Origin of the sequence: Klebsiella spallanzanii (assembly GCF_902158555.1) — a bacterium.
Classification (GTDB): domain Bacteria; phylum Pseudomonadota; class Gammaproteobacteria; order Enterobacterales; family Enterobacteriaceae; genus Klebsiella; species Klebsiella spallanzanii.
Genome location: NZ_CABGGS010000012.1, coordinates 339,578 through 570,263 on the forward strand (window position 1 = coordinate 339,578; position 230,686 = coordinate 570,263).

Annotated in this window: 196 protein-coding genes, 1 tRNA gene, 1 other RNA gene and 6 pseudogenes (2 of these 204 cut by a window edge); 117 read left to right on the plus strand and 87 right to left on the minus strand. The window is 55.5% G+C overall.

What is annotated here, in order from left to right:
* The 4 genes from FN082_RS12805 to rfaD all read right to left on the minus strand — a co-directional run.
* Window positions 1-667 carry the 5' portion of a glycosyltransferase family 9 protein gene (locus tag FN082_RS12805; RefSeq protein ID WP_142981693.1) on the minus strand. The gene continues 410 nt to the left of window position 1, outside the view, so 667 of the gene's 1,077 nt are visible here — the first part of the coding sequence; the start codon lies at window positions 665-667; the stop codon falls past the left edge of the window.
* Window positions 664-1,671, minus strand: a complete 1,008-nt coding sequence (gene rfaC / locus FN082_RS12810; protein WP_142981695.1) for a lipopolysaccharide heptosyltransferase RfaC — start codon at window positions 1,669-1,671, stop codon at window positions 664-666. Before rfaC ends, FN082_RS12805 begins: the two co-directional genes overlap by 4 nt.
* A gap of 3 nt (window positions 1,672-1,674) precedes the next feature.
* Window positions 1,675-2,733, minus strand: a complete 1,059-nt coding sequence (gene rfaF, locus FN082_RS12815; RefSeq protein WP_139538358.1) for an ADP-heptose--LPS heptosyltransferase RfaF — start codon at window positions 2,731-2,733, stop codon at window positions 1,675-1,677.
* Between the two features lie 116 nt (window positions 2,734-2,849).
* On the minus strand, window positions 2,850-3,794 hold the full coding sequence (rfaD, locus tag FN082_RS12820; RefSeq protein WP_139538357.1) for an ADP-glyceromanno-heptose 6-epimerase: 945 nt from the start codon (window positions 3,792-3,794) through the stop codon (window positions 2,850-2,852).
* Window positions 3,795-4,134: 340 nt separating this feature from the next.
* Between rfaD and kbl the strand changes: the two genes are divergently transcribed.
* The 3 genes from kbl (at window position 4,135) to FN082_RS12835 (ending at window position 7,322) form a co-directional block, all read left to right on the plus strand.
* Window positions 4,135-5,328 (plus strand): glycine C-acetyltransferase, encoded by a 1,194-nt coding sequence (gene kbl, locus FN082_RS12825; RefSeq protein WP_139538356.1) that lies wholly within the window; start codon window positions 4,135-4,137, stop codon window positions 5,326-5,328.
* A gap of 9 nt (window positions 5,329-5,337) precedes the next feature.
* A complete protein-coding gene (gene tdh, locus FN082_RS12830) occupies window positions 5,338-6,363 on the plus strand; it encodes an L-threonine 3-dehydrogenase (RefSeq protein WP_139538355.1) in 1,026 nt (341 codons plus the stop codon).
* Window positions 6,364-6,524: 161 nt separating this feature from the next.
* The gene (locus tag FN082_RS12835) at window positions 6,525-7,322 is read left to right on the plus strand and encodes a glycosyltransferase family 2 protein (RefSeq protein WP_142981696.1); all 798 of its coding nucleotides are present in this window, start codon (window positions 6,525-6,527) and stop codon (window positions 7,320-7,322) included.
* On the opposite strand, the gene FN082_RS12840 is transcribed toward FN082_RS12835, so the two are convergent.
* From FN082_RS12840 to gpmM, 3 genes are read right to left on the minus strand one after another with little or no spacing between them, the layout of a single operon-like run.
* The gene (locus tag FN082_RS12840) at window positions 7,319-8,254 is read right to left on the minus strand and encodes a divergent polysaccharide deacetylase family protein (protein ID WP_185932117.1); all 936 of its coding nucleotides are present in this window, start codon (window positions 8,252-8,254) and stop codon (window positions 7,319-7,321) included. The genes FN082_RS12835 and FN082_RS12840 overlap by 4 nt on opposite strands.
* Before the next feature lie 3 nt (window positions 8,255-8,257).
* Window positions 8,258-9,529, minus strand: coding sequence for a murein hydrolase activator EnvC (envC, locus tag FN082_RS12845; protein WP_139538353.1), 1,272 nt, complete (start codon window positions 9,527-9,529; stop codon window positions 8,258-8,260).
* A 9-nt stretch (window positions 9,530-9,538) separates the two neighbouring features.
* Window positions 9,539-11,083, minus strand: a complete 1,545-nt coding sequence (gene gpmM / locus FN082_RS12850) for a 2,3-bisphosphoglycerate-independent phosphoglycerate mutase (protein ID WP_139538352.1) — start codon at window positions 11,081-11,083, stop codon at window positions 9,539-9,541.
* 246 nt (window positions 11,084-11,329) lie between these two features.
* On the opposite strand from gpmM, the gene FN082_RS12855 reads away from it, so the two are divergent.
* The 5 genes from FN082_RS12855 to cysE all read left to right on the plus strand — a co-directional run bounded on the left by FN082_RS12855 (window position 11,330) and on the right by cysE (window position 14,570).
* Entirely contained in the window at window positions 11,330-11,761 is a 432-nt protein-coding gene (locus tag FN082_RS12855; RefSeq protein ID WP_138360958.1) for a rhodanese-like domain-containing protein, read from the plus strand.
* Between the two features lie 112 nt (window positions 11,762-11,873).
* Window positions 11,874-12,125: a glutaredoxin 3 gene (grxC, locus tag FN082_RS12860; protein ID WP_142981698.1), complete on the plus strand. Its 252-nt coding sequence runs from the start codon at window positions 11,874-11,876 to the stop codon at window positions 12,123-12,125.
* A gap of 59 nt (window positions 12,126-12,184) precedes the next feature.
* Entirely contained in the window at window positions 12,185-12,652 is a 468-nt protein-coding gene (gene secB, locus FN082_RS12865) for a protein-export chaperone SecB (RefSeq protein WP_139538350.1), read from the plus strand.
* Window positions 12,652-13,668, plus strand: coding sequence for an NAD(P)H-dependent glycerol-3-phosphate dehydrogenase (gene gpsA, locus FN082_RS12870; RefSeq protein ID WP_139538349.1), 1,017 nt, complete (start codon window positions 12,652-12,654; stop codon window positions 13,666-13,668). Before secB ends, gpsA begins: the two co-directional genes overlap by 1 nt.
* A gap of 80 nt (window positions 13,669-13,748) precedes the next feature.
* Complete coding sequence (cysE, locus tag FN082_RS12875) at window positions 13,749-14,570, plus strand: serine O-acetyltransferase (protein ID WP_110276987.1); 822 nt, start codon at window positions 13,749-13,751, stop codon at window positions 14,568-14,570.
* 95 nt (window positions 14,571-14,665) lie between these two features.
* On the opposite strand, the gene trmL is transcribed toward cysE, so the two are convergent.
* From trmL to FN082_RS12900, 5 genes are all read right to left on the minus strand, one after another.
* A complete protein-coding gene (gene trmL, locus FN082_RS12880) occupies window positions 14,666-15,139 on the minus strand; it encodes a tRNA (uridine(34)/cytosine(34)/5-carboxymethylaminomethyluridine(34)-2'-O)-methyltransferase TrmL (RefSeq protein WP_112215939.1) in 474 nt (157 codons plus the stop codon).
* A 163-nt stretch (window positions 15,140-15,302) separates the two neighbouring features.
* Window positions 15,303-16,487, minus strand: coding sequence for a quinone-dependent L-lactate dehydrogenase (gene lldD, locus FN082_RS12885; RefSeq protein WP_142463793.1), 1,185 nt, complete (start codon window positions 16,485-16,487; stop codon window positions 15,303-15,305).
* A complete protein-coding gene (gene lldR, locus FN082_RS12890) occupies window positions 16,487-17,260 on the minus strand; it encodes a transcriptional regulator LldR (RefSeq protein WP_139538348.1) in 774 nt (257 codons plus the stop codon). The genes lldD and lldR overlap by 1 nt, the downstream gene beginning before the upstream one ends.
* Window positions 17,257-18,912: an L-lactate permease gene (lldP, locus tag FN082_RS12895; protein WP_112215942.1), complete on the minus strand. Its 1,656-nt coding sequence runs from the start codon at window positions 18,910-18,912 to the stop codon at window positions 17,257-17,259. Before lldP ends, lldR begins: the two co-directional genes overlap by 4 nt.
* Window positions 18,913-19,239: 327 nt before the next feature.
* Window positions 19,240-19,602, minus strand: a complete 363-nt coding sequence (locus tag FN082_RS12900; RefSeq protein ID WP_139538346.1) for a YibL family ribosome-associated protein — start codon at window positions 19,600-19,602, stop codon at window positions 19,240-19,242.
* A 275-nt stretch (window positions 19,603-19,877) separates the two neighbouring features.
* On the opposite strand from FN082_RS12900, the gene FN082_RS12905 reads away from it, so the two are divergent.
* Window positions 19,878-20,102: a hypothetical protein gene (locus tag FN082_RS12905; protein ID WP_139538345.1), complete on the plus strand. Its 225-nt coding sequence runs from the start codon at window positions 19,878-19,880 to the stop codon at window positions 20,100-20,102.
* Here the strand turns inward: FN082_RS12905 and mtlR are convergent.
* From mtlR to FN082_RS12920, 3 genes are all read right to left on the minus strand, one after another.
* Window positions 20,091-20,690: a mannitol operon repressor MtlR gene (gene mtlR, locus FN082_RS12910; RefSeq protein ID WP_139538344.1), complete on the minus strand. Its 600-nt coding sequence runs from the start codon at window positions 20,688-20,690 to the stop codon at window positions 20,091-20,093. The two genes, FN082_RS12905 and mtlR, sit on opposite strands and share 12 nt — an antisense overlap.
* Window positions 20,687-21,835, minus strand: a complete 1,149-nt coding sequence (gene mtlD / locus FN082_RS12915) for a mannitol-1-phosphate 5-dehydrogenase (RefSeq protein WP_142981700.1) — start codon at window positions 21,833-21,835, stop codon at window positions 20,687-20,689. Before mtlD ends, mtlR begins: the two co-directional genes overlap by 4 nt.
* Before the next feature lie 140 nt (window positions 21,836-21,975).
* Window positions 21,976-23,886, minus strand: coding sequence for a PTS mannitol transporter subunit IICBA (locus FN082_RS12920; RefSeq protein ID WP_139538342.1), 1,911 nt, complete (start codon window positions 23,884-23,886; stop codon window positions 21,976-21,978).
* A 540-nt stretch (window positions 23,887-24,426) separates the two neighbouring features.
* Between FN082_RS12920 and FN082_RS12925 the strand changes: the two genes are divergently transcribed.
* The 10 genes from FN082_RS12925 to selB all read left to right on the plus strand — a co-directional run bounded on the left by FN082_RS12925 (window position 24,427) and on the right by selB (window position 37,704).
* Window positions 24,427-24,798, plus strand: a complete 372-nt coding sequence (locus FN082_RS12925) for a DUF3302 domain-containing protein (protein WP_139538341.1) — start codon at window positions 24,427-24,429, stop codon at window positions 24,796-24,798.
* 3 nt (window positions 24,799-24,801) lie between these two features.
* Window positions 24,802-25,938 carry an HlyD family secretion protein gene (locus FN082_RS12930; RefSeq protein WP_139538340.1) on the plus strand — a complete coding sequence of 379 codons (1,137 nt, stop codon included), beginning with the start codon at window positions 24,802-24,804 and terminating at the stop codon, window positions 25,936-25,938.
* Window positions 25,939-26,164: 226 nt separating this feature from the next.
* Complete coding sequence (locus FN082_RS12935; protein ID WP_139538339.1) at window positions 26,165-27,703, plus strand: PTS transporter subunit EIIC; 1,539 nt, start codon at window positions 26,165-26,167, stop codon at window positions 27,701-27,703.
* Window positions 27,704-27,716: 13 nt separating this feature from the next.
* Complete coding sequence (locus FN082_RS12940; RefSeq protein ID WP_139538338.1) at window positions 27,717-29,444, plus strand: sulfatase; 1,728 nt, start codon at window positions 27,717-27,719, stop codon at window positions 29,442-29,444.
* An 11-nt stretch (window positions 29,445-29,455) separates the two neighbouring features.
* Window positions 29,456-30,328 (plus strand): aldose epimerase family protein, encoded by an 873-nt coding sequence (locus tag FN082_RS12945; RefSeq protein WP_139538337.1) that lies wholly within the window; start codon window positions 29,456-29,458, stop codon window positions 30,326-30,328.
* 36 nt (window positions 30,329-30,364) lie between these two features.
* On the plus strand, window positions 30,365-31,246 hold the full coding sequence (locus tag FN082_RS12950; protein ID WP_139538336.1) for a MurR/RpiR family transcriptional regulator: 882 nt from the start codon (window positions 30,365-30,367) through the stop codon (window positions 31,244-31,246).
* 262 nt (window positions 31,247-31,508) lie between these two features.
* Window positions 31,509-33,596: a TonB-dependent receptor domain-containing protein gene (locus FN082_RS12955; RefSeq protein ID WP_139538335.1), complete on the plus strand. Its 2,088-nt coding sequence runs from the start codon at window positions 31,509-31,511 to the stop codon at window positions 33,594-33,596.
* Window positions 33,597-33,773: 177 nt separating this feature from the next.
* Window positions 33,774-34,382, plus strand: a complete 609-nt coding sequence (locus FN082_RS12960) for a glutathione S-transferase (protein WP_139538334.1) — start codon at window positions 33,774-33,776, stop codon at window positions 34,380-34,382.
* Between the two features lie 95 nt (window positions 34,383-34,477).
* Complete coding sequence (gene selA / locus FN082_RS12965) at window positions 34,478-35,866, plus strand: L-seryl-tRNA(Sec) selenium transferase (protein ID WP_139538333.1); 1,389 nt, start codon at window positions 34,478-34,480, stop codon at window positions 35,864-35,866.
* Entirely contained in the window at window positions 35,863-37,704 is a 1,842-nt protein-coding gene (selB, locus tag FN082_RS12970) for a selenocysteine-specific translation elongation factor (RefSeq protein ID WP_142981702.1), read from the plus strand. The genes selA and selB overlap by 4 nt, the downstream gene beginning before the upstream one ends.
* Before the next feature lie 109 nt (window positions 37,705-37,813).
* Here selB and FN082_RS12975 read toward each other — a convergent pair whose 3' ends face one another.
* Window positions 37,814-39,775 carry a glycoside hydrolase family 127 protein gene (locus FN082_RS12975; RefSeq protein ID WP_142981704.1) on the minus strand — a complete coding sequence of 654 codons (1,962 nt, stop codon included), beginning with the start codon at window positions 39,773-39,775 and terminating at the stop codon, window positions 37,814-37,816.
* 10 nt (window positions 39,776-39,785) lie between these two features.
* Window positions 39,786-41,186: an MFS transporter gene (locus FN082_RS12980; protein WP_139538330.1), complete on the minus strand. Its 1,401-nt coding sequence runs from the start codon at window positions 41,184-41,186 to the stop codon at window positions 39,786-39,788.
* Between the two features lie 254 nt (window positions 41,187-41,440).
* On the opposite strand from FN082_RS12980, the gene FN082_RS12985 reads away from it, so the two are divergent.
* Window positions 41,441-42,244: an AraC family transcriptional regulator gene (locus FN082_RS12985; protein WP_139538329.1), complete on the plus strand. Its 804-nt coding sequence runs from the start codon at window positions 41,441-41,443 to the stop codon at window positions 42,242-42,244.
* A 194-nt stretch (window positions 42,245-42,438) separates the two neighbouring features.
* Here FN082_RS12985 and araD read toward each other — a convergent pair whose 3' ends face one another.
* The 8 genes from araD to yiaK form a co-directional block, all read right to left on the minus strand.
* Window positions 42,439-43,137 carry an L-ribulose-5-phosphate 4-epimerase gene (gene araD / locus FN082_RS12990; protein WP_142463752.1) on the minus strand — a complete coding sequence of 233 codons (699 nt, stop codon included), beginning with the start codon at window positions 43,135-43,137 and terminating at the stop codon, window positions 42,439-42,441.
* Window positions 43,131-43,991, minus strand: coding sequence for an L-ribulose-5-phosphate 3-epimerase (locus tag FN082_RS12995; protein ID WP_076935849.1), 861 nt, complete (start codon window positions 43,989-43,991; stop codon window positions 43,131-43,133). The genes araD and FN082_RS12995 overlap by 7 nt, the downstream gene beginning before the upstream one ends.
* Window positions 43,984-44,646, minus strand: a complete 663-nt coding sequence (gene ulaD, locus FN082_RS13000) for a 3-keto-L-gulonate-6-phosphate decarboxylase UlaD (protein ID WP_142981706.1) — start codon at window positions 44,644-44,646, stop codon at window positions 43,984-43,986. Before ulaD ends, FN082_RS12995 begins: the two co-directional genes overlap by 8 nt.
* Window positions 44,643-46,148: an FGGY-family carbohydrate kinase gene (locus FN082_RS13005; RefSeq protein ID WP_142981708.1), complete on the minus strand. Its 1,506-nt coding sequence runs from the start codon at window positions 46,146-46,148 to the stop codon at window positions 44,643-44,645. The genes ulaD and FN082_RS13005 overlap by 4 nt, the downstream gene beginning before the upstream one ends.
* 85 nt (window positions 46,149-46,233) lie before the next feature.
* A complete protein-coding gene (locus FN082_RS13010; RefSeq protein ID WP_142981710.1) occupies window positions 46,234-47,553 on the minus strand; it encodes an MFS transporter in 1,320 nt (439 codons plus the stop codon).
* Window positions 47,554-47,591: 38 nt separating this feature from the next.
* Complete coding sequence (locus FN082_RS13015; protein WP_142981711.1) at window positions 47,592-48,521, minus strand: DUF4862 family protein; 930 nt, start codon at window positions 48,519-48,521, stop codon at window positions 47,592-47,594.
* A gap of 11 nt (window positions 48,522-48,532) precedes the next feature.
* A complete protein-coding gene (locus tag FN082_RS13020; protein WP_142981713.1) occupies window positions 48,533-48,997 on the minus strand; it encodes a YhcH/YjgK/YiaL family protein in 465 nt (154 codons plus the stop codon).
* A gap of 11 nt (window positions 48,998-49,008) precedes the next feature.
* Complete coding sequence (gene yiaK / locus FN082_RS13025; RefSeq protein WP_142981715.1) at window positions 49,009-50,007, minus strand: 3-dehydro-L-gulonate 2-dehydrogenase; 999 nt, start codon at window positions 50,005-50,007, stop codon at window positions 49,009-49,011.
* Window positions 50,008-50,225: 218 nt separating this feature from the next.
* Here yiaK and yiaJ point away from each other — a divergent pair, with 218 nt between their 5' ends.
* Together yiaJ and FN082_RS13040 are read left to right on the plus strand one after the other, a co-directional pair.
* Complete coding sequence (yiaJ, locus tag FN082_RS13035) at window positions 50,226-51,044, plus strand: IclR family transcriptional regulator YiaJ (protein WP_139538318.1); 819 nt, start codon at window positions 50,226-50,228, stop codon at window positions 51,042-51,044.
* 117 nt (window positions 51,045-51,161) lie between these two features.
* Window positions 51,162-51,650: a 4Fe-4S binding protein gene (locus FN082_RS13040; protein WP_139538317.1), complete on the plus strand. Its 489-nt coding sequence runs from the start codon at window positions 51,162-51,164 to the stop codon at window positions 51,648-51,650.
* A gap of 91 nt (window positions 51,651-51,741) precedes the next feature.
* Here the strand turns inward: FN082_RS13040 and avtA are convergent, their stop codons facing one another.
* Window positions 51,742-52,998, minus strand: a complete 1,257-nt coding sequence (avtA, locus tag FN082_RS13045; RefSeq protein WP_139538316.1) for a valine--pyruvate transaminase — start codon at window positions 52,996-52,998, stop codon at window positions 51,742-51,744.
* 173 nt (window positions 52,999-53,171) lie between these two features.
* Window positions 53,172-55,205: an alpha-amylase gene (locus FN082_RS13050; RefSeq protein ID WP_142981718.1), complete on the minus strand. Its 2,034-nt coding sequence runs from the start codon at window positions 55,203-55,205 to the stop codon at window positions 53,172-53,174.
* Between the two features lie 315 nt (window positions 55,206-55,520).
* Between FN082_RS13050 and FN082_RS13055 the strand changes: the two genes are divergently transcribed.
* Window positions 55,521-56,348, plus strand: coding sequence for a protein bax (locus FN082_RS13055; RefSeq protein ID WP_139538314.1), 828 nt, complete (start codon window positions 55,521-55,523; stop codon window positions 56,346-56,348).
* A 58-nt stretch (window positions 56,349-56,406) separates the two neighbouring features.
* On the opposite strand, the gene xylR is transcribed toward FN082_RS13055, so the two are convergent.
* Window positions 56,407-57,585 (minus strand): D-xylose utilization transcriptional activator XylR, encoded by a 1,179-nt coding sequence (gene xylR / locus FN082_RS13060; RefSeq protein WP_142463742.1) that lies wholly within the window; start codon window positions 57,583-57,585, stop codon window positions 56,407-56,409.
* 220 nt (window positions 57,586-57,805) lie between these two features.
* A pseudogene (xylF, locus tag FN082_RS30380) lies at window positions 57,806-58,099 on the minus strand (D-xylose transporter subunit XylF); the annotation flags it as partial.
* 375 nt (window positions 58,100-58,474) lie between these two features.
* Between xylF and xylA the strand changes: the two are divergent.
* From xylA to yiaB, 3 genes are all read left to right on the plus strand, one after another.
* The gene (gene xylA, locus FN082_RS13065; protein ID WP_139538312.1) at window positions 58,475-59,797 is read left to right on the plus strand and encodes a xylose isomerase; all 1,323 of its coding nucleotides are present in this window, start codon (window positions 58,475-58,477) and stop codon (window positions 59,795-59,797) included.
* A gap of 96 nt (window positions 59,798-59,893) precedes the next feature.
* On the plus strand, window positions 59,894-61,348 hold the full coding sequence (gene xylB / locus FN082_RS13070) for a xylulokinase (protein WP_142981720.1): 1,455 nt from the start codon (window positions 59,894-59,896) through the stop codon (window positions 61,346-61,348).
* A 169-nt stretch (window positions 61,349-61,517) separates the two neighbouring features.
* Window positions 61,518-61,895, plus strand: coding sequence for an inner membrane protein YiaB (gene yiaB / locus FN082_RS13075; RefSeq protein ID WP_142981722.1), 378 nt, complete (start codon window positions 61,518-61,520; stop codon window positions 61,893-61,895).
* 2 nt (window positions 61,896-61,897) lie between these two features.
* Here the strand turns inward: yiaB and FN082_RS13080 are convergent, their stop codons facing one another.
* Complete coding sequence (locus FN082_RS13080) at window positions 61,898-62,893, minus strand: acyltransferase (RefSeq protein ID WP_142981724.1); 996 nt, start codon at window positions 62,891-62,893, stop codon at window positions 61,898-61,900.
* Window positions 62,894-63,073: 180 nt separating this feature from the next.
* Between FN082_RS13080 and FN082_RS13085 the strand changes: the two genes are divergently transcribed.
* The 9 genes and pseudogenes from FN082_RS13085 (at window position 63,074) to yidD (ending at window position 71,236) form a co-directional block, all read left to right on the plus strand.
* A complete protein-coding gene (locus FN082_RS13085) occupies window positions 63,074-63,379 on the plus strand; it encodes a YsaB family lipoprotein (protein WP_139538308.1) in 306 nt (101 codons plus the stop codon).
* 137 nt (window positions 63,380-63,516) lie between these two features.
* Entirely contained in the window at window positions 63,517-64,428 is a 912-nt protein-coding gene (glyQ, locus tag FN082_RS13090; protein WP_004126458.1) for a glycine--tRNA ligase subunit alpha, read from the plus strand.
* Between the two features lie 9 nt (window positions 64,429-64,437).
* The gene (glyS, locus tag FN082_RS13095) at window positions 64,438-66,507 is read left to right on the plus strand and encodes a glycine--tRNA ligase subunit beta (protein WP_142981726.1); all 2,070 of its coding nucleotides are present in this window, start codon (window positions 64,438-64,440) and stop codon (window positions 66,505-66,507) included.
* A 117-nt stretch (window positions 66,508-66,624) separates the two neighbouring features.
* Window positions 66,625-67,624 (plus strand): annotated as a pseudogene (locus FN082_RS13100) (IS4 family transposase).
* Window positions 67,625-67,832: 208 nt separating this feature from the next.
* Window positions 67,833-68,099 carry a type II toxin-antitoxin system TacA family antitoxin gene (locus FN082_RS13105; RefSeq protein ID WP_142981727.1) on the plus strand — a complete coding sequence of 89 codons (267 nt, stop codon included), beginning with the start codon at window positions 67,833-67,835 and terminating at the stop codon, window positions 68,097-68,099.
* A complete protein-coding gene (locus tag FN082_RS13110) occupies window positions 68,087-68,572 on the plus strand; it encodes a GNAT family N-acetyltransferase (protein ID WP_142981729.1) in 486 nt (161 codons plus the stop codon). Before FN082_RS13105 ends, FN082_RS13110 begins: the two co-directional genes overlap by 13 nt.
* A gap of 146 nt (window positions 68,573-68,718) precedes the next feature.
* Window positions 68,719-68,823 (plus strand): annotated as a pseudogene (locus FN082_RS13115) (Hok/Gef family protein); the annotation flags it as partial.
* 302 nt (window positions 68,824-69,125) lie between these two features.
* Window positions 69,126-70,745 (plus strand): ATP-binding cassette domain-containing protein, encoded by a 1,620-nt coding sequence (locus FN082_RS13120; RefSeq protein WP_139538305.1) that lies wholly within the window; start codon window positions 69,126-69,128, stop codon window positions 70,743-70,745.
* A 101-nt stretch (window positions 70,746-70,846) separates the two neighbouring features.
* Window positions 70,847-71,236 carry a membrane protein insertion efficiency factor YidD gene (yidD, locus tag FN082_RS13125; RefSeq protein WP_139538304.1) on the plus strand — a complete coding sequence of 130 codons (390 nt, stop codon included), beginning with the start codon at window positions 70,847-70,849 and terminating at the stop codon, window positions 71,234-71,236.
* 49 nt (window positions 71,237-71,285) lie between these two features.
* Here the strand turns inward: yidD and cspE are convergent, their stop codons facing one another.
* From cspE to FN082_RS13140, 3 genes are all read right to left on the minus strand, one after another.
* A complete protein-coding gene (gene cspE / locus FN082_RS13130; RefSeq protein WP_000014594.1) occupies window positions 71,286-71,498 on the minus strand; it encodes a transcription antiterminator/RNA stability regulator CspE in 213 nt (70 codons plus the stop codon).
* 253 nt (window positions 71,499-71,751) lie between these two features.
* Window positions 71,752-72,042: an HTH-type transcriptional regulator gene (locus tag FN082_RS13135; protein WP_139538303.1), complete on the minus strand. Its 291-nt coding sequence runs from the start codon at window positions 72,040-72,042 to the stop codon at window positions 71,752-71,754.
* 235 nt (window positions 72,043-72,277) lie between these two features.
* Window positions 72,278-73,636, minus strand: a complete 1,359-nt coding sequence (locus FN082_RS13140) for an MFS transporter (protein WP_142981733.1) — start codon at window positions 73,634-73,636, stop codon at window positions 72,278-72,280.
* 441 nt (window positions 73,637-74,077) lie between these two features.
* On the opposite strand from FN082_RS13140, the gene FN082_RS13145 reads away from it, so the two are divergent.
* Window positions 74,078-74,788, plus strand: coding sequence for a DUF3053 domain-containing protein (locus tag FN082_RS13145; RefSeq protein ID WP_139538301.1), 711 nt, complete (start codon window positions 74,078-74,080; stop codon window positions 74,786-74,788).
* 49 nt (window positions 74,789-74,837) lie between these two features.
* On the opposite strand, the gene ghrB is transcribed toward FN082_RS13145, so the two are convergent.
* From ghrB to FN082_RS13175, 6 genes are all read right to left on the minus strand, one after another.
* A complete protein-coding gene (gene ghrB, locus FN082_RS13150; RefSeq protein ID WP_139538300.1) occupies window positions 74,838-75,809 on the minus strand; it encodes a glyoxylate/hydroxypyruvate reductase GhrB in 972 nt (323 codons plus the stop codon).
* Between the two features lie 24 nt (window positions 75,810-75,833).
* The gene (locus FN082_RS13155) at window positions 75,834-77,114 is read right to left on the minus strand and encodes an MFS transporter (RefSeq protein WP_139538299.1); all 1,281 of its coding nucleotides are present in this window, start codon (window positions 77,112-77,114) and stop codon (window positions 75,834-75,836) included.
* Between the two features lie 102 nt (window positions 77,115-77,216).
* Window positions 77,217-78,155 carry a sugar kinase gene (locus tag FN082_RS13160; protein WP_139538298.1) on the minus strand — a complete coding sequence of 313 codons (939 nt, stop codon included), beginning with the start codon at window positions 78,153-78,155 and terminating at the stop codon, window positions 77,217-77,219.
* A 3-nt stretch (window positions 78,156-78,158) separates the two neighbouring features.
* Window positions 78,159-78,908 (minus strand): sugar phosphate isomerase/epimerase family protein, encoded by a 750-nt coding sequence (locus tag FN082_RS13165; protein WP_142981735.1) that lies wholly within the window; start codon window positions 78,906-78,908, stop codon window positions 78,159-78,161.
* Between the two features lie 233 nt (window positions 78,909-79,141).
* A complete protein-coding gene (locus FN082_RS13170) occupies window positions 79,142-80,158 on the minus strand; it encodes a LacI family DNA-binding transcriptional regulator (RefSeq protein ID WP_139538296.1) in 1,017 nt (338 codons plus the stop codon).
* A 91-nt stretch (window positions 80,159-80,249) separates the two neighbouring features.
* Complete coding sequence (locus tag FN082_RS13175; protein ID WP_142981737.1) at window positions 80,250-80,912, minus strand: OmpA family lipoprotein; 663 nt, start codon at window positions 80,910-80,912, stop codon at window positions 80,250-80,252.
* A gap of 167 nt (window positions 80,913-81,079) precedes the next feature.
* Between FN082_RS13175 and FN082_RS13180 the strand changes: the two genes are divergently transcribed.
* A complete protein-coding gene (locus FN082_RS13180; protein ID WP_142981738.1) occupies window positions 81,080-83,410 on the plus strand; it encodes a molybdopterin guanine dinucleotide-containing S/N-oxide reductase in 2,331 nt (776 codons plus the stop codon).
* Here FN082_RS13180 and FN082_RS13185 read toward each other — a convergent pair.
* Entirely contained in the window at window positions 83,373-83,819 is a 447-nt protein-coding gene (locus FN082_RS13185) for an N-acetyltransferase (RefSeq protein WP_139538293.1), read from the minus strand. The two genes, FN082_RS13180 and FN082_RS13185, sit on opposite strands and share 38 nt — an antisense overlap.
* Window positions 83,797-84,378, minus strand: a complete 582-nt coding sequence (gene tag, locus FN082_RS13190; protein ID WP_139538292.1) for a DNA-3-methyladenine glycosylase I — start codon at window positions 84,376-84,378, stop codon at window positions 83,797-83,799. The genes FN082_RS13185 and tag overlap by 23 nt, the downstream gene beginning before the upstream one ends.
* 283 nt (window positions 84,379-84,661) lie before the next feature.
* On the opposite strand from tag, the gene FN082_RS13195 reads away from it, so the two are divergent.
* The 20 genes and pseudogenes from FN082_RS13195 to FN082_RS13295 all read left to right on the plus strand — a co-directional run bounded on the left by FN082_RS13195 (window position 84,662) and on the right by FN082_RS13295 (window position 109,191).
* On the plus strand, window positions 84,662-85,306 hold the full coding sequence (locus tag FN082_RS13195) for an autotransporter outer membrane beta-barrel domain-containing protein (RefSeq protein WP_142981740.1): 645 nt from the start codon (window positions 84,662-84,664) through the stop codon (window positions 85,304-85,306).
* 239 nt (window positions 85,307-85,545) lie between these two features.
* On the plus strand, window positions 85,546-86,748 hold the full coding sequence (locus tag FN082_RS13200) for an L-lactate MFS transporter (RefSeq protein WP_142463732.1): 1,203 nt from the start codon (window positions 85,546-85,548) through the stop codon (window positions 86,746-86,748).
* A gap of 242 nt (window positions 86,749-86,990) precedes the next feature.
* Window positions 86,991-88,682, plus strand: a complete 1,692-nt coding sequence (eptB, locus tag FN082_RS13205; RefSeq protein WP_139538289.1) for a kdo(2)-lipid A phosphoethanolamine 7''-transferase — start codon at window positions 86,991-86,993, stop codon at window positions 88,680-88,682.
* A 90-nt stretch (window positions 88,683-88,772) separates the two neighbouring features.
* Window positions 88,773-88,849, plus strand: a tRNA-Pro gene (locus tag FN082_RS13210).
* A gap of 32 nt (window positions 88,850-88,881) precedes the next feature.
* Window positions 88,882-89,014, plus strand: a non-coding RNA gene (locus FN082_RS13215) — RtT sRNA.
* Between the two features lie 759 nt (window positions 89,015-89,773).
* Window positions 89,774-91,381, plus strand: a complete 1,608-nt coding sequence (dppA, locus tag FN082_RS13225; protein ID WP_139538288.1) for a dipeptide ABC transporter periplasmic-binding protein DppA — start codon at window positions 89,774-89,776, stop codon at window positions 91,379-91,381.
* A gap of 164 nt (window positions 91,382-91,545) precedes the next feature.
* Window positions 91,546-92,565: a dipeptide ABC transporter permease DppB gene (gene dppB, locus FN082_RS13230; protein ID WP_139538287.1), complete on the plus strand. Its 1,020-nt coding sequence runs from the start codon at window positions 91,546-91,548 to the stop codon at window positions 92,563-92,565.
* Between the two features lie 9 nt (window positions 92,566-92,574).
* Window positions 92,575-93,477 carry a dipeptide ABC transporter permease DppC gene (gene dppC, locus FN082_RS13235; RefSeq protein ID WP_139538286.1) on the plus strand — a complete coding sequence of 301 codons (903 nt, stop codon included), beginning with the start codon at window positions 92,575-92,577 and terminating at the stop codon, window positions 93,475-93,477.
* 10 nt (window positions 93,478-93,487) lie between these two features.
* Complete coding sequence (gene dppD / locus FN082_RS13240; protein WP_142981744.1) at window positions 93,488-94,471, plus strand: dipeptide ABC transporter ATP-binding protein; 984 nt, start codon at window positions 93,488-93,490, stop codon at window positions 94,469-94,471.
* Window positions 94,468-95,481, plus strand: a complete 1,014-nt coding sequence (gene dppF / locus FN082_RS13245) for a dipeptide ABC transporter ATP-binding subunit DppF (protein ID WP_139538285.1) — start codon at window positions 94,468-94,470, stop codon at window positions 95,479-95,481. The genes dppD and dppF overlap by 4 nt, the downstream gene beginning before the upstream one ends.
* A gap of 920 nt (window positions 95,482-96,401) precedes the next feature.
* Window positions 96,402-96,974: a cellulose biosynthesis protein BcsO gene (gene bcsO / locus FN082_RS13250; RefSeq protein ID WP_142981745.1), complete on the plus strand. Its 573-nt coding sequence runs from the start codon at window positions 96,402-96,404 to the stop codon at window positions 96,972-96,974.
* A 1-nt stretch (window position 96,975) separates the two neighbouring features.
* Window positions 96,976-97,768, plus strand: a pseudogene (gene bcsQ / locus FN082_RS13255) (cellulose biosynthesis protein BcsQ).
* 20 nt (window positions 97,769-97,788) lie between these two features.
* Window positions 97,789-99,900 (plus strand): UDP-forming cellulose synthase catalytic subunit, encoded by a 2,112-nt coding sequence (bcsA, locus tag FN082_RS13260; protein ID WP_139538282.1) that lies wholly within the window; start codon window positions 97,789-97,791, stop codon window positions 99,898-99,900.
* Window positions 99,897-102,323: a cellulose biosynthesis cyclic di-GMP-binding regulatory protein BcsB gene (gene bcsB, locus FN082_RS13265; RefSeq protein ID WP_142981747.1), complete on the plus strand. Its 2,427-nt coding sequence runs from the start codon at window positions 99,897-99,899 to the stop codon at window positions 102,321-102,323. Before bcsA (FN082_RS13260) ends, bcsB (FN082_RS13265) begins: the two co-directional genes overlap by 4 nt.
* A complete protein-coding gene (locus FN082_RS13270) occupies window positions 102,320-106,372 on the plus strand; it encodes a cellulose biosynthesis protein BcsC (protein WP_142981749.1) in 4,053 nt (1,350 codons plus the stop codon). Before bcsB (FN082_RS13265) ends, FN082_RS13270 begins: the two co-directional genes overlap by 4 nt.
* A complete protein-coding gene (bcsD, locus tag FN082_RS13275) occupies window positions 106,372-106,848 on the plus strand; it encodes a cellulose biosynthesis protein BcsD (protein ID WP_180349550.1) in 477 nt (158 codons plus the stop codon). The genes FN082_RS13270 and bcsD overlap by 1 nt, the downstream gene beginning before the upstream one ends.
* An 11-nt stretch (window positions 106,849-106,859) precedes the next feature.
* On the plus strand, window positions 106,860-107,858 hold the full coding sequence (locus tag FN082_RS13280; protein ID WP_139538278.1) for a glycosyl hydrolase family 8: 999 nt from the start codon (window positions 106,860-106,862) through the stop codon (window positions 107,856-107,858).
* Between the two features lie 266 nt (window positions 107,859-108,124).
* Window positions 108,125-108,232: a type I toxin-antitoxin system toxin Ldr family protein gene (locus FN082_RS13285; protein ID WP_110276214.1), complete on the plus strand. Its 108-nt coding sequence runs from the start codon at window positions 108,125-108,127 to the stop codon at window positions 108,230-108,232.
* 372 nt (window positions 108,233-108,604) lie between these two features.
* On the plus strand, window positions 108,605-108,712 hold the full coding sequence (locus tag FN082_RS13290) for a type I toxin-antitoxin system toxin Ldr family protein (RefSeq protein WP_142981751.1): 108 nt from the start codon (window positions 108,605-108,607) through the stop codon (window positions 108,710-108,712).
* Between the two features lie 371 nt (window positions 108,713-109,083).
* Window positions 109,084-109,191, plus strand: a complete 108-nt coding sequence (locus tag FN082_RS13295) for a type I toxin-antitoxin system toxin Ldr family protein (protein ID WP_142981753.1) — start codon at window positions 109,084-109,086, stop codon at window positions 109,189-109,191.
* 84 nt (window positions 109,192-109,275) lie between these two features.
* Here FN082_RS13295 and bcsG read toward each other — a convergent pair whose 3' ends face one another.
* Genes bcsG through bcsE form a run of 3 tightly spaced genes read right to left on the minus strand, consistent with a single transcriptional unit; the run spans window position 109,276 to window position 112,696 of the window.
* Complete coding sequence (gene bcsG, locus FN082_RS13300) at window positions 109,276-110,949, minus strand: cellulose biosynthesis protein BcsG (RefSeq protein WP_142981755.1); 1,674 nt, start codon at window positions 110,947-110,949, stop codon at window positions 109,276-109,278.
* Window positions 110,946-111,143 carry a cellulose biosynthesis protein BcsF gene (bcsF, locus tag FN082_RS13305; protein WP_004106715.1) on the minus strand — a complete coding sequence of 66 codons (198 nt, stop codon included), beginning with the start codon at window positions 111,141-111,143 and terminating at the stop codon, window positions 110,946-110,948. The genes bcsG and bcsF overlap by 4 nt, the downstream gene beginning before the upstream one ends.
* Window positions 111,140-112,696, minus strand: a complete 1,557-nt coding sequence (gene bcsE / locus FN082_RS13310) for a cellulose biosynthesis protein BcsE (RefSeq protein ID WP_142463725.1) — start codon at window positions 112,694-112,696, stop codon at window positions 111,140-111,142. Before bcsE ends, bcsF begins: the two co-directional genes overlap by 4 nt.
* Before the next feature lie 167 nt (window positions 112,697-112,863).
* Between bcsE and bcsR the strand changes: the two genes are divergently transcribed.
* From bcsR to bcsA (FN082_RS13325), 3 genes are read left to right on the plus strand one after another with little or no spacing between them, the layout of a single operon-like run.
* Entirely contained in the window at window positions 112,864-113,052 is a 189-nt protein-coding gene (bcsR, locus tag FN082_RS13315; protein WP_004106713.1) for a cellulose biosynthesis protein BcsR, read from the plus strand.
* A gap of 11 nt (window positions 113,053-113,063) precedes the next feature.
* Window positions 113,064-113,801 carry a cellulose biosynthesis protein BcsQ gene (gene bcsQ, locus FN082_RS13320; RefSeq protein WP_142981757.1) on the plus strand — a complete coding sequence of 246 codons (738 nt, stop codon included), beginning with the start codon at window positions 113,064-113,066 and terminating at the stop codon, window positions 113,799-113,801.
* Entirely contained in the window at window positions 113,798-116,419 is a 2,622-nt protein-coding gene (gene bcsA, locus FN082_RS13325; protein WP_139539695.1) for a UDP-forming cellulose synthase catalytic subunit, read from the plus strand. The genes bcsQ (FN082_RS13320) and bcsA (FN082_RS13325) overlap by 4 nt, the downstream gene beginning before the upstream one ends.
* Window positions 116,420-116,499: 80 nt before the next feature.
* Here bcsA (FN082_RS13325) and FN082_RS13330 read toward each other — a convergent pair.
* Window positions 116,500-117,599: pseudogene (locus tag FN082_RS13330) on the minus strand (RNA-guided endonuclease InsQ/TnpB family protein).
* A gap of 127 nt (window positions 117,600-117,726) precedes the next feature.
* Between FN082_RS13330 and bcsB (FN082_RS13335) the strand changes: the two are divergent.
* The 6 genes from bcsB (FN082_RS13335) to FN082_RS13360 all read left to right on the plus strand — a co-directional run bounded on the left by bcsB (FN082_RS13335) (window position 117,727) and on the right by FN082_RS13360 (window position 130,136).
* Window positions 117,727-120,066: a cellulose biosynthesis cyclic di-GMP-binding regulatory protein BcsB gene (bcsB, locus tag FN082_RS13335; RefSeq protein ID WP_142981758.1), complete on the plus strand. Its 2,340-nt coding sequence runs from the start codon at window positions 117,727-117,729 to the stop codon at window positions 120,064-120,066.
* Between the two features lie 3 nt (window positions 120,067-120,069).
* Window positions 120,070-121,179, plus strand: coding sequence for a cellulose synthase complex periplasmic endoglucanase BcsZ (gene bcsZ / locus FN082_RS13340; protein WP_185932118.1), 1,110 nt, complete (start codon window positions 120,070-120,072; stop codon window positions 121,177-121,179).
* Window positions 121,161-124,646, plus strand: a complete 3,486-nt coding sequence (gene bcsC / locus FN082_RS13345; RefSeq protein WP_142981760.1) for a cellulose synthase complex outer membrane protein BcsC — start codon at window positions 121,161-121,163, stop codon at window positions 124,644-124,646. Before bcsZ ends, bcsC begins: the two co-directional genes overlap by 19 nt.
* 314 nt (window positions 124,647-124,960) lie before the next feature.
* The gene (gene hmsP / locus FN082_RS13350; protein ID WP_142981762.1) at window positions 124,961-126,967 is read left to right on the plus strand and encodes a biofilm formation regulator HmsP; all 2,007 of its coding nucleotides are present in this window, start codon (window positions 124,961-124,963) and stop codon (window positions 126,965-126,967) included.
* 154 nt (window positions 126,968-127,121) lie between these two features.
* Window positions 127,122-128,408, plus strand: a complete 1,287-nt coding sequence (locus FN082_RS13355) for a dicarboxylate/amino acid:cation symporter (RefSeq protein ID WP_139539691.1) — start codon at window positions 127,122-127,124, stop codon at window positions 128,406-128,408.
* Window positions 128,409-128,630: 222 nt separating this feature from the next.
* A complete protein-coding gene (locus tag FN082_RS13360; RefSeq protein ID WP_139539690.1) occupies window positions 128,631-130,136 on the plus strand; it encodes a M16 family metallopeptidase in 1,506 nt (501 codons plus the stop codon).
* Between the two features lie 288 nt (window positions 130,137-130,424).
* Here the strand turns inward: FN082_RS13360 and kdgK are convergent, their stop codons facing one another.
* Window positions 130,425-131,354 (minus strand): 2-dehydro-3-deoxygluconokinase, encoded by a 930-nt coding sequence (gene kdgK / locus FN082_RS13365; RefSeq protein ID WP_142981764.1) that lies wholly within the window; start codon window positions 131,352-131,354, stop codon window positions 130,425-130,427.
* Between the two features lie 195 nt (window positions 131,355-131,549).
* Here kdgK and FN082_RS13375 point away from each other — a divergent pair, with 195 nt between their 5' ends.
* Window positions 131,550-133,601: an AsmA family protein gene (locus FN082_RS13375; protein ID WP_142981766.1), complete on the plus strand. Its 2,052-nt coding sequence runs from the start codon at window positions 131,550-131,552 to the stop codon at window positions 133,599-133,601.
* 51 nt (window positions 133,602-133,652) lie between these two features.
* Here the strand turns inward: FN082_RS13375 and FN082_RS13380 are convergent, their stop codons facing one another.
* The 3 genes from FN082_RS13380 to FN082_RS13390 form a co-directional block, all read right to left on the minus strand.
* On the minus strand, window positions 133,653-134,975 hold the full coding sequence (locus FN082_RS13380) for an MFS transporter (protein WP_139539687.1): 1,323 nt from the start codon (window positions 134,973-134,975) through the stop codon (window positions 133,653-133,655).
* Window positions 134,976-135,245: 270 nt separating this feature from the next.
* Entirely contained in the window at window positions 135,246-136,277 is a 1,032-nt protein-coding gene (yhjD, locus tag FN082_RS13385; RefSeq protein ID WP_139539686.1) for an inner membrane protein YhjD, read from the minus strand.
* A gap of 77 nt (window positions 136,278-136,354) precedes the next feature.
* Window positions 136,355-137,254, minus strand: a complete 900-nt coding sequence (locus FN082_RS13390; RefSeq protein WP_139539685.1) for a LysR family transcriptional regulator — start codon at window positions 137,252-137,254, stop codon at window positions 136,355-136,357.
* Between the two features lie 119 nt (window positions 137,255-137,373).
* On the opposite strand from FN082_RS13390, the gene FN082_RS13395 reads away from it, so the two are divergent.
* Both FN082_RS13395 and FN082_RS13400 read left to right on the plus strand, forming a co-directional pair.
* Window positions 137,374-138,132 (plus strand): SDR family NAD(P)-dependent oxidoreductase, encoded by a 759-nt coding sequence (locus tag FN082_RS13395; protein ID WP_142981768.1) that lies wholly within the window; start codon window positions 137,374-137,376, stop codon window positions 138,130-138,132.
* A 560-nt stretch (window positions 138,133-138,692) separates the two neighbouring features.
* Window positions 138,693-139,301, plus strand: a complete 609-nt coding sequence (locus FN082_RS13400; protein ID WP_139539683.1) for a response regulator transcription factor — start codon at window positions 138,693-138,695, stop codon at window positions 139,299-139,301.
* On the opposite strand, the gene FN082_RS13405 is transcribed toward FN082_RS13400, so the two are convergent.
* The 4 genes from FN082_RS13405 to FN082_RS13420 form a co-directional block, all read right to left on the minus strand.
* Entirely contained in the window at window positions 139,298-139,726 is a 429-nt protein-coding gene (locus FN082_RS13405) for a lysozyme (protein WP_139539682.1), read from the minus strand. The genes FN082_RS13400 and FN082_RS13405 overlap by 4 nt on opposite strands.
* 52 nt (window positions 139,727-139,778) lie before the next feature.
* Window positions 139,779-140,327 carry a GNAT family N-acetyltransferase gene (locus FN082_RS13410; protein WP_139539681.1) on the minus strand — a complete coding sequence of 183 codons (549 nt, stop codon included), beginning with the start codon at window positions 140,325-140,327 and terminating at the stop codon, window positions 139,779-139,781.
* 68 nt (window positions 140,328-140,395) lie between these two features.
* Window positions 140,396-142,048, minus strand: a complete 1,653-nt coding sequence (locus tag FN082_RS13415; protein ID WP_142981770.1) for an alpha,alpha-trehalase — start codon at window positions 142,046-142,048, stop codon at window positions 140,396-140,398.
* Between the two features lie 266 nt (window positions 142,049-142,314).
* Window positions 142,315-143,463: an iron-containing alcohol dehydrogenase gene (locus FN082_RS13420; protein WP_142981772.1), complete on the minus strand. Its 1,149-nt coding sequence runs from the start codon at window positions 143,461-143,463 to the stop codon at window positions 142,315-142,317.
* Window positions 143,464-143,583: 120 nt separating this feature from the next.
* Here FN082_RS13420 and FN082_RS13425 point away from each other — a divergent pair, with 120 nt between their 5' ends.
* A complete protein-coding gene (locus FN082_RS13425) occupies window positions 143,584-144,207 on the plus strand; it encodes a glutathione S-transferase family protein (RefSeq protein ID WP_139539678.1) in 624 nt (207 codons plus the stop codon).
* A 50-nt stretch (window positions 144,208-144,257) separates the two neighbouring features.
* On the opposite strand, the gene gorA is transcribed toward FN082_RS13425, so the two are convergent.
* Window positions 144,258-145,610 (minus strand): glutathione-disulfide reductase, encoded by a 1,353-nt coding sequence (gene gorA / locus FN082_RS13430; RefSeq protein WP_139539087.1) that lies wholly within the window; start codon window positions 145,608-145,610, stop codon window positions 144,258-144,260.
* 71 nt (window positions 145,611-145,681) lie between these two features.
* Window positions 145,682-146,524 carry a 23S rRNA (adenine(2030)-N(6))-methyltransferase RlmJ gene (locus tag FN082_RS13435; RefSeq protein WP_142463711.1) on the minus strand — a complete coding sequence of 281 codons (843 nt, stop codon included), beginning with the start codon at window positions 146,522-146,524 and terminating at the stop codon, window positions 145,682-145,684.
* 193 nt (window positions 146,525-146,717) lie between these two features.
* Here FN082_RS13435 and FN082_RS13440 point away from each other — a divergent pair, with 193 nt between their 5' ends.
* Window positions 146,718-147,989 carry an acid phosphatase gene (locus FN082_RS13440; RefSeq protein ID WP_142981773.1) on the plus strand — a complete coding sequence of 424 codons (1,272 nt, stop codon included), beginning with the start codon at window positions 146,718-146,720 and terminating at the stop codon, window positions 147,987-147,989.
* 160 nt (window positions 147,990-148,149) lie between these two features.
* Here the strand turns inward: FN082_RS13440 and envZ are convergent, their stop codons facing one another.
* The gene (gene envZ, locus FN082_RS13445; protein WP_142463709.1) at window positions 148,150-149,511 is read right to left on the minus strand and encodes a two-component system sensor histidine kinase EnvZ; all 1,362 of its coding nucleotides are present in this window, start codon (window positions 149,509-149,511) and stop codon (window positions 148,150-148,152) included.
* Window positions 149,508-150,227 carry an osmolarity response regulator transcription factor OmpR gene (gene ompR / locus FN082_RS13450; protein ID WP_001157751.1) on the minus strand — a complete coding sequence of 240 codons (720 nt, stop codon included), beginning with the start codon at window positions 150,225-150,227 and terminating at the stop codon, window positions 149,508-149,510. The genes envZ and ompR overlap by 4 nt, the downstream gene beginning before the upstream one ends.
* Window positions 150,228-150,464: 237 nt before the next feature.
* Here ompR and greB point away from each other — a divergent pair, with 237 nt between their 5' ends.
* The 5 genes from greB to feoC all read left to right on the plus strand — a co-directional run bounded on the left by greB (window position 150,465) and on the right by feoC (window position 156,605).
* Window positions 150,465-150,938: a transcription elongation factor GreB gene (gene greB, locus FN082_RS13455; RefSeq protein ID WP_139539083.1), complete on the plus strand. Its 474-nt coding sequence runs from the start codon at window positions 150,465-150,467 to the stop codon at window positions 150,936-150,938.
* Between the two features lie 101 nt (window positions 150,939-151,039).
* Window positions 151,040-153,373, plus strand: a complete 2,334-nt coding sequence (locus FN082_RS13460) for a Tex family protein (RefSeq protein WP_142981775.1) — start codon at window positions 151,040-151,042, stop codon at window positions 153,371-153,373.
* 412 nt (window positions 153,374-153,785) lie between these two features.
* A complete protein-coding gene (gene feoA, locus FN082_RS13465; RefSeq protein ID WP_142981776.1) occupies window positions 153,786-154,013 on the plus strand; it encodes a ferrous iron transporter A in 228 nt (75 codons plus the stop codon).
* Between the two features lie 27 nt (window positions 154,014-154,040).
* A complete protein-coding gene (gene feoB, locus FN082_RS13470; protein WP_139539080.1) occupies window positions 154,041-156,359 on the plus strand; it encodes a Fe(2+) transporter permease subunit FeoB in 2,319 nt (772 codons plus the stop codon).
* A 9-nt stretch (window positions 156,360-156,368) separates the two neighbouring features.
* Window positions 156,369-156,605 (plus strand): [Fe-S]-dependent transcriptional repressor FeoC, encoded by a 237-nt coding sequence (feoC, locus tag FN082_RS13475; protein WP_139539079.1) that lies wholly within the window; start codon window positions 156,369-156,371, stop codon window positions 156,603-156,605.
* A 149-nt stretch (window positions 156,606-156,754) separates the two neighbouring features.
* Here feoC and FN082_RS13480 read toward each other — a convergent pair whose 3' ends face one another.
* A complete protein-coding gene (locus tag FN082_RS13480) occupies window positions 156,755-157,024 on the minus strand; it encodes a YdgH/BhsA/McbA-like domain containing protein (RefSeq protein WP_004106665.1) in 270 nt (89 codons plus the stop codon).
* 109 nt (window positions 157,025-157,133) lie between these two features.
* Complete coding sequence (gene bioH / locus FN082_RS13485; protein ID WP_139539078.1) at window positions 157,134-157,916, minus strand: pimeloyl-ACP methyl ester esterase BioH; 783 nt, start codon at window positions 157,914-157,916, stop codon at window positions 157,134-157,136.
* 37 nt (window positions 157,917-157,953) lie between these two features.
* On the opposite strand from bioH, the gene gntX reads away from it, so the two are divergent.
* The 5 genes from gntX (at window position 157,954) to rsmJ (ending at window position 163,923) form a co-directional block, all read left to right on the plus strand.
* On the plus strand, window positions 157,954-158,628 hold the full coding sequence (gntX, locus tag FN082_RS13490) for a DNA utilization protein GntX (protein ID WP_139539077.1): 675 nt from the start codon (window positions 157,954-157,956) through the stop codon (window positions 158,626-158,628).
* Window positions 158,629-158,686: 58 nt separating this feature from the next.
* Entirely contained in the window at window positions 158,687-159,262 is a 576-nt protein-coding gene (gene nfuA / locus FN082_RS13495; protein WP_138359458.1) for a Fe-S biogenesis protein NfuA, read from the plus strand.
* Between the two features lie 334 nt (window positions 159,263-159,596).
* Entirely contained in the window at window positions 159,597-160,913 is a 1,317-nt protein-coding gene (gntT, locus tag FN082_RS13500; protein ID WP_142463706.1) for a gluconate transporter, read from the plus strand.
* A 210-nt stretch (window positions 160,914-161,123) separates the two neighbouring features.
* On the plus strand, window positions 161,124-163,166 hold the full coding sequence (gene prlC, locus FN082_RS13505) for an oligopeptidase A (RefSeq protein ID WP_142463705.1): 2,043 nt from the start codon (window positions 161,124-161,126) through the stop codon (window positions 163,164-163,166).
* Window positions 163,167-163,170: 4 nt separating this feature from the next.
* Window positions 163,171-163,923 (plus strand): 16S rRNA (guanine(1516)-N(2))-methyltransferase RsmJ, encoded by a 753-nt coding sequence (rsmJ, locus tag FN082_RS13510; protein ID WP_142981777.1) that lies wholly within the window; start codon window positions 163,171-163,173, stop codon window positions 163,921-163,923.
* A gap of 63 nt (window positions 163,924-163,986) precedes the next feature.
* Here rsmJ and FN082_RS13515 read toward each other — a convergent pair whose 3' ends face one another.
* Window positions 163,987-165,186 carry an NAD(P)/FAD-dependent oxidoreductase gene (locus FN082_RS13515; protein WP_139539073.1) on the minus strand — a complete coding sequence of 400 codons (1,200 nt, stop codon included), beginning with the start codon at window positions 165,184-165,186 and terminating at the stop codon, window positions 163,987-163,989.
* A 232-nt stretch (window positions 165,187-165,418) separates the two neighbouring features.
* Between FN082_RS13515 and FN082_RS13520 the strand changes: the two genes are divergently transcribed.
* Window positions 165,419-165,925 carry an RrF2 family transcriptional regulator gene (locus FN082_RS13520; protein ID WP_139539072.1) on the plus strand — a complete coding sequence of 169 codons (507 nt, stop codon included), beginning with the start codon at window positions 165,419-165,421 and terminating at the stop codon, window positions 165,923-165,925.
* Between the two features lie 80 nt (window positions 165,926-166,005).
* Here the strand turns inward: FN082_RS13520 and dtpB are convergent, their stop codons facing one another.
* Together dtpB and uspA are read right to left on the minus strand one after the other, a co-directional pair.
* Window positions 166,006-167,478, minus strand: a complete 1,473-nt coding sequence (dtpB, locus tag FN082_RS13525; RefSeq protein ID WP_139539071.1) for a dipeptide/tripeptide permease DtpB — start codon at window positions 167,476-167,478, stop codon at window positions 166,006-166,008.
* 262 nt (window positions 167,479-167,740) lie between these two features.
* Window positions 167,741-168,178, minus strand: coding sequence for a universal stress protein UspA (gene uspA / locus FN082_RS13530; RefSeq protein WP_004106650.1), 438 nt, complete (start codon window positions 168,176-168,178; stop codon window positions 167,741-167,743).
* Between the two features lie 577 nt (window positions 168,179-168,755).
* On the opposite strand from uspA, the gene uspB reads away from it, so the two are divergent.
* Window positions 168,756-169,091 carry a universal stress protein UspB gene (gene uspB / locus FN082_RS13540; RefSeq protein WP_139539070.1) on the plus strand — a complete coding sequence of 112 codons (336 nt, stop codon included), beginning with the start codon at window positions 168,756-168,758 and terminating at the stop codon, window positions 169,089-169,091.
* Between the two features lie 64 nt (window positions 169,092-169,155).
* Here uspB and pitA read toward each other — a convergent pair whose 3' ends face one another.
* Entirely contained in the window at window positions 169,156-170,652 is a 1,497-nt protein-coding gene (pitA, locus tag FN082_RS13545; protein WP_142981778.1) for an inorganic phosphate transporter PitA, read from the minus strand.
* 230 nt (window positions 170,653-170,882) lie between these two features.
* Here pitA and FN082_RS13550 point away from each other — a divergent pair, with 230 nt between their 5' ends.
* Window positions 170,883-172,079 (plus strand): BaiN/RdsA family NAD(P)/FAD-dependent oxidoreductase, encoded by a 1,197-nt coding sequence (locus FN082_RS13550; protein WP_142981779.1) that lies wholly within the window; start codon window positions 170,883-170,885, stop codon window positions 172,077-172,079.
* A 99-nt stretch (window positions 172,080-172,178) separates the two neighbouring features.
* Here FN082_RS13550 and FN082_RS13555 read toward each other — a convergent pair whose 3' ends face one another.
* Window positions 172,179-173,093: a LysR family transcriptional regulator gene (locus FN082_RS13555; protein WP_139539067.1), complete on the minus strand. Its 915-nt coding sequence runs from the start codon at window positions 173,091-173,093 to the stop codon at window positions 172,179-172,181.
* 102 nt (window positions 173,094-173,195) lie between these two features.
* Between FN082_RS13555 and FN082_RS13560 the strand changes: the two genes are divergently transcribed.
* Window positions 173,196-174,104 carry a DMT family transporter gene (locus FN082_RS13560; RefSeq protein WP_142981780.1) on the plus strand — a complete coding sequence of 303 codons (909 nt, stop codon included), beginning with the start codon at window positions 173,196-173,198 and terminating at the stop codon, window positions 174,102-174,104.
* Here FN082_RS13560 and nikR read toward each other — a convergent pair.
* The 7 genes from nikR to FN082_RS13595 all read right to left on the minus strand — a co-directional run bounded on the left by nikR (window position 174,099) and on the right by FN082_RS13595 (window position 180,999).
* Window positions 174,099-174,515 carry a nickel-responsive transcriptional regulator NikR gene (gene nikR, locus FN082_RS13565; RefSeq protein ID WP_139539065.1) on the minus strand — a complete coding sequence of 139 codons (417 nt, stop codon included), beginning with the start codon at window positions 174,513-174,515 and terminating at the stop codon, window positions 174,099-174,101. The two genes, FN082_RS13560 and nikR, sit on opposite strands and share 6 nt — an antisense overlap.
* Window positions 174,516-174,518: 3 nt before the next feature.
* Entirely contained in the window at window positions 174,519-175,289 is a 771-nt protein-coding gene (gene nikE, locus FN082_RS13570; protein ID WP_142981781.1) for a nickel import ATP-binding protein NikE, read from the minus strand.
* Window positions 175,286-176,050, minus strand: a complete 765-nt coding sequence (nikD, locus tag FN082_RS13575; protein ID WP_142981782.1) for a nickel import ATP-binding protein NikD — start codon at window positions 176,048-176,050, stop codon at window positions 175,286-175,288. Before nikD ends, nikE begins: the two co-directional genes overlap by 4 nt.
* Window positions 176,050-176,883 carry a nickel ABC transporter permease subunit NikC gene (nikC, locus tag FN082_RS13580; RefSeq protein ID WP_142981783.1) on the minus strand — a complete coding sequence of 278 codons (834 nt, stop codon included), beginning with the start codon at window positions 176,881-176,883 and terminating at the stop codon, window positions 176,050-176,052. Before nikC ends, nikD begins: the two co-directional genes overlap by 1 nt.
* A complete protein-coding gene (gene nikB, locus FN082_RS13585) occupies window positions 176,880-177,824 on the minus strand; it encodes a nickel ABC transporter permease subunit NikB (protein ID WP_142981784.1) in 945 nt (314 codons plus the stop codon). The genes nikC and nikB overlap by 4 nt, the downstream gene beginning before the upstream one ends.
* The gene (nikA, locus tag FN082_RS13590; protein WP_142981785.1) at window positions 177,824-179,392 is read right to left on the minus strand and encodes a nickel ABC transporter substrate-binding protein; all 1,569 of its coding nucleotides are present in this window, start codon (window positions 179,390-179,392) and stop codon (window positions 177,824-177,826) included. The genes nikB and nikA overlap by 1 nt, the downstream gene beginning before the upstream one ends.
* 749 nt (window positions 179,393-180,141) lie before the next feature.
* Window positions 180,142-180,999 carry a LysR family transcriptional regulator gene (locus FN082_RS13595; protein WP_139539059.1) on the minus strand — a complete coding sequence of 286 codons (858 nt, stop codon included), beginning with the start codon at window positions 180,997-180,999 and terminating at the stop codon, window positions 180,142-180,144.
* A 97-nt stretch (window positions 181,000-181,096) separates the two neighbouring features.
* Here FN082_RS13595 and FN082_RS13600 point away from each other — a divergent pair, with 97 nt between their 5' ends.
* From FN082_RS13600 to arnF, 8 genes are all read left to right on the plus strand, one after another.
* Window positions 181,097-181,603: a phenolic acid decarboxylase gene (locus FN082_RS13600; RefSeq protein WP_180349584.1), complete on the plus strand. Its 507-nt coding sequence runs from the start codon at window positions 181,097-181,099 to the stop codon at window positions 181,601-181,603.
* Window positions 181,604-182,002: 399 nt separating this feature from the next.
* Window positions 182,003-183,142 carry a UDP-4-amino-4-deoxy-L-arabinose aminotransferase gene (arnB, locus tag FN082_RS13605; RefSeq protein ID WP_139539090.1) on the plus strand — a complete coding sequence of 380 codons (1,140 nt, stop codon included), beginning with the start codon at window positions 182,003-182,005 and terminating at the stop codon, window positions 183,140-183,142.
* A 1-nt stretch (window position 183,143) separates the two neighbouring features.
* Window positions 183,144-184,127, plus strand: coding sequence for an undecaprenyl-phosphate 4-deoxy-4-formamido-L-arabinose transferase (gene arnC / locus FN082_RS13610; RefSeq protein WP_139539057.1), 984 nt, complete (start codon window positions 183,144-183,146; stop codon window positions 184,125-184,127).
* Window positions 184,124-186,109: a bifunctional UDP-4-amino-4-deoxy-L-arabinose formyltransferase/UDP-glucuronic acid oxidase ArnA gene (arnA, locus tag FN082_RS13615; RefSeq protein ID WP_142981786.1), complete on the plus strand. Its 1,986-nt coding sequence runs from the start codon at window positions 184,124-184,126 to the stop codon at window positions 186,107-186,109. Before arnC ends, arnA begins: the two co-directional genes overlap by 4 nt.
* Window positions 186,106-187,008: a 4-deoxy-4-formamido-L-arabinose-phosphoundecaprenol deformylase gene (arnD, locus tag FN082_RS13620; RefSeq protein ID WP_139539055.1), complete on the plus strand. Its 903-nt coding sequence runs from the start codon at window positions 186,106-186,108 to the stop codon at window positions 187,006-187,008. Before arnA ends, arnD begins: the two co-directional genes overlap by 4 nt.
* Window positions 187,008-188,663 (plus strand): lipid IV(A) 4-amino-4-deoxy-L-arabinosyltransferase, encoded by a 1,656-nt coding sequence (gene arnT, locus FN082_RS13625; RefSeq protein ID WP_142981787.1) that lies wholly within the window; start codon window positions 187,008-187,010, stop codon window positions 188,661-188,663. The genes arnD and arnT overlap by 1 nt, the downstream gene beginning before the upstream one ends.
* Window positions 188,660-188,998, plus strand: a complete 339-nt coding sequence (gene arnE, locus FN082_RS13630; RefSeq protein ID WP_142981788.1) for a 4-amino-4-deoxy-L-arabinose-phosphoundecaprenol flippase subunit ArnE — start codon at window positions 188,660-188,662, stop codon at window positions 188,996-188,998. The genes arnT and arnE overlap by 4 nt, the downstream gene beginning before the upstream one ends.
* Window positions 188,998-189,381 carry a 4-amino-4-deoxy-L-arabinose-phosphoundecaprenol flippase subunit ArnF gene (gene arnF, locus FN082_RS13635; protein ID WP_139539053.1) on the plus strand — a complete coding sequence of 128 codons (384 nt, stop codon included), beginning with the start codon at window positions 188,998-189,000 and terminating at the stop codon, window positions 189,379-189,381. Before arnE ends, arnF begins: the two co-directional genes overlap by 1 nt.
* Here arnF and FN082_RS13640 read toward each other — a convergent pair.
* Window positions 189,378-190,427, minus strand: a complete 1,050-nt coding sequence (locus tag FN082_RS13640) for an AI-2E family transporter (RefSeq protein WP_139539052.1) — start codon at window positions 190,425-190,427, stop codon at window positions 189,378-189,380. The two genes, arnF and FN082_RS13640, sit on opposite strands and share 4 nt — an antisense overlap.
* 132 nt (window positions 190,428-190,559) lie before the next feature.
* Between FN082_RS13640 and FN082_RS13645 the strand changes: the two genes are divergently transcribed.
* The gene (locus tag FN082_RS13645; RefSeq protein WP_142463690.1) at window positions 190,560-191,780 is read left to right on the plus strand and encodes an MFS transporter; all 1,221 of its coding nucleotides are present in this window, start codon (window positions 190,560-190,562) and stop codon (window positions 191,778-191,780) included.
* On the opposite strand, the gene FN082_RS13650 is transcribed toward FN082_RS13645, so the two are convergent.
* Together FN082_RS13650 and FN082_RS13655 are read right to left on the minus strand one after the other, a co-directional pair.
* The gene (locus FN082_RS13650) at window positions 191,781-192,338 is read right to left on the minus strand and encodes a DcrB family lipoprotein (protein ID WP_139539050.1); all 558 of its coding nucleotides are present in this window, start codon (window positions 192,336-192,338) and stop codon (window positions 191,781-191,783) included.
* Between the two features lie 73 nt (window positions 192,339-192,411).
* Window positions 192,412-193,077, minus strand: a complete 666-nt coding sequence (locus FN082_RS13655) for a 7-cyano-7-deazaguanine/7-aminomethyl-7-deazaguanine transporter (protein WP_142463689.1) — start codon at window positions 193,075-193,077, stop codon at window positions 192,412-192,414.
* A 166-nt stretch (window positions 193,078-193,243) separates the two neighbouring features.
* Between FN082_RS13655 and tusA the strand changes: the two genes are divergently transcribed.
* Window positions 193,244-193,489, plus strand: coding sequence for a sulfurtransferase TusA (tusA, locus tag FN082_RS13660; RefSeq protein WP_004106582.1), 246 nt, complete (start codon window positions 193,244-193,246; stop codon window positions 193,487-193,489).
* 92 nt (window positions 193,490-193,581) lie between these two features.
* Here the strand turns inward: tusA and zntA are convergent, their stop codons facing one another.
* Window positions 193,582-195,786, minus strand: a complete 2,205-nt coding sequence (gene zntA, locus FN082_RS13665) for a Zn(II)/Cd(II)/Pb(II) translocating P-type ATPase ZntA (protein WP_139539049.1) — start codon at window positions 195,784-195,786, stop codon at window positions 193,582-193,584.
* 78 nt (window positions 195,787-195,864) lie between these two features.
* The gene (locus FN082_RS13670; protein WP_139539048.1) at window positions 195,865-196,491 is read right to left on the minus strand and encodes a lysoplasmalogenase; all 627 of its coding nucleotides are present in this window, start codon (window positions 196,489-196,491) and stop codon (window positions 195,865-195,867) included.
* A gap of 130 nt (window positions 196,492-196,621) precedes the next feature.
* On the opposite strand from FN082_RS13670, the gene FN082_RS13675 reads away from it, so the two are divergent.
* The gene (locus tag FN082_RS13675; RefSeq protein ID WP_142463687.1) at window positions 196,622-196,981 is read left to right on the plus strand and encodes a DUF2500 domain-containing protein; all 360 of its coding nucleotides are present in this window, start codon (window positions 196,622-196,624) and stop codon (window positions 196,979-196,981) included.
* 16 nt (window positions 196,982-196,997) lie between these two features.
* Here the strand turns inward: FN082_RS13675 and FN082_RS13680 are convergent, their stop codons facing one another.
* Window positions 196,998-197,276 carry a DUF1145 family protein gene (locus FN082_RS13680; protein WP_110274894.1) on the minus strand — a complete coding sequence of 93 codons (279 nt, stop codon included), beginning with the start codon at window positions 197,274-197,276 and terminating at the stop codon, window positions 196,998-197,000.
* Window positions 197,266-197,862 (minus strand): 16S rRNA (guanine(966)-N(2))-methyltransferase, encoded by a 597-nt coding sequence (gene rsmD, locus FN082_RS13685; protein ID WP_142981789.1) that lies wholly within the window; start codon window positions 197,860-197,862, stop codon window positions 197,266-197,268. The genes FN082_RS13680 and rsmD overlap by 11 nt, the downstream gene beginning before the upstream one ends.
* A gap of 192 nt (window positions 197,863-198,054) precedes the next feature.
* Between rsmD and ftsY the strand changes: the two genes are divergently transcribed.
* From ftsY to rpoH, 4 genes are all read left to right on the plus strand, one after another.
* Complete coding sequence (gene ftsY / locus FN082_RS13690; RefSeq protein WP_142981790.1) at window positions 198,055-199,629, plus strand: signal recognition particle-docking protein FtsY; 1,575 nt, start codon at window positions 198,055-198,057, stop codon at window positions 199,627-199,629.
* Between the two features lie 2 nt (window positions 199,630-199,631).
* Entirely contained in the window at window positions 199,632-200,300 is a 669-nt protein-coding gene (ftsE, locus tag FN082_RS13695) for a cell division ATP-binding protein FtsE (RefSeq protein ID WP_139539044.1), read from the plus strand.
* On the plus strand, window positions 200,293-201,351 hold the full coding sequence (gene ftsX, locus FN082_RS13700; protein ID WP_139539043.1) for a permease-like cell division protein FtsX: 1,059 nt from the start codon (window positions 200,293-200,295) through the stop codon (window positions 201,349-201,351). Before ftsE ends, ftsX begins: the two co-directional genes overlap by 8 nt.
* 256 nt (window positions 201,352-201,607) lie before the next feature.
* Window positions 201,608-202,462 (plus strand): RNA polymerase sigma factor RpoH, encoded by an 855-nt coding sequence (rpoH, locus tag FN082_RS13705; protein WP_004106554.1) that lies wholly within the window; start codon window positions 201,608-201,610, stop codon window positions 202,460-202,462.
* A 34-nt stretch (window positions 202,463-202,496) separates the two neighbouring features.
* Here rpoH and pdxR read toward each other — a convergent pair.
* A pseudogene (pdxR, locus tag FN082_RS13710) lies at window positions 202,497-204,013 on the minus strand (MocR-like pyridoxine biosynthesis transcription factor PdxR).
* A gap of 118 nt (window positions 204,014-204,131) precedes the next feature.
* On the opposite strand from pdxR, the gene FN082_RS13715 reads away from it, so the two are divergent.
* Together FN082_RS13715 and FN082_RS13720 are read left to right on the plus strand one after the other, a co-directional pair.
* Window positions 204,132-205,397, plus strand: a complete 1,266-nt coding sequence (locus tag FN082_RS13715; RefSeq protein ID WP_142981792.1) for a 4-aminobutyrate--2-oxoglutarate transaminase — start codon at window positions 204,132-204,134, stop codon at window positions 205,395-205,397.
* 317 nt (window positions 205,398-205,714) lie between these two features.
* Window positions 205,715-206,818 carry a branched-chain amino acid ABC transporter substrate-binding protein gene (locus FN082_RS13720; RefSeq protein ID WP_139539040.1) on the plus strand — a complete coding sequence of 368 codons (1,104 nt, stop codon included), beginning with the start codon at window positions 205,715-205,717 and terminating at the stop codon, window positions 206,816-206,818.
* A gap of 270 nt (window positions 206,819-207,088) precedes the next feature.
* Here the strand turns inward: FN082_RS13720 and panM are convergent, their stop codons facing one another.
* Entirely contained in the window at window positions 207,089-207,472 is a 384-nt protein-coding gene (panM, locus tag FN082_RS13725) for an aspartate 1-decarboxylase autocleavage activator PanM (protein WP_139539039.1), read from the minus strand.
* A 420-nt stretch (window positions 207,473-207,892) separates the two neighbouring features.
* Between panM and livK the strand changes: the two genes are divergently transcribed.
* The 5 genes from livK to livF are packed head-to-tail and all read left to right on the plus strand — an operon-like array spanning window position 207,893 to window position 212,745.
* Window positions 207,893-209,002: a high-affinity branched-chain amino acid ABC transporter substrate-binding protein LivK gene (gene livK / locus FN082_RS13735; protein WP_142981793.1), complete on the plus strand. Its 1,110-nt coding sequence runs from the start codon at window positions 207,893-207,895 to the stop codon at window positions 209,000-209,002.
* A gap of 60 nt (window positions 209,003-209,062) precedes the next feature.
* Complete coding sequence (livH, locus tag FN082_RS13740) at window positions 209,063-209,989, plus strand: high-affinity branched-chain amino acid ABC transporter permease LivH (RefSeq protein WP_139539037.1); 927 nt, start codon at window positions 209,063-209,065, stop codon at window positions 209,987-209,989.
* Window positions 209,986-211,266: a branched chain amino acid ABC transporter permease LivM gene (gene livM, locus FN082_RS13745; RefSeq protein ID WP_139539036.1), complete on the plus strand. Its 1,281-nt coding sequence runs from the start codon at window positions 209,986-209,988 to the stop codon at window positions 211,264-211,266. Before livH ends, livM begins: the two co-directional genes overlap by 4 nt.
* Complete coding sequence (gene livG, locus FN082_RS13750) at window positions 211,263-212,030, plus strand: high-affinity branched-chain amino acid ABC transporter ATP-binding protein LivG (RefSeq protein WP_139539035.1); 768 nt, start codon at window positions 211,263-211,265, stop codon at window positions 212,028-212,030. The genes livM and livG overlap by 4 nt, the downstream gene beginning before the upstream one ends.
* A gap of 1 nt (window position 212,031) precedes the next feature.
* Complete coding sequence (livF, locus tag FN082_RS13755) at window positions 212,032-212,745, plus strand: high-affinity branched-chain amino acid ABC transporter ATP-binding protein LivF (protein WP_110275061.1); 714 nt, start codon at window positions 212,032-212,034, stop codon at window positions 212,743-212,745.
* A gap of 44 nt (window positions 212,746-212,789) precedes the next feature.
* On the opposite strand, the gene FN082_RS13760 is transcribed toward livF, so the two are convergent.
* From FN082_RS13760 to FN082_RS13775, 4 genes are all read right to left on the minus strand, one after another.
* On the minus strand, window positions 212,790-214,385 hold the full coding sequence (locus tag FN082_RS13760; protein ID WP_142981794.1) for a UxaA family hydrolase: 1,596 nt from the start codon (window positions 214,383-214,385) through the stop codon (window positions 212,790-212,792).
* A gap of 34 nt (window positions 214,386-214,419) precedes the next feature.
* A complete protein-coding gene (locus FN082_RS13765; protein ID WP_142981795.1) occupies window positions 214,420-215,730 on the minus strand; it encodes an MFS transporter in 1,311 nt (436 codons plus the stop codon).
* A gap of 18 nt (window positions 215,731-215,748) precedes the next feature.
* Complete coding sequence (locus tag FN082_RS13770) at window positions 215,749-216,648, minus strand: dihydrodipicolinate synthase family protein (RefSeq protein WP_142981796.1); 900 nt, start codon at window positions 216,646-216,648, stop codon at window positions 215,749-215,751.
* Between the two features lie 229 nt (window positions 216,649-216,877).
* Window positions 216,878-217,645, minus strand: coding sequence for an IclR family transcriptional regulator (locus FN082_RS13775; RefSeq protein WP_112214812.1), 768 nt, complete (start codon window positions 217,643-217,645; stop codon window positions 216,878-216,880).
* A gap of 271 nt (window positions 217,646-217,916) precedes the next feature.
* Between FN082_RS13775 and ugpB the strand changes: the two genes are divergently transcribed.
* The 5 genes from ugpB (at window position 217,917) to ugpQ (ending at window position 222,868) form a co-directional block, all read left to right on the plus strand.
* Entirely contained in the window at window positions 217,917-219,233 is a 1,317-nt protein-coding gene (ugpB, locus tag FN082_RS13780) for a sn-glycerol-3-phosphate ABC transporter substrate-binding protein UgpB (protein ID WP_139539031.1), read from the plus strand.
* 96 nt (window positions 219,234-219,329) lie between these two features.
* Complete coding sequence (gene ugpA / locus FN082_RS13785; protein ID WP_139539030.1) at window positions 219,330-220,217, plus strand: sn-glycerol-3-phosphate ABC transporter permease UgpA; 888 nt, start codon at window positions 219,330-219,332, stop codon at window positions 220,215-220,217.
* The gene (gene ugpE / locus FN082_RS13790; RefSeq protein ID WP_112214810.1) at window positions 220,214-221,059 is read left to right on the plus strand and encodes a sn-glycerol-3-phosphate ABC transporter permease UgpE; all 846 of its coding nucleotides are present in this window, start codon (window positions 220,214-220,216) and stop codon (window positions 221,057-221,059) included. The genes ugpA and ugpE overlap by 4 nt, the downstream gene beginning before the upstream one ends.
* 1 nt (window position 221,060) lies before the next feature.
* The gene (locus FN082_RS13795; protein WP_139539029.1) at window positions 221,061-222,131 is read left to right on the plus strand and encodes a sn-glycerol-3-phosphate import ATP-binding protein UgpC; all 1,071 of its coding nucleotides are present in this window, start codon (window positions 221,061-221,063) and stop codon (window positions 222,129-222,131) included.
* Window positions 222,128-222,868 (plus strand): glycerophosphodiester phosphodiesterase, encoded by a 741-nt coding sequence (ugpQ, locus tag FN082_RS13800; protein ID WP_139539028.1) that lies wholly within the window; start codon window positions 222,128-222,130, stop codon window positions 222,866-222,868. The genes FN082_RS13795 and ugpQ overlap by 4 nt, the downstream gene beginning before the upstream one ends.
* A gap of 17 nt (window positions 222,869-222,885) precedes the next feature.
* Here the strand turns inward: ugpQ and FN082_RS13805 are convergent, their stop codons facing one another.
* On the minus strand, window positions 222,886-223,206 hold the full coding sequence (locus FN082_RS13805) for a DUF2756 family protein (RefSeq protein ID WP_139539027.1): 321 nt from the start codon (window positions 223,204-223,206) through the stop codon (window positions 222,886-222,888).
* A 121-nt stretch (window positions 223,207-223,327) separates the two neighbouring features.
* On the opposite strand from FN082_RS13805, the gene ggt reads away from it, so the two are divergent.
* Complete coding sequence (gene ggt / locus FN082_RS13810; RefSeq protein WP_142981797.1) at window positions 223,328-225,070, plus strand: gamma-glutamyltransferase; 1,743 nt, start codon at window positions 223,328-223,330, stop codon at window positions 225,068-225,070.
* 173 nt (window positions 225,071-225,243) lie between these two features.
* Here ggt and yhhY read toward each other — a convergent pair whose 3' ends face one another.
* On the minus strand, window positions 225,244-225,735 hold the full coding sequence (gene yhhY / locus FN082_RS13815) for an N-acetyltransferase (RefSeq protein ID WP_139539025.1): 492 nt from the start codon (window positions 225,733-225,735) through the stop codon (window positions 225,244-225,246).
* Between the two features lie 248 nt (window positions 225,736-225,983).
* On the minus strand, window positions 225,984-226,643 hold the full coding sequence (locus tag FN082_RS13820) for a bactofilin family protein (protein ID WP_139539024.1): 660 nt from the start codon (window positions 226,641-226,643) through the stop codon (window positions 225,984-225,986).
* Window positions 226,644-226,898: 255 nt separating this feature from the next.
* Between FN082_RS13820 and FN082_RS13825 the strand changes: the two genes are divergently transcribed.
* The 4 genes from FN082_RS13825 to gntK form a co-directional block, all read left to right on the plus strand.
* Window positions 226,899-227,936 carry an oxidoreductase gene (locus FN082_RS13825; RefSeq protein WP_142463673.1) on the plus strand — a complete coding sequence of 346 codons (1,038 nt, stop codon included), beginning with the start codon at window positions 226,899-226,901 and terminating at the stop codon, window positions 227,934-227,936.
* 121 nt (window positions 227,937-228,057) lie between these two features.
* Window positions 228,058-228,753: a pirin family protein gene (locus FN082_RS13830; protein WP_139539022.1), complete on the plus strand. Its 696-nt coding sequence runs from the start codon at window positions 228,058-228,060 to the stop codon at window positions 228,751-228,753.
* Window positions 228,754-229,046: 293 nt separating this feature from the next.
* Window positions 229,047-230,042 (plus strand): gluconate operon transcriptional repressor GntR, encoded by a 996-nt coding sequence (gene gntR, locus FN082_RS13835; RefSeq protein ID WP_139539021.1) that lies wholly within the window; start codon window positions 229,047-229,049, stop codon window positions 230,040-230,042.
* Between the two features lie 181 nt (window positions 230,043-230,223).
* Window positions 230,224-230,686, plus strand: partial view of a gluconokinase gene (gene gntK / locus FN082_RS13840; protein WP_139539020.1) — the 5' portion only. 68 nt of this gene lie beyond the right edge of the window; the window shows 463 of its 531 coding nt (coding positions 1-463); it begins with the start codon at window positions 230,224-230,226; its stop codon lies off the right edge, out of view.

Here is a 230,686-nt window from a genome sequence, read left to right on the forward strand (position 1 = left end):
TACTATCGGCTGCGAAGGGATTGATGATGATATTTTTAGAGTGCGGTAATTTTTTTAAAAAATATGAAACATCGATATCGGTCTCTTCAGGATAGAAAAGATCGTATGAGGTATTTACGTGAGAAAGTCCCAACTCAGACATTAAAAGTGCATAGCGAGTAGTGATATGCTCCTGAAAACCTGAAAATTTTATTGATTTGTTATAGACATTATACTTTCCTTTGTTAAAACCAATAACGTTCCTGGTATTAATTTTCAGTAAAAAACGAAGACTTGTAGGCGATATTTTATCTCCCATATCGATAACAAGATCGTAACTCTCGTTGGCTAACCCTGGTGCATTACCTTGCTGATCATAAATATGTATTTTACGGATGTAAGGATTGTGCTCGATCGCGATTATATTGTTCACCGTCGCTAATATATCAACCGTATAGCCATTTTTATACAGTTCACGTATAAGCGAGGTGGAGACGATCATATCCCCAATTTTTCCATCATCGCGCAAAAGAAGAACTTTTGCGCCTTTTGCTAAAATAAATTCTTTTTTGATTCGACGGTCCCATATCCAGCGAGCAAGCTCCATACGGATTGCTTTAAAAAAGTAATTCCGTTTTCTGTTCCAGGCCCGTAATGTTGCAAATTTCTTCTGACGATGAGATTTCATTGTGTTTCTGGGCTCTCGTGCAAAGAATTCAGTTCGATAATGCGGGATGCTTTCAGCAATTCGAATACATGCATAGCTGCAATATCCCCCGTGCTGCTGCCGTTTTCCGGGCGCACGACGTACTGATTTTTACCGTAGCCGCCAATCAGCCCCGGATCGGTCGGACCGTATAGCGTGAAATTTGGTTTATCAAGTGCGGCGGTTAAATGGCTTAGCCCGGTGTCGACGGAAACCACCCCGCGCGCGCCTGCCAGCACCTGGGCTACCTGCTCAAGGCTCATACGCGGTAGTACGTCGACAAAATCATGCCCTTCCGCCAGACGTTTGGCCCGCGCCTCTTCATGCGGCGCGCCCCACGGCAGCTTAACGCGCAGGCCGCTGTCGGCCAGCAGGGCGATAAGCGCCCGCCAGTTCTCTTCCGGCCAGTGCTTGTCATCACGGGTGGTGGCATGCAGGAACACCAGATACGGCGCGACAGAGACGTCATCCTGGCGTAAAAAATGGCGGGCGATGGCGTAGTCACCCTGAGTTTCCGGCTTCGCATAGCCAAGGCTTTTGGCGAACAGCTCGCGGGTACGCTCAACGGCATGCTGCTGTTTAGCGATATGATGACGACGGTTATAGAACAGGCTCGCCAGCGGCTCGCGGGCACTCTGCCAGTCCATGCCGTGCTTAACACCACGGGCCAGCCGGGTCACCAGCGCGGCGCTTTTCACCAGCCCCTGGGCGTCTATGATAGCGTCGTACTTTTTCGCCTGTACCGCTTCACGAAATGCCTTACGCTCGGCTTTTATTGGCGCGGAAAACCACGCTTTGCGCCAGCGGCGAATCGCCACCGGAATCACTCGATCAACGGTTTCATGCCAGGAAGGGATCTGCGCGAAGCCTTCCTCAACGACCCAGTCGAAACGAATGCCGGGAATAGCCTGCGCGGCGTCGGTTAGCGCGGGCAGCGTGTGCAGTACGTCGCCCATGGACGAGGTTTTTACGATCAATACCCGCATCCGCTACGCTTCCTCTGTTTCCAGTTTTTCCGTCAGCAGCGCATTCAATTCTTCCAGTACGCGCTGTGGGGTAATGTCGATCAGGCTCTGATGATAGCCTTCGGCGGCGTCGCCTTTGCGCACTTTATGGTAGCCGCTGATCAGGCGAATAACGCGCGCTTTATGCGACAGCGGTGGGGTGAAGTCCGGGCTGCTCGGGCCATAGAGCGCGACCAGCGGGCGGTCCAGCGCCGCGGCGACGTGCATCAGGCCGGAGTCGTTGCTGACCACCGCTTTACAGGTGGCGATCAAAATGACGGCCTGCTCAAGCTGGGTCTCCCCGGCCAGATTACGGCACCATGCCTGCTGCTCCGTGCTCAGCGTAGCGATGATCTCTTTGCCCGCTTCGTTATCTTTAGCAGAACCGAACAGGACGATTTGATAACCGTCGTCGATCAGCTGCTTCGCCAGCTCAGCGTAGTGGTAGTGTGGCCAGCGTTTGGCCGGGCCAAATTCCGCGCCGGGGCAAAAGCCGATAATCGGGCGGTCGGCGGAGATATTGAACGCGCTACAGGCCTGCGATTTCTCACCTTCATTTACCTGAAGCTGCGGCCAGAGCAGCGGCTGCGGCAGATCTTTCGCGCAGCGCATCACGCCTTTGTCGTAGGCCAGACCAACGTAACGTTCTACCATCAGCGGCCAGGCTTCTTTATCCAGCTTGCGGGCATCGTTCAGCAGGCCGTAGCGCATCTCGCCGAGCCAGCCGGTACGAAGTGGGATACCTGCAAAGAACGGCACCAGCGCCGATTTAAACGAGTTCGGTAGCACGTAAGCGCGATCGTAGCGACGCTCGCGCAGGCTGTGCCCAAGCTTACGTCGTTCACCGATTTCCAGCTTGCCGTGGCCGAGCGGCATCGGGATCGCTTCATTAACTTCCGGCATACGCGACAGCAGCGGACGGCACCACGCGGGCGCCATCACGTCGATGATTGCCTGGGGATAGCGCGCCCTGAGCGTACGATAGAGACTTTGCGACATCATCATGTCGCCCACCCATGACGGGCCTATCACCAATATCTTCATTCATTTCATCCTTCAAGCTGTCTCTGCGTTGTCTGTCTTCGTTCACTTCAGTCACATAGTTATCCTATGTTCCTGAAGATTCACTCAGTTGCCGCCTTGATACTGCTCGAATGATTTTATGAATTCGCATGATTGTCGCGATTAAGCCAGGCCATATATTCCGTTACGCCTTCGGCCACGGTCTTAAACGGTTTGTCGTAGCCCGCTGCGCGCAGGTTAGTCAGATCCGCCTGGGTAAACGCCTGATAGCGGCCTTTCAGTTTGTCCGGGAACGGAATGTATTCGATGCTGCCTTTCTGGTGGTAAGCCAGGGTGGCGTCCGCTACCGCCTGGAAGGATTCCGCGCGGCCGGTGCCGAGGTTGAAGATGCCGGAAACACCGTTTTCCCAGAACCACAGGTTGACCGCAGCGACATCGCCGACGTAGACGAAGTCGCGCTTAAAGCCGTCGCTGCCTTCGAACAATTTCGGACTTTCGCCATTATTCAACTGAGTATTGAGATGGAACGCGACGCTGGCCATGCTGCCTTTGTGGCCTTCGCGCGGCCCGTAGACGTTGAAATAACGGAAGCCAACGATCTGTGAGTTTGCTTCCGGCAGGATCTGGCGAACGTACTCATCAAACAGAAACTTGGAGTAGCCGTAAACGTTGAGCGGCTGCTCGTATTCGCGGGACTCAATAAAGTCGCTGGTGCGCCCGCCGTAGGTCGCCGCGGAAGAGGCGTACAGGAACGGGATTTCACGCTCCAGGCAGTAGTGCAGCACTTCTTTGGAGTACTGATAGTTGTTATCCATCATGTACTTACCGTCCCACTCTGTAGTGGAAGAGCAGGCGCCTTCATGGAAAATGGCGTCGATATCGCCGAATTCTTCGCCTGCCATAATCTGGATCAGGAAGTCTTCTTTATCCATGTAGTCAGCGATATTCAGGTCTACCAGGTTCGCGAACTTGGTGCCGTCTTTCAGATTATCTACGACCAGGATGTCGGTAATGCCCTGGTCATTCAACGCTTTAACGATGTTGCTGCCGATAAAGCCTGCGCCGCCGGTAACGATGATCATAACTGTAACCTTTGAAGTAGGGTGCCCAGAGACAATCCGGACATGAATACTCATATCATATCACCACATCGGAAAGGCTTCAGCCATTCGCCGATAAGGTGTAGGGGGTCTCGTGATTTATGCTGCAAATAATTCATGTAGTAATGCATCATCTCGTATCAGCGTATATCTTTAGGTAATATACCCGTCATACTTCAAGTTACAGGTACGTTGGTTTTCCTCGCTCACCCCAGTCACTTACCAGAGTAAGCTCCTGGGGATTCGCTGCGTCACCGCCTTCCTGAAACTCGAATTATTTAGGGTAATATGTGCCAAATTTTGCCGAATCTGGAGAGTTGCAATGCGTGGTGATTTCTACAAACAGTTAACCAATGACCTGGATACCGCGCGCGCGGAAGGGTTGTTTAAAGAAGAACGGATTATCACTTCGGCGCAGCAGGCGGATATCACCGTCGGCGGTAGCCAGGTGATTAACTTCTGCGCCAATAACTATCTGGGCCTTGCGAACCACCCGGAGCTGATTGCCGCCGCGAAAGGCGGAATGGATAGCCACGGCTTTGGTATGGCCTCCGTGCGCTTTATCTGCGGTACCCAGGACACCCATAAAGCGCTTGAGAAGAAGCTGGCAGATTTCCTTGGCATGGAAGATGCGATTCTGTACTCCTCCTGCTTTGACGCCAACGGCGGCCTGTTTGAAACCCTGCTTGGCGCAGAAGACGCGATCATCTCCGATGCTCTGAACCACGCGTCAATCATCGATGGCGTGCGCCTGTGTAAGGCAAAGCGCTTCCGCTACGCTAACAACGACATGCAGGAGCTGGAAGCCCGCCTGAAAGAGGCCCGTGAAGCCGGTGCTCGTCATGTGCTGATCGCGACCGACGGCGTATTCTCAATGGATGGCGTCATTGCCAACCTGAAAGGCGTCTGCGATCTCGCGGATAAATACGATGCGCTGGTGATGGTCGACGACTCTCACGCCGTCGGTTTTGTTGGTGAAAACGGTCGCGGATCCCATGAGTACTGCGACGTGATGGGCCGTGTCGATATCATCACCGGTACTTTGGGTAAAGCGCTGGGCGGCGCCTCCGGCGGCTACACCGCAGCGCGCAAAGAGGTTGTCGAGTGGCTGCGCCAGCGCTCGCGTCCGTATCTCTTCTCCAACTCGCTGGCTCCGGCGATCGTTGCCGCCTCCATTAAAGTGCTGGAGATGGTAGAGGCGGGCAGCGAACTGCGCGACCGTCTGTGGTCCAACGCGCGTCTGTTCCGCGAAAAAATGTCTGCGGCGGGCTTTACCCTGGCGGGCGCCGATCACGCCATTATCCCGGTGATGCTCGGTGAGGCCACCGTCGCGCAGACGTTCGCGAGCGAGCTGCAAAAAGAAGGTATTTACGTCACCGGATTTTTCTATCCGGTGGTACCAAAAGGCCAGGCGCGTATCCGTACCCAGATGTCTGCGGCGCATACCCCTGAACAAATTGAACGTGCGGTGGAAGCCTTTACCCGCATCGGTAAACAACTGGGCGTCATTGCCTAAGGGTGTGAGATGAAAGCGTTATCCAAACTGAAGGCGGAAGAAGGCATCTGGATGACCGACGTACCGGAACCGGAAGTCGGCCATAACGATTTGCTGATTAAAATCCGCAAGACCGCGATTTGCGGTACCGACGTGCATATCTACAACTGGGACGACTGGTCGCAAAAGACTATTCCGGTCCCGATGGTTGTGGGCCATGAATACGTGGGTGAAGTCGTGGGTATCGGTCAGGAAGTTCGCGGCTTTAAGCTTGGCGACCGCGTTTCGGGCGAAGGGCATATTACCTGCGGTCATTGCCGTAACTGCCGTGCCGGGCGTACGCACCTGTGCCGCAATACCACGGGCGTCGGCGTAAACCGTCCGGGCTGCTTTGCTGAGTATCTGGTGATCCCGGCATTTAACGCCTTCAAAATCCCGGACAATATCTCTGACGATCTGGCGTCGATTTTTGACCCGTTTGGTAACGCCGTTCACACCGCGCTCTCTTTCGACCTGGTCGGTGAAGATGTGCTGGTTTCCGGTGCTGGCCCGATTGGCGTGATGGCGGCGGCAGTGGCGAAACACGTCGGTGCGCGTAACGTGGTGATCACCGACGTGAACGAATATCGTCTGGAGCTGGCGCGCAAAATGGGCGTGACCCGTGCGGTGAACGTCGCGAAAGAGAACCTTAACGATGTGATGGCCGAACTGGGCATGACCGAAGGTTTTGACGTGGGTCTGGAGATGTCGGGCGCTCCGCCGGCGTTTCGTACAATGCTGGATACCATGAACCACGGCGGGCGTATTGCCATGCTTGGCATCCCGCCGTCAGATATGTCGATCGACTGGACCAAGGTGATTTTCAAAGGGCTGTTTATCAAAGGGATTTACGGCCGGGAAATGTTTGAAACCTGGTACAAGATGGCCGCGCTTATTCAGTCTGGATTGGATCTCTCGCCGATCATCACACATCGCTTTGGCATTGATGACTTCCAGCAGGGCTTCGACGCCATGCGCTCCGGCCAGTCCGGTAAAGTTATCCTCAGTTGGGATTAATTCCACTCGCGTTGTACATAAAAAAAGCGCCTGCGGGCGCTTTTTCCGAGAGCTGTCTTCCACTTTTCTGATTTTTAACCCACTCCGCACTTTTTCTAAATCGCTTTCTTGCCTATTCGTTTATACAGTCAGTTTAATCGCCGTTTAACCACACAAACACTATGCTTAAACTTTCTGTATGCTTATTGACCTGTAATTCATCCCGCTTGTTACGGGAGGTTTTACCACCTTTGCTTAAGGTGGCCGATGAATTTATCGTCATCGACTCAGGCAGCACGGACGCCACGCTGCAGATTTGCCAACAATTCGGTCTTATCGTTCACCACCATCCTTATGCCGCTCACGGTGCGCAGATGAATTACGCGACATCCCTGGCCAGCCATGATTGGGTGCTGTGTATGGATAGCGATGAAATTCTCGATGATGATGTCGTAACGGCTATTCTGGCGCTGAAAGCTGGCGATGAACCTGCACCTGACTGCGCGTGGCGTCTGCCGCGTTATTGGTTCGTTCTGGGGGAAGAAGTGCGAACCATTTATCCTGTCTCATCGCCGGATTTCCCGGTTCGCTTGTTTAACCGCTCTGTCGCCAGGTTCAACGATCGCCCGGTGGACGATCAGGTTGTTGGTTTTAAACATTCCAGTAAGCTACCTGGGTTTGTGCGCCACGATACCTTCTATTCCCTGCATGAAGTGTTTAATAAGCTCAACAGCTACACCACGCGGCTGGTTAAACACCAGAAGATCAGGCCGTCCATTGGGCGCGGGGTGATCAGCGCGATTGGCGCTTTCTTTAAGTGGTATCTGTTTAGCGGGGCGTGGCGAAAGGGCAAGGTTGGTGTCGTCACCGGACTATATGCGACCTTTTACAGCTTTCTAAAATACTTTAAAGCCTGGTATGCCCATCAGGAGAAGCAGGAATCCGCAGTCGAAAAGCACACGGATTCCCGGACGGTTTAGTTGTTGGGGTTATCCCAGCCCTGCCACTTTAACTGATAGTACTGCACCAGCGCGCTTTGGCTGATGCTTTCGCTCAGAATAGTGAAGAAGCGGCGGGCGTTCACTGGCTCCGGCGGATGCTTCGGTTTACACAGCTTCACGCCGCGGAACGGGTTGCGCGGCGGCTGTGCAGGTGGCGGCGCGATATTCGGCGTTGAGGTATCGATCTGCGGTTCGTTGAGCAGGCTGCTCGGGCGAACCAGGGTAATATCCGGCGGCAGGTTATACACCATCTGCTGCAGCACGCGCACCGTGGTGGGATGCGGGTGACCGATGGCAATAGCCGAACCGTTGCGTCGCGCCAGGGCAATGGCGCGGTTGAACTGATAGCGGATATCCGCTTCGTTCTGGGTATCGTCGAGGAAGACCTTGCGCTTAATAACCTTTACGCCGGTGCCCTGTGCCGCGCGCATGGCCTGGGTGTTACCGATGGTGACGCTATCAAGGAAATAGAGGTTGTAGCGCTCCAGAGCCTGCATCACCTTCTGCATACCAAACAGATTTGACGTCATGGCGCTGCCCATATGGTTGTTCAGCCCCACGGCGTACGGGACTTTGCCATAAGCTTCGCGGATTATGCGCTCGATCTCGCTGCTGTTCATATCCGGGCGGAGCGTATCTTTTTCCAGCGGCTGCTTGCTCAGCGGCGCCATCGGCAGGTGAATCAGCACCTCATGGCCGAGGTTATGCGCTTTTGTCGCCATTTCTCGAGCATGAGGTGCATTAGGGAGTACGGCAACGGAGATCGTCGCTGGCAGCGCCAGCACCTGGTTTTCGGTTTGTGGACGATAGCCAAAGTCGTCAATAACAATGGAGAGTTTGCCGGCAAAAACCGGCGACGCCATAACCAGCGTAGTGGTTACCGCGAGTGCAATTCTGCGAAATTGAAGCAAAACTTATCTTCCCAACCACGGCTGTGGATTGACCGCCTGACCCTGGCGGCGAATTTCGAAATAGAGCGACGGACGGCCCTGACCGCCGCTGCTGCCTACGAGAGCGATCGGCTGGCCCGCCCGGACCTGAGTGCCGACGCTGACCAGCGCGCTTTGGTTATAGCCGTAAAGACTCATGTCGCCTTTGCCGTGTTCAACGACCACCACCAGACCATAGCCCTGTAGCCAGTCGGCGAGAATAACTCGCCCATCGGCAACGGCTTTGACCTCGGTGCCTTCAGACGCAGCGATAACCATCCCCTTCCAACGTAGTTCACCTTGCAGCTGTTCGCCATAGCGATGGAGAATTGAGCCGCGAACCGGCCAGAATGCCTGGCCGCGAGGAGAGCCAAGTCCGCCGGTGCGGGACATCAGCGAGCGTTCGCTCTCGGTGGGTTTGTAGGTGGTACCTTTGCGCGAGGCTTCCTGCTGGCGATCGCGTACGTCCTGCGCCTCGCGGGCTTCGCGATCGGCGCGCGCTTTGGCTGCCGCCGCCGCCTGGGCGATACGACCGCGCAGGCGCGATTCGTTAGCCCGCAGTTCGCTGAGCTGCTGCTGACCTTGTTGAATGGAGGACTCGAGGCCAGAGAGGGTCTTTTTACGCTCGTTGCGCGCCTGTTCCAGCTTGCTCTGCTGGGCACGCAGTTCGTACACCAGGGTTTGCTGCTGGCTCTGTTTCTCTTCCAGCATGGTTTTTTGCACCGCCACGTCTTCGCGAGTTTGCTTAAGCTGAGCGATGGTCTCCTGGCGCGCCTGGTTCAGGTAGCTGAAGTAGACCTGCATGCGCTGGTTACGCTGCCCCTCTTCGCCGCTGAGAACCATCTGGATGCCGGTATGCGGCCCCTGACGAAACGCTGCGTCAAGCTGTGCGGAAAGGTTACGCTCCTGAGAAGCGCGCTGACGCTCCAGCTTCGCGAGCGCGGCGTTCATTTCGTCGATCTGCTTATTCAACTGATCGAGTGTGTTTTGCGTTTCGCGCAGCTTGCGCGCGGCGGCGGCGATGGCCTCTTCCTGCGCTTTAAGCTGGGCGACCAGAGATGCACGCTGCTGCTGCTGCTGCTTAATCGCCCGCTGTTTGGCGGCGATATCGGCCTGAATAGATTTTAGCTGGTCGCGATCGTCGGCGTGAGCAGATGCGGCGCACAGCAATACGCCAGCGCTAAGCGCGCTGGCGTAAAGGACGGACCGAACTGCCGTTGCGATCCATGTAGTTGAATAAGTCGCCTTTCCCCTCATGGGGAAGGATTATTCCACGATGAACAGCGGCTTGCCAGTCATCTCTTGCGGGATTTCCATTCCCATCAGCGTCAGCATGGTCGGCGCGATGTCGGAAAGTTTGCCGCCGTTAACTGCTTTGACGTTTTTATCGCCAACATAAATCAGCGGAACCGGCAGGTTGGTGTGAGCGGTGTGCGCCTGGCCGGTTGCCGGGTCGCGCATCTGCTCGGCGTTGCCGTGGTCTGCTGTGATCAGCAGCTGGCCGCCAACGGATTCAACGGCTTTAGTCACCTGATCGATACAGTTATCCAGGGTTTCAACCGCTTTAACCGCTGCTTCCATTACCCCGGTGTGGCCAACCATATCGCCGTTCGGGTAGTTGCAGATGATCGTGTCGAACTGACCGCCTTTAATAGCGGCGACCAGTTTTTCAGTCAGCTCAGCAGAGCTCATTTCCGGCTGCAGATCGTAGGTCGCGACTTTCGGCGAGTTGATCAGAATACGCTCTTCGCCTTTGAACGGCTCTTCAACGCCGCCGTTAAAGAAGAAGGTCACGTGGGCGTATTTTTCAGTTTCGGAGATACGCAACTGGGTTTTGTCGTTTTTCGCCATCCACTCGCCGAAGGTATTTGCCAGAGAAGCCGGCGGGTAAGCACAGGCAACTTTAATGTCGGCGGCGTATTCGGTCAGCATGACGAAATTGAGGTTCACTACTTTCTTACGGGCGAAACCGTCGAAATCGGCGTTAACGAAGGCGCGGGTGATTTCACGGGCGCGATCGGCGCGGAAGTTCATGAAAATCAGCGCGTCGCCGTCTTCCATGGCGGCATCGGCCTGGCCTTCGGCGCGGATAACGGTCGCTTTTACGAACTCATCGTTTTCATCGCGTGCGTAAGCGGCCTGCAGGCCAGCAACGGCGGTATCCGCCTGGAACTCGCCTTTTGCCTGGGTCATCAGGTCGTAAGCGTGTTCAACGCGATCCCAACGGTTGTCGCGGTCCATAGCGTAGTAACGACCAATAATTGAGGCGACGCGGCCTTTGCCCAGTGCGGCAAATTTGTCTTCGAATTTCGCCAGCGTCTTTTCAGCGCTGCGCGGCGGGGTATCGCGGCCGTCGAGGAAAGCGTGCAGATAGATTTTTTCCGCACCGCGTTCAGCTGCCAGTTCGACCATCGCCATGATGTGGTCTTCGTGGCTGTGGACGCCGCCAGGAGACATCAGGCCCATGATATGCACGGCTTTGCCCGCGGCAACGGCTTTATCGACCGCGCCAGTCAGTACCGGGTTGGCGAAGAAGGTGCGTTCTTTGATTTCAACGTCCAGACGGGTCAGATCCTGATACACGATGCGGCCCGCGCCGAGGTTGACGTGACCTACTTCGGAGTTGCCCATCTGGCGATCCGGCAGACCGACTTCCAGGCCGGAAGCGTCAATCAGGGTATGCGGGCGTTTTGCCCACAATGCGTCCATAACGGGGGTTTTGGCGCTGTAAATTGCGTTATCCTGCTGGTCTTCGCGATAGCCATAGCCATCCAGAATCACCAGTACCATAGGTTTTTTAGAAACCGACATTGCGACAACCTCATGCTCAAAGACAGAAAAATTTGCGTAATTTTACTACAGCTGAATCGATCAAATCACCGTGAAAGATCAAAGAAAGGGAGCGGCCAGGCGGCATCATTCCGCTGAGAGCGCTTTTTTTTCGTAACGGGCCGCAGAAAATGCATTACATCGCGCTCACTGGCTGTATTTGCCGCAATGCACAGGTATACTCCTTCCCTGGTTTTTTTATCACTTAGTCGGGAGTTGTAACCCCCCATGCAAGAAATTATGCAATTCATCGGCCGTCACCCCGTCCTGAGCATCGCGTGGGTCGCGCTGCTGGTGGCGGTGCTGTTCACCACGTTTAAAGGACTGATGTCGAAAGTTAAAGTCATCACCCGCGGTGAAGCGACGCGCCTAATCAACAAAGAAGATGCCGTGGTTGTCGACCTGCGTCAGCGTGACGATTTCCGTAAAGGCCATATTGCGGGTTCTGTTAACCTGCTGCCGAGCGATATCAAAGCAAATAACGTCGGCGAGTTGGAAAAGCACAAAGCACAACCCATTATAGTGGTAGACGGCTCCGGTATGCAGGCACAAGAACCCGCCAGCGCGCTGAACAAAGCCGGTTTCGAAAAGGTCTTCGTACTGAAAGAAGGCATCGCAGGCTGGAGCGGCGAGAACCTTCCGCTGGTACGCGGTAAATAATTTACCCGCGTCTTTATGGCGTAGCGTTGGTTCCCCCATGTCGGTTATTCGTCAGGGGGGAAAATAAAGCCTGCGGCGTAAAACCCTCGGGGGTAAAAACAGGAGTAAAGTCATGGCCAATATTGATATTTATATCAAAGCGACCTGTCCGTTCTGCGTACGTGCGAAAGCGCTGCTGAACAGCAAGGGCGTGACGTTCAACGAGTTGCCTATCGATGGCAATGCTGCGAAGCGTGAAGAGATGATTCAGCGCAGCGGTCGAACGACGGTTCCGCAGATTTTTATTGATGCGCAGCACATTGGCGGCTGTGACGACTTGTACGCGCTTGATTCACGTGGTGGACTCGATCCCCTCTTGCGCTAATTTTTGCGCCCATCCCCATTGGACAGGCGTACTTAAGGACAACACGAAAGGGTTTTACTATGTCAGAACAAAACAGCACCGAAATGACTTTCCAGATCCAGCGTATCTACACCAAAGATATTTCTTTCGAAGCGCCAAACGCTCCGCAAGTTTTCCAGAAAGATTGGCAGCCGGAAGTTAAACTTGATCTGGATACTGCTTCCAGCCAGCTGGCTGAAGGCGTGTATGAAGTGGTGCTGCGTGTGACCGTGACCGCCTCCCTGGGTGAAGAGACTGCGTTCCTGTGTGAAGTACAGCAGGGCGGTATTTTCTCCATCGACGGTATTGACGGCACCCAGATGGCGCATTGCCTCGGCGCATACTGCCCGAACATTCTGTTCCCGTACGCGCGTGAGTGCATCACCAGCCTGGTTTCCCGCGGTACCTTCCCGCAACTGAACCTTGCGCCAGTGAACTTCGATGCGCTGTTTATGAACTATCTGCAGCAGCAGGCTGGCGAAGGTGCTGAACAACATCAGGATGCCTGATGAACGCGCTTAACGCTGCAATGACTGTGATCGGTGCCGGCTCTTACGGCACCGCTCTTGCCATCACCCTGGCAAGAAATGGCCACCACGTTGTGCTCTGGGGCCATGACCCGAAACATATTGCGACGCTGCAACACGATCGCTGCAACGCCGCATTCCTTCCTGACGTCCCTTTCCCTGATACGCTGCATCTGGAAAGCGATCTGGCGACCGCGCTGGCTGCCAGCCGCGATATCCTGGTCGTTGTGCCGAGCCATGTTTTTGGCGAAGTGCTGCGGCAGATTAAACCGCTGATGCGCCCTGATGCGCGCCTGGTTTGGGCGACAAAAGGTCTTGAGGCGGAAACCGGACGTCTGCTGCAGGACGTGGCGCGCGAAGCGCTGGGCGACGATATCCCGCTGGCGGTGATTTCCGGCCCAACTTTCGCGAAGGAGCTGGCGGCAGGCCTGCCGACAGCTATCTCGCTGGCGTCTACGGACCCGCAGTTCGCTGACGATTTGCAAAGCCTGCTGCACTGCGGCAAGAGCTTCCGCGTCTATATCAACCCAGACTTCATCGGCGTTCAGCTCGGCGGAGCGGTGAAAAACGTTATCGCTATCGGCGCCGGGATGTCCGACGGCATCGGCTTTGGCGCTAATGCGCGAACAGCGCTGATTACCCGCGGGCTGGTCGAGATGTCCCGCCTTGGTGAGGCCCTTGGCGCCGATCCGGAAACCTTTATGGGGATGGCGGGTTTAGGCGATCTGGTGCTGACCTGTACCGATAACCAGTCGCGTAACCGCCGCTTCGGCATGATGCTCGGTCAGGGCATGGATGTGCAAAGCGCGCAGGAGAAAATTGGCCAGGTGGTTGAAGGCTACCGCAATACCAAAGAAGTTCGCGTTCTGGCGCAACGTTTAGGCGTCGAAATGCCAATAACCGAGGAAATTTATCAGGTATTGTATTGCGGAAAAATTGCGCGCGAGGCAGCATTGACCTTATTAGGTCGTGCACGCAAGGACGAGCGTAGCAACTAACTGCGATGGAACCTGGATCACCTGAATGACCCGGCCAGCAAAGAACTGGCCGGTCATTATTATATCGCCTGGAGTCAGCAATGCCGTGTGAAGAACTGGATATCGTCTGGAATAATATTAAAGCCGAAGCCCGGGCTTTAGCTGACTGTGAGCCAATGCTCGCCAGTTTTTATCACGCCACGCTACTCAAGCACGAAAACCTCGGCAGCGCCCTGAGCTATATGCTGGCCAACAAACTGGCCTCCCCGATTATGCCCGCTATCGCGATTCGTGAAGTGGTGGAAGAAGCCTACGCCGCTGACCCGGAAATGATCGCCTCCGCCGCCTGCGATATTCAGGCGGTGCGTACCCGCGACCCGGCGGTGGATAAATACTCGACGCCGCTGCTATACCTTAAAGGATTCCACGCGCTACAGGCTTATCGCATCGGCCACTGGCTGTGGAACCAGGGGCGTCGGGCGCTGGCAATCTTCCTGCAAAATCAAGTTTCCGTCTCGTTCCAGGTGGATATCCACCCGGCAGCGAAGATTGGCCGCGGGATCATGCTTGACCACGCCACCGGCATTGTCGTCGGTGAAACGGCGATCATTGAAGATGATGTGTCGATTCTGCAATCGGTGACCCTTGGCGGTACTGGTAAAACCAGCGGCGATCGTCACCCGAAAATTCGCGAAGGCGTAATGATTGGCGCCGGGGCGAAGATCCTTGGCAATATTGAAGTCGGGCGCGGGGCAAAAATCGGCGCCGGTTCGGTAGTGCTACAACCGGTGCCGCCGCATACCACCGCCGCAGGCGTTCCTGCCCGCATTGTGGGCAAGCCAGAGAGCGATAAGCCCGCAATGGATATGGATCAGCACTTTAATGGCATACACCATACCTTCGAGTACGGTGACGGTATTTGATTGATTTCCCGGAGGCGATGCTGCGCATCTGTCCGGGCTACAACATTGAGCGCTGTCTGGTAGCCCGAACAGGCGCTTAGCGCCGCCTCCGGGACTCAGTTGCGCAGCACGGCGCCCGGATACCCCAGCTGGCGCCAGGCTTCATACACTACCACCGACACCGCGTTTGACAGGTTCATGCTGCGGCTGTCCGGCATCATCGGAATACGGATTTTTTGCGCTGCGGGCAGGGCATCGAGAATGCTGGCAGGCAGTCCGCGGGTTTCCGGGCCAAACATCAAAAAATCACCGTCCTGATAGCTCACCGCGCTATGGGCTGGGGTACCTTTGGTGGTCAGGGCGAACAGACGCTGCGGCTTTGCGCTTTCAACAAATGCGGCGTAATCGGCATGGCGCTGGACGGCGGCGAACTCGTGGTAGTCCAGCCCGGCGCGGCGCAAACGTTTATCGTCCCAGGCAAAGCCCATCGGTTCGATGATATGCAGGTTGAAGCCGGTGTTAGCGCACAGGCGGATAATATTCCCGGTGTTCGGCGGGATTTCTGGTTCGAATAAGACAATGTTAAGCATGCTGCCCCCTTAATTGCGGGGGGCAGAATAGCAGATATTTGGCGAACCCTCACTCCGCTCTCTTTCTGAATGGGAGAGGGAGAAAACCTGCCTGCTCAGCGCAGAGGATTGCTTCCCTCGCCCCTTTGGGGAGAGGGCCAGGATGAAGGGGAACAGCCGCAGATTACGCCGCATTCCCTGCCTTGATCACATCAAAAGTCCGCAGCGCATCGGCGTTTTGCACCAGAGAGTCGCGGCTGATCTCACTGATGGTTTTCGCGCCGGTCAGGGTCATCGCCACCTTCATCTCTTTCTCAATCAGGTTCAGCAGATTGGCGACCCCCTGCTTGCCGTGAGTGGCCAGCGCATACAGATAAGCGCGGCCCAGCAGCACGCTATCCGCACCTAGCGCAATCATGCGCACGACATCGAGGCCGTTGCGAATACCGCTGTCGGCGAGAATGGTGATGTCGCCTTTCACCGCGTCAGCGATCGCGGGCAGGGCGCGGGCGGAGGAGAGCACACCATCAAGCTGGCGACCGCCGTGGTTGGAGACCACAATCCCGTCAGCGCCAAAACGTACCGCGTCGCGTGCATCTTCCGGGTCGAGGATCCCCTTGATCACCATCGGGCCATCCCAGAACTCACGGATCCACTCAAGGTCTTTCCAGGAAATCGACGGATCGAAGTTATTCGCCAGCCAGCCAATGTAATCTTCAAGGCCAGTTGGTTTGCCGAGGTAGGCGGAGATATTGCCCAAATCGTGCGGGCGACCGTTTAAACCAACGTCCCATGCCCACTGCGGATGGGTCATCGCCTGCCAGTAGCGGCGCATCGCCGCGTTCGGGCCGCTCATTCCGGAGTGCGCATCGCGATAGCGCGCGCCGGGGGTCGGCATATCGACGGTAAAGACCAGCGTTGAACAGCCCGCAGCCTTAGCGCGCTCCAGCGCGTTGCGCATAAAGCCACGATCGCGCAGGACGTAGAGCTGGAACCACATCGGGCGCTTGATGGTCGGGGCGACTTCCTCAATCGGGCAAACGGAAACGGTGGAGAGCGTAAAGGGAATACCTTTCTCATCCGCTGCACCTGCTGCCTGCACTTCACCGCGGCGTGCATACATTCCGCACAGGCCGACAGGGGCCAGCGCCGTTGGCATTGAAAGCTTTTCGTTAAATAGTGTGGTTTCCAGACTCAGATCCGACATGTTCTTCAGTATCCGCTGGCGCAGGGCCACATCGGACAGGTCTTCCACGTTGCGGCGCAGGGTGTGCTCGGCGTAAGCGCCGCCGTCGATATAATGGAACAGGAACGGTGGCAGGATACGCTGTGCGGCGGCGCGGTAGTCGCTGGCGGCGGAAATAATCATCACAAGTTCTCCCTGGAATTGTCGTTATGGTCACCGGGCAGGCGGGTAATTCGCGCCTGGCGGGCCTGGTCTTCATCAAAACGTTTGATCGTGGCGTGGACAAAGCCCAAGTGGGCCATCATCGCCTGTCTGGCACCTTCGGGATCGCCGGCGATAATCGCCTCCATCACCGCCTGGTGCTGCTCGGTCAGGCGAGCGAAGACCGGCGGGACGAGATACATCCGCTGGCGGCTCTCCTTGACCGAGGATTGTAAGAGGTCGAAAAAGCCGCGCATGGTTTGCAGCAACACCACGTTGTGCGAGGCTTCGGCAATCGCCAGATGGAAACGGACGTCGGCCTGCGAGGCCAGGTCAGGGTCTTCGCTCTGGGTGGCTTCAAAGCAGAGGCGGATTTTCTCTTTTTCGCTATCGGTTGCGCGCATCGCCGCATGCCAGGCGGTGCTGGCTTCGATGGCGTGCCGGGCTTCGAGGATATCGAAACTGTAATCGGGGTCGTCGGAAAGCAGCGTTTTCAACGGCTGAACAATATTTTGCTCTGACCACGCCTCGTGCTGCCAGCGCACGAATGTGCCGCCGCCGCGACGGCTAAGCAGCACCCCTTCGTTGACGAGCATCGCCAGCGCTTCGCGCAGCGAGTTGCGTGATACGCCAAGCTGGGTTGCCAGCTGGCGCTCGGCGGGCAATCGCATGCCCGCCTCCAGGTTTTGTTCTTCAATCAGCGCCCGCACGCGACGGGCGACGTCGTCGGCAAGGCGTTTTGGCATCACTATCACGGAATCATCCAGGTTAAGACATACGCCTGCAGCGTGGTGATGACGCCGACCATGCAGGTGAAAATCAGGCTATGTTTCACGGTAAAGCGGAACAGGTCGGACTCCTTACCCACCAGACCCACTGCCGCACAGGCGATGGCGATGGACTGCGGCGAAATCATTTTTCCGGTCACGCCGCCGGTGGTGTTTGCGGCAACCAGCAGAATATCGGAGACACCAATCTGTTGCGCCGCCGTCGCCTGTAGCGCGGCAAACAGCGCGTTAGACGATGTATCCGAACCGGTCAGGAATACCCCCAACCAGCCGAGGAACGGCGAGAAGAAAGTAAACGCGTGGCCGGTGTGCGCCAGCGCGAGGGCCAGAGTTGAGGATAGCCCGGAATAGTTGGAAATAAAGGCGAACGCCAGCACCATGCCGATGGAGTAAATCGGCAGCGCCAGTTCCTTCAGCGTGCTGCCGAAGGTCGAGATCGCGTCTTTCGGCTTCATACGCAGCCAGACGATGGAAAGCAGCGCGGCGAACAGAATGGCGGTACCGGTGGCGGAGAGCCAGTCGAACTTATAGACCGCGGCATACGGCGTGGCTTCGCTGACCACTGGCGGCATACGGGCTACCATCTTGTCGAGGAACGGCACGGAAATATTAATGACAAAGTCGTACATTGCGCCGCCCGGAGCGAACAGCGCTTTGAACGGCGGCACGCTCCACAGGGTCACGGTGGCGGTCAGGAACAGGAACGGTGACCAGGCGCGGACAACCTGTCCCGGCGTGTAGTGAGTGCGCGCCAGAGTCATATCGACCTGCGATGCGCCCATATCGCCGAAGCGGAAGATGCGCACCGGCTGCCAGCGTTTGAGGAACAACGTCAGGCAGACCAGCGATACCAGAGAAGAGATGATATCCGGCAGTTCCGGGCCGAGGAAGTTAGAGCTGAGGTACTGAGCGATAGCAAAGGAGCCACCTGCGACCATAACCGCAGGCCAGGTCTCTTTAATCCCGCGCCAGCCGTCCATAATCGCCATGATCCAGAACAGCACGATGATGGTCAGGAACGGCAGCTGGCGACCAACCATCTGGCCAATTTCAAAGCTGTCGAGTCCCGTAACCTGCCCGGCGACCAGAATCGGAATGCCCATCGCGCCAAACGCTACCGGTGCGGTGTTGACGATCAGGCACAGGCCAGCGGCATACAGCGGGTTAAAGCCAAGCCCTACCAGCAATGCAGCGGTAATGGCGACCGGCGCGCCAAAACCAGCGGCTCCCTCAAGAAACGCGCCGAAGGAGAAGCCGACGATGAGCATTTGCAGACGTTGGTCCGGGGTAATCGACAAAATCGATGAACGGATAATGTCGAACTGTCCGGTTTTCACCGAGATTTTATAGACGAATACTGCGGCAATAATAATCCACGCGATGGGCCACAGGCCGTAGAAGAAGCCGTAGATGACGGAGGCCAGCGCGTGGTCAACCGGCATCTTGTAGAACAGCAGGGCGACGGAGAGCGCAATGACCACGGTCCAGGTCGCGGCGACGTACCCTTTCAGCTTGAGCTTAATCAGGGCAAAAAAGAAAAACAGAATCGGTAGCGATGCGATAAGACTCGATAGCCAGATGTTACCGGCCGGATCGTAATTTTGTTGCCAGAGGTTCATGCAGGTCTCCATCGGGCCGCCATGATGTCGTGCTGAGTCTTATGCTCTTTGCAGGTCACATCATTTGTAAAATTGGCCCAGCCAAATTGCGATTGTAGGATTAACGACAACGAATGGTTAATCAAATGTTACTCATGGGCAATATGTCTGTGACATAAAATGATGGATATGTGAACCGTTGGGCGATTTAAGAAATAATTGGTAGGGCCAATTGAGAGGGGGGGGATAAATAGCGTTGGGATCAGAATAGCTCCCGTCCGCAGACGGCTATGGATCCGTATCCCGGCTAAGCGTAGCGCGAGCCGGGAGATTCATGGGATGAAAAGATCAGAACGCGGTTTTTGAGAAGCCGGTCATCTCTTTGAGGCCCATTTCGCGTCCCAGCGCGGTCATCGGGTGGACAACGACCAAACCGCGTACGCTTTTTTTAAGCTTGCCCATATCGGCCTGCTCTTTTTTGGTGATGGCGCGACGGTGCGGCATGCTCATCAGCTTTTGCGCTTCTTTGCTCAGCTTTTGGCCCTGAACGTCGCGCAGGCGCACGAGCTCTGCTTCAATAGTGGCTTTCTCTTTTTCCAGCTCGGCGTACTTATCTGCGGCCTCAACGAGAGACAGGTCGGTCTGCTGGTGGCGGATGGCGTCAAGACGGTCGCTCAGACGCTTAATTTCACTTTTTTCGACTTCTTTCATGGTGGTTTAATCTATTAAGAAATGGGCGTGATCAGACTATAGTATGTGCTGTCGCTTCTGTTGTGGGTAGTTATTTATCTAAACGTCACCGCTTTTCCTGTTAAAGCATTCGTAATGAGTTATTCTAACTAACTGAATATTATTGATGTTTAAGTTAATAGTTTGCTGTTTTTCATTTCTGTGAAGCCCGTCAGTCATTAAGCACGTTTTCCTCATCTAAATCCCTTCTTTTGGCTAATTCTTAACAAGATGATCCCCGAGCAGAGGAGAGCGTGATGGCGAAAATCGGCGACGGTGTACCGCGTATTATTGATAAGGCCGTAGATTTTATGGCTTCAAGCCAGGCTTTTATGGAATATCTAAAAAAGTCCCCGCGTTTGCAGCATATACCGCGGGATATTCCGGCTGACAAAGAAGAGCTATTTCTGCGTCGTCTTGAGTATTATCGTCAGCTTTATCGGCCGACGTGCGACCAGCAAGAGACCGAATCAGAGCGTTGATTTTTGAAAGGCTTTTTTTAAGCTGATTTTAGAAATCAGCTCGGTCAGAGATAGCATCATTGTTGAACGTACGACCTGCTGGTAGCGCAGTTTTTGCATTGCCAGCAGCTCCGCATCGCTGTCATCGAATAGCGGCATTGGCGGCAGGGCGGCGACGCAGTGCAGTTCGCCAAACGGTCCGAGAATCTCATCGTCGGTAAAGCTGTACTCATTACCGTCGTGGTTCAACTCTTCGCGCAGGGCCATCAGCAGCTCGGCGTCTTCATATTCGGCGCGACTGATCACCCCGAGGCCGTAAATCAGCTTCAGGCGTACAGAAAGGTCACCCAGCGGCCCCTCGCCGTCTAGCAAGGGCTCCACTGCGTATTTCACCGCATAGTCGTCTTTACGGAACACCTGAAGCACCAGGATATTGACCGCTTCCGTCAGCAGTTCAACGGTAGCGATCAGGAAGCTTCTTACGGTTTTGCCAGCATTCAGACGCTCAAGCACACGGTTTTCAAATGCCTGTGTTTCTTCCATTATTGCCTGCAAATCTGACAGGAGTAGTAATGGGCGCGGTTCGGACCGCGCCAGATCTTGCCTCATTTGGTGGCGTTATAGTCGTTAACAGCTTCCGCCACCACATCGCTTGCCGCGTCCAGACCTGAAATCTGCGCCAGCGCGGCCTGAGGGCCTTTGTCTGCAATCAGCGTCGCCAGCTCTTGCGCCTGCGGATCTTCTTCGCTGCGGAAGTGCATCGCCGCAGCGATCCCTTTCACCAGGTTCAGATGTGGCAGGCCGTATTCCAGCGTGCCGAGCAGCGGCTTAATTAAACGATCGCCCGCACTCAGTTTGCGCAGCGGCTGACGGCCAACGCGCTCAACGTCATCTTTCAAATACGGGTTCTCGAAACGACCAATAATCTTCTGGATATAGGCTGAGTGTTTCTGTGCATCAAAGGCATAACGCTTGATCAGCACCGCGCCGCTCTCTTCCATGGCCCCTTTAACTACCGCGCGGATTTTCTCATCGAGAATCGCGTCGCGAATCGTCTGGTGACCCGCCAGTTTTCCGAGGTAGGCGGTTATAGCATGTCCGGTGTTTAAGGTGAATAGCTTACGCTCGACAAATGCCATCAGGTTATCGGTTAATTCCATTCCTGGGATATTCGGCAGCTCGCCTTTAAACTGGGTCTTGTCGACAATCCACTCGCTAAAGGTTTCCACGGTCACTTCCAGCGGGTCGTGAGTGGCGGAAGCGGATGGCGGAACGATGCGGTCAACGGCGGAATCAACGAAGCCGACGTTGGCTTCAACCCAGGCTTTATCTTCTTCAACCAGAGCGTTAAAAACGTGGCCTTTCAGCTGAGTCGTGCCGCGGACCATGTTTTCGCAGGCGATAATATTCAGCGGGGCTGTAATGCCCTGCGCTTTGCGTTTCGCCAGGCCTTTAGCAATGGCCGGAGCAATGCGTTCCAGCACAACCGGGCCGACGGCGGTAGTGATCAGGTCAACGCTGGCAATCAGCTCAACGACTTCATCACCGATGCTGCTGACGGCATCGACGCCGGAAACGGTATCGACCTGCTCATTTTCGCCGACCACGTGAACCTGATAGCTATGACGGGCATTCAGGGCATCAAGCACAACCTGATTTACATCCGCAAACGTCAGCTTTATCCCCGCGTCTGCCAGCAGTTTGCCGATAAAGCCACGTCCGATATTACCTGCGCCAAAATGTAATGCTTTCATAGTATTAACCTTCAATTAATGTTTTTACCTGAGAGGGCTGGGGTGAGGCTTTTCCCTCACCCTAACCCTCTCCCCATGCATGAGGAGAGAGTGGGCGTTTCCCGGAGGCGGCGCTTGACGCGCCTTGTCCGGGCTACAGGTTACGCTTTCAGCAGCGTCAGAACTTCTTCGACGCTGGTGGTTTTGGTCAGACGCTCAATCACTGACTCATCGTCCAGCGCGTTGGTCAGGCTGGTAATCACCTGAATGTGCTCGTTATTGCGAGCAGCGATACCGATGACCAGACGAGCGACCTCATCCTCTTCTTCACCAAAGCGCACGCCTTCCGGATACTGACAGAACACGATGCCGGTTTTCAGCACGCGATCTTTAGCTTCGATGGTGCCGTGCGGTACCGCGATGGACTCACCCAGGTAGGTCGAAGTCAGTTTTTCACGATCCAGCATGGCCTGGACATATTCCGGCTCAACGTAGCCGCCTTTCACCAGTTGCTCACCGGCAAACAGAATCGCTTCTTCTTTGGTGGCCGCTTTACGACCGAGGAAGATATTCTCTGCACTGAGTTTGAACAGGTTAGTGTCAGCCGCATCGAAGCTGTCTTTCAGGCTGTCGCGAACTTTCTCTTCGTTATCAGTATGGCGCTGCGCCGCAACCAGACGTTCGGTCAGGCTGGAGTACAGACCGCTGTCGAGGAAGTTGGTCAGAGAAATATGCTGCGCCTGCGGTACCTGACGCATCGCACGCTCGGTCAGGTCGCGGTGGGTGATGACCAGGTCAACATCCGGCGGCAGGTTGTTAATCGCACAGTTAGTGACGGAGATATTGCTCAGACCGGCATCCTGTACTTTCTTACGCAGCACGCCTGCACCCATGGCGCTGGAACCCATACCGGCGTCGCAAGCCACGATGATTTTACGCACGTGGCTCAGGTCATTAGCGACATCGCCAGCGGCCAGCGGAGTGGCTGCGCCTTTGGACTGTGCTTTCATATCCTGCATACGGCGGGTCGCTGCATCGATATCGTCTTCTTCTTTCACCTTGCTGGTTTTCAGCAGAACGGCTGAAACTACGAAGGAAACGGCCATCGCAGCCACAATCGCGGCGATGTTAGCGAAGTAGGCACCTTTTGGCGTCATCGCCAGCACGGCCAGGATAGAACCCGGAGAGGCCGGAGAAACCAGACCGCCGTTAAGGATAGTCAGGGTGAATACGCCGGTCATACCGCCGAGGATAACCGCCAGAATCAGGCGTGGGTTCATCAGCACGTACGGGAAGTAGATTTCGTGAATACCGCCGAGGAAGTGGATGATTGCCGCGCCGCCCGCAGACTGTTTAGCGCTACCGCGACCAAAGAACATGTATGCCAGCAGAACGCCCATACCCGGACCCGGGTTAGCTTCAATCAGGAAGAAGATCGATTTGCCAAGGTCATGTGACTGCTGGATACCCAGCGGCGAGAAGATACCGTGGTTGATGGCGTTGTTGAGGAACAGGATTTTCGCTGGTTCAACAAAGATGGACGCCAGCGGCAGCATGTCGTGCGCCACCATGAAGTTAACGCCCGCCGCCAGAATTTTGGACAGGACTTCAACCGCCGGACCAATGCCGAGAAACGCCAGGATGGCGAGGATCATACCGATGATGCCTGCGGAGAAGTTATTCACCAGCATCTCAAAACCGGATTTGATCTTACCGTCTACCCAGACGTCGAATTTCTTGATTGCCCAGCCGCCCAGAGGACCGGCGATCATGGAGCCGAGGAACATCGGCATATCCGCACCGACGATAACGCCCATGGTGGTAATCGCGCCGACCACGCCGCCGCGCTCGCCGCCAACCAGTTTACCGCCGGTATAGCCGATCAGCAGAGGCAGCAGATAGGTGATCATCGGACCAACCAGCTTCGCCAGCGTTTCGTTCGGTAACCATCCTGTCGGAATGAATAATGCGGTGATAATACCCCACGCGATAAACGCGCCGATATTTGGCATCACCATGTTGCTGAGGAAACGACCAAAGCTTTGCACTTTGATCTTGATATCGGATGACATAAAACACCCCTTCTTCTGTTTTTGCTATCGGCAGGCTGAAAGCCCGAGGCTCGTTGTTAATGTGGCGGCAGAGGTAGCCGGACCCTGTTTGATAGTGCGAAATCTGGCACTGAATCGTTAAGCTGTCCAGTCGATGGACTTTTGTGTGATTTAGATCACATGAATATAGGTGACTGGTAGGTGTATGTAGTGATCACTGTCACAAAATGTATGTGTAAAAAAACAACAGCTGGGCATTTTCGAGGCAATTAGGGGTTTTTGTGTGATGCAAATCACATATTGTCTTTGGGTGTTTGTTATTTATTTGTGATGTTAATCACAAAATATTTTGATCTGGACTTCTCCTGGTGTGATCTCCGGCAGGTTATGCCGCATTCAGCGCGAGAGCATGTAACTGAGTAACTCGAGCCGCTAAAGAACATTTTAGTCGTCAATGGCGAAAATGAAATCGGTGAATTATGCTCAATCTGTCGGCCGTTTTTTTATCTGCCACAACACATATCCTATATCCTAAATAATTAGCGTAAATCCGAGGAAATTATGTTTCTCAATTATTTTGCGCTCGGCGTTCTGATCTTCGTTTTTCTGGTGATTTTTTATGGAATTATCATTCTCCATGACATCCCTTATTTGATTGCGAAGAAACGTAATCACCCGCACGCGGATGCGATTCACGTTGCGGGCTGGGTGAGTCTGTTTACTTTGCACGTCATTTGGCCGTTCTTATGGATCTGGGCCACGCTTTATCAACCGGAGCGCGGTTGGGGGATGCAGCACCGGCGGGATGGAGTGCCGCCAGAAGCGACAGAAGATGAGGATGAAATTAGCGAACTTCGCCAGCGGGTCAGCGCGCTCGAACAGCAAATAACCGGTCTTCAGCCGTCAGCCCAACCCCCTTCGGTGGAGAAATAGCTTATGGATCTGTTGATTATTTTAACCTACGTGGCGATTGCCTGGTCGATATTTAAAATATTCAAGATCCCGGTAAATAAATGGACGGTTCCCACCGCAGCGCTGGGCGGCGTGTTTATTGTTAGCGCGCTTATTCTATTAATGAACTACAACCATCCCTATACGTTTACCGCGCAAAAAGCCGTTATTTCTATTCCTATTACCCCGCAGGTGACCGGGGTGGTTAGCAGCGTTACGGATAAAGCAAATCAAAGAGTTAAAAAAGGTGAAGTACTATTTACCATCGACCCGGCACGTTATCAGGCGCGGGTGAATAGATTGCAGGCCGACCTTGTTACCGCGCTCCATAGCATCAACACGCTGAAAGCCCAGCTTTCTGAGGCCCAGGCAAATACCACCCGAGTTTCAGCGGAGCGCGACCGGCTTTATAAAGACTATCAGCGTTATCTGAAGGGCAGCCAGGCGCGGGTAAACCCGTTTTCGGAAAGCGATATCGATAATGCCCGGCAAAACTATCTGGCTCAGGATGCGATGGTGAAAGCGTCGGTTGCGGAGCAGGCGCAAATCCAGAGTCAGCTCGACAGTATGGTTAACGGCGAGCAGTCGCAGGTGGTGAGCCTGCGCGCGCAGCTGGCGGAGGCGAAATATAACCTCGACCAGACCACCGTGCGTGCGCCCAGCGACGGCTATATCACCCAGGTTTTAATTCGCCCCGGCACCTATGCGGCCTCGCTGCCGCTGCGCCCGGTGATGGTGTTTATCCCGCAGCAAAAACGGCTGATTGTGGCGCAGTTCCGGCAAAATTCGTTGCTCAGGCTTGAGGCAGGCGACGATGCCGAAGCGGTTTTCAACGCGCTGCCGGGACAGGTCTTCCACGGCAAGCTGGTGAGTATTCTGCCGGTGGTGCCGGGAGGAACGTATCAGGCGCAGGGAACGCTGCAAGCGTTGACGGTCACGCCGGGCACCGACGGCGTTCTGGCAACCATTGAGCTGGATCCCAATGCCGCCGTGGACGCGCTGCCTGACGGCATTTACGCTCAGGTGGCGGTTTATTCCGACCACTTCACCCACGTTTCGGTGATGCGCAAAGTACTACTGCGTATGACCAGCTGGATGCACTATCTCTATCTTGATCATTAAATCCACGCCTTTTTGACATCGCATGCCAGGTCGTCCTTATGTCGTATGGATGGCCTGGCTTTGTGCTGCCTATGATTCCCTCAGGTCGCAGACGAAATTTTTGGTGATGCCTGTCACTATTTCAGCGTCCTGCGTTGACAAATTGCGCAAATGATCGGAACAATAGTTTCATTAAATCACTATAAACATGAAACTAAAACTTCATTTGCCAATATCAGGGATTCGTATGAGCAGATTATTTGCTGGAGCACAGAATCTGGGTAAGTCGTTTATGCTGCCAATAGCCATTCTCCCCGCAGCGGGGTTGTTACTGGGCTTTGGCGGTGTTTTCACGAACCCAGTGACCTTATCAACTTATCCGTTTCTTAATGGTGAGATCGTTCAGGCGATTTTTACCGTCATGCGGCTATGCGGCAGCGTGGTATTTGACAACCTGGCGCTGCTTTTTTCCGTCGGCATAGCCGTCGGGCTGGCGCGCAGCGACAAAGGCACAGCCGGTCTGGCGGCGGTGCTCAGTTTTCTGGTGATGAACAAGGCGATTAACGCGCTGCTGCTGCTAAACGGTACGCTGGCCAGCGAGAACCTGGCCGCCGCCGGACAGGCAAGCGTACTGGGGATTACCACGCTGCAAACCGGCGTGCTGGGCGGGGTGATGTGCGGCCTGCTGACCTCATGGGTACATGGCCGCTACGGTAAAACGCAGCTACCCGATATGCTGGCGTTTTTCAGCGGCTCGCGCTTTGTGCCCATCATGACTTCTTTCTTCGCCATCTTTCTTGGCGTTGCGCTGTTCTGGGTGTGGCCGCACGTGCAGGCCGGGATTTCGCATCTGGGGATCCTCGTTGAGAAGACCGGGTACGTCGGCACGTTAATTTACGGCATGATCCTCAAGTGCCTCATTCCTCTCGGTTTGCACCATATTTTCTATATGCCGTTCTGGCTAACCAGCGTTGGCGGTGAAGCGATGGTCAACGGGCACATGGTTGAAGGAACGCAGAAAATCTTCTTTGCCCAACTGGCTGACCCCTCCGTCACCCAGTACTACATCGGCGTATCGCGCTTTATGGCGGGACGCTTCGCCGACTTTATGTTTGGCCTGCCGGGCGCGGCGCTGGCAATCTATCACTGCGCGAAGCCGGAGAACAAAAAGAAAGTCGCCAGCCTGATGCTTTCCGCCGCGCTGACCGCGTTCGTCACCGGGATCACCGAGCCGCTGGAGTTTGCCTTTATGTTCTGCGCGCCGCTGCTCTACGCGGTGCATATCGTCCTGACCGGCTTTGCGTTTATGTTCTCGCATATGCTGGAAATTACCGTTGGTCAGACGTTCTCCGGCGGACTGGTGGATTTCCTGCTCTTTGGCGTGCTGCAGGGGAATGCTAAAACTAACTGGATCTATATCTTCCCGCTGGGCGCGGTGATGTTCTGCACCTATTACTTCTCGTTCCGTTTCCTCATTCAATGGCGTCAGTTGAAAACGCCGGGGCGGGAAGATGAAAGCGAAGAGACATCGACGGTCAGTGTTGAAAGCGACAATCGCGCCGCCGGTATCGTTGAGGCGCTGGGCGGCCGGAGCAATATCGTTGATGTGGACTGTTGCGCGACCCGTTTGCGGGTGACGGTCAATAACGCAGAGCAGGTCAAGCTGGATGATTTCAAACGGTTCGGCAGTAAAGGCGCATTTATTCGCGGCCAGGGCGTACAGGTGGTTTATGGCCCGCATGTGACGCTGATTAAAAACGAAGTCGAAGAATTTATCGGTTCATAAAGAGAGCAGTCTTATGAAAGCAGTTATGTTGATGTTTGACACCCTGACCCGCAATCACCTTGCACCCTACGGCGGGGATGCGATAACGCCGAACTTCACGCGCCTGGCGCAGGAATCCGCGCAGTTTGACAACTTCTACGTCGGCAGCATGCCCTGTATGCCTGCGCGTCGCGAGCTGCATACCGGGCGCTACAACTTCCTGCACCGTAGCTGGGGGCCGCTGGAGCCGTTCGACTTCTCCGCGATGCAGGCGCTACGCCAGCACGGCGTCCACACGCACATGGTGACTGACCATAAACACTATTGGCGCGACGGCGGCGCCACCTACCATACCCGCTACTCAACGTTTGAGTTTATTCGCGGTCAGGAGGGGGACTGCTGGAAAGGTCAGGTGGAGAAGCCGCTGATCCAGTGGCAGGGCAATGAAGACGAAGAAACCCGCCGCCGCCGCGCCGGGCGCATGACCCAGGACTTAATCAACCGTACGGCGATGCCGACGCAGGAAGAGCACTTTACCCATCGCACCATCAGCGCCGGGATGGAATTCCTTGAGACCAATCGGGACCAGGAAAACTGGTTCCTGCAAATTGAGTGTTTCGACCCGCACGAGCCGTTCTTCGTTCCGGAAAAATACCTTGCGCAGTACGGCTGCAAACCGGGTGACTTTGACGGCTGGGTGCCTTACTACTGCGGCGCGCCGGGCGGCGAAGATGATGACAAAGTGCGTAAGTTCTACCAGGCGCTGATCACCATGTGCGACGACTATCTCGGCCAGGTGATGGATAAGCTCAAGGCGCTGGACCTGTGGGACGATACGCTGTTTATCGTCTGCACCGATCACGGCTTCCTGCTGGGCGAACACCAGTGGTGGGGCAAAAATATCATGCCGGTGTATAACGAAATCGCCAATACGCCGTTCTTTATTCGCGACCCGCGCAGCCAGGTTCAGGGCGTGCGGCGTAAAGCGCTGGCCCAGACTATTGATATCCCGGCGACGTTGCTGGAGTTCTTTAACGTCCCGCGCCCGGCCACCATGACCGGGCAGCCTCTGCGCCCGGCGGTTGAGCGCGATGAAGCCATTCGCGACTACGCGTTGTTCGGCTATTTTGGCGGGCATATCAATATCACCGACGGCGATTACGTCTATATGCGCTGCCCGCGCGAGCAGAACAAAGCGCATTTGTACGAATACACGCTGATGCCAACGCGCATCGACAGCCCGTTTAAAATCGACGAGCTGAAAGATATTCGTATTCACCCCGGCTTTGATTTCACCCAGGGTGTGCAGGTAATGCAGATCCCCGCCACCTTCGGCTACCTCAACCCGTGGCGCTTTGGCGACAAGCTGTTTGATATCAAAAACGATCCGCGGCAATTGCACCCCGTCACCGATAGCGCGCTATCTCAGCATTACGCCAGCGCGATAATCCCAGTGATGCGCCAGCACGATGCGCCGCCGGAGCTGTATACGCGTTTCGACCTGGGATCCCTGTCGCCAGAACGCGATCAGCAGTTCGTTGCGCGCCAGCAGGAATCAACGGCGGGCTATACCTGCGCGCATCCGGGCGTGGCGGAAGCGCTGGCGTTCCTCGTGCGCAACAGCAATTCACAGACGCTGGAGTTGGCTGAGGATAAAGTGATTGATGAGGCGGATATCTTCACGCTGATTGACCGCCTGTTTACCGGCGATAAACATCGGGCGATGGTCTATCAGACGCGGCTGCTGCTGCGTACGGTTTAGGAGAAGTGAGCATGGAGTGGTGTCTGGAAAATGCGCGTTTTCGCATGGTGGTGCAGGCAACCGGCGCGGAGCTGAGCGAGCTGTGGGATAACCATCACCAGCGCAGCTGGATATGGCAACCGCAGGCTGGCGTGTGGAATAACTCGGCGACGCTGCTGTTTCCTGTAGTGGGGCAGCTCATCCACAATGGGTTATGGCAGGGCGAGCGTTTTTTTCCGCTCACCGCGCACGGTTTTCTGCGGCATCAGACCTTTTCCTGCGTATCGCAGGACGCCACTCATCTGATCCTTGAGGCCTCCGACACCGCTGAAACGCGCGAGGTCTGGCCGTTTGCGTGGCGAATACGCTTGACGTGGCGGCTAAATGACGATGGCATCAGCGTAGACTGGGCGGTTATCAATCCTGATTGCCAGCCCTGGGGCTATTCGCTGGGCTGGCATCCAGGCTTCGCGCTGCCGGTATCCCGTGAGGTGGGCTGGCAGGTGCGTTTCGATCGCGCCTGCGCGGGGCCCTTTGCGACCGATAAGCGGACGCTGACGATCCCCGACGACGCGCCGGACGTCTCAGCGTTTATCTTGTCGCCAGATAGCTTTGCTGGAGGCGCAGTCTATTTTGCGCTGGGAGAGGGTAATCGCTGGGCGGTCTGCTCCCCGGATGGCCGGGAACAGATAGTTTTTTCCGGTAGCCAGAAGTGGCTGGCGCTATGGGGCGTTCCTGGCGCAGACCTGCTGTGCGTGGAACCGCTCAACGGCACCACCGACGACCCGAATTTTGACGGGCAGATTGCCAACAAGCGCGGCATTGAGTGGCTGGCGGCGGGGGAAACGCACCACCATCAGCTCTCACTAAGCTTCCCGGCAGACAGCGAACGGCAAGCGGGCTAAACTACCTGACTTAACGCGCGGTCAGGAGAGCCCACAGTGAGTGTGAATAAGAAAAACGTACGCGTCTACCTCGCCAACATTCTCAGTAACCTTGGGGAAACGGACGGCAAAATCGCTGGTTATATTCTGCAACAACCTGCGCAGGTCGTGCAGCTACCGGTGAAAAAGCTGGCGCTGGAGATTGGCGTAAGCGAAGCCACCATCATCCGTTTTTGCAAGAAAATCGGTTATGCCGGGCTATTGAACCTGAAGGCGGATCTTAAGCGCGAGCTGTTGGACGACAGCGATTTATCGCTGCCTTCGTCGCCGGATATTTTCCTCGATGATTCGCGTAACGACGTGGCGCAAAAAATCGCCCTCACTATTGAAACCTCAACCCGGGAAACCATCGGCCTGCTGGAGATGAAAATCGTCAAGCCGGTGGTCGAACGATTTCTGAGCGCGCGCCGGGTGATGTTTGTTGGTTTCGGCGCGTCGGGGCTGGCAGCGCTGGAAGCGCGGGATAAGATGAACCGCTTAGGGATTGATTCCGAAGCCTTTACCGACCGTTTCACCATGACCTTAAAGCTGGCGAATCTGAAAGAGGATGATCTGGTGGTGGCCTTTTCGCACTCTGGGGAAACGCCGGAGGTGGTTAACGCCTTCCGCCTTGCGCAAAAGAAGGGGGCCTGGACGTTGGCAATTACCCATAGCCCCCATTCTCCGCTCACTGAGCTGGCGAAAACCTTCTGGCTGACCAGCGGCGAAGCGGGACCGATGCAGGGCGATTCCATCTCAACGCGTATTTCACAACTGTTTATTATCGAATTCCTGTGTACCGAAATTACCCGCTACAACTTACGCGATAGCGGCGTCACCGGGTTATCGATTAAAGAGCTATTGATCAAAGAGCGTATTAAACGCGAATCTTCAGAATAAGTATTTAGTATATAACCCGCAGGTAGCAACAAGCCTGCGGGTAAAAAATTCGCCCGATAATTTATTATTCTCTACCTGATTACTGATTTCCTGATATAAAACATCACTCTCAAAAATACATCTCTCGCAATAAATTAAAGTGAATTATATATTCATGAAATATATAGTGAATTTTCCAGTAAAGTTTTGTAAGTAAGATTAACTTTTTGCAATTAATAATGAAAATGATTCTCACTTTTATTCACATTGTGAGGGATCGGGTATGTCCACATATGGACGTGATAAATTATTAATTGGCGCAACCGTGCTGTTATGCGCGCCGGTGTTTGCCGAAACGGATAATAAAATTGAGGATGCCGAGACCATTAAAGTTGTGGCATCGGTGAAAAGCACGCCGAAAGAAACCAGCGTTTACGCAAATAAAATTTCCGCCCGTCAGCCGGAACTGATCAAAGATGTTCTGCGCGATATTCCAGGCGTTGACGTTGGGGGAACTAACGGATTCAATCAGCAAATCTATATGCGCGGTGTGAGTGATAAAGGCATTAACGTCACCATTGATGGCGCGCGCCAGATGGGCGACCTTTTTCACCATGGCGGTAATTTATTAATTGACCCGGCGTTATTAAAGCAGGTTGACGTTTCTGTTGGCGCGAACTCGGTGGTCAATGGTTCTGGAGCACTGGGCGGTGCGGTGAAATTCACCACTGTTGATGCATCTGATTTATTGCGGCCGGGCGAAAGCTTTGGCGCTCGGGTAAAAACCGGCTATGACACCAATAACGACGAATGGTCTAATTCGCTGACCCTATTTGGGCGGGTCGCGGATCGCGTTGACCTGCTGGGCTATATCAGCCGCAGCGATTACGATTATGGTGAGAGCGGCGACGGCACGCGTATTGGCGCTGATGGCAAAGACAAAAGCTATTTAGTGAAGGCCGGCGTTGACCTTTTTGAAGGGCAGAAAATAAAGGCGTCGGCTGAGCGCGTAAAATCGGACGGTGAATATCCGTTCCGCGCAGAGTTCTCTTATCGCCCGACGACCACCGCGAATTTCCAGGACTACACGCCGCAAAGCTTCACTCGCGAAACCCAAACCCTCGCTTATGAAGCGGTTGACAGTAGCGGTTGGGTGGATCTGAAAGTCGCAGGTTATCACACCAAAAATGAACTCGATCGCAGCCAGCCGCATAAAAATATGGCCGCAGCCATTCGTTCCGGCGAAGCGAGCGCCAGCGTTAAAAAACGCTGGAATAGTCTGGATAGCGGTTGGGTGAACAATGTGGAAACCTGGGGCGTTAACGTTGATAACCGCTCAGAATTCCAGACCGGCGCTTTTGGCCACACGCTACGCGTAGGCTACGAATGGTTCCAGACCAAAAACCATCGTGATGATTACCAGTATTCCAGCGGCCGAAAAACCGCCTCCTGGGACGGCGAAAAGGGGACCAGCAACTCCGGGTATCTGGAAAATGCCGTGCAGTTTGGCGGACTGACGCTCACGCCGGGGATCCGCTACGATCATTATCAGGCGGATATGCTGGGCGATCAGGATCAAACGTTCACTGAGTTCTCCAAAGCCTTTGGCGCAGAGTATCGGTTTGAATCCGGTTTTGGTTTATTTGCTAACTATACGGAGCTGTTCCGCGCGCCGGATACCACCGAGTCAATCCGCGTGAACTCCAGCGAGTTTAATCAGAAAAACCAGCTCGATCCGGAAACGGGTGATAACAAAGAGGTCGGGATTTTCTTCGATCGTCGCGGCCTCATTGCGCAAGACGACTCAATCAGTATTGTCGGCAAATATTTCCGCACGCATTACGACAACCTGATTGTCCAGACGGCCGTTCCCGGCGTTTCTGAACTTACGGAACGTTTCAATGCCGGTAATGCTGTGGTCGACGGCTATGAAGCCTCAGTGAATTATGCAGTAAACGATATTATTACCCGTTTCAGCTATTCCCATATCAGCACCGATTATAAGTCGCCGCTGATGGTCAAAGGGGTGGCAAAATATGGTGATATTCTGGGGCGCGATACCGGCGATAAATATACCGTTGGCTTGACGTATCTGCTGCCTAAATATGATGTTGCCATGCACTGGAACTCGCTGTTTTACACGCGTTATAAAGATGCAGAAACGAAAAAGCCCGGCTATGGCGTGAACGATCTGGCGGTTGAATGGGCGCCGACGTCCGGCACGCTGGATGGCCTGACCTTAAGCCTTGGGCTATACAACATCTTTGATAAAAACTATGTGTCCCATACGTCGCGCAACAGCTATGGCGTACTGGGCGCGGACTACGAACCGGGGCGGAGCTTCCGCGCCAGCGTGGCTTATCAGTTCTAACCGTAAACAAGTCGGGGCTACGGGTTTTCAGCCGTCTGCGGACTCGTAGCCCGGACCAGGCGCGTCGAGCGCCGCCTCCGGGAAATGCATTGGGGTTCGCTGAATTTCCTTTTGCTTCGCGGTTTTTTACTGCGGCCTGCGCCATACTTACTTTTTTGTTGGCGAAAGGAGCAGGCAATGAAACTGATCGGCAGCTACACCAGTCCCTTTGTGCGCAAAATTTCCGTCATGCTGCTGGAAAAAGCGATCCCCTTCGAGTTCGTCAACGAATTCCCTTACAACGATACCAATGGCGTGGCGCAGTATAATCCGCTAGGCAAAGTGCCCGCCCTGGTCACTGATGATGGTGAATGTTGGTACGACTCGCCCATTATTGCTCAATATCTGGAACTGCTTGATATCGCGCCGAATATGCTGCCCGCGGAAGCGAAAGCTGCGCTTAAAATGCGTCAAATCGAGGCGCTGGCGGATGGGGTAATGGAGGCCGCGCAGGCCCTGGTGCGCGAGAAGACGCGCCCGGCGGCCCAACAGTCGGAAAGCGAACTGCTGCGCCAGCGGGAGAAGGTCGCGCGCGGCCTGGATGCGCTGGAAGGCTATGCGAGTGACGGAACGTTGCGCCCGGATGAGATCAACCTGGCGACCATTTCAGTTGCCTGCGCCATTGCTTACCTCAATTTCCGCCGCGTCGCGCCGGGCTGGTGCGCCACCCGCCCGAAGCTGGTTCGGCTGGTGGACTCACTCTTTCAGCGCCCCAGCTTTGCGCGCACCGAACCGCCGGTGAGTTGACCCAGGCAGGTAACAGTTTTCGCGCGGAGGTATTACAATTGCCGCTCATTTGTTGACTCCCTCTCCCGTCGGGAGGGGGGAAAATAGGCCCATTCATGACTACCGAAATTCGTGCGCTTTATACCCGGCTTCCGGCCATCGACCGTTTACTTCGCGACCCTGAATTTGCACCGCTATTGGCGCAATATGGTCACTCTCAGACGGTGACGCTGTTGCGTCAGATGCTGGGTGAGGCGCGGGAATATATCCGTCAGAACCAGGCGCTGCCGGGCTGGTGCGAAGAGTGGCTTCAGGAAACCTCGCGACGTCTGATGCAGACGCAGCAGAGCGCGCTGCGCCCGGTTTTTAATCTGACCGGCACCGTTCTGCACACCAATTTAGGGCGCGCGATTCAGTCGGAAGCGGCGGTTGAGGCGGTGGCTCGGGCGATGCGCTCGCCGGTCACGCTGGAATACGATCTTGACGATGCCGGACGCGGCCACCGCGACCGCGCGCTGGCCGATCTGCTGTGCCGGATAACCGGCGCGGAAGATGCCTGCATCGTCAACAACAACGCGGCGGCTGTGCTGCTGATGCTGGCGGCCACCGCCAGCGGCAATGAGGTGGTGGTGTCGCGCGGCGAGCTGGTCGAGATCGGCGGCGCGTTTCGCATTCCCGACGTCATGCGTCAGGCGGGTTGCGTCCTGCATGAAGTCGGCACCACTAACCGCACCCACGCCAAAGATTATCGCCAGGCGGTAAACGAGAACACCGGCCTGCTGATGAAGGTGCACACCAGCAACTACAGCATCGAGGGCTTTACTAAAGCGGTTGATGAGGCGGAGCTGGCGGAGATAGGCCGCGAGCTGAATATTCCGGTGGTCGCCGATCTTGGCAGCGGTTCGCTGGTTGATTTAAGCCAGTACGGCCTGCCGAAAGAGCCGATGCCGCAGGAGATGATTGCCGCAGGCGTCAGCCTGGTGAGCTTCTCCGGCGATAAACTGCTGGGTGGCCCGCAGGCGGGGATTATCGTCGGTAAAAAGGCGCTGATTGCGCAATTGCAAAGCCATCCGCTGAAGCGCGCTCTGCGGGCGGATAAAATGACCCTCGCGGCGCTGGAAGCTACGCTGCGCCTCTATTTGCACCCGGAAGAACTGGCTACCGAGCTGCCGACGCTACGTCTGCTGACCCGCCAGGCGGATGAGATCCACCAGCAGGGTGAGCGTTTGCAGACCGGGCTGGCGGCACATTATGCTGATTTTGACCTGCGGGTTGAGCCTTGCCTGTCGCAGATCGGCAGCGGCTCGCTGCCGGTGGACCGCTTACCCAGCGCGGCGTTGACCTTTACCCCGCGCGATGGTCGCGGCAGCCAACTGGAGGCCCTGGCGGCCCGCTGGCGTCTGTTGCCCGTGCCGGTTATTGGCAGGGTTTATGATGGCCGACTGTGGCTGGATCTGCGTTGTCTTGAGGATGAAACCCGGTTTATGGAGATGTTATTGAGATGATTATTGCCACCGCCGGACACGTTGACCACGGCAAAACCACGCTGCTGCAGGCGATTACCGGTATCAATGCCGACCGCCTGCCGGAAGAGAAAGCGCGCGGGATGACTATCGATCTGGGCTACGCCTACTGGCCGCAGCCCGACGGACGAGTGCTGGGCTTTATCGACGTGCCCGGGCACGAAAAGTTTTTGTCCAACATGCTGGCCGGCGTTGGCGGCATCGATCATGCGCTGCTGGTGGTGGCCTGCGACGATGGCGTGATGGCGCAGACGCGCGAGCATCTGGCGATCCTTCAGCTTACCGGGAGTCCGACGTTAACCGTGGCGCTGACTAAAGCAGACCGCGTAGAAGACGTGCGGGTCGCGGAGGTAAAGGCAGAAATCGATGCGGTGCTGGCGGAGTTCGGTTTTAGCGGGGCGACCCTGTTTGCCACTGCGGCGACGGAAGGGCGGGGTATTGCCGAACTGCGCGAGCATTTACTGCAGCTTTGTGCGCGAGCGCACCCGCAGCATCAACGCTTCCGTTTGGCTCTCGACCGCGCGTTTACCGTCAAAGGCGCGGGGCTGGTGGTCACCGGGACAGCGCTTTCCGGCGAGGTTAACGTTGGCGATGCGCTGTGGCTGACCGGTGTAGATAAGCCGATGCGCGTGCGCGGCCTGCATGCTCAGAATCAGCCGGTCGGACAGGCATGGGCCGGTCAACGTATTGCCCTGAACATTGTCGGCGATGCGCAAAAAGAGGCGCTGAATCGCGGCGACTGGCTGCTCTCGGTACCCCCGCCGGAAGCGTCCGAACGCGTTATTGTTGAGCTTCAGTGCCACACGCCGCTTAGCCAGTGGCAGCCGCTGCATATCCACCATGCCGCCAGCCATATTACCGGGCGGGTGTCGCTGCTGGAGGGTGATTTGGCGGAACTGGTGCTGGATACGCCGCTGCGTCTGGCGGACAACGATCGCCTGGTACTGCGCGATATTTCCGCACGTCTGACGCTGGCCGGCGCGCGGGTAGTGACGCTCAATCCACCGCGCCGGGGCAAGCGTAAGCCGGAGTACTTACAGTGGCTGCACGCGCTGGCCGCCACGCAAGGCGATGACGCTCAGGCGCTGGATATCCATCTTCAGCGCGATGCGGTTCGCCTTGATGATTTTGCCTGGGCGCGTCAGCTCAGCGACGAGGGATTGAACGCGCTGATTAGCCGTCCTGACTATCTCCGGGCGGGAAACAGTCTGCTTAGCGCCCCGCTGGCCGCGCGCTGGCAGCGCAAGCTGCTCGACGCCCTGGCGCGTTATCACGATCAGCATCGCGATGAGCCGGGGCCGGGCCGCGAGCGCCTGCGGCGTATTGCGCTGCCGATGGAAGATGAAGCGCTGGTGCTGCTGCTGATTGAGCAGATGCGCGAAAGCGGTATCGTCCACAGCCATCACGGCTGGCTGCATCTGCCGGAGCATAAAGCGGGCTTTACCGACGAACAGCAGGCCATCTGGCAGCGGGTCGCCGGGCTGTTTGGCGATGAGCCATGGTGGGTGCGCGATCTGGCGCGGGAAGCCAACGTGGAAGAGTCGTTAATGCGCGCGGTATTACGCCAGGCGGCGCAGCAGGGGATGATTACCGCGATCGTTAAAGATCGCTACTACCGTAACGATCGGATTGTGGCGTTCGCCAAAATGATCCGCGAGCTGGATCTGCAAAGAGGCTCAACCTGCGCGGCCGATTTCCGCGATACGCTGAACGTCGGGCGCAAGCTGGCGATTCAGATCCTCGAATATTTCGACCGCATCGGCTTTACCCGCCGTCGCGGCAACGACCATATCCTGCGCGATAAGGCGTTGTTTCTTTAAGCGATTCCCGGAGGCGGCGCTTGATGCGCCTTGTCCGGGCTACCGGCCCATGCAAAATGCGCGATCCGGTAGCCCCGGTCAGCGCAGCGCCACCGGGGAATCTTCACACTTAAGCTTCTGCTTCCTTCACCCAGATACGCATCTCGCCTTCGCCGCGGTTGGCCCAGCTAAACCACGGGATAAAGGTCAGCGTTTGCGACTGACGGGTGGACGGGGCGCGGTCGTAATTCCACAGCGCCTGGCTTTCGGCATCCTCCGCCGCTTGCTTATAGCCTGGCGCCTGGAGAAGCGTCTTGTGCGCAAAAATCCCTTTGCCTTCAAACGCGCTGAACTGCGCATCGCGCGGCAGCTGTAGGTTATGCAACTGCTCGCCGTTATCTGCCTGTTCCAGGCAATAAACCAGCGGGCCGCGCTGGACGGCGACCTGACCCGCCTGATGACGCACCAGCGGGTTGCCGTAAATACGGCGTACCGGCATCGGCAGGGTTAACAGCAGCGTGTCGCCCTCCTGCCAGCGATGGCTAATATGCAGATATCCTCTGCGCACGTTCTGGGTTACCGGCACGCCGTTGAGCGTTGCCTGTGGATTATCGCACCAGTCCGGCAGGCGCAGCGCCAGGGTATGGTTGATCGGAGTGGATGAATCGATGGCGATTTTCACCTGCTCCTGCCATGGATAGTTTCCGCTGATGCGCAGGCGCAGCGTTTCATCGCCTACCGGGATCTCGGCGCTGTTGCCGACATACAGGTTGATGTACAGCGCGTCGTCATGCGGCGTGTAGATGTAGTGACCCAACGAGGTCAGCACGCGGGCGATGTTTGGCGGACAGCAGGCGCAGCCGAACCAGCGCTGACGCACGGGCTTCACGTGGTCGTAAATATGGTTGAATTTTAATGATTTCGGATGCACTTCCAGCGGATTGACGTAGAAGAAGTGCTTGCCATCCAGCGCCATTCCGCCCAGCACGGTGTTATACAGCGCACGCTCCATCACGTCGGCGTACTGGCTGTCGGCCTCCATCTCCAGCATCCGGCGGGCAAACATCATCAGACCGATGGAAGCGCAGCTTTCGGCATACACCGTGTCGTTTGGCAGATCGTAGTCGCTGCTGAAGGCCTCGCCGCTGCTTTGTGAACCGATGCCGCCGGTAATATACAGCTGGCGCTGGGCCATATTTTTCCACAGGCGCAGGCAGTCCTGGCGCTTGCCTTCATCCTGGCTCAAGCGAGCAAGATGGGCGACGCCGGTCATCAGGTAGACAAAGCGCACCGCGTGGCCGATGGCGACCGGCTGCTCGGAAATCGGCTGATGCGCCTGGCTGTAGGGTTTGTCTTTAACCATCCACGCCGGGCCGTAGGTGTTCCAGTAGGAGGTTTGGCCGCGTTTTTCATATTCAATATCGTAAAAATGCGGCTGGGTTCCGCGCTCCTCGACGAAGTAATTCACCAGCGACATGTAGCGCGGCTCCTGCGTCACGTCGTACAGGCGCATTAACGCCAGCTCGATTTCCGGGTGGCCAGGGTAGCCGTGCAGCTGCTTCTCTCCGGGGCCAAATACGCTATCGATATGGTCAGCCAGGCGGCAGACCACCTCCAGCAGGCGGCGCTTGCCGGTGGCCTGGAAGAAGGCGACCCCCGCTTCAATCATGTGCCCGGCGCAGTAGAGTTCGTGGCATTCTGCGAGGTTGGTCCAGCGTTCCTCTGGTGCTTTAACCGTGAAGTAAGTATTCAGGTAGCCGTCTTCGCACTGGGCGGCAGCCACCAGTTCAATGACCTCATCGGCGGTCTTTTCCAGCTCGGCGTCCGGCTTCTGGCACAGCGACCAGGCTACGGCTTCCAGCCATTTCGCCACGTCGCTGTCCTGAAAGACCATGCCGTAGAATTCCCCCTCCTGGAGTCCGGCGGCGATGCGGAAGTTCTCTATCGCATGGCTTGGATCCGCCTCGTCGATGCGGTCGTTAAGCGCATCCCACTGATAGGGGATCACCACATCGCGCACCAGCTGCTGGTATTGACCGAGGAATGGATCGTTAATTTTCAGTTTGTGCAGATTGACTTCCATAACAGACATGACGGACTCCTTAGGACTGAACGTGACGCGTGCGCAGGTCGCTGGCAATGCGCGCCATCATCGGATTATTGAGCTTGCAGGCGCGAATCGAGAAGGCCAGCAGCAGATGGAACAGGGCGGGCAGCAGGGTTTCCATGGAGGCGATCCCGGCCAGCGATGACGCCGTCTGGTTTTCCGCGCCCGGCTGGTAGGCCACGTAGATAAAGACGAGGCTAATAATGCCGGCGCTGGAGGCCCATGCCAGCTTGATAAAGAACAGGTTAAAGGCGAAGTTCATGCCGGAAGAGCGTACGCCGGTTTTCCATTCGCCGTAATCGTCGGAGAAAGCCATCAGCGAGAAGTGCAGCGGCAGGGTGAAGCCGAGAATAATGCCGTTGCTGAGGATTACCACCAGCCACAGGGTCTGGTATGCCGGACCGGTGGGTAAAAACCACATGGCGAAGGCGATCACCGCTAATACCAGGTTGGTGTAGTAATAGAGTTTGACGGTATCGAAACGGCGCGACAGCAGGTTGATGATGACGGAGCCGCCAATCGATGCGAAGGTCACCATGGTGAAGAACAGTGAGGTATAGCCGGTAGAGCCGCCCAGCACGTAGGTGATGAAGTACATGTAGCCGCCACCGCGGATGTTAAAGACGTTGATCAGCAGGAACGACATCACCAGCATTAGCAACAGCTGGTCGTTTTTGCGCAGCCCGGCGATATGCTCGCGCAGGGTGAATTTCCCCATGACATCCAGCGAGACGCGTTCGCGAACCCAGAAGAAGCAGCACAGAAACATCACCACCGCGATGGCGCAGAGTACGCCGACGCCATACTGATAGCCCTGGGCGGTGTTGCCCTGGCCGAGCGCTTTTACCAGCCACGGTAGCCCAACCGAGACCAGAAATCCCGCTACGCCGCACAGGACGAAACGCCATGCCTGGCAGGAGATAACCTCGGTATGCCGCGTGGTCATGGTGTTGATCAGCGCGCAGTAGGGGACGTTAATCGCGGTGTAGCTCACCGACAGCAACAGATAGGTGCCGAACGCCCAGGCGATTTTTACCCCCATGCTGGCGTCGGGTACGGTAAAAGTCAGCACGCCAATCACGCCGATTGGCACGGCAATCCACAGCTGCCAGGGACGAAAGCGCCCCCAGCGGCTTTGGGTACGGTCGGCCAGTACGCCCATGATCGGGTCGGAAATGGCGTCGAAAACGCGCAGAGCCAGGAACATGGTCCCAACCAGCGCGGGCGTCAGACCGAAGACGTCGGTATAGAAAAAAGTCAAAAAGTTCATGATCAGGCAGGTAATGACCGTCCCGCCCGCATCGCCCAGTCCGTAGCCTATTTTTTCCCGGAGGGATAATTTGTCGTCCTGGGCACGCTGTGCCAAATCGCTTGTGGTAATCGGAGCCGAAGTCATAAATAACTCCCGGAGATGATGTGCGGAAAAATATCCCACTGAGTCATGGGCTTTTATTGTGTAATTTGCAAAGTACGTTATTTATTCTGCACTAAATATTGCGGGCAACAAGGGAAGGGAAAAGTATAAAAAGGTGACGATTCCGACTTGATGGTAAAAGTGTGATTTCGATCCGGCAGAACGCTATTTTATCGTGAATAATCAATAACAATGAGAGGTCATTTATGATGCTAAAAGCGGAAAATTGAATATCTATGCTTGAATTATCCATGTCTCTTCCGATTAAGGTGCAGAATGGCGGGTTGTTTATTTCCCGCGGTATTGGTAGCCATCCGGCGCGCCAGCTTCACTCATGGGAAATAATATTTGTGGAAAAAGGGACATTAACGATTCGTGAAAACAACGAGGTTTTTAGCGTCAATGCCGGGGAAAGTTTGCTGCTCTGGCCGCAGCGTTTACACGTTGGCATTGGACAATTTCCGCCAGATTTAAAATTCTATTGGCTGCATTTTGAAGTGACCTCTGGTGAAGGCGAACCGCTGCTCTCTATTCCTCAGCACACGCGAGTCAGCGAGCCACAGTATATTATTTCGCTGTTCCGGCAATTCTTACGCGAGCAGGAAAATATTCATCGCAGCGTGGCGCTGGAATTGATCCTGTTGCTGATTTTGCAGCAAATCTCGGCGGCGGCAAGCGAGCAGCCCGCCGATAGTCCCGGCAACGCGCTGGCGTGGAAAGCGCAGCAAATCATTCATACTCAGTTTCATTTGCCGATTTCCGCCTCAACGCTGGCGCAGGAACTGCACTGCAACGCCGATTATCTGGGGCGCGTTTATCGCCATGCGTTTCGACTGACGTTGACCGAAGCGCTGCATCGCCAGCGGGTAAGGGCGGCGGAAAAGCTGCTTATCAGCGATTCGTTATCGCTCACCGAGGTGGCGATGAAATGCGGATTTAACGATGTCGGCTATTTTCGCAAAATTTTCCGCAAGCACACCAGCCTGACGCCAGCGGCGTGGAAGCGCCGTTATTGCAAGGAGCATATTAATTCGGCGTAGGGTTTAGCGGTTGTGCATGTATTTTTGCCGGGCGGCGGCTGGCGCCTTGCCCGGCCTACAAAACCCGCACATTTTCGTAGCCCGGACAGATGCGCAGCATCGCCTCCGGGAAATTCAGCAACGCTGCGCTCTGCACCCGGGCCTGCCCGGGCTACAGGTGTATCACCGTCTGCGGGCCGGGAGCCCTGTGGACATTAGCGTTGTCCGTAATAGGCATTCGCGCCATGTTTACGCAGATAGTGTTTATCGAGCAGTTCAGGCTGCATATCCGGCAACTGCGGGGCCAGCTGGCGCGAGAACAGCCCCATATAGGCGCACTCCTCAAGCACCACGGCGTTGTGGACGGCATCGGCGGCATTTTTACCCCAGGCAAACGGGCCGTGCGAATGAACCAATACCGCCGGGATTTGCGCCGGATCCAGACCGCGCTCTTCAAAGGTTTTAATAATCACCTCGCCGGTCTGATACTCATATTCACCGTTAATTTCCTCAACGGTCATCAGCCGGGTACAGGGGATCGCGCCATAGAAATAGTCGGCGTGGGTGGTGCCCCAGGCAGGAAGATCGAGCCCGGCCTGCGACCAGATCGTCGCATGGCGGGAATGGGTATGCACGATCCCGCCGATCTGTGGATAGCGGCGATAGAGCGCCAGATGGGTCGCGGTATCGGAAGATGGTTTCTTGTTGCCTTCAACGACCTTACCGCTGGCGATCTCTACCACTACGATATCGTCGGCGGTCATCACCTCATATTCAACGCCGGAAGGCTTGATGACCATCAGTTTGCGCGTCTCATCGACCGCGCTGACGTTGCCCCAGGTAAAGGTGACCAGCCCGTGCGCCGGAAGCGCCAGGTTTGCCGCCAGCACCTCGGCTTTCAGTTGCTCTAACATGTGAAACCTCCTTCCTGCATCCGTGATTCAATCCAGCGGCGGGCCTGGATAATTTCCAGCACCGGCTCGCTGGCTTTCTCTGTCCACATCTCAATCAGAAATGAACCGCGATAATTCAGCTCATGCAGCGTTTTGAAGATGCCGACAAAATCAACGCATCCTTCGCCAAACGGCACGTCGCGGAACTGGCCGGGGCTGTCACCGGTCACCGGCAGCGTGTCTTTCAGGTGGATCGCGGCGATACGGTCGATACCCAGCTTCAGTTCGGCGGTCACGTCGTTCCCCCAGGCGCTGAGGTTGCCGACGTCTGGATAAACGGTGAACCACGGTGACGAAAGCATCTCGTCCCACTTTTTCCACTTGCTGATGGAGTTCATAAACGCGGTATCCATGATCTCCACCGCCAGCATCACCTGCGCCGCTGCGGCCTGTTCCACCGCCCACGCCAGCCCTTCGGCGAAACGTTGCTGGGTGCCTTCGTCGTGTTCTTCGTAATAGACGTCGTAACCTGCTAGCTGAATGGTGCGGATACCGAGATCGCGCGCCAGGCGAATGGCTTTGGTCATGATTTCACGCGCCCGCTCGCGAACCGCTTCATCGCGGCTGCCGAAAGGGAAGCGACGATGGGCGGAGAGGCACATCGACGGGATGGCGACGCCGCTTTCCAGCATCGCGCTCACCAGCGATGCGCGCTGAGCCGAGGTCCATTCGAGGCGCGAAAGGCGTTCATCCGTTTCATCCACCGACATCTCAACAAAATCAAAACCGCAGCTTTTTGCCAGCACCAACCGCTCTGGCCAACTGAGATCTCTCGCCAGTGCTTTCTCGTAAATACCTAATGGATGATTACGCATGATTTTCTCCCCAGATGGCGTCAATTTGGGCGTGGAATTCGGCGGCGACCTGCGCCGGATGGGTGGCACCTGACAGCGCACGTCCGGCGATAAATGCCTTAACGTTAATGTCGCGGAACAGCGGCAGGTCCGCTGGGGTAATGCCGCCGGTAATCGATAGTTCAAGGCCGATGTCGGACAACGCTTTCATACGCGTCAGGTCCGCTTCGCCCCACTGCTGCCCGCTGGCCTGCGCATCGCGTCCGCGGTGGTAAATCGCCTGGCGAACCCCGACGCGATACCAGTCTCGGGCGTCGTCCAGCGTCCAGTTGCCGAACAGTTCCATTTGAATTTCACCGCCGCAGGACTGGGCAACGGCGTGGCCTTTCTCGACAGTGGCGAGCGGCGCGGCGCAGATGATAGTCATCCAGTTAGCGCCAGCGCTAAAAGCCTGCTGCGCTAGGGTTTCACCGGCATCGGCCACTTTCCAGTCGGCGACGATGATTTTTTCCGGGCACTGCGCTCGCAGGGCTTTCACCGCGCTAAGGCCTTCGGTTAAACAAAGGATGGTTCCGGCCTCAACGATATCGATATGATCCTGTAGCAGGGCGACATCGCGCTGGGCTGCTTCCAGACTGGTGTGGTCGAGCGCCAGTTGCAGTAATGGTCGGCTCATAATGCGTGCTCCTTAATACGGGCGTGATAGCCCTGTAGTGCGGTAATCAAATCCTGGTATTGGCGGTATTTACGCTGATAGAGGGCGTGCGCGGCCATGTCCGGCAGCAGCGTGCGCACCGGGTGCTGCAGGTCGCGTTGGGCCTCGCGGAAATTGCGATATACGCCGGTGCCGACGCGGGCAGCCAGCGCCGCGCCGAAGCAGCCGGTCTCCTCAACCTGCGGCAGCTCGATGCGCAGGCCGCTGACGTCCGCCAGCATCTGCATCCAGACGTCGGAGTGGGCAGGTCCGCCGGTAACGCGCAGGGCGCAAACCTCGGTAAAGCGTTCACGCATGCGGTTGAGGTGGGTCATATGGCTGAAGACCACGCCTTCATAAACCGCCTGCAGCAGGTGCGCGCGAGTGTGCAGCGCCTGCATGCCGTAAAAACCGCAGGTCATCTCCAGCCCGGCGTTGCTGCCGTACAAAAACGGCAGAAAAAAGAGCTCACTGCTCGCTTTTGGCAGGCTGGCAACGGCCTGATTAATTTCATCGAAAGAGATCTCCCCCCACTGGGCGGTGAACCATTCAAGGTTGCCGGAAGAGGTCGGGCTGGCTTCGTGAACGATATACTGCCCGTCATTGACGTAGCGGCCATAGACGTAAGGATGGGCCTCATGGTCGCGCAGACCGTGAGCGATGCCGCTGGTGACGGCCCAGGTCCCCATCACCGCATTGAGGGTCGATTCATCCTCAATACCGGCGCAAAGGGCGGTGGAAACCACATCAAACAGGCCGCCGACGACGGGGGTACCCGCCGCCAGACCGGTTATGGCGGCCGCCTGAGCGGTGATTTCCCCGCATATTTCTGCTGAGCCGACGATGGGTGGCAGCGCGTCGTTGATTTCGCTGATGCCCAGCCACTCGGTCAGACGCGGGTCGTACTGGCCCGTCGCCATGTTGTAGAGATTGGACTCGGAGATATTGCTCTCTTCGCAGCCCTTCACGCCGGTTAAGCACCAGCGCAGATAGTCATGCCCCATCATCACGCAGCCAATCTGTGCATAGCGCTGAGGGTCATTATCTTTCACCCAGCGCAGCAAAGAAGCAGGATGCCCGGTCCATAAGGTTTGACGGGTAATGGGATAGAGTTGTTCGGGAATGCTGTTACGCTGCCAGCGCTCGACGATTTTCAGCGCCCGACGGTCGGAGGAGAGTATCGCGTTGCCCAGCGGCCGATCTTGCTTATCAAGCAAAAATAGACCTTTACCCTGCGCAGAAATGCCGACGCCTTTGATTTGTTTGCCTGATACGCCGGTGCGTTGCAATAGTCCGGCAATGGTCGCGGCGCAGTGCTGCCAAAGCTTAAGCATGTCTCGTTCGGCATAACCCGGCAGTGGCGATTTCGTCTGCAATGATTGCCGATGAATTCCGTGCTCATGACCTTTGGCGTCATATAAACCGGCTTTCAAATAAGTACCGCCGCAGTCGATACCCAGCCAGAAGGTTTCATGTTTATTCATCTTCATTTCTCTGTTTACCGGATGGCGCCAGGCTTGCCTGATCGGCTTTGTCGGTCAGTTTGGCGAAGCGCCACCGGGTATCGTTTTAGGCTGTACGTTTACGTGGATTCATGGTCTTTACCGGCGCGGCACCCGCATCGCATTTCGCTGGCAGCAGCAGTGCCATCAGCGCAGCCAGAGTGAGCGAGATAGCCAGGCAATAAACACCAGCATCTTTGCTGTACAGCGTGATTAACACGCCGACCGCATAAGGCCCGCAGAAGCCACCGAGGTTACCAAGCGCGTTGATCACCCCACGTGCGCCGCCTGCCATTTCGGCGCTGAACAGACGTGCCGGAATGGTCCAGAACACACCCGCCGCCGATTGCAGGAAGAATCCGCAGCCGACCAGCGCGGCATAAGAGAGCCAGATTTGGTTTTTCAGCGCTACGGAGAGGAACATGCACAGGGCGAAGCCAGCCAGCGGCAGGCAAACAAACAGCTTGCGTTTACCGGTACGGTCAGAGAGAGAAGAGAACAGGAACATGCCAGCAATGGCACCGACGTATGGCAAAATGGCGAGCATTCCAACTTGACCCATACTGCTGTGGGTTAACTCTTTGAGAATGGTTGGCAGCCATAGCGTGTAGCCGTAAATCCCGGTCTGATAGAAGAAGTTAAGAGCGATAAGTTGCCACATGGTTTTGTCGGAAAGGACCGCGCTGAGAGAGGCATTTTTGACTTCGGTTCCGGCAATAGCTTTTTGTTCCGCAGCCAGCGTTTCAACCAGATAACTCTTCTCAGCTTCAGAGATCCAGCGCGCTTCCTGCGGACGGTCATAGATGGTGTATGCCCATAGCACCAGAACAACCAGTGAGAGCAACCCTTCAATAATAAATAGCCAGCGCCAGTCGAGAACGGTGATGATCCAGCCCGACAGCGGGGCGGTGATAATCCCGGCAATCGGCACAAACATAATCACTATTGCGTTGGCACGACCGCGCTCCGCGTCCGGGAACCAGTTACTGATCATCGTCAGCACTACTGGTAGCATGCCGCCTTCTGCCACGCCCAGTAAAAAGCGCAGGGCCAGCAGTTGATACTGGTTAGTGATTAACCCGGTCAGAACGGAGATAACCGCCCAGGCGACCAGCGACCAGCCGATAAATTTTTTGCCGCTACCGTGAACGGCGATTTTCCCTCCGGGAACCTGTAAAAACAGATAACCGATAAAGAAAATACCGCCCGCTAGTCCCGCCATCGTGGCGGAAATACCTAAATCGGCATCCATTCCTCCTGGCATTGCAAAAGCAATGTTTACACGGTCCATATAAGAAATAATACATGTGATCAGTATCGGTGGAATAATTCTTAGCCAACGTTGGCGCGGTATATCTTGTTGTGTAGAGCTAGAAAGTGTATTCATCTTTATATTCTCGAAGAGTTAAGATTCTACTTTTATTATTATTTTGCTTTGTTTAGTGTAGCGATGCCGTCGCGTAATATTGCGATGCGGTGATCAACATCGGCATCTGCATTTATTTCCAGTAATTTAATGCCTGTAAATTGCAGGGTATCCGTTTCTGCACAGATCATTAATTCATGGGCATGCTCTGCTGTCATAAGACTCTGTGGGCAGAAAGGGGCGAATGGCGCATGTAGGTCCTGCCATTCACCATATTCGCCGTTTAGCGTGGTACCGGAGAACATCAGCGCACCCAATTTCCCCGCCTGCTTTGCTTGCTGCACATGAGTCAGAGGCAGTGTGGTGTTGCGTGCTTCAATCGCCGATCGCGCCCAATTGATACATACACTAATGTTATAGTCGGCAATAGTTTCCAGCACGTTTTCTAACGGTAAGAATCCTTTGCGTGGCGTGGGACCGGTCATCGCATCGCAATGTTCCAGCACCAGGTCGCAGGACCAGTCCCAGTTGGTAATCTCTTTCAATGAACGCGCAAACGCATCAGTCGCCTGAGCTACGTTCAAATTACCCGCCAGGGGGGCGGCATGTAACTCAAGCGCTATCACCTTTCCGGCGCTATTTGTATTGATTTTATTAATCTTCTGATGCAAGTGGCGATAGTATTCCACGCAGTGTTTACGCTGGGCTTCGTCGCTGGATGCCAGCCCAAAGCCGCCGTTTTCACCGCGACGACGCATAGTCTCCATAATTGCTGTGACCACGATTTGCCAGTTTCCCGGCGTATGGCGCAATAACCACTCATCACCAAGTGGATGAAGATGTTCAAGGCAAGGTTGCTCCAGTCCGCGAATGTCTGGGGTATCGGAGAGTTGTCGCCAGAATTCCTTCTCTTCCTCTTCACTCTTTTGATGAAATGAGGGTGCACAGGGGTACGCACCGATAATATAACCGGTATTATTTAAATTCATTTTGTGCTCCTTTATAAAACTGAAATAGCGACCTTAACGACTATTTTGCGAATTGGTGTGGCGACAGTTTTATGACATCCTGGGCGGTGAACATCCTGTGGGAAAAATATAGCGTAGCTTCCCGGAATCATTTCAAAGAAAGATTCATGTTCACTGTCGTGATAAAAAATAATATCGCGCTGTTCTAATAATGACTCGCTGATTTCGTTATTGCCGGTATCAATGGCGAGACCAATCTTCTCTTCACCCCACGCCAGAAACTGAATATCCAGGTAGCGGCGATGTACCTCCGGACGGTTCTCTGCGACGTCGCGGGTGGTCATATCGATAATCTGCGCGAAGATATTTTTGCCGTCAATCTCCACCACGCCAGGTTCCAGTGCGAGAAAGTCGGTGGTACGTAAAAAGTTGAGCGCCCTCTCAATGGCGTCTGGCAGACGACACGGGTTAGGTTGAGCAATATGTCCAAAAATCATGGGTTAGCTCCTTACAGCGCCTGAATTTTGGCCCATACGCTGTCATCAACGGTAATGCCGTTGCGGCGGTTTTCATCCAGTAGCCGGGTAAACTCATGTCCGGGTAGACGGACAGCCACGTTTTCATCGGCACGTTCGGCGGTGGTGATGAAGTCCATAATTCGTTGCAGCTTGGCATCGCGGGTTGCGCCGTCGATCAGCTTATCAACTTCAATGGCGATAAAAATCTGCGAAACGCCATATTCGTCGCTGTTTTCCTGAGTCACTTCGGCAACGGAAGAACCGTTTGAAAGCAGAGTGGCAATCATGTCCAGCACAATCGACAGACCGGAACCTTTCCAGTAGCCCATTGGCAGGATGCGGCGATTTTTCTCGATCACACCAGGTTCTTTGGTCAGGTTGCCTTCGTCATCAAAACCGCCGTCCACCGGCAGCTCGCGTCCCGCCAGACGATTAACTTCCAACATGCCGTAGGAGAACATCGACATCGACATATCAACCATGGTGATCGGCGTCGACGGAATGGCGACGATAAGCGGGTTGGTCCCGATGCGACACTCTTTCGCTCCCCACGGCGGCATAACGGCGATGGAGTTGGTCCAGCAAATACCGATATAGCCTTTTTCCGCCGCCTGCCAGCCGTAGCTGCCGCCGCGCATCCAGTGGTTGGCGTTACGCAAAGCTACCAGGCCAATACCGTGATCGGAAGCCAGTTCGATGGCCCGGTCCATCATCTTTTTCGCCGTCAGATTACCGATTGAACGCTGGGCATCCCACTGTTCAATCGCGCCAAGGCTGGTGATGCGCTGTGGCTTCGCCTCAGGAATGATATCGCCATTATCCAGTTGCTGGATGAAGCGTGGAAAACGGTTCACTCCGTGCGAATAGACGCCAGATTCGGTAGTGCGAGCGAACATTTCAGCACAGGCGTCGGCGGTTTCTGCGGCGACACCGCGCGCCAGTAATACTCGATTGAATGCCTCTTTTAACTGTTCAAAAGTCACTTTCATTCATGTTTACCTGGTTAGTTTTGATCGATTTTTTATCTTTAAATTTCACTATGCGAAATCTGATTTCAAATATAGCGATCAAATTTTGACAGATCAACTGGATGATCTGTTTTTTAAAATAATAAAAATCAATTGGTTATGTTTTTTTGGTTCAGATCGTGAACTGAAACACACTTTGCGCTACCATCAGAGCGCGACAAAAATGGGGAGCAGAAGCGATGGTCACAAAAGAGTGCGAAATGGTGCAAGATAAAGAGAAGCCCGCGGGGAGTCAGAGCCTGTTCCGAGGGTTAATGCTGATTGAGATTCTGAGTAATTATCCAAACGGCTGTCCGCTGGCGCATCTGTCGGAACTGGCGGGCCTGAACAAAAGTACCGTCCATCGCTTATTGCAGGGGCTTCAATCCTGCGGATACGTGACGCCAGCCCCGGCGGCCGGGAGCTATCGCCTGACGACAAAGTTTATTGCTGTCGGCCAAAAAGCCCTGTCATCGCTAAATATCATCCACGTTGCGGCACCGCACCTTGAGGCGCTTAATCTGGCCACCGGCGAGACGGTGAATTTTTCCAGCCGTGAAGATGACCACGCTATCCTGATTTATAAGCTGGAACCGACCACCGGCATGCTGCGCACGCGGGCCTATATTGGCCAGCATATGCCGCTGTACTGCTCGGCAATGGGTAAAATTTATATGGCGTTTGGCCACCCTGATTATGTTGAAAGCTACTGGAATTCGCATCAGGATATTATTCAGACGTTGACCCGCAATACCATTACCGCCCTGCCTGAGATGCATGATGAGCTGGCGCAGATCCGCGAGCGCAATATGGCGATGGACAGGGAAGAGAACGAGTTGGGCGTTTCCTGCCTGGCGGTGCCCGTTTTCGATATTCATGGACGAGTGCCCTACGCGATTTCCATCTCCTTATCAACATCGCGCCTTAAGCAGATTGGAGAAAAGAATTTGCTGAAGCCGCTGCGCGATACGGCAGAGGCGATTTCTCGCGAACTGGGCTTTACCGTGCGAGAAAGCTAAGGCAAATGACCAAATTGTCCCGGATATCTGAGAAAAAAGCCGCTGATTCCATTCAGGATCAAGGCGCGGGAGCGGTTTTTTCTGGCACTCTGCGTTTTTATCCCCAATGGAGCAAGGATGAACCGGTTTATTATCGCGGATGCGCAAAAGTGTATCGGCTGCCGTACCTGTGAAGTCGCCTGCGTGGTGTCCCATCAGCAGGACCAGGACTGTTCTGGCGTATCCGCCACGCGCTTTGCGCCGCGGATCCGCGTGGTGAAAAACGACGATCTCTCGACGGCGACGCTGTGCCGCCAGTGTGAGGACGCTCCTTGCGCCAATGCTTGCCCTGAAGGTGCTATCCGCCGGGAAAACTCGGTCTGGCGCGTGGATCAGCGTCGCTGCATTGGCTGTAAAAGCTGCATGGTGGCGTGCCCCTATGGCGCGATGACCGTGATGCGGGTGGATGATGGCGTACAGGCGCTGAAGTGCGATTTGTGCAGCCATCGCGAAGAAGGCCCGGCCTGCGTGGCGGCATGCCCGACCCAGGCGCTGTACTGCATGGAGCCGATGGAGCTGGAAAGAATAAGCGCCGAACGTCGACAGAGAATGGCGCTGGCGATGTAGCGCGCTCCCCGGAGGCGGCGCTTGCGCGCCTGTCCGGGCTACGGGTCCGCAGATTGCTGAAAACCTGTAGCCGGGAATCAGCAGCGTTTTATTACGCGTCCTGTTCACTCCAGGCGCGTTCAACTTCTTCGGCGAGGATCCTCACGCCAGTTTCAATTTTCTCCGGGTCCGGCACGTAGTTCATGCGCATGCATTGATGCGTGTGCGGCCAGGGTTTATCCAGCCCAGGGAAGAAGTAATCGCCCGGCACCATCAGAACGCCGCGCTTTTTCAGGCGCTGGTACAGCAGCTCGGTTGAAATCGGCAGATCCTTAAACCACAGCCAGAGGAAAATCGCCCCTTCCGGTTTGTGGATCAGGCAGCGCTCTTCCGGCAGATAGCGGCGAATAATGGCAATAGTTTCCTGTACGCGCTGGTAATAGAACGGTTTGATCACCGTTTCTGACAGGCGCAGCAGATCGTTGCGCTTAATCATCTCGCACATCATGGCAGGCCCCATTCCACCGGGGGCGAGGCTGATAATGCCGTTCATATTGCTGATAGCGGTGATGATTTTTTCGTTAGCGATGATAATTCCGCAGCGGCTACCCGGCAGGCCCAGCTTGGAGAGGCTCATGCACAGGACAATGTTCGGATTCCACAGCGGCCTGGCGTCGCTGAAAATAATCCCCGGGAACGGAACGCCATAGGCATTATCAATCACCAGCGGGATGCCATGCTGATTGGCCAGCGCATCCAGCTTGATCAGCTCGTCGTCTGTAATAACGTTGCCGGTGGGGTTGGTGGGGCGAGAAACGCAGATCATCCCCGTCTCGTCCGTTACCTGCAAATGCTCGAAATCCACGTGATATTTAAACTGGCCTTCCGGCAGCAGCTCAATGTTCGGACGTGTGGCGACAAACAGGTCTTCTTCGAGGCCGGAGTCGGCGTAGCCGATGTACTCAGGCGTCAACGGAAACAGCACCTTACGGGTGGTTCCATCCGCACGACGGCCTGCGAAGAGATTAAATAAGTAGAAAAACGCGCTCTGACTGCCGTTTGTCAGTGCAATATTCTGTGGCTCGATCTCCCAACCGAGCTCGTCGCGCAGCATTTTCGCCAGCAGGGTCAGCAGCTCGCTTTTCCCCTGCGGACCGTCATAATTACAAAGCGCATCAAGGGCTTTGCCGTTATTCAGCATGTCGGTCAGCAGGCTGTGGAAGTAATCATTCATTTCCGGAATCTGTGCGGGATTGCCGCCGCCCAGCATGATGGCGCCCGGCGTACGCAGGCCGTCATTGAGGTCTTCCATCAAGCGGGTGATGCCCGAATGACGGGTAAATTTGTCGCCAAAAAGTGAAAATGTCATCGCGATTAATCTGTCGGTATCCCAGGAAAGTGGGTAACCATAACGCCAGTGCAGACAGGGTGCAAATCGAGGTATCGGGAAGATATTTTGTTTTTATGCTGTAGGTGGCGTGATTTTTGGCTGTTTATCCTGAAAAGGCTCCCCGATCGTCAGGGGAGCCGTTTGACAGAGAGCTACTGCTGACCTGCCCACACTACCATCACTTTGTCATCACCATTTTCACGGATAAAGCCGTAACCTTTGGCCATTGATAGTGTGGTTTGTTTACCCATGCCAATGGCCGGATGACGGGCGCGGAACTGGCCCAGTTTTTCCCAGTGGGTCACGCTGCGCGCGGCTTTACCGTTGACGTCCTGCCAGTTCATGTCTGAACGCGTGCCCTGCAGCGGATCGGAACCGGTCGGGCCGAATGGCCGTGAGGATTCGTCGCCGTAGAAGATTTGCACTGCTCCTGGCGCGAGCAGCAGCAGTTCTGCCGCCGTGCTGCCACCTTCACGGAACAGACTGGTATCGTGTGAAGAGAGATAGCTTAAGACGTTGAAGCTCTGAAGCTTCTCCGCCATTTGCTGCCAGGTCAGATCCATATTGGCCATGCAGCTTGCCGCTTTTGCCGCCTGATCCTGATAATCAAAGTTCAGCATCGCGTCAAAACCGTGGCGATAGTAATCGCTCTCCATTACGCCGTGGCCCCAGGCTTCGCCGGTCATCCAGAACGGCGCGTTATCCAGCGCTTTTTCCGGGTTGGCCTTTTTCCATTCTGCCAGCGCTTCAGTCGCCTGGGTTTTTAACTGCTGCCAGGCGGCCTGCTCAACGTGCTTGGCGGTATCGACGCGGAAACCGTCAATACCGTAGTCACGCACCCATTGGCTCAGCCAGTGGGTCAGATAATCGCGTGGCGTGTAGCCAGGGAGCTCTTTGGCTGCGGTATCTGGTTTATGGCGATAGAAGTTCGGCAGGCCAGAAGGCTCCGTGGATTCGGTTTTCAGGTCCGGCAAGAAGGCCAGTGACATGGTTAGATCGTCAAACCCGGGGTTGTCGTAGTCGCCGATATCGGTGCGGATCCATTTTTTACCCCACCATTTCTCCCATCCGGCTTTATCGCTGAAGTTGATGTAGTCGTTAAAGCTGTGCCAGCTCTGACCCGCGCGTGGCTTCCAGTCGGTCCAGCGCTCGCCTAAAGTCTTTTTCAGTTCGTCGCCCTGGATGTACAAAGAACCGAACTGGAACTCCTGCATGTCTGCCAGAGTCGCGTAGCCGGTATGGTTCATCACCACGTCGAACAGAATGCGGATCCCACGCTTGTGGGCCTCATCGACGAGACGGCGCAAATCGTCTTCCGTCCCCATGTTGGCGTCCAGTTTTGTCCAGTCCTGGGTGTAATAGCCGTGGTAAGCATAGTGCGGGAAATCGCCCTTGGTGCCGCCGCCGACCCAGCCGTGGATTTGCTCCAGTGGTGAACTGATCCACAGCGCGTTGACGCCGAGCTGCTGAATATAATCAAGTTTGCTGGTTAGCCCCTGCAGGTCGCCGCCGTGGAAGGTGCCGATTTCCTGCATGCCGTCTTTGTGGCGGCCATAGCTATTGTCGTTGGCCGGGTTGCCGTTCACAAAGCGGTCGGTCAGAACGAAATAGACGGTAGCGTTGTGCCAGTTGAACGGCGCGGCGGTTTCTGTTTCCGCACGTTCAAGCAGCAGCAGGCCATTGCTGTTAAACGCCGGTTGTAGGGTGATTTTGCCGCCGCTGACGGTGGCGATATTGCCGCTATAGAAGTCGCGAACTTTACTGCCTTCAGCGAAGGATTTGCCAACGTCGATGGTCAGGGGTTTGCCATCCCATTTCGGGCACTGCTTCAGCTGCGGCGCGGTGGCGGCGGCAGTCTGTTTCTCTTCCAGGGAGACCATCAGGGTTGGCGTACCCGAGCGGGTATCGACTTCCAGAGTATAGCGACCATCGCGAAATACGCGCCACTGCGTAGCCGGGTCGCGGCAGGGCTCCATGGAAAGCATCTGGTTGAGTTTGATGATGCCAGCGGGCTGCCAGCACTGTTGGTCAAAATTAATTCGCAGAGGGCGCGTACCCTTTGCTACCTCGTTTTGACTGATAAATCTACCGGTGCCTTCTTCGGTAAAGGCGGGGAAATCTGCGGTGGTCCAGGCGGCGAAGGCCATCCCAGGCAACAGCAGCGACGCAAGCGCAGCGAGTTTCATTCCGGAGTCCTGTGTGCGGTGTTTTGTTCAGTTTGCGCGCCTGTTTGTCTAATGAACTCATCCCGTCTGTGCTTTTCCAGGGAGGATGAATAAGGGTGAGTGATCGCGCTCAAAAAATGGACAAAAAATGAGATAGCACTCGCATTTTCACCTCTTTGTGATGGCGCAGAAACCGATTTCAGATGACAGCTTTTAGGAATTGGACTATTTCTGTGGGTGCGTCATCTGGGTATTTTTGATACTATTCGCGATTCAACTATCGATTTTTTGTGAAAAACAAGGCGTTGGAATGATTGCATCCGACCAGGAGACCTAATGATATCGACTCCCATTCGACGATATGGGGCTGCGATACTCATGTTACTTACCTGCATATTTTCAGGTAGTGTGCTGGCAACAACACACACAGCAACAACGAGTCATAAAGCCCCAATTGTTAAAAAGAAAAGTACCGTTAAAGTAAGCAAGGTAAGCAGTAAACAAGAGTATTCTCGCAATAGTGTAAAGAGCAGTTCACTTCCTGATTTGCGAAAATACCCTTCCGGGACACCAAGGAAAAAAGCGTTTCTCCGGACGGTAATGCCTTATATTACGAAACAGAATCAGGTGATTACTGCCGATCGTAACTGGCTGGTATCGAAGCAGTATGATGCGCGCTGGTCGCCGACCGAGCGTACGCGCCTGAAAGAGATCGCCTCTCGCTATAAAGTGAAATGGTCTGGCAATACCCGCCATATTCCATGGAACTCACTGCTTGAGCGCGTCGACATTATCCCGAACAGCATGGTGGCTACCATGGCGGCGGCGGAAAGCGGCTGGGGAACGTCGAAACTGGCGCGGGTTAACAACAATCTGTTTGGTATGAAGTGTGGCGGTGGAAACTGTCGCGGTGCGGTGAAAGGCTACTCACAGTTTGATTCTGTGGAAGAGTCCGTTCAGGCTTACGTAAGAAACCTGAATACGCATCCGGCTTATTCATCGTTCCGTAAATCGCGTGCGCAGATGCGCAAGGCCGATCAGGAACTGACCGCCAGCACGATGATTCATAAGCTGAAGGGCTATTCGACCAAAGGGTCGAGCTATAACAACTATCTCTTCGCGATGTATCAGGATAACCAGCGGTTGATTGCCGCACACATGTAATTGCTCATACATATCATTTAATGCCCGGCGCGCCAGCCCGGGCATTTTTCTTTGCGTTCTACATCATCACTTCGCTGTGCCGGTCGCGGTACTCCTTCGGCGTCACGTCGTACTCTTTCTTAAATACCGAGTAGAAATATTGCAGCGACGGATAGCCGCACATCTGAGATATTTCGTTAATCGACAGCGTCGTCGACACCAGCAGACTGCGCGCTTTTTCTAGCTTCTCGCTGTGGATCACCGTGTGAATCGTCTCACCCACTTCCTCTTTGAAGCGCTTTTCAAGGTTGGAGCGTGAGATACCGACGGCGTCCAGTACTTGTTCGACCTTAATCCCTTTGCAGGCGTTATTGCGGATATAGTGCATCGCCTGAATCACTGACGGGTCGGTTAGCGAGCGGTAGTCGGTGGAACGGCGTTCTACCACGCGCATCGGAGGGATAAGCTGACGCTGAAGCGGTAGGTCTTCATTTTCCAGCAGACGATGCAGCAGCTTTGCTGCCTGGTAGCCCATCTGACGGGTCCCCTGGGCAACGGACGATAGCGCCACGCGCGACAGGTAGCGTGTAAGCTCTTCGTTATCAATGCCGATAACGCACAGTTTTTCCGGCACCGGGATATGTAGCCGTTCGCAGGCCTGTAATATGTGGCGCGCGCGCGCATCGGTGACGGCGATAATGCCGGTTTGCGGCGGCAGGGTTTGCAGCCAGTCAGCGAGGCGATTTTGCGCATGCTGCCAGTTCTCCGGGGCCGTTTCGAGGCCCTGATACACCACGCCGCGATATTTCTCCCTGGCGACAAGCTGGCAGAACGCATGTTCACGCTCGGCTGCCCAGCCTTTGCAACTGGTCGTGGGCAGGCCGTAAAAAGCGAAGCGATTGATGCCTTTTTCCTTCAGGTGAAGGAAGGCGCTTTCAACCAGCGCAGCGTTGTCGGTGGCGATATAGTGAACCGGCGGATAGCATTCCGGGCGATGAAAAGAGCCGCCAACGCCGACGATAGGGACATCAACGTCGATCAGCAGATTTTCAATTTCCGGGTCGTCGTAATCGGCAATAACGCCGTCGCCTAACCACTCCTTAATGTTTTCAATTCGCGCCCGGAAATCTTCTTCAATGAAGATGTCCCATTCCAATTGCGATGCCTGTAAATATTCGCCAACGCCCTCAACGACCTGGCGGTCGTAGGCTTTGTTGGCGTTGAATAACAACGTAATACGGTGACGCTTTTCAAACATAGTGTTGTTCCTGCTCTCTCTTGCTGGCCATACAATACCGGCCAATGCCCGTATTATTTCAAGCTACTAATGATGCCTTCAGTTCGGCAATCTTCCCAGTTGAAGAGGAACCGACGTCCCGGATGTGAGTTGAGAATCAGTCCGGTGAGGGCTGCCATTGGCATGCTGTTTTTAGGTACCATAGCACGCTGGTCAGCCCGACAATCAATCGTTACCTGATGACTTTATCGACCATGTGTTGAGACTGTATTTCACCAAATTTTTTTGTTATTTGAATAAGTATTAAAATTAGCTCCAGCGTTATTGCTCAGATGGTCGTCAGCGTAAACTTTCATTCATGCCCATTTAATAATATTATCACTATAGGGAACAATAACCAGAACGTCGATGCCGCGGTTTATCATGTTTTTAATTCATTAATAGCCATGCCTATTTTAAATTCTTTCGCGATATCAGACAGACTGGTCAGGAGAGGTGAGGCGCAGAGCGTGAGGCAAAGGTTCTTTATCTTCATAATAATAACACCTTTTCTGTAAAGTGCAGGGATATGACGAACGATAAAAATAGACGGCCTGATACATAGCAGATTTTTAACGTGGAAAGGCGTGCTGGCAATTATCTATGCTTATTTTACGGTTATGAAATTTTGTTTATTTGTTAATTTATGACCGCGATCGTACTTTAATAATCAATTATCATCGTATTTCATTGATCTCTCGTGGTGTAAGCAGCGAAATGGTTTTTTTAGTGCATTGTTTTTGCGACCTGGCGCACGTTTGTGGATTCTCTCAATGTCGGTGTGAAATAACGTAATTGAGGAAACTAAATCGAGAATTCTATATTGGGTTATGACTTATTACTCGCCGCATCCCTGAATATGGAGTTCATTATGCAGACCTATTTCGATCAACTCGATCGCGTTCGTTACGAAGGCCCGAAATCTGTTAATCCCCTGGCTTTCCGTCATTACAACCCGGATGAGCTGGTTCTGGGCAAACGGATGGAAGACCACCTGCGCTTTGCGGCCTGCTACTGGCACACTTTCTGCTGGAATGGTGCCGATATGTTTGGTGTGGGTTCCTTTGATCGCCCGTGGCAGCAGCCGGGTGAAGCGCTGGAAATGGCGAAACGTAAAGCCGATGTCGCTTTTGAGTTTTTCCACAAGCTGAATGTACCGTACTACTGCTTCCACGATATTGATGTCTCTCCTGAAGGGGCATCGCTGAAAGAGTATGCCAATAATTTCGCGCAGATGGTTGATGTGCTGGCGGCAAAACAGCAGCAGAGCGGCGTGAAGCTGCTGTGGGGCACGGCGAACTGCTTTACTAACCCACGCTACGGTGCCGGTGCGGCAACCAATCCAGATCCGGAAGTGTTTAGCTGGGCGGCGACTCAGGTGGTTACCGCGATGGATGCGACCCATAAACTGGGCGGCGAAAACTACGTTCTGTGGGGCGGTCGTGAAGGCTATGAAACCCTGCTGAATACCGACCTGCGTCAGGAACGCGAGCAGATTGGCCGCTTTATGCAACTGGTCGTTGAGCACAAACACAAAATTGGCTTCCAGGGTACGCTGTTGATCGAACCAAAACCACAGGAACCTACAAAGCATCAGTACGATTACGATGCGTCTACCGTATACGGCTTCCTGAAGCAGTTTGGTCTGGAAAAAGAGATCAAGCTGAACATCGAAGCAAACCATGCAACGCTCGCTGGCCACACTTTCCACCACGAAATTGCTACCGCTATCGCTCTGGGTCTGTTTGGTTCCGTTGATGCTAACCGCGGCGACCCGCAGCTGGGTTGGGATACCGATCAGTTCCCGAACAGCGTCGAAGAAAATGCGCTGGTGATGTACGAAATCCTTAAAGCGGGTGGCTTCACTACCGGCGGTCTGAACTTTGATGCCAAAGTACGCCGTCAGAGCACCGACAAATACGATCTGTTCTACGGTCATATTGGCGCTATGGACACCATGGCGCTGGCATTAAAAGTGGCAGCCCGCATGGTTGAAGGCGGCGAGCTGGATAAACGCGTAGCCAAACGCTATGCCGGCTGGAATGGCGAACTGGGTCAGCAAATCCTCAAAGGGCAGATGAATCTGGCGGACATTGCCCAGTATGCGACTCAGCATAACCTGGCGCCGCAGCATCATAGCGGCCATCAGGAGCTGTTGGAAAACGTGGTTAACCGTTACCTCTTTGATAACTAATGATGGCTATGATGCCCGGCGGGTCCGGGCATTCGCTTTAACCGATGCTCTATTCGCGCCACGCTTAGTCGTGGCGCGTCAGTAAGGAGAGGCTGTATGTATATCGGGATTGATCTGGGCACTTCGGGCGTCAAGGCCATTCTGCTCAACGAGCAGGGCGAGGTCGTGGCTTCGCATACCGAAAAGCTCAACGTGTCGCGTCCGCATCCATTATGGTCTGAACAAGACCCTGAGCACTGGTGGCTGGCGACGGATAGCGCGATGAAAGCGCTGGGCGCGCAGCACTCTCTGCGCGAAGTGAAAGCATTAGGCATTGCCGGACAAATGCACGGTGCGACGCTGCTGGATAAACATCAGCGCGTCCTGCGTCCGGCGATTTTATGGAATGACGGTCGCTGTGGCGAAGAGTGCGCGCTACTGGAAGAAAAAGTCAGCCGCTCGCGGCAGATAACCGGCAACCTGATGATGCCGGGATTTACCGCGCCGAAGCTGTTGTGGGTGCAATATCACGAGCCTGAGGTCTTTAGCCAGGTCGATAAAGTCCTGCTGCCGAAAGATTATCTGCGTTTACGCATGACCGGTGAGTTTGCCAGCGATATGTCCGATGCTGCGGGTACCATGTGGATGGACGTGGCTAAGCGTGACTGGAGCGACGAGATGCTCGCTGCCTGCGGGCTGAGCCGCGATAACATGCCCGCGCTGTTTGAGGGCTGTGAAGTGACGGGTTCGCTACGCCCTGCCGTTGCGCAGTCGTGGAATATGCCGCAAGCGCTGGTGGTGGCCGGTGGCGGAGACAACGCGGCGGGAGCGGTTGGCGTTGGTATGGCGGATGCCGGTCAGGCAATGCTGTCCCTGGGGACCTCGGGCGTCTACTTTGCCGTCAGCGACGGTTTTCTTAGCAAGCCGGAAAGCGCCGTTCACAGTTTCTGCCACGCGCTGCCTGGACGCTGGCATCTGATGTCGGTGATGCTGAGTGCAGCCTCCTGCCTCGATTGGGCTGCGAAATTAACCGGTCTCGGTACGGTTCCTGCGTTGATTGCGGCGGCGGAATCAGCGAATGACAATGCCGATCCGGTGTGGTTCCTGCCTTATCTGTCTGGTGAACGTACACCGCACAATAATCCGCAGGCGAAAGGCGTCTTTTTCGGCCTGACTCATCAGCATGGCCCGGCCGAACTGGCTCGAGCGGTGTTGGAGGGCGTCGGTTACGCTCTGGCGGATGGCATGGATGTGGTTCACGCCTGCGGCGTTAAGCCAGAGAGCGTGACGCTGATTGGCGGCGGCGCGCGTAGCGCGTACTGGCGTCAAATGCTGGCGGATATTAGCGGTCAGCAGCTTGATTTCCGTACCGGCGGCGATGTCGGGCCGGCGCTAGGCGCGGCGAGACTGGCTCAGCTGGCGCTGCATAAAAATGTCACATTCTCCGACTTGCTCCCGCAGCTGCCCCTGGAACAAGCTCATCGTCCGAATGCTGAACGTTTTGCCTGCTACGCTCCCCGCCGGGAAACTTTCCGGCAGATATATCAACAGCTTTTACCGTTGATGTCCTGATAAATTCGCCCCGGTTGATGGGGCGAATCCATTCTTTGAATATATCCTGATTTATTCATTTGTTACGTGCATTTATATATTCCGAATTTGTCGTTTCAGATGCGAAAAGTACCGATAATCACGTTTCATCAGTACATAATGAGGGCTGTTTTTTTGCCAGGGAGGCCCTATGAGAAATAATATTATTCCAAGGCTGTTAATGGCCATTGGGGCGCTGATTTATCTGGTGGGTATCTGGCGTACCTGTCCGTTATTTAGCGGTAAAGGCTATTTCCTCGGTGTTCTGGTCATGGGCATGTTCGCCATGTTGGCCCATCAGCGTACGATGCGAGAAGAACGCAAAAATGACGATGGTTTTGCTTCACTATGTCGCCTGATACTTCTGCTATCAATTGGTTTATTAATGGTTGGAGCCATGTTTGTGCCTGCCGCCTGGAATGAGAAGGCAATCTACGTGGTGGCATGGTTTGTTTGCATTTATGGCGCGTCAGCAGTTCCATGCAAAACCGTACCGACGCGCGAAACACAGCAAGAACCCATTGAGTAAATTCAGCTCACTAAGCGGCGAGAGTCAAATCGCTGAACCAGAACTGATAGCAGTAAACTCCCCAGCAGCGCCGCGCTGAATATCCAGGCAATATCCAATAGCGGCCAGCGGGTTAGCTCCAGCCCGCTGGCGCGCAGCGCATGGATGATCAGCGCATGAAAACCGTATATCCCCAATGAATGGCGTGAGATCGGCGTAAGAAGCGGTACCTGGCGCGTATTGAGCGTATTTTTTGCCAGCGTCAGCAGGGCTATCGCGCAGACAAAAACTGCCGGACCACAGTATAAATACCAGGTATCGCCAAAGTCGCCGCGCCAGCGCAATTCGTGCAGCGTCCCGCGTGATATCACCCATACACCGGCGATGAAAAGCGTGGCACAAAGCGGAGTCAGCCATTTTTTATCGGTATCCATCATGCCGATTGCTCGTCCCAGCACGCCATATATCACATAGTAGAACGTATCGCCGTTGATATAGAGATTAACCGGCAGCCACTCTATCCCCCCCGCTTTTACTGCCACCATATTGGGATTCGCCATAATGCCAATTACCAGCATCAGAACCAGCAGCATCTTGCCGCTCACTTGTTTAACCTGGATCAACGGTGAAAGCAGGTAAATGACGACGATAGCGAAGAAAAACCACAGATGGTAGAAAACCGGTTTTTGCAGCAAATTCTTCAGCGACAGCTCAACGTTGATGTGGGTAAACAGAATGATATAAAGCAGCGACAGCGCGCTGTAAAAGAGGATGCACAGCGCGATACGCAGAAAATGTCGGGGCTGTGCGCTGCGCTCACCGAAAAACAGGTAGCCTGAAATCATAAAAAACAGCGGTACGCTGACGCGGGATGCGGAGTTAAGGATATTTGCCAAATCCCACTCCAGCAGGCTGATAGTGTGCGGATGGGTGATATACCAGGTCGTGCTATGAATCATGACCACCATCAGGCAGGCAATCGCGCGTAAATTGGTAATCCAGTTTATTTTTTCCTGCATTAGTACCTCAGTTTACCCTTCTCAAATAGGGTCTGACTGTGCTTATTCACCCGTGTCGCAGTGGAATAATCCGAGTTTTTCGCCATAGACTTGTCGAGTTGTGGCTCAATTCGCACAATGGGCCGGTTATTTTACGTAACCTGCACGATAACAATTTGCTAACAAGGCGGTCGAGAAAAAATGGTGATGAAATATGTGTTTTCTGGACTGCTGCTGTGCCTGCTGGCGGGCTGTAGCGAGACGCCGCCTCAGCCAGTGCAGAAGGCGCAGAAAGCGCGGATAACGCCGCAGACCACCCTTAATATGGAGCAGCTTTGCAAGGATAATGCCGCAGTGCGTTACGGTACAGGCGTGCGGCAGGTTGATGTCAGTCATTTCGAGCAGTTCCAGGGAAGCTACGAGCTTTCGGGGATGACTTCGCGGAATGAACGCTTTATCTGTTCTTTTGACCCGGACGGGCAGTTTTTACATCTTTCTATGCGCTAAATGCGGCTCTGGTGCTACGTGATGGCGCTAATTTCCGCAATTTTCCCTAAACAATCCGGTTTCATACTGTATATCTCGCAGCCAGCGGGTATACTGGCTCCTTCCTTTAAATCCACACGTATCCAGCACGAAATCATATGCAAAAGTTTGATACCAGGACCTTCCAGGGCCTGATCCTGACCTTACAGGATTACTGGGCTCGCCAGGGCTGCACCATTGTTCAACCACTGGACATGGAAGTCGGCGCAGGCACCTCTCATCCCATGACCTGCCTACGCGCGTTGGGCCCGGAGCCGATGGCAACTGCCTACGTGCAGCCTTCTCGTCGTCCGACCGACGGGCGCTACGGTGAAAACCCGAACCGTTTACAGCACTACTATCAGTTCCAGGTAGTGATTAAACCTTCCCCGGATAACATCCAGGAGCTGTACCTTGGGTCTCTGAAAGAGCTGGGTATGGATCCGACCATCCACGACATTCGTTTCGTTGAAGACAACTGGGAAAACCCGACATTGGGCGCCTGGGGTTTGGGCTGGGAAGTGTGGCTGAACGGTATGGAAGTCACGCAGTTCACCTACTTCCAGCAGGTTGGCGGTCTGGAGTGTAAGCCTGTAACGGGTGAAATCACCTACGGCCTGGAGCGTCTGGCGATGTATATCCAGGGCGTGGACAGCGTATACGATCTGGTCTGGAGTGATGGCCCGCTGGGTAAAACCACCTACGGCGACGTGTTCCATCAGAACGAAGTGGAGCAATCCACCTACAACTTCGAATACGCGGACGTTGACTTCCTGTTCTCCTGCTTCGAGCAGTATGAGAAAGAAGCCCAGCAGCTGTTGGCGCTGGAAAACCCGCTGCCGTTGCCTGCCTACGAGCGTATTCTGAAAGCCGCCCATAGCTTTAACCTGCTGGACGCGCGTAAAGCCATCTCCGTCACCGAGCGCCAGCGCTATATTCTGCGCATTCGCACCCTGACCAAAGCTGTGGCTGAAGCTTACTATGCTTCCCGTGAAGCCCTTGGCTTCCCGATGTGCAACAAGAATAAATAAGAGGCGGCCATGTCTGAGAAAACTTTCCTGGTGGAAATCGGCACTGAAGAGCTGCCACCAAAAGCACTGCGCAGCCTGGCGGAATCCTTTGCTGCGAACGTGACCGCGGAGCTGGATAACGCTGGTCTCGCACACGGTAACGTTGAATGGTTTGCCGCGCCGCGCCGTCTGGCGCTGAAAGTGGCGAATCTTGCGGCTGCGCAAGCCGATCGTGAAGTCGAAAAACGCGGCCCGGCGATTGCCCAGGCGTTCGACGCGGAAGGTAAACCAAGCAAGGCAGCCGAAGGTTGGGCGCGCGGCTGCGGTATCACCGTCGATCAGGCTGAACGTCTGTTGACCGATAAAGGCGAATGGCTGCTGTATCGCGCGCACGTGAAGGGCGAAAGCACCGAAGCGCTGCTGCCGAACATGATTGCCGCCTCGCTGGCAAAACTGCCAATTCCTAAGCTGATGCGCTGGGGCGCGTCTGACGTACACTTCGTGCGTCCGGTTCACACCGTGACTCTGCTACTGGGTGACAAAGTCATTCCGGCAACCATCCTGGGAGTGCAGTCCGATCGTATCATTCGCGGTCACCGCTTTATGGGCGAGCCGGAGTTCACCATCGACAATGCCGATCAGTACCCACAGATCCTGCTGGAGCGCGGTAAAGTCATTGCCGATTACGAACAACGTAAAGCCAAAATCAAAGCTGACGCGGAAGAAGCGGCGCGCAAGATTGGCGGTAATGCCGACCTGAGCGAAAGCCTGCTGGAAGAAGTTACCTCACTGGTGGAATGGCCGGTGGTACTGACGGCGAAGTTCGAAGAGAAATTCCTTGCGGTACCGGCTGAAGCGCTGGTTTACACCATGAAGGGCGACCAGAAGTACTTCCCGGTTTACGCGAACGACGGCAAACTGCTGCCGAACTTCATCTTCGTGGCGAATATCGAGTCGAAAGATCCGATTCAGATTATTTCCGGTAACGAGAAGGTTGTGCGCCCACGTCTGGCGGATGCCGAATTCTTCTTTAATACAGACCGTAAAAAACGCCTGGAAGACCATCTGCCGCGTCTGCAAACCGTGCTGTTCCAGCAACAACTGGGCACGCTGCGCGACAAGACCGACCGTATTCAGGCGCTGGCGGGCTGGATCGCCGAGCAGATTGGCGCTGATGTGAACCACGCTACCCGCGCGGGCCTGTTGTCTAAGTGCGACCTGATGACCAATATGGTCTTCGAGTTCACCGACACCCAGGGCGTGATGGGCATGCACTACGCGCGTCATGACGGCGAAGCGGAAGATGTGGCTGTCGCGCTGAACGAGCAGTATCAACCACGCTTTGCCGGTGATGACCTGCCGTCCAACCCGGTCGCCTGCGCCGTTGCGATTGCTGATAAGATGGACACCCTGGCGGGGATCTTCGGTATCGGCCAGCATCCTAAAGGTGATAAAGACCCGTTTGCGCTGCGCCGTGCCGCGCTGGGCGTGCTGCGCATCATCGTTGAGAAGAACCTCAATCTTGATCTGCAAACGCTGACCGAAGAAGCGGTACGTCTGTACGGCGACAAGCTGACCAATGCCAAAGTGGTTGATGAAGTGATCGACTTCATGCTCGGTCGTTTCCGCGCCTGGTACCAGGACGAAGGTTACACCGTTGACACCATCCAGGCAGTACTGGCGCGTCGTCCGACCCGTCCAGCAGACTTCGATGCGCGTATGAAGGCGGTTTCGCACTTCCGTACCCTTGAAGAGTCTGCTGCGCTGGCGGCAGCAAACAAGCGTGTCTCCAACATTCTGGCGAAATCAGACATGACGTTGAACGATATTGTTCATGCTTCTGTGCTGAAAGACGCGGCAGAGATCAAGCTGGCCGGCCATTTAGTCGTGCTGCGCGATAAGCTGCAGCCGTATTTCGCCGAGGGCCGTTATCAGGAAGCTCTGATTGAGCTGGCCTCTCTGCGCGAGCCGGTAGATGAGTTCTTCGAGAACGTGATGGTTAACGCTGAAGATCAGAACGTGCGCGTAAACCGCCTGACGCTGCTGTCTAAGCTGCGCGATCTGTTCCTGCAGGTAGCGGATATTTCTCTGCTGCAGTAAGCGAATCGGTAATAATAAAAAACCTGCCTCAGGGCTAATGCCGATCGTTTAAGGATCGGTTGACCGATCCGCAGGCTGGTGTAAAAAGGGTTCATGTCTTTGCATGGACCCTTTTTAATGGAACTCCCACAAGCCCTCGGCATCATCAATCTCGCCTCTCCTGAGCAGGCCCGCAATCTTGCCGACCTCATTCCTGAAGACCTTATCCGTCAGGCACTGACCCTCTCCGACACCGTCACCCTGCGCAAACGTAAACTGCCCCTTGAGTCAATGATATGGCTTGTCGTCGGCATGTCCGTTTTCTGCAACCGCCCGCTGACTGAAATTGTTAATCTGATGGATATCGTGGACAGCTCCGGCTCACCGTTTACCGCCAGAAGCTCCGTCATTCAGCGTCGCAAGACGCTGGGTGAAAATGCTGTCAGGGAACTCCGGACTGCTGCACCACTGGCAGAATGCAGGTGAAAACCGGCACTGGCTGCTGCCGCTGAAAAAGAATGTGCAGTATGAGGTTATCCATAAACTGGGGCGACAGGACAGCCTGGTCAGAATCAGAACGACGCCGCAGGCGAAAAAACAATGGGCAGGGCTGCCGGAGGAAATCACAGCGCGGCTGGTGACAAGAAAAATAGACGGCGTGGAGCGGCAGATACTGACCTCACTGACAGATGACTGCCGTTATCCAGGAGCCGATGTAGCTGAGTTATACCGGCACCGGTGGGAAATTGAGCTGGGATACCGGGAGGCAAAGCAGGGACTTCTGTGCAATAGGTGGACACTGCGCAGCAGGTTACCGGAAATGGTGCGGCAGGAGCTGTGGGGCGTGCTGCTGACCTATAATCTGGTGCGCTATCAGATGGTCAGGATGGCGTTCCATCTGAAAGGAGATTATCTGCCGTACCAGTTGAGTTTTAGCAGTGCAATAACGGAGATGATGCGGTTACTGATAACGCGGCCGTGGGCCTCACCGGGAACCGTCCCGGGAGAACTGAAAAGGTTTTACGAGCAGGCGAAGCACTGTGTGTTGCCGTTAAGACGGGAACGAAGTTACCCGCGAGAGGTAAGGACAAAATGCAAAAAATATCCGGATAAAAAGGTTGCTGGTCACCTTAAGTGACCAGCATTAGCCTGCGGGCAGCTTTTTTATCAAACGCTAGACATAATCCAGAATTAAATAAAGAGGTTATAGGCCCTCCCAACTTCCGCTCTGGCACAAAGCGGACATCATCATTTTAAAATCTTAATGACGATAACTTGATGTGTAGCGTTTGCTATACATTGTCATTGTGCTACTCTGTAAAGCAAATGCTATACGGAGGTGTTTCATGAAATCAGATGTTCAACTCAACCTTAGGGCCAAAGAATCCCAGCGAGCACTTATTGATGCTGCTGCGGCTATCCTTCACAAATCACGTACAGATTTCATTCTGGAAATGGCCTGTAAGGCTGCCGAAGATGTTATCCTCGACCGCCGCGTCTTCAATTTTAACGATGAGCAATATGCAGAGTTCATCGATATGATTGATGCACCGGTGTCAGATGATCCCGCTATCGAAAAACTGCTGGCAAGGAAACCGCAGTGGGACGTGTAACAGCACCGGAACCTTTATCCGTTTTTCATCGGGTGGCGGAGTTTGTCTGCGGTGAAGCCGTACTCGATGACTGGTTAAAACAGAGGGGCCTCAAAAATCAGTCTCTCGGAGCGGCCCGAACGTTTGTGGTTTGTAAGAAGGACACCAAACAAATAGCAGGCTTTTACTCTCTTGCCACCGGGAGCGTCAACCATACAGAAGCGACAGGCAGCCTTCGGCGTAACATGCCAGATCCCATTCCGGTCATTATATTGGCCCGTCTGGCTGTCGATGTCTCATTCCGTGGAAAAGGGCTTGGTGCTGATTTATTGCACGACGCAGTGCTTCGTTGCCATCGGGTAGCCGAGAATATTGGTGTTCGTGCAATCATGGTTCACGCGCTTACGGAAGAAGCCAAAAATTTCTATATCCATCATGGTTTTAAACAATCGCAAACTCAGCAGCGGACATTGTTCCTGAAACTCCCTCAATAGAAGATGAAGACCAATACGGCCATACCGCTACTTAATTCGATTTGCAAGAAGGCGGCAAGTGAGAGAACCCCAGGAGCTTACTGAAGTAAGTGACTGGGGTGAGCGAGGGCCGCCAACGCACGTGCAAATTGAAGTATGACGGATATATTTTATTATTCACCTGGATGGTTCGTGATTCGCTATGTGAATTACAACTCAGGCAAGGAAATATTGAGCTGGTGGCGTTCTTGGCCTGTGAAATTAAACAGTAAGAGTGTCTGGTGGGGAATTATCCCCATCCTTCTTTTGGTGTTGAGTATTCTCAATGCACCCTTTCATTTCTCATCAAATAAATAATTTGCCTCCTGATATCAGGAGGCCTTTTTCTTTTTGCACGATCGTTTAATAAAACAGACTTGAAATCCCTGCCGCGATGTGGCTATCCTATGTCCCGATGAACCCCTCGTCTTACCGGAGAGCACACGCCAAATGAACAAACACGACTGATGAATTTCACGCCTTGCTGAGCGCTATTTGCGAGCAGGGGAAGTATTGATTTCATTCAGGAGTGCTTATGGCTTATTGTGCCCAGTCCCCCTCTTTTATTTTGCATCAGGTCACCTGTCAGTTTGCGACGGGAGATACGCTTTTTGGTCCGCTTAATTTATCGCTGGAAGGTTCCCCCTGCGGCCTTGTTGGGCGCAATGGCGTCGGCAAAACCCGGTTACTGCGTTTGCTGGCAGGCCTGGAGTCGCCGTCCAGTGGCCACATTGAGCCTATCGCTTCAGTCGGTTATGTTGCGCAGCAGTTAGTGATTACCCCAGATATGACGCTGGCGGAATTGTTGGGCTTCGGTTCCATTTTTTCTGCTCTGGATCGCCTTGAGCGAGGCGAAGGGCGTGCTGACGATCTTGAACATCTTGATGGTTATTGGAACCTTCCCGATCGTTTGTACACAGGATTTATGGCAGCTGGTTTAGGTGAGTTTTCCCCCGAACGGCTGGCCTCTTCGCTGAGTGGTGGCGAACGGGTGAAGGCGCAGCTCATCGGGATATTTCTCTCCAGCGTAGATTTTCTTCTGCTTGACGAGCCTACTAACCATCTCGATCGCCAGGGCCGCCAGTGGCTCTATGAACAGCTTGAGCAGTGGCGCGGTGGGGCGCTGATTGCCAGCCATGACCGGGAATTGTTGGCGTTAATGCCGCGTATTCTTGAACTGACGCCTGCGGCTCTGCGCAGCTATGGCGGCAACTATGCGGATTATCAGCAGCAGCGAGATGTGGAGCAGCAGGCTGCCCGCGCCGCTCTTGAGCATGCCGTTACTGAACGACGCCGCACTCGTGCTCGAATGCACAAAGAGCACGATGCCTGCCAGCGGCGTTCCGCACAGACGCTGCGCACTGTCGATACGCTAAACATCGCTTCATTCGAGCGGGTTGCTTACAAAGGGGCCGCAAAGGAGCGTCCTGGCGCCCTTAAGCGTCAGCATCGTGAACAAAGTCGTGTACTCAACGATGCGGTAGTGCAGGCGCGGGAGCGGGTGGAAGAGGATAGCCCGGTAATGTTCACGTTGCCTGGTAGCCAGGTTGCGATGGGAAAACAGGTGCTGGAACTGGAGGCGTTACAGCTGGCGCATACGGATATGGCACCATTGAGCTGGCGCCTTGATGGGGCGATGCGTGTTGCGCTACGTGGCCCCAACGGCTGCGGTAAGACCACGTTGCTTAAAACGTTGCTGGGCCTGGAGCCTCCGCTGTCGGGGAGCTGTCGCTTATCGGTTAACGCGGCGTATCTGGATCAACATCTGACCCAGTTGGACCTGTCGCTGTCGGTGATGGTGCACCTGAATCTCGGCGATACTCCACTGGAAGAAGGTGTGCTGCGCAGCCAGCTGGCGCAGCTTCAGCTGGCTGCGGACAAAGTCCACTTACCGTTATCGGCCCTGAGCGGAGGCGAAAGACTGAAGGCGGCGCTGGCCTGCGTGCTCTGGCGACGGGACGCTACGCAGTTATTGCTATTAGATGAGCCTACTAATCATCTCGATCTGGCATCGACTCAAGCGATTGAAAAAGCATTAGGCGCGTTTCCCGGCGCAATGCTGGTGGTGTCGCATGATGAGACATTCCTGCAGAACTTAGGGCTAACGCATTGCCTGGAGTGGCGAGAATCTGGCTGGTACGCCAGCGTGCTTTGAGTCAATGCAAGGGCCAGCGCTTTGGGAATCCATTTATATTAGTCTGATAAAGAGAAAGGTTATTATTAGCGCTAGTGCCTCACTCGGCAGAAAAGGCCGATATGAATAACCTCATTTTAAAATTGATCGTTTTTTATCAGCGCGTTATCTCGCCGCGCAAAGGGTATCGCTGCGCCTATGGTGTTTTACATCATACGCAGGGATGCTCCGGGGCAGTAAAAGAGATTATCCAACGAAAAGGTGTGATTGGCGGGCGGAAAGAGATTCGTCAGCGTTTTGCTGACTGCCGGTTAGCCGCTGAAGCTTTGCAAAAGCAAAAACCTAAAGATGATTTGAAACGTAAGAAACGGCGTAGTCATTGCGATGTTTCGGGTTGTGACGGTCAGTGCTGTACTCATCTGGTACCGGATTCGCTGCCGGAGATTCCGTTGCCGGATTTTGGCTGCCCCTGCGACTGTGCTTCTCTGAGATTCAACGGTTATCGCAAATAAAAAATCCCCGCCGTTTGGCAGGGACTTTAGAATTCTGAGCTTTTTAAGCTTACAGGCTGGTTACGTTACCAGCTGCCGGGCCTTTAGCGCCGCTTTCGATGGTGAAGGAAACTTTCTGACCTTCGTCCAGGGATTTGTAGCCATCGTTCTGGATAGCAGAGAAGTGTACGAACACGTCTTTAGAGCCATCGTCAGGAGTGATGAAGCCGAAGCCTTTGTCAGCGTTGAACCATTTTACGATACCAGTCATTTTACCGGACATAGTGAATTACCTTTAAAAAAAATAAATGAGCCTTGCGGCGTTACGGTCTGGACTACAGATTTGAAGCGATAAAGGGAAAGTTCACTACCGGGGTATCAACGGATAACCTTTGAAGGACTGCTCTATTCGAATGCTCTGTGGTCTTTACATCAAACCTGCGAGCATTAACGCATTTTCACGGAGTGATAGCAAACTTTTTTTTCCGCGGCATAAAAACGGTCCTGAACAGGACCGCTGGCCGTACTCAAAATCATCAGTCAATGAGCTGTCTTGAAAGCTGTGGATTCGCCTGTATCAGACGCATCAGTTTTAGCTCAGTGATCGAGGGTTTTACGCGTCTTGATTCCCACTCTTTTACCATTGCTACGCTGACACCCATGGCATTGGCGAAATCATCTATCTTCAGCCCGGTGCCTCTGCGTAGCTGTTCAAATTCACTGAATGCGGCGGGCTTACGCGTCAGGGTGGCCGCCTGAGCCTGATCTTTAAAAATAATTTGTTCCAGGTTGCTCAGTAGTTCAAATGCAGGATCTTTATATTCCATTGAGAACTCCTCTCTTGCATACGGCGGAGGGTGAATTTTGTAGAGCCTCTTAAGAATAGTCGGAAAAAAATCGAAGAATTGTTGCTCAGGTGATTATTTGCCGACGTGGTTTCTTTGGGGGCTTTTTGAGCGGGATAAGGTGATGATTAATATCAGGACTGGTGGAACAGAAAATTATTGTAAACAGTTAAGAAAAAAAACAGAAAAGGCCAGCATGTTGTAGCTGGCCTGAAGATTACGCTTTTTGCATTTTTTCCACTTCACCTTGTGAAGCCATCGGTTGCCGCTGTCCCAGTTTATATTTAACCAACAGCGCGATGGCGGACAGAAACGCCGGAATCGCCAGCAAGGAGAATATCGTTTCAAAAGAGAGCTGGGCCTGCATTAAGAATGCACCGCTAAATGCGCCGAGAATGCCGCCAAAACGCCCAATACCTAACATCCAGGCAACACCGGTCGCGCGACCCTGAGTCGGGTAGAATCCGGCTGCCAGCGCAGGCATAGAGGATTGCGCGCCGTTCATAATGCTGCCCGCGATAAACACCATCACGCCCATCAGCAGCAGGTTATGGGTTGAGAAACCGACCAGACAAACGAATATCCCGGTCAGCAGCCAGCCGACGGCGACAACTTTGTTCGGGTTGATTTTATCCATCAGCGCGCCGAGGATCAGGACGCCAATACCACCACCTAACGGGAACAGCGCGGTAATGATCGAGGCCTGGCTCATGGTTGCGCCAGTTTCGCGAATCAGCAGTGGTAGCCAACTGGTCAGTAAATAGAAGATCAGCAGGCCCATAAAGTAGGTCAGGCAGAGCATAACGGTGCCGATGGCGTAGCGCGGTGAAAAAATCACCCCGATGGCCGATTTCTCTTTTACTTGTCCTGCTTCGCGTAGCTCAAACTCCACTTGTTCGGGAACCGGAGCAATACGGCGCAGGATAGCGGCAATGCGCTGAGCGGGCTGCTTTTTGATCACCATATATCGCGCTGATTCCGGCAGCAGAAAGATCAGCACCACAGCCAGTAGCAGCGGCATCACGCCACCAAGCACCAGCACGCTTTGCCAGCCGTAGTGGGGAATCATCCACGCGGAGAGAAACCCGCCCAGCGACGAGCCCATCGGAAAGCCGACGAACATCAGGTTGACCATCAGCGCCCGACGGCGCTCGGGGGCATATTCACTCATTAGCGTCGCGGCGTTCGGCATGGCGGCACCCAGCCCAAGACCGGTTAAAAAACGCAGCAGCGTCAGTTGATTGAGGCTGGTGGCAAAGGCGGTCATCAAGCTGAAGCCGCCGAAAACTACAATGGACATAATCAGGACTTTCTTACGTCCGACGCGGTCGGCCAGCGGTCCGGCTGTCAGCGCACCGACGGCAAGCCCCACTAAAGCGGCGCTCATCACCGGGCCTAACGCCGATTTTTCGACGCCCCATTCCTGCACCAGGTCAGAGGCGATAAAGCCGATTATCGCGGTATCGAATCCGTCCATCGCGACGGTGATAAAACATAAGGCCAGAATCATCCACTGGTATTTCGTGAAGGGATGTTCATTGATAAAAGCCTGAATATCGATGGTTGTTTTCTTCATGCGGCATTCCTGGCAGGCAGAGCGGGGGACAGAGATAGATTATTATTATCTCCCTCGCGGGCGTTGATGTTGTTTGTGCGATTATCGAACGAACTGCCGTTAATCGCTCATTTAATGAAATCATCGAATGCTGATTCAGGCAATGTGGGCTGGCCGGTAAGCGTGCGATTATCGTCCGCTTTGCAGGACAGAAGGGAATGGGTTTGAATTAATGATAATAAAAACAGTTTATTACATAAATTATCCGAAGGCGGAATGATAGCGGTAATTGTGATGAACTTAACAGACGATATTATTGCGCGCTAAAACAGCGATAACCGGCATTTTAAGGCGGAAGATTGTCAGGAAAAGGTATCCTGCAAGGCCGACCTGGACTATCCTTGTCAGCGTCTGGCACGTGTGTGCCTGTTTGCGCTTTTTTTGGCTGAAAGGAGTAAAAAAATGGCGACAGGAAAGTCCTGCTCTCGCTGGTTTGCGGCTATTGCAGCCCTGTTAATGGTGGTTAGCCTGAGTGGGTGTTTTGATAAAGAAGGCGATCAGCGTAAAGCGTTCATCGACTTCCTGCAAAATACGGCAATGCGTAGCGGCGAACGTCTGCCGACGCTGACCGCCGATCAGAAAAAACAGTTTGGGCCTTTCGTTTCCGACTACGCGGTGATTTACGGCTATTCACAGCAGGTGAGTCAGGCGATGGATGCCGGTCTGCGCCCGGTGGTTGATAGCGTGAACGCGATTCGCGTACCGCAGGATTATGTGACCCAGCGCGAGCCGCTGCGTCAGGCAAACGGCGCGTTAGGCGTCCTGAGCCAGCAGCTGGAAAACGCAAAAATGCAGGCGGATGCCGCCCACGGTGCGCTGAAACAGGGCGACGATCTGAAGCCGGTTTTTGACCAGGTTTATAATAAGGTCGTGACCGGTCCGGCGAATGCGCTACAGCCGCTGATTCCAGCCGCACAGGTATTCACCCAGCAGCTGGTGCAGGTAGGTGATTTTGTTGCTCAGCAGGAGGCGCAGGTCAGCTTCGTGGCGAACGGTATTCAGTTCCCGACTTCGCAGCAGGCCAGCCAGTACAATACGCTGATTGGGCCGCTGGCCGCTCAGCACCAGGCCTTTAATCAGGCGTGGACCGCAGCGGTTAACGCGACTCGCTAACCGTTTGACAAACCGGGCAAGGCGCAGACCTTAGCCCGGTTTTTGTTTCTCACTTCACCTGCGGGTTCACGCAGTTCTTCTCTACCTTGCCGTTCAGGGCGTCGATCAGGTTATCCACCGCGCAGGCCGCCATGTTGTAGCGGGTTTCATGCGTGGCTGAGCCGATGTGCGGCACCGCAACGACGTTCGGCAGACTCAGCAGCGGAGAGTCTTTTGCCAACGGCTCTTGCTCAAACACATCCAGCCCGGCGGCATAAATTTCACCTTCCTGCAGAGCGGTGATCAACGCTTTCTCGTCAACCACCGGACCGCGTCCGGCGTTGATAAAGATGGCGGAAGATTTCATTTTGGCAAACTGCTCTTTACCAAACAGGTGATGGGTTTCTTCGGTCAGCGGCAGGATCAGACAGACAAAATCCGCTTCCTGCAGCAGGGTGTCGAGATCGCAATAGCGGGCGTTAAAGCGCTCTTCCGCCTGCGGGTGCTGGCGGCGAGCGTTATAGAGAATCGGCATGCCGAAACCCGCATGCGCGCGCTGGGCGAGCGCCATCCCGATACGTCCCATGCCGACGATACCAAGGGTTTTATGGTGAACATCGTTACCAAACCAGTCCGGACCGATGCTTTTGGTCCACTCTCCCGCCTTCACGCGGTTGGCCACTTCAACTACCCGACGCGCGGTGCTTAACACCAGCGCCATCACCGTATCAGCGACGGTTTCAGTCAGCACGGTGGGGGTATGCATCAGCAGCACCTTGCGCGCATTCAGCGCATCGACGTCAAAGTTGTCATAGCCGACGGAGATGGTCGAGGTTGCACGAAGCTTCGGCATTTTCTCCAGTAACGCGGTATCGACTTTTTCGCTGGAACCCAGCAGACCTACCGCTTCAGCAAACGCGGCGGCGTGCTGAGAAACGGTCTCCGGACTCAGGTTTTTGACCTGAGTGACGGTAAAGTGTTGTTCCAGACGTTGTTGCAGGTCGTCGGGAAGCGTTTTGTAGAGAATAACTGACGGCTTCATGCGGTTCTCCGTTGCGTTAAGGTTTCAGGCGTGACGTGCGCCAAGCGGAAGTTTTTGATTGTTAGCAGGCTTAACAATCAGAGTAAGCCATACCGAGGCGAAAAGCGCCACTCCCATAAAAATGTACGATGCTGACGGGCTGCCGGTGGTGCCGTTGAGATAGCCCACAAACCATGAACCGAAGAAGGAACCGAGTGCCCCCATGCTGTTGATCAGCGCCATTGCGCCCCCGGCTACGTTACGCGGCAGCATTTCAGGGATGATGGCAAAGAACGGTCCATACGGGGCATACATCGCCGCACCGGCAATCACCAGCAGGGTGTAAGAAACCCAGAAATGGTTCGCACCGACGGCCCACGAGCCGATAAAAGCGAAGGCGGCAATTAACAGCAGCGGCCAGACGAACAGCTTACGGTTCTGCATTTTATCGGAGGCCCACGACACCACGATCATCGCGATGGTTGCCGCCAGATAAGGAACGGAAGAGAGCCAGCCCACCTCGACCATGCCCATATTTTCGCCGCCGCTGCGGATGATAGAAGGCAACCACAGCACGAAACCGTAAACCCCGATGCTCCAGGCGAAATACTGCATGCACAGCAGGATAACATTGCGCGAGCGGAAGGCTTCCCCGTAGTTGCGCACCGGTTTGATACCCTGCTGTTCACGCTCCAGTTGCTCCTGCAATGCGGCTTTTTCACTCTCCGCCAGCCAGTTGACCTGCGACGGTTTGTCTTTGACCAATACCCACCAGCAGAATGCCCAAATCACCGCCGGGACGCCTTCAATAATAAACATTTCCCGCCAGCCGAAGGCCTGAATCAGGTAGCCGGAGACCACCGACATCCACAGCACCGTGACCGGGTTGCCGAGGATCAGGAAGGTATTGGCGCGCGAACGTTCAGATTTAGTAAACCAGTTGCTGATGTAAATCAGCATCGCCGGCATCACCGCCGCTTCAACGACGCCAAGAATAAAGCGGATTGCCGCCAGCGCGGGGATGTTGTGCACCATCCCGGTCAGTGAGGCGCAGCCACCCCACAGAATCAGGCAGATAAAAATCAGTTTGCGTACGCTGCGGCGTTCGGCGTAAATCGCACCGGGGATCTGAAAGAAGAAGTAACCGAGGAAGAACAGCGCCCCCAGCAGGGAGGAGACGCCCTTGGTAATGCCTAAGTCTTCAGTAATACCGGCCGCCGAAGCGAAGCTGAAGTTAGCGCGGTCAAGGTATGCCAGGCTATACGTGATAAACACGATAGGCATGATGTACCACCAGCGTTTTGTTGCATTCGTCGAACTATTCATAGGTTTGCCTCTGTTAGTGAGGTGACGCTCATCATAGAAAAGATCTGTTACGCCGCGCTGCATGTAGGGTACAGGACGGCCGTGACATTGTGCTGAATCTGCTTACTCGCCCAGCGCCTCACGGGTGGGTAATCCTTCGCTATCGCCCTGGACCTGAATAGCCAGTGAGCCGATTTTGTTTCCGCGTTTTACCGCCTGCGGTAGCGGTTTGCCTTCCAGTAGAGCGCTAATGACCCCAACGGCAAAACCATCACCCGCGCCGACGGTATCGACGACGTTATCCACTTTTACCGCCGACACGGCCCCTTGTTCGCCATCGGCGGTTTTATACCAGGCGCCGTCGGAACCGGTTTTAATGATCACCGCGCGAACGCCGCGGGTGAGGTAGAAGTCAGCGATGGCTTCCGGCGTTTGCAGACCGGTCAGAATCATGCCTTCTTTTAAACCCGGCAGAACCCAATCGGCCTGAAACGCAAGTTGGTTAAGCTTCTCGACCATTTCGGCTTCGCTTTTCCACAGCGTTGGTCGCAGGTTGGGGTCGAACGAAATCGTCTTTCCCTGAGCCTTCATGGTACGGGCCGCGCGATCCAGCAGGGCGTATGAGCTTTCCGACAGCGCGGCAGCCACGCCGCTTAAATGCAGGTGACGAGCGCTGGCGAAATAGGCTTCGTTAAAATCATCCGGCGAAAGATGGCTGGCGGCGGAACCTTTGCGGAAATATTCCACAATGGGATCGGTTCCATTTTCGACTTTAGATTTCAACTGAAAACCGGTAGCGAAGCGGCCATCTTTGCTTACGCCGCATGCGTCGATACCCTCTTTTGCCAGTGAATTGAGGACGAAGCGGCCAAAGCTATCCTCGCCGACGCGGCTCACCCAGCCGACGCTTAAGCCCAGGCGGGCCAGGCCGGTGGCGACGTTCAGCTCCGCGCCCGCCACGCGTTTCATAAAATGTTCGACATCAGCCAGTTCACCGGTTTCGGTAGCGACAAACATCGCCATGGCTTCGCCTATCGTGATGACATCTAACGCTTTCTGCATAATTTAATCCTTGCGTAACAGGTTGACGTAGCGGCGGGTCACGGCCGTCAGGTCATGGCCAGTCAGCGGAAATTCAATCCCGCGCGGAGCATCGGCGGGCAGATTGTCGAGCAGCGCCAGCCAGCGGTCGGAAGCCTCGTCCGGCGGTACGGCGCGAAAATGCGAATGGTGCGGCTCGGCTGCCTTGACGTGTATATAGCTGACGGCAGGAGCCAGCTGGCGCGCGGCCTCTTCCGGCGAGTCGCCGACCCACAGCCAGTTGCCCATATCAAAGGTCAGGGTGATCGGCAGTTGGTTAACCCGGCAGACGGCTTTGAAGCGCTGCATTGGCGCCAGCTGGCCGCAGTCGGTTTGATCGTTTTCCACCACCAGCGCCATTCCGCTCTCTCGCAGAATATCGCGCAGGGTTTCCAGATCATTGTTATGGGTAAAGTGGCCCAGCGAGAGCTTCAGCCATAGCGCGTTAAGGGTTTGTGCTTCCTGCAAAAATTCGGAAAGGCGCGGATTGAGCGAGCCGTCTGCGGCAAACAGGGATTCTGGCGCGGAATAGCAGGCCAGCAGGCCGTGGCGCTCAATATCTACAGCAAGTTCTGGCAGGCGGTTCAGTTCATCCGCGCTGAACAGCTCACGGCGGATCTCTACGCCATCCGCGCCGGAACCGGCGATAAACGGTAGCACGGCGGACTGCCCGCCAAGCGTCTTAACATGGTCGTTTCCGTACGCGGCGGTAACGACAATAATTTTTCTGGCCATCCCAACACTCCCGGCGATTATCTAATATACCCGTCATACTTCAAGTTGCATGTGTGTTGGCCGCGTTCGTTCACCCCAGTCACTTACCAGAGTAAGCTCCTGGGGATTCGCTCACTTGCCGCCTTCCTGCAACTCGAATTATTTAGGGTATGCGTTGCTTATTACGCTAAATGGTATCGGTTCCAAAGCAAAGGCCGGGATGTTCAATTTATGATCGCCATCACGAAGGATCGTTAGCGGGAGGTGGAGCCTCTGACGATCAGCTCCCCGGAAAACACCCGTTCACGGACCGGGTCGTTGCTGCCTTCAATGCGGCGCACCACCTGCTCAACGGCGGCGAAGCCAATCTGCCAGGTCGGCTGTTTGAGAGTGGTAATCCCCACGCCCGCCAGCTCGGCCCACTCCAGCTCATCGAAGCCCAGCAGGCCGATATCGCTACCCCAAATCAGGCCAATACGCTTAAGAGAGCGCGCAACTTGCAGGGTCAGCGCGCCGTTGGCGGAAATCACCGCTTTGCGCATTCCGCGATGATGGGAGTGGAAGTGGCGCAGGACGTTATCCAGCATTGCACCATCGTTCAGGGGGACTTCGGCGTTTTCCGCGACGATACCGGTATGGCGTTGGAGGGTGTTGCGAAAGGCGCTCAGACGCTCGCGGCGAGTGTTGACCGAGCCTAAGGGTTCGCTGAGGAACAGCAGGGCCTCGAAGCCTTTTTCCACCAGATGTTCGGTGGCGGTGGTGGCCGCCTGAGCGTTATCCAGCCCGACGACATCGCAGGCGAATTCCGGAATTTTGCGGTCGATAAGCACCATCGGCAGCGCCGACTGCTGTAGCCGGTTTAGACCGTCTTCACGCATCCCGACTGCGTTGACTACGATCCCCTCCACCTGGTAGCTGCGCAACAGGTCGAGATAGTGCAGCTCCTGGTCCAGCTCGTTATTGGTGTTACACACCAGCAGAGTGAAGCCCTTTTCGCGGCAGGCGGCCTCGATGCCGCTGAGCACGTTGACGGAGTAGGGGTTGGTGATATCAGCGATGATCAGGCCAATCAGCCGGGTGCGGCCATGCTTCAGGCCGCGGGCCATCAGGCTGGGGCGATAATCGAGTTCGGCAATCGCTTTTTCAATGCGCGCCAGTAAATCGTCGGAAAGCAGATGCTTTTCGCCGTTCAGATAGCGTGAAATGCTGGTTTTGCCGGTCTTTGCGGCTTTCGCCACATCGCTGATGGTTGCTCGCGCCGCTTTCGCCATGGTGGCTTCCTTTGCTGAAATCTGCACACACCTTAGCGCGAAAATCCGCTATATCAAGCATTTTGCCCGGCGAGTACCGGGCAAAGGAGGGTTACTGCAGCGGGCTAAGGGTGATTTCGACGCGACGGTTCTGCGCCTTACCTTCTGCGGTGCTATTGCTGGCGACCGGATTAGCCGGACCCATCCCGGTGGTGCGGATGCGGTTTGCCGCCACGCCCTGGGTGATCAGCGCGCTGGCGACGCTGTCGGCGCGCTGCTGGGAGAGGCGCATATTCAGATCCTGGCTGCCGGTGCTGTCGGTATAGCCAACGACGTTAACCGCCGTCTTTTCATACTCTTTCAGCACCATCGCTACGCCGGTCAGGGTATTCGCACCCGCCGGTTTCAGGTTGGTGCTGCTGCTATCAAAGGTCACATTGCTTGGCATATTCAGCACGATGTTGTCGCCATTTCGCGTCACGCTCACCCCGGTTCCCTGCATTTTTTCGCGCAGTTTCGCTTCCTGCACGTCCATGTAGTAACCGATGCCGCCGCCCAGCGCCGCCCCGGCTGCTGCACCGATCAGCGCGCCTTTACCACGGTCATGTTTTGAGGAGGAGAGTGCGCCAATACCCGCGCCGACTAACGAACCGACACCTGCGCCGATGCCGGATTTACCCGCCTCGCGCTCGCCGGTGTAAGGGTTGGTGGTACAGCCTGAGATGACCAGTGTGCCGCTAACGATAGCCGCAATCATGAGTACGCGTTTTTTCATCTTATTTCCTTAATCCTTTTTATTCTTTGCCACAGCGACCGTGACGGTTGATTATGACGCCCGAAGACGGAGAAAATTCCGCAGAGAGCATCTCAATTTGTAAATAACATTGAACGGCTGAATAACAGGCCGTCACGACACCTGCTATCGCTGACCAGGAGCCCGCTTTGCCAACCTCATCTGCAATCAAAACCATCCTCACCGCCGCCCACTGGGGGCCCATGCTGGTTGAAACGGATGGCGAAAATGTCATCTCATCGCGTGGGGCGATTGACACGCCTTTCGCTAACTCCCTACAAACCGCAGTACGCGACCAGGTGCATAGCAAAACTCGCGTGCGTTATCCGATGGTGCGTAAAGGGTTTCTCGCTTCGCCGGAGCGTCCGCAGGGCGTGCGCGGCCAGGATGAGTTTGTGCGGGTAAGCTGGGAGCAGGCGCTGGATTTGATTCACGCTCAGCATCGGCGTATTCGTGATAGCTATGGCCCGACATCTATCTTCGCTGGCTCCTATGGCTGGCGATCCAACGGCGTATTGCACAAAGCGGCGACGTTGCTTCAGCGCTATATGAGCCTGGCGGGCGGCTATACCGGACATCTGGGGGATTATTCCACCGGCGCAGCGCAGGCGATCATGCCGTACGTGGTTGGTGGCAATGAGGTTTATCAGCAGCAGACCAGCTGGCCGATGGTGCTGGAACATAGCGATGTGGTGGTGCTGTGGAGCGCCAACCCGCTGAATACGCTGAAGATTTCCTGGAATGCTTCTGATGAGCAGGGGATCCCGTGGTTTGACCGACTGCGCCAGAGCGGCAAGCGGGTGATCTGCATCGATCCGATGCGATCGGAGACGACGGCATTCTTTGGCGATGCGGCGGAATGGATCGCCCCGCATATGGGTACCGACGTTGCCTTGATGCTCGGTATCGCCTATACGCTGGTGGAAAACAGCTGGCAGGATGACGAGTTTCTGGCCCGCTGTACCAGCGGCTACGACGTTTTTGCCCGCTACCTGACCGGGGAAAGCGACGGAACGGTAAAAACGGCGGAGTGGGCAGCGGCGATCTGCGGCATTAGCGCGGATAAAATTCGCGAACTGGCAAAACTTTTCCACGAAAATACCACCATGCTGATGTCCGGCTGGGGGATGCAGCGTCAGCAGTTTGGCGAACAAAAGCACTGGATGCTGGTGACGCTTGCCGCGATGCTCGGTCAGATTGGCACCGAGGGCGGGGGCTTTGGCCTTTCCTATCACTTTGCCAACGGCGGAAACCCTACGCGCCGCGCGGCGGTGCTGGCTTCAATGCAGGGCTGCATAGAAGGAGGGACCGACGCGGTAGAAAAAATCCCGGTCGCGCGCATCGTTGAAGCGCTGGAGAACCCCGGCGCGGCTTATCAGCACAACGGTATGGAAAGACGTTTCCCGGATATTCGCTTTATCTGGTGGGCGGGCGGTGCCAACTTTACCCATCATCAGGACACCAATCGGCTAATCCGCGCCTGGCAGAAGCCGGAGCTTGTGGTGATTTCCGAATGCTTCTGGACCGCGGCGGCGCGCCATGCCGATATCGTGCTGCCTGCGACCACCTCATTTGAACGCAATGATATGACCATGACCGGTGATTACAGCAACCAGCATCTGGTACCGATGAAGCGGGTGGTCGCGCCGCGTGATGAAGCACGCGATGATTTTGATGTTTTTGCTGACCTTAGCGAACGCTGGGAGGAGGGCGGGCGAGAGCGCTTCACCGAAGGTAAAAACGATGTGCAGTGGCTGGAGACGTTCTACCAGATTGCCGCCCAGCGCGGCGCGGCGCAGCAGGTGACGCTGCCGCCGTTCGCCCAGTTCTGGCAGGCGAATCAGTTGATTGAAATGCCGGAAAATCCAGAAAACGCGCGTTTTGCCCGTTTTGCCGCCTTCAGGGCCGATCCGCAGGCAAACCCGCTAAAAACCGCCAGCGGTAAAATTGAGATTTACTCGTCGGCCATCGCCGGATTTGCCTATCCGGATTGTCCGCCGCATCCCATGTGGCTGGAGCCGGATGAGTGGCACGGCAACGCGCAGGAAGGTCAGCTACAGGTGCTTTCTGCGCATCCGGCGCATCGCCTTCACAGCCAGCTCAATCATACGTCGTTGCGCGAGCAGTACGCGGTGGCGGGCCGTGAACCGTTAACCATTCATCCGCAGGATGCGCAGGCGCGCAATATCGCCGATGGCGATCTGGTTCGGGTGTGGAATTCACGCGGCCAGGTGCTGGCCGGTGCGGTGGTGACCGACGGCATTCGTCCAGGGGTCATCTGTTTACATGAAGGGGCGTGGCCCGATCTCGATGCCCAGGCGGGTATCTGCAAAAACGGTGCGGTGAACGTCCTGACCAAAGACATTCCGACATCGCGCCTGGGTAACGGCTGCGCCGGCAATACGGCGCTGGCCTGGCTGGAAAAATATACCGGGCCCGCGCTTACGCTGACGGCATTTGATCCGCCGACCAATGCATAATCCAGGTGGGATGCTGGGTTTCATCCTGCCATGCGCAGTCTTCAATGCGAAAGCCCTGCGCATGGTAGAAATTCACCGCCTGAACGTTTTTCTGGTACACCTCCAGGCTTAGCCAGCCGTAGTACTTTTTGACTTCATTGACTAACGCGCTGCCGATGCCCTGCCTGGCGGCATCCGGCGCGACGAACAGCGCGCCGATAAAGCGCGACTCCATCACGCTGATAAAGCCCTTTAATACGCCATCCTCTTCCCATACCCATGTTTGGGCTGCGGGCAGATAAACGTCGCGCACTATCGGCAGACTGTCATGCCAGTAGCTTTCGGCGATAAACGGGTGCGCGTAGATCGTACTTTCCAGCCATAGCCCAAGCAGCGGACCGGTTTCGTTAGCGTCCCAATTGCGGATCATCCTGGCCTCCGGGGTGGCAGAAGCAGCCGGTGACGTGGTCATTGACCAGACCGCAGGCCTGCATAAAGGAGTAGCAGATAGTCGAGCCGACGAACTTAAAGCCGCGCTTTTTTAACGCTTTTGATAGCGCGTCAGAAGCTGGAGTGGTTGTCGGGATCTCCGCCAGCGTGGCGGCGTGAGTCACCTGTGGATGATTGTCGACGAATGACCAGACGAAATCTGCGAAAGGCTCGCCATTTTCTTCCATCGCCAGGAAGGCGCGGGCGTTGCCGATGATGGCCTGAATTTTACCGCGATGGCGAATAATACCGGCGTCCAGAACCAGACGCTCAACGTCTTCTTCACTCATTGCTGCGACGCGAACCGGATCAAACTGGTGAAAGGCGCGGCGGTAGTTTTCACGCTTTTTCAGCACGGTTATCCATGACAGGCCAGCCTGCTGGCCTTCAAGGCAAATCATTTCAAACAGCTTGCGCGGGCTCTTTTCCGCAACGCCCCATTCGCTATCGTGGTACGCAATGTATAAAGGATCCTGACTGACCCATCCGCAACGTTGCATCTGCCTCTCCCTTTTGTCATAAAAGTTGACTGTTCACCTTGACGGCTGAAAGATAAAGATAATAGTTAATACAGGGTTATTATTCCCAATACAGGGATATACCCGTCATACTTCAAGTTGCTTATGTGTTGGCTACGCTCACTCACCCCAGTCACATAGTTATCTATGCTCCTGGGGGTTCACTCCCTTGCCGCCTTTAAGCAACTCGAATTATTTAGGGTATAGGACACCCCATAAAAAACACAGCAACCTTGCCGTTTCGGCTCTTTTTGGAGTCGCATTAATGATAATAAAGAAATGCAATGGCCTCCGGGGGTTTATCATCCCGGCGTGCGTATCCGTCTGGGCGTCGTGTGTTGCCAGTGCGAATGCCTGGCAACAGGAATATATCGCTATCGATACAAAAAGTAATACTGCAGAACGCTATACATGGGACAGCGATCACCAACCGCGCTATGAAGATATCCTCGCGGAAAGGATAAATGCGTCCGACGATCCTGCTGGCCTGGCGTTCAATCAGGCGGTATCGCCGCCGGATAACGTACGTGGCATGAGCGTTGGCTGGAACTTCGCCGTGGCAAACGGTATCACCTCTGGCCCGGTGGCCAGTTTACGTAGCGATCTGACGTCGCCACCTGATTCCCGTAATGCTACCGGAACTGGCTACGTGAACACGCTGGGCTGGCGGGTCGATTATCAGGAACTGTGGGGGGTTCACCCGTGGGCGCAGGTGAGCTATAACCAGGCGCTCTCAGCCGATCCTGTGGGCGCGAACCGCACGCAGGACGGAGCCTGGCGAGATGTAACCTTCGGTGCAGATATGTCGCTCAATTCACATCTTGCCGCCTGGGCGGCGCTGTCGCAGGCGGATAATTTGCCCACCGGGGCGAATTATCTCTACCTGATGGGGGTGAGCGCCAATTTTTAATTTATCCGCATCATGTATGATGCAATTATTTAACTTATCAATCACAGGAATGAAGCACCTTCCTGTGATAGCAGGTACTAACTTTTTGTAAATTATTTAAGGAGTGAATGTTTTTCAATGTCATTCATTCCGCCTTTAATGCATTTCATTCCGTGGTGACGGCAGCTCATGCCTTTTTCCCCCTGGCTTACTGGGGACTTCGTTATTGTGGCGGCAGTTAATTATTCAGGACAACTGCTATGAACGCTGCAAACCGTCAATATACCCGCTGGCTTACGCTGCTCGGCACCATCATTACGCAATTTGCGCTGGGATCGGTTTATACATGGAGCTTGTTCAATAGTTCTCTTTCCAGCAAGCTGGACGAACCGGTGAGCCAGGTGGCGTTCTCATTTGGTCTGCTAAGCCTCGGACTGGCGCTCTCTTCATCCGTCGCAGGTAAATTACAGGAACGTTTCGGCGTCAAACGCGTCACCATGGCGTCCGGCGTTCTGCTGGGCCTGGGGTTCTTCCTTACCGCTCATTCGAACAGCCTGATGATGCTGTGGCTGAGCGCGGGCCTGCTGGTGGGTCTTGCCGACGGCGCGGGCTACCTGTTGACGCTGTCAAACTGCGTCAAATGGTTCCCGGAACGTAAAGGGCTGATTTCTGCCTTTTCCATCGGCTCTTATGGTCTCGGTAGTCTTGGCTTTAAATTTATTGATTCCCATCTGCTGGCGACGGTCGGTCTTGAGAAAACTTTTATTATCTGGGGCGCTATCGTGCTGGTGATGATTGTCTTCGGCGCGACGCTGATGACGGACGCCCCGAACCATACCGCCACCGCAAGTAATGGCGTTGTTGAAAACGACTTTACCCTCGCCGAATCGATGCGTAAACCGCAGTACTGGATGCTGGCGGTGATGTTCCTGACCGCCTGCATGAGCGGCCTGTACGTGATTGGTGTGGCGAAAGATATTGCTCAGGGGATGGTACATCTTGATGTGGCGACGGCTGCCAATGCGGTCACAGTGATTTCAATCGCGAACCTTAGCGGTCGTCTGGTGCTGGGTATTCTGTCCGATAAAATGTCCCGTATCCGGGTGATTACCATCGGTCAGGTGGTGTCGCTTATCGGTATGGCTGCGTTGTTGTTTGCTCCGCTGAACGCTACCACCTTCTTCGCCGCCATTGCCTGCGTGGCCTTTAACTTTGGCGGAACGATTACCGTCTTCCCATCGCTGGTCAGCGAGTTCTTTGGTCTCAATAACCTGGCGAAAAACTACGGTGTGATTTATCTGGGCTTTGGTATCGGTAGTATCTGTGGCTCGCTGATTGCCTCGTTGTTCGGCGGTTTCTATGTGACGTTCTGCGTTATCTTCGCGTTGCTGATTCTCTCTCTGGCGCTGTCCACCACCATTCGCCAGCCGAAAAGCGAAGTTTACAACGAGGCGCATGCCTGAAACCGCGCTGTGTGATGGAACAGAGGATTAATCACCTAAGCTAATAGTGCCAATCCAACCAAATGTTTTGTAAATGTTTGGTTGGATCACATTCCCTCCTGATACTTTTTCCTTCCGCTGTGGTCTACTTAGCGCGCTTTGTAGAGGTTTCTTATAACCAAGCTAAACGCACTTTATTAACCTGCTTACTTATATCGTTTAAGTTGGGCGGTTTTATCTCTTCGTTTTCCAGGTTTTCTTGCATGAAATACATTAAAACGATGACGCAGCTGAAGCTCAGTATCTGGCTGGCGCTGTATATCGGCTGGTTTATGAACGCTGCCGTATTCTTCCGTCGTTTCGGGGGCTATGCTCAGGAATTCACCATCTGGAAAGGACTCTCAGGTGCAGTCGAGTTGGTGGGTACCGTCCTGGTTACCTTCTTTCTGCTGCGTATTTTGTCGCTATTTGGGCGCAGGGTCTGGCGGATCCTCGCGACTATCGTCGTCATCTTCTCCGCCGCCGCCAGCTATTACATGACTTTCCTGAATGTCGTTATTGGCTACGGGATTATTGCGTCAGTGATGACCACCGATATTGACTTGTCCAAAGAGGTGATTGGCTGGCATCTGATTCTCTGGCTGGTACTGATGAGCGCGCTGCCGCTGCTGCTTATCTGGAGTAACCGCTGCCGGTTCACGCTGCTGCGGCAAATTCGTACGCCTGGTCAGCGGATGAAGAATATTACTATCGTGGTGCTGGCGGGTTTGATGGTCTGGGGACCCATTCGCCTGCTGGAAGTGCGTCAGAAGAACTTTGAACGTAGCTCAGAGGTCGACTTACCTAGCTATGGCGGAGTGGTGGCTAACTCCTACCTGCCGTCTAACTGGCTTTCGGCGCTGGGGCTGTATGCGTGGGCGCAGGTTGATGAGTCTTCAGATAATAAATCCCTGATTAACCCGGCGAAGAAATTCACCTATGTTGCGCCAGAAGGGCTGGATGACACCTATGTGGTGTTTATCATCGGCGAAACCACCCGCTGGGATCATATGGGCATTCTGGGCTATAACCGCAATACTACGCCTAAGCTGGCGCAGGAGAAAAACCTGGTCGCCTTCCGCGGGTATTCCTGCGATACCGCCACGAAGCTGTCGCTGCGCTGTATGTTCGTGCGCCAGGGCGGGGCGGATGATAACCCGCAGCGGACGCTGAAAGAGCAGAACGTGTTTGCCGTCCTGCATCAACTTGGCTTTACCGGCGACCTGTATGCGATGCAGAGCGAGATGTGGTTCTACAGCAACACAATGGCTAACAATATTGCCTATCGCGAGCAGATTGGCGCCGAGCCGCGCAACCGGGGTAAGAGCGTTGACGACATGCTGCTGGTTGACGAGATGCAGCGCGGGTTGGCGAAGAATCCAAACGGTAAGCATCTGATTATTTTGCATACTAAAGGCTCGCACTTTAACTATACCCAGCGCTATCCGCGCAGCTTTGCGCAATGGCAGCCGGAGTGCGTTGGCGTTGATAATAAATGTTCAAAGGCTGAGTTGATTAACTCGTACGATAACAGCGTGACCTACGTCGATCATTTTATCGTCAGCGTGCTGGATCAACTGCGGGATAAGAAAGCGATTGTTTTCTATGCGGCCGACCACGGCGAGTCAATCAACGAACGCGAGCACCTGCACGGTACGCCGCGCAAGATGGCCCCGCCGGAGCAGTTTCGCGTGCCGATGCTGGTATGGATGTCGGATAAGTATCTGGAGTCCCCTGACCACGCCGCCTCCTTTGCGCGCCTGAAGCAGCAGGCGGCAATGAAGGTGCCTCGTCGTCACGTGGAGCTGTATGACACCATTATGGGCTGTCTTGGCTACACCTCACCGGATGGCGGGATAAACGAGTATAACAACTGGTGCCACGTGCCCGGCACCGCTGCTGCGAAGAAGGAATAGCCCAATGGCGAGTTTCTCGCCGCTTGAATGACTTTTTCATAATAAGGCATTGACGGGTGTGCATCTCAGCAGTAAGATGCGCCCCGCATTCGGTGATTGGCGCAGCCTGGTAGCGCACTTCGTTCGGGACGAAGGGGTCGGAGGTTCGAATCCTCTATCACCGACCAAATTCGAAAAGCCTGCTCAACGAGCAGGCTTTTTTACATCTGTAGTCAAGAGGATGAGAACCTCCGGGGGAAGAGGTTCGACTCGAGCGACGCGAGAGAACGTTGCGTCAGCAACGGCCCGCAGGGCGAGCCACGCAGTGGCGAGTCATCCTCTATCACCGACCAAATTCGAAAAGCCTGCTCAACGAGCAGGCTTTTTTACATCTGTAGTCAAGAGGATGAGAACCTCCGGGAAATTCAGCCTTTCTGCGCTCTGTTCCCGGAGGCGGTGCTACGCACCTGTCCGGGCTACCGGCCCGTAGACGACAGTGAACCCGTAGCCCGGGCAGGCGCTTTGCGCCGCCCCCGGGAAGATACCGATCGCACCAGACTGTAAAAAAACTCGCCCATCACCATTTCCTGCCGCCAATTCCCTATTTTGTGACATCTTCCATTGTATTTTTTTATATATAGTCCGATCTTTTTTCGCGAAGCTTATGGATAACTTCAGCATTTTACGCTGTGCGTTTTAACGTTCGCGCTATTTATCGCTCACATATTGGTCACATCGCAAGAAATTTTTACCATTTCCCATAATTGCATATCACTGCCTGTCGAAAAATATTAAGGGATTTATTCTGTCTATTAGCCGCTAGCATAAATTTCTCTGCTGGAAATAGCGCATTGCACTTTTTTTAATCTTTGCCTGCCGATTCTCACCCCGGATGTAAAACCCGGTTAGCTGTATTGACGTTTCCCTATTCTGTTGACAGATTGTAGGGCATGAGGGGCATTTCATGGAGAATCCGTACTGCAACTCAGTCGTTTTTGCGAAAGGAATCCCCATCTCTCTCAACGCTTTCGGGCACCACCGACCGGACCGGGTAAAACATAAATAAAGGTCTGGCGGATATATGCAAACAACATCACATTTGGAGCAGAATAATGAGTATTTCCTTGAAAAAGTCAGGGATGCTGAAGCTTGGTCTGAGCCTGGTTGCCATGACCGTCGCAGCAAGCGTACAAGCGAAAACCCTGGTTTATTGTTCAGAAGGTTCGCCGGAAGGCTTTAACCCGCAGCTCTTCACCTCTGGCACTACCTATGACGCCAGCTCAGTGCCGATTTATAACCGCCTTGTTGAATTCAAAACCGGTACCACGGAAGTTATTCCGGGCCTGGCCGAGAAATGGGAAGTTAGCGAAGACGGTAAAACCTATACCTTCCATCTGCGTAAAGACGTGAAGTGGCAGGATAATAAAGATTTTAAACCGACCCGTACGCTGAACGCCGATGACGTTGTCTTCACGTTCGACAGACAACAAAATGTCAATAACCCGTACCACAAAGTGTCCGGCGGCAGCTATGAATACTTTGAAGGCATGGGATTACCTGACCTGATTAGCGAAGTGAAGAAAGTGGACGATAATACCGTCCAGTTCGTGCTGACCCGTCCGGAATCGCCGTTCCTTGCCGACCTCGCTATGGACTTCGCCTCTATTCTGTCAAAAGAGTATGCCGACAATATGCTGAAAGCCGGTACGCCGGAGAAAGTGGACCTCAACCCAATCGGTACCGGCCCGTTCCAGCTGCTGCAGTATCAGAAAGACTCCCGTATTCTCTATAAAGCCTTCCCGGGCTACTGGGGCACCAAGCCGAAAATCGATCGTCTGGTCTTCTCCATCACCCCTGACGCCTCCGTGCGCTACGCTAAGCTGCAGAAAAACGAATGCCAGATCATGCCATACCCGAATCCGGCAGATATCGCGCGCATGAAGGAAGACAAAAATATCACCCTACTGGAACAACCTGGTCTGAACGTTGGCTACCTCTCTTTCAACACCGAGAAGAAACCACTGGATGATGTCAAAGTTCGCCAGGCGCTGACCTACGCGGTAAATAAAGAAGCGATTATCAAAGCCGTTTACCAGGGCGCAGGCCAGGCCGCGAAGAACCTGATCCCGCCGACCATGTGGGGCTATAACGACGACGTTAAAGACTACACCTACGATCCAGAGAAAGCGAAAGCGCTGCTGAAAGAAGCGGGTCTGGAAAAAGGCTTCAGCATTGACCTGTGGGCGATGCCGGTCCAGCGTCCGTACAACCCGAACGCACGCCGTATGGCAGAGATGATTCAGGCTGACTGGGCCAAAGTGGGCGTTCAGGCCAAGATTGTCACCTTCGAGTGGGGTGAGTACCTGAAGCGCGCGAAAGCGGGCGAACACCAGACCGTAATGATGGGCTGGACCGGCGACAACGGGGATCCGGATAACTTCTTCGCCACCCTGTTCAGCTGCGCCGCGGCAAAAGACGGTTCTAACTACTCCCGCTGGTGCTACAAGCCGTTTGAAGACTTGATTCAACCGGCTCGCGCTACCGACGACCACAACAAACGTATCGAACTGTACAAACAGGCTCAGGTAGTGATGCATGACCAGGCTCCGGCGCTGATCGTCGCTCACTCCACCGTCTATGAGCCGGTGCGTAAAGAAGTCAAAGGCTACGTGGTCGATCCATTAGGTAAACACCACTTCGATAACGTCTCTATCGAATAATAAGCAATACTTCCCCCTCTCCTTTGTGGGAGAGGGCCGGGGTGAGGGAGGAGAAGCAGCCTCCTCGCCCTAACCCCTTCCCCAATGGGGAGAGGGAGTTTACTTTTGTGAGCAATACAGACGTCCCGTCACCAGGCGGGCCGTCACTAGAGAGAATCCGGGTTATGTTGCAGTTCATTCTCCGACGTTTGGGACTTGTCATCCCAACATTTATCGGTATTACCCTTCTCACTTTTGCCTTTGTCCATATGATCCCCGGTGACCCGGTGATGATTATGGCGGGCGAACGTGGTATTTCCCCTGAACGTCACGCGCAGCTGCTGGCCGAAATGGGCCTTGATAAGCCGATGTGGCAGCAGTACGTCAATTATATTTGGGGCGTGATGCACGGTGATTTGGGCATCTCGCTGAAAAGCCGTATTCCCGTATGGGAAGAGTTCGTACCGCGCTTTAAGGCCACCATGGAACTGGGCGTCTGTGCGATGATTTTCGCCGTCGCCGTTGGGATCCCGGTAGGCGTGCTGGCAGCGGTCAAACGCGGCTCTATCTTCGATCACACCTCGGTCGGTCTCGCGCTGACCGGCTACTCCATGCCTATCTTCTGGTGGGGCATGATGCTGATTATGCTGGTCTCCGTACATTGGAACCTGACGCCGGTCTCCGGGCGCGTCAGCGACACCGTGTTCCTCGACGATACCCTCCCGTTAACCGGCTTTATGCTGATTGATACCGCGATTTGGGGCGAGCCAGGCGACTTTATCGATGCATTGATGCATATGATCCTGCCTGCCGTGGTGCTGGGCACCATCCCGCTGGCGGTCATTGTGCGTATGACCCGCTCGTCGATGCTGGAAGTGCTGGGTGAGGATTATATCCGTACCGCGCGCGCCAAAGGGCTGACGCGTATGCGGGTGATCATCGTTCATGCTCTGCGTAACGCGATGCTGCCGGTGGTGACGGTAATCGGACTGCAGGTTGGTACGCTGCTGGCGGGTGCTATCCTCACCGAAACCATCTTCTCCTGGCCGGGCCTTGGCCGCTGGCTGATTGACGCGCTGCAGCGCCGCGATTATCCGGTGGTGCAGGGTGGGGTACTGCTGGTGGCGACGATGATCATCCTCGTCAACCTGCTGGTAGACCTGTTGTACGGCGTGGTGAACCCGCGTATCCGGCATAAGAAGTAAGGGGCCACCATGTCACAAGTTACTGAAAATAAAGTTGTTGCCGCACCGGTGCCGATGACCCCTCTGCAGGAGTTCTGGCACTATTTTAAACGCAATAAAGGCGCCGTCGTGGGTCTGGTCTACGTGGCGGTCATGATTTTTATCGCCGTGTTTGCCAACTTCATTGCGCCCTATAACCCGGCGGATCAGTTCCGCGATACGCTGCTGGCCCCGCCGGTCTGGCAGGATGGCGGAAGCATAAGCCATCTTCTCGGTACCGACGACGTTGGCCGCGATATCCTGTCGCGTCTGATGTACGGCGCGCGCCTGTCGCTGCTGGTCGGCTGTCTGGTGGTCGTGCTGTCGCTGATCCTCGGCGTGGTGCTTGGCCTGGTCGCGGGATACTTCGGCGGCGTGGTTGATTCTGTCATCATGCGCGTTGTCGATATTATGCTGGCCCTGCCGAGCCTGCTGCTGGCGCTGGTGCTGGTGGCTATCTTCGGCCCCTCAATCGTCAACGCCTCGCTGGCGCTGACCTTTGTCGCCCTGCCGCATTATGTACGCCTGACCCGCGCTGCGGTACTGGTGGAAGTGAACCGCGACTACGTGACCGCTTCGCGTGTGGCTGGCGCCGGGGCGATGCGCCAGATGTTCGTTAATATTCTTCCTAACTGCCTCGCGCCGCTGATTGTTCAGGCGTCGCTGGGCTTCTCTAACGCCATTCTCGATATGGCTGCTCTTGGCTTCCTTGGCATGGGTGCGCAGCCGCCGACACCGGAGTGGGGCACGATGCTCTCCGACGTGTTGCAGTTCGCGCAGAGCGCCTGGTGGGTCGTCACCTTCCCGGGTGTCGCGATCCTGCTGACGGTGCTGGCATTTAACCTGATGGGTGACGGTCTGCGTGACGCGCTCGATCCCAAACTGAAGCAGTAAGAGGTTCGAGATGGCGTTATTAAATGTAGATAAATTATCGGTGCACTTCGGAGACGAAGGGACACCGTTCCGCGCCGTAGACCGCGTGAGCTACAGCGTAAATCAGGGTGAAGTGGTCGGCATCGTCGGTGAATCAGGGTCGGGTAAATCGGTCAGTTCGCTGGCGATTATGGGCCTGATTGACTACCCCGGTCGGGTAATGGCTGAAAAGCTGGAATTTAACGGGCGCGACCTGAAGCGCATTTCCGAAAAAGAGCGCCGTCAGCTGGTGGGGGCGGAAGTGGCGATGATCTTCCAGGACCCGATGACCAGCCTCAACCCATGCTACACCGTGGGTTACCAGATTATGGAAGCCATCAAGGTGCATCAGGGCGGCAACAAGAAAACGCGTATCCAGCGGGCGATTGACCTGCTGACGCTGGTCGGTATTCCCGATCCGGCTTCACGCCTTGATGTCTATCCGCACCAGCTTTCCGGCGGTATGAGCCAGCGCGTAATGATTGCGATGGCGATTGCCTGTCGGCCAAAGCTGCTGATTGCCGATGAACCGACGACGGCGCTGGATGTGACCATCCAGGCGCAGATCATCGAGCTGCTTTTAGAACTCCAGCAGAAAGAGAGCATGGCGCTGATCCTGATCACTCACGATCTGGCGCTGGTGGCGGAAGCGGCGCACAAAATCATCGTGATGTACGCAGGCCAGGTGGTGGAAACCGGCGATGCGAAGGATATCTTCCGCGCGCCGCGCCACCCGTACACCCAGGCGCTGCTGCGCGCGCTGCCGGAGTTTGCTCAGGATAAAGCGCGGCTGGCTTCGCTGCCGGGCGTGGTACCGGGGAAATACGACCGCCCGAACGGCTGTCTGCTTAACCCACGCTGTCCCTATGCAACAGACAAATGCCGCAGCGAAGAACCTGAACTGAACCTGCTGAGCGGCGGTCGCCAGTCAAAATGTCATTACCCACTTGATGATGCCGGGAGGCCTGGGCTATGAGTACGCATGAGGCCACCACGCAACAGCCTCTGTTGCTGGCCACCGATCTGAAAAAATACTATCCGGTGAAGAAAGGGCTATTTGCCCCGGAACGCCTGGTAAAAGCACTGGACGGCGTTTCGTTTACCCTTGAGCGCGGCAAAACGCTGGCAGTTGTCGGTGAATCCGGCTGCGGCAAGTCGACGCTCGGTCGTCTGCTAACGATGATTGAAATTCCCACCGGTGGCGAGCTTTACTACCAGGGGCAGGATCTGCTTAAGCACGATCCGCAGGCGCAGAAGCTGCGTCGGCAGAAAATCCAGATTGTGTTCCAGAACCCGTACGGTTCGCTGAACCCGCGTAAAAAAGTGGGGCAGATTCTGGAAGAGCCGCTGCAGATCAACACCAGCTTAAGCAAAGAGCAGCGGCGTGAGAAAGCGTTGGCGATGATGGCGAAAGTGGGCCTGAAAACGGAGCACTATGATCGCTATCCGCATATGTTCTCCGGCGGTCAGCGTCAGCGTATTGCTATCGCTCGCGGCCTGATGCTTGATCCGGACGTGGTGATCGCCGACGAACCGGTTTCTGCGCTGGACGTTTCGGTGCGTGCGCAGGTGCTGAACCTGATGATGGACCTGCAGCAGGAGCTAGGGCTTTCTTACGTCTTTATTTCCCACGATCTGTCGGTGGTGGAGCATATCGCTGATGAAGTGATGGTGATGTATTTGGGCCGCTGCGTGGAGAAAGGGTCGAAGGACCAAATCTTCAACAACCCGCAGCATCCATATACTCAGGCGCTGCTGTCAGCGACGCCGCGTCTTAACCCGGACGACCGTCGCGAACGCATCAAGCTGACCGGCGAGCTGCCAAGCCCGTTGAACCCGCCGCCGGGCTGCGCGTTTAATGCTCGCTGCCGTCGCCGCTTCGGTCCATGCACCCAGCTCCAGCCGCAGCTGAAGGACTACAGCGGCCAGCTGGTGGCCTGCTTTGCCGTCGACCAGGATCAAAACGGCGAGAAGCCGCTGAGCTGATTGGCATACTCGATGAAAAAAGTCGAAGCAAATGCTTCGGCTCAGATTGCTGACAAATATGCCTAAAAGTGAATGAGGGTTCGTTTTTCTCCCTCTCCCTTCCAGGGAGATGGCGGGGTGAGGGTGATAACGAACTGATTAATCAGCAAATTCACCCCTCACCCTAACCCTCTCCCCAAAGGGGCGAGGGGATCGTCCGAGCTCATTTTAGGGTTTGTCATCAGTCTCAGTCGAAGCAAATGCTTCGGCTTTTTTTACTCATAATGTGTTCTTAATGGAACAACATACAACGAACATTTACGCTAGAGCGCGCTAGCTTAACAGTGATAGCTGAGGGCTAAGATAACTACATGAATATGTTTTATTTTACCCTCGAAATCTCTTTAACTACTTCAGGTGAGAACGAAAAATGAACCCTGACATTGTTCCTTGTTGTTCGGTCAACGCTTTATATTCCTGGTTTTTAGATAACATCTTGAGCTATTTATTTTAATCCTGAGCGTTACTTATTATTTTAATTACGCGTGGTAAGTGATTTCTAAACACATTAAAAAATATTAAAATGTATTCTCTTTATCACGACATTGGCGTGTATTACGCCGGGCTTTAAAATTTCGGCAGTATAAAAAACTAGTCGATGCCAGTAGCCTGGCGGGTTACGTGGGTTTTGACGGCGCTGCCGCCCAAAAAATGGGGCTATCATTTTGAAAAGAAACTGATAGTGTAGCCGTACTACTATTATGGAATTATACCAACCTGGCTTATTCAAAATTATTAAATCCGTACTAAAGTGACCGTGTTGTGACGGACATAACGCTGGATAAATGTCCAAAAAACAAGAAATTAAACTATGCTTTAGCGGCATAGAATGACAATTAAAACAGATTAAATATGATGTATTTAAAATCATGAGGTTATCTATGAACCATTATGATGATTTGCAGCGCTTCAAGGAAAAGACGCGGACACAAAGTCTAAAATTCAAGGATCTCTCATCAGAAGCCGCAGCCGGTGAAAAAGGCGATTGGGTTATTCTCAATCAGCTTATTCCGCCAGAGGAGGAATCCTCTTTGGCTATGGGCGGGTCGGTTTCATTACCCCTGCCTCAACTGGTCCCTGCCGATATGTTTCGCAGAGTTGAAAGCGCTCCCGTTCAGACGACTCCAGCGTCACCGATGGCTGCTCGGGCTGCAACTGTCCCTGAACCTGTAGCGGTTTCTGCGCCACAGCCCGTTCCCGCCGCTCCGGTCGCGGCAGAACCGATGCTGCAGGAGAGTGCGGCTATGCCAGCGCCAGCTCCTCAGTCGACCGAACCTCAACCGAGACCTGCCAGTACCTCTGCTTCCGCCATCAGGCCCCGTCCGGTCATCGCGCCAACGGCGGAAGGCTTTGCCCATCTTTTTGCGGCGAAAACCGTCGAGCCGGAGCCGGTAGCAAAAGATAAAGATCAGTCTCTGAAATCACTCTTAGAAAGGATTGCGACATGCCGTTGATCTGCGTGTGTTCCCCGAAAGGCGGCGTAGGAAAAACGACCCTTGCGGCAAACCTGGCCTGGGCGCTGGCCCGTGCGGGCAGCAAAGTTCTGGCCCTTGATTTTGATGTGCAGAATGCCCTGCGTCTGCATTTTGGCGTCCCTCTTAGCGATGAGCGCGGCTTTGTCGCCAAAGCGCTGGAACTCCATGACTGGAGCCAGTGTGTGCTAAGCGCCGGCAGTAATATTTTCGTCCTGCCCTATGGTGACGTGAGTGAAACGCAGCGCCAGGCCTTCGATGATCACCTGGCCCATGACGAGCATTTTCTGCCCCGCGGCCTGGCGGCATTACTCAATTATCCGGGGCTTATCACTATCGCTGACCTGCCGCCGGGCCCATCGCCTGCGCTGACGGCACTGACGGCGCTTGCTGATATGCACCTGGTACCGCTGCTGGCGGATACCGCCTCAATGTCGACGCTTTCGCAGATCGAAAAGCAGCGTTTAACCGGTGGGGTGCTCAACCATAAACACGGCCACTATTTTGTAATTAACCAGAGCGATAACCGTCGCCAGGTCAGTCGCGATGTTACCGCGTTAATGGAGGAAAAGCTGGGCGACCGTTTGCTGGGCATCATCCATCGTGATGAAAGCGTGGTAGAGGCGAATGCTTCTCAAAAGTCGATTCTTGACTTTAACTCATCCTCCTCAGCTGCCTTTGATATTGAAATTATTGCCAAAAAAATCTCTTCGCTGTTGGGTATTAATATTGGCGATGGCACGGTGCACAGCCAGCCTCGCAGGTCAGGGCTTTAATTTAATTGCAGGGCTGCTGAATGAAAAAAACTCTTTTCTGGTTGCTGGTACTGGTGCTTGCCCCCATTGCCGTGCTGGTGGTGATTACGCCGATGGACAGCCAAAAGCAGTATATTTTTGGCCTGTTAAGCATTGGTATTCTCTTCGTGATGGGATTCAGTAAAAACCGTAGTATTTCCGTCATTATGGTCGTGACATCGCTGCTGATGTCGACCCGTTATATGTATTTCCGTCTAACGCAAACCCTGCATTTTAACTCCACAATCGAAGCGATTCTGGGGATGGGGCTGTTCCTGGCGGAAGTCTATATCTGGGTGATGCTGCTGCTGAACTACCTGCAAACGGTCTGGCCGCTGAAGCGCGAAATTGTTCCGCTGCCGGATGACATGAGCACCTGGCCGACGGTTGATATCTATATTCCAAGCTATAACGAACCGCTTGATGTGGTCCGTGATACCGTGCTGGCTGCGCAATGTATTGATTATCCAAAAGATAAATTAAAAATCTATTTACTGGATGATGGTAAGCGTAACGATTTTGCGGTATTCGCCGCCGATGTTGGGGTTGGTTATATCACTCGTAACGACAACAAACATGCCAAGGCGGGTAACCTTAACCACGCGATGACCCTCACTAACGGCGAGCTGATCTGCGTTTTTGACTGCGACCACGTCGCGACCCGCGTCTTCCTACAGGCGACGGTTGGCGGGTTTCTCAACGACCCGATGCTGGCGCTGGTGCAGACGCCGCACTACTTCTACTCGCCGGACCCCTTCGAACGCAACCTCTCCGTTGGCCGCAATATTCCTAACGAAGGGATGCTGTTTTATGGCCCGATTCAGCAGGGGAACGACAACTGGAACGCGACCTTTTTCTGCGGATCCTGTGCCGTTATTCGCCGCGCCGCGCTGGAGCAGATTGGCGGATTTGCGGTAGAAACCGTGACCGAGGACGCCCATACCGCGTTGAAGTTTCAGCGTTTGGGCTGGAAATCGGCGTTCCTTGATATTCCGCTGGCGGCGGGTTTAGCCACCGAACGCCTGGTTGTACATGTGATTCAGCGTACCCGCTGGGCGCGCGGGATGACGCAAATTTTCCGTCTCGACAACCCGCTCCTGGGCCGCGGGCTGACGTTCCAGCAGCGTCTGTGCTACCTCAGCGCCATGCTTTACTATCAGTTTGCTCTGCCGCGCGTGGTGTTTGTTACCGCGCCGCTGGCTTATCTTTTGTTTAACCTGAATATTATCTACTCTTCGGCGAGCCTGATCGTCTCCTATGCGCTACCGCATCTGTTCCTCGCTATCTATGTCGGATCGCGGATGAACGGCCGCTATCGCTACAGCTTCTGGGGCGAAATCTACGATATCGTGTTGGCCTTCCACCTGGTGCTGCCGACGCTGGTGACGATGATTTTCCCCAAACGCGGGAAATTTAACGTCACCGATAAAGGTGGCCTGCTGGACGTTGGCTACTTCGACTTCACCGTTGTCAGGCCACACCTGGTTGTTGCCTGTCTGCTGGGCCTGGGCGTGGTGGTTGGGATAGTTCGTGCGATTGGCCACGACTACTTTGGCTCAGATCCGAACGTTATTGCGCTGAACGTTGGCTGGGGGATTTACAGCCTGATCTTCCTGCTGGCCGCTATTGCCGTGGCGCGGGAAACCCGTCAGGTGCGAAAAACAATTCGTATTGATGTCGATATCCCGGTGCTTATCCACTACAGCAGCGGCATTGTCTCCCGTAGCCATACTGCCGACCTGTCAATGGGCGGCTGCCGCGTTGCCGCGCCGGATAAGCGCCACCAGCAGGATGAGATTGAAGAGATTGAGCTGATCCTCCAGTCCGGGGCGATAGCGATTCCTGTACGTCAGGTCACCGCTGACGATCGCTTTATTCGTCTGCAGTTTGATGAAAATATTCCGCTTTCCCGCCGCCGCGAACTGGTGCGCGTGGTGCTGGCTCGTGCCGATGCGTGGATTAACCCGCCGCGTCCGCAGGACAACCCGTTCCGCTCTTTTGCCACCATTTTGCGCTGTGTGTTTGAACTGTTCTGGCTGACGTGGAAAACGCGTCGCAGCCAGCGTCGCCAGCCGCCTGCAGCGAAACCCGCGCAGGAGGATGGCAGCTTATGAAACGTTTAACCACGCTTGCGCTGCTGGTCGGGATGCTCTCTGTGCCCGCGTTACATAGCGAGGAGACGCCTGCGAATTCCTTGCCGCCGCTGAACTTTCCGCTACTTGATGCGGGGGCTGGTAGCGCGACGGTTGCTGAATCAGCAGCAGAATCGACGTCGAATCCAGCGCCGGAATCGAATTCGGCGGCCACGACGGAAAGCACCGCAGAACCAGCTCCACCGCCCGCGATGCCGCCGCCGGTCGCTTCCAGCGTACCTGATACGGTGCCGTTAACCCCGATTGTGGGTGGAGATCTGAACCTGATGCAGATGGGAATGCCGGACGGCATTATCCTCAGCGGCGGGCAAAATCAGGGCGGCGCCAGCTTTACGCTGCCTTCCGATCAGGTGGTGACCCATGCTCAGCTCATGCTGGAGGTGAAGGTTTCGCCGGAAATGGCGACCCGTAACGCGACGCTGCAGCTGATGCTTAACGGCCAGCCGCTCGGTACCTTACCGCTGGGAGCCGATGGAGAGGACGTCTCGCACTATCAGCTGGATATTCCGGCGGCGCTGATGGTGTCCAGTAACAACCTGAGTTTTAAGATTAACGACGGCGACGCTATGCAGTGTCGGCTCGATATTCACGACACGTCACGGGTCACTATTTTGCCCGCCTCGCACTTTAGCTGGGAGAGCCAGCAGCTCAATATCAGCAACGATTTGAGTCACTTCCCGCGTCCGTTCTTTGACAGTATGCAGATGACCCCGGCGGACATTGCCATTGCTTATCCAGAAAAAGCGACGGCGGATATCTTTAGCGCCGCGGCGCTGGTGTCGTCATGGTTGGGGATTCAGGCCGACTATCGCGGTATCGCTTTTGACGCGTTGCGCGATCGCCTGCCCGAAAAGCACGGTATCATCATCGGCCATCCCGGCGAGCAGGTGGGCGGATTGACGCTGCCGCAAACCGACAAACCGCTGCTACGGATCGTTGAAAATCCCGGTAATCCGGCCTACAAGCTACTGCTGATCGTCGGCCAGAACGACGCCGCGCTGCGGATGGCCGCCTGGCGACTGACGCGCGGCGACTTCGCTCCGCAGACGGCAAGTATGGACGTTGAGCCGCAGACGATCCCCGTCGGCAAGCCGTACGATGCGCCACGCTGGATCGCCACCGATCGTCCGGTCAAAATCAGCGAGCTGATCCGCCAGGATCAAAGCATGACCGTCAGCGGCGTGTGGCATGAACCGCTGCGTGTGGCCTTCCGCGCCGCGCCGGACCTCTATCTGTGGGATGGCGAAACCATTCCTTTGCAGATTGGCTATCGTTTCCCGTCGGAAAACTGGATTAACGAGGATAAGTCGCTGCTGAGCGTGACGCTCAACAACACCTTCCTCAATAACCTGCCGATGAACAAGCAGGGGCCGCTGGAGAAGCTCTGGCGTCACCTGGGCGGCGATGCGCGTCAGGAGCGTTTTACTATCCCGTTGGCGCCGTATCTGATTTACGGCGATAACCAGCTTTCGCTCTATTTCAACCTGGTGCCGAAGGACAATGCTCCCTGCTCGGTGCTGCTGAACAGCAATATAAAGAGCCGAATCACCGATGACTCGTGGATTGATTTGAGCGGCACGCGGCACTTCTCCCTGTTGCCAAATCTTTCCTATTTCGTCGGAGCCTCGTTCCCGTTCTCGCGGTTAGCCGATTATTCGCAAACCACGCTTCTGCTGCCGGAGCGCCCTTCGGATACGCAGGTGGCGACGATGCTGAACCTGGCAGCCCGTTCTGGTAACTCAACCGGCAAAGCGCTGGCCAATAACCGCGTGGTGCTGGGCATTCCTGACGGCGGCGCGAATGCGCAGTACCTGCGCGATCGCGACGTGCTGGCAGTGAGTGCTCTTGATCAAAAAGCGTTTAATCAGCGCCTGCTGGCCGATTCTCCTTATAACCCGGTCGATAATCTGCTGAGCGTGCGTGAACCGGCGCTGTGGCCAAAAATCCAGCGCAAGCTGAGCGGCGACTGGGCTTCCGACGGCGTGGATGCCGACCGCTATTTTTCCTCCAGCAGCGCCTGGCGCGGTTTTATCAGCTACCGCTCGCCGTGGAACCCGCAGCGGGTGGTGGTGGTGGCGATGGCCAGCAGTGACGATCAGCTGGCGAAGCTGGAAGACGACCTCAATTCACCGCGTATTAACGCCGGTATTCGCGGCGATACGGCGGTGATCACCAGCGATAACGGTGTACGCAGCTTCCAGGTCAGCACGCCGTTCCCCAGCGGCCAGATGCCGTGGTACATGATGGCGGTGTGGTACGCCAACCAACACTCCGGCCTGCTGGCGGTACTGGGATTGATGGCGACATCGATTCTGGGCCTTGCATTAACCGCTATGTTTAAACGCCATGCTCGTAAGCGCCTGGGTTCGGGGGATAGCCAATGAAAAGAGTCAGCAGAATGAATAATAAGGCGGCCCGTCAATTTTCCACGCTGTGCCTGTCCGGCGCGCTGACGCTTGGCGCATTCGGCGAGGCGCAGGCGGCGGGTAACGATGCGGCACTGCAGGCGCTGTTCGCGCAGGCCAACTACTGGCACGAAAAATCGCACGACGAGCTGGCGATGGAATCGCTGCAAAAAGTCCTGTCGGTAGATGCTAATAACGCGCAAGCGCTGTACCTGATGGCACTGTGGGCGCAGCAGGGGGGTAACCTTCAGGCGGCGGCCCAGTGGCGCGCGCGGCTGGAGAAAGCGGCACCCAATAGCCCTGGGATACAGGATTTGGATAGTGCTAAAAAAATGGCGCAGGTGCCGCAGGGGCAACTGAACCTGGCAAGGCAGCAGGCGAGAAGCGGTAATGTTCCCGCCGCGCTGGCGACCTGGCGGAGCATGTTTAACGGCAACGTCCCGCCTTCCGGTCTGGCCGCGGAATACTATATGACCATGGCCAGCGACAAGTCGCTCTATCCGCAGGCGGTGAGCGAGCTGCGCCAGTACGTCGCGCAGCATCCGCAGGAGAACGGACCGCGCGTGGCGTTAGGTAAGGCGCTGACCTGGCGTGAAGATACCCGCCGGGAAGGGATCGCCATGCTGGAGCCGATGGCCAGCGGCAGCAAAGAAGCCGATGCGGGGCTGCGTCAGGCACTGCTGTGGATGGGACCGCAGGCGGGCGATGAACAGTTTTACGACACCTGGATGCAGCGCCACCCGCAGGATACTGAAGTACAAAACTATTTCCGCGAACGGCGCAGCGGTCAGGCGCGCGGGCAGGGCTATTCTGACCTCAACAGCGGCAATACCGCGGCGGCGAAACAGCAGTTTGAACAGGTCCTGCAAACCAACCCGCAGGATGCGGATGCGCTGGCCGGGATGGGCTATATCGCCCAGCGTAACGGTGATTTTCAGGCGGCCTCTCAGTATCTGAGTCGGGCCGCAGACCTTGGCGGCGATGCGTCGCAGACCCGGCGTCAGCAGGCGGCGGATGCGCTATTTTATGGCCAGCTTGCCCAGGCGCAGCAGGCCTATAAGCAGGGCAATATCAGCCAGGCGCTGGCGCTCTCCGCGCCGCTGGCACAGCAGAGCGGGACGCAGGGCACGGCGGCCAGGCTGTTCCGCGCTGACGTCCTGCGCCACAACAAAGATTTACCGCAGGCCGAGCAAACGCTGCGCGCGCTGCTCAACGACCAGCCGCAAAACGGCCCGGCGCGGGAGAATCTCTACTATGTTCTGCGCGAACAAAACAAGACCGCAGAAGCCCAGGCGATGCTGCGAACGCTGCCGGAAAGCCTGCAGCAGAAATTGCAGCCGCGAGTGGTCACCGGGATGCCGGGGGATTCGCTGCGCCGGCAGGCACAGGAACAGGCCAGCAGCGGCAACGTAGCGGGCGCTATCGATACGCTGCGTCAGGGTGTTTCTCGCTATCCGGATGACGCGTGGATGCGTCTCGACCTGGCCCGGTTGCTGCAAAAATCCGGCAACGATGGCGAGGCAAATTCGATCATGACCGCCGCTTATCGTCCCGGCGCCAGCAGTAATTCGCTGTATGCCGCAGCCCTTTTCGCCAGCGAGAACGGCGGCTGGCAGCAGGCGCAGACGCTACTGGCGAGAATTCCTCCCGCCAGCCAGACCAGCCAGATGCGCGACCTCCACCAGAGGGTGAACTACAACCTGCAGCTGGCAACGGCGCAAAGCTATCTGGCGCAGGGTAACACCGTTGCGGCCTCCAATACGCTCAGGGCGATGGCCGCAACGCCGCCAAAAGCCCCGGCGGATGTCGGCAAACTGGCGCGCCTGCTGGCTCAAAGCGGCGATGTCACCACCGCAGTATCGCTGGTGCGCAACAATATTAACGGCGGAATCTCAGGCAATGCCGGGGATTACGCCGATCAGGTCACGGTGCTTAATCAGGCAGGCCTGACGAACGAAGCGCAGAGGCTGCTAACCAACCCGCAGCTGCAGGCGAGCAGTACGCCGACGCAGCTGGCCAGCATTCGCAACGGTTACGTGATTAACGAAGCGGACCACCTGCGCGAGCAGGGTAACTACGCGGCGGCGTATGACAAGCTGATGGGCGCGATGCAAAGCGACCCGCAAAATACCGACCTGATGTTTGCCATGGCGCGCCTCTATCAGAGCGGCAAAATGAACAAAGAGGCCGGGGTGGTCTATGACTATCTGATGACCCGCGATACGCCGACCCAGGATGCGCGCAGCGGAGCGATTGATGTCGCGCTGTCGGCGGGCGATAACGATCGGGCGGAACAGCTGGCGGGCGGGCTGCGTCCGGATAACTCGCCTGATCGTTTACTGTTGTTGGCGCGTGTGGCCGAGTCGCAAGGCCACCACCAGCAGGCGATGACTTACCTGCGCAGCGCGCGCGGCAGGCTGTTGGGATTACAAAGCAGTAATAGCGCGCAGACGCCAACCGTGGGCGGCGCGCTGGCGGCGGATAACCCGTTTGTCGGCGTCTCTCGTACCCCAGCGGCTACGCGTGCAGCCTCCAGCTATGGGCAATATATGCCATGGCAGGTTTCTCAGGTCTCGACGGGGGATGGCAGCACGCTGCCGGGGATCCAGCGTCCCGATCTGCCGGTTGAAACCGCGCAGACCCGCATGCTGCGCCAGGTGGATACCATGATGGAGACGTTGCAGGAAAAAACAGGCACCTGGCTACAGGGCGGCATGGAAGTTCGTGGTCGCGATGGTGAATCCGGCACCAGTAAGCTGACGGAAATGAAAACGCCGCTGACCTGGTCTTCCTCACCGTTCGGCGATTCGCGTTTTGACTTTACCGTTACGCCGATTACGTTGAACGCCGGAACGGCAACCGGCGACGCCTGGCGGCGCTACGGCGCGAACCCGCTGTCGAATGCGGTCTCCAATATGGTTTCTACCGCCACCAGCGAACAGGCGGCGATTGCGGCGATGACCGATACCGAGCGCACGACCTACTTTGCCAGCAATCCGGGGGCGGAAGCGTTGAGCGATCTCGGTACGCTGAATGCCTCTGATTTTAACGCCACCACCAGCAGCGGCATGGAGAATCTGGCGAAGCTGGGGACCTATGACTCCGGGCAGGTTGCCAGCTATCTGGCCTCCTCGAACCTGAAGCCGAATGTCGATCAGGCCAGCGGCTCGACGGATTCGCAGAAAGCGAACGGTGTGGAGCTGGCTTTGGCGCTGAGCGGCGACGAATACCGTGTTGATATCGGCAGCACGCCGCTGGGCCAGGATCTCAATACCGTAGTGGGCGGCGTGAAATGGTCGCCGAAGTTGACTAACTATTTGTCGCTGATTTTCACCGGCGAGCGTCGTTCGTTGACCGATAGCCTGCTCTCCTACGTTGGGCTGAAGGACTCCTACTCCGGCAAAACCTGGGGTCAGGTGACGAAAAACGGCGGTACCCTGCAACTGAGCTATGATGACGGCGATGCGGGTTTCTACGTCGGCGGCGGGGGCTATAGCTACCTTGGTCAAAACGTCGCCAGCAACACCAGCATTAACGCCAACGCCGGGGTCTATCTGCGGCCTTATCACGATGAATATCGCCAGCTGCAGACCGGGTTGAGTATGAGCTACATGGATTACTCGAAAAACCTGAGCTACTTCACCTACGGGCAGGGGGGTTACTTCAGCCCGCAGAACTACGTCAGCGTGTCGCTGCCGGTCAGCCTGACGGAGAAATATGATAACTGGACGATGAAGCTTGGCGGCTCTGTAGGCTATCAATCTTACAGTCAGGATAAGAGCGCATATTTCCCGACCAATGCCGAGTGGCAGCAGACGCTTGAAACGGCTGTAAGTAACGGATTTGCCAAAGAAGCTTACTATTCAGCCACGTCGAAGAGCGGTATCGGCTATACCTTGCGCGCGGGTGCGGATTACAAAGTCAACAAACAGATGACGCTTGGCGGCCAGGTCGGCTATGACACCTTCGGCGATTATAACGAGAGCACCGCTGGCCTCTATATCCGCTACATGCTGGGAGATAACTGATCATGACGGACAATAATAATGCGCTGGTGATGACATGGTTTCAGCAGCAGCAAACGCCCGCCGGGTGGTTCGATCTGCTGCTGATTATGGTTGATGGCATGGTCAATAATGCGGGTGAGCTGGAGAGCCAGCCCTTCCTGCGGCAGATGGGTGAGGCGCTGGCTGATGAGCATCCGCTGCCGGAGTCAGAGACGGTCGGGCAACTGGAGGCCAATATCAATGCGCAACTGAGCTGTTTCCAGTGGGGGATTGTCGCCGTTGACGTCAGCGATGATGGCCTGCGGTTGCGCCATCAGGCGCTGCCGGTGAGTCGCGATGAAGCGCGTCGCGTCCGCTGGTGTAATGCATTTTGTGCCATACTCGAAGGGCTTTACTCCCGCTGGCTCCAGGGACAGGGCGGCGGCGCGCACGTGGTTTTGCAGCGCGAGCGGCTGTTTTCGGTCTCTGACGTTCAGTTTCTTTATTTCCATCCATAACGGGTGAATCTATGTCCTTGCGTGCTTTAGCTGCGGTCGTGGTGACGACGGTAATGATGCTTCCCCACGCGTGGGCCGATACGGCGTGGGAAAACTACAAATCGCGTTTTATGATGCCGGATGGGCGCATTGTTGATACTGGCAACGGCAATGTGTCGCACACTGAAGGGCAGGGCTTTGCCATGCTGCTGGCGGTAGCGAATAACGATCGCCCCGCCTTTGACAAGCTATGGCAGTGGACCGACAAAACGCTACGTAACAAAGATAATGGGCTTTTTTACTGGCGCTACAATCCGGTGGCCCCCAACCCGGTGGCGGATAAAAACAACGCCACCGATGGCGATACGATGATTGCCTGGGCGCTGCTGCGCGCGCAACGGCAGTGGCAGGATAAATCCTACGGTATGGCGTCGGATGCGATTACCGCTTCGTTGCTGAAGTATACGGTAGTCACCTTCGCCGACCGCCAGGTGATGCTTCCCGGCGCAAAGGGCTTCTATCTCAATGACCATCTCAATCTTAATCCCTCCTACTTTATCTTTCCGGCATGGCAGGACTTTGCCGCGCGAACCCATCTGACCGCCTGGCGAAAACTGCAGAGCGATGGCCAGGCGCTGCTGGGCAAAATGGCATGGGGGAAATCACAGCTTCCCAGCGACTGGGTGGCGCTAAGGGCGGACGGTAAGATGGAACCGGCAAAAGAGTGGCCGGCGCGGATGAGCTACGATGCGATTCGCATCCCGCTGTATGTCTACTGGAATGACCCGCAGAGCAGCCTGCTGACGCCGTGGAAAACCTGGTTTCGGGGCTATCCGCGTCTGCAAACGCCCGCGTGGATCAACGTCAATACTAATGAAGTCGCGCCGTGGTTCATGACCGGCGGGCTGTTGGCGGTGCGCGATTTAACGCTTGGAGAAGAACAGGCCGAAACCCAGATTAGCGCTCAGGATGATTACTACTCCGCCAGCCTTAAGCTGCTGGTGTGGCTGGCTAATAAAGACCGCCAATAAACTGTGGAATGCGCCTCGCACGATGGATAAAGGTGAGGTGCTGGCATCAGGTCCGGGCAGTAGAATCGTCGGCAAGCCGGGATTACCCGGTGAGGCGCAATGTTGCGGGGGCTTGAACCCCGGCGGCATAGATGAATTGGTTGCTGGAAAGAGAAAACCCCCGCACGTTGTTCGGTAAAAACCTGGCAACGTTTCGGGGGCTACTCTCGACTCTCAACAATTCGAGAATAGCCGCGAACGGTTGCCATTGCAACAAAGGCGGCTGTATGACGCTCGCTCAGTTAGGCCTGGTGCTCTGGGACGATCTGGCGGCTCCGGTGTTGGCTGGCATTCTTGTCAGCATCATCGTGAGCCGGATGGATAACCGGAAGTAACCGACCTGTGGGCATCTGCCTGCCTTAATGGCAGCATGCGCCCGAACGGGGCCGCAGGGGTAAAAGCCTGCGGCCTTTTTCGTTTTATTACAGCAACCCAAAATGATACTGGAAGGCGTCTCGCACGGTGCGTTACTGCGGGGTGATGACCTTTGTCCGGGGTTGTAGAATCGTCGGCAAGCCGGGGTTGCCCGGTGAGGCGCAATGTTGCGGGGGCTTGAACCCCGGCGGCATCAATAGATGGGTTGCTGGAAAGAGGAAAACCCCCGCACGTTGTTTGGTAAAAACCTGGCAACGCATCGGGGGCTAAACTCGAACCTAGACAATTCGAGGATAGCCGCGAACGGTTGCCATTGCAACAAAGGCGGCTGTATGACGCTCGCTCAGTTAGGCCTGGTTATTTGGGACGATCTGGCGGCTCCGGTGCTGGCTGGCATTCTTGTCAGCATCATCGTGAGCAGTATGGATAACCGGAAGTAACCGGTCTGTGGGTATCTGCCTGCCTTAATGGCAGCATGCGCCCGAACGGGGCCGCAGGGGTAAAAGCCTGCGGCCTTTTTCGTTTTATTGCAGCAACCCAAAATGATACTGGAAGGCGTCTCGCACGGTGCGTTACTACGGGATGATGACGTTTGTCCGGGATTGTAGAATCATCGGCAAGCCGGGCTTGCCCGGTGAGGCGCAATGTTGCGGGGGCTTGAACCCCGGCGGCATCGATAGATGGGTTGCTGGAAAGAGAAAACCCCCGCACGTTGTTTGGTAAAAACCTGGCAACGCATCGGGGGCTAACCTCGCATCTAGACAATTCGAGGATAGCCGCGAACGGTTGCCATTGCAACAAAGGCGGCTGTATGACGCTCACTCAGTTAGGCATGGTTATTTGGGACGATCTGGCGGCTCCGGTGCTGGCTGGCATTCTTGTCAGCATCATCGTGAGCAGGATGGATAACCGGAAGTAACCGGTCTGTGGGTATCTGCCTGCCTTAATGGCAGCATGCGCCCGAACGGGGCCGCAGGGGTGAAAGCCTGCGGCCTTTTTCGTTTTATTGTGGGTAAGGCACCCAACTGCCGCCGTTTAGCTGGACATAAGGTTTACCTTGATACTGAATGACGACGGCGTTGGAGTTTTCCGACACCGCCGCGCTCTGCGGCAGGTTAGCAATATACTGCTGCCAGTTGATGTCGTTTTCACCAAACATCTTGCCGTCCAGGGCGCGAACCACCAGCTCCGAAACCGCCAGATAGCTACTTGGCTGATCTATTATGATCGGCGCATCGGGATGCCGCGCCTTAATGCCGAAGAACTTCACCGCCGCCGGGACGTTGGTAATTGAGGGGCTTGGAATATCGCGCAGGCCGGAAACCTGCATTTTGTCGCCTTTCAATGCCGCACCGTGTTCCGGTACGACAATGACCATCACCTTACGACCTGATTTTTCCAGCTCAGTGAAGAAACTGTCCAGCTCGTCGAAGAACTTCTGCGCACGGGCTTTATAGTCTGCAGTTTTGCTCTGGCCTGGATAGTGGTTGCCATCATGCAGCGGCAGCGTGTTGTAGAAGGTTGCAGTGCGTGGCGTGTTCAGTTTATCCAGCGTCTGCAGCCAGCGGTTTAGCGTCGCCTGGTCGTCATAAACCGGTGAACCATCAAAGCCTTGCAGAATCACCGGCAGGCCAGTTTGATCCATCAGCGGGCTCTGGATACCGCCCAACGAGCGAAGCTCTTTCAGGAAATCGCCGAAGATACCGTTGTGACCGAGCATCAACTGCTGGGTAAAGCCCAGCTTCGCCAGGTTTTCAAACAGATAGCATTCGCTGCCCGACGGCTGATACAGGTTGGCGTGGGAGAGCTGGCCGCAGCTGGCGCGCAGCAGGCGGGCCGCCGCCGGGCCGCTGTAAGAGGTCGCCGAGTTAAAGTTTTTGAACAGCAGATCGAAATGCTTCCACAACGGGTGATCCATTAACCCGGCGGCTTCGATATCCGACCATGACAGAGAACAGATGTTGATAATTAATACATCAAACGGCTGGGCATCGGCCGGGAGCGCGTCAGGGAAAGGCGTTTTACGTTTCTGCTCAGAGGCATAGAAGGTATTTAGCCAGTTGGTCAGATTGGCCGACGTCGGCGGCTCGGTTTGCGGCGGGATATCGTTATTCGCCGCTGCGGTATTGGTCGCTGTTGCCCCTCCGCCGGTATTGGCCGTCGGATTTGCCGTCGCTGTCGTAGGCTGACCTGTCGGCCAAAGGGTGAAAGCGGGCAGCAGCGGGCTGATGACCAGCCAGACCATGATCGCCGAGACGAAAACCGTCACCCGCAGCCACTGGCTGATAAACAGCCACAAGACCAGCAGCACAAAGAATGCGCCAACCATATTCCAGTTAATAAAGCGGGTCACCAGATCCCAGATGTAATCGGCGCTAAAGCCAGCAATCTGCGAACCCTGGCTGAAGATGCTTTCCGGGCCGGGTAGCCAGGTATCGTGCCAGAACAGCATCAAACCCAGCGGGATCGCTATCCAGTGGCGCAGGCGGTGCAGCTTATACTGCGGAATTGGCACCAGCAGGAAAGCCAGAAACACCAGGTTTAACATGGGATGGAAATTGAGGTATCCCGCCCACAGCAAAGCAAACTTCACCAGAAAGTAGAAGTTCCAGCCGGACAAGCCGCGCCAGTACCGCCAGAGCGGAAGCGACGTAGCGGGTGTTTTTGGATTGGTCATTTTGTTGATTTGCCTTGCCTGGATGCCGCTTCCCGGCGCAATACGCCAGCCGGTTTGACATAACGGGGTTTAAAGAACATCAGTCTTAATGTGGTGCGAATTCGCCGCTGGTAGTGGCGCGTCAGGTATCCCAGCGGAAAGAACAGCAGGGCGCACAGGACGACCAACTGAATAATATCGGCAATAGACATCATAGATTTTGCTCCCCATCGATGGATAAGCGATGTGGCTCAGGGTTTCGACGCCAGCTTCGCCCGTCGTGGGTCGCGTTGATGGTTTCGTTCTTGCCGAGCGAAATGGGCAGCGGCGTGTTCCAGTTCTCCGGCATAATCCCGCGCATTAGCATAATTTCTGCCGTTATCTGCTTATCTTCAAACCAAATCATACGGTTAGAGAAAATGTCGCCGGTAGGCAAAGGGAAAATATGGTTTAACGCGGTATCCAGGTCATTCACCCGGCAAAATGACAGAAATAACACCAGACGATTGTTACCGATGGTCATGATGTCGCCCATACGGTTGGGTTTACACAGCGTTAGCGCCTGTTCTACCCGCAGGCCCGGCGCCGGACGCAGCGCCACCATCACGCCTTTGCTATCGGCGGGCAGCATGGTGTTGGCCATAATATTATGCACCGCTTCGCAGAAGGCATCCCACTTCTGGTAGCCGCGCAGTTTTAGCGGCTGGCTCCAGGTGAGCAGGGTGGCGAACTCTTCCGGGATATGGCGAGTAAATTGCTGTTTTTGCACGCTTTCTATGAGAGTCAGACAGCGGGATAGCGGCGCGCCGCTGGGAATAACCATATTTGCGCCGCTGCTCAGCAGCAGGCGCTCATCAGTGGCGCGCAGGCTGGGCGTCTGCTCGCGGACGATAATTTTTAACGCGCTGCCGCGCTGGCGGCGCAGAGTATGGATATAGCGCCCCAGCTGTTCAATTTGTTCATTCTGGGTAATAGAAAAAATAAGCGTCGCCGCCTGCGCCATTCTCCCGGCGTTGAAAACCGCGTCGTTGGTATCGAATAGCGTCCAGTACTCGGAAAGTGCGGGCGCCCCTTCCAGCACGCGCAGATGACTCAGAATGACTTTTTCGTCGCTGCGCGGTTGAACCACCGTTTCTTCATCCTGCGCCAGCCGCCAGCCATTTTCATCCTGTAAAACAATAAGCTGCTGGCGGGCGCTGATGCCTTTTTCGCTGCCCCACCAGGCAATATCGAACAGGTGGCTATCCCCCTGGTAACGAATACTTGCCAGGCCGGAAAGCGAGCGGTACTCACGTAATAAGGGGGAAAGTTGCTTATCGATATCGTGCCCTGAATTAAGCACTAATAATGAACAACGATGATAATTAGTCCATCGATATGATTTTTCAACCCAGTTGCATAATTCTTCACTTTTAATATTCTGCCAGGCGTTTTCGGCACATAGCAGAATAAATAAATAATTGCCAGGTTCGAGGGAACAAACTAAATCCCGGTGCATCTCCTCCAGACCTTCAACACGGTTCGGCATGGTAAATAATGCGACCTTTTCGGGACCAATATTTTTTTCTAATGAAATGATTTCTTTGGGGTTATCGCCCATAACGATCGCTGCCACCTGGCTTTTTTTATCCTGGGCAGCAAGCGTATGATTAAGCAGGCTTACCGCGTCGGCATGGCGGTCAACGTTAAGCCACCATACTCCACCAACGGGCATATGGCGTACTTCGTCCCATAATGATGAAATACCCAAAGAATATACGATATCCACGGCGTCCCTCGTGAGACCTGATTTACACTTGATCAGTTTACTAGCGAAAGCGTCAGAGTAAACCTAACATTGAAATTAAAGGACATCAGTTTTAGCATGTAAACATAATTTAAGGATGAACTTACACCTCTCGGTTTAATTTATTGTATTTTCCAATGGACAGAGAAATGCCAGCAAAAGAGCCAGCTGTACCCACCGATGCGACTTTGGGTTACACGTTTCAAAATGATTTCCTGGCGTTAAGCCGGGCATTTTCCCTGCCTGATATTGATTACCACGATATTTCCCGACGCGAGCAGTTAACCGCGGCGCTGAAACGCTGGCCATTACTGGCTGAATTAGCAGAGAAAAAGTAAGGAAGCCGTTGATGGCTATTCTGGGATTACAGGGCGTGCGCGGCGGCACTGGCACCACGTCGATTACCGCTGCGCTGGCATGGGCGCTGCAATTACTCGGGGAAACCGTTCTGGTTGTTGATGCCAGCCCGGACAATATGCTGCGCTTATTCTTCAACGTTGATTTCAGTCATAAAGAAGGCTGGGCGCGCGCCATGATCGACGGCAATGACTGGCGTGACGCCGGGCTGCGCTATACCTCGCATATCGATATCCTGCCTTTTGGCCAGCTTACGCCGGGCGAACGCGAGAATATCGACCAGCTTCAGCCAACGCTGGCGCCGATGGCCGATATTGTACAGAAGCTCCATCAGCAGGGCGATCATCGCTGGCTGCTGATTGACCTGCCGGACGGCTACGCGCCGCTGACCCGTTCTTTTATCCCCGTTTGCGACCGCACTCTGGTGGTGGTGCACCCCGACGGCAACAGCCATATTCGTCTGCATCAGCAGGCGCTGCCGGTGAATAGCGATATTTTGATTAACGACCTGCGCGTCGGCAACCAGCTCCAGGAAGATTTTTATCAGCTATGGCTGGAGAGCCAGCGCCGCATTCTGCCGGTGACAATTCATCGCGATGAGGCGATGGCTGAGTGTCTGGCGGCGAAGCAACCGCTCGGCGAATATCGCCAGGACTCTCTGGCGGCGGAAGAGGTACTGACGCTTGCCAACTGGTGCCTGCTGCACTATGCCGGCAAGGGGGCAGAATGATTCGCCTGAGCACGCTGCTGCTGGCCCCGCCGGTCGGTGAACGGCTGAGCGAGCGCTATCGCGACTATCGCCAGCACGGCGCCTCGTGGCTGTCGGCAGCATTAGGCTGCCTGTGGGCGTCGTTGGCGTGGGCGTTTATGCCGCTGGAAACGCCGCGCTGGCAGGCGATTCGCGAGCGACACGGCGAGTTCTATCCGCATATCAATCCGCATCGGCCGCGCCCGTTGGATCCGCTGCGCTATCTTCTGCAATCGCTGTGGCTGCTGGCGACGCGGGTGCCGGAGCCGGATAAAAAGATTAACTGGCGTTCGCTGGCGGCCCTGGAGGGGGTGCAGGGACGCTATGCGCAGTGGCTGGAAAAGCTGCCGGAAAAGGTTAATGCGCGTACCGGTCATCTGGATAAGCACAAAGAGCTGGCGCACCTGCATCCGAAGCTGCGGCGGCTGATCCTCGGTACGGTAACCTTTTTCTCGCTGATCCTGGCGCTGCTCTGTATTACTCAGCCGTTTAATCCGCTGTCGCAGTTTATTTTCCTGCTGCTGCTGTGGGGCGTGGCGCTGCTGGTGCGCCGCATTCCGGGGCGGTTCTCCGCGCTGATGCTGATCGTACTTTCTCTGACCGTCTCCTGCCGTTACATCTGGTGGCGCTACACCTCAACGCTGAACTGGGATGACCCGGTGAGCCTGGTGTGCGGGATAATCCTGCTGTTTGCCGAAACCTATGCCTGGGTTGTGCTGGTGCTGGGCTATTTCCAGGTTGTCTGGCCGCTCAACCGCCAGCCGGTCCCGCTGCCGGAAGATATGGCGCAGTGGCCGACGGTAGATATCTTCGTGCCGACCTATAACGAAGACCTCAACGTGGTGAAGAACACTATTTACGCCTCGCAGGGGATCGACTGGCCGAAGGACAAACTGAATATCTGGATCCTCGATGACGGTGGGCGCGAAGAGTTCCGCCAGTTCGCCAAAGACGTCGGGGTGCACTACATCGCGCGAACTACGCATGAACACGCGAAAGCCGGGAACATCAATAACGCGCTGAAGTACGCCAAAGGCGAGTTTGTGTCGATTTTCGACTGCGACCACGTGCCGACCCGCTCGTTCCTGCAAATGACTATGGGCTGGTTCCTGAAAGAGAAAGAGCTGGCGATGATGCAAACGCCGCACCACTTCTTCTCCCCGGACCCGTTTGAACGTAACCTGGGGCGTTTTCGCAAAACCCCGAACGAAGGCACGCTGTTTTATGGCCTGGTGCAGGACGGGAATGACATGTGGGATGCCACCTTCTTCTGCGGCTCCTGCGCGGTGATCCGCCGCGGTCCGCTGGATGAAATCGGCGGTATTGCCGTAGAAACGGTAACTGAAGATGCCCACACCTCGCTGCGTCTGCATCGCCGCGGCCACACTTCCGCTTATATGCGCATCCCGCAGGCGGCGGGTCTGGCGACGGAGAGCTTGTCGGCGCATATTGGCCAGCGCATCCGCTGGGCGCGCGGAATGGTACAAATTTTCCGTCTCGATAACCCGTTGTTTGGTAAAGGGCTGAAGCTGGCGCAGCGCGTCTGCTACGTCAACGCGATGCTGCACTTTCTCTCTGGTATTCCGCGCCTGATTTTCCTGACCGCGCCGTTGGCGTTTCTGCTGCTGCACGCCTATATCATCTACGCCCCCGCGCTGATGATCGCCCTGTTTGTGCTACCGCATATGATTCACGCCAGTCTGACCAACTCGAAGATTCAGGGTAAATACCGCCACTCTTTCTGGAGTGAAATCTACGAAACGGTGCTGGCCTGGTATATCGCGCCGCCGACGTTTGTCGCGCTGATAAACCCGCACAAGGGCAAATTCAACGTCACCGCGAAGGGCGGGCTGGTGGAAGACGAGTACGTCGACTGGGTGATTTCTCGTCCCTATATCTACCTTGTGCTGCTCAATCTGGTTGGTGTTGGCGTGGGGATCTGGCGCTTTATGTACGGCCCGGAAAACGAAATCCTGACCGTCTGGGTGAGTATTATCTGGGTGTTCTACAACCTGATTATTCTCGGCGGCGCGGTGGCGGTGTCGGTTGAAAGCAAGCAGGTGCGGCGCTCGCATCGTGTGGAAATGTCGATGCCGGCGGCGATTGCCCGCGAAGACGGTCACCTGTTCTCCTGCACTGTCCATGACTACTCCGATGGTGGCCTGGGCGTCAAAATTCACGGCAAAGCGCAGGTGCTGGAAAGCCAGCACGTTAAGCTGCTGCTCAAACGCGGGCAGCAGGAGTATGCCTTCCCGGTGCGGGTTGCGCGGGTTAACGGCAGTGAAGTGGGGTTACAGCTGCTACCGTTAAGCAATCAACAACATATCGATTTTGTGCAATGTACGTTTGCCCGCGCAGATACGTGGGCGCTTTGGCAGGATAGCTTCCCGGAAGATAAGCCGATGGAAAGCCTGCTGGATATCCTGAAGCTGGGGTTCCGTGGATATCGTCACCTGGCGGAATTCTCACCGCCGTCGGTGAAGGTTATTTTCCGCTCGCTCACCTTGCTGGTGGCATGGGTTGTCTCGTTTATTCCGCGCCGTCCTGAACGTGCTGCGGCGATACTCTCGGCAGAACCGGCGATGGCTCAACAATGTTGACGTATTCCCCCACCTTTGCGTTGACTCGACTCAGGAGCGGGATTCTTGCTTCACGGTGGTGACCTTAGCTCCAGAGGGAGTTAAGGATTTACAGCCACTCCACAAGCTAACACGGCAAGCCCTGCCGCTTTGATATTACGGGCCGCATTAACGTCGCGATCATGGTCTGCGCCGCATTCCGGGCAAGACCATTTACGAACATCAAGAGGCATTTTTTGCATGGTGAAACCGCAACAGCTACAGCGTTTTGAGGACGGGAAAAACGGGTCGATTGCGACCACTGAACGCCCGGCCCATTCGCCCTTATATGCAAGCTGGCGCGTGAACTCGCCCCAGCCTGCGTCTGCTATCGCTCTGGACAGCGACGGGTTGCGGATCATGTTCTTCACCTTGAGGGATTCGACGCAAACGACTTGGTTCTCGTTTATCAGTTTGCGGGTGGCCTTGTGCAAGTCATCCATTCGGCAATCGGCAATTTTCGCGTGGAGTCGGGCCACCTTTAAGCGGGCTTTGGCGCGGTTTTTCGAGCCTTTGACCTTTTTGCTTAACCGGCGCTGGAGCAGCGCCAGGCGGACCGCGTATTTAGCGGTATGGCGGGGATTGCCGGACTTGAATCCGGTATCGGTGACGAACAAATCTTTTAAACCGACATCAATGCCGACCATTTTTGCGGTGACCGGCAGTGATACAGGTTCAAACTCGCAGATACAGGAGACGAAGTATCTCCCGGCGGCGTCTCTGGACAGGGTGACAGTAGACGGTGCAGACGGTAATTCACGGCTCCAGCGCACGTCTAAGGGCGTATGTACAACTTGCCATTGCGATATTTAAAGGCGCTGGCGGTTAATTCAGCAGCCTGTTTATGGCGCTTACTTTTGAATGCCGGGTATTTGGCACGCCCGGCGAAAAAGTTAGCAAAGGCGGTCTGTTGGTGGCGCAGCGACTGCTGGAGTGGCACGCAGGAAACGTCATTGAGCCAGGCAAATTCAGGCTCTTTTTTCAGTGCTGTTAATCGGGCGCTGGCCTGGATGTAGCCCATTTTCTCTTGCCGTTCGTCGTACGCATCAATGCGCCAGCGAAGGATTAAATTGTAGACGAAACGCACACAGCCGGACGTCCGGGCCAGAAGCTCAACCTGATCGGGCGTTGGATAGAATCGAAATTTATATGCGCGTTTCATGGTTTCGCAAGATACGCACAATTATGCGAGGGTTATTGATAGTGATCAAATATACAGTATTCATGTACGAAAACCGCCTCCACTCCTCCCTCACCTCCATCGGTGGGGGGATCCTGGAGGCATATTGATGAACAAAAAACTCTCTTTGATTTGTGCAGTAGCGGTGAGCATTGGCGGCTGGTCCTCCTTCGCCTCGTATGCGGAACCGACGGCAGCGCCAGAAGCCACGCCAATGACCACCGTGCCGGGTATTGCCGGTGTCGTTGCGGATAGCCAGCCTACGGCGACGCTTGCCGATCCGGCAGCCCCGGTGGTGGTACTGGATAACGCCCCGACTCGCGACGTAAAGCTCACTTTCGCTAAAATCGCCCCGCCTCCGGGCAGCATGGTGCTGCGCGGTGCGCGCCCCGAGGGTTCGGTAGACTTCGGCATGCGTAGCGATGAAGTGGTGGCGAAAGCGCTGCTCAACCTCGACTACACGCCATCGCCGTCCTTGCTGCCGGTACAATCGCAGCTAAAAGTCTATCTTAACGATGAGCTGATGGGCGTTTTGCCGGTCACCAAAGAGCAACTGGGCAAAAAAGTCAGCGCGCAGATCCCGATAGATCCGCTCTATATCACCGATTTTAACCGCGTGCGCCTGGAGTTCGTTGGCCACTACCGTGATGTCTGTGAAAACCCGGCCAGCAGCACGCTGTGGCTGGACGTGGGCCGCGAAAGCTATCTGGATTTAACCTACCAGTCGCTGAACGTGCGTAACGATCTGTCGCATTTCCCGGTCCCGTTTTTTGATTCACGTGATAATCGCCAGCTGACGCTGCCGATGGTCTTTGCCTCTTCGCCGGATGTTCAGCAGCAGCAGGCTGCGGCGATTATTGCCTCCTGGTTCGGCAGCAAAGCAGGCTGGCGTGGCCAGCAGTTCCCGGTGCAGTTCAACGCACTGCCGGACCGCAACGCCATTGTTTTTGCCACCAACGATAAGCGCCCGGATTTCCTGCGCGAGCATCCGCCGGTCAACGCGCCGACCATCGAAATGATCGACCACCCGAACAATCCGTACGTCAAGCTGCTGGTGGTATTCGGCCGCGATGACAAGGATCTGCTGCAGGCGGCGAAGGGGATTGCCCAGGGCAATATTCTGTTCCGCGGCAGCAGCGTGACGGTTGACGATGTCAAAGAGCTACAGGCGCGTAAGCCGTACGATGCACCAAACTGGGTGCGTACCGACCGGGCGGTGACCTTTGCCGAGCTGAAGACCTACGAACAGCAGCTGCAATCCAGCGGCCTGGTGCCGGATTCGATCAACGTGGCGCTAAACCTGCCGCCGGACCTGTACCTGCTGCGCGCTAACGGCATCGATATGAATCTAAACTATCGCTACACCATGCCGCCGATCAAAGACAGCTCGCGCATGGATATCAGCCTTAACGATCAGTTCTTGCAGTCGTTTAGCCTCAACAGTTCGCAGGATGTGAATAAACTGATTCTGCGTCTGCCGGTGCTGCAGGGGCTGCTGGATGGCAAAACGGAAGTCACGATCCCGGCATTGCGCCTCGGAGCGATGAACCAGCTGCGTTTTGATTTCCAGTATATGAACCCGATGCCTGGCGGCTCCATCGATAACTGCATTACCTTCCAGCCGGTGCAGAACCACGTGGTGATTGGCGACGATTCGACCATCGACTTCTCAAAGTACTATCACTTTATGGCGATGCCGGATCTGCGCGTGTTTGCCAACGCGGGCTTCCCGTATAGCCGGATGGCCGATCTGTCCGACACTCTGATTGTGGTACCCAAAGTGCCGACTCAGGGTCAGGTCGCCACGCTGCTGGAGACCACCGGCGGCATTGGTGCGCAAACCGGTCTGGCGGCAATTAACCTGCGCATGACCGATGACGGTAGCCAGATTAAAGACAAAGACGCCGATCTGCTGCTGATTGGCTCTATTCCGCAGGCGCTTAAGGACGACACCAAAATTAACCTGCTGGTTGAAGCGACCAAAAGCTGGGTGAAAATGCCAATGCGCCACTACGACCTGGCCAGCATTTACCCCGACACCGAGGCCAGAACGCCGAATACCCGCACTGACATCACCTCGTCCGGACCGATGGCGGCGATTATCGGCTTCCAGTCGCCGTACAACGATCAGCGCAGCGTCGTGGCGCTGTTGGCTGATAGCCAGCGCGGCAACGAACTGCTGACCGCAGCGCTTAATGACAGCGGTAAACGCGCGGCGATGTTTGGCTCCGTTTCGGTCATTCGTGAGTCGGGCGTGAACAGTCTGCGGGTGGGCGATGTGTATTATATTGGGCATCTGCCGTGGTTCGAACGCATTTGGTTTGCACTCTCCAGCCATCCGGTGCTGCTGGCGATTCTGGCGGCGGTGAGCATCGTGCTGCTGGCGTGGGTACTGTGGCGCATGCTGCGTATTATCAGCCGTCGTCGCCTTGACCTTGATGATGAGTAATCGATGATGAATGCAGTACGCGGAGTGGTGTTATCGGTATTGGTTCTGGCGGCGGCGCAGGTGAGCGCCGCCTGCCGGTGGCCGGCCTGGGATCAGTTTAAAAAAGAGTATGTCAGCGCTGAAGGGCGGGTTATCGACCCCAGCGATTCGCGGAAAATTACCACTTCGGAAGGGCAAAGCTACGCGTTGTTCTTTGCTCTGGCGGCCAATGACCGTGACGGTTTTCGCAAGCTATTTGAGTGGACGCAAAACAACCTTGCCGAGGGCGATCTGCGCGCACATCTGCCGGGCTGGCTATGGGGTAAAAAGAGCGATGACGAGTGGACGGTGCTGGACAGCAACTCGGCATCGGACTCCGATTTATGGATAGCCTGGTCGCTGCTGGAGGCTGGACGCCTGTGGGATACGCCTCAGTACACTGAAGTCGGTAAAGCGCTGCTGGCGCGGATTGCCGATGAAGAAGTTGCGACGGTGCCGGGGCTCGGGCCGCTGGTGCTGCCGGGGAAAGTTGGCTTTGCTGATGATGGCGGCTGGCGCTTTAACCCCAGCTACCTGCCGCCGCAGCTGGCGACCTATTTTGCCGCGTTTGGCGCTCCCTGGCCGAAGATACGCGACAGCAATCTGCGCCTGCTGCTGGAGACGGCGCCAAAAGGTTTCTCGCCTGACTGGGTGCGTTACGAAAAAGGTAAAGGCTGGCAGTTGAAAGCGGATAAACCGATTATCGGCAGCTATGACGCCATTCGCGTCTATCTGTGGGTCGGTATGCTCGACGATGGCGATAAGCAAAAAGCCCGCTTGCTGGCGCGCTTTAAACCGATGGAAGCCCAGACGGTGAGTCAGGGCGCGCCGCCGGAAAAAACCAATATCGCTACCGGTAAAACCAGCGGTAATGGCCCGGTTGGCTTCTCCGCGTCGTTGCTGCCGTTCTTGCAGAATGAAGACGCCCGGGCCATTCAGCGCCAGCGCGTCGCCGATGATTACCCCGGCGCAGATGCTTACTACAGCGCGGTCCTGACCCTTTTTGGCCAGGGATGGGATCAACACCGTTTTCGCTTCACCGCCGCTGGTGAATTACGGCCTGACTGGAACCAGGAATGCACAAGTTCTCACTAAGCTTATTCACGCTCTCCTTAAGCGTCGCGCTGATGCCGCTGGCGCACGCCGTGACCACGCCCGTTCAGCAACATCTGCTGGAACAGGTTCGCCTCGGCGAGGCCAGCAATCGTGAAGATCTGGTGCGTCAGTCGCTGTACCGCCTGGAGTTGATCGACCCGAATAATCCGGACGTTGTCGCCGCGCGGATGCGCTATCTCCTGCGCCAGGGCGATACCGCCGGAGCGCAGAAACAGCTTGAGCGTCTGGCGAAACTGGCTCCGGAATCGACGGAACTTAAAGCCTCGCGTGACGAGATGAAAAGCAGTACCGGCGATGGGCGTCAGGAGCTACAGCAGGCCCGTCTGCTTGGCGTTGCCGGGAAAGTTGATGAAGCGATTGCTGCTTACGAGAAGTTGTTCAACGGCGTACCGAGCGATGAAAACGCAGCGATTGAGTACTGGACGCTGGTGGCGCGTCTACCATCACGTCATAACGAGGGCGTCAATCAGCTAAAAAAACTTAACGCCAGCTCGCCGGGCAACGTCCAGCTGCAAACGGCGCTGGCGAAACAGATGTTTGGCGACAATAAGCCGGAAGAGGGATTCGCTTATCTTGAGCAGATGTCGCGCTCGGCGGCGGGCCGCGGTATCGCTGCCGATATGTGGTTTACGGAAGTCAAAAGCATGCCGGTGAGTCGGGCCAGCGTGCAGGCGCTACAGCGTTTTCTGATGCAATTTCCCACCGGTTCCACCTCGGCCAATGCCCGCGTCCTGCTTGAACAGCAGCAGACGCAGCTTAAAGACCCGACTTTCCGCGATCGTGCTGAAGGTCTGGCGGCGGTGAAAGCTGGAAAAGGTTCAGTGGCCGTCGCCGATTTGCAGCAAGCCGTAAGGGCGGATGCCAAAGACAGCGATGCGGTCGGCGCGTTAGGGCAGGCGTACTCCCAGCGCGGCGATCGGGCGCGGGCGGTGGCCCAGTTGAGTAAAGCCATCAAAATGGATCCGGATAGCCCGAGCCGCGACAAGTGGGACAGCCTGCTCAAAACCAACCGCTACTGGCTGCTGATCAAACAGGGCGACAACGCGCTGAAAAGCGGCCAGCTGGCGCAGGCGCAAAATTATTACGCTCAGGCACAGCGGGTAGACAATACCGACAGCTATGCCGTGCTGGGGCTGGGAGACGTGGCGGCGGCGCGTAAAGAAAACGCGGCGGCGGAGCGTTACTACCAGCGTGCGCTACGCATGGATCGCGGCAATAGCCTGGCGGTGCGCGGCCTTGCCAATCTCTACCGCGCCGAATCGCCGGAAAAAGCCAGCGCGTACATTGCCAGCCTGTCACCAGGTCAGCGGCGCAGCATTGACGATATCGAGCGCAGCCTGACCAACGATCGGCTGGAGAAACAGGCCGAAGCGCTGGAGAGCCAGGGCAACTGGGCGCAGGCGGCGGAAGTTCAGCGTCGAAGGCTGGGGCTGGATCCGGATAGCGTGTGGATTACCTACCGTCTGTCGCGGGATCTGGTCAGCGCGGGCAGCCGCAGCGAAGCGGATGCCCTGATGCGTGCGATGGTCAACCGCAAGCCCGGCGATGCCGACCGGATTTATGCTTATGGCCTCTATTTATCCGGTAACGATCAGGATGAGATGGCGCTGGCACAGATTAATGCTCTGCCGCGCGGGCAGTGGACGGACAATATTCGCGAGCTGGACGCGCGTCTACAAAGCGACAAGGTCGTGCGTAAGGCGAATCAGCTGCGCGATAGCGGCCAGGAAGCGCAGGCCATTGCGCTGATTAAACAGCAACCGACGTCGGTGCGCTACGAGCTAACCCTTGCGGACTGGGCGCAGCAGCGCGGCGACAGCCGGACGGCGATAGCGGAATATCAGCAGGTCCTCGGGCAAGAGCCGGGTAACGGCGATGCGCGTCTGGGCCTTGCGGAAGTCTATCTTGCCGATGGCGATAAAAACGCTGCCCGCGCCCAGGTGGCGCAGCTCAAGGGCGAGGAGACCGACTCCATTAATATGCAGCGGCGCATCGCGCTGGCGCTGGCTGGTCTTGGCGATAGCGTGCAGGCACAGCGGACATTCGCCCGTATTGTTCCGCGGGCGAAAGCCCAGCCGCCGTCCATGGAAAGCGCGCTGGTGCTGCGTGATGCCGCGCGCTTCCAGGCGCAAAACGGTGAGCCGCAGCAGGCGCTTGAGGGTTACAAAGATGCGATGGTGGCCTCCGGCGTGACCAGCATACGCCCGCAGGATAACGACACCTTTACGCGCCTGACGCGTAATGATAGCCGTGATGACTGGCTGAAGCGTGGGATCCGCAGCGACGCCGCCGATCTTTATCGTCAGCAGGATCTGAACGTCACCCTTGAGCACGATTACTGGGGATCCAGCGGCACTGGCGGCTATTCCGATCTGAAAGCGCACACCACGATGCTGCACGTGGACGCGCCGCTGGCCGACGGACGGATGTTCTTGCGTACCGACCTCGTCAATATGGATGCCGGTAGTTTTTCTACTAAGAGCGACGGCAGCTACTCACCGAGCTGGGGAACCTGCGGTGAAATCGCCTGTACCGGCGGTAGCAAACACCAAAGCGACAGCGGCGCCAGCGTGGCGGTGGGTTGGAGGAACGACACCTGGAGCGGCGATATCGGCACTACGCCGATGGGCTTTAACGTCGTTGATGTGGTGGGTGGTCTGAGCTACAGCAGCGATGTTGGCCCGCTGGGCTATACCGTAAACGTCCACCGTCGTCCTATTTCCAGCTCGCTGCTGGCCTTTGGTGGGCAGAAGGATAACGGTAATGATGGTCATACCGGTAAGACCTGGGGCGGTGTGCGTGCCGACGGCGGCGGTCTCAGCCTGAGCTACGATAAAGGCGAGGCCAACGGCGTCTGGTCATCGCTGGGCGTTGACCAGTTGACCGGGAAAAACGTCGCCGACAACTGGCGCGTGCGCTGGATGACCGGCTACTACTACAAAGTTATTAATGAAGATAACCGCCGGGTCACCGTCGGCCTGAACAATATGCTCTGGCACTACGATAAGGACCTCAGCGGCTATACCCTCGGTCAGGGCGGTTATTACAGCCCGCAGGAATATGTCTCCTTCGCCGTGCCGGTGACCTGGCGTCAGCGGACCGAGAACTGGTCCTGGGAGCTGGGCGGTTCAGTGTCCTGGTCCCATTCGCGGACCAGGACCGAGGCCCGCTACCCGCTGCTGAATTTGATTCCCTCGCAGTATCGCAACGCAGCCAGCCAGCTGACGGAAGAAGGCAGCAGCAGTTCAGGCGTCGGCTATACCGCCCGGGCGCTGGTTGAACGCCGGGTGACCAGCAACTGGTTTGTCGGAGCGGCGGTGGATATTCAGCAGGCGAAGGATTACACCCCGAGCCACGCGCTGCTGTATGTTCGCTACTCGGCTTCCGGCTGGCAGGGCGATATGGATATGCCGCCACTGCCGCTGGTCCCTTACGCCGACTGGTAGCAGATTAGGCTGAATTACGCGACAGGGCGTCACTCCACGACGCTCTTCGCGTATACTCGTCACACTTCGCCCGCCCCTGGCAAATACAGTCCGTTTTTCCCCGGTGGCGCTGCGGCTTCCCGGGCTGCGGGTCCGTGCGGTTTTGGGTTTGTAGCCCGGACAGGCGCATCGCGCCGCCTCCGGGAAGGCACCCCAGGACATCGCTGAACACCTTGCGGGCGCGAGCGAATGATTTGAGTATATAATCAGCCTGAAAACGACCGGCGTGGAGGGATCTGCGTCGGGCCAGCGTTCAGTATCAGTGGAGAACCCCGTTGCGCGTCAGCCGTTCACTTACAATTAAACAGATGGCGATGGTCGCGAGCGTGTCCATGGCGTTTGTATTGGTCTTTTGTTCTATTCTGCTGTTCCACTTTGTTCAGCAGAGTCGCTTTACCACGGCCACGCAATTAGAAAGCATCGCGCGTTCCGTTCGCGAACCGCTGTCAGCGGCTATCCTGAAAGCCGATATTCCTGAGGCGGAAGCCATTCTGAGCCGCATTCAGCCTGCTGGCATCGTCAGCCGGGCGGATGTCGTGCTACCCAATCAATTCCAGGCGCTGCGGATGCGCTTTATCCCCGAGCGCCCGGTGCCGGTAATGATTACTCGCATGTTCGAACTACCGGTTCAGATTTCACTGCCTATCTACTCTCTCGAACGCCCCGCTAATCCGCAGCCGCTGGCCTATCTGGTGCTCCAGGCCGACTCATATCGTGTGTATAAATTCGTCATGAGTACCTTGTCGACGTTGGTGACTGCTTACTTACTTTTGGTGCTCATTCTGACGGTGGCAATCACCTGGTGCATCAACCGCCTGATTGTCCGCCCGCTGCGCAAAGTCGCCCGCGAGCTGAACGATGTTCCGCAGCAGGAGCGTCTGGGCCATCAGCTTACGGTGCCGCGCCTGCATCATGATGATGAAATAGGCATGCTGGTGCGCAGCTACAACCGTAACCAGCAGACTCTGCTGCGCCTGCATGATGAACTCTCGTTGCAATCGACCCGCTTCCCGGTCTCCGACCTGCCTAATAAAGCTTTCTTGATGGCCATGCTAGAGCAGACAACCGCGCGCCCACAGGCTTCTGCGCTGCTGATTGTCGCCTGCGAAACGCTGCAGGACACCGCGGGTGTGCTGAAAGAAACGCAACGAGAAATGCTGCTGCTGACTCTTGTCGAAAAGCTGCGGGCGATCATTCCTGCGCAGATGGTGCTGGCTCAGGTCAGCGGCTACGACTTCGCGATTCTGGCCCACGGAATTACCGAGCCCTGGCAGGCGGTGACGTTAAGTAAGCAAGTACTTACTGTCGTCAATGAGCGTTTGCCGCTGCACGGCATCCAGCTGCGTCCTTGCGCCAGCGTCGGTATTGCGATGTTTAATGGCGAAATTAACGCCGAGCAGCTCTATCGCCGGGCATTTTCCGCCGCCGTGACCGCGCGGCGTAAAGGGAAAAACCAGATTGAGTTCTTTGACCCGGAACAGATGGAGAAAGCGCAGCGTCGCCTAATGGAAGAGCACGATATTTTGACGGCGCTGGATAACCAGCAGTTTGCTATCTGGCTGCAGCCGCAGATGGATACCGCCAGCGGCGAGGTTTGCGGTGCAGAAGTGCTGCTGCGCCAGCGTCAGGCGGACGGCAGTTGGTCGCTGCCTGAGGATCTGATTGAGCGTATTGAGGCCTGCGGGCTGATGGTCCCGGTTGGCTACTGGGTGATGGAAGAGGCCTGCCGGCAGCTGGCCGCCTGGCAAAATCAAGGGATCACGCTGCCGCTGTCGGTCAATATATCGCTGTTACAGCTACTGCATCACGACCGAGGCGCAGAAATGTTGGCGCTGCTCTCACGCTATCGTATTACGCCGGGCACGCTGGTGCTGGAAGTCACCGAAAGCCGTCGCATAGAGGATCCGCAGGCGATTATTTCTCTGCTACGCCCGTTGCGTGACGCGGGCGTACGAATTGCGCTGGATGACTTTGGTATGGGCTACGCGGGTCTGCGCCAGCTGCAACATATCAAAGCGCTGCCGGTGGATATCCTGAAAATCGATAAGGTGTTTATTGATATGTTGCCGGATGATATCAGCATGGTACCGGCGATTATCCAGTTGGCGCGTGGCCTGAATCTGCGCATCGTCGCGGAAGGCGTTGAAACCGAGGCGCAGTATGCGTGGCTAAAAGGTGCCGGCGTCGATACCGTTCAGGGCTATCTGTTTGGCTGCGCCATGCCGCCTGAGGCTTTTATGGTCCGTTTTTTATCCAGTGATACTGAGGATGCAAATTTGTAACTGTATTGTTAGCTTGTGCGAGTCAGCTCAAATTTATTAACATTTCCGTTGCAAAAATGCGCCTTGTTATTTCTGAAATGTTTCGTGGGTGTTATTTTTAAGCCACAGACGCAGTATCCCCTCATTGTCTGTGGTTATTCCCAAAGGACACCCTATGAAAACCTCTTTCTTTAAAAGCCTCTATGTCCAGGTTTTATCGGCCATAGCGATCGGTATTCTGCTGGGCCATTTTTACCCGGAACTGGGCGCGCAAATGAAACCTCTCGGCGATGCCTTCGTTAAACTGATTAAAATGGTTATTGCACCGGTTATCTTCTGTACCGTCGTGACGGGGATTGCCGGCATGGAGAGCATGAAGGCCGTTGGCCGCACCGGTGCGGTGGCGCTGCTCTATTTTGAAGTCGTGAGTACCATTGCGCTGATCATCGGCCTGATCATTGTTAACCTGGTGCAACCTGGCGCGGGGATGAACGTCGATCCGGCGACTCTTGATGCGCACGCGGTGGCGGTTTATGCCGAACAGGCGAAAGAACAGGGGATCGTCGCCTTCTTGCTCGATATTATCCCCGGCAGCGTAATTGGCGCGTTTGCCAGCGGCAACATTCTGCAGGTGCTGATGTTTGCGGTGCTGTTCGGTTTTGCGCTGCATCGCCTTGGCAGCAAAGGCCAACTGATTTTTAACGTCATCGAAAGCTTCTCGCAGGTGATCTTCGGCATCATCAATATGATTATGCGCCTGGCACCGATTGGCGCGTTCGGGGCAATGGCCTTTACCATCGGTAAATACGGCGTCGGTACGCTGGTGCAGCTCGGTCAGCTGATCGTCTGCTTCTACATTACCTGTATTCTGTTTGTAGTGGTGGTACTGGGATCGATCGCCAAAGCCACTGGCTTCAGCATCTTTAAATTTATCCGCTATATCCGCGAAGAGCTGCTGATCGTGCTGGGAACCTCTTCGTCTGAGTCAGCGCTGCCGCGCATGCTCGATAAGATGGAAAAGCTGGGCTGTCGGAAGTCGGTTGTGGGGTTGGTGATCCCGACGGGGTACTCATTTAACCTTGATGGTACTTCAATCTACCTGACGATGGCGGCGGTGTTTATCGCCCAGGCAACGAACAGCCATATGGATATTTTCCATCAGATAACCTTGCTGGTAGTGCTGTTGCTCTCCTCGAAAGGCGCGGCGGGCGTGACGGGCAGCGGTTTTATCGTCCTGGCGGCGACCATTTCCGCCGTCGGCCATTTGCCGGTTGCCGGGCTGGCGTTAATCCTGGGTATCGACCGCTTTATGTCCGAAGCGCGTGCGCTGACCAACCTGGTGGGTAACGGTGTTGCGACCATTGTTGTCGCGAAATGGGTAAAAGAGCTGGACTCCAAACAGTTGGATGATGTCCTGAATAACCGTACTCCAGCTAGCAAATCGCACGAATTATCCTCATAAATCCATCTGTTAGGCCCGTTGTCCCTTGCTGGACTACGGGCTCCTGCGCATAATTAGGGGTCACTGTCGTTTATACGGCAGTGACCCTAAATGATTATTTCACGTCTACATGCGACATTTTCATCTCCGCGTGGTCTAACCGACGTATTTAACTCACCACATTTTTCCGGCGGCCCCTCCGTGGGCCGCTGTTGTAACCAGGAATGTTCATCAGGGGTTCACATGCAGGGCACAAAAATTCGACTCTTAACCGGTGGTTTGCTGATGATGGCGACAGCGGGTTATGTGCAGGCAGAAGCGCTCCAGCCGGACCCGGCCTGGCAACAGGGGACATTAGCGAATGGGTTTGAATGGCAAGTTCTTGCTACCCCGCAGCGTCCCAGCGATCGTATCGAAGTTCGCCTGTCCGTAAATATTGGCTCGCTGAGTGAAAGCACCCAGCAGAGCGGCTTTAGCCACTTTATCCCGCGTCTGGCATTGACGCAGAGCGGTAGCCTCCCGACCATGCAGGCGCGTTCTTTGTGGCAGCAGAGTATTGACCCTAAGCGTCCTCTGCCGCCCGCTATCGTCTCTTATGACTACACCCTGTTTAATCTGAGCTTGCCCAATAATCGCAACGACCTGCTGAAAGAGGCGCTGACCTGGCTGGCAAATGCCAATGGCAAAATGGCGGTGACTCCGGAATCGGTCAATCATGCGCTGCAGGGTGAAGATATGGTCGTCACCTGGCCTGCGGATACCAAAGAGGGATGGTGGCGTTATCGGCTGAAAGGTTCAACGATGCTGGGGCATGACCCGGCAGCGCCTATGAAGCAACCGATTGATATTGCTAAATTAAAAGATTTTTATCAAAAGTGGTATACCCCGGATGCGATGACGCTGATTGTTGTTGGCAACGTTGACAGCCGTAGCGTCGCCGAGCAAATCAACAAAACCTTCGGCGGTCTGAAGGGCAAGCGCGAAACGCCGGTGGCAGTGCCTACACTGTCGCCGCTGCCGACGACGCCGGTCAGCATCATGACTGATGCGGTGCGCCAGGACAGGCTGTCGCTGATGTGGGATGCCCCGTGGCAGCCTATCCGCGACTCGGTTGCGCTTCAGCGCTACTGGCGTGATGACCTGGCCCGTGAAGCGCTGTTCTGGCACGTACAGCAGAATCTGAGCAAAAGTAATGTCAAGGATATCGGTCTTGGCTTTGACTGCCGCGTTCTCTATCAGCGCGCGCAGTGTGCGATCAATATCGAGTCGCCGGGCGAGCGCCTGAACGCCAACTTAGCGACCGTGGCGCGCGAGCTGGCGAAAGTGCGCGATAACGGCCTGCCGCAGGATGAGTTTGATGCGCTGATCGCACAGAAGAACCTTGAGCTGCAGAAGCTGTTTGCCACCTATGCACGTACCGATACGTACATTCTGATTAGCCAGCGGATGCGTTCGCTGCAAAACCAGGTGGTGGATATTGCTCCTGAGCAGTATCAGAAGCTACGCCAGGAGTTCCTGAACTCGTTGACGGTCGATATGCTGAACCAGTATCTGCGCCAGCAGCTGTCGCAGGATATGGCGCTGGTGTTGCAGCAGCCGCAGGGGGAGCCGGAATATAACATGAAGGATCTGCAGGCGACGTGGGAAAAGCTGATGACGCCTGCGTCAGCGGCCGCAGCAGCGACCAGTGGCCCCAGCGATGTTGCCGATGGGCGTAACGAAGCGACGGATATTCCGCCAGCGCAGTAAAACAAAACCGGATAGCAAGGCTATCCGGTAAGGTTTATGGCTAATCTGTTTTGGGTATTGCGCCGGGTGTTTTTCCCCGGAGGCGATGCTGCGCATCTATCCGGGCTACCAGTCAGCAGTTAACCCGTAGCCCGGTCAGCGCAGCGCCACCGGGAAGCAGCAGCGCCGGTGTATCAGCCCCTGCACATTTCCCGGAGGCGGCGCTGACGCGCCTTGTCCGGGCTACCCGTTAGCAGTTAACCTGTAGCCCGGTCAGCGCAGCGCCACCGGGAAGCAGCGACGCTACAGCTACTGCGGCATTGCCTCGCGAGGAATAATTGCGCCGCGGTACTGAATGACCGTGCTGGCGGTCAGGTGTCCGCGTTTCGCCGCAGACTCTGCATCGCCGCCGGTCAGGCGCACGGCCAGATAGCCCGCGCTGAATGAATCGCCAGCAGCGGTTGTATCAACCACTTTTTCTTTCGGCAGCTTAACGGCTGGAACTTCCAGCTGCGGCTGTCCGACAACCGACACCAGGCAGGAATCTGCGCCGCGCTTGACTACCACCTCTTCAACGCCTGCGGCGTGAGTGCGGGCAATCACTTCTTCAACCGGCTTCTCACCCCACAGCGCATCTTCGTCGTCGAGGGTCAGGAAAGCGATATCGGTGCAGGTTAGCATCTGCTGATAAACCTGCTGCGTCTCTTCTTTGCTGCTCCACAGGCGCGGACGATAGTTGTTATCAAAGATAACCTTGCCGCCGTTTGCGCGGCATTCGCGCAGCAGGGTCAGCAGCTTCTCGCGGCTTGTTGGGCTGAGGATCGCCAGGCTGATACCGCTGAGATACAGGTAATCAAAGGTGGCCAGCTCTTCACAGATGGTCGCTGACTGCTCGCTTTCCAGCCAGAACTTTGCCGCGGCTTCATTGCGCCAGTAGTAAAATGTGCGCTCGCCGGTATCGTCGGTTTCGATGTAGTACAGGCCTGGTAAACGGTCTGCCATGCGCTGAATCAGGTCAGTCTGAACGTTCTCGGCCTGCCATGACTCCAGCATCTGCTGGCTGAAGGTATCCGTTCCCAGCGCGGTAACGTAGTGCACACCCAGCGCGCTGGCATTGGTCTGGCGGGCAATATAGACGGAAGTGTTTAAGGTATCGCCGCCAAAGCCGCGGTTTACCGCCGCGCCTTTTTCTGACAGCTCAATCATACATTCGCCAATAACGGCAATTTTCTTAGACATAGTGATGACCTGAAATTAAATCAATATTAACCCTAGTGTGCGCTGGGCCGCTTTTATGGTCAATCATATTAAAACAACGTTCCATTATTTTTTTGACATAGCGCGGATTATGTGACGAAAACCACATTCGGCGGAGCAATTAGCGTTTCTCAACTATATTCAGGACTGACGAGACGCAAAAGGAGTGCCAAGGGGATGAGCAGAACCCGTAAAACCGTTGCTATTATCCTGGGAACGATAGTCTTACTCATCGTTGTGTTTTTTATCGTGGTGGCAACCTTTGACTGGAACCGCCTGAAGCCGACAATTAATCAGAAAGTGTCGACCGAGCTGAACCGCCCGTTCGCCATTCGCGGCGATCTGGGCGTCGTCTGGGAACGCCAGCCCGGCGAAAGCGGCTGGCGAAGCTGGATCCCCTGGCCGCACGTCCACGCCGAGGATATCGTTCTTGGCAATCCGCCGGATATTCCGCAGGTGACGATGGTACACCTGCCGCGCGTCGAGGCGACCCTCGCGCCGCTGGCGTTGCTCAGTAAGACGGTCTATCTACCCTGGATAAAGCTAGAACAACCTGACGCACGATTGATTCGGCTGTCGGAGAAGGCGAACAACTGGACTTTTGATCTGGCCTCGGGCGATACGGCGGATAAAAACGCGCCGCCTTCCAGATGGTCTTTCCGCCTCGACAACATTCTTTTTGATCGCAGCAAGATTACTATTGATGACAAGGTGACGCGCGCCGACGTGACAATCGTGGTCGATCCGCTCGGTAAGCCGCTGGCGTTTAGTGAGGTGACCGGCGAAAAGGGCAAGGGCGAGTCGCAGAAAGTCGGCGATTACGTCTTTGGCCTGCAGGCGAAAGGCAGCTATAACGGGCAGCCGCTCACCGGAGCGGGAAAAATCGGCGGCATGCTGGCGCTGCGCAGTGAAGGGACGCCGTTCCCGCTGCAGGGGGATTTTCGTTCCGGCAATACCCGGGTCGCCTTCACCGGCACGGTTAACGATCCGCTGAATCTTGGCGGCGTCGATTTGCGGCTGAAGTTTTCCGGAGACTCGCTGGGCGACCTCTACGACCTGACCGGCGTGCTGCTGCCGGATACGCCGACTTTCTCGACCGACGGGCGCCTGCGGGCCACGTTTAAGGATAAGAGCGGTTCACGCTTTACCTATCAAGATTTTAATGGCCGTATCGGTGAGAGCGATATTCACGGCTCGCTCACCTATACCACCGGCAAACCGCGGCCGAAACTCGAAGGCGACCTGGAGTCCCGTCAGCTTAGACTGGTGGATTTAGGCCCGTTAATTGGCGTAGATTCTGGCGGTAAAGGTAGCAAAAACGAACAGCGCAAAGGTGAAGCCTCTCCGCAGCCAGCCGGAAAAGTATTGCCATATGACCGCTTTGAAACCGACAAGTGGCAGGTGATGGATGCTGATGTGCGCTTTAAAGGGCGCAAGATTGAGCACGGCGGCACGTTACCTATCAGCGACCTCTCCACCCATGTGATCCTGGAACGGGGCGACCTGCGCCTGCAGCCGCTGCGTCTGGGGCTGGCTAACGGCACTATCGCTGGCAATATTCATCTTCAGGGAGATAAAAAGCCGCTGCAGGGGACGGCGAACCTGCAGGCGCGTCGGCTGAAGCTGAAAGCGCTGATGCCAAACGTGGAAATGATGCAGAAAACGCTCGGCGAAATGAATGGCGATGTGCAGCTTCGCGGTACGGGAAATTCCGTCGCCGCGCTGCTGGGCAACAGTAATGGTAACCTGAAGCTGCTGATGAACGATGGGCTGATCAGCCGTAACCTGATGGAAATCCTCGGTTTGAACGTCGGTAACTATATCATCGGACAGATCTTTGGCGACGATGAGGTGCGGGTGAACTGCGCGGCGGCGAATATCGACGTGACTAACGGCGTAGCCCGGCCGCAGGTGTTCGCTTTTGATACGGAAAATGCGCTGATCAACGTCACCGGCACCGCCAGCTTTGCCTCTGAGCAACTGGACCTGACGATCGATCCGGAAAGTAAGGGCTTTCGCATTATCACCCTACGTTCGCCGCTGTACGTGCGCGGCAGCTTTAAGTCGCCGAACGCGGGCGTGAAGGCGGGACCGCTGATTGCGCGCGGCGCGGTGGCGGCCGCTCTGGCAACGCTAGTGACGCCGGCCGCAGCGCTGCTGGCGCTGATATCTCCTGCCGAAGGGGAGGCGAATCAGTGCCGGGCAATACTGTCGCAGATGAAAAAATAGCCAGGAGAGAAGTTGCCCCTGGCCGCAATGGCCGGGGGCGGGATCAGCGCGTTACAGCGACTGGTGACGTGTTTCGTGGGTAAGCAGCAGCGCAATCATTGTCAGCGCCGCCATTGCTGCCAGGTAGAGCCCAACCGCAGGCAAACCGTAGTTGCCCTGCAGCCATGCGGCGATATAGGGCGCCACGGAGGCCCCGAGGATCGACGAGACGTTATACGAGAACGATGCGCCGGTGTAGCGAACTTCCGTCGGGAACAGCTCCGGCAGCAGTGCGCCCATCGGGCCAAAGGTCAGCCCCATCAGGCTCAGACCAATCAGCAGGAAGGCAAAGACCAGCATCGGGTTGCCGGAACCGAGCAGCGGTTTAAAGGCAAACAGCGCGAAGAGGATGATCAGGGTTGTGATCACCACCATGCTCTTACGACGACCGAATGCGTCCGCCAGCAGGCCCGCAACCGGCACCATCACGCCGAAACCAATCACCGCCATCATCAGCATCCACAGGACTTCGTTACGCGGCAGGCCGAGACCAATAGGCGCGGCGGCGGTACTGAAGGTCATGGAGTAGACGGTCATGATGTAAAACAGCGTGTAGGTCGCCAGCATGATGAATGTGCCGAGAACGGTCACGCGAACGTGCTTGGTCAGCAGGGTACCTAACGGGATTTTTACCTGCTTCTTCGCAGCGGCAACCTTAGCGAACACCGGCGACTCGTGCAGTGAAACGCGAACGTACAGGCCGATGATGACCAGCACGGCGGAGAAGATAAACGGCATACGCCAGCCCCATTCCATAAACTGCTGGTCGGTCAGCAGCCAGGAGAGCAGCAGGAAGGTACCGTTAGCGAAGAAGAAGCCGATAGGCGCGCCCAGCTGCGGGAAAGAGCCATACAGCGCACGCTTGCGCGGCGGGGCGTTTTCCGTGGCCAGCAGCGCCGCGCCGCCCCATTCACCGCCGAGGCCGAGGCCCTGACCGAAGCGCGCCAGCGCCAGCAGTACCGGCGCCATAATGCCGATGGTTTCATAGCCGGGCAGCAGGCCGATAACTACGGTGGAGATCCCCATGGTCAACAGCGAGGCCACCAGGGTCGCTTTACGGCCTACGCGGTCGCCAAAGTGGCCAAATACCGCAGAGCCGATAGGGCGGGCAATAAAGGCGATAGCGAAAGTCGCCAGCGACTGTAACGTCGCCGCAGCGGGATCGCCCTGCGGGAAGAAAATGTGCGGGAAAACAATGACCGCCGCGGTGGCATAGATATAGAAGTCGAAGAACTCGATGGCGGTACCAATGAGCGAGGCGACGACGACTTTATTGCGTGAGTTAACCGGGACGGCTTCTTGCGCGTTGTCGAGTGTTGTGGCTGTGGCTTGCATAGATCTTTCTTATTTTTTGCGAACGAAAGGCCATATAGCCACAGCCTTGGGGACATTTCAATCTGTAACAAGGTGAGCGGTAGTCTAAAAAATACTCAAAAAGTGAATAATTTCTGCGCCAGAAAAATAACTTCTATGAAATGCTTCACACAATTAAAATAATGGTTGATAAAACCAGGTTTAGGTTAAATAAAAGTTACATGTTGGATTTATATGCTGAAATGCCAGGCTGGGCTGAATTTTGCGTCTTTTATTCAGCCCATTGATGGTTTAGTCGTGGGCTTTACCCGGCATTCGGCGGTCGTCTTTATACTCGGCGGTGGCAATCCATGCGGCGCAGAAAAGCGTCAGGCGGGCGAAGAAATAGAAAAAAGCCATTATCCCCAGTACCGAACCAAATGCCGCTCCGGATGGCGACTTCACCAGCGCTGGCAGCGTCCAGGTCATAATTATCTTGATTATCTCAAAGCCGACGGCCGCAATCAGAGTGCCGCGAATCAGCGCTTTACGGCGTGGACGGTGGCGCGGAAGTCGCCAGAAAATCCAGAAAAACAGCAGATAGTTGGCGAAAATCGAAATCGCCAGACCAATCAGCCGCCACGCCGGTTTTAGCCACTCAATATAATCAAGATACAGCGCCGAGATAATCATCTGCTGGGCCGCGCCAGCAACCGAAGTGATCGACAAGGTGATCACCAGCGCAACCAGCAGGCCGATCAACGAGATAAAGTCGCGGAAATACTTTACCCAGATCTTTTCCTGGTCCTGAGGTGTACGTTCCCAAACGTCGCGTGACTGGGCGCGAATGGCCTCACGCAGGTTCCCCATCCAGTTAATTCCGGAGTAGAGCGCGACCAGCAGACCAACAATACCGACAGCGGTACGTTGCTGTACTGCGGTGTTGATGGTGTTTTTCAACGTAGCGGCAAGCGTAGGGTCGCTCACGTTAAGCAGGATTTTATCGAAGATGTCCTGTAGCAGCGTAGGATGCGAGGCCAGAACAAAACCGGCGGCGGCAAAAGAGACCATCAAAATCGGGATCATCGACAAAAATGAGAAGTAGGTGATCGCGGCGCCAAACTGATTGCCAAGCCGGTCGTTGAAGCGTTCAGCCGCGCGGATCAGATGCGCAATAATGGGGTTGCGCTGAACTTTTTCTGCTGTCCCGGTGACGCTTTTCAGCGCCTGGTTGGCTTTTTTTGCCACACCAGAATCATTAATCGCGGCCATTGCGCTTTTGTTTTTATCCGGCTGCGGGCTTGGATCCTGGGCTGGGCGGTGAGCGTCGTTTTCCGGCGTCATAACTTATTTCTTCCTTTATTTACTACGGTATTCACCAAAATTATATACGTAAAATCGCTGATGAGGTGCCTGGCCCCTCAATCAACATAGCTTTTCATCAGCCCGCCCAGCCACTCCATAAACAGATGTACCCGGCGCGAAAGGTTACGCCGATGCGGATAGATTAACGAAACCGGCAGCGGTTCGGCGCGGTAGTGGGGCAGAATCTCTATCAGCTCGCCGGCGCGCAGCATGTCACGAACGCCCACTCGCGGTACCTGAATAATCCCCAGACCCGCCAGACAAGACGCCTGATAGGTCTCGGTACTATTCACTGTGAGCACGCCGCCGGTTTTTACCCAGCGGACAGCGCCATCGCTGAGCACTTCGAAACCCAGCGGGCGTACGCCGAGATTGCTGGCGTAGTGGATCAACGCATGATCGGCCAGATCGTCGAGCGACTGCGGGTAACCGAAGCGCGCCAGATACTGCGGACTGGCGCAGTTAATTTGCGTCAGCTTGCCCAGATGTCGCGCGATAAGCCCGGAGTCTTTCAGCATACCGACGCGGACCACGCAGTCAAAACCCTCGCGGACGACGTCAACTATCCGATCGCTGCTGCTCAGTTCCAGCTCGATGCCGGGATACTGCTGCAGAAATGTCGGTAGCTGCGGAATGACCAGCTTCTTCGCCAGCCCAACGGGCATGTCCACCCGTAGACGCCCGCTGATGCTGGAGGGATCGAGCTGAAACATGCCGTCCAGCTCCTCAAGATTGCTGAGCAAATCCTTGGCACGCTCGTAGTAGACCATGCCGTCCTGAGTCAGCTGCACCCGGCGGGTTGTGCGGTGCAGAAGGCGGGCGCCAAGATGGCTTTCCAGCGCTTGAATCTGGCGCGATACGCTGCCTTTCGGCAGGCCGAGGGTATCAGCGGCGCGGGAAAAACTCTCCAGTTCCGCTACCCTGATGAATAGTTGCATTGCGTGAATTTTATCCATCCTGGGGACCTATTGTTGTTTTAATTGAAACAGTCAAACGCAATTTCCCATATTTATTGTTTTTATAGCAGCTAATAAGCTCTTCAACCATGCAAACACAATCAAGAAGGGGTTTTCTGATGACACAACGTATCGCTTTAGTGACCGGCGGCAGCCGTGGACTGGGAAAAAACGCGGCATTGAAGCTGGCGGCGAAGGGAGCGGATATTATTCTGACGTACCACAGCAACCAACAGGCGGCGCTGGAAGTGGTGGCTGAAATTGAACGAAAAGGTGTGAAAGCGGCAGCATTACCCTTAAACGTCGGAGATATCGGTAGTTTTGAGGGTTTTGCTCAGAAGGTGGCGGAATTACTTCAACAGCGCTGGCAGCGGAACACCTTCGACTATTTATTAAACAATGCCGGTATTGGTCTCAATGTGCCCTTTGCTGAGACCAGCGAAGCTCAGTTTGATGAGCTGATGAATATCCAGTTTAAGGGGCCGTTCTTCCTCACCCAACGCCTGCTGCCGTTATTGCAGGATGGAGGACGTATCCTCAATGTTTCCAGCGGGCTGGCGCGTTTTGCTCTACCGGGCTATGCGGCCTATGCCTCAATGAAGGGGGCGATGGAGGTGCTGACGCGCTATCAGGCGAAAGAGCTTGGCGCGCGCGGAATTTCGGTCAATATCATCGCTCCTGGCGCGATTGAAACCGATTTTGGCGGCGGCGTGGTTCGGGATAATGCGCAGGTTAATCAGCATATTGCCGCGCAAACGGCGCTTGGAAGAGTCGGTCTGCCGGATGACATCGGCGACGCCATTGCCGCTCTGCTCAGCGATGATCTTCGCTGGATGAACGCTCAGCGTGTTGAGGTTTCCGGCGGGATGTTTTTATAATCCAATGCCCCTCCATCGATTATGGCGGGGCTAACGCATTTAATGCGTGAGACTGATGACAAACCCTAAAATGAGCTCGGACGATCCCCTCGCCCCTTTGGGGAGAGGGTTAGGGTGAGGGGTGAATTTGCTGATTAATCAGTTCGTTATCACCCTCACCCCGCCCTCTCCCTGGAAGGGAGAGGGAGAAAAACGAACCCTCATTCACTTTTAGGCATATTTGTCAGCAATCTGACGCATTTAATGCGTTTTCTTACTCCGTAACATTCTTTCCTTATTTTCCCATCGCCTGCGTTTCCGGGTTAGTTTAAAATAGCACAATTAATATTATAGATTTATTTACTCGCCTGGATCGTTGAGGATTTTCTTAATTAAAATGTAATAAATATTATGAATGAGTAATGGTGTCAATAAGGCATGTAACTATTCATTGTTGTGATATTTAGTTAATCCTTCCTATCGGTAAAATGCCCCAGGCCAAACAGCGAGTTCTTATTTTTGCTTGCTGATATTACCCTTCCCCCTCATTTGACCGGGCATTTTAAGATGGAGACATATCCATGCAGGTAATCATGTTTGACAGGCAGTCTATATTTATTCATGGGATGAAAATTGGCCTACAGCAACATATTCCCGAAATTGATATTTTTGGCACCTGTCAGGCTGATCAACTCTGGCAGAAGCTGACGGCGCATCCTGACGCACTGCTCATTCTGGATGGCGATATGCACAGTGAGTTTTGCTGCTGGCTATTGCAAGAAAAGCAGCTACGATTCCCGCAGACGCAGGTACTGCTGATCGTTTCTGACGATAATAAGAGCTGGCTGCAGCGTGCGCTGCCCTGGAATGTGCGGGCGATTGTTCAGCGCGAAGAAAGCTTGCAAACTTTTGCCCAGGTGATCAACAGCATCCTGCTTGGGCTGCTCTGTTTGCCGGGCGATTGGTTAATGACGGCGGAAGTTCGGGATAATAAATTGGTCCATTTGAGCCAGCGTCAGCGTGAGATTTTGCAGCTTCTGGCCGCGGGAGATTCCAATAAAGAGATTAGCCGTACGCTAAATATTAGCGCAGGGACGGTAAAGGCTCATCTGGAGTCGTTGTATCGCCGACTGGATGTTAAAAATCGTACCCAGGCGGCGATGGTGTTTAATGGCGTCATCGAATCTTAATCTGTTCTGGATTTGAATATTGTGCACTCTTCATGTCGCTGTTGGCGGCCGTTGCGGATATTCTCCCATGCGGTCAGCGCTTCCGGGAACCGCTGATGGTTAAGGTGAGTCAGAATGGTATTGAGCGCCGGAGATGCCGGGCCACAGTTAAATGCTAAAGAGACCAGCGCATCATATTGTGATTGATTAAGCGGAATTCTGAGATGTTGCTGGAGCTCTCGCTGGCATTGTAGAAGGTCTATGATAAGCAGGGTCTCAGCGACCTCTCGTGTGAAATGGCTAAAGGTTTCATAGTCGTTAAGAACATGACCGTAGCCAATCACGCGCAGGCCGCCCTCGTCTCGGTAGGGGGCGAGCGCTAATCCCTGGGTTCGTTTAATAAAATCCAGGCCCTGTTGGCTTAGCGAAGGTGTCGTTGGGGACATTGTGTCTTCCTCTTTGGCTGGCCTGCAGTGTAGAGGAAAAGATAACCGCGCCCTATTCGCCAGATGGCCCAGGCTGGTTGTAATCGCGGCGCAGCAGAGCAAATAGCCAATCATTGTGCCAACGACCGTTAAGCCAGTAGCATTCGCGCAGCTCGCCTTCCTGATAAAAACCGACTTTTTGCAGCAGATTTTTGGACGCCTGATTGCCTGCGGTGACGGTTGCCGTAAGCCGCCGGATGCCGCCTGTCGAGAAGGCGTAATCGCACAGCGCGCGCAGGGATTCATAGCCGTAGCCTTTGCCCTGAGCCTGGGGAGCAAATAAAAATCCTGCCTCAGCGCTATCGGGGGCGTGATGATGGTATCCGGTTAGCCCGAGAGGCGCATGGGTGTGCCGGTCGCGCACCACCAGGCACAGCCAGTGGGCAGCGCCCGGTGACCATGCCGGAAGCCGTGAATCAAAAGCTTCGCGAATTTCAGCTACCGGGCGGGCATCTGCAATGTAAAGCATCACTTGAGGGTCCTGCTGCAAAGAGAGAAAAAAGGGCCAGTCATCAAGCTGTAGCGGCGAGCAGCGCAGGCGTGGAGTAACAAGTTCAGGCATGTCAGGGCTTCCGGCGAATGTCGATGCCATGAACATAGCAGGACATCGACTTCGGGAATAGCCCGCTTTTAAAGCGGTTCGCCGTACAGACCGATAAGCCGACGCACCACTCCGTTGGTCCAGCCGAAACCGTCCTGGAGTGGATATTCACCGCCCCCGCCCTCAAGCGGAGTGGCGCTGGCGATATGGTACTTTTCTATCAGCTTATGGTGCCGTTGGTAGAAATGATTCACCGTTTGCAGCCAGCTTTGGGCTATTTCATCGCCCAGCGGATCCTGGCCGTACATTTTAAACCCCTGCACCGCCATCCACTGAAGCGGCGCCCAGCCGTTAGGTTTATCCCACTGTTCACCGCTTTCGTACTCGGTGGCCATAATACCGCCGGGGGTGAGCAAGCGGGCGCGTACCGCATCGGCAAGCCTTTCAGCCTGTTCATGGGTCGCCATGCCGACATAGAGCGCGACGATGCTGGCGGCAGAAAACAGCGCTAGCTGCTGGCGACGCCAGTCGTAATCGCGAAAACAGCCGCTTTCGTCATCCCACAGATAGCGGGTCACCGCCGCGCGTCGGTCGCTGGCCTTCTGACGAAAAGCGGCCTCTGTCTCTCTGTCGCCTTTCAGGCCGGAAAGGTTGGCGATGGTGTTCTCTAGCTTGAAGAGAAAAGCATTCAAATCAATGGGGATAAACTGGGTGGTGCGAATGCTCGCCAGTCGGGTGATATCCCGCAGCCAGCGGCTGGAATAATCCCAACCGGATTCCGCCCCGGCGCGCAGATCGCGATAAACTTCGTTCGGCGGTCGCCCGGAATGTTTTGCCGTCTCCACATCTTCCCGCCATGACTCATCGCGCGGCGTATCGCGATCATCCCAGTAGCGGTTAAGCAGCGAGCCGTCCGGCATCCGCACCACGTGGCGATAGGCCTGGTCAGGTATCAGCGATTCCGCGCCGTCCATCCAGAAGCGGTACTCCATTTGCAGGTGGTCAAGGTACCGTTTGGCGCCGCGAACGCCATCTTCTTCAAACAGCTCGACCATCAGGGCAAAGACCGGCGGCTGCGAGCGGCTGAGATAGTAGGTACGGTTACCGTTAGGAATATGGCCGTAGATTTCAATCATCCACGCGAAGTTGTCGGCCATGCATTTCAGCAGATCTTCGCGGCCGCTTTCCGCCAGCCCCAGCATGGTGAAGTAGGAGTCCCAGTAGTAGGTTTCGCTAAATCGTCCGCCGGGGACAATGTAAGATTGCGGCAATGCCAGTAGCGACGACCAGGGAATATGATCCTGCGGCTCGCGGGTCAGGATCGGCCACAGATTGTCGATATGCTCCTTTAGAGATCGATTGGGATCGGAGACGTAGTCTTCGGCGCGGCTATCCGGCAGCCAGAAGTGGTCTTCAACGAACTGGCGTAAATCGAATCCGGGCGTGCGTTTTACGCGGCGGTAGTGAATCAAAATATCCAGCGGATCCTGCTTTGGCGCGCAGTCGGGAAAGGTTTTGCTATCGGCGAAAATCCGCGACTTCTGAACGTGAGCGAAGAGTTCCAGATAGCGATCCGCAGGGGTCAGGGCATCCGAGGCGGGCAGCCCTTCAATAATCTCCGGTTCGGGTTCGGCGTCGAACATTTCATCCAGCTTTAACTCATACGGATCGGCTTCGTAGCACGGATCGCTTTCGATCCTCAACTCGTCGTCATCAACGTTGCGTAATTTCTGGCTGAACATAGTGATACGGACCTCCGGATTGCGTCAATAGAGGATGCCGGGCGCGCCCGACCTGTCTATTAAGCTTAGACATTCGCAGCGGGATACGGAAAGAGAAGTGTGCGGTAGATCACGCTTTATCCTTAAAAGTAAAGCCGAGGAAAAACATTTAACCTTTTGATCTACCGTTATAAAAGAAGATTAACCGCTTCGTATTTGCCTGAAAAATTCGGATCTTTCGTTTTGCAACAAAATCTAAATTCCGTGGTGCTTTATACGATGATCCGCTATTCCCACGCGGCTTCCAGCATCTCCAGCAACTGCTCGCTGGTTAGCATGACCGGGTTAGCCTTCATCGATGATGAACTGCTGGCGGCAAGGGCCGCAGGCTCAAGGGCTTCGCGCGGTACGCCGAGATCGTGAAGATTGCCCAGACCAGCGCGTTGACTCCATTCACGCAGGCTCTCCCAGGCGCTGCCCGGTTCAACATTTAGCCCGGTGGCCAGCCACTGGCGCACGTCAGTAAAGCGTTGACGGAGTTTTTCGTCGCTAATCTGACTTTCGTTTAGCGCAAGGCCGAAGGGGAGCAGGCTGCCGCAAAGCGCACCGTGGGCGGCGTTGCTCAGGCCGCCCAGTGGGCCAGCGAGGCCGTGAATCACACCGAGCCCGGCATTGGCTAACGCCAGTCCGCCGCACAGGCTGACCCATGCCATCTCATCGCGGCTATCCGGGCACTCTTTTTCCATCAACGTTCGCAGCGCCTTAATGCCGCGTGGGATCGCCTCCCGACAGAGCGCATCGGTAAAGGGATTGGCGCGGGTGCAGAGCCACGGCTCGATCAACTGGGTGATGGCGTCGAGACCGGAAGCTAACGTCACTGCTCGCGGGGCGTTGTCGGTGAGCGACGGGTCGACAATCGCCAGGTTCGGCAGCATACGGTCATCGCGCAGGCTGACTTTACGCTGCTGCTCAGGGACGTTGATGACCGCGTTCTTTGTCACCTCCGCGCCGGTACCGGCGGTGGAGGGAATGGCGACAAACGGCAGAGGATTGGCTTCTAACACTCGCCCGTTGCCCACCACTTCCAGATATTCAATCGCAGGCCCCTGAACCGGAACCAGCGCTGCAATTGCTTTACCTGCATCAATAACCGCACCGCCGCCAAGGCTGACTATCGCCCCGATGCCGTTTTCCTGCGCCAGGCGAACGCCGCGCTCAATATCCTGCAGGCAGGGTTCATGGGTGATAGACAACGTCGTGACGTTTAAGCGATGAGCGTGAAGTTCGGTTAACAAAAACTCCGCGCGCTGCAGGCTGGCGCCGTGAACCAGCAGTATCTGCGTAGAGTGCCCGGCGAGCCAGGGGGCTGCGCTACGAGCAAGGCCGCGTCCAAAGCGGATATTGCCCGGTGTTAAAACGTTAAAAGAGGTCAACATGTCGGGTACCTGTTCTGGAGAAAAATCCTGCAATCCACTATACACATTATCCCGCTGTACACCCGTTGCTGTTGGAGTATTGTGAAACAACCATCTCTTTTGGTTGAGGAATTGCTGACAATGATAAAAATACTGGGCAAGCGCTCATCAATTAACGTGCGTAAAGTGCTGTGGACCTGCGAGGAAGCAGGGCTGGAGTATCAGCAGGAGGATTACGGTAGCGGGTTTCAGTCAATCGAGACGCCGGAGTTTCGCGCCCTTAACCCGAATAGCCTGGTGCCGGTGCTGCTGGATGACGATTTTGTTCTCTGGGAGTCGAACAGTATCTGTCGTTATCTGGCACGCAAAGCAGGGCGGGAAGACCTGCTCCCCGCAGCGCCGCAGGCTGCCGCCGAGGTAGAGCACTGGATGGACTGGCAGGCAACGGAGTTTAACAATGCCTGGCGCTACGCCTTTATGGGGCTGGTGCGCAAGGATCCCCGTTTTCAGGATCCGGCGGCGATCAAAGAGAGCATTGCCGCCTGGACCCGCTGCGTGCAGATTGTCAATGCGCAGCTTCAGCAAACCGGGGCGTGGGTCACAGGTAGCCAGTTTACCCTTGCGGATATTGTTCTTGGTCTGTCGGTGCATCGCTGGAAAATGACGCCGTTCGCCCACCCGGAAATGGCGGAGGTGGAGCGCTGGTATATGGCGCTGAATCAGCGTTCGGCGTTCAAGCGCCATGGGAATAATGGCGTGGCGTAAAAATAAAAAAGAAGCTCCGGAGAGCTTCTTTTTAATGCCAGGTAAACGCCTTACCGCATCGTCACAAACTCTTCCGCTGCCGTTGGGTGGATCGCCACGGTATTGTCGAAGTCTTTCTTGGTCGCGCCCATTTTCAGCGCCACCGCGAAGCCCTGCAGCATTTCATCCATACCGAAGCCGATGCCGTGAATGCCGACAATCTTCTCTTCCGGGCCGACGCAGACCAGCTTCATGCGGCACGGCTGGCGGTGTGAGGTTACGGCGGTATACATGGCGGTGAAAGAGGATTTATACACTTTCACTGCGTCATCACCGTACTGCTCGCGTGCCTGCGGCTCAGTTAAGCCGACGGTACCGATCGGCGGATGGCTGAAGACCACGGTCGGGATGTTGCTGTAGTCCAGATGCTCGTCCGGCTTGTTGTTAAACAGGCGCTCGGAAAGGCGACGACCTGCGGCAACGGCAACCGGGGTCAGCTCAACGGCACCGGTATTATCACCCACGGCGTAGATGCCAGGAACGTTGGTATTCTGCAATTTATCGACGACGATATAGCCTTTATCGTTGGTTTTCACGCCTGTCGCGGCCAGGTTGAAGTTATCGGTTGCCGGTTCGCGACCAATCGCCCAAATCAGGCAGTCGACGGTCTGGCTGCGGCCATCTTCCAGCTCCAGGGTCAGGCTACCATCGGCATTCTTGACCACCGCTTTCGGAATGGAGTTAGTGTGCAGCTGCGGGCCTTCGGCGTTCATCACTTCGACCAGCGTCTCGACGATTAGCGGATCAAAGCTGCGCAGCGGCGCGTGTTTACGCACAAACAGGTGGGTTTCTGCGCCGAGGCCGTTAATCACGCCCGCCAGCTCAACGGCGATATAGCCTGCGCCAACCACCGCAACGCGCTTCGGCAGCGCCGGCAGTTCGAAGAAGCCGTCGGAATCAATACCGTACTCGACGCCCGGAATATTCGGATGGCTCGGACGACCGCCGGTGGCGATCAGGATGTGATCGGCGGTGATGGTTTCACCATTCACTTCAACGGTTTTCGCATCGACAAAGCGCGCGAAGCCCTTAATCACATCGACCTTGTTTTTGCCCAGCACGTTATCGTAAGAGGTGTGGATACGATCGATGTAGGCGCTACGGCTGGCGACCAGTTTGTCCCAGTCGAAGTTATTGATGGTGGCATCAAAACCGTAATCCGGGCCATACAGATGGATGGCTTCGCGGATCTGCGCCGCATGCCACATGACTTTCTTCGGCACGCAGCCAACGTTCACGCAGGTGCCGCCCAGGTCTTTGGCTTCAATCAGCGCGCACTTCTGTCCATACATTGCCGCACGGTTGATGGAGGCGATGCCGCCGCTGCCGCCGCCGATAGCGATGTAGTCATAATGTTTGGTCATGGCTCTGGTCCTTATTATTGAATGGCCGCGATTGTAGCGCGAGGCGTAAAAGGTTCCACCGATGGTTGCGATTACTCAGGCACGATCCAACTAACCGTTGCATGGCCGATGCCGCTTGGAACCAGCGTTTTATGCAGCCACGGCAGCACGTTGTTCATTTGCTGTTCCAGCTTCCACGGCGGGTTGATGACGATCATCCCGGAAGCGGTCATCCCGCGCTGGTCGCTGTCCGGGCGTACCGCCAGCTCGATTTGCAGAATTTTGCGAATGCCTGTGGCTTCTAACTCTTTGATCATGCGCTTAATCTGCGCCCGCAGGACGACCGGATACCACAGCGCGTAGGTGCCGGTGGCAAAGCGTTTGTAGCCCTCATGAATACCGGTGACTACCGCCTGGTAATCGCTTTTGATTTCGTAAGGCGGGTCGATAAGCACCAGCCCACGGCGGGAAACCGGCGGTAGCTTCGACTTTAACTGCTGGTAGCCATCGGCTTTTTCTACCCGGGCGCGGTCATCTTTCTGGAATTCAGAACGCAGCAACGGGAAATCGCTTGGGTGCAGCTCGGTCATCTGCAGGCTGTCCTGCTCGCGCAGAAGCTGGCGGGCAATCAGCGGCGAGCCGGGGTAGTAGCGCAGCTGGCCGCTGCGGTTGAAATGCTGCACGACGGAGATATACGGCTCCAGCTCGGCGGGCAGATCATCCTGCTGCCAGATACGGGCGATACCTTCGAGATATTCACCGGTACGCTCAGCGTGTTCGCTGCTCAGTTGATAACGGCCTGCACCGGCGTGAGTGTCCAGATAGAGAAACGGTTTTTCTTTCTCTTTCAGTGATTCAATGATCAGGCTCTGAACGGTGTGTTTGAGAACGTCGGCGTGGTTGCCTGCGTGAAAGCTGTGGCGATAACTGAGCATGGATGCGGTGATTCCGGGAAGTAAACAAGATAACCGGTAGTTTACCGCAGATCCGCCTGGATTACCGCCTCCGGCACCGTGCTGTTTCAAATGCGGTTAAAGCGTTGCAAAACATAACCGTGTCATAAAAACGTAAAACAGGGGCGCTAGCGTCGCATGCAGGCAAGGTAACTATTTGTATAAAGGGAAAATAATGAAACTGCAAATCACGCTTCTGGCATCGGCGCTCATCCTGGCGCTGCCGGTTCTGGCACAAGATGTCCCCCTGAATCAGGCGGCGGCGATGGCTAACGGCGTGACGCCAGCGGCTGCGAGTCCGGCATTCGACGCTGTGGAGAGCCAAAGCCTGGCCCAACTACGTAACGCGCTGAAAGGTGATGCATCAACCCTCACTCGTGACCAACTGGAGCACGCCAAACAGAATAAAACCCAGGCGGATAAAGCGTGGCTGAAGGCCAGCGGTTACGATTTCCAGGCTAAAGCCAACCAGCAGGCGGGTATTGAACTGCTCTCGGCGTTCAGCACGTTGCCGAAGGCGGTCATACAGCAAAACCTGGAAACGGTCACCGCGATTAACCGCGATGCCGTGCAGACCTCTCGCCACCAGGCGCTGGCGGATGCTGAGGGGATCAGCTATCTCTATTTCCTCAGCGATGCGATGGGACCGCGTTTGGGGAAAGCGTTTTTGACCGCCTACGATAAAGGCGAACTCAGTAAGGCAGCTGCGCTGATTAAAGCTTCCGAAGTGAGTACCAGCGCGGCAAAAAAGCACTTTAATAACCCGCGCCCGTTCCTGATTCAGGGGAACACCATCCATCTGGTGCCGGACGATGTGGTGGTAAAAGATAACAAACCGTATACCGCAGACGGCGGTTCGTTCCCGAGCGGACACACTAATACCGGCTATACCGACGCGCTACTGATGGCGGAAATGATCCCTGAGCGTTTTGATGCGCTGGTGACTCGCGGCGCTCGCTATGGCTACTCGCGAATTGTGCTGGGCGTGCATTATCCGCTGGACGTCATGGGCTCGCGGATGGTGGCGCAACGTAACGTTGCGCACTACCTGAATGACGCTAAGTATCGTGCGTTGTTCAATGAAGCGCGCGACCAGCTGCGCGCGGCGCTTGAGAAGGAGTGCGGTATGACGTTGGCGGAATGCGCGAAGGTGCCTGCGAAGGATGACCCGTATCGCGACCCGGCAATGCGTGAGTTTTATCGCTTCACCATGACCTACAGCCTGCCGCAGCAGAAAGGCGAAAAACAGGGTCTGAAGGTGCCAGAAGGGGCTGAAGTGTTACTGGAAGCGGCGCTGCCGAATTTGTCCGCCGCGCAGCGCCGAGCGTTGATGGTTAAAACGGCTCTTCCTGCAGGGTATCCGCTGTCGGGTGAGACCGGTGACCAGCAGTTCTGGCAGCGGCTGAATCTGCCAGCGGCATACCAGATGGCGGCTAAGGCTCATTAAAAATAACGGGGCGGCGGCTTGCGTCTACAAAACCGCTGAATAGCGTACCCGGAGGCGGTGCTGGCGCACCTGTCCGGGCTACCGGCCCGCAGACGGCGGTGAATCCGTAGCTCGGGAAGCCGCAGCGCCACCGGGAAGAAGCAAGAGCAGGTTGTCAGATTTAGCTCTCTTTCGTCGGTTTTACCGCAGGCAGGGCGCGAGTCATCGGTACCGGTAGCCATGCGCGAATCAATAGCCCGCCGCGTTCGCTGGAACCTAGCTCCAGCTTGCCGTTGTGGTTATCGATAATACGCTGAACGATAGCCAGCCCAAGACCGGTTCCGCTGATCGTACGGGCGCTATCGCCGCGTACAAACGGCTGGAAAAGATGCTCACGCTGCTCCGGTTTAATTCCCGGACCATCGTCTTCGACCTGGAACCAGGCCCGATTTCCTTCACTGCCGCTGCTGACTTTAATCCAGCCATTGCCGTAGCGGGCGGCGTTGACCACCATATTGGCTAGCGCGCGCTTAATGGACAGCGGATGAATGCGCAGCGGGATCTCTCCGTCCTGCAAATCGGTAGCAATTTCCCGCTCGTACCCGCTCTCTGCGGCGATAACTTCGCCGAGCACTGCGTTAAGATCCACCAGCTCCATCGGCATCTCCTGGCCGGTGCGCAGGTAGTCGATAAACTGCTCGATAATGGCGTTGCACTCTTCGATGTCTTTATTAATCGACTCGGCGAGGTAGCCGTCCTCTTCGCTCATCATCTCCGTTGCCAGACGAATACGCGTTAGCGGAGTACGCAAATCGTGGCTTACCCCGGCCATCAGCAGCGTACGATCGTCCGCCAGCTGCTTCACGCCTGCCGCCATATGGTTAAACGCGCGGGTTACCGAACGTACTTCCGATGCGCCGTATTCGCGCAGCGGTGGAGGAATAATGCCCCGCCCGACCTGAAGCGCCGCGTGCTCCAGGTCGACCAGTGGTCGGTTCTGAATGCGAATAAAGAGCCAGGCGCCGCCGATGGCCAGCAGCATAATCGCCAGGGTGTAGCGGAACAGCGGCGAAAAATCGCCCTGATGGATTTCAGTCAGCGGTACGCGCACCCAGATATTGGGGGAGAGCCAGGTTTTCAGCCACACCACGGGGGAGCTTTTGTTGACCTCTACCCGCACTTCGGTGGGCCCGCCGAGCTGGTGCGCCATCTGCTGACTTAAGAATTCATAATGCTGCGCCCAGCGCAGGCCTGCGTCTTCCGCCGCTTCGTTGGAATAGAGCGAAATGCCCAGCTCGCGATAAATTTCGCGGCGAAACGCCGGTGGCACCACCAGCTGGGTGCCGTCTTCCAGCTGCAGTTTATCGGTCATCAGCATACGAACTTCGTAGGCCAGAACTTTATTAAACTGCTGAAGACTTGGCAGGATCGCGAAATTCAGCACCACTAAATAGGTCGTCACCAGGCTGGCGAACAGCAGGGTGACGATCAGTAACAGGGTGCGGGCAAACGAGCTTCGCGGCGAAAAACGCACGCGTTTCATGCCTTAGAACCGTCCGGGACGAAGACGTAGCCCAGACCCCAAACGGTCTGGATATAGCGCGGATGCGCCGGATCTTCTTCCACCATACGGCGCAGGCGGGAGATTTGAACGTCGATGGAGCGCTCCATTGCCGAATATTCACGGCCGCGGGCGAGGTTCATCAGCTTATCGCGGGACAGCGGTTCACGCGGGTGACTCACCAGCGCTTTCAGTACCGCAAATTCACCGCTGGTCAGCGGCATTGGCTCATCTTCACGGAACATCTCGCGAGTACCGAGGTTCAGTTTGAATTTACCAAAGGCGATAACCGCTTCTTCCTGCGAAGGCGCGCCCGGCAATTCATTGGCCTGACGGCGCAGCACGGCGCGGATACGGGCCAGCAGTTCACGCGGGTTGAACGGTTTCGGGATGTAGTCGTCGGCGCCGATTTCCAGGCCTACGATACGGTCAACCTCTTCCCCTTTCGCCGTTACCATGATGATCGGCATCGGGTTGCTCTGACTGCGCAGGCGGCGGCAGATGGACAGGCCATCTTCGCCAGGCAGCATGAGATCCAGCACCATCAGGTGGAAGGATTCACGAGTCAGCAGCCTGTCCATCTGTTCAGCGTTCGCCACGCTTCGAACCTGGAAGCCCTGCTCGGTCAGATAACGTTCGAGTAGCGCACGCAGGCGCATGTCGTCATCGACAACCAGAATCTTATAATTCTCTTGCATTGTTTATACTCCCAAAGGTTCACTGCAATTGTCAGTGCGTATTCTCAAAAAAGCCCGGGTCGCTCACCAGCGAAATCTGGTATATATTCCAGGCTAAATTGTTACAAAGCATATTTAACAGCAGCTTAAGTATACATTTAAGCATAAGACACATTATTTATCCTGTTGGTATTATTACGTGCGACGAATTGTGCGCAGCATTGCACAAAGATCTGCAATCAGGAGCCGGAATCTTCGATGAAAACGCCGCTGATCACCCGTGAAGGGTATGAAAAACTAAAAAAAGAGATGGATTACCTGTGGCGCGAAGAGCGCCCGGAAGTCACGAAGAAAGTGACCTGGGCTGCAAGCCTCGGCGACCGCAGCGAAAACGCCGATTATCAGTACAACAAAAAACGCCTGCGCGAAATCGACCGCCGGGTGCGCTACCTGACCAAATGCCTTGAGCATCTGAAAATCGTTGATTACTCCCCGCAGCAGGAAGGCAAAGTGTTCTTCGGCGCGTGGGTGGAGATTGAAAACGATGATGGTGATACCAAGCGCTTTCGCATCGTCGGCTACGATGAAATCTTCGGGCGCAACGACTACATCTCTATCGACTCGCCCATGGCGCGCGCGCTGCTGAAAAAAGAGGTCGGCGACCTGGCTATCGTTAACACACCTGCGGGGGAAGCCGCCTGGTATGTGAATGAGATTGAATACATGAAATAAGCCTGGAACATTCCGAGAGGCTTTGGTCGTGGCTGGCATTTTACCGTGCCAGTCCGTATAACTATCCCCCTGATTTTTGATCCTAAAGATGAACTAAACCGATGATGAATGATTCGCTCTGCCGCATTATTGCGGGTGAACTTCAGGCCAGGGCTGAACAGGTAGAAGCTGCCGTTCGCCTGCTTGATGAAGGGAACACCGTGCCGTTTATCGCACGCTATCGTAAAGAAGTCACCGGCGGTCTGGATGACACGCAGTTGCGTAATCTGGAAACCCGCCTGGGTTATCTGCGTGAACTCGAAGATCGCCGCCAGGCAATTCTTAAGTCCATCGGCGAGCAGGGCAAACTGACCGAGGCGCTGGAAAAAGCCATCAACGGGACGTTGAGTAAGACCGAGCTCGAAGACCTCTATCTGCCGTATAAACCGAAGCGCCGCACCCGCGGGCAAATCGCCATTGAAGCGGGGCTGGAGCCGCTGGCCGAGCTGCTGTGGAACGAGCCGTCCCACGATCCGGAAACCGAAGCCGCTAAATATATCGACGCTGATAAAGGCGTTGCGGATAGCAAAGCCGCGCTCGACGGTGCACGCTATATCCTGATGGAACGCTTCGCTGAAGACGCCAGCCTGCTGGCAAAAGTGCGTGACTATCTGTGGAAAAATGCGCATCTGGTCGCGACCGTTGTTAGCGGCAAAGAAGAGGAAGGGGCGAAATTCCGCGACTACTTCGATCACCACGAACCGATCTCTACCGTGCCGTCGCACCGCGCGTTGGCGATGTTCCGCGGCCGCAACGAAGGCGTACTGCAGCTCTCTTTAAACGCCGACCCGCAGTTCGATGAGCCGCCGAAAGAGAGCCACGGCGAGCAAATTATTATCGACCACCTCGGCCTGCGCTTGAATAACGCTCCGGCAGACAGCTGGCGTAAAGGCGTTGTGAGCTGGACATGGCGTATCAAGGTGCTGATGCACCTCGAAACCGAGCTGATGGGCACCGTGCGCGAGCGCGCCGAAGACGAAGCCATTAACGTTTTCGCTCGCAACCTGCATGACCTGCTGATGGCCGCTCCGGCCGGGCTACGCGCGACGATGGGCCTCGATCCGGGTCTGCGTACCGGGGTGAAAGTTGCCGTCGTTGACGGTACCGGCAAACTGGTCGCCACCGATACCATTTACCCGCATACCGGGCAGGCCGCAAAAGCCGCAGTGGCGGTGGCTGCGCTGTGTGAAAAATACAACGTTGAGCTGGTGGCTATCGGCAACGGTACCGCTTCGCGTGAAACCGAGCGTTTCTTCCTCGATGTACAGAAACAGTTCCCGAAAGTCACCGCGCAGAAGGTGATTGTCAGCGAAGCGGGCGCGTCCGTTTATTCCGCCTCCGAACTGGCGGCGCTGGAGTTTCCGGACCTCGATGTTTCCCTGCGCGGCGCGGTCTCTATCGCGCGTCGTCTCCAGGATCCGCTGGCCGAGCTGGTAAAAATCGATCCGAAATCTATCGGCGTTGGCCAGTATCAGCACGATGTCAGCCAGACCCAACTGGCGCGTAAGCTGGACGCGGTAGTGGAAGACTGCGTGAACGCCGTTGGCGTCGATCTGAACACGGCTTCCGTTCCGCTGCTCACCCGGGTTGCCGGTCTGACCCGCATGATGGCGCAGAATATCGTCTCCTGGCGCGATGAGAACGGCCAGTTCCAGAACCGCCAGCAGCTGCTGAAAGTCAGCCGTCTGGGGCCAAAAGCCTTCGAACAGTGCGCGGGCTTCCTGCGTATCAACCACGGCGACAACCCGCTGGACGCCTCAACGGTGCACCCGGAAGCGTATCCTGTGGTGGAACGCATTCTGGCGGCGACTCAGCAGGCGTTGAAAGATCTGATGGGCAACAGCAGCGAGTTGCGAAACCTGAAAGCCGTCGATTTCACCGATGATAAATTTGGCGTGCCGACGGTTTCCGACATCATCAAAGAGCTGGAAAAACCGGGCCGCGATCCGCGTCCTGAGTTCAAAACCGCCCAGTTCGCCGACGGCGTGGAGACCATGAACGATCTGCTGCCAGGAATGATCCTCGAAGGCGCGGTTACCAACGTCACCAACTTCGGCGCCTTTGTTGATATTGGCGTTCACCAGGACGGCCTGGTGCACATCTCTTCTCTGTCGAATAAGTTCGTTGAAGACCCGCACACGGTAGTCAAAGCGGGCGATATCGTGAAGGTCAAAGTGATGGAAGTTGACATGCCGCGTAAGCGCATCGCGCTGACTATGCGCCTGGACGAACAGCCTGGCGATAGCAACGCGCGCCGGGGCGGTGGCGGTAACGATCGCCCTCAGGGCAATCGCCCGGCGGCGAAAGCGGCTAAACCTCGCGGTCGTGACGCACAGCCTGCGGGCAACAGCGCGATGATGGACGCGCTGGCGGCGGCAATGGGTAAAAAACGCTAATTTCTTTCCGGCCCCTCTTACCTGAGGGGCTGCTTCTCTTCAGACATTCGCCATATTGCGCAAACAATCATCAGTATTTTCTCATAATCTCTTAATAAGCGCGAATTAGGCCCAGTGAGATTATTATTTTCATTTCGTTAACCAACGAAACCTTAATTAAACATTAAGTAATTAAGAATAATTATTATCTCTGCGGCTGTTACAAAATAGAGTTTGCTCAACATCAACAAAAGCTCAATTTTCTGTTTAAAAAAAGATTCGACCGCATTATATGTATTGATGATAAAAACTATTCTCATTATCATTATTCTCAGTGAGTATTTATTATTCTTCGTTGGCTATGGTCCCTGGCGCGGCATCTGCCGTGCATACGGAAAATTCTCTTTCGGTTAGCGATATACAAGTAGGTCCTATGCAATTCACTCCTGATAGTACGTGGAAAATCACTGGTTTTTCCCGCGATATTAGTCCGGCGTATCGGCAGAAGCTGCTTTCCCTTGGTATGCTGCCGGGTTCTTCATTTAATGTGGTTCGCGTGGCGCCGCTTGGCGACCCTATTCATATTGAAACCCGACGCGTTAGCCTGGTATTACGTAAAAAGGACCTTGCGTTAATTGAGCTGGAAGTGGTTGCACAATAATGCCTGACCGGCACTAAGAGCATGAATATGAAAAAATTAACCATTGGTTTAATTGGTAATCCTAATTCCGGTAAGACAACGTTATTCAACCAGCTCACCGGTGCGCGCCAGCGCGTCGGGAACTGGGCGGGGGTGACCGTTGAGCGTAAAGAGGGTGGTTTCAACACCACCGATCATCAGGTCACGCTGGTTGACCTTCCCGGCACCTATTCACTGACCACCATTTCCTCGCAAACGTCGCTGGATGAGCAGATTGCCTGCCACTATATTCTCAGCGGCGATGCTGACATGCTGATTAACGTGGTCGACGCATCCAATCTGGAGCGTAACCTCTATCTGACTCTGCAATTGCTGGAGTTAGGCATTCCCTGCGTGGTCGCGCTGAATATGCTCGATATTGCGGAAAAGCAGAAAATCCGCATTGATGTCGATGCTCTGGCTGCTCGCCTCGGGTGCCCGGTGATCCCGCTGGTTTCCACGCGCGGTCGTGGTATCGAAGCCTTAAAAATGGCTATCGACCGCCATCAGCAGAACCAGTCCATCGAACTGGTGCACTATCCGCAGCCGTTGCTGCGCGAAGCGGACAAGCTGGCGCAGGTTATGGCCGCGGATATCCCGCAGCGCCAGCGTCATTGGTTGGGAATGCAGATGCTGGAGGGGGACATTTATAGTCGCGCCTACGCCGGCGATGCTGCCGACAAACTTGATATAGCCCTGGCGCATCTGAGCGAAGAGCTGGACGACCCGGCGCTGCATATCGCCGATGCCCGTTATCAAAGCATTGCTGCGATTTGCGATGCCGTCAGCAATACCCTGACCGCCGAGCCCAGCCGTTTTACCGCAGCGATGGATAAAGTGATTCTCAACCGTTTCCTCGGGCTGCCGGTGTTCCTGTTCGTCATGTATCTGATGTTCTTACTGGCGATCAACATCGGCGGCGCGCTGCAGCCTATCTTTGACGCCGGTTCCGTCGCTATCTTTATCCACGGCATTCAGTGGATTGGCTATACGCTGCATTTCCCGGACTGGTTGACGGTTTTCCTCGCTCAGGGGATTGGCGGCGGTATCAATACCGTGCTGCCGCTGGTACCGCAGATCGGTATGATGTACCTGTTCCTCTCTTTCCTTGAAGACTCCGGCTATATGGCGCGGGCGGCGTTTGTGATGGACCGCCTGATGCAGGCGCTGGGCCTGCCGGGGAAATCCTTCGTGCCGCTCATCGTCGGGTTCGGCTGCAACGTACCGTCGGTGATGGGGGCGCGTACTCTTGATGCCCCTCGCGAACGCCTGATGACCATCATGATGGCGCCGTTTATGTCCTGCGGCGCGCGGCTGGCGATCTTTGCCGTCTTTGCTGCTGCCTTCTTCGGCCAGAACGGCGCACTGGCAGTCTTTTCACTGTATGTGTTGGGGATTGTGATGGCGATTGCGACCGGCCTGATGCTGAAATACACCATTATGCGCGGCGAAGCTTCGCCGTTTGTGATGGAGCTGCCGGTGTATCACGTTCCTCACGTAAAGAGCCTGGTTATCCAGACCTGGCAGCGCCTGAAAGGCTTTGTACTGCGGGCGGGTAAAGTTATCGTCATCGTCAGCATCTTCCTCAGTGCGCTGAACAGCTTCTCGCTGAGCGGTAAGATCGTCGATAACATCAACGACTCGGCGCTGGCATCGGTTAGCCGCGTGATTACTCCAGTATTTAAGCCGATTGGCGTACATGAAGATAACTGGCAGGCGACCGTTGGCCTGTTTACCGGCGCGATGGCGAAGGAAGTGGTGGTCGGTACGCTGAACACGCTCTACACCGCCGAAGATATTCAGAATGAAGAGTTTAATCCGCAGGCGTTTAACCTTGGTGATGAACTGCTGGCGGCGGTGGATGAAACCTGGCAGAGCCTGAAAGACACCTTCAGCCTGAGCGTACTGGCGAACCCCATTGAGGCCAGCAAAGGCGATGGTGAAATGGAAACCGGCGCGATGGGCGTGATGGGCAGTAAATTCGGCAGCGCCGCTGCGGCGTACAGCTACCTGATTTTCGTTCTGCTCTATATTCCCTGCATTTCGGTCATGGGGGCGATTGCCCGCGAGTCGAGCCGCGGCTGGATGTCTTTCTCTATTCTGTGGGGCCTGAATATCGCCTATTCGCTCTCTACGCTGTACTACCAGACCGTCAGCTTCAGTCAGCATCCGCGCTATAGCCTGGTGTGCATTCTGGCAGTGGTGCTGTTTAATCTCGTGGTCTTTGGTCTGCTGCGCAGAGCGCGTAGCCGGGTGGACGTCTCGCTGCTGGCGACGCGCAAAACGCCGTCGTCCTGCTGTCAGAGTCCAGCTGGCGATTGCCACTAAGGAGCGATGATGGCGTCGTTAATTGAAGTTCGCGATATGCTGGCCCTGCAGGGGAGGATGGAGGCAACGCAGCTAAGCGCTCGTCTGCATACACCGCAGCCGCTGATCGACGCCATGTTGAGCCGCCTGGAAGCGATGGGTAAAGCGGTAAAAGTGACCGAAGATGCCGATGGCTGTCTTTCCGGCAGTTGCAAAAGCTGCCCGGAAGGCAAAGCCTGCCTGCGGGAGTGGTGGTCGCTGCGCTGAGAAGTATCCCTGCGCTTTTCCCGGAGGCGATGCTGCGCATCTGTCCGGGCTACGAGTTTGTGCGGTTTTAGGTCTGGTAGCCCGGACAGGCGCAACGCGCCGCCTCCGGGCCCTGGGCTGCAAGCGGGTCCTGAGACCCGCTTTCTGGCTTATTTGTAGACGTCCGCGTTAGCGTGAACCGTTTTTTCGTTCTTCTCGCCCGCAATCACCACAAAATAGGTGCCGCCCAGCTCATCTGCTTTTTTCGACAGATCGCGCTTCGCATCCATCGGTGAAGTCGTTCTTGAGGTGGTAATGGAACCGATTTTGGTCAGGTTCATCTTAGCCACTTCATCTTTTTGAATTTCCTTGGCGGCGAATGCGCCGAAGGACAGGGAGCCAATCACCAGAGATGCAACAATTCCTGTAACAAGTTTCATAGCCTCTACTCTCCATTAGGTTGTTTTTTTAGGTCGCGGGGAGACGTGAAATAGTCAACCACCGCAACAACCTAAGTATTGCTGCACCCTGCGTTTTTACCATGTCCCGCTAAAAATATTTACTGACCTGAGCCTTCAGCTCTACCAGCGGTGCGCAAAACGCCTGCGGATGAGAAATAAACGGCGCATGGGCGGCTTTATCGAAGACGATTGACTCACTATCAGGCCACAGGGCGTCGAGAACCGGGATGATTTTCCGCGGCACCAGACCGTCCAGCCGACCATAGATACGCAAAAAAGGCATATTGAGGGTGGTTAACGGCTGGCGTAAATCAGCGGTTTTAAGGATTTCCAGCCCGCCGTTTAAGACTTCCGGCGATGGTATCGGTAGCGACAGCACCGTGCTTTTCAGCGTTCTGGCATCCTGACGCGCGCTCTCGGTTCCCATGGTTTGCAGCGCCAGAAAGCGCTCGACGGTGCGTTGAAAATCTTCGCTCAGTTGCTGCTGGAATCCGCTCAGCACCTCGGGCTTGATGCCGGGCCAGCTGTCGTGAGCGCTAAAACAGGGGGAAGAGGCGACGGTGACCAGCGCCTGAACGCGTTCGGGGTGAGTTAATGCTATCTGGCTTGCCACCAGCCCGCCAAGGCTCCAGCCGAGCCAGATTGCCCGCTCCGGGGCGTTATCCAGCACCAACTGCGCCATCTCTTCCAGCGACAGAGCGCCAAAGCCGCCGCTGCGGCCATAGCCCGGCAGGTCGACGAGGTGCAGTGTAAAATGCGAGGCCAGTTCCGGCGTGATGCAATCCCACACTTGGGCATTCAGCCCCCATCCGTGCAGCAGCACAAGATGACAATTTCCTTCGCCCATGGTCTGCCACCAGATCTCTTTCATCAGCTACTGTTCTCTTTCCACCAATATGAGGGGAAATATGCTAACAGCACACAGCTTATGCTGGCTATGCCAAATGCCGCTGGCCATTGCCCGCTGGGGGATCTGCTCGCGATGCGCGTCGGCGCTGCTGGCGTCCGTACCGCTTTGCCCGCAGTGTGGTCTGCCCGCACAGGCAAGCCTGTTGCCCTGCGGGCGGTGCCTGCAAAAACCGCCGCCGTGGCAGCGGCTGGTGGCGGTGAATGATTATCGACCGCCGCTGAGCGGCCTGATTCATCAGCTGAAATTCAATAAGCGGCCTGAGCTGGCTCCGGCGCTGGCGCGTTTACTGCTGTTGCGTATATACCAGAGCCGGGAGCTTCCTCGTCCGGATCGGATTATTAGCGTACCTCTCTGGCAGCGCCGCCAGTGGAAGAGGGGGTTTAATCAGAGCGACCTGCTGTGCCGTCCGTTGGCCCGCTGGATGGGCTGTGACTGGCGCAGCAATGCGTTGACCCGACTGCGTCGTACCGCCACCCAGCACCAGCTCAGCGCCAGATTGCGCAAACAGAACCTGAAAAACGCCTTCCGGCTTGAATTGTCGGTACAAGGCCACCATATCGCCATTGTGGATGATGTCGTCACAACCGGAAGCACCGTCGCCGAGCTATCCCGCCTGCTTTTGCGAAACGGTGCCGCGACGGTTCAGGTATGGTGTATATGCCGTACCTTGTAGACCCCTGCTGATGGGCGTATTATAACCCAGTAAAATAGTCAACTATTAGGCCAACGCTATGATCCGTATTTCCGATGCTGCACAAGCGCACTTTGCCAAACTGCTGGCAAATCAGGAAGAAGGGACACAAATTCGCGTATTTGTGATCAATCCCGGCACCCCAAACGCCGAGTGCGGTGTTTCCTACTGTCCACCGGATGCGGTGGAGGATTCCGATACTGCGCTGAAGTTTGAGCAACTCACCGCTTATGTCGATGAACTTAGCGCGCCGTACCTGGAAGACGCTGAAATCGATTTTGTTACCGACCAGTTAGGCTCTCAGCTGACGCTGAAAGCGCCAAATGCCAAGATGCGCAAAGTTTCTGACGACGCGCCGCTGATGGAGCGCGTCGAATATTTGCTGCAATCGCAGATTAACCCGCAGCTGGCCGGTCATGGCGGTCGGGTTTCGCTGATGGAAATCACCGAAGATGGCCTGGCGATTCTGCAGTTTGGCGGCGGCTGTAACGGCTGCTCTATGGTCGATGTTACCCTGAAAGAGGGGATCGAAAAGCAGTTGCTGAACGAATTCCCTGAACTGAAAGGCGTTCGCGATCTGACCGAACACCAGCGCGGCGAACACTCCTACTACTAGTTCTCCTCCGCCCGGCAGCCGTATCGCTGTCGGGCCGCTCTTCTTATGTTACCGCACAAAATTCCCCGCAAAGCAACCCGGCAAAAACCCGGGAAAGAGTATGACTTAAGTCTCATATTTGAAATTTCCTCTCTTAAGGATATTCTCAATCACGGCATGTTACCCGTATCATTCATGTCAGACGCCACAGACAAAAAAATAGCCAGCTATCCTTTCTCTGGGTAAGGATAAAGCCAGCTTCTACGGCGTCAGACATTTTTTGTTCCGGTCGGAACGGATGAAGTCAATGTTGAAACTATGACGTTACCCATAACAAATTAAGGCCAGGTAAATCATGCCATTAGTCATCGTTGCTATCGGGGTTGCCCTGTTATTGTTGCTGATGATCCGTTTCAAGCTGAACGGGTTCATCGCTCTGGTTCTGGTGGCACTTGCCGTCGGGCTTATGCAGGGCATGCCTCTGGATAAAGTTATCGTATCCATCAAAAACGGCGTAGGGGGAACCCTCGGCAGCCTCGCGCTGATCATGGGCTTCGGCGCCATGCTCGGTAAAATGCTGGCGGACTGCGGCGGCGCGCAGCGCATTGCCACCACGCTGATTGCCAAATTTGGTAAAAAACATATTCAATGGGCGGTTGTGCTGACAGGTTTTACCGTCGGCTTTGCCCTGTTCTATGAAGTGGGCTTCGTACTGATGCTGCCGCTGGTGTTTACCATTGCCGCATCCGCTGGTATCCCGCTGCTCTACATTGGCGTACCGATGGCGGCTGCGCTCTCCGTGACGCACGGCTTCCTGCCTCCGCACCCGGGACCGACGGCGATTGCCACTATTTTCCATGCCGACATGGGTAAAACCCTGCTGTTCGGTACCATTTTGGCGATCCCGACGGTCATTCTGGCAGGTCCGGTTTACGCGCGTTTCCTGAAAGGCATCGATAAGCCGATTCCGGAAGGGCTGCATAACCCGAAAACGTTCACTGAAGAAGAGATGCCGGGCTTTGGCGTCAGCGTCTGGACCTCTCTGGTACCGGTTATTCTGATGGCGATGCGCGCTGTGGCTGAGATGGTTCTGCCGAAAGGCCACGCCTTCCTGCCGGTGGCGGAATTCTTCGGCGACCCGGTGATGGCGACGCTGATTGCGGTGCTGATTGCGCTGTTCACTTTCGGTCTCAATCGCGGTCGTTCAATGGAGCAGATTAACGATACGCTGACCTCTTCAATCAAAATTATCGCCATGATGCTGCTGATCATCGGCGGCGGCGGTGCCTTTAAGCAGGTATTGGTTGATAGCGGCATGGACAAATACATTGCTTCTATCATGCATGAATCCAACATGTCTCCGCTGTTTATGGCGTGGTCGATTGCTGCGGTACTGCGTATCGCGCTGGGTTCGGCGACCGTTGCGGCTATCACCGCAGGCGGTATCGCTGCGCCGCTGATCGCCACCACCGGCGTGAGCCCGGAACTGATGGTTATCGCCGTTGGCTCCGGTAGCGTTATCTTCTCTCACGTTAACGATCCGGGTTTCTGGCTGTTTAAAGAGTACTTCAACCTGACCATCGGTGAGACCATCAAGTCGTGGTCGATGCTGGAAACCATTATCTCAGTGTGCGGTCTGATTGGCTGCCTGCTGCTGGGGATGGTGGTATAAACGAGTCATCAGCATAAAATGAGCCGGGTAGCCGCAATGCTAACCCGGCTTTTTTATGCGCAATAACCACAATGGTCAGGCTTATCGCAGTAATACCCGGTTCTGCACCGTGCCTGACATTGAAATTCACCCAACTATCCCCCATTCTAGATCTCATGCTACAGCGCCGGACGCGCGCTTCATTTACCCTTTTCAACAGGACTGCGCAATATGACCAATCCATTACTGACGCCTTTTTTATTGCCGCCATTTTCTGCAATCAAACCCGAGCACGTGGTCCCTGCGGTCACCAAAGCGCTGGATGATTGCCGGGCGGCTGTAGAGAGCGCGGTGGCGCAAGGGGCGCCGTACACTTGGGAAAATCTTTGCCAGCCGCTGGCGGAAGTTGACGACGTGCTGGGGCGTATCTTTTCGCCGGTCAGCCATCTGAATTCGGTCAAAAATAGCCCGGAACTGCGCGAAGCCTACGAGCAAACCCTGCCGCTCCTCTCTGAATACAGTACTTGGGTTGGGCAGCATGAAGGTCTGTATAAAGCCTACCGTGACCTGCGCGACGGCGATCATTACGCCACTCTGAATACCGCGCAGAAAAAAGCGGTGGATAACGCGCTGCGTGATTTTGAACTCTCCGGTATTGGTCTGGAGAAAGAGCAGCAGAAACGCTATGGCGAAATCGCCGCGCGCCTGTCCGAGTTGGGCAATCAGTACAGCAACAATGTGCTCGACGCGACCATGGGCTGGACGAAGCTGATTACCGATGAAGCCGAACTTTCCGGGATGCCGGAAAGCGCGCTGGCCGCCGCCAAGGCCCAGGCTGAAGCCAAAGAGCAGGAAGGCTATCTGCTAACCCTGGATATCCCGAGCTATCTGCCGGTGATGACTTATTGCGACAATCAAGCGCTGCGTGAAGAGCTGTATCGCGCTTACTCTACCCGCGCCTCTGACCAGGGGCCGAATGCTGGTAAATGGGATAACAGCCCGGTGATGGCGGAAATTCTCGCGCTGCGCCATGAGCTGGCACAGCTGCTGGGATTCGATAGCTATGCCGATAAATCACTCGCGACCAAAATGGCGGAAAACCCGCAGCAGGTACTCGACTTCCTGACCGACCTGGCTAAACGCGCCCGTCCGCAGGGTGAGAAAGAGCTGGCCCAGCTGCGCGCCTTCGCCAAAGCTGAATTTGGCGTTGACGAACTGCAGCCGTGGGATATCGCATACTATAGCGAAAAACAGAAACAGCATCTGTACAGCATCAGCGACGAGCAGCTGCGTCCGTATTTCCCGGAAAACAAAGCCGTTAACGGACTGTTCGAGGTGGTTAAGCGCATTTACGGCATTACCGCTAAAGAGCGTACCGATGTTGATGTCTGGCATCCGGAAGTACGTTTCTTTGAACTGTACGATGAAAACAATGAGCTGCGCGGTAGCTTCTACCTCGATCTCTATGCCCGCGAACACAAACGCGGCGGGGCATGGATGGACGACTGCGTCGGCCAGATGCGCAAGCTCGATGGTTCGCTGCAAAAGCCGGTTGCTTATCTGACCTGTAACTTCAACCGTCCGGTGAACGGCAAACCGGCGCTGTTTACCCACGATGAAGTGATCACCTTGTTTCACGAGTTCGGCCACGGTCTGCACCATATGCTGACCCGTGTCGATACTGCCGGCGTTTCCGGCATTAGTGGGGTACCGTGGGATGCGGTCGAGCTGCCGAGCCAGTTTATGGAAAACTGGTGCTGGGAGCCGGAAGCGCTGGCATTTATCTCCGGTCACTATGAAACCGGCGAACCGCTGCCAAAAGAGCTGCTGGAGAAAATGCTGGCGGCGAAAAATTACCAGGCGGCGATGTTTATCCTGCGCCAGCTGGAGTTTGGCCTGTTCGACTTCCGCCTGCATGCGGAATTCAGCCCGCAGCAGGGGGCTAAAATCCTCGAAACGCTGGCAGAAATTAAACAGCAGGTCGCGTTGATTCCTGGGCCATCGTGGGGACGTTTCCCACATGCTTTCAGCCACATTTTTGCCGGTGGCTATGCGGCGGGTTACTACAGCTATCTGTGGGCCGACGTGCTGGCGGCGGACGCCTTCTCACGTTTCGAAGAGGAAGGGATCTTCAACCGCGAAACCGGTCAGTCGTTCCTCGACAATATTCTTAGCCGCGGTGGTTCCGAAGAGCCAATGGTGCTGTTCAAACGCTTCCGTGGTCGCGAACCGCAGCTGGACGCGATGCTTGAGCATTACGGGATCAAAGGCTGATTGAGTGAAGATCTGCTTAATTGATGAAACGGGCGCCGGAGACGGCGCCTTATCTGTTCTTGCTGTCCGCTGGGGGCTGGAACACGATGAAGACAACCTGATGGCGCTGGTGATGACGACAGCACATCTGGAACTGCGCAAGCGCGATGAGCCGAAGCTTGGCGGCATCTTCGTCGATTTTGTCGGTGGGGCGATGGCCCATCGACGCAAGTTCGGCGGTGGACGCGGCGAAGCGGTAGCGAAGGCGGTCGGCATTAAAGGCGATTACCTGCCGGATGTGGTCGATGCGACTGCCGGACTGGGGCGCGATGCGTTTGTGCTGGCCTCTGTGGGTTGTTGGGTGCGGATGCTGGAACGCAATCCGGTGGTTGCCGCGCTGCTCGATGATGGCCTGACGCGCGGCTATGCTGATGCGGAAATCGGTCCATGGTTGCAGGAGCGGCTACAGCTAATTCACGCCTCCAGCCTGACGGCGCTGACCGATATCAGCCCGCGTCCGCAGGTGGTGTACCTCGATCCGATGTTCCCGCATAAGCAAAAAAGCGCGTTAGTGAAAAAAGAGATGCGGGTGTTTCAGTCGCTGGTGGGGCCGGATTTAGACGCTGATGGCCTACTGGAACCCGCGCGTCAGCTAGCGACCAAACGCGTAGTGGTCAAACGACCGGACTATGCACCGCCGCTGGCGGATATGGAGACGCCGAACGCGGTGGCCACCAAAGGCCACCGGTTTGATATTTATGCGGGGACGGCAGCGTAACTTCCCCTCACCCTAACCATCGCCCCTTTGGGGAGAGGGCCGGGGTGAGGGGGTTGCACAATTTTAAACAAACGGAGCCAGCGGGTCGGCAATCTCGAACGCCACCGCTTTATCGGCTTTTGGCGGATAAATCAGTTCGCTGACGATCGACATCTTCAATTTCTTCGCCTCTTCTCGGGTCAGCTTCACCTGCTGATCCCAGCCTTCGGTATAGACCGCGCCCCAGGCGCCCAGATCCAGACAGGTGACGTACATCTCCTGACGATACGGCAGCGGTTCAACGTTCAGCAGGCTTGCTGCCACATTGTTACCAGCAAATTTACCCAGCAGGATGGCGTGCTGACAGGTCATCAGCGCGTGATTGCCCTTATCATCGGTGGCGGCGTAAGCCACGTCGCCGGTGGCATAAATGTCTTCATGACCGACCACCTGAAGATTTGCATTTACATGCAGACGGCCCTGACGGTCGCGCGGCGCATCAATCTGTGCGGTCAGACCGTTAGCCTGAACGCCAACGGTCCATATGACCGTCTGTGATGCAATTGTCTGACCATCTTTCAGCGTCACGCCAGAGGCACCCACGCTCTCAACTTCGGAATTGACCATCCATTCTACGTTCAGCTCAGTGGAGGCCTCAGCAATTACATCGCGCAATTCCTGGCTCCAGCGAGCGCCCGGCTGCGCACCACGTTCAACTACGACAACTCTGGTCTTAGCATCAGCGCCGAGGATGTCACGCAGACGACCCGGTAACTCCAGCGCCATCTCAATGCCGGTGAAGCCGCCACCGCAGACGACAACGGTATTACGCGCCTTGCTCTCTGGCTGCTTAGCCAGGTCTTGCAGATGCTGCTCCAGCACGGCAGCGCTCTCAAGCTGATCGAGGTCGAAGGCATGCTCTGCGGCACCGGCGACCATACTGCGATTCACCTGGCTGCCGCTGGCCAGAACCAGACGGTCATAGCGATGCAGGCGCGTTTCACCGTGGGTATCTTTCCAGCTCACCTCTTTGGAGGCCGGAAGGATTTTCTCAACCGTGCCGCGCAGGAAGGTAACACCGGTGACGTCGAACAGCGGTTGCAGTGGCGCAACCAGCGTCTGAACGGCGCTTTCATAAAAACGTGGGCGCACACGCAGTTCAGGCTGTGGTGCAATCACTGTAATATCAATGTCCTGCTGATTTTTATCTGCCAGACGCGCGGCGCTCAGCGCTGCCCACATACCGGCAAAACCGGCCCCGACGATCAGAATTTGTTTACGCATCTTTGCTGCTCTCGCTGTTCACTATGATTTATTTACTAGGATTATATTGATCGTAGTTATTGGGCGCAATGCTATTGATGTAATGAACAAGATGAGCTTTTGTTTTTACCTATCATCTAATTGATAATTAATAAATTAAATTTTTTACTCACTCTGGTTACAGGAATCCATCTGGAATGGGATTAGCGAAAAAGCTACAATAACTCAGATTTGTTTAGGCTGAGATAAGAACATGGCATTCTACAGTTCCGGAGTTGAGTACGGTATCCATAGCCTGATGTGTATGGTGGACAGCAAGGGCGACGCTCGCGATATGAGCGTTCGCGAGATTGCTGACCTGCAAAGCGTACCTTACGACTATCTGGCCAAGATCTTTACCCGCCTGTCGAAAGCGGGTCTGGTGCGTAGCATCGAAGGTAAAGGCGGCGGCTTTCAGTTGGCGAAACCGGCTGAACACATCACGGTGCTCGATGTGGCAAATGCCATTGACGGCGATAAGCGTATTTTTGAGTGTCGTGAGATTCGCCAGCGCCTGGCGGTATTTGATGAGCAGCCGCCGGAGTGGGCCTGCGAAGGGATTTGCGGCGTACGCTCGGTCATGGATATGGCGCAGCAGCGAATGGAAGAGGCTTTAGGCCAGCACACCATTCTCGATCTGGCGCGCAAAATGTACCGCAAAGCGCCGGATACCTTTGTGGTTGAAGTGCAGGACTGGATCGCCGGACGTAAAGGCGCATAATTGTCAGGTAGCCCGGCCAAGCGCAGCGCCGCCGGGAAACTCCCGGACGAGATGCGTTAGCCGCCATCCGGCAATAATAATTACTGTTCGGTATTCGGCGTATTAATCATCCGATTTAGCCAGGGTACCATCATCGCCATGACCACCGTTACGCCCAGGGTCACCAGGCCGATTTTGCTGAAGACGTTGGTATAAATCGGCAGCGTCTGTAGCGGGTCGGTAATGTTATCCGGTACGGCGGTGAAGGTCGCGACGTAGCCGCCGAGCAGGAATGCGGCGGCCTGCGTCAGGAACCACATCCCAAGAATAAATCCCATCAGATGCTGCGGCACCAGCGCGGCGACCATTGCCAGTCCCAGGGCACTAATCAATAGTTCTCCCAGACTCTGGAACAGATAGACCAGCACGATAAACCACGGCGAAGTTAATCCCTGAGCGTCGGCAAACCACATCCCTGCCGCTGCTGCGGTGAGAAAACCCAGGGAGCACAGGAACATGCCGAGCGTGAATTTCATCGGCATGGTCAGGTCTTTGCCCTTGTTACCCAACCGCGTATAGATAGCGGCCAGTATTGGACTGGCAACCACCACCCAAAACGGATTTAGCGCCTGGAAGCTCACCGGGTTAATGGTGAAGCCGAGTATTTGATGGTGGACGTTATTGATAGCAAAGAAGTTAAGCGAGGTGGGCATCTGCGCGTAAAGGATGTAAAACAGCACGGCTTCCAGCATCAGGATAAAGGCGACAAACATTTTATTGCGCCCGTTCTTATCCAGCTTGAAAGCCTCGCGGAAGAAGAAAATCGTCACCACCAGAGAGAGCACAATCAGCACCAGATTGGCGACTTTCACGTTATGCATCAGCCAGGCACAGAGAAAAATCATCACCACCGTACCTGCCAGCACGTACAGCAGATTGCGTAGATTCAGCGGCCTGTGGTCCGGCTCAGAGCCGATATCTTTAACCATCCCGCGACAGGCGAAGTAGACCAGCAGGGCGACGATCAGCCCGGCTCCGCAAAGATTGTAGGTTACCGCGTAGCCGAACTTATCGGCAATCACTGGCGCCAGCGAGAGCGACAGCAGCGAACCGATGTTGATCGACATATAAAACAGCGTGAAGGCGCCGTCCAGGCGGGCATCTTTCGGTGGATAGCACTTAGACAGCAGGCTCGCCGGATTGGCTTTAAACAGCCCGTTACCTACGGCGATGGTTCCCAGCGCGATAAAAATCAGGTTAGGCCTGAGTAATGACAGGCCGGTCATAAAGTAGCCGACAGCCAGCACAATCGCGCCCAGTACCAACGTACGTTTGGTGCCGAGCAGATGGTCACCGACATAGCCGCCGATGGAGATCAGGCCGTATACCAGCGCGGCAAATGCGCCGAAGGTAATAAACGCCTGTTCCTGTGAGAACCCGAGCTGTTTAACAAAGAAAACGGCCAGGATGCCCTGAACGCCGTAATAGCCAAATCGCTCCCAGAGTTCCACAAAGAAGATCATAAAGAATGGGCGGGGCTGTTGCAGTAAGCCTGTCGGTGCTGGTGAGTTCATCTTTCTTCGCCTTTTTATCCTGTCCGGAAAGTATGTACGCGTATGCCAAAACGCGCTGAAAAAGTCTTATGATGCGCAATGATGTGATTATTTTATAAATTAACGGATTATTATATGGGTGTTAAATGATTAAATTGGTTGATCAATCTAACATTGTGCTAATTTTCTGGATTTATATTCTTTAGAGGTGGCGAAGGCAGGAAAAAACAAAAACGCCCGCATTAGCGGGCGTTGGTCATCAGCGAAATTAAATAACGTCCTGTTATTCCTCTTCTTCGTCGCGCAGCGGAACAATCAGCATATCGACGTGAACGGTATTGATTAGCTGACGAGCGGAGGACATTAGCTTGCTCCAGAAGTCCTGATGGTGACCGCAAACCACGAGGTCCATATCATATTTTTTAATCGCATCAACCAGTACCTGGCCAAGATCGCCGCTGCCGCTCAGGGTCTCAGTGATCGGGTAGCCCGCGTTAGTAGAGAGCTCGCTTAACGCGTGGTGAGTCTCTTCGGAGATGCGTTTCTGCATATCGCCCAGATTGACGTCAATAAGGCCGGTGTAGAGATCGGAGTAGTTCACATCCACGTGGATCAGAGAAACCTTTGCATTGTAGGGACGGGCCATAGAAACGGCTTTTTCTACCAGTACTTTGCTTTCCGGGGACAGGTCTACTGCAATAAGAATATGTTTATAAGCCATAGTGTTACTCCTTCCATAAGTTGTCGATGACCGTTGGACCTGACAGCCAGCGCTGCCGCTTCGCCCGCGTCCTGCGTGCCACATGCGCGGGGGGTAGTCCTTAAGGACTTAATTGTAGAAGATATTTCTACCTTATATACCCTTCATACTTCAAGTTGCTTGTGCGTTGGCAATACTCGGCCCATCCCTGGGCCTCGCCCTCACGGGCGCTGTGAACGGCGTTCAAATTCGTTCCCGACGAATTTGTCCTCGCTCACCTCAGTCACTTACTAGAGTAAGCTCCTGGGGATTCACTGCGTCGCCGCCTTCCTGCAACTCGAATTATTTTGGGTATAGTGCCCCTCGCGCTCCGTCAATCCACCTTGTTCAGCAAATAGTTAAACAAATATATCTGACTTATGCATTGATAATGATTAACGTTGTGGTAAAAAAATTAACTGATCTCCTACACTATTTAATGAGCCGGTCGGATAAATAAACGTGATCGGAATCGCACTCTTTACAGTACAGTCGGTTTGACATTGGGGAGCGGTAGTCCCGGAGGGAGCCTCCGAGGACGGGTCGCCGGGGAGGAGGTATGATCAGCACAATTGCGCTGTTTTGGGCCCTGTGTATCGTTTGTGTAGTGAATATGGCACGCTACTTCTCGTCACTGCGTGCATTGTTGGTTGTGCTACGTGGTTGTGACCCTTTGCTCTATCAATATGTCGACGGCGGCGGTTTTTTTACGTCGCATGGGCAGCCCAGTAAACAGATGCGCCTGGTGTGGTATATCTACGCCCAGCGCTATCGCGATCATCATGATGATGAGTTTATCCGCCGCTGCGAACGCGTTCGGCGGCAATTCATTCTCACCAGCGCGCTTTGTGGCCTGGTGGTTGTGAGCATGATTGCTCTGCTTATCTGGCACTAGTTTCGCCACCAAAAAAAACGGGCCAGTTTCCTGACCCGTTATTATTTTTTGCTGCGATATTTGCTTAGATAATCTGCAACGAGATCCAGTACAGCGCGCCTGAAAGCAGGATTGCCGCTGGCAGGGTAAGTACCCAGGCCATCAGGATATTGGTGACGGTCTTTCTTTGCAGGCCGCCGCCATCAACGAGCATCGTCCCCGCAACCGAGGAGGAGAGCACGTGGGTGGTGGAAACCGGCATACCGGTATAGCTTGCCAGACCAATCGATACGGCGGCGGTCATCTGAGCTGACATACCTTGCGCGTAGGTCATCCCTTTCTTACCGATTTTCTCGCCGATGGTGGTTGCCACGCGGCGCCAGCCGATCATGGTGCCGATACCCAGCGCCAGCGCTACCGCCATAATAATCCAGATTGGCGCGTACTCGATGGTGCTCAGCATATCGGTTTTCAGTTTCTTCAGCAGGCGCTTATCGTCGGCATTCACTTCCGGCAGCTTCGCCACTTTATCGGTGGTGTCGGAGATGCAGAGCATAATGCGGCGCAGATGGCTGCGCTGCTCAACGGTGAGCGTATCGTAGCTTTCCGTTCCGGTCAGCATCGTCTTCACGCGGTCGAGCGCGTTGATGGTGTTGGCCGGATGGCAGTGAAATTCACCGTCGGCGGCGGCACCCGTACTCGGAGGCGGGATGAGCTGTTCAGAGCCGGTCGCTTTCTTCAACAGCTCAGGGCGCTGCTGGAAGAAGGTTTCCACGTTGTTGACCGCGTCGCGGGTACGGGTGATTTCGTAACCGGAAGCGTTCATGTTGACCACGAAGCCAGCCGGAGCAACGCCGATCAGAACCAGCATGACCAGGCCAATGCCTTTCTGACCATCGTTGGCACCGTGCGAGAACGCGACGCCAATGGCGGACAGAATCAGCGCAATACGGGTCCAGAACGGCGGCTTTTTCTTGCCGTCTTTCTTTTCACGTTCAGCGGGGGTCAGGTGGATACGGGCGCGTTTTTTAGTTCCGCTCCAGTAGCGACGCAGAATGAAAATCAGGCCGCCCGCAACCAGCAAGCCAACGATCGGCGAAACGATAAGCGAGCCAAAAATACCCGCAACTTTCGGCAGGTTCAGCGCGTCCACGACCGAAGTGCCGGTCATCAGCGCATTGGTTAAACCAATACCGATAATCGCGCCGATCAGCGTGTGGGAGCTGGAGGCCGGAAGGCCGAAATACCAGGTTCCGAGGTTCCAGATAATCGCCGCCAGCAACATGGAAAAGACCATGGCGAGGCCATGCGCTGAACCCATGTTAAGCAGTAGGTCGGTCGGCAACATATGCACGATGGCATAAGCAACGCTAAGACCGCCCAGCAGAACGCCGAAGAAGTTAAAAAGGGCCGCCATCGCCACAGCAAGCTGCGACCGCATTGCGCGAGTGTAAATCACCGTTGCAACAGCGTTTGCGGTATCATGAAAACCATTGATCGCTTCGTAAAACAGTACGAAAGCCAGAGCAAGCAATAATAATAGTCCGGTATGTAAATCCAGACCGGCAAATAAATGTAGCATAGGACGTTACGCCATTTTGAGGACATGAACGCGGCGCATTATCAGTGACTTTAGCGGCGCGGGCAAAGTGAAATATAGACTTTTTTTGATTTTCTTACCGTTTTAGTTTTAGCTTGTTGGGAGTATTCCTATATCTTTCAATGAACTACATGAAATCCTAATTTTACCTTCTGGTGCGACCAGCGTGAAAAATTTACAATTCCCGACAATTGGGATACGAGGAATGTTGTGTGGAAAGGTTTGATGCCATCGTAATTGGTGCCGGAGCGGCGGGAATGTTTTGTGCAGCGCAGGCAGGGCAGGCAGGATGCCGCGTTCTGTTGCTTGATAATGGCAAAAAGCCGGGACGCAAGATCCTGATGTCCGGGGGAGGCCGCTGCAACTTTACTAACATGTATATCGAACCCGCAGCATATCTCAGCCAAAACCCGCATTTTTGCAAATCTGCGCTGGCGCGCTACAGCCAGTGGGACTTTATCGATCTGGTTGGCAAATATGGTATCGCCTGGCATGAAAAGACGCTGGGCCAGCTTTTTTGCGATGATTCCGCCGAGCAAATCGTTAATCTGCTGCTGGCCGAGTGTAAAAAAGGCTGCGTGCAAATTCGCCTGCGCAGCGAAATTATCAGCGTTGAGCGGGATGATGAAGGTTTCACGCTGCAGCTTAACGGCGATACGGTGGCGGCGAAAAAGTTAGTGGTCGCTTCCGGTGGTCTGTCCATGCCTGGCCTGGGCGCTTCGCCATTCGGTTACAAGCTTGCCGAACAGTTTGGTCTGAAGGTGCTACCGACTCGCGCCGGGCTGGTGCCGTTCACTCTGCATAAGCCGCTGCTTGAACAACTGCAGGTGCTTTCCGGGGTATCGGTGCCGTCAACCATTACGGCTGAAAACGGTACCGTCTTCCGCGAAAATCTGCTCTTTACCCACCGTGGGCTGTCCGGCCCGGCGGTGCTGCAAATTTCCAGCTACTGGCAGCCGGGAGAATTCGTCAGTATCAATCTGCTGCCGGATTGCCATCTTAACGAGTTCCTCGACGAACAGCGTGCGGCGCATCCCAACCAGAGTCTGAAAAATACGCTGGCGATGCAGCTACCGAAGCGGCTGGTTGAGTGCCTGCAGCAGCTGGGCCAACTCCCGGATGTCACGCTGAAACAGCTTAACGTCCGCGAGCAGCAGGCGCTGGTTGAGACGCTGACCGAGTGGCGCGTGCAGCCGAACGGTACCGAAGGCTATCGCACGGCGGAGGTGACTCTCGGCGGCGTGGATACCAATGAGCTCTCTTCGCGCACCATGGAGGCCCGCAAGGTGCCGGGACTCTATTTTATCGGTGAAGTGATGGACGTGACCGGTTGGCTTGGCGGATATAACTTCCAGTGGGCCTGGGCGTCAGCCTGGGCATGCGCGCAGGCATTGGCGGAACGGAAATAACCGCTTGCTCTGTATCAGCGGACCAGGCTCCGTCTTATCCGCTAATATTATGCTGCTTTAATTTGTGACGCAGAGGCCTGGTATTGTTCCTTTCTGCTGTCAGGGCTGACCGTCAAAGCGATGTATCGCCTGACGCAGGAAATCCACTACCCGCCGGGCTTCGGGCCGCAGTTCCGTTTGCCGCAGGCTCGCCACTCCGACGTCCATCCACGTCATACAATCGTCGACCGTGCGTCGCATCACGCGCAGCCCCTCAAGCGACCAGGGACGCCAAACGAGGTCCGAAAGGATCGTGACGCCCTTACCCTGTGAAACAAAAGTGCGGATAGCCTCGAAGGAGTTGGTGCGGTAGCGAATATCCGGCTGCCCGCCGCGCTGCCGCCAGACGTCAAGGATCACGGTGGGGTAATCATCGGTCTCAAGCAGCAAAAACGGGACCTTTGCGATATCGGCCAGCCGCAGTTCCGGCTGGCTGAGTAAAGGGTGGCCGATAGGTGCCCACAGACGACGCAGGGAGCGCAGGAAAGTATCGATCGTCAGATCATCATCGTGGCGAATGTTTGACGTCAACACCAGGCAAAAGTCGACCTCCTGCTGATGTAAGGCTGTTATCAGCGCTTGTGATGAACCTTCCTGAAAATGGATCTCCAGTAGCGGGAAGCGGCGCTCCAGTTCGCTATAAATGCCGGGTAGCAGATAGGCCGAGAGTGTTTCAGCGATGCCTACCCGCACGCAGCCGGTGGTCATTTCCGGCTGATTGTGCAGGTCGTTAATCGCGGCTTCGCTATCAGAGAGGATTTTGCGCGCATGGCTCAGAAAGCGTTCCCCGTCGACGGTCAGCTCAATGCCCTTTGGATGGCGAACAAAGAGCTGCGTGTTCATAATCGTTTCCAGATTACGCATCGCGACCGTCATTGATGACTGAGAGATATGGCAACGCCCGGCGGCTTTTGAGATTTGTAGCGTCTCGGCCAGCGCGACGTAGAATTCCAGCTGTCTTAGGGTGAACTTCATAGTTTCAAACTATACGCCTGAATGAAAACTTTATATTAGCACTGGCTTATTCGTGAGCAGTACCCTGAATGGCATAGGTTTAAGGTAAATCAAGGAGTTTGTATGCCTTATCTTCTGCTCGCCCTGGCTGCTTGTTTCTGGGGCGGTAATTATGTGATTGGTCACCTGCTGGTATCGCAGGTTGACCCTATTGTGCTATCAGCGCTGCGCTGGTGGGCTACTGCTATCTTGTTGATGATGCTATATTTTCGCCAGGTTAAACAACAGTGGCCAGCGATAAAACAGGCGAAAGGGATTGTTTTCTTTCTGGCACTGTGCGGCCAGGTTTTATTTCCCCTGACACTCTATGTCGGTCTGCAATATACCTCATCATTGAATGCGGCAATTTATTTATCGACGACCCCGGCGATGGTGTTACTGATTAATCGCTTTATATTCCATGAGCGTATTTCGATGGGAAATGTCGCGGGCGTAATATTAAGTTCCTGCGGTGTTATCTGGCTTATTTTGCAAGGAAACGTCACGGACTGGTCAACTTTGCGCAACCTGAATCGGGGCGATCTCTGGACCATGGGTTCGGCGATAAGCTGGGCGGCCTACTGCGCTTTTTTGCGCCTGAAGCCGAAAGAGGTGGCCGGTAATGGCTTTGTCGCCGTCAGCGCCTCGGTGGGGGCGATTATGCTGCTGCCGGTTTTGATGGCGAATACGATGCAGGCGGCCGATCTGGATTTAGCACCTTACCTGTCGCTGAATTTCCTTCTCGGACTGGCTTATCTGGTGATTTTCCCTTCCTGGCTCTCTTACCTTTTGTGGAATAAAGGCATTGCGGCGATTGGCGCCACGCGTGGGGAGGTATTCTCGCACCTCATTCCGCTCAGCGGCGGCCTGTTCAGCATTCTCTTTCTGCACGCGCCGCTCTATACGTACCACCTGATCAGCGCGCTGGCGATTGTCTGTGGTATTACCCTGTGCTCGCGTTCGCGCCGGGTTAGTGAGTCCCACGCTTTATGAGTGAGAGGACTTCTCTTCCCTCGGCAGGCACTGCAAATGGCCGTGGCGTACGCCGCGCTGGGCGATGACATCATCGGCAAAATGCTGAACATCGCCCATATCGCCTTTCAGCACGGCAATCTCCAGGCAGTCGTCGTGGTTGATATGGACGTGCAGAGTGGCGACGGAGAGATCGTGATGATGATGTTGAGTCGAGACTAAACGGCTGGCTAAATCTCGCTTCTCATGTTCATAAACATACGAGAGCACCGCAAAGCCCTGAGTGCCGTGCTGCTGGGTGGTTTCCTGAGCCAGCGCGCCGCGCAGAATATCGCGGATAGCCTCGGAGCGGTTGTTGTAGCCACGGCGCTGGCTCAGGCTATCCAGCGTTTCGAGTAAATCGTCATCAAGGGTGATAGTGACACGTTGCATCTGTTAGACCTTATTACGGCGTACGGGAAAGGCGGGAAGTACCGCATTTTGTAACACGCGACCGGCGTGAGAAGAAAACGTTAATTTGTCGCCCACGGCCTGCGTCTCGACGATTTGCCCCTCGTCCATCACCATCACCCGCTGGCAAAAGCGTTCCACCAGACGTAAATCGTGGGTGATAAACAGGCAGGCGGTGCCGAACTGCTGTTGCAGTTTTTTGAGCAGACGAATGATGCCCGCCTGGAGTACCAGATCGAGGTTAGAAACCGCTTCATCGAGGATCAGCAATTTGGGCTCAACGACCAGCGCCCGCGCCAGGCAGACGCGCTGGAGCTGCCCGCCGCTCAGCTGCGTTGGTCGTTTGTCGAGCACGCTATCGTCGAGGTCCACTGCATTGAGCATTTCCCTGGCTCGGGCCAGTTGTTCCTGTTTCGTTAATGACAGCAGATGGCGCATCGGTTCGCGCAAAATCTCGCGTACGGTTTTACGCGGATTTACCGCGCTGATGGAATCCTGAAACACCATCTGAATATCCCGGCGAAATGCTTTCTGTTTGCTGCGATTGAGGTCGGAAAGCGGCTCGCCGCGCCAGCTGACGCTGCCCTCGGTGGGTGATTCCAGCCCAACCAGCAGGCGCGCCAGCGTGCTTTTTCCGCAGCCGCTACGCCCCAGCAGGGCGACGGTTTCGCCGTTTTTCAGCGCTAAAGAGACCTCTTTTAGCACCGGTAAGTTTGCGTATCGGTGCGAGAGCGTAGAGACGCTGAGTAATGTCATAAGACCCGCTCCAGCCCATACAGGGCGAGATGTGCGGCAACCAGACTGCGGGTGATGCTGTGCTGTGGCGCGTTGAAGATGGTTTCGACATCTCCTTGTTCCACGATCTTGCCGTTGTCCATCACCGCCACGTCGTCCGCCAGTCGCGCGACGACGCCCATATCGTGAGTGACCAGCAGCATTCCGGGGGCACGGTTGCGCATTATGCTCTCCAGTAGATCGAGAATGCGCGCCTGGGCGACGACGTCCAGATCGGTGGTCGGTTCATCGGCGATAATAAACGGCGCATCGCACAGCAGCGTCATCGCAATCATCATCCGCTGCAGCATGCCGCCGCTCATCTCAAAGGGATAAAGCTTCAGTACGCGCTCTGCCTTCTCCAGGCCGACGGACTCTAACGCACTGATAAGCGTAGCGTCATCTGATGGTTTACCTAATGCCCGGCAGGTTTCCCGCGCGTGAGCCGCCATAGTATGCAACGGATTAAAGGCGCTGCGCGGGTTTTGCATAATGGTGGCGATTTCCACACCACGCAGTTCGCTGGGTGAAACGGGTTTGCCGTCCGCAAGAATGGCTCCTGCCGTCTGGTGCACGCCTGCGGGCAGAATGCCCAGCGCAGCGGCGCAGGTCAGGGACTTTCCGCAACCGCTGCCGCCGACTAGCGCCAGCACGCGTCCGCGTTTGAGGGCCAACGAGGCGCCGTGCACCAGCGGACGTTCGGCCTGTAAGGTAATATTTTGCAGTTCAATCTGTTGCGGCATCAGTGGGCATGCTCCGTTTCCAGATGGGGATCCAGGCGATCGCGCAGCGCGTCACCCACCATATTGAAGGCCATCACGCTGATAAACAGCGCCAGCCCCGGCCAGAACATTTGCAGCGGCTGGGTCCAGATGTACTGGCGGGCGTCGTTAATCATCACTCCCCATTCGGCGGTTGGCGCGGTCACGCCGAGGCCGAGGAACGACATTCCGGCGACGTGCAGCATCATATGGCCAATATCCAGGGTCGCCAGCACCAGCAGCGAGGGGATCACGGCACCTGCTAAGTGGTCGACAAACACCCGAACATGGCCCGCGCCGGAAAGCCGGGAGGCAAGCACAAATTCGCGCTGGCGCAAGGAGATCGTCAGGCTGCGCACCATCCGCGCGTACCACGCCCAGTGCGACAGGGCGATGGCGATAATCACGTTGGTCAGCCCGGTTCCCAGCACGCCGACCATAAAGAAAGAGAGGATCGAGGTCGGGAAGGTCATAAACATATCGGCGACGCGCATGGTGACCTGATCGACACGGCCGCCAATCAGCCCTGCGCTACCGCCGACGATCAGCCCCAGAGCCAACACCAGCAGCAGGCAAGCCATCACCGAGCCAAGCGACACGCGGGTTGCCGCCAGCAGGCGCGAGAAAATATCGCGCCCCAGATGGTCGGTACCCAGCCAGTGTTGGCTGTCAGGTGACAGCAGGCGCGAAGGTAAATCAATCGCCTGCGGATCGTAAGGTAACCACCACTGGCTGGTGAGCGCAATCACCGCCAGCAGGGCAATCATGATTAAAGAGAGGCGGACGGGCCAGCGCGATGAGAGGACAAAGTTCACGAGTGCGCTCCTTCATGGCGGCGAATACGCGGATCCAGCGCGGCGTTCAGCAAGTCAACAATCAGGTTACAGACTACAAAAACGGTAACCATCATCAGCGTAAAGCACTGAATAACCGGGTAGTCGCGGTTAAATATCGCCGAGACGGCATAGCGCCCCACGCCGGGCCAGGCAAAAATATTCTCGATGATCATGGTGCCGCCTATCAGTTCGCCGATATGCATGCCGACGGCGGTGATCATTGGCAGCGAAGCGTTACGCAGGATATGGCGACGCTCGATTTGCTTGTCGTTGAGACCGCGCAGCCGCGCCCAGGTCACGTGACGCTGCCCGGCGACCTCCAGCATGCTGGCGCGCAGCAGACGGGCGTTAATCGCCAGCGACATAAAGGCAATTGATACCGCAGGCAGAATGATGTGTTGCCAGCCGCCATAGCCCATGGCAGGCAGCCATTGCAGATATACCGAGAAGAGCATCACCAGCAGAAAGGCGAGCCAGAAGTTGGGCATTGAGACGCCGAGGAAAGCGATAACCCGCACAACAAAATCCGGTAGACGGTCACGATGGCGCGCCGCCCAAATGCCAAGCGGTACCGAGGTGAGTAGGATCAGTATCAGCGCCGCGCCCGCCAGCTGTAACGTAGCTGGCAGGAAGTTCAGCACATCGTCCAGCACCGGACGCTGAGTCGCGAACGAGATACCGAAATCCAGGTGCAGCGCCTTCCACAGCCAGGCGCCGTACTGCACGATAAGCGGCTGATCCAGCCCCAGCATCACGCGGGTGGAAGCGACCATCTCCGGTGTCGGCGGCAGGTTCGACAGGCGCAAATAGTCGAGCGCCGGATCGCCGGTCCCCAGACGCAGCATTAAAAAGATAATCACTGAGGCGGCGAAAATCATCGGGATCAGCAGCGCCATACGCCGTAATGCGTAACGCAACATCAGGGTTTCACCGGCTTAATCTGTTCAAACGGAATTTCCGAGGCAATCGGCGCGTAGGGAATTGCGCCCAGCTCCGGTCTGGCGACCACCATCATCGAGACATAGCTGATAGGCAAATAGACGGCGTCATTGTGCAGGCGGGTCAGAATGTCGCGATACAATACCTGACGCTGGGCTTTATCGCTGGTTTCCAGCACCTCGCCAATCTCTTTATCAATAATCGGTTTATCGGCTAAACCCTGCTGGGCCTGAAAATCAGCATGGGACGGGACGCGCATCGAGCTCATAAAGGCGTGGGGGTCGTACGGCGCCCCCCAGGTGCGGTTGAAAATCATGCCGAAGCGACCGTCGCGCTGGCGGGCATAAATACTGCTCTCTTCCTCACCGACCAGCGCCACGTCGACGCCAATCTGGCGCATATCAGCCTGGATGATTTCCGCCATCGATTTGCTCAACGCATCGGTACCAATAAACGACAGCTCAATGCGCAGCGGCTGGCCGTTTTTCTCTCGGATGTCTTTGCCCGCGGGCATTATCCAGCCCGCGTTTTCCAGCAATGCTTTTGCCTGCTGCGGGTCGTACTGGCGGGGTTTCAGGCCGATATCCGCGTAGGGGACGGTGGGAGAAAACAGCGTATCGGCTACCTGTTGGGTGCCGTACAGGGCGTTATCGATCAGCGATTTTTTATTTACCGCGTAGTTCAGCGCTTCGCGTACTGCCAGCTCGTTAGTCGGTGCCTTTGCGGAGTTCAGCGCCAGCATGACCGTTTCAATCGGCTGCGAAAGCTGGGTTCGGTAAGCGGGGTTGTGGCTGAAGCGGGCGAAGGTGTCGAGCGGCAGCAGCCCTTCATTGCCGTACAGCAGGTCGATATCGCCGGTTTCAAACGCCACCGCACGGGTGGTCGGGTCCGGGATCACCTTGACGGTAATCTTTTGAATCTGCGGTTTTTCGCCCCAGTAGCGGTCGTTACGTACCAGCACGTCGTACTGATTGAGTTTTGATTCCTTAAGCATCCACGGACCGGTGCCAATCGGCGCTTTAATGCCGTGTAGGGTCTCGTTGTCTTTAAACTGCGACGGGGCGATAAAGCGGAAAGGACGCGGCAGGGACAGTTCTTGCAGGAACGGGTAATACGCGCTTTTCAGGGTAATTTGCAGTTGGTTTTTGCTGAGTGCCTTGACGTCGACTATCTGATTGACCAGCTCCAGCCAGGCGTGGCGCTGACGGTTATCGAGCACCGCGCGGAAGTTTTCCGCGGCAGCATGCGCGTCGAACGCTTCGCCGTTGGAAAATGTTACGTCATCGCGCAGGGTAAAGGTCCAGATTTTACCGTCCGCCGAGTGGGTCCAGCTTGTTGCCAGCCACGGGGTAACCGAACCGTCCGCCTGATACTTCACCAGCGGTTCATACACCATGCTCTGGGCAAACATCTGGTTGGGCGTATAGAGGTGCGGATTGAGCGGCCCGACGTTGACCGGCCAGGCGGTGGTGATTTCGTTGGCGGAGGCATTGGCCAGCAAAGGTGCGCAGGCGATTAGCGCCAGCAGGGCGGTGCGGATGATAGACAAGGCTTTTTCTCAGCAACAGGAAAGTATGACGATTTTAAGGATTCATCATACTTTCAGCGTAAGCTGGATCAATATTTGGCCTGAAAGTATAAGAAAACAGTATATATATTTTGACGGTATGAAATGGAGAACAAGCCTGCCGCAGCTCCGGCACATCTCCCGGAGGCGGCGCTTGACGCGCCTGTCCGGGCTACCGGCCCGCAGACGGCAGTGAACCTGTAGCCCGGTCAGCGCAGCGCCACCGGGACGAAGCAGCGCCGGTGTATCAGGTTCGGCGTATTTCCCGGAGGCGGCGCTTGACGCGCCTTGTCCGGGCTACCGGCCCGCAGACAGTTGTGAACCCGTAGCCCGGTCAGCGCAGCGCCACCGGGACGAAGCAGCGCCGGTGTATCAGGTTCGGCGTATTTCCCGGAGGCGGCGCTTGACGCGCCTGTCCGGGCTACCGGCCCGCAGACGGTTGTGAACCTGTAGCCCGGTCAGCGCAGCGCCACCGGAACGAAGCAGCGCCGGTGTATCAGGTTCGGCGTATTTCCCGGAGGCGGCGCTTGACGCGCCTTGTCCGGGCTACCGGCCCGCAGACGGTTGTGAACCTGTAGCCCGGTCAGCGCAGCGCCACCGGGACGAAGCAGCGCCGATGTATCAGGTTCGGCGTATTTCCCGGAGGCGGCGCTTGACGCGCCTTGTCCGGGCTACCGGCCCGCAGACGGCAGTGAACCTGTAGCCCGGTCAGCGCAGCGCCACCGGGCGCTTTATGTTTTGAACAGGTCGAGCAGCGTGGCGACCTGCTCATCAATCGGTGTTAAATCACGCTTAACGATCAGATGCAGCGGCGTTGCCCGCCGTGCGCCGTGGCCCAGCGGCAGCGCCTTCAGCACCCCTTGTTTGAGCTGTGGGCGAATACGCTCTTCCGGTAGCCAGCCGAAACCAACCTGATATAAAACCGCATCAATGGCGGCATCAATGGTGGAAAACGTCCATGCATCGCGGGCGGATTGTGGGTCGTTGCTGCGGTCAGCGATGCGCACCAGCGGCCAGGGGGCCAGCGCATTATCATCCAGCGGCCCCTCGAAGGCCGAAAGCGGGTGATCGCGATGGGCGACGGCGACAAAATCAATATTCATCAGCCACTCTCCGCGCCCGGTAATATCCTGACGGCGGGTCAGCACCATCACGTCGGCCTCGGTGCGGGCAGGGTGTTCTTCCTCAAGGTTTTCCAGCACTTCGGTCAGCCTCACCTGGGTTTGCGGGTAGCGCTGCTGAAACTGACGCAGAATGGCAAACAGCCGTTCGCGGGGGAAAATGCTGTCGACTACCAGGTCCAGCCGGGTCCGCGCGCCGTCGCGCAGGGTCGTGGCATGGGTTTCGACATAAGCGAAAGCTTGCAGCAGCGGTTTAACCTGACCGAGCAGCAGCTCACCCGCCGGGGTCAGCACCGCACGACGGCCCGATGGCGTGAGCAGCGTGACGCCCAGACGCTCTTGTAATAGCGCGAGATTATAGCTGACCGAGGACTGGCTGCGGTGGGTCTCCTCCGCCGCCTTCGCAAAGCTACCCAGCTCAACAACCTTTTCCAGTAGCGCCCATTGCTCGAGGGTGGTCTTGTGCATAATTAATCTAAAAAGTGGATGAATTTAATCAAAACATAGCGTTATTTATCCATTTTTTAAAGCAGTATGCTTGTTCTCAACAAAAAGAGGAGAACAGATTATGAGCACTTTCGACAAACATGACCTCAGCGGTTTTATCGGCAAACATCTGGTTTATACCTACGATAATGGCTGGAACTACGAGATTTACGTTAAAAACAGCACGACTCTGGATTATCGAATTCATAGCGGGATCGTGGCGAATCGTTGGGTAAAAGATCAGCAGGCATACATTGTTCGCGTAGGTGAAAGCATTTATAAAATTTCCTGGACCGAACCGACCGGCACCGACGTGAGCCTGATTGTTAACCTCGGTGACAAACTGTTCCACGGCACTATCTTTTTCCCGCGCTGGGTAATAAATAACCCGGAAAAAACCGTCTGCTTCCAGAACGATCATATCCCGCTGATGGTGTCTTACCGCGAAGCCGGTCCAGCTTACCCAACAGAAGTGATCGATGAGTTTGCCACTATCACCTTTGTTCGCGATTGCGGTGCGGATAACGACGAAGTGATTAATTGCCCGGCTAACGAATTACCCGATAACTTTCCTGCAAATCTGTAATACTTACGAAATAATTTTATGATTCGACTGGATTTTTAATATTTCGTAGACCATGTTTAAAGATGGTTTATTAAAATCTGGTTTAACGTCCGTTTACTTTCCGCCAGAGCGTTCCCGCTATTTCTGCGTCAAGTGGGAGCGCCACATCTCTCATGAATACGCTAAATTAAACCTATCTAACTGATTTTTAATCAAATTGTAATGCATATCTAATTAATATTAATTTCTTAATATTATCCTAAGCAAACCTGTCTAAATTTAATAACATCTGAATATCCTGTAATGGAATGCGCCATCGAACTGATTTCGCTTTCATTTTCATTTTGTTTAAGTCAGCAGGTGCAGGATATTTCTTATCGACCCCATTTCTCGTCGGGTCATTTACAGAACAGGAACATGATGAGCGATTTTTTGCCGTTTTCGCGCCCGTCGATGGGCGACGCAGAGCTGGCTGCGCTGCGTGAAGTTTTGCAATCGGGCTGGATCACCACCGGGCCGAAAAATCAGGCGCTGGAAGAGGCGTTCTGCATCCTAACCGGTAACCGTCACGCCATTGCTGTTAGTTCGGCGACCGGCGGTATGCACGTCACGCTTATGGCGCTGGGAATCGGCGCGGGCGATGAAGTGATCACCCCTTCTCAGACCTGGGTCTCCACGCTGAACATGATCTGCCTGCTCGGCGCAACCCCGGTGATGATCGATGTCGATCCCGATAATCTGATGGTGACGCCTGAAGCGGTGGAAGCGGCGATCACTCCGCGTACTAAAGCGATCGTGCCCGTGCACTATGCGGGCGCGCCGGTGGATATCGACGCTATTCGCGCCATAGGCGAGCGGCACGGTATTCCGGTGATTGAAGATGCCGCCCACGCGGCGGGGACGTACTACAAAGGTCACCATGTCGGCTGGCGCGGTACCGCCATCTTCTCGTTCCATGCGATCAAAAATATGACCTGCGCCGAAGGCGGACTGGTGGTGACCGACGACGATGAGCTGGCGGCGCGTATCCGCAGCCTGAAGTTCCACGGTCTCGGCGTTGACGCCTATGACCGTCAGACCCTGGGTCGCGCCCCGCAGGCGGAGGTGATTTCTCCGGGTTTTAAATACAATCTGGCGGATATCAACGCCGCGCTGGCCCTGGTGCAGCTGGATAAACTGGCCCACGCCAATCTGCGGCGCGCCAAAATTGCCCAACGTTACTTGAGCGAATTGGCGGATACCCCATTCAAGCCGTTGGCGGTACCCGATTGGGAACATCAGCACGCCTGGCACCTGTTTATTATCCGCGTCGACGAGGCCACCTGCGGTATCAGCCGCGATGCTCTGATGGAAAAACTGAAAGCCATGGGCATCGGCACCGGCCTGCACTTCCGCGCGGCGCATACGCAAAAGTATTACCGCGAGCGTTTCCCTGACGTTTCATTACCGCATACGGAATGGAACAGCGCGCGCATTTGTTCCATTCCGTTGTTCCCGGATATGACCGATGACGATGTCACTCGGGTCATTGCCGCACTGCACCAGCTGTCAGGACGTTGATATGTTTACCTATCCTCCCGTGAAAAAGGTCTCGGTCGTTATTCCTGTTTATAACGAACAGGAGAGCCTGCCGGAGCTTATCCGCCGCACCGATACCGCCTGCGCGACGCTCGGACGCCAGTATGAAATTCTGCTGGTCGACGACGGTAGTAGCGATGATTCGGCGCGGATGTTAACCGAAGCCGCCGAGGCCGAAGGCAGCCATGTGGTGGCGGTGCTGCTAAACCGCAACTACGGCCAGCACTCGGCGATTATGGCGGGCTTCAGCCACGTCACCGGCGATCTGATCATTACCCTTGATGCCGACCTGCAAAACCCGCCGGAAGAGATCCCGCGTCTGGTGGAGAAGGCCGATGAGGGCTACGACGTGGTCGGTACCGTTCGCCAGAACCGCCAGGATACCTTTTTCCGTAAAAGCGCCTCGAAGATGATCAACCGCCTGATCCAGCGCACTACCGGTAAAGCGATGGGCGACTATGGCTGCATGCTGCGCGCCTATCGCCGCCACATTATCGACGCCATGCTCAACTGCCATGAGCGCAGCACGTTTATCCCGATCCTGGCGAATACCTTTGCCCGCCGGGCGGTCGAGATCCCGGTAATGCACGCCGAGCGTGAATTTGGTGATTCCAAATACAGCTTTATGCGCCTGATTAACCTGATGTACGACCTGGTGACCTGCCTGACCACCACGCCGCTGCGCCTGTTGAGCCTGTTCGGCAGCGCCATCGCCCTGCTGGGCTTCGCCTTCGGCCTGCTGCTGGTGGTGCTGCGCCTGGTGTTTGGCCCACAGTGGGCGGCGGAAGGGGTGTTTATGCTCTTCGCGGTGCTGTTCATGTTTATCGGCGCCCAGTTTGTCGGTATGGGCCTGCTTGGGGAGTATATCGGCCGCATCTATAACGATGTCCGCGCCCGTCCCCGCTACTTTATTCAACGTGTTGTTCGCCAGCCGGAAACGGCATCTCAAGAGGAAGATCGTTCATGAAAGCCGTAGTCTTCGCTTATCACGATATGGGTTGTGCAGGTATTCAGTCTCTGCTGGATGCCGGTTATGACATCGCCGCTATTTTTACCCATCCGGATAACCCTGGCGAAAACCATTTCTTTGGCTCCGTGGCGCGTATTGCCGCAGAGCAAGGCATTCCTGTGTGGGCGCCAGAAGACGTAAACCATCCGCTGTGGATCGAACGTATCCGTGAGATAAAACCGGACGTGCTGTTCTCGTTCTATTACCGCAACCTGCTATGCGATGACATTCTGAACCTCGCACCGCAGGGGGCTTTTAACCTCCACGGTTCTCTGTTGCCGAAATACCGTGGCCGTGCGCCGCTGAACTGGGTGCTGGTGAATGGTGAAAGCGAAACCGGCGTGACGCTGCATCGTATGGTTAACCGCGCCGATGCCGGGAATATCGTGGCGCAGAAAAGCGTGGCTATTGGCGCAGATGACGCGGCGCTGGTTCTGCATCGTAAACTCTGTGCTGCGGCATCCGAACTGCTGGGCCAGGCGCTGCCGGCGATCCGCAATGGCAAAATCGAAGAGCGCGGGCAGGATGAAAGCCAGGCAACTTACGTGGGTCGCCGCACGCCGGAAGATGGCCGTCTTGACTGGGAGCAATCTGCCCAAACGCTGCATAACCTCGTGCGTGCGGTCTCCGACCCGTGGCCGGGGGCGTTCGGCTATGCCGGGGCCAACAAGTTTATCGTCTGGAAGTCCCGCGTGCGCCACGATCTAAGCGCTGCCAAAGCGGGGACGGTGATTTCCGTTGCGCCGCTGGTTGTTGCCTGTCAGGAAGGGGCGCTGGAAATCATCACCGGGCAGACCGAGCGCGGCGTTTATATGCAGGGTACGCAGCTGGCGCAGGCGCTGGGCCTGGTTGCCGGCGCGGTGCTGAGCAGCAAGCCGGTGGTAGCGATTAAGCGCCGCACCCGCGTGCTGATCCTCGGGGTGAACGGCTTTATCGGCAACCACCTGACCGAGCGCCTGTTGCAGGACGACAACTACGAGATTTACGGCCTGGATATTGGCTCTGACGCTATCAGCCGTTTCCTCGATAATCCGCGTTTCCACTTTGTGGAAGGCGATATCAGCATTCACTCCGAGTGGATCGAGTACCACATTAAGAAGTGCGACGTCGTGCTGCCGCTGGTGGCGATTGCCACGCCTATCGAATACACCCGCAACCCGCTACGCGTGTTCGAACTGGACTTCGAAGAGAACCTGAAGATCATCCGCGACTGCGTGAAATACGATAAGCGCATTATCTTCCCGTCGACGTCCGAAGTGTACGGCATGTGCACCGACAATAACTTCGATGAAGATAGTTCGAACCTGGTGGTCGGGCCGATCAACAAACAGCGCTGGATTTACTCGGTTTCCAAGCAGCTGCTGGACCGCGTGATCTGGGCCTATGGCGATAAGAACAACCTCAAGTTTACCCTGTTCCGCCCGTTCAACTGGATGGGGCCGCGTCTTGATAACCTTAACGCTGCGCGCATCGGCAGCTCCCGTGCCATCACTCAGTTGATCCTTAACCTGGTCGAAGGTTCGCCGATCAAGTTGATTGAGGGGGGGAAACAGAAGCGTTGCTTCACCGATATCAGCGACGGTATCGAAGCGCTGTTCCGTATTATTGAGAACAAAGATGGCCGCTGTGACGGGCAGATTATCAACATTGGCAACCCGGATAACGAAGCGAGTATCAAAGAGCTGGCGGAAATGCTGCTGGCCTGCTTTGAACGCCATCCGCTGCGCGACCGCTTCCCGCCGTTTGCCGGCTTCCGCGAAGTCGAAAGTAGCGATTACTACGGTAAAGGTTACCAGGACGTTGAGCACCGTAAGCCGAGCATCCGCAACGCGAAGCGCTGTCTGAACTGGGTGCCGACGGTGGAAATGGAAGAGACCGTGGAACACACTCTGGACTTCTTCCTGCGTACGGTTGAACTGACGGACGACAGTAAATCATGAAGCAGGTCGGCTTACGCATAGATGTCGATACCTTTCGCGGGACGCGGGACGGGGTCCCGCGGCTGCTGGCTCTGCTAAGCCAGCACGGGATTCAGGCAAGCTTCTTTTTCAGCGTCGGGCCGGACAATATGGGGCGTCACTTATGGCGCCTGGTAAAACCGAAGTTTCTGTGGAAGATGCTGCGCTCAAAGGCCGCTTCGCTGTACGGCTGGGATATCCTGCTGGCCGGTACCGCCTGGCCTGGGCGCAGAATCGGTGCGGGTAATGAAGAGGTTATTCGCGCTGCCGCTCAGGCGCATGAAATCGGTCTGCACGCCTGGGATCACTATAGCTGGCAGGCGTGGAGCGGCGTCTGGCCACAGGAACGCCTGACGCTGGAGGTTGAGCGTGGGCTGCTGGAGCTGGAGCGGATTATCGGCCGTCCGGTGGCCTGCTCCGCCGTGGCTGGCTGGCGTGCCGATCAGCGGGTCATCAAGGCCAAAGAAGCTTTTGATTTCCTCTATAACAGCGACTGTCGCGGGACAGGCCCGTTTCTGCCGCAGCTTGGCAGCGGCGCGCCGGGAACCGTGCAAATCCCGGTGACGTTACCGACCTGGGATGAAGTGGTCGGCAGCGCGGTGGATATTGCGGGCTTCAACCGCTATCTGCTGGATTGTATCCATCGCGATACGGGTACGCCGGTCTATACCATCCACGCTGAAGTTGAAGGTATTGCCTTTGCGCAACAGTTCGATGAACTGCTGACTATGGCCGCCCAGGAAGAGATCCAGTTTTGCCCGCTAAGCCAGCTGCTGCCCGCCGATTTTAGCGTGCTACCGCGAGGCAAGGTGGTTCGTGGTGAACTGGCTGGTCGCGAAGGCTGGCTTGGACGTGAACAATTACTCAATTCGGGTGTTTGATGAAAAGCATTCGCTACGGCGCGGCTCTGGTCGCCCTTTTTGCTCTCTATTATTTACTGCCGCTCAACTTCCGCCTGCTCTGGCAGCCTGATGAAACCCGCTATGCTGAGATCAGCCGCGAGATGCTGGCGACCGGCGACTGGGTGGTGCCACATTTCCTCGGCCTGCGCTATTTTGAAAAACCCATCGCCGGATACTGGATTAACAGCATTGGCCAGTGGCTATTCGGCCACAATAATTTTGGCGTCCGCTTCGGGGTGGTATTCTCTATTACCGTCACCACCCTGCTGGTGGCCTGGCTGGCATGGCGAATTTTCCGCGATAAACGCCTGGCGATCCTGTCGCCGGTTATCTTCCTGACCGCGATGCTGGTCTATGCGATCGGTACCTATGCGGTGCTGGATCCGATGATTACCATGTGGATGGCGCTGGCGATGTGTAGCTTCTGGGGCGCAGCGCAGGCCCAAAGCCACGGCAGCAAAATCGTTGGCTACGTCTTACTGGGCGTGGCCTGCGGAATGGGGGTGATGACCAAAGGCTTCCTCGCGCTGGCGGTGCCGGTGGTCGGGGTATTGCCGTGGGTGATTGCGCGTAAGCGCTGGCGCGAAGTGCTGACCTACGGCTGGCTGGCGGTGGGCGTCTGCGTGCTGGTAGTGCTGCCGTGGGGGCTTGCCATTGCCAAACGTGAACCGGACTTCTGGCGCTACTTCTTCTGGGTTGAACATATCCAGCGTTTTGCTGAAAAAGATGCTCAGCATAAAGCGCCGTTCTGGTACTACATACCGTTCCTGATTGCCGGGAGCCTGCCGTGGCTGGCGCTGCTGCCGGGAGCGCTCAAGCGCGGCTGGACCGAGCGCGATGAATCACGCGGGGCCCTGTATCTGTTGGGATGGGTGGCGATGCCGTTCCTGTTCTTCAGCATTGCCAAAGGTAAGTTGCCAACCTATATCTTGCCGTGTTTCGCGCCGCTGTCGATTTTGATGGCACGCTACGCGCTGGATGCCGCGAAGGCCGGGGCGAAGGCGTTGAAAATTAACGGCATGATCAACTTAGGCTTCGGTCTCATTGGCCTGGTCGCCGTGCTGGTCGTTTCGCCTTGGGGCTTTATGCACAATCCGGTGTGGAGCCATATTGAGCTGTATAAGTGCCTGCTGGCGGCGCTGATCTTTGGCTGCTGGGCGCTGATGGGCTGGCTGGCGATGAAGGACAATGGCCGCCGCTGGACCTTAGCCGCCATCTGCCCGCTGGGTCTGGCGCTGCTGGTGGGATTCGCTATCCCGGATCGGGTTATCGACAGCAAACAGCCGCAGTTCCTGGTGGATATTGTCAGCGAGTCGCTGACGCCAAGCCGCTACGTTTTGACCAATAATGTCGGCATTGCCGGCGGGTTGTCATGGGAGCTAAAGCGCAGCGATATTATATTGTTCGACAAGCAGGGCGAGTTGAAGTACGGCCTATCCTGGCCGGATGCGCAGAGCCAGTTTGTGGATAAAGAACAGTTTGCCGATTGGCTGGCTGCGCACCGCCAGCAGGGGCCGATTTCACTGGTTCTGCTGATGGACAAAGGAGAGAGTATGGCCGACTTACCGCTACCCAAACCTGATAACGCCTACGAGCTAGGCCGGGTGGTGTTTATCCAGTACTTGCCGCAATGAGCGTCTGGATCTGTCTGATTTTCGCCAGCCTGCTGAGCTGCGCCGGACAGCTGTGCCAGAAACAGGCAACCCGCCCGTCCAAATCCGGGCGGCGCGGGCACCACATCCTTGGCTGGCTGGGGTTAGCATTGCTCTCCCTGGGCTGCAGCATGCTGCTGTGGCTTAGCGTACTGCAGTCTATCCCGGTCAGCATTGCCTACCCGATGCTGAGCCTGAATTTTGTCTGGGTGACCCTTGCGGCGTGGGGGATCTGGCGCGAGCCGGTGGCGCGCCGCCACTGGGTTGGCGTAGGGCTGATCGTCGTCGGGATCGTTATTCTGGGGAGCCGCATCTGATGGGCTTAATCTGGGCATTATTCAGCGTCGGACTGGTGAGCGGCGCGCAGCTGTTGCTGCGTAGCGCCATGGTTGAACTACCGCCGCTGACGGATTTACTCACCTTTCTCAACCATCTGCTGCATCTGCGGGCGGGCACTTTTGGCCTGGCGTTTGGTCTTTTCGGTTATCTGCTGTCGATGGTCTGCTGGTATTTCGCCTTGCACCAATTACCGCTGGCGAAAGCCTATGCGCTGCTAAGCCTGAGCTACATTCTGGTGTGGGCCGCCGCCATCTGGCTCCCCGGCTGGCGTGAGCCTTTTCACTGGCAATCGCTGCTGGGCGTGCTGCTGATTGTCGCCGGGGTGCTGACTATTTTCTGGCCAGTGAAGCGCCGGGGCTAGCCTGGCAGCCGGCTTTTAGGCCGTCCCGGCCCGAGCAGTATGGCTAACTTACTGCCGCCTTTAGTGGTTTCCATCCAGATCTTACAGACGCTGGTTAGCGGCACCGAGAGCAGCATACCCACCGGGCCAAGCAGCCATCCCCAGACCAGTAAGGAGAGGAAAACGACCAGCGTCGACATACCCAGTCGATGGCCCATCATACGCGGTTCGAGAATATTGCCGATAATCATATGCACGACTAAAAAGAGCGCGCCAACCAGCAGGCATTCATAATAACCATTAAAGAGTAACGCCTGAATCATCGGTGGGACGGCGGAAATCACCGAGCCAATATTAGGTACATAGTTAAGCAGAAAAGCCAGCACTCCCCACATCAGCGCGAACTGAACCCCCATCAGCAATAAACCTAACCAGACAATGACTCCGGTCCACAGGCTGAGGAGCGTTTTCAGCGCCAGATAGTGCGAAACGCCTTTTAGCGCCCGGTGCAACCCGGCGATATGGATCTGGGGATTGTTAAGCGCAAAGCGCAGCTTGTAGGGCACATGGCGGACTTCAAAAAGCATAAAGACCACGGTCATGACCAGCAAAATGACGCTGGCCATTGCGCCTGAAAGCCCGGTCATCAGGGCGGTAGTGAACGTCATCAGCTTGTCAGAATCCATGCGCTGCAGCATACGTTCCGGGGACATGTGAATATGTAAAAATGGCAGCGCCTCCTGCAGCCGCAGGACTTTCGCCGTCAGCTCTTTATTGTACTTCGGCAGCATCGCGACAAATTCGTTAACTGATGCGGCCAGCACGCCAATTAATGCGGTGAGAACAATCAGCATCACTAACACCACAATCGTAATCGCCACCGGGCGACGGACGCCGCGGCGGATAAACCAGCTCACCAGAGGATTAAGGACAATAGCGAAGAACAGCGCCAGTAAAAGCTGTACGATGATATCCGCTGCGGCATGAATCCCGGCGAGGATAACCACTAGCGATGCCAGCTTGAGCAGGATATGCATGCCCGTTTTATCGGGCTGGGGGGTTGTCATTAACGGTTCCTTTCTTATGATTTTCATTAAGTGTAGCGGCTGGCTTGTTTCCGATATTCCTAATCTGGCTGCTGATTTAAAGCGTGCAGCATGGTAAAAATGAAACACTGTTGTAAAAAACTGGTGGAACCCATGCCTGAAGCCGCTGCCGAACCGGCACTCAATGGACTGCGTCTCAATCTGCGGATTGTCTCGGTGGTTATCTTTAACTTTGCCAGCTATCTGACCATTGGCCTGCCGCTGGCGGTGTTGCCAGGCTATGTCCATGATGTGATGGGCTTTAGCGCCTTCTGGGCCGGGCTGGTGATTAGCCTTCAGTACTTCGCTACGTTGCTTAGCCGCCCTCACGCCGGGCGCTACGCCGACCTGCTGGGGCCGAAAAAAGTCGTCGTTTTTGGCCTGTGCGGCTGCTTTCTGAGCGGGTTGTGCTACCTGCTGGCGGCGTTCAGCGGCGGCTGGCCCATTGTTAGCCTGTCGCTGCTGTGCCTTGGGCGCATTATTCTGGGAATCGGGCAGAGCTTTGCGGGAACCGGATCAACGCTGTGGGGCGTCGGGGTGGTTGGTTCGTTGCACATTGGGCGCGTTATTTCCTGGAACGGAATTGTGACCTACGGTGCAATGGCGATGGGCGCACCGCTCGGCGTGCTTTGTTATTCCCTAATCGGCCTGCACGGTCTGGCGTTCACCATTATGGCGGTGGCGCTGGTGGCGGTACTTTGCGCACTGCCGCGCGCAGCGGTGAAAGCGGGCAAGGGCAAGGCGATGTCGTTTCGCGCGGTGCTGGGACGGGTCTGGCTCTACGGGATGGCGCTGGCCCTGGCCTCGGCCGGTTTTGGCGTTATCGCCACCTTTATCACCCTGTTTTATGACGCCAAAGGCTGGGATGGCGCAGCCTTCGCGTTAACGCTGTTTAGCTGCGCGTTTGTCGGCACTCGTCTGTTGTTCCCCAATGGGATTAATCGTCTTGGCGGGCTGAACGTGGCGATGATCTGCTTTGTGGTAGAGATTATCGGGCTGCTGCTGGTGGGACTGGCAGAGACGCCGCTGATGGCGAAAATCGGTACTTTCCTGGCCGGTGCGGGCTTTTCTCTCGTGTTCCCGGCGCTTGGCGTGGTGGCGGTGAAAGCGGTACCGCAGCAGAACCAGGGGTCGGCGCTGGCAACCTATACGGTATTTATGGATCTTTCACTGGGGATCACCGGTCCGCTTGCCGGTCTGTTGATGGCGTGGGCGGGGATTTCATCGATTTATCTGGCGACGGCGGGGTTAGTTGCAGTGGCGCTGCTGCTGGGATGGCGGTTAAAAAAACGGCCCCCGGTCGGTGAACCGGAGGCCGTAGCGTCAGGCCAGTAGTTACTGAATGACGAGGGTGTTGATGATGTTTTCCGCTTCGGTCTGCGCCTGCTGCTGGTTATCCGCCGGTAGCGTGACCTGCAGGGTCAGCAGTTTGTCGTCAACCTTGCCGAGGAGTACGGAAGACCATGCGGTCTGACCCTTAGCAGAGATAATGCTGTCCAGCTGTTGCAGAGTGTGGCCTTTAATCTCAACGGATTTATTGGTCACGACCTGCAGCTGCGGATCGCGACTGCGCTGCTGCTCTTCCAGACGTTGCGCCATGACGGCCAGGTCTTCATTGGTGCTGTCGCCGACAATCACGATGACCGCTTTCTGACCAGTGGCATCAGAATAGACATGCATGTTGTTGGCCTGGGTGCCCAGCTTGCCGCTCTGGTCAGTCATACCCGCAGGCAGGGAGAAGCTCAGTTTGCCATCCAGCAGACTAATAGGTTGCCCGCTGGTGTTACTTTCTGCAGCAGCCCCGGCAGTCGGCGTTTTTGTGTCGCTGTTATCACAGGCCGCAAGCCCCATAACCAGCAGGCCAATACCGACATATTTAACCAAATTGCGCATTGACATCTTCCTTTCGATAAACGGCCATTAACGGCTCATTTGCTTATCTTATCACATCGTTTCGTGAGTACTCTTAACCTGGCTGCAATGCCGATAAATCAGATTTATCTGCCAGCTTTTTCAGCAGCATATTCAACAACATGCCGTACATTGGCAGGAAGAAAACGATGCTAATCAGTACCTTGAAACAGTAATCGACGATAGCGATTTCTCCCCAGTGCGCCGCCATAAACGGGTCCGGGCTGCGCCAGAAGGCGATAAAGAAGAAGGCCAGCGTATCGCTGACGTTACCGAAAAGGGTCGATGCCGTCGGCGCCAGCCACCAGCGACGGTTTTGACGCAGGCGGTTAAAGACGTGGACGTCGAGGATTTGCCCCAGCGCATAGGCCATAAAGCTGGCGGCGGCGATACGGGCGACAAACAGGTTAAAGCTGGTTAATGCGGCAAAGCCCTGCCATTCACCCATGTAAAACAGCGCAGAAACGCCATAGGAGATCACCAGCGCCGGGATCATGACCGCGAGGATAATACGGCGTGCCAGCGGAGCGCCGAAAATCCGCACCGTGAGATCGGTGGCGAGGAAAATAAACGGAAAGCTGAACGCGCCCCAAGTGGTATGAAAACCAAAGATGGAGATCGGTAGCTGCACCAGATAGTTACTGGAGGTGATGACCAGCAGATGGAAAAGCGATAGCCAGATCAGCGCTTTTTTACGCTGAATAGAAGTAAACGGACTCATATTGTGACCTTTTTAGTGGTTGGGGTGAGGGAACCCAATAAAAACGGCTGCATGATACTGCGTTACGTGCGTAATGCAATGGTTGTTTTTCGCGCAAACGTTAACCTGGCTTGCGTACTGCTGAACTGGGGGTAAACTAGGGCCGTTTTATTAATGTGAGATGAAAATGAGCGAACTTTTCTCCAGCCCTGACCATACGCTTGATGCGCAGGGGCTTCGTTGCCCGGAACCGGTGATGATGGTGCGCAAGACCGTGCGTACGATGCCGGTAGGCGAGACGCTGCTAATCGTGGCCGACGATCCGGCGACCACCCGCGATATTCCCGGTTTCTGCCGCTTTATGGAGCACGAGCTGCTGGCGCAGGAAACCGAGGCGCTGCCGTACCGTTATCTGATTCGTAAAAGCCACTGAGCTGCTTCAGGTTTCCCCGGAGGCGGTGCTGCGCACCTGTCCGGGCTACAAAAAACAGACCGTGCCAGGCGTCGCCCCCGGGGCATTTCTGTTTACTTCTTACGCAACAATCGCAGCGCGTTGGCGGTGACCAGCACCGTCGCCCCGGTGTCCGCCAGCACCGCCAGCCACAGGCCGGTCAGGCCGAGCAGGGTGGTGACGAGGAAAATCGCCTTCAGACCTAGCGCGATAGCAATGTTCTGTCGGATGTTGGCGTGGGTGGCTCGGGCCAGTGAAATCATCTGTGCTAGCCCGGTGAGGCGGTTGTGGGTTAACGCTGCGTCGGCGGTCTCCAGGGCCACGTCGGTACCGCTGCCCATGGCGATACCAATCGTCGCCGCTTTCATCGCCGGAGCGTCGTTGATGCCGTCGCCGACCATCGCCAGCGGCGCTTGTGCATTAAGCGCCATCACCGCCTGCACTTTATCCGCAGGTAGCAGCCCGGCGCGGAACTCCAGACCCAGCTGGCTGGCGATGGCCGCCGCCGCGCGCGGGTTATCGCCGGTCAGGATGATCCCCTGAACGCCTAGCTGATGGAGTTCATCCACCGCCTGGCGGGCATCATCACGCAGCGTATCGCGTAGCGCCAGGATCCCCAGCAGTCTCTCATCGCGCATCACCAGCACCACGGTTTGCCCGGCCCCCTCCAGTTGCTGAATACGTTCCTCATACTGCGGGTCGCTATTTTTACCGGCGGCGCAAATCAGCACCCGACGACCGTCGACTTGCGCCTCAATGCCGGAACCGGCCAGCGCGCGCTGGGCGTGCGCTTCTGGGATGGCGAGCTGGCGTTGTTCTGCCTCCCGCACCACGGCCTGAGCTAACGGGTGGCTGGAGCCTTGCTCCACGGCCGCCGCCAGCGACAGCAGATCGTTTTCGGCGATGTCCGCGGTGGTGATAACGGCGGTCACGCGCGGCTGGCCGATGGTCAGGGTGCCGGTTTTATCAAACGCGACCTGGCGCACGCGTCCTAACTGCTCCAGCGCCGCGCCGCCCTTAATCAGCGCGCCGCGACGCGCCGCTACCGCCAGCCCGGAGGTAATCGCCGCCGGGGTGGAGATGACCAGGGCGCAAGGGCAGCCGATCAGCAGCAGCGTTAAGCCTTTATAGATCCACGGCAGCCAGGCGCCGGCAAACAGCAGCGGTGGCACAATGGCGACCAGCAGGGCGACGACCATAATCGCTGGAGTATAAATACGGCTAAAGCGATCGATAAAACGCTCAATCGGCGCGCGGCGTTCTTCCGCTTCTTCAATGAGCTTAAGAATACGGTCGATGGCGCTATCGCCCGGTTCGGAAATAACCGTCAGCTGGATCAGGCGATCGACGCTGGTTGCGCCAGCCGCTACCCGTTCACCGGCGTGACGTTCAACCGGTACGGACTCTCCGGTCAAAGCGCTTTCATCAAAGCTGGCGAAGGGCGACAACAGCTGGCCATCGGCAGGCAGGCGGCCCCCGGCGGCGACTTCAATCACGTCGCCAGGGCGCAGGTCGCGCTGGGCGACGGTTTCACGGACGCCATCGCGAACGCGGATTGCCGTGTCGGGTTTCAGCGCCATCAATGCGCTAACCCCCTGACGCGCGCGGCTGGCGGCCCAGCCTTCAAGACGCTCGCCAATCAAGAACAGCAGCAGCACCATTGCCGCTTCGGCGGTCGCACCGATAAACAGCGCACCGATGGCCGCGACGCTCATCAGGGTTTCAATGGCGAACCAGCTTCCGCTTTTGATCAGGCGAATGGCCTGACGGGCGACGGGCCACAGGCCAACAAGAGTGGTGGCTACGAATGCCATTTCGCCAAAGGGATGGTTGAACTGCTCGAGTCCCCAGCTTAGCGCCATCATGACGACCAGAGTGATAAGCGGCAGATTTTCGCGCAGCCACGAGGTCTGTTCCTCTTGCTGCGGAGCGCTTTCATCACGCAGTTTGTATCCTGCGGCGCGAACGGCGCTTTCGACCTGCGGGCGGACATCACCATCGGCGTTGACCAGCAGTTTTTCTGTGGCAAACAGCACCTGAACCTGGCTGACCCCCGGTACCTGGCGAACGGCGGTTTCGACCTTGCGGGCGCAGGCTGCGCAATCCATACCTTCGACCAGCCAGCTATAGCGTGCCTGATTCAATGCTTCGTTTTCAGCGGCGGTTTCGGTGCTGCAGGCGTGGTCCGAGCAGCAGCTTTCCGACGGCTGTTCGGCTGGGGTAAATTTTAATGATGAGAAGTGTGGGACTTTTTTATCCTGCGATTCTGGAGCCGACATAGGACCCTCCGGGTAATGATAATTTTCTCATTACCCAAAGGATACACTCTGGAGTCGACTCCAGAGTCAAGCGCTTAATTACAAATAAAGCGCGCGGACGATCAGGAAGTGCCCGGCGAAGTAAAACGCCGAGGAGATAGCGTTGTCAGCGCGGAACCGGCGACGGTAATGGCTAATGAGCCAGACCGCGTTGCCGAGCAGCAGGAACGCTGCGCCAACGAAGCCAGACAGCGCGGTATCTGTCGGGCGGGCGAACCACAGCTCACCGGCCAACCAGACCATCACCAGCGTCATACCGATAAAGGTGAACACCGGCATCCGCATTTCTTCCAGCCGGGTCCAGATAATCGCCAGCAGCAGAGCGCCGAGGATCAGCAGCACCAACGGTAGCGGCCAGAAGAACGACAGCGTTAGCTGGCTGGCAAACCAGATGGTGTAGAGCAGATGCGAGAGAAAGAACGCTCCCACGGCGTACATTACCCGCTGGCGAGGCAGCAACGTGAGCGCATCGCCAACCAGCGAGGCGCAAAGACCGGCCAGCACCAGATAGCTGATGGCGTTAAACATCGGCGCTTGCCAGGCCAGTAACAGAAGCAGGATCAACGTGACGGGCTTAAACACCCAACGACGCCAGGCGGGTCCACGATAAGATGCATCGACGTAAAGCCATGCGGAGAAACAGACAGCAATAAATGACCAAAGCATAGTAAGTCCCTGTATCTGTTATCATTAAGTAAGTGATTGTACTTACGGTACTGAATCTCAGTGTAGTGGTTTGCAGCGGAAGATGACAATGTAATACTCTTATTCCTGATAATTCCTGGGGGCAAGGTGAATGAGTAAAGTTCCGCTTTTTTTTATGGTTGCCGTTGCCGTCATTGTGGTCGCCGCATCGTATCGTTATGTGCAGCAGCGTCGGGAAAAGATGGAGAACGAAGCCGCGCCGCTGTTACAAAAGCGGGTGGTGGTGAGTAATAAGCGAGAGAAGGTGCTTAACGACCGTCGCTCACGCCAGCAGACGGTGACGCCTGCTGGCAGCGAGATGCGTTATGAAGCCAGCTTCAGGCCGGAAGCTGGCGGGCTGGAAGTGGTTTTTCGCCTGCAGGCGCCGCAGTATCATGCGCTAAGCGTTGGCGATAAGGGGATGCTGAGCTACAAGGGGTCGCGGTTTGTGAGTTTTACACCGGACCCCTGAGCGCTTTTGCCCGACACTATTTCTTCTTCAGGGTCGCCTTGAGCTTTTTTTGCCAGGCGACCAGTTCGAACACGCCGAAGACGAAAATCCGAACCTGCTCGAAGCGCCCCAGCGGCGGCATCTCTTTCGTCTGCGTCGCCTTCAGCAGCGTCAACTGCAGACCGTGCATCAGGATCATAAAGATCAGCGCCACGTTAACGAAGATATTCAGCGGCTTTGGGAACGGTTGAAACAGATTCAGCAATAAAAACGCCCACACGCACAGCATCAGCAAGCGGCCAAAATTAATCAGCATGGTTTTCTCCTTGTGCCTCACGTTGGTAGAGGCGGTAGGCGACCTGTCCGGCCACTTTCTCTCGGTACAGATGCCAGCTTGCAGGCACCGGCGGTAAACCGTTTTCGACTTCACTCTCAATGTAAATGAGCGCTTCATCGCTGAGCCAGCCGTTGTCTTCCAGCAGCTTTAGCGTTTCTTCAAGCAGCCCTTTGCGAAACGGGGGATCGACAAACACGATATGGTGCGGCGTGCCCGCCTGAGCAAGAAACGCTAAGGTATTGGTATTCACGACTTTGCCGTTGCTGGCTTTGAGCGTCGCCAGATTTTTTTGCAGCTGCTGCGCGACGCCGCGCTCCATTTCCAGCAGCGTGGCGTTGGCCGCGTAGCGGGAGAGAGCTTCAAGGCCCAGCGCGCCGCTGCCGGCGAAGCAGTCGAGGCAGCTCGCGTCAACGATTGACGGCGCCAGCCAGTTAAATAGCGTCTCGCGCACCCGGTCGGTGGTCGGGCGCAGACCCGGGCTCTCCGGCACCGGTAATTTACGGCCTCGCCATTGCCCGCCGATAATACGGATCTGGCCGCTGCCTGCGTGGTTTGGTTTCTTCATCTTTTTGCTCAAGTCTCAACTTCCGGGCTGCTATTCTAACGATCGATAGCGGTTGACGAAACCTTAATCCGGGGGCGGTGATGCGAGTTAAGTTAAGTGGTAGACTATCCGACTAATTTCATCATTTTTCAGCTTCCGCTGCCAACAGGCCGAAGCTGTGCCATGAATTAACAGCGAGGAGTGTAGTCGCAAATGGCGAAAGACAAAAAACGTGGCTTCTTTTCCTGGCTGGGCTTTGGACAAAAAGAGCAGGCGCAGGAAAGCGAAACAGAACAAAAAGTAGAAGCCCAGCAAGAAGTTGAAGAACAGGCTGCGGGAAGCGAAGCGCCTGCGGTTGCGCCTGAAACGATCGATGTACCTGAGGTGGAGAAACCAGACGCCGACGCTTTTGCCGCTGATGTGGTTGAGGTGACCGAGCAGGTTGTGGAAAGCGAACAGCCACAGGTGGTTGTCGAATCTCCGGTTGTTGAGGAAATTGCTGAACAGCCAGCAGTAGAAGAGATAGCTGCAGAGCCTCTGGTTGAGGAAGTCATTGCTGAGCCGGTGGTTGCTGAAGCCGTTGTGGAACACACGCCGGAAGAGGTGATTGCCGAACCGGAAGCAGTCGTAGTTGAAGAAGTTGAAGAAGTTGAAGAAGTTGAAGAAGTTGAAGAAGTTGAAGAAGTTGAAGAAGTTGAAGAGGCTGTCGCTGAAGAGCCGGAAATCGTTGAGCCGGTAGAAGAAACCGAAATCACCGACGAAGAGCTGGAAGCGCAGGCTCTGGCAGCGGCTGATGCGGCAGAAAATGCTGTTGAAGTGGTGCCGGACGAAGAGGTTGTCGCGCCGTTAGAGCAGGAAAAGCCGACCAAAGAAGGTTTCTTCGCTCGCCTCAAGCGCAGCCTGGTGAAAACCAAACAAAACCTCGGTTCCGGATTTATCAGTCTGTTCCGCGGTAAGAAAATCGACGATGATCTGTTTGAAGAGCTGGAAGAGCAGCTGCTGATTGCCGATGTTGGCGTGGAAACCACCCGTAAGATCATTACCAATCTTACCGAGGGTGCCAGTCGCAAACAGCTGCGCGACGCCGAGGCGCTGTACGGCCTGCTGAAAGAAGAGATGGGCGATATTCTCGCTAAAGTGGATGAGCCGCTGAACGTTGAAGGCAAAACGCCGTTTGTTATTCTGATGGTCGGCGTCAACGGCGTCGGTAAGACAACCACCATTGGCAAGCTGGCGCGGCAGTTCGAGCAGCAGGGCAAATCGGTGATGCTGGCGGCAGGAGATACCTTCCGCGCGGCAGCCGTCGAACAGCTCCAGGTTTGGGGGCAACGTAACAATATTCCGGTGATTGCGCAGCATACCGGTGCTGATTCCGCATCGGTGATTTTCGATGCTATCCAGGCGGCGAAGGCGCGCAATATTGACGTCCTGATTGCTGATACCGCGGGTCGTCTGCAGAATAAATCGCATCTGATGGAAGAACTGAAGAAGATCGTCCGCGTCATGAAAAAACTGGATGTCGATGCGCCTCATGAGGTCATGCTGACCATTGACGCCAGCACCGGGCAGAATGCGATTAGCCAGGCCAAACTGTTCCATGAAGCGGTTGGACTGACCGGTATTACCTTGACTAAGCTGGATGGTACCGCCAAGGGCGGGGTTATCTTCTCGGTTGCTGACCAGTTCAGTATTCCGATTCGCTACATTGGTGTTGGCGAACGAATTGAGGACCTGCGTCCGTTTAATGCGGGCGACTTTATTGAGGCACTTTTTGCCCGAGAGGATTAAAAATGATTCGCTTTGAACAAGTCAGCAAAGCCTATCTCGGTGGGAGACAAGCGCTACAGGGGGTGACTTTCCACCTGCAGGCGGGCGAGATGGCGTTTCTGACCGGCCATTCCGGCGCGGGGAAAAGCACCCTGCTGAAGCTTATCTGCGGTATTGAGCGGCCCAGCGCCGGGAAAATCCTGTTCGGCGGCCATGATATTAGCCGCCTGAAAAGCCGCGAAGTGCCGTTTTTGCGCCGTCAGATTGGCATGATTTTCCAGGACCACCATCTGCTGATGGACCGTACCGTTTACGATAACGTGGCGATCCCACTGATTATTGCGGGCGCCAGCGGCGATGATATTCGTCGTCGCGTATCGGCGGCGCTGGATAAAGTCGGGCTGCTGGACAAAGCGAAAAACCTTCCGATCCAACTTTCTGGTGGTGAACAGCAGCGCGTGGGTATTGCCCGCGCGGTGGTGAACAAACCTGCGGTCCTGCTGGCGGATGAACCGACCGGTAACCTCGATGAAGCGCTGTCGGAAGGGATCTTACGTCTGTTTGAAGAGTTCAACCGCGTTGGGGTGACGGTTCTGATGGCGACGCATGCCCTGGGGCTTATCTCCAGTCGTCCGTACCGCGTCCTGTCCCTCAGCGACGGGCATATGCATGGAGGCCGCATCGGTGAATAAACGCGAGGCAATGAACCACATTCGCCGGTTCGGCAATCGATTCGACCGTTTCCGTAATACGGGTGGAGCGGGCGGTAGCGGCGGGCGCAATGCGCCGAAGCGGCCAAAATCGGCGCCGAACCCGGCTTCCCGTAAGAGCAACGTGTTTAATGAACAGGTGCGCTACGCCTGGAACGGTGCGCTTCAGGATCTGAAAAGCACGCCGCTGGCGACGTTCCTGACGGTGATGGTGATCGCCATTTCGCTGACCCTGCCAAGCGTGTGCTACATGGTGTACAAAAACGTCAGCACCGCCGCGACGCAGTATTATCCGACACCGCAAATCACCGTCTATCTGGAAAAAACGCTGGATGACGATGCCGCCGCGCGAGTCGTCGGTCAGCTACAGGCCGAGCAGGGCGTGGAAAAGGTAAACTACCTGTCGCGCGATGAAGCCCTTGGCGAGTTCCGTAACTGGTCGGGTTTTGGCGGTGCGCTGGATATGCTGGAAGAAAACCCGCTGCCGGCGGTCGCGATTGTGGTACCGAAGATTGATTTCCAGAGCGTTGAGGCGCTGAACACGCTGCGTGACCGGGTGAGTCATGTTCAGGGCGTTGATGAAGTGCGTATGGATGATAGCTGGTTTGCGCGGCTCTCGTCGTTGACCGGGCTGGTTGGGCGCGTTTCGGCGATGATCGGCGTGCTGATGATTGCGGCGGTATTCCTGGTTATCGGCAACAGCGTGCGTTTAAGCATCTTTGCCCGTCGCGATACTATCAATGTGCAGAAACTTATTGGCGCGACCGATGGCTTTATTCTGCGTCCATTCCTGTACGGCGGCGCGCTGTTAGGTTTCTCCGGCGCATTTTTGTCGCTGATTCTGTCAGAAATTATGGTGATGCGGCTGTCGTCGGCGGTCACCGAAGTGGCGAAAGTGTTCGGTACCCAGTTCGAACTCAGTGGATTAGGCTTCGATGAATGCCTGCTGATGCTGCTGGTTTGTTCAATGATTGGCTGGGTCGCGGCCTGGCTGGCAACCGTACAACATTTACGTCACTTTACTCCCGAGTAGTAAAAATCTGGTATAATCTTTCCCTGCACTGAATATCTCTCTGCAGGGAAAGAGTCCCTGTCGGCTTTTCCCTAAACTTCATCTCCATGTCACATTTTGTGCGTAATCTATTCACATCATTGCATGGAACTTGTGGATAAAATCACTGTCTGATACTAATGTGAGTGATATTCTCGTTGCTCATCAATGCTGGCATGGTTGTTGCTCCTTTGTGAGAACAGAATGATGCCAGAAGATATCGATTGAGAGGATTTGAATGACCAAAGATATGCAAACTTTAGCCTTAGCCCCCGTTGGTAACCTGGAATCGTACATCCGGGCAGCTAACACTTGGCCGATGTTATCGGCTGATGAAGAGCGGGAGCTTGCTGAAAAGCTGCATTACCAGGGCGATCTGGAAGCAGCGAAAAAGCTGATCCTGTCTCACCTGCGCTTTGTTGTTCATATTGCTCGTAATTACTCGGGCTATGGCCTGCCGCAGGCGGATTTGATTCAGGAAGGTAATATCGGCCTGATGAAAGCCGTGCGCCGTTTTAACCCGGAAGTGGGTGTGCGCCTGGTTTCCTTCGCCGTGCACTGGATCAAAGCGGAAATTCACGAATACGTACTGCGTAACTGGCGTATCGTGAAGGTCGCGACCACTAAAGCGCAGCGTAAGCTGTTCTTTAACCTGCGTAAAACTAAGCAGCGTCTGGGCTGGTTCAACCAGGATGAAGTGGAAATGGTTGCCCGTGAGCTGGGCGTGTCGAGCAAAGACGTGCGTGAGATGGAGTCACGTATGGCGGCGCAGGACATGACCTTTGATATGTCTTCAGATGATGAATCCGATAGCCAGCCGATGGCTCCGGTGCTCTATCTGCAGGATAAAACGTCTAACTTTGCTGACGGCATTGAAGACGATAACTGGGAAGAGCAGGCGGCGAATAAGCTGACTGACGCGATGCAGGGTCTCGACGAGCGCAGCCAGGATATCATCCGCGCCCGCTGGCTGGACGAAGACAACAAGTCCACGCTGCAGGAGCTGGCGGATCGCTACGGCGTTTCGGCCGAACGTGTACGTCAGCTTGAAAAGAACGCAATGAAAAAACTGCGCGCTGCTATCGAAGCCTAATCTGAGCGTCAGCTTCCCCCGATAACGCCCCACATTACGTTGGGGCGTTTTGTTTTTTCAGCCCTCAACCAGCGCCTGTGGGCAGTGCATTTGCAGGCACTCGAGCAGGATTTTGAACGCCGGTTCCATCTGCGCTTCAGGCTGGGAGGCAAAACCCATCAATAACCCTTTCTTACGTTGTGCCGTCAGGTAGTAGCGAGATAGCGGACGCACGAGAATATTGTGCTTGTTCGCGTCCTGAGCAATCGCCACGTCATCCGCCTCATCCGGCAAATTCAGAATCAGATGCAGTCCGGCATTATCGCTAAAATCCGATAGTGCGTGCGGGCCGCAATATTGCTGAATCAGCTCGGTCAAAAAGATGCGGCGGCGGCTGTACAGCAGGCGCATACGGCGAATATGCGCCGAGTAATGACCGGCGTTGATAAACTCCGCCAGCGCCAGCTGGATCAGCGAGTGACCACCGCGATACAGTTCGGCATGGGCGTTTTTGAGTTCAGCCGTCAGCGGTCGGGGAAGCACCACATAGCCTAGCCGCAGTCCCGGATAGAGCGTCTTACTGAACGTGCCGACGTAGACCACCGGCGCTTCGGGAGCCAGGCCCTGAAGAGCCGGTATCGGCTGGCCGGAAAAGCGAAACTCGCTGTCGTAGTCATCCTCCACAATCCAGCTTCCGTGCTGATGAGCCAGCGCCAGCAGCCGCTGCCGACGTTCCAGGCTCATCACCGCACCGAGCGGATACTGATGGGATGGCGTGACGAAGATAAGCCCTGGGGCTTCGGCGATGGTGTCGGGCGGACACAGGCCATTGGCATCAACGGTAATCGGTTCTGCTCGTACTTCATTCATCGCCAGCACGTGGCGAATACCCCAATAAGACGGTTCTTCGACCCAGGCGAGATCGCCGTTGTCGCACAGCATACGGGTGACCAGGTCGATGGCCTGGTGGATCCCTTCAGTAATAAGAATCTGATCTGCCTGACACTGCACGCCGCGCGCTACTCTTAAGTAGTCTACCAGCGCATGTTGCAGTTCGGGCGTGCCGCCATTGCAGCTATAGCTAAGTTGTTCCGGTTTCGGGCGGCGGCTGATGCGCGCCTGAATTTTACTGAATAGCGGGTGGGGGAAGGCGTTGACGTCCGGTACGCCGGGGATAAAAGCTCCCCACTGACGAGGGCTGGCGCTAACGTGACTCAGTAGATGCTGACCGCGTCGGGAGATATGCGCTGTTGTAGCAGGCATGGCGCTGTTTTCATTGGCACTGCTTGCGGAAGGGAACATATCAGGCAGCGTTTTTGCCACAAACGTCCCGCTACCACGGCGGGAAACGACATATCCCTCCGCAAGCAGTTGTTCGTAAACTGTTAAAATTGTGTTGCGTGATATTCGTAACTCCCCGGCCAGATCTCGTGAGGGGGGCAGGCGGCTATGGGGCGGTAGAGAACCGTCCAGAATTGAGCGACGAATCGCCTTATAAAGACGTTTATGCAGGAGTGGGTCTGTTTCTTCCTGCAATCTGACCAGTACCAGGTCTGCGACGAGCGAGCGCAATTGGATCCCTCAGATAATCTGAATTGGTACTCGATTGTAGAGCCAAATCCTGTGTAAATAAACGACATGGTTTCGAATTTGTTGCGATAGCGTGACACACATGACAGGAGATTCTCGGGTGAAAAGTTCAGAACTGAATCAGCGTCGCCAGCTGGCGACTCCACGCGGTGTAGGGGTGATGTGCAGCTACTTTGTTGAGAAAGCAGAGAACGCTACGTTGTGGGATCTTGAAGGCAATGAGGTGATTGATTTTGCCGCCGGTATTGCGGTGCTGAACACTGGTCATCGTCATCCAAAAGTGGTTGCCGCAGTTGAACAGCAACTACAGGCATTTACCCATACCGCTTATCAGATTGTCCCATATGAGAGCTATGTCACCCTGGCTGAACGTATTAACGACCTGGCGCCGATTGATGGCTCGGCGAAAACCGCGTTCTTTACCACCGGTGCGGAAGCGGTTGAAAACGCGGTGAAGATTGCTCGCGCTTATACTCGACGTCCGGGGTTGATCACCTTTGGCGGCGGTTTCCACGGGCGTACCTTTATGACCATGGCGCTGACCGGCAAAGTGGCCCCCTATAAGATTGGCTTTGGCCCGTTCCCTGGCTCGGTTTATCACGCCGTCTATCCAAACGCCACTCACGGTATTACTACCGCCGACGCGATGAAAAGCCTTGAGCGCATTTTCAAAGCCGATATTGCAGCAGACCAGGTCGCGGCGATTGTGCTGGAGCCGATTCAGGGCGAAGGCGGTTTTAACGTTGCACCGTCTGATTTTATGCAGGCTCTGCGCGCGCTGTGCGATACCCACGGCATTTTGCTGATTGCCGATGAAGTACAAACCGGCTTTGCGCGTACCGGCAAACTCTTTGCGATGCAGCACTATGATGTGAAGCCTGACCTGATGACCATGGCCAAAAGCCTCGCCGGTGGCTTCCCGCTTTCTGGTGTAGTTGGTCGCGCCGAGGTGATGGATGCTCCAGCGCCGGGCGGCCTGGGTGGCACCTATGCCGGTAACCCGCTGGCAGTTGCGGCAGCGCATGCGGTACTGGACGTCATTGAGGAAGAGCAACTGTGTCAGCGCGCCGAGCAGCTAGGTAGCCATCTAAAAGAAGTGTTGAATCAAGCACGTCAGAGCTGCCCGGCGATCGCTGACGTTCGTGGACAGGGTTCGATGGTGGCGGTAGAGTTTAACGATCCGCAAACAGGTGAACCGTCGGCGGAAATCACCCGCCAGATCCAGCAAAAAGCCCAGGAAAATGGCCTGCTGCTGCTGAGCTGTGGTGTTTACGGCAACGTGATTCGCTTTCTCTATCCGCTCACTATTCCGGATGCGCAGTTTACTAAGGCGCTGGATATTCTGGCCCGCATCCTGAAGAACTAATTCTCTCCGTCTGCGGTGGTTGATGCTGCCGCAGACTCATTATCCGCAAGCGTTATATACATCCAGTCTATCGTTTAGCCCGTGACGTTTTCTTTTGGCGCAGATTTTTATTTGTCACTTATCTGTTACATACCCCGCAATTTTATCGTTTCCAATTCTCCTGAATGACGGTATGTTTAGCATAGTGTGCTGCAAAAGCGCAGGCGGCAGACCCTAATCTAACTATCATATGCTTTTCTTATGTGTCTAATTAGAATAATGCGCTAGTAAACAACATCACAACAAATGCAAAAACCATAATAATGGGGAGCCTCAGGATGAATATGAAGGGTAAAGCGTTACTGGCAGGATGTATTGCCTTAATCATGAGCGGTGCGGCAATGGCCGAAGACATTAAAGTGGCCGTTGTTGGCGCGATGTCTGGCCCGGTAGCGCAGTATGGTGACCAGGAGTTTACTGGGGCAGAGCAGGCCATTGCTGATATCAACGCCAAAGGCGGTATCAAAGGCAATAAGCTGCAGATGGTAAAATACGACGACGCCTGTGATCCAAAACAAGCGGTTGCTGTGGCAAACAAAGTCATTAACGATGGCATCAAGTACGTTATTGGTCACCTGTGCTCTTCTTCCACTCAGCCGGCGTCTGATATTTATGAAGACGAAGGCGTGCTGATGATCACCCCGGCGGCTACTGCTCCGGAGCTGACCGCTCGCGGCTATCACCTGATTCTGCGTACCACCGGTCTTGACTCTGACCAGGGGCCAACTGCGGCCAAATATATTCTGGAAACCGTCAAACCGCAGCGCATCGCGATTGTCCACGATAAGCAGCAGTATGGCGAGGGCCTGGCTCGTGCGGTGCAGGACAACCTGAAGAAAGGCGGTGCCAACGTGGTGTTCTTTGATGGCATTACCGCCGGTGAGAAAGACTTCTCTACCCTGGTTGCACGTCTGAAGAAAGAAAATATCGACTTTGTCTACTACGGCGGTTACCACCCGGAGATGGGGCAGATCCTGCGTCAGTCCCGCGCCGCTGGCCTGAAAACCCAGTTTATGGGTCCAGAAGGGGTAGCGAACGTGTCGCTGTCTAACATTGCTGGCGCTTCTGCGGAGGGTATGCTGGTGACTAAGCCGAAGAACTATGATCAGGTTCCGGCTAACAAACCGATCGTCGACGCTATCAAAGCGAAGAAACAAGATCCGAGCGGCGCGTTCGTGTGGACCACTTATGCCGCGCTGCAATCTCTGGAAGCGGGCCTGAATCAGTCTGAAGATCCGGCTGAAATCGCTAAGTATCTGAAGGGAGCGACGGTCGAGACCGTGATGGGGCCGCTCTCCTGGAATGAAAAAGGCGACCTGAAAGGCTTCGAGTTCGGCGTGTTTACCTGGCATGCTAACGGTACTGCGACCGACGCCAAATAAATTTAACCTGCGCCTTTCGCGCCGCAGATGCGTTGGCCGCGTCCCTCAACCCCGGTCACTTACTGATGTAAGCTCCCGGGGATTTCGGGTCTTGCCGCCTTTCTGCAACGCGAAATTCTTGGTTAAATCAGTGGCTCCTTGCGTCTTCGTATAGGTGAGGGCAGTTGGTAGCCCGGGTAAGGCGTTTACGCCGCAACCCGGGGAATGCGCCGGGGTTGATGCATTGGTGCGGTTTCTTCCCGGGTCGCGCTGCGCTTACCCGGGCTACTTTTAGCGTTTTTCCCAACCGCCCGTTTGTGCGCTAAATCCCAGCGCCTGCATAAACGCCGCCATTACGCTGCGGTCTTCCACGCCAGCATCTGCAATACACCAACTGCTGATTTCCGGGTTATCCCGCATCGCTTCTTCCACTAAATATTGCCCGACGCCGCGACGGCGGGTCACTTCACGCACACACAGCGCGTTTAGCTCGCCCGCGACGCCGCTCAGCGTTACGCGAACCGCTCCCAGCAGGCGCTCGTTAAAACGGGCGGCATAAATGCGCTGGTTATCATCCAAAGTCAGCGCGGCGAGATCCTGCGACGGCCAGATTTTCCCTAAGTCGATACGATCCTGATCGCTGAAGTGTTGTAAACGAATAATGGTCAGTTTCATGCGCGGGGGTCCAGTTAAAACAGATGCGCCAGTGTATCTAAATTCACTGTCAGACGGAGCGCCGTTTTTTGCGTATTCATCAGGGGATTCGTTTTCCTGGATGGGGCAGGGTAGAGCAATTCATCATGGATCGAAAAATAAGCAGAATTTTAACCTAACATGTAGCGTTTTATTCCGCCTTATGTATCGTTATTTTATGCTGTTTACTGGACTTTTTTTGTTTATCTTCCCGCAAATACAGAATATTATCTTTGCTTAATCACCTGAAAAATAGAGATTTTACTCTGGATTCAGGCAAAAAACCTCGCTAAACCATTAAAGATAATGGTAAAAGTAGCGTTGTTTAATAAAAGCACAGAATGCTTTTTAACCATAAAAATACAAAATATTTACACCACATCACGAACGGGGTTATGCAGCATGAAAAGGAACGCGAAAACAATTATCGCGGGGTTAGTCGCACTGGCGATGTCCCACTCGGTAATGGCCAAGGATATAAAAGTCGCCGTTGTTGGCGCGATGTCTGGCCCGGTAGCCCAGTGGGGCGATATGGAATTCAACGGCGCGCGCCAGGCAATTAAAGACATTAATGCTCAGGGCGGCATCAAGGGCGATAAGCTGGTTGGTGTGGAATACGACGACGCCTGCGACCCGAAACAGGCCGTTGCGGTGGCGAACAAAATCGTCAATGACGGCATTCAGTATGTTATCGGCCACCTCTGCTCTTCCTCAACTCAGCCTGCATCTGATATCTATGAAGATGAAGGTATTCTGATGATCTCCCCGGGAGCAACTAACCCGGAGCTGACCCAGCGCGGATATCAGTACATCATGCGTACCGCGGGTCTGGACTCCTCGCAGGGACCGACCGCCGCAAAATACATCATGGAAAACGTCAAGCCGCAGCGTATTGCTATTATTCATGACAAGCAGCAATACGGTGAAGGTCTGGCGCGTTCTGTCCAGGATAGCCTGAAAAAAGGCGGCGCGAACATTGTCTTCTTTGACGGTATTACCGCCGGTGAAAAAGACTTCTCCGCGCTGCTGGCGCGCCTGAAGAAAGACAATATCGACTTTGTTTACTACGGCGGCTACTACCCGGAAATGGGCCAGATGCTGCGCCAGGCGCGTTCCGTCGGCCTGAAAACCGTGTTTATGGGGCCGGAAGGCGTAGGTAACGCGTCGCTGTCCAACATCGCGGGTGATGCGGCAGAAGGCATGCTGGTCACGATGCCAAAACGCTATGACCAGGATCCGGCGAACAGCGCTATCGTTGACGCGCTCAAGGCTGAGAAGAAAGATCCAAGCGGTCCGTATGTCTGGATCACCTACGCTGCCGTGCAGTCTCTGGCGCAGGCGATGGACAGAGCCAGCAGCCAGCAGCCGCTGGATTTAATCAAAGATCTGAAAGCTCACGGCGCGAAAACCGTGATTGGGCCGCTGAATTGGGACGAAAAAGGCGATTTGAAGGGATTTGAGTTTGGTGTCTTCCAGTGGCATGCGGACGGGTCATCCACCCTCGCGAAATAAGCCATAAGACAAGTTATCCCACCGCCCGTGCAAAGCGGGCGGGTAGAAAAAGGTTACCTTATGTCCGAGCAGTTTCTCTATTTTCTGCAGCAGATGTTTAATGGCGTCACGCTGGGAAGCACCTACGCGCTGATTGCTATCGGCTATACCATGGTGTACGGCATTATCGGCATGATCAACTTCGCCCACGGCGAGGTGTATATGATTGGCAGCTATGTCTCCTTCATGATCATTGCCGCCCTGATGATGATGGGGATTGATACCAGCTGGCTGCTGGTCGCCGCTGGATTCGTCGGGGCTATCGTCATCGCCAGCGCCTACGGCTGGAGTATTGAACGCGTGGCCTATCGGCCCGTGCGCAGCTCCAAGCGTCTGATTGCGCTGATCTCCGCCATCGGGATGTCCATCTTCCTGCAAAACTACGTCAGCCTGACGGAAGGTTCTCGTGATGTCGCGCTGCCAAGCCTGTTTAATGGCCAGTGGACGGTGGGCAGCAGCGACAACTTCTCCGCCACCATTACCACTATGCAGCTGGTTATTTGGGTGGTGACGTTTATCGCCATGCTGGCGCTGACCGTGTTTATCCGCTATTCCCGCATGGGCCGCGCCTGCCGCGCCTGTGCTGAAGACCTCAAAATGGCCAGCCTGCTGGGGATTAACACCGACCGCGTGATCGCGCTCACCTTTGTCATCGGCGCGGCAATGGCGGCGGTTGCGGGTGTGCTGCTTGGCCAGTTCTACGGTGTAATCAACCCGTACATCGGCTTCATGGCCGGGATGAAGGCCTTTACCGCTGCGGTTCTGGGCGGCATTGGCAGCATTCCTGGCGCGATGATCGGCGGCCTGATCCTCGGTATTGCCGAAGCGCTTTCCTCTGCCTATCTCAGCACGGAATATAAAGACGTGGTCTCCTTCGCGCTGCTGATCCTGGTTCTGCTGGTGATGCCTACCGGTATCCTGGGTCGCCCGGAGGTAGAAAAAGTATGAAACCGATGCATTTTGCGATGGCGCTGCTGTCCGCAGTGATGTTCTTTATTCTGGCGGGCGTCTTTATGGGCGTGCAGCTGGAGCTGGACGGCACCAAACTGGTGGTGGATACCGCCGCCGATATCCGCTGGCAGTGGATCTTTATCGGTACCGCCGTGGTTTTCTTCTTCCAACTGCTGCGTCCTGTTTTCCAGAAAACCATGAAGAACGTCTCCGGGCCGAAGTTTATTCTGCCGGCTATCGATGGTTCGACGGTTAAACAGAAGCTGTTCCTGATTGCCCTGCTGGTTATCGCTGTGGCGTGGCCGTTTATGGTGTCGCGCGGGACGGTGGATATCGCCACCCTGACGATGATTTATATCATCCTCGGCCTGGGTCTTAACGTGGTAGTGGGGCTTTCCGGCCTGCTGGTATTGGGCTACGGTGGTTTCTATGCCATCGGCGCTTACACCTTCGCGCTGTTGAACCACTATTACGGTCTTGGCTTCTGGACCTGCCTGCCGCTGGCGGGGCTGGTTTCGGCGGCAGCGGGCTTCCTGCTCGGCTTCCCGGTACTGCGCCTGCGCGGTGACTATCTGGCGATTGTGACCCTCGGCTTCGGTGAAATCGTGCGTATCCTGTTGCTCAACAACACCGAAATAACCGGCGGTCCGAACGGTATCAGCCAGATCCCGAAACCGACGCTCTTTGGTCTTGAGTTTAGCCGCAGCACCCGCGAAGGCGGCTGGGATACTTTCAGCAACTTCTTTAACGTGAAGTACGACCCATCCGATCGCGTGATTTTCCTCTACCTGGTTGCCCTGCTGCTGGTAGTGCTGAGCCTGTTCGTGATTAACCGCCTGCTGCGTATGCCGTTGGGCCGCGCGTGGGAAGCGTTGCGCGAAGATGAAATCGCCTGCCGCTCGCTGGGCCTCAGTCCGACGCGTATCAAGCTGACTGCTTTTACCATTAGCGCCGCGTTTGCTGGTTTTGCCGGAACGCTGTTCGCTGCCCGTCAGGGCTTCGTCAGCCCGGAATCCTTTACCTTCGCCGAATCGGCTTTTGTGCTGGCGATTGTGGTGCTGGGCGGTATGGGTTCGCAGTTTGCGGTGATCCTGGCGGCGGTTCTGCTGGTGGTATCGCGCGAGCTGATGCGTGATTTCAATGAATACAGCATGCTGATGCTGGGTGCGCTGATGGTTCTGATGATGATCTGGCGTCCGCAGGGGCTTCTGCCAATGACCCGTCCACAGCTGAAGCTGAAAAATGGGCAGGCCAAAGAAGGAGAGCAGGCATGAGTCAGCCATTATTATCCGTAAACGGCCTGATGATGCGTTTTGGCGGCCTGCTGGCGGTCAACAATGTGGCGCTGGAGCTGCGTGAGCGGGAAATTGTCTCGCTTATCGGCCCTAACGGCGCGGGCAAAACCACCGTCTTTAACTGCCTGACCGGTTTCTATAAACCGACCGGCGGCACCATTATGCTGCGTGACCAGCATTTGGAAGGATTGCCGGGCCAGCAGATAGCGCGTATGGGCGTGGTGCGGACTTTCCAGCATGTGCGTCTGTTCCGTGAAATGACGGTGATTGAAAATTTGCTGGTGGCACAACATCAGCAGTTGAAAACCGGTGTCTTTTCCGGCCTGCTGAAAACGCCGTCTTTCCGCCGCGCGCAGAGCGAAGCGCTGGATCGCGCCGCGACCTGGCTTGAGCGGATTGGTCTGCTTGAACATGCTAACCGCCAGGCCAGTAACCTGGCCTACGGCGACCAGCGCCGTCTGGAAATCGCCCGCTGCATGGTGACCCAGCCGGAAATCCTGATGCTTGACGAACCGGCGGCGGGCCTTAACCCGAAAGAGACCAAAGAGCTGGACGAACTGATCGTCGAGCTGCGCAATCATCACAACACCACTATCCTGCTGATTGAGCACGATATGAAGCTGGTGATGGGCATTTCCGATCGTATTTACGTGGTAAACCAGGGCACGCCGCTGGCCAACGGTACGCCGGAAGAGATCCGCAACAATCCAGACGTTATTCGTGCTTATCTGGGTGAGGCATAAGATGGAAAAAGTGATGTTATCTTTTGACAATGTCAGCGCGCACTACGGCAAAATCCAGGCGCTGCACAACGTCAGCCTGCATATCAATCAGGGGGAGATTGTCACCCTAATTGGCGCGAACGGCGCGGGGAAAACCACGCTGCTGGGCACCCTGTGCGGCGACCCGCGCGCCTCCAGCGGGCGCGTTGTTTTCGACGGTAAAGATATTACCGATTGGCAGACGGCGAAGATCATGCGTGAAGCGGTGGCGATTGTGCCGGAAGGACGTCGCGTCTTCTCGCGCATGACGGTAGAAGAGAACCTGGCGATGGGCGGCTTTTTTGCCGAGCGCGACCAGTTCCAGACTCGCATCAAGTGGGTCTACGAGCTGTTTCCGCGCCTGCATGAACGTCGGGTTCAGCGAGCGGGTACCATGTCCGGCGGCGAGCAGCAGATGCTGGCCATCGGTCGTGCGCTGATGAGCCAGCCGCGCCTGCTGCTGCTCGATGAACCTTCTCTGGGGCTGGCACCGATCATCATTCAGCAAATTTTCGATACCATCGAACAGCTGCGTGAACAGGGGATGACCATCTTCCTCGTCGAGCAAAATGCTAACCAGGCGCTGAAGCTGGCCGATCGCGGCTACGTGCTGGAAAACGGCCATGTGGTGTTAGAGGATACCGGTGATGCGCTGCTGGCTAACGAAGCGGTGCGCAGCGCCTATCTCGGCGGGTAACGGTGTAAAAAAGCCCGGCATCTGCCGGGCATTTCGCTCGAAACCTACAGCTCCAGCGATCGTTTCCACAGCATAAAATCGAACTGTTCAAGCGCGTCCGCTTTCGTCTGCCAGCTCCCGCTGGCGGTGGCGATGATTTTCTCAAACAGGCCGTCGGCGATTTCCGCCAGCGGGGTACCTTCGATAATCGGCCCGCAGTCATAATCGATAATATCCGGCATCTTTTTCGCCAGCGCGGAGTTGGTCGAAACCTTAAGAACCGGAACGATAGGGTTCCCCGTCGGGGTGCCTAACCCGGTTGAGAAGATAACGACATTACACCCAGCGGCAACCAGCCCCGTCACCGCATCAACATCATTACCCGGCGTACAGACCAGCGAAAGGCCGCTCTCGCCCATCGGTTCGGCGTAGTCGCATACTGCGCTCACCGGCGCTCTGCCGCCTTTTTTCGCCGCACCGGCGGATTTGATGGCGTCCGTAATCAGTCCATCGGCAATATTTCCCGGACTGGGATTATCGGCAATGGTGGTGCCGAAGAAGTTAGCCACATGCTCATAGTTTTTCATCAGCGACAGAAACTTCTCTTTCAGCTCGCGATTCATGCAGCGTTGTACGATATCCCCCTCTGCGCCGCACAGTTCCGGGAACTCCGCCAGCCCGGATGCACCGCCGAGGGCGACAAGACGGTCTGATACTTCGCCCATGGCCGGGTTCGCGCTGATCCCTGAGAATCCGTCGGAAGCGCCGCACTTCACGCCGATTTTGAGGTGGGAGAGCGGGACGTCCTGGCGCTCAGCGACGGGCGCTTCGCGAATTGCGTTGTACGTTTCGGTCAATGCATCCTGCATCATTTTTTCTTCGCTACTCCAGTCCTGCTGTCTGAAGTAGATTACCGGCTTGCTGAAGTGCGGGTTACGCTTCGCGAGTGCGGCCTTGAAATCAACAATTCGCGCTTTTTCGCAGCCCAGCGCGAAGACCGTTACGCCGAGAACGTTAGGGTGATCGGAATAAGCGGCAAGGACGTCGCACATCGTCATGCTGTCTGATGTCGCGCCGCCGCAGCCGGAGTTGACGGTGATACAGCGGATACCGTCAAGATGCGGGAAGGGCAGATGTCGGTTATCGTTTAAAGCGGCAGCCGATGTTACCTGTCGGGCGAAATTTTTCAGGCCGTTATTGGCGTAGCCGAGGGCGTCGTTTAGCGCATCGGTGACGCGCTGCACGTTGCGGTTTTCACAGAAAACCAGCGGAATGACCAGCCAGTAGTTCGCCGTGGCGACCCGGCCATCTTCGCGAACGATCCCGCGGAAGGTACGCTGCTGCCAGGCGGAGACGTCGGGCTGCTGCCAGTCATAGGGCGCAACGTCGTCAAGCGAAACCGGGGCCGCATAATGTTTGATATTGTCGGTGGTGATGGCTTCGCCGCGAGTGATGGGCTGTGTCGCTTTGCCAACTGGAACGCCATATAGCGAAACGATATCGCCGGGCGCAATATCCTGAGTGGCGAACTTATGTTTGGCTTTGACATTGCTACGCAAAACGTACTCTTCATCGTTCCAGTTAACCCGCTGGTCTTTGCGTAAGTCTTGCAGCGCAACGATTAAGTTATCAGTAGGGTCAATTTTTAAGATGGTCTGCATGTTATTTATCCTTTGTTATAAGCGCATCAGGACTTTAGTGATGAGTGACCGCGACGCCATTGGTCGCTTTTCTGCCTGCGAGTGCGGCAATCAGCAGCGCGCAGCAGACGGTGATCAGCGACAGTGCGACCAGACCCGCCGAATCGTTGCCGAAGAAGGCATCGACCTCGACGCGAATGAGCGGAGCCAGAAAGCTACAAAACGCGCCCATCGTAGTACAGAAACCGATACTGGCAGCCAGCGCTGAACCGGACACAATTTGCGCCGGGAAGGTCCAGAAAATAGGTTGCACGGAGAGAAAGCCGATCGCCGAGAGTGAGAGCGCGGCAATGGCCAGTACCGGGCCGGACCAGGCCGAAACAAACAAGCCCAGCGCCGCAGCCAGCATACAGATTACAGAGATAAGAACCCGGCGGGCCGGCATTTTGTCCGCCAGGCGCGGGATGTAGTAGACCCCGACGGCGGAGCAAGCCCAGGGGATAGCGGCGACTAGCGACTCTTTAAAGCCGAGCGTAGAGCCCATCAACGAGGCGACTTGCGAAGGCAGGAAGAACATCAGCCCGTAAACGCTGATCTGGATGGTGCTGTAGATAAGCGCCAGATGCCAGACTTTAAGGCTTTTCAGCGCGGTACTGACGCTGCTGGTTTCGGTTTGTCGCTGCTCCTGTTGAAGCTGTTCAATTAGCGCTTTTTTCTCCTCTTCGGTCAGGAAGCGCGCTTTGGCTGGCGTATCATCAAGCCAGAACCAGGCAAAGATCCCCATGATGACTGCCGGGATCCCTTCGATAAAGAACATCCAGAACCAACCGGGCTTGCCGAGAAATCCGTGCATTTCCAAAAGCGCGCCGGAGATTGGCGAGCCTAATGTCAGCGCCAGAGGCACGCCGAGCACGAAAATACCGACCACCGATGCGCGAACTTTATTGGGAAAGTAGATAGAAGCCAGCAGCAGAATGCCGGGGTAAAAACCCGCTTCGCCTAATCCTAATAAGAAGCGCAGGACAATAAACTGGGCTTCCGTCTGTACCAGCCCGGTGAGGGCAGACAATATGCCCCACAGGATGGTGGTGATGCTTAACCATTTTTGCGCGCCAATCTTATTGAGGATCAGGTTAGCGGGAATACCAAACAGCGCATAGGCGGCGAAAAATATCCCTGCGCCCAGGGCAAAGGCGGAGTTGGAGAGCCCAATATCCACCTGCATCGCCTCTTTGGCGAATCCCACGTTGACCCTGTCGATAAAGGCGATGAAGTATAAAATAAACATCAGTGGCACCAGGCGCTTCCATGATTTAGTAATCGCGGAATTCAATACCGGGTTGTCGTAAGCTGTGATCGTTTTCATAATACCTCCGCGTTGAGGTCAGGCATTAATGGCAATACCAGCCCGGGAAAGTATCTGCTGAATACTTTCGGTCTGGCAGATTGAGAGCGTGCTAAAAGGTGACGTGCAGCGATCGGACTGAATAATGCCGCGCAGCTGTAACGCTTTTTTAAATGTGGGAATGAATGGATCGTTAACCGTGTAAATATCCATTAAATCATCCACTTTTTGCTGATACAGCGAAATTTGCTCCAGATTGTTATCGTTAAATGCCTGCATCCAGTCGCGGAATATCTCAGGGCAGATATTGGATAACCCGCCGATACATCCGTCTCCTCCTGATAACACATTGTGCGCGAAGTTATTGTCATAACCGGCATAGACTTCAAAATACGGCAGCTCAGATTTTACCTGGCGAATCACCTGCGACGTATGATTAGTGTCCGGAATGGTGTCTTTAAGACCGACAATGTTCGGGAACTCTCTGGCGAGTCGTAGGCAGACTTCTGATGAGACGCAATAGCCGGTGCGCTCCGGGAAGTTGTAGATGAAGATTTTGGCAGCAGTACGGCGAGCTATCTGGCTATAAAATGTATAAACACCTTCATCCGTCAGGCGGAAATACCAGGGGCTGATAATCATAACGCCATCAAGCCCGCATTCGTCGGCGTAGTTTGCCAGCTCTACGCACTCGTCAATATCCATGCGGCTGGTGCCCGCATAGGCCTTTATACCTTCGCGTGGGAATTCTGCCGCCATTTGAATTATCTGACGGGAGGTTTTCATATCCAGGGAGAAAAACTCACCGGTACTGCCCATGACGACAAATCCCGAGACGCTTTTTTTGATGAAATCGTACAGACGGAAATTCCCTTCAGGATCCAGCCTGCCATGTTCATCAAAAACCGTTATTGCTGGTGTGATGTAACGACTTTGCATATTTTTCCTCTTGTTTGTTCGTATATACAAACCGTGTTTGTATTTGCGACTTAACATAAGAAAACACGCTATGAATGCGAAGTCAAATGGCGAAAAAGACGTCTGGATAATTGATTAAGTCAATGAATAGATGGGGAAATAAGCAGAATGAACAGGTGCCGCAGCGAGTGATTAAATATCGGTACTGTGTGGAGAATCACAATTCCTGCGGCATTGTTATGTGAATAAATCAGTAATTTTTGATATCAGGAAGCTTATTCAGCACGCTTTCAATTCGGTCTTTCGCGTCTTTTAACGAACGAATGACCTGCTGCGCTTTTTCATCGGTGGCGCGGAAAGAGGGTAATGAGACGCTGATTGCCGCCAGAATCACGCTTTTCTGCTGCAGGGGCACGGCGAAGCAGATGGTATCGTCGTTGATTTCCCTGTCGTCCATGGCATAACCGTTGGCCTCAACCAGCGCTAGCTGCTGACGAAGCTGAGCCATATCCGTCACGCTGCGAGCGGTGACGGAAGGAAGACCTTGCGGATAGAGTTCCAGAATCTCTTCGTCACGGTGCTTATGCAGCAGCGCTTTTCCCAACGCGGAGCAGATGGCCGGAAGGCGAGTTCCTACTTTAGAAACCAGCTGAACGGTTTGATCGCCCTGAACTTTATCGACGTAGAGCACCCAGGCATCATCCAGAATGCCGAGCTGGCAAACCTCATTGCACTCATTGACCACCGTATGCATTTCACTGTTGATCATTTTAAGCCAGAACTCTTTTTCCACCGTTGAGCTGGCCAGTACCGCGCATGAGATCCCCAGGGTATAAATACCGTTGCGATCGTCGTGACTGATATATTTTCGGTATTGTAATGATTTGAGGATGGGGAAAATGGTTCCCTTTGAAATATCCGTTTTGAGCGACAGCTCGGAGAGCGTCATTCCATCCGCGTTGGCTAATGTTTCCAGAATGAGTAAAACGCGCTCGGTAGGTTTATGAAGCGTCTTCATGTTTTTCCTTGTGACGGTTCGCCGGAGAGTGCTTTTTAACGAACCTTATTTAACTACAGATTCCCTTTTATCTGTAGCCTGGCCAGCCTCTCTTTTTCGCTTTGCCATTTCCCTGCCACTTTTTTTTCACGGTTTCATCATGTTTTCGCCAATTTATTGTAATATTTTTGTAATGCAATAGTTATTTTTCTGTCATTCGAGCATGTCATGTTACCCCCGCGAACATAAAACGCGTGAAATCGCGCATCCGGAACTACAAGAGAGATAACCGATGATATCGTTACGACATACAGCTTTAGGACTGGCGCTCAGCCTGGCATTTGCCGGACAAGCCCTGGCGGTAACCACTATCCCGTTCTGGCATTCGATGGAAGGGGAATTGGGGAAAGAAGTTGATTCACTGGCGCAACGTTTCAACGCAGCCAACCCGGACTACAAAATTGTTCCGGTGTACAAAGGCAACTATGAACAGAGCCTGAGCGCAGGTATCGCCGCCTTCCGTACCGGCAACGCGCCAGCTATTTTGCAGGTTTATGAAGTGGGGACCGCGACGATGATGGCTTCCAAAGCCATTAAACCGGTTTACCAGGTATTCAGCGATGCGGGTATCAAGTTTGATGAGACGCAGTTCGTGCCGACCGTTTCCGGTTATTACACTGACTCGAAAACCGGCCATCTGCTCTCCCAGCCGTTTAACAGCTCCACTCCAGTGCTGTACTACAACAAAGATGCCTTCAAAAAAGCCGGTTTAGACCCGGAACAGCCACCGAAAACCTGGCAGGATCTGGCAGCCTATACCGCCAAGCTGAAAGCGGCGGGTATGAAGTGCGGCTATGCCAGTGGCTGGCAGGGCTGGATTCAGATTGAAAACTTCAGCGCCTGGCATGGTCTGCCGGTCGCCACCAAAAACAACGGCTTCGACGGTACCGATGCGGTGCTGGAGTTCAACAAGCCGGAGCAGGTGAAGCATATTGCCATGCTCGAAGAGATGAACAAGAAGGGCGACTTTAGCTATTTCGGGCGTAAAGACGAATCCACCGAGAAGTTCTATAACGGCGATTGCGCCATCACTACCGCCTCTTCCGGCTCCCTGGCGGATATCCGTCAGTACGCTAAATTCAACTACGGCGTTGGCATGATGCCGTACGATGCCGACGTGAAGGGCGCGCCGCAAAACGCCATTATTGGTGGGGCCAGCTTGTGGGTGATGCAGGGTAAAGACAAAGAAACCTATACCGGCGTCGCTAAATTCCTCGATTTCCTCGCTAAACCGGAAAACGCTGCCGAATGGCATCAGAAAACCGGCTACCTGCCGATTACCACCGCCGCTTACAACCTGACCCGCGAGCAGGGCTTCTATGATAAGAACCCTGGCGCTGATATTGCTACGCGTCAGATGCTGAATAAGCCGCCGTTGCCGTTCACCAAAGGCCTGCGCCTGGGCAACATGCCGCAGATCCGCACCATCGTGGATGAGGAACTGGAAAGCGTATGGACCGGTAAGAAAACACCGCAACAGGCGCTGGACTCCGCCGTTGAACGCGGTAATCAGCTGCTGCGCCGTTTTGAGCAGTCGACGAAGTCTTAACAAAATGCCCGGTGGCGCTACGCTTACCGGGCCTACAAGACCGTAGGCCGGGTAAGGCGAAGCTGCCACCCGGCGCTGTTCAGGAACCAAACTCTCATGTCATCATCCCGTCCGGTGTTCCGCTCGCGTTGGCTGCCTTATGTGCTGGTCGCGCCGCAGCTGGTTATCACCGTTATCTTCTTTATCTGGCCTGCGGGTGAAGCGCTGTGGTATTCGCTACAGAGCGTCGATCCTTTTGGGCTCTCCAGCCAGTTTGTTGGTCTGGATAACTTCCTGATGCTGTTCCGCGATCCGTACTATCTGGATTCTTTCTGGACGACGATTAAGTTCAGTACGATGGTTACTTTTAGCGGCCTGCTGATCTCGCTGTTTTTTGCTGCGCTGGTGGATTACGTGGTGCGCGGTAGCCGTTTCTATCAGACGCTGATGTTGCTGCCCTATGCCGTTGCGCCCGCGGTGGCTGCGGTGCTGTGGATCTTCCTGTTCAACCCTGGGCGCGGGCTGATTACCCATTTTCTCGGCGAGCTTGGCGTTGAGTGGAACCACGCGCAGAACAGCGGACAGGCGATGTTCCTCGTGGTTTTCGCCTCGGTATGGAAGCAGATTAGTTACAACTTTCTATTCTTCTTCGCCGCGCTGCAATCTATCCCGCGTTCGCTGGTGGAAGCCGCTGCGATTGACGGCGCCGGGCCAGTGCGCCGCTTCTTTAAGCTGGCGCTGCCGCTGATCGCCCCAGTGAGCTTCTTCCTGCTGGTGGTGAACCTGGTGTACGCCTTTTTTGATACCTTCCCGGTTATCGATGCCGCGACCGGCGGTGGGCCGGTACAGGCTACGACGACGCTGATTTACAAGATCTACCGTGAAGGTTTCGCCGGGCTCGACCTGTCCGCTTCCGCCGCCCAGTCGGTGGTGCTGATGTTCCTCGTCATTATTCTGACGGTGGTGCAATTCCGCTACGTTGAGAAAAAGGTGCGCTACCAATGATTGAAAACCGTCGCGGGCTGACGATTTTCAGCCACACCATGTTGATTTTAGGCATCGCGGTCATTCTGTTTCCGCTGTATGTCGCTTTTGTTGCGGCGACGCTGGATAGCAAAGCGGTCTTTGAAACGCCGATGACCTTGATTCCTGGCGGGCATTTGCTCGACAACATGAAAACCATCTGGGTGAACGGCGTCGGGGCCAACAGCGCGCCGTTCTGGCTGATGATGCTCAACAGCTTCATTATGGCCTTCGGCATCACGGTGGGCAAAATCGCGGTATCAATGCTCTCCGCTTTCGCCATCGTCTGGTTCCGCTTTCCGCTGCGTAACCTGTTCTTCTGGATGATTTTCATCACCCTGATGCTGCCGGTTGAAGTGCGTATTTTCCCGACCGTGGAAGTCATCGCCAACCTGAAAATGCTCGACAGCTATGCCGGACTCACGCTGCCGTTGATGGCTTCGGCCACCGCCACTTTTCTGTTCCGTCAGTTCTTTATGACGTTGCCGGACGAGCTTATCGAGGCCGCACGTATCGACGGCGCATCGCCGATGCGCTTTTTCCGCGACATCGTCCTGCCGCTGTCGAAAACCAATCTGGCGGCGCTGTTCGTCATCACCTTTATCTACGGCTGGAACCAGTATCTGTGGCCGCTGCTGATTATTCAGGATGTGAATCTTGGCACCGCCGTCGCCGGCATTAAAGGCATGATCGCCACCGGCGAAGGCACTACGCAGTGGAACCAGGTGATGGCGGCGATGCTGCTCACGCTGATTCCCCCGGTTGTCATCGTTTTAGCCATGCAGCGCGCGTTTGTGCGTGGCCTGGTCGATAGTGAGAAATAAAATGGCTGGTTTAAAACTACAGGCAGTAACGAAAAGCTGGGATGGCAAAACCCAGGTCATTCAACCGTTAACGCTGGACGTGGCGGACGGAGAGTTTATCGTCATGGTCGGCCCATCGGGCTGCGGTAAATCGACCCTGCTGCGCATGGTTGCCGGTCTGGAACGGGTGACCAGCGGCGATATCTGGATTGACCGCAAGCGTGTTACCGAAATGGAACCGAAAGATCGCGGCATCGCGATGGTGTTCCAGAACTACGCCCTCTACCCGCATATGAGCGTGGAAGAGAATATGGCGTGGGGCCTGAAAATTCGCGGTATGGGCAAGGGATTAATTGCCGAGCGCGTGCAGGAGGCGGCGCGCATTCTTGAACTGGACGGTCTGCTCAAGCGTCGCCCGCGCGAACTCTCTGGTGGCCAGCGTCAGCGCGTGGCGATGGGCCGGGCCATCGTGCGCGATCCGGCGGTATTTCTGTTTGATGAACCGCTCTCCAACCTCGACGCCAAACTGCGCGTGCAGATGCGTCTTGAGCTGCAGCAACTGCACCGACGGCTGAAAACCACCTCGCTGTACGTGACCCACGATCAGGTGGAGGCGATGACCCTCGCGCAGCGGGTGATGGTGATGAATAAAGGCATCGCCGAGCAGATCGGCACGCCGGTTGAAGTCTACGAAAAGCCGGCCAGCCGCTTTGTGGCAAGCTTTATCGGTAGCCCGGCAATGAACCTGCTGGAAGGTCGGGTCAGCGATGATGGTAGCCGCTTCGAGCTTGAGGGCGGGATGCTTTTGCCCATCAACAACGAGCATCGCCGCTATGCCGGGCGTAAGATGACGCTGGGTATCCGCCCGGAACATTTTGCATTAAGCTCTGAGACGGAAGGTGGCGTACCGCTGATGATGGATACGCTGGAAATTTTAGGTGCCGATAACCTTGCCCACGGGCGCTGGAGCGAACAAAAGCTGGTGGTTCGGCTACCGCACCAGTTACGCCCGCAGGCTGGCAGCACGCTGTGGCTGCATCTTCCGCAGAATCACCTGCACCTCTTTGATAGTGAAACAGGACAACGCGCATGAGTCACTGGCCTTATCCCCATATCGTCGCTCACCGGGGCGGCGGTAAACTGGCTCCGGAAAATACCCTGGCGGCTATCGATACCGGCGCTCGCTACGGTCATACGATGATTGAGTTTGACGCTAAGTTATCGAAAGACGGGCAGATTTTCTTACTGCATGATGACAACCTCGAACGAACCAGCAACGGCTGGGGAGTGGCGGGCGAGCTGGCGTGGAACGATCTGCTAAAAGTGGATGCCGGAAGCTGGTACAGCGGCGAGTTCAAAGGCGAACCGCTGCCGCTGTTGACCGAGGTTGCTGACCGCTGTCGCCTGCACGGCATGATGGCGAATATCGAAATTAAACCGACGACGGGCACCGGCCCGTTGACCGGTAAAGTCGTCGCGCTGGCGGCCCGCGAACTGTGGCAGGGAATGACTCCGCCGCTGCTTTCTTCGTTTGAAATCGATGCGCTGGAAGCGGCGCAGGAAGCTGTGCCTGAACTGCCGCGCGGGCTGCTGCTGGATGAATGGCGGGACGACTGGCGCGAACTGACCACGCGTCTGGGCTGCGTCTCAATTCATCTTAATCATAAACTTCTGGATGAAGCGCGCGTGGCGAGCCTGAAGGCTGCGGGCCTGCATATCCTCGTGTATACCGTTAACAAACCCCAGCGCGCCGTCGAGCTGCTGCGCTGGGGTGTAGATAGCATCTGCACCGATGCAATTGATGTTATCGGCCCCAACTTCCCGGCGTAATCTGTGACAGGCGGCCCTTATGGGGTCGTCTGCCGCTGCAGCATCCCACCGTTATTGTTCGGCAGAGGCTGCTGACGATTCAGGTTATTATTCTGCTGTACCCGCTGCTGATTGTTATTCAACTGCGTCTGTAAATGCTGCTGCTGAGTGCGTGACTGGCTCTGAATATCCTGTTTCAGCTTGTTTTGCTGCTGCATCTGCTGGTTCTGCATCTGGTTTTGCATCCGCTGCTGGCTGGGCACCACGTATCCCGGCTGGTTGGGATTGTTATCGACGTTGAGCGGTTGTGCTAAAGCGCTTAGCGGCAGCAGCGCCGCCAGAAATACGATGACTTTCATTATTCTCTCCTCCACGTTCGTGGCATGCGTTAAGTTTACCCCCATTCCGGCACAACAATGATTTTTTAAGACTTATCATCCAGGATTATGTGTAAATAAAAACATATTCAGGAGTATGACAATGATAAAAACAACGCGCTGGCGTCAGGTGATCATCGCTGCTTTGCTGGCGGGCGGCAGTTTTACCGTCGCGGCAAATCCCGCTCCGCCTCCGGTTTCTTATGGTGTAGAGGAAGATGTTTTTCACCCGGTTCGTGCGCAGCAGGGGATGGTGGCCTCGGTGGATGCGCTGGCAACGAAGGTCGGTGTGGATATTCTGCGTCAGGGCGGTAACGCCGTGGATGCCGCCGTGGCGGTGGGCTATGCGCTGGCGGTCACGCACCCGCAGGCCGGTAATATCGGCGGCGGTGGGTTTATGATGCTGCGCACTAAAGACGGTAATACAACGGCGATCGACTTTCGCGAAATGGCTCCGGAGCAGGCCACCCGCGATATGTTCCTCGACGACCAGGGCAACCCGGACAGCAAAAAATCTCTGACTTCACACCTGGCTTCCGGCACGCCGGGCACCGTTGCCGGTTTCTCCCTCGCGCTGGATAAATACGGTACGATGCCGCTGAACAAGGTCATTCGCCCGGCGATTAAGCTGGCGGAAGAGGGCTTCACGGTAAACGATGCGCTGGCTGATGATCTAAAAACTTACGGTAGCGAAGTGATCCCCGACCATGCCAATAGCCGGGCCATCTTCTGGAAAAACGGCGAGCCGCTGAAAAAGGGCGATAAGCTGGTGCAAAAACAGCTAGGTAAAAGCCTGGAACTGATTGCCGAGCTGGGTCCGGATGCTTTCTACAAAGGCGCGATCTCCGACCAGATTGCCGCTGAGATGAAGAATAACGGCGGGCTTATCACCAAAGCGGATCTGGCAAATTACAAAGCGGTCGAGCGCACGCCAGTTAGCGGCGAATACCGTGGCTATCAGGTCTTCTCAATGCCGCCGCCTTCCTCCGGTGGCATTCACATCGTACAGATCCTCAATATCCTGGAAAATTTCGATATGCATAAGTACGGCTTCGGCAGCGCCGACGCCATGCAGGTGATGGCGGAAGCGGAAAAACATGCCTATGCCGACCGCTCGGAATACCTTGGCGACCCGGACTTCGTCAAAGTACCGTGGCAGGCGCTAACCAGCAAAGCGTACGCCAAATCGATAGCTGAACAGATTGATATTAATAAAGCGAAACCGTCGAGCCAGATTCGACCCGGCAAGCTGGCGCCGTATGAAAGCAATCAAACCACCCATTTCTCGGTGGTGGATAAAGACGGTAACGCCGTTGCGGTCACCTATACGCTGAACACGACCTTTGGTACCGGTATCGTGGCGGGTAACTCAGGCATTCTGCTGAATAATCAGATGGATGACTTCTCTGCGAAACCCGGCGTGCCGAACGTCTACGGACTGGTGGGGGGCGATGCCAACGCCGTCGAGGCGAAAAAACGCCCGCTGTCGTCGATGTCGCCGACTATTGTGGTGAAAGATGGCAAAACCTGGCTGGTGACCGGGAGTCCTGGCGGCAGCCGCATCATTACCACCGTGCTACAGATGGTGGTCAATACTATCGACTTCGGCATGAACGTCGCGGAAGCCACCAATGCCCCGCGTTTCCATCATCAATGGTTGCCGGATGAACTGCGGGTGGAGAAGGGGTTTAGCCCGGATACGCTGAAGCTGCTGGAGGGCAAAGGGCAGAAAGTGGCAGTGAAAGAGGCGATGGGCAGCACCCAGAGTATTATGGTTGGCCCGGACGGTACGCTGTACGGCGCATCCGATCCGCGTTCGCCGGATGATTTAACGGCAGGGTATTAGTTTTACCTTTAGATTGCTGACAACGTGCGCTCTCTGGAATTACCCGGCGGCGCTGTGTATGCTCGGGCTACGGATCACAGCCGTTTGTGGTCTGGTAGCCCGGACAGATGCGTAGCATCGCCTCCGGGAGGCAGCGCGCAACGTAGCTTTAGCACCTAAAACAGATTTGCCATCTACACCTTCAGCCGCGCCATAAAGTACGCATCCACATACTCGCCGTTGCGTAGGGCATATTTTCTTCCCGTTCCTTCGATTTCAAATCCGTGCTTCTGGTAAACCGCCACCGCAGGCGCGTTATCCACAAACACCGTCAACTCAATACGGTCTACGCGCAGCCAGTTATCGCACATGTCTATCATGGTTCGAATCAGCTCACTGGCGATGCCGCGATTGTGCCATCGTGAATCCACGCAGATCCCAAAATCGGCGACGTGGCTGCGGCGAGGGCGCTGGGTAACCTCAATGGCAAGATGCCCCACAACCTGGCTATCTATGCAAGCGACCAGTTGCTTAACACCAGGCCTGTCGGTTAGTCGCTCGTGCCACATATGGCTGGAAGGATGCGGGACCTGTAGCGTGTTGTGATACACCTCCGGCTGAGCATGGATCTGACGGATTGCGTCGTAATCATTGGCGTCGGCATGGCGTATCACTATGTCACTCATTCTTCATTTCCTTAGTTGGCTAAAAGTCCCTTTAAACATCACTGACTTTAAAAAATGCGTCAACGACTATTTTTTGCAAAAAAAGGTAGACAAGTGCGAATGAGAATGATTATTATTGTCCTGCATTCAGGGAGACCCTTGCGGAAAGCCTGAAAGCACGACATTGCTCACATTGCTTCCAGTATTACTTTAGCCAGCCGGGTGCTGGCTTTTTTTTGCACTTTTTTCAGCTCACTCCCGGAAGAGGGTTACTGCGCAACCTCTGTGCTCTGCATCTCATTCTTGTCTTTGATCTCTGCTGTGATATCCGCGATAAAGCCCACAACGTTGCTCTTTTCTGCTACCGGCGGCAGCACTTCCGCCTGGCCGGAAAATACGCCGCCTTTTTTGATGGCCAGCGTGCGGTAGGCCAGCGTGCCGGTGACTTTGCCATTTTTGTCGATTTCAATGGTGTCGCTGCTGCACTGGCCGATGACGCTGCCGTCGATAATCAGTTCGTGACAGAGGATATTTCCCTCGACCAGACCACCGGTCATAATCTTGATTTGGCTGTCTTTGGCGTCGATATTGCCATTTACGGTGCCATAAATATCAACATCGCCATCTGCGATGATATTTCCTTCAAAGCGAATGCCGCTGGCGATAACGGTAGCGACGGGTTTTTTTATTACGGTTTGCGGGGACGTAGCGGCAGGGGCTGGCGTACTGACTGCCGGTGGCGTAGCTTCAATGGTTTTATTCTTTTTAAACATATGGTTAACCCGATGGTGTTGAAAATGAAAAACGAAGGATGACAGGGAAAAAGAACCTGATAGCAAGGCTATATAGGTGGATTCGAAGCACCATGCCACCAGGCTAAGTAGCCAGAAGAGAAGGGCGCTATTTAAGGCGAAGTACTTGCTTTCCATGCGAAAGAGATGGCTACTCCTTAGTCATCGTGTTTTGGAAAAGACGAGGGCGATGTGGCGTCATGCCCGCAAGCGCGCTGGATAAAAAATGTTCTTTTCCCAAGAATTCCTCTTATCCAGAAATTAGCCTGTAGGGTCAATCAATTTGAGCGATAAATTTAACATTTAAGAATTTGCCACTCTGATTGAAGGGGTTAAGATCGCTGCCGGCTTGCGGTATGGTTATTAGCAGAGACCTTAACTAAGGACAACGTTATGACTTTGCACTGCGCATTTATTGGATTCGGCAAAAGCACCACCCGCTACCACCTTCCCTATGTACTGCACCGAAAAGACCGCTGGCACGTAGCGCATATCTTCCGCCGCAGCGCAAAACCGGAAGAGCAGGCGCCGCAGTATTCGCATATTCACTTCACGAGTGACCTTGACGAAGTGCTCAACGACCCACAGGTGAAGCTGGTGATTGTCTGTACCCATGCTGACAGCCACTTTGAGTATGCGAAACGGGCGCTGGAGGCGGGCAAAAACGTGCTGGTCGAAAAGCCTTTCACCCCAACTCTGGACGAGGCGAAAGCGCTATTTGCGCTGGCGAAAAGCAAAGGGCTGACGGTCACGCCTTACCAGAATCGCCGCTTTGACTCCTGTTTCCTGACCACTAAGAAGGTCATTGAGAGCGGCAAGCTCGGCGAGATCGTGGAGATTGAAAGCCATTTCGACAACTATCGCCCGGTGGACGGCGGCAAGCCTGGACTACCGCAGGACGGTGCGTTCTATGGCCTGGGCGTCCATACCATGGACCAAATTATCTCCCTGTTTGGCCGCCCGGATCATGTCTCTTACGACATTCGTAGCCTGCGTAACCAGGCCAATCCGGATGATACTTTTGAGGCCCAGCTGTTTTACGGCAATCTGAAAGCGATTGTTAAAACCAGCCATCTGGTGAAGCTGGCCTATCCAAAGTTCATTGTTCATGGCCATAAAGGCTCATTTATTAAATACGGTATCGACCAGCAGGAAACCAGCCTGAAGGCCAATATCATGCCGGGCGAGCCGGGATTTGGCGCGGACGATACTTTCGGTCTGCTGGAGTACGTCAACGAGGCGGGTGAGACCGTGCGGGAAGAGATCCCGCTTGAAACCGGCGACTATGGGCGCGTCTATGATTCCCTGTATGACACCATCGTTAGCGGCCAGCCGAATTTCGTCAAGGAATCTGAAGCTCTCACCAATATGGAGATCCTTGAACGCGGCTTTGAACAGCCATCACCCTCAACCATAACCCTCGCCAGATAAGCCTCAATGGCTCCTCTGTACTCGTTCATATTTTTTGAACAGAGGAGTCAATTTTCACCCTCTATGATCGTTTGGGGATTGGGTCCACACTTACTCCATCGAAAACATACGGGGGTGCAACATGATCTTTTTACGCAAAGCTAACGAACGCGGTCACGCTAACCACGGCTGGCTGGATTCCTGGCATACTTTCTCTTTCGCTAACTATTACGACCCGAATTTTATGGGCTTCTCGGCGCTGCGGGTTATCAATGATGACGTGATTGACGCAGGCCAGGGCTTCGGTACCCATCCGCATAAAGATATGGAAATCCTGACCTATGTGCTGGAAGGCGCGGTTGAACACCAGGACAGCATGGGTAACAAAGAGCAGGTTCCGGCGGGTGAGTTCCAGATTATGAGCGCAGGCACCGGGATCCGCCATTCTGAATACAACCCAAGCGACACGGAAAAACTGCATCTGTACCAGATCTGGATCATTCCGGAAAAAAATGGCATCACTCCGCGCTACGAGCAGCGCCGCTTTGACGCCGTGCAGGGCAAACAGCTGGTGCTGTCGCCGGACGCTCGCGAAGGTTCGCTGAAGGTGTTCCAGGATATGGAACTGTATCGCTGGGCGCTGTTGAAAGACGAGCAGTCGGTGCATCAGATTGCCGCCGAACGTCGCGTGTGGATCCAGGTCGTGAAAGGCGAAGTGACCATTAATGGTACCAAAGCCACCACCAGCGATGGTCTGGCGATTTGGGACGAGCAGGCGATTTCCGTACACGCCGATAGCGATAGTGAGATACTGCTGTTCGATCTGCCGCCAGTATGATACGCGTCATCCTTCAAGCCGCATTTTTGTTGGCTCTCCTCACTCACCCCGGGCGCGTACCCCTTGTACGCTTCCGGGGATTAAATGAGGGACATCCCTGTCCCTCACCAAAGGCAGCCTTTGGCTGTTCAAATTCGTTCCTGCGAATTTGTCGTGCGTTGCCGCCTCAATGCAACTTGAATGATTTTGCGTACCAACTCTAAATAAATCTGTCAGCCCTCTTTTCTCCGGGAAGGTTGCGCTTTGTCCGTGATAAACTGGGAAAATGTCTCCCATTTATCACAGTCAGGACGATGAAAAAGAAAAGACCCGTACTTCAGGATGTAGCCGATCTTGTCGGCGTGACCAAAATGACGGTCAGTCGCTACTTACGTAACCCGGAGCAGGTTTCCGAGGCGTTGCGTGGCAAGATAGCCGTTGCTCTCGATGAACTGGGTTATATTCCTAATCGCGCCCCTGACATCCTCTCTAATGCCACCAGCCGCGCCATTGGCGTGCTGCTGCCCTCGTTAACCAACCAGGTTTTCTCGGAAGTGCTGCGCGGTATTGAAAGCGTCACCGACTCTTTCGGTTATCAGACCATGCTGGCGCACTATGGCTATAAGCCGGAAATGGAAGAGAAACGCCTGGAATCGATGCTCTCCTGGAACATTGATGGCCTGATCCTCACCGAGCGTACCCATACGCCGCGCACGCTGAAGATGATTGAAGTAGCCGGGATCCCGGTGGTCGAACTGATGGACAGTAAATCGCCGTGTCTCGATATTGCCGTCGGCTTTGATAACTTTGAAGCGGCGCGGCAGATGACCGCGGCGATTATCAATCATGGTCATCGTCACGTAGCCTATCTTGGCGCGCGTCTTGATGAACGTACTATCATCAAGCAGAAGGGGTACGAGCAAGCGATGCTTGATGCCGGAATGACGCCCTACAGCGTGATGGTCGAACAATCTTCTTCTTATTCATCGGGGATTGAGCTGATGCGTCAGGCGCGTCGCGAATATCCGCAGCTTGACGGTATCTTCTGCACCAACGACGACCTGGCGGTCGGCGCGGCATTTGAGTGCCAGCGCCTGGGGCTGAAGATCCCTGACGATATGGCAATTGCCGGTTTTCACGGCCACGATATCGGCCAGGTGATGGAGCCGCGTCTGGCCAGCGTTCTCACCCCGCGTGAGCGGATGGGACGGATTGGCGCTGAACGTCTGCTGGCGCGTATTCGCGGTGAAGTAGTGACGCCTAAGATGTTAGATTTAGGTTTCACATTGTCACCGGGCGGATCTATTTAAACTGACAAATTTGAAGTAGATCACACATATTTACTTCTGGCACGAATGGTTATTGCTTCTCCACAACTCCGGCATGACAATGTTACCGATAACAGTTACCCGTAACAATTAACCGTATGCCAGTGTACGCACGCTGTTAAAAGCTGCCAGGCTGCGCGTATATGTCCAGTGGGAGGAAGCTTTGAGCACGACTAACCATGAGCACCACATCTATGTCCTGATGGGCGTTTCCGGCAGCGGGAAATCCGCTGTCGCCAGCGAAGTGGCGCATCAACTGCACGCCGCGTTTCTTGACGGCGACTTTCTGCATCCGCGCAGCAACATCAACAAAATGGCTTCCGGCGAACCGTTGAATGACGACGACCGCACGCCATGGCTGCAGGCGCTGAATGATGCTGCATTTGCGATGCAACGCACTAATAAAGTGTCGCTGATTGTCTGCTCTGCGTTGAAAAAGAGCTATCGCGACATCCTGCGCAAAGGTAACCCGAACCTCTCCTTTATCTACCTGAAAGGCGATTTTGAGGTTATTGAAAGCCGTCTGAAGGCGCGTAAAGGCCACTTCTTTAAAACTCAGATGTTGGTGACGCAGTTTGAAACGCTGCAAGAACCGGGCGTGGATGAAAGCGATGTGTTAATCGTCG

Bases quoted from the DNA above. Each gene is read 5' to 3' on its own strand.
- yiaK (WP_142981715.1), bottom strand. From the start codon at position 50,007: ATGAAAGTGACTTTTGAACAGTTAAAAGAGGCATTCAATCGAGTATTA.
- glyQ (WP_004126458.1), top strand. From the start codon at position 63,517: ATGCAAAAGTTTGATACCAGGACCTTCCAGGGCCTGATCCTGACCTTA.
- FN082_RS13010 (WP_142981710.1), bottom strand. From the start codon at position 47,553: ATGAATACACTTTCTAGCTCTACACAACAAGATATACCGCGCCAACGT.
- bcsC (WP_142981760.1), top strand. From the start codon at position 121,161: ATGCACAAGTTCTCACTAAGCTTATTCACGCTCTCCTTAAGCGTCGCG.
- dppB (WP_139538287.1), top strand. From the start codon at position 91,546: ATGTTGCAGTTCATTCTCCGACGTTTGGGACTTGTCATCCCAACATTT.
- FN082_RS13405 (WP_139539682.1), bottom strand. From the start codon at position 139,726: ATGTCCCCAACGACACCTTCGCTAAGCCAACAGGGCCTGGATTTTATT.
- FN082_RS13380 (WP_139539687.1), bottom strand. From the start codon at position 134,975: ATGCAAGCCACAGCCACAACACTCGACAACGCGCAAGAAGCCGTCCCG.
- FN082_RS13270 (WP_142981749.1), top strand. From the start codon at position 102,320: ATGAAAAGAGTCAGCAGAATGAATAATAAGGCGGCCCGTCAATTTTCC.
- FN082_RS12900 (WP_139538346.1), bottom strand. From the start codon at position 19,602: ATGAAAGAAGTCGAAAAAAGTGAAATTAAGCGTCTGAGCGACCGTCTT.
- FN082_RS13645 (WP_142463690.1), top strand. From the start codon at position 190,560: ATGCCTGAAGCCGCTGCCGAACCGGCACTCAATGGACTGCGTCTCAAT.
- tdh (WP_139538355.1), top strand. From the start codon at position 5,338: ATGAAAGCGTTATCCAAACTGAAGGCGGAAGAAGGCATCTGGATGACC.
- rpoH (WP_004106554.1), top strand. From the start codon at position 201,608: ATGACCAAAGATATGCAAACTTTAGCCTTAGCCCCCGTTGGTAACCTG.
- greB (WP_139539083.1), top strand. From the start codon at position 150,465: ATGAAAACGCCGCTGATCACCCGTGAAGGGTATGAAAAACTAAAAAAA.
- FN082_RS13555 (WP_139539067.1), bottom strand. From the start codon at position 173,093: ATGAAGTTCACCCTAAGACAGCTGGAATTCTACGTCGCGCTGGCCGAG.
- FN082_RS13375 (WP_142981766.1), top strand. From the start codon at position 131,550: ATGAGCAGAACCCGTAAAACCGTTGCTATTATCCTGGGAACGATAGTC.
- FN082_RS13770 (WP_142981796.1), bottom strand. From the start codon at position 216,648: ATGCAAAGTCGTTACATCACACCAGCAATAACGGTTTTTGATGAACAT.
- gorA (WP_139539087.1), bottom strand. From the start codon at position 145,610: ATGACCAAACATTATGACTACATCGCTATCGGCGGCGGCAGCGGCGGC.
- FN082_RS13360 (WP_139539690.1), top strand. From the start codon at position 128,631: ATGCAGGGCACAAAAATTCGACTCTTAACCGGTGGTTTGCTGATGATG.
- bcsF (WP_004106715.1), bottom strand. From the start codon at position 111,143: ATGATGTCTATTGCCGATATTATTCAGTTGGTCGTCCTGTGCGCCCTG.
- FN082_RS13520 (WP_139539072.1), top strand. From the start codon at position 165,419: ATGGCATTCTACAGTTCCGGAGTTGAGTACGGTATCCATAGCCTGATG.
- arnB (WP_139539090.1), top strand. From the start codon at position 182,003: ATGAGCGATTTTTTGCCGTTTTCGCGCCCGTCGATGGGCGACGCAGAG.
- glyS (WP_142981726.1), top strand. From the start codon at position 64,438: ATGTCTGAGAAAACTTTCCTGGTGGAAATCGGCACTGAAGAGCTGCCA.
- gntX (WP_139539077.1), top strand. From the start codon at position 157,954: ATGCTAACAGCACACAGCTTATGCTGGCTATGCCAAATGCCGCTGGCC.
- ompR (WP_001157751.1), bottom strand. From the start codon at position 150,227: ATGCAAGAGAATTATAAGATTCTGGTTGTCGATGACGACATGCGCCTG.
- FN082_RS13830 (WP_139539022.1), top strand. From the start codon at position 228,058: ATGATCTTTTTACGCAAAGCTAACGAACGCGGTCACGCTAACCACGGC.
- FN082_RS13355 (WP_139539691.1), top strand. From the start codon at position 127,122: ATGAAAACCTCTTTCTTTAAAAGCCTCTATGTCCAGGTTTTATCGGCC.
- FN082_RS13560 (WP_142981780.1), top strand. From the start codon at position 173,196: ATGCCTTATCTTCTGCTCGCCCTGGCTGCTTGTTTCTGGGGCGGTAAT.
- FN082_RS12955 (WP_139538335.1), top strand. From the start codon at position 31,509: ATGTCCACATATGGACGTGATAAATTATTAATTGGCGCAACCGTGCTG.
- FN082_RS13425 (WP_139539678.1), top strand. From the start codon at position 143,584: ATGATAAAAATACTGGGCAAGCGCTCATCAATTAACGTGCGTAAAGTG.
- FN082_RS13820 (WP_139539024.1), bottom strand. From the start codon at position 226,643: ATGGAAAGCAAGTACTTCGCCTTAAATAGCGCCCTTCTCTTCTGGCTA.
- FN082_RS12960 (WP_139538334.1), top strand. From the start codon at position 33,774: ATGAAACTGATCGGCAGCTACACCAGTCCCTTTGTGCGCAAAATTTCC.
- arnC (WP_139539057.1), top strand. From the start codon at position 183,144: ATGTTTACCTATCCTCCCGTGAAAAAGGTCTCGGTCGTTATTCCTGTT.
- prlC (WP_142463705.1), top strand. From the start codon at position 161,124: ATGACCAATCCATTACTGACGCCTTTTTTATTGCCGCCATTTTCTGCA.
- FN082_RS13200 (WP_142463732.1), top strand. From the start codon at position 85,546: ATGAACGCTGCAAACCGTCAATATACCCGCTGGCTTACGCTGCTCGGC.
- yhhY (WP_139539025.1), bottom strand. From the start codon at position 225,735: ATGAGTGACATAGTGATACGCCATGCCGACGCCAATGATTACGACGCA.
- bioH (WP_139539078.1), bottom strand. From the start codon at position 157,916: ATGAAAGAGATCTGGTGGCAGACCATGGGCGAAGGAAATTGTCATCTT.
- FN082_RS13440 (WP_142981773.1), top strand. From the start codon at position 146,718: ATGAAACTGCAAATCACGCTTCTGGCATCGGCGCTCATCCTGGCGCTG.
- FN082_RS13400 (WP_139539683.1), top strand. From the start codon at position 138,693: ATGCAGGTAATCATGTTTGACAGGCAGTCTATATTTATTCATGGGATG.
- livH (WP_139539037.1), top strand. From the start codon at position 209,063: ATGTCCGAGCAGTTTCTCTATTTTCTGCAGCAGATGTTTAATGGCGTC.
- yidD (WP_139538304.1), top strand. From the start codon at position 70,847: ATGAATAACCTCATTTTAAAATTGATCGTTTTTTATCAGCGCGTTATC.
- FN082_RS13005 (WP_142981708.1), bottom strand. From the start codon at position 46,148: ATGAATAAACATGAAACCTTCTGGCTGGGTATCGACTGCGGCGGTACT.
- ftsE (WP_139539044.1), top strand. From the start codon at position 199,632: ATGATTCGCTTTGAACAAGTCAGCAAAGCCTATCTCGGTGGGAGACAA.
- avtA (WP_139538316.1), bottom strand. From the start codon at position 52,998: ATGACATTTTCACTTTTTGGCGACAAATTTACCCGTCATTCGGGCATC.
- FN082_RS12945 (WP_139538337.1), top strand. From the start codon at position 29,456: ATGGAGTGGTGTCTGGAAAATGCGCGTTTTCGCATGGTGGTGCAGGCA.
- pitA (WP_142981778.1), bottom strand. From the start codon at position 170,652: ATGCTACATTTATTTGCCGGTCTGGATTTACATACCGGACTATTATTA.
- zntA (WP_139539049.1), bottom strand. From the start codon at position 195,786: ATGTCGGCTCCAGAATCGCAGGATAAAAAAGTCCCACACTTCTCATCA.
- FN082_RS12975 (WP_142981704.1), bottom strand. From the start codon at position 39,775: ATGTCTGTTATGGAAGTCAATCTGCACAAACTGAAAATTAACGATCCA.
- ugpQ (WP_139539028.1), top strand. From the start codon at position 222,128: ATGAGTCACTGGCCTTATCCCCATATCGTCGCTCACCGGGGCGGCGGT.
- dppA (WP_139538288.1), top strand. From the start codon at position 89,774: ATGAGTATTTCCTTGAAAAAGTCAGGGATGCTGAAGCTTGGTCTGAGC.
- tusA (WP_004106582.1), top strand. From the start codon at position 193,244: ATGAGCGAACTTTTCTCCAGCCCTGACCATACGCTTGATGCGCAGGGG.
- ulaD (WP_142981706.1), bottom strand. From the start codon at position 44,646: ATGAGCCGACCATTACTGCAACTGGCGCTCGACCACACCAGTCTGGAA.
- rsmD (WP_142981789.1), bottom strand. From the start codon at position 197,862: ATGAAGAAACCAAACCACGCAGGCAGCGGCCAGATCCGTATTATCGGC.
- selA (WP_139538333.1), top strand. From the start codon at position 34,478: ATGACTACCGAAATTCGTGCGCTTTATACCCGGCTTCCGGCCATCGAC.
- FN082_RS13775 (WP_112214812.1), bottom strand. From the start codon at position 217,645: ATGAAGACGCTTCATAAACCTACCGAGCGCGTTTTACTCATTCTGGAA.
- FN082_RS13080 (WP_142981724.1), bottom strand. From the start codon at position 62,893: ATGCAGGAAAAAATAAACTGGATTACCAATTTACGCGCGATTGCCTGC.
- lldP (WP_112215942.1), bottom strand. From the start codon at position 18,912: ATGAACCTCTGGCAACAAAATTACGATCCGGCCGGTAACATCTGGCTA.
- arnA (WP_142981786.1), top strand. From the start codon at position 184,124: ATGAAAGCCGTAGTCTTCGCTTATCACGATATGGGTTGTGCAGGTATT.
- FN082_RS13480 (WP_004106665.1), bottom strand. From the start codon at position 157,024: ATGAAACTTGTTACAGGAATTGTTGCATCTCTGGTGATTGGCTCCCTG.
- yiaJ (WP_139538318.1), top strand. From the start codon at position 50,226: ATGGTCACAAAAGAGTGCGAAATGGTGCAAGATAAAGAGAAGCCCGCG.
- FN082_RS13410 (WP_139539681.1), bottom strand. From the start codon at position 140,327: ATGCCTGAACTTGTTACTCCACGCCTGCGCTGCTCGCCGCTACAGCTT.
- FN082_RS13155 (WP_139538299.1), bottom strand. From the start codon at position 77,114: ATGAATAGTTCGACGAATGCAACAAAACGCTGGTGGTACATCATGCCT.
- FN082_RS13105 (WP_142981727.1), top strand. From the start codon at position 67,833: ATGAAATCAGATGTTCAACTCAACCTTAGGGCCAAAGAATCCCAGCGA.
- feoA (WP_142981776.1), top strand. From the start codon at position 153,786: ATGCAATTCACTCCTGATAGTACGTGGAAAATCACTGGTTTTTCCCGC.
- FN082_RS13655 (WP_142463689.1), bottom strand. From the start codon at position 193,077: ATGAGTCCGTTTACTTCTATTCAGCGTAAAAAAGCGCTGATCTGGCTA.
- gntT (WP_142463706.1), top strand. From the start codon at position 159,597: ATGCCATTAGTCATCGTTGCTATCGGGGTTGCCCTGTTATTGTTGCTG.
- arnE (WP_142981788.1), top strand. From the start codon at position 188,660: ATGAGCGTCTGGATCTGTCTGATTTTCGCCAGCCTGCTGAGCTGCGCC.
- FN082_RS13805 (WP_139539027.1), bottom strand. From the start codon at position 223,206: ATGAAAGTCATCGTATTTCTGGCGGCGCTGCTGCCGCTAAGCGCTTTA.
- FN082_RS13085 (WP_139538308.1), top strand. From the start codon at position 63,074: ATGGTGATGAAATATGTGTTTTCTGGACTGCTGCTGTGCCTGCTGGCG.
- FN082_RS13650 (WP_139539050.1), bottom strand. From the start codon at position 192,338: ATGCGCAATTTGGTTAAATATGTCGGTATTGGCCTGCTGGTTATGGGG.
- FN082_RS13675 (WP_142463687.1), top strand. From the start codon at position 196,622: ATGAGTAAAGTTCCGCTTTTTTTTATGGTTGCCGTTGCCGTCATTGTG.
- ggt (WP_142981797.1), top strand. From the start codon at position 223,328: ATGATAAAAACAACGCGCTGGCGTCAGGTGATCATCGCTGCTTTGCTG.
- xylA (WP_139538312.1), top strand. From the start codon at position 58,475: ATGCAGACCTATTTCGATCAACTCGATCGCGTTCGTTACGAAGGCCCG.
- livF (WP_110275061.1), top strand. From the start codon at position 212,032: ATGGAAAAAGTGATGTTATCTTTTGACAATGTCAGCGCGCACTACGGC.
- FN082_RS13460 (WP_142981775.1), top strand. From the start codon at position 151,040: ATGATGAATGATTCGCTCTGCCGCATTATTGCGGGTGAACTTCAGGCC.
- lldD (WP_142463793.1), bottom strand. From the start codon at position 16,487: ATGATTATTTCCGCCGCCAGCGACTACCGCGCCGCCGCACAGCGTATC.
- nikD (WP_142981782.1), bottom strand. From the start codon at position 176,050: ATGCCGCAACAGATTGAACTGCAAAATATTACCTTACAGGCCGAACGT.
- panM (WP_139539039.1), bottom strand. From the start codon at position 207,472: ATGAAACTGACCATTATTCGTTTACAACACTTCAGCGATCAGGATCGT.
- bcsG (WP_142981755.1), bottom strand. From the start codon at position 110,949: ATGACCAATCCAAAAACACCCGCTACGTCGCTTCCGCTCTGGCGGTAC.
- FN082_RS13415 (WP_142981770.1), bottom strand. From the start codon at position 142,048: ATGTTCAGCCAGAAATTACGCAACGTTGATGACGACGAGTTGAGGATC.
- bcsQ (WP_142981757.1), top strand. From the start codon at position 113,064: ATGGCTATTCTGGGATTACAGGGCGTGCGCGGCGGCACTGGCACCACG.
- dtpB (WP_139539071.1), bottom strand. From the start codon at position 167,478: ATGAACTCACCAGCACCGACAGGCTTACTGCAACAGCCCCGCCCATTC.
- nikE (WP_142981781.1), bottom strand. From the start codon at position 175,289: ATGACATTACTCAGCGTCTCTACGCTCTCGCACCGATACGCAAACTTA.
- envZ (WP_142463709.1), bottom strand. From the start codon at position 149,511: ATGAAACGCGTGCGTTTTTCGCCGCGAAGCTCGTTTGCCCGCACCCTG.
- ugpE (WP_112214810.1), top strand. From the start codon at position 220,214: ATGATTGAAAACCGTCGCGGGCTGACGATTTTCAGCCACACCATGTTG.
- cysE (WP_110276987.1), top strand. From the start codon at position 13,749: ATGCCGTGTGAAGAACTGGATATCGTCTGGAATAATATTAAAGCCGAA.
- FN082_RS13285 (WP_110276214.1), top strand. From the start codon at position 108,125: ATGACGCTCGCTCAGTTAGGCCTGGTGCTCTGGGACGATCTGGCGGCT.
- FN082_RS12985 (WP_139538329.1), top strand. From the start codon at position 41,441: ATGCTTGAATTATCCATGTCTCTTCCGATTAAGGTGCAGAATGGCGGG.
- FN082_RS13040 (WP_139538317.1), top strand. From the start codon at position 51,162: ATGAACCGGTTTATTATCGCGGATGCGCAAAAGTGTATCGGCTGCCGT.
- FN082_RS12995 (WP_076935849.1), bottom strand. From the start codon at position 43,991: ATGCGTAATCATCCATTAGGTATTTACGAGAAAGCACTGGCGAGAGAT.
- FN082_RS13050 (WP_142981718.1), bottom strand. From the start codon at position 55,205: ATGAAACTCGCTGCGCTTGCGTCGCTGCTGTTGCCTGGGATGGCCTTC.
- FN082_RS12920 (WP_139538342.1), bottom strand. From the start codon at position 23,886: ATGTCATCCGATATCAAGATCAAAGTGCAAAGCTTTGGTCGTTTCCTC.
- FN082_RS13720 (WP_139539040.1), top strand. From the start codon at position 205,715: ATGAATATGAAGGGTAAAGCGTTACTGGCAGGATGTATTGCCTTAATC.
- bcsA (WP_139538282.1), top strand. From the start codon at position 97,789: ATGAAAAAAACTCTTTTCTGGTTGCTGGTACTGGTGCTTGCCCCCATT.
- ugpB (WP_139539031.1), top strand. From the start codon at position 217,917: ATGATATCGTTACGACATACAGCTTTAGGACTGGCGCTCAGCCTGGCA.
- ftsY (WP_142981790.1), top strand. From the start codon at position 198,055: ATGGCGAAAGACAAAAAACGTGGCTTCTTTTCCTGGCTGGGCTTTGGA.
- FN082_RS13160 (WP_139538298.1), bottom strand. From the start codon at position 78,155: ATGCAGAAAGCGTTAGATGTCATCACGATAGGCGAAGCCATGGCGATG.
- FN082_RS13435 (WP_142463711.1), bottom strand. From the start codon at position 146,524: ATGCTCAGTTATCGCCACAGCTTTCACGCAGGCAACCACGCCGACGTT.
- gpmM (WP_139538352.1), bottom strand. From the start codon at position 11,083: ATGTCGGTTTCTAAAAAACCTATGGTACTGGTGATTCTGGATGGCTAT.
- FN082_RS13140 (WP_142981733.1), bottom strand. From the start codon at position 73,636: ATGAAGAAAACAACCATCGATATTCAGGCTTTTATCAATGAACATCCC.
- rfaC (WP_142981695.1), bottom strand. From the start codon at position 1,671: ATGCGGGTATTGATCGTAAAAACCTCGTCCATGGGCGACGTACTGCAC.
- FN082_RS12855 (WP_138360958.1), top strand. From the start codon at position 11,330: ATGCAAGAAATTATGCAATTCATCGGCCGTCACCCCGTCCTGAGCATC.
- xylB (WP_142981720.1), top strand. From the start codon at position 59,894: ATGTATATCGGGATTGATCTGGGCACTTCGGGCGTCAAGGCCATTCTG.
- selB (WP_142981702.1), top strand. From the start codon at position 35,863: ATGATTATTGCCACCGCCGGACACGTTGACCACGGCAAAACCACGCTG.
- dppF (WP_139538285.1), top strand. From the start codon at position 94,468: ATGAGTACGCATGAGGCCACCACGCAACAGCCTCTGTTGCTGGCCACC.
- bcsB (WP_142981758.1), top strand. From the start codon at position 117,727: ATGAACAAAAAACTCTCTTTGATTTGTGCAGTAGCGGTGAGCATTGGC.
- FN082_RS13015 (WP_142981711.1), bottom strand. From the start codon at position 48,521: ATGAATTTAAATAATACCGGTTATATTATCGGTGCGTACCCCTGTGCA.
- gntR (WP_139539021.1), top strand. From the start codon at position 229,047: ATGAAAAAGAAAAGACCCGTACTTCAGGATGTAGCCGATCTTGTCGGC.
- rfaD (WP_139538357.1), bottom strand. From the start codon at position 3,794: ATGATCATCGTTACCGGCGGCGCAGGCTTTATCGGCAGCAACATCGTT.
- mtlD (WP_142981700.1), bottom strand. From the start codon at position 21,835: ATGAAAGCATTACATTTTGGCGCAGGTAATATCGGACGTGGCTTTATC.
- livM (WP_139539036.1), top strand. From the start codon at position 209,986: ATGAAACCGATGCATTTTGCGATGGCGCTGCTGTCCGCAGTGATGTTC.
- nikR (WP_139539065.1), bottom strand. From the start codon at position 174,515: ATGCAACGTGTCACTATCACCCTTGATGACGATTTACTCGAAACGCTG.
- FN082_RS12905 (WP_139538345.1), top strand. From the start codon at position 19,878: ATGGCGAAAATCGGCGACGGTGTACCGCGTATTATTGATAAGGCCGTA.
- FN082_RS13295 (WP_142981753.1), top strand. From the start codon at position 109,084: ATGACGCTCACTCAGTTAGGCATGGTTATTTGGGACGATCTGGCGGCT.
- FN082_RS13145 (WP_139538301.1), top strand. From the start codon at position 74,078: ATGGCGACAGGAAAGTCCTGCTCTCGCTGGTTTGCGGCTATTGCAGCC.
- xylR (WP_142463742.1), bottom strand. From the start codon at position 57,585: ATGTTTGAAAAGCGTCACCGTATTACGTTGTTATTCAACGCCAACAAA.
- FN082_RS12925 (WP_139538341.1), top strand. From the start codon at position 24,427: ATGTTTCTCAATTATTTTGCGCTCGGCGTTCTGATCTTCGTTTTTCTG.
- bcsR (WP_004106713.1), top strand. From the start codon at position 112,864: ATGCCAGCAAAAGAGCCAGCTGTACCCACCGATGCGACTTTGGGTTAC.
- FN082_RS13390 (WP_139539685.1), bottom strand. From the start codon at position 137,254: ATGGATAAAATTCACGCAATGCAACTATTCATCAGGGTAGCGGAACTG.
- cspE (WP_000014594.1), bottom strand. From the start codon at position 71,498: ATGTCCGGTAAAATGACTGGTATCGTAAAATGGTTCAACGCTGACAAA.
- yhjD (WP_139539686.1), bottom strand. From the start codon at position 136,277: ATGACGCCGGAAAACGACGCTCACCGCCCAGCCCAGGATCCAAGCCCG.
- ghrB (WP_139538300.1), bottom strand. From the start codon at position 75,809: ATGAAGCCGTCAGTTATTCTCTACAAAACGCTTCCCGACGACCTGCAA.
- uspB (WP_139539070.1), top strand. From the start codon at position 168,756: ATGATCAGCACAATTGCGCTGTTTTGGGCCCTGTGTATCGTTTGTGTA.
- FN082_RS13170 (WP_139538296.1), bottom strand. From the start codon at position 80,158: ATGGCGAAAGCGGCGCGAGCAACCATCAGCGATGTGGCGAAAGCCGCA.
- FN082_RS13280 (WP_139538278.1), top strand. From the start codon at position 106,860: ATGTCCTTGCGTGCTTTAGCTGCGGTCGTGGTGACGACGGTAATGATG.
- eptB (WP_139538289.1), top strand. From the start codon at position 86,991: ATGAAATACATTAAAACGATGACGCAGCTGAAGCTCAGTATCTGGCTG.
- arnT (WP_142981787.1), top strand. From the start codon at position 187,008: ATGAAAAGCATTCGCTACGGCGCGGCTCTGGTCGCCCTTTTTGCTCTC.
- yiaB (WP_142981722.1), top strand. From the start codon at position 61,518: ATGAGAAATAATATTATTCCAAGGCTGTTAATGGCCATTGGGGCGCTG.
- FN082_RS13680 (WP_110274894.1), bottom strand. From the start codon at position 197,276: ATGCTGATTAATTTTGGCCGCTTGCTGATGCTGTGCGTGTGGGCGTTT.
- FN082_RS13515 (WP_139539073.1), bottom strand. From the start codon at position 165,186: ATGCGTAAACAAATTCTGATCGTCGGGGCCGGTTTTGCCGGTATGTGG.
- dppC (WP_139538286.1), top strand. From the start codon at position 92,575: ATGTCACAAGTTACTGAAAATAAAGTTGTTGCCGCACCGGTGCCGATG.
- FN082_RS13195 (WP_142981740.1), top strand. From the start codon at position 84,662: ATGATAATAAAGAAATGCAATGGCCTCCGGGGGTTTATCATCCCGGCG.
- FN082_RS13020 (WP_142981713.1), bottom strand. From the start codon at position 48,997: ATGATTTTTGGACATATTGCTCAACCTAACCCGTGTCGTCTGCCAGAC.
- livK (WP_142981793.1), top strand. From the start codon at position 207,893: ATGAAAAGGAACGCGAAAACAATTATCGCGGGGTTAGTCGCACTGGCG.
- FN082_RS12930 (WP_139538340.1), top strand. From the start codon at position 24,802: ATGGATCTGTTGATTATTTTAACCTACGTGGCGATTGCCTGGTCGATA.
- FN082_RS13055 (WP_139538314.1), top strand. From the start codon at position 55,521: ATGATATCGACTCCCATTCGACGATATGGGGCTGCGATACTCATGTTA.
- FN082_RS13640 (WP_139539052.1), bottom strand. From the start codon at position 190,427: ATGACAACCCCCCAGCCCGATAAAACGGGCATGCATATCCTGCTCAAG.
- FN082_RS13825 (WP_142463673.1), top strand. From the start codon at position 226,899: ATGACTTTGCACTGCGCATTTATTGGATTCGGCAAAAGCACCACCCGC.
- FN082_RS13795 (WP_139539029.1), top strand. From the start codon at position 221,061: ATGGCTGGTTTAAAACTACAGGCAGTAACGAAAAGCTGGGATGGCAAA.
- kdgK (WP_142981764.1), bottom strand. From the start codon at position 131,354: ATGTCTAAGAAAATTGCCGTTATTGGCGAATGTATGATTGAGCTGTCA.
- livG (WP_139539035.1), top strand. From the start codon at position 211,263: ATGAGTCAGCCATTATTATCCGTAAACGGCCTGATGATGCGTTTTGGC.
- bcsZ (WP_185932118.1), top strand. From the start codon at position 120,070: ATGATGAATGCAGTACGCGGAGTGGTGTTATCGGTATTGGTTCTGGCG.
- mtlR (WP_139538344.1), bottom strand. From the start codon at position 20,690: ATGAGGCAAGATCTGGCGCGGTCCGAACCGCGCCCATTACTACTCCTG.
- uspA (WP_004106650.1), bottom strand. From the start codon at position 168,178: ATGGCTTATAAACATATTCTTATTGCAGTAGACCTGTCCCCGGAAAGC.
- FN082_RS12940 (WP_139538338.1), top strand. From the start codon at position 27,717: ATGAAAGCAGTTATGTTGATGTTTGACACCCTGACCCGCAATCACCTT.
- kbl (WP_139538356.1), top strand. From the start codon at position 4,135: ATGCGTGGTGATTTCTACAAACAGTTAACCAATGACCTGGATACCGCG.
- gpsA (WP_139538349.1), top strand. From the start codon at position 12,652: ATGAACGCGCTTAACGCTGCAATGACTGTGATCGGTGCCGGCTCTTAC.
- envC (WP_139538353.1), bottom strand. From the start codon at position 9,529: ATGAGGGGAAAGGCGACTTATTCAACTACATGGATCGCAACGGCAGTT.
- trmL (WP_112215939.1), bottom strand. From the start codon at position 15,139: ATGCTTAACATTGTCTTATTCGAACCAGAAATCCCGCCGAACACCGGG.
- bcsO (WP_142981745.1), top strand. From the start codon at position 96,402: ATGAACCATTATGATGATTTGCAGCGCTTCAAGGAAAAGACGCGGACA.
- FN082_RS13290 (WP_142981751.1), top strand. From the start codon at position 108,605: ATGACGCTCGCTCAGTTAGGCCTGGTTATTTGGGACGATCTGGCGGCT.
- FN082_RS13595 (WP_139539059.1), bottom strand. From the start codon at position 180,999: ATGCACAAGACCACCCTCGAGCAATGGGCGCTACTGGAAAAGGTTGTT.
- bcsA (WP_139539695.1), top strand. From the start codon at position 113,798: ATGATTCGCCTGAGCACGCTGCTGCTGGCCCCGCCGGTCGGTGAACGG.
- arnD (WP_139539055.1), top strand. From the start codon at position 186,106: ATGAAGCAGGTCGGCTTACGCATAGATGTCGATACCTTTCGCGGGACG.
- nfuA (WP_138359458.1), top strand. From the start codon at position 158,687: ATGATCCGTATTTCCGATGCTGCACAAGCGCACTTTGCCAAACTGCTG.
- FN082_RS13395 (WP_142981768.1), top strand. From the start codon at position 137,374: ATGACACAACGTATCGCTTTAGTGACCGGCGGCAGCCGTGGACTGGGA.
- secB (WP_139538350.1), top strand. From the start codon at position 12,185: ATGTCAGAACAAAACAGCACCGAAATGACTTTCCAGATCCAGCGTATC.
- FN082_RS12980 (WP_139538330.1), bottom strand. From the start codon at position 41,186: ATGACTTCGGCTCCGATTACCACAAGCGATTTGGCACAGCGTGCCCAG.
- FN082_RS13765 (WP_142981795.1), bottom strand. From the start codon at position 215,730: ATGAAAACGATCACAGCTTACGACAACCCGGTATTGAATTCCGCGATT.
- feoB (WP_139539080.1), top strand. From the start codon at position 154,041: ATGAAAAAATTAACCATTGGTTTAATTGGTAATCCTAATTCCGGTAAG.
- araD (WP_142463752.1), bottom strand. From the start codon at position 43,137: ATGTTAGAGCAACTGAAAGCCGAGGTGCTGGCGGCAAACCTGGCGCTT.
- feoC (WP_139539079.1), top strand. From the start codon at position 156,369: ATGGCGTCGTTAATTGAAGTTCGCGATATGCTGGCCCTGCAGGGGAGG.
- nikB (WP_142981784.1), bottom strand. From the start codon at position 177,824: ATGTTGCGTTACGCATTACGGCGTATGGCGCTGCTGATCCCGATGATT.
- dppD (WP_142981744.1), top strand. From the start codon at position 93,488: ATGGCGTTATTAAATGTAGATAAATTATCGGTGCACTTCGGAGACGAA.
- ugpA (WP_139539030.1), top strand. From the start codon at position 219,330: ATGTCATCATCCCGTCCGGTGTTCCGCTCGCGTTGGCTGCCTTATGTG.
- FN082_RS13135 (WP_139538303.1), bottom strand. From the start codon at position 72,042: ATGGAATATAAAGATCCTGCATTTGAACTACTGAGCAACCTGGAACAA.
- FN082_RS13120 (WP_139538305.1), top strand. From the start codon at position 69,126: ATGGCTTATTGTGCCCAGTCCCCCTCTTTTATTTTGCATCAGGTCACC.
- grxC (WP_142981698.1), top strand. From the start codon at position 11,874: ATGGCCAATATTGATATTTATATCAAAGCGACCTGTCCGTTCTGCGTA.
- arnF (WP_139539053.1), top strand. From the start codon at position 188,998: ATGGGCTTAATCTGGGCATTATTCAGCGTCGGACTGGTGAGCGGCGCG.
- rfaF (WP_139538358.1), bottom strand. From the start codon at position 2,733: ATGAAGATATTGGTGATAGGCCCGTCATGGGTGGGCGACATGATGATG.
- FN082_RS13185 (WP_139538293.1), bottom strand. From the start codon at position 83,819: ATGATCCGCAATTGGGACGCTAACGAAACCGGTCCGCTGCTTGGGCTA.
- tag (WP_139538292.1), bottom strand. From the start codon at position 84,378: ATGCAACGTTGCGGATGGGTCAGTCAGGATCCTTTATACATTGCGTAC.
- FN082_RS12835 (WP_142981696.1), top strand. From the start codon at position 6,525: ATGCTTAAACTTTCTGTATGCTTATTGACCTGTAATTCATCCCGCTTG.
- FN082_RS13175 (WP_142981737.1), bottom strand. From the start codon at position 80,912: ATGAAAAAACGCGTACTCATGATTGCGGCTATCGTTAGCGGCACACTG.
- FN082_RS13165 (WP_142981735.1), bottom strand. From the start codon at position 78,908: ATGGCCAGAAAAATTATTGTCGTTACCGCCGCGTACGGAAACGACCAT.
- bcsB (WP_142981747.1), top strand. From the start codon at position 99,897: ATGAAACGTTTAACCACGCTTGCGCTGCTGGTCGGGATGCTCTCTGTG.
- FN082_RS12935 (WP_139538339.1), top strand. From the start codon at position 26,165: ATGAGCAGATTATTTGCTGGAGCACAGAATCTGGGTAAGTCGTTTATG.
- FN082_RS13420 (WP_142981772.1), bottom strand. From the start codon at position 143,463: ATGTTGACCTCTTTTAACGTTTTAACACCGGGCAATATCCGCTTTGGA.
- FN082_RS13760 (WP_142981794.1), bottom strand. From the start codon at position 214,385: ATGCAGACCATCTTAAAAATTGACCCTACTGATAACTTAATCGTTGCG.
- FN082_RS13670 (WP_139539048.1), bottom strand. From the start codon at position 196,491: ATGCTTTGGTCATTTATTGCTGTCTGTTTCTCCGCATGGCTTTACGTC.